Origin of the sequence: Pantoea sp. B566 (genome assembly GCF_024793925.1) — a bacterium.
Classification (GTDB): domain Bacteria; phylum Pseudomonadota; class Gammaproteobacteria; order Enterobacterales; family Enterobacteriaceae; genus Pantoea; species Pantoea ananatis.
On sequence record NZ_JANUQL010000003.1, the window covers coordinates 690436 to 921121 of the forward strand.

Annotated in this window: 203 protein-coding genes, 2 tRNA genes, 3 other RNA genes and 9 pseudogenes (2 of these 217 running past the window's edge); 75 read left to right on the forward strand and 142 right to left on the reverse strand. The window is 52.8% G+C overall.

Translation table 11 applies throughout. The features are described from left to right. Window positions 1-1003: the 5' portion of an alpha-glucoside-specific PTS transporter subunit IIBC gene (locus NYE92_RS04950; protein WP_064373907.1), read on the reverse strand. It extends 620 nt beyond the left edge of the window; the window shows 1003 of its 1623 coding nt (coding positions 1-1003); the start codon lies at window positions 1001-1003; its stop codon lies beyond the left edge, outside the window. Window positions 1004-1282: 279 nt separating this feature from the next. On the opposite strand from NYE92_RS04950, the gene NYE92_RS04955 reads away from it, so the two are divergent. Together NYE92_RS04955 and NYE92_RS04960 are read left to right on the forward strand one after the other, a co-directional pair. Beyond that, window positions 1283-1987 carry a GntR family transcriptional regulator gene (locus NYE92_RS04955; RefSeq protein WP_013026057.1) on the forward strand — a complete coding sequence of 235 codons (705 nt, stop codon included), beginning with the start codon at window positions 1283-1285 and terminating at the stop codon, window positions 1985-1987. A gap of 489 nt (window positions 1988-2476) precedes the next feature. After that, the gene (locus tag NYE92_RS04960) at window positions 2477-4021 is read left to right on the forward strand and encodes a methyl-accepting chemotaxis protein (RefSeq protein WP_064373909.1); all 1545 of its coding nucleotides are present in this window, start codon (window positions 2477-2479) and stop codon (window positions 4019-4021) included. 352 nt (window positions 4022-4373) lie between these two features. Here NYE92_RS04960 and NYE92_RS04965 read toward each other — a convergent pair whose 3' ends face one another. Genes NYE92_RS04965 through copC form a run of 3 tightly spaced genes read right to left on the reverse strand, consistent with a single transcriptional unit; the run spans window position 4374 to window position 6003 of the window. Further along, a complete protein-coding gene (locus tag NYE92_RS04965; protein ID WP_014593872.1) occupies window positions 4374-4721 on the reverse strand; it encodes a YebY family protein in 348 nt (115 codons plus the stop codon). A gap of 27 nt (window positions 4722-4748) precedes the next feature. Next, the gene (gene copD / locus NYE92_RS04970; protein ID WP_019105102.1) at window positions 4749-5624 is read right to left on the reverse strand and encodes a copper homeostasis membrane protein CopD; all 876 of its coding nucleotides are present in this window, start codon (window positions 5622-5624) and stop codon (window positions 4749-4751) included. Window positions 5625-5628: 4 nt separating this feature from the next. Next, window positions 5629-6003, reverse strand: a complete 375-nt coding sequence (gene copC, locus NYE92_RS04975; protein ID WP_013026061.1) for a copper homeostasis periplasmic binding protein CopC — start codon at window positions 6001-6003, stop codon at window positions 5629-5631. 150 nt (window positions 6004-6153) lie between these two features. On the opposite strand from copC, the gene NYE92_RS04980 reads away from it, so the two are divergent. Together NYE92_RS04980 and exoX are read left to right on the forward strand one after the other, a co-directional pair. Next, complete coding sequence (locus tag NYE92_RS04980; protein WP_019105100.1) at window positions 6154-6384, forward strand: DNA polymerase III subunit theta; 231 nt, start codon at window positions 6154-6156, stop codon at window positions 6382-6384. After that, window positions 6384-7055 (forward strand): exodeoxyribonuclease X, encoded by a 672-nt coding sequence (gene exoX / locus NYE92_RS04985; protein ID WP_015700171.1) that lies wholly within the window; start codon window positions 6384-6386, stop codon window positions 7053-7055. The genes NYE92_RS04980 and exoX overlap by 1 nt, the downstream gene beginning before the upstream one ends. On the opposite strand, the gene NYE92_RS04990 is transcribed toward exoX, so the two are convergent. Both NYE92_RS04990 and NYE92_RS04995 read right to left on the reverse strand, forming a co-directional pair. Then, window positions 7039-9111: a prolyl oligopeptidase family serine peptidase gene (locus NYE92_RS04990; protein WP_014605680.1), complete on the reverse strand. Its 2073-nt coding sequence runs from the start codon at window positions 9109-9111 to the stop codon at window positions 7039-7041. The two genes, exoX and NYE92_RS04990, sit on opposite strands and share 17 nt — an antisense overlap. 116 nt (window positions 9112-9227) lie before the next feature. Next, on the reverse strand, window positions 9228-9872 hold the full coding sequence (locus NYE92_RS04995; RefSeq protein ID WP_015700169.1) for a tellurite resistance TerB family protein: 645 nt from the start codon (window positions 9870-9872) through the stop codon (window positions 9228-9230). A gap of 170 nt (window positions 9873-10042) precedes the next feature. On the opposite strand from NYE92_RS04995, the gene purT reads away from it, so the two are divergent. Next, window positions 10043-11221, forward strand: coding sequence for a formate-dependent phosphoribosylglycinamide formyltransferase (purT, locus tag NYE92_RS05000; RefSeq protein ID WP_014605678.1), 1179 nt, complete (start codon window positions 10043-10045; stop codon window positions 11219-11221). Window positions 11222-11275: 54 nt separating this feature from the next. On the opposite strand, the gene NYE92_RS05005 is transcribed toward purT, so the two are convergent. Together NYE92_RS05005 and zwf are read right to left on the reverse strand one after the other, a co-directional pair. Then, window positions 11276-11914, reverse strand: a complete 639-nt coding sequence (locus NYE92_RS05005) for a bifunctional 4-hydroxy-2-oxoglutarate aldolase/2-dehydro-3-deoxy-phosphogluconate aldolase (RefSeq protein WP_014605677.1) — start codon at window positions 11912-11914, stop codon at window positions 11276-11278. A 186-nt stretch (window positions 11915-12100) separates the two neighbouring features. Further along, complete coding sequence (gene zwf, locus NYE92_RS05010; RefSeq protein WP_013026068.1) at window positions 12101-13576, reverse strand: glucose-6-phosphate dehydrogenase; 1476 nt, start codon at window positions 13574-13576, stop codon at window positions 12101-12103. 370 nt (window positions 13577-13946) lie between these two features. Between zwf and NYE92_RS05015 the strand changes: the two genes are divergently transcribed. The 3 genes from NYE92_RS05015 to NYE92_RS05025 all read left to right on the forward strand — a co-directional run bounded on the left by NYE92_RS05015 (window position 13947) and on the right by NYE92_RS05025 (window position 17865). After that, on the forward strand, window positions 13947-14810 hold the full coding sequence (locus NYE92_RS05015) for a MurR/RpiR family transcriptional regulator (RefSeq protein ID WP_014605676.1): 864 nt from the start codon (window positions 13947-13949) through the stop codon (window positions 14808-14810). A 294-nt stretch (window positions 14811-15104) separates the two neighbouring features. Continuing rightward, window positions 15105-16547, forward strand: a complete 1443-nt coding sequence (gene pyk, locus NYE92_RS05020) for a pyruvate kinase (protein ID WP_013026070.1) — start codon at window positions 15105-15107, stop codon at window positions 16545-16547. Between the two features lie 85 nt (window positions 16548-16632). Then, on the forward strand, window positions 16633-17865 hold the full coding sequence (locus NYE92_RS05025; protein ID WP_014593881.1) for an MFS transporter: 1233 nt from the start codon (window positions 16633-16635) through the stop codon (window positions 17863-17865). A 29-nt stretch (window positions 17866-17894) separates the two neighbouring features. Here the strand turns inward: NYE92_RS05025 and lpxM are convergent, their stop codons facing one another. The 3 genes from lpxM to znuA all read right to left on the reverse strand — a co-directional run bounded on the left by lpxM (window position 17895) and on the right by znuA (window position 21276). Next, the gene (lpxM, locus tag NYE92_RS05030; RefSeq protein ID WP_019105099.1) at window positions 17895-18869 is read right to left on the reverse strand and encodes a lauroyl-Kdo(2)-lipid IV(A) myristoyltransferase; all 975 of its coding nucleotides are present in this window, start codon (window positions 18867-18869) and stop codon (window positions 17895-17897) included. A 113-nt stretch (window positions 18870-18982) separates the two neighbouring features. Next, complete coding sequence (gene mepM, locus NYE92_RS05035) at window positions 18983-20314, reverse strand: murein DD-endopeptidase MepM (RefSeq protein WP_013026073.1); 1332 nt, start codon at window positions 20312-20314, stop codon at window positions 18983-18985. A gap of 14 nt (window positions 20315-20328) precedes the next feature. Next, entirely contained in the window at window positions 20329-21276 is a 948-nt protein-coding gene (znuA, locus tag NYE92_RS05040) for a zinc ABC transporter substrate-binding protein ZnuA (protein ID WP_013026074.1), read from the reverse strand. Window positions 21277-21353: 77 nt separating this feature from the next. Here znuA and znuC point away from each other — a divergent pair, with 77 nt between their 5' ends. After that, window positions 21354-22109, forward strand: a complete 756-nt coding sequence (gene znuC, locus NYE92_RS05045) for a zinc ABC transporter ATP-binding protein ZnuC (RefSeq protein WP_014593885.1) — start codon at window positions 21354-21356, stop codon at window positions 22107-22109. Then, the gene (gene znuB / locus NYE92_RS05050; RefSeq protein WP_014593886.1) at window positions 22106-22891 is read left to right on the forward strand and encodes a zinc ABC transporter permease subunit ZnuB; all 786 of its coding nucleotides are present in this window, start codon (window positions 22106-22108) and stop codon (window positions 22889-22891) included. The genes znuC and znuB overlap by 4 nt, the downstream gene beginning before the upstream one ends. Here znuB and ruvB read toward each other — a convergent pair whose 3' ends face one another. From ruvB to aspS, 6 genes are all read right to left on the reverse strand, one after another. Continuing rightward, the gene (ruvB, locus tag NYE92_RS05055) at window positions 22892-23896 is read right to left on the reverse strand and encodes a Holliday junction branch migration DNA helicase RuvB (protein WP_013026077.1); all 1005 of its coding nucleotides are present in this window, start codon (window positions 23894-23896) and stop codon (window positions 22892-22894) included. Between the two features lie 8 nt (window positions 23897-23904). After that, a complete protein-coding gene (ruvA, locus tag NYE92_RS05060; protein WP_013026078.1) occupies window positions 23905-24519 on the reverse strand; it encodes a Holliday junction branch migration protein RuvA in 615 nt (204 codons plus the stop codon). Between the two features lie 96 nt (window positions 24520-24615). Beyond that, the gene (gene ruvC / locus NYE92_RS05065; RefSeq protein ID WP_259018661.1) at window positions 24616-25143 is read right to left on the reverse strand and encodes a crossover junction endodeoxyribonuclease RuvC; all 528 of its coding nucleotides are present in this window, start codon (window positions 25141-25143) and stop codon (window positions 24616-24618) included. Window positions 25144-25179: 36 nt separating this feature from the next. Continuing rightward, complete coding sequence (locus tag NYE92_RS05070; RefSeq protein ID WP_013026080.1) at window positions 25180-25923, reverse strand: YebC/PmpR family DNA-binding transcriptional regulator; 744 nt, start codon at window positions 25921-25923, stop codon at window positions 25180-25182. Window positions 25924-26162: 239 nt separating this feature from the next. Next, a complete protein-coding gene (nudB, locus tag NYE92_RS05075; protein ID WP_013026082.1) occupies window positions 26163-26594 on the reverse strand; it encodes a dihydroneopterin triphosphate diphosphatase in 432 nt (143 codons plus the stop codon). Further along, window positions 26594-28372, reverse strand: coding sequence for an aspartate--tRNA ligase (gene aspS / locus NYE92_RS05080; RefSeq protein WP_259018663.1), 1779 nt, complete (start codon window positions 28370-28372; stop codon window positions 26594-26596). Before aspS ends, nudB begins: the two co-directional genes overlap by 1 nt. 220 nt (window positions 28373-28592) lie before the next feature. Here aspS and NYE92_RS05085 point away from each other — a divergent pair, with 220 nt between their 5' ends. The 4 genes from NYE92_RS05085 to cmoB all read left to right on the forward strand — a co-directional run bounded on the left by NYE92_RS05085 (window position 28593) and on the right by cmoB (window position 31637). Continuing rightward, the gene (locus tag NYE92_RS05085) at window positions 28593-29414 is read left to right on the forward strand and encodes a DUF72 domain-containing protein (protein ID WP_014605671.1); all 822 of its coding nucleotides are present in this window, start codon (window positions 28593-28595) and stop codon (window positions 29412-29414) included. Window positions 29415-29468: 54 nt separating this feature from the next. Further along, complete coding sequence (locus NYE92_RS05090; protein ID WP_014605670.1) at window positions 29469-29864, forward strand: MAPEG family protein; 396 nt, start codon at window positions 29469-29471, stop codon at window positions 29862-29864. A 79-nt stretch (window positions 29865-29943) separates the two neighbouring features. Continuing rightward, window positions 29944-30672, forward strand: coding sequence for a carboxy-S-adenosyl-L-methionine synthase CmoA (gene cmoA, locus NYE92_RS05095; RefSeq protein WP_014605669.1), 729 nt, complete (start codon window positions 29944-29946; stop codon window positions 30670-30672). After that, window positions 30669-31637 (forward strand): tRNA 5-methoxyuridine(34)/uridine 5-oxyacetic acid(34) synthase CmoB, encoded by a 969-nt coding sequence (gene cmoB / locus NYE92_RS05100; protein WP_014593894.1) that lies wholly within the window; start codon window positions 30669-30671, stop codon window positions 31635-31637. Before cmoA ends, cmoB begins: the two co-directional genes overlap by 4 nt. 3 nt (window positions 31638-31640) lie before the next feature. On the opposite strand, the gene NYE92_RS05105 is transcribed toward cmoB, so the two are convergent. Then, the gene (locus tag NYE92_RS05105) at window positions 31641-32264 is read right to left on the reverse strand and encodes a LysE family translocator (protein ID WP_033770444.1); all 624 of its coding nucleotides are present in this window, start codon (window positions 32262-32264) and stop codon (window positions 31641-31643) included. 146 nt (window positions 32265-32410) lie between these two features. Between NYE92_RS05105 and NYE92_RS05110 the strand changes: the two genes are divergently transcribed. After that, entirely contained in the window at window positions 32411-33505 is a 1095-nt protein-coding gene (locus NYE92_RS05110) for a glycerol dehydrogenase (protein WP_014605667.1), read from the forward strand. 3 nt (window positions 33506-33508) lie between these two features. Here the strand turns inward: NYE92_RS05110 and NYE92_RS05115 are convergent, their stop codons facing one another. Then, complete coding sequence (locus tag NYE92_RS05115; RefSeq protein WP_014593897.1) at window positions 33509-34354, reverse strand: hypothetical protein; 846 nt, start codon at window positions 34352-34354, stop codon at window positions 33509-33511. A gap of 242 nt (window positions 34355-34596) precedes the next feature. Then, window positions 34597-35349 carry a copper homeostasis protein CutC gene (gene cutC, locus NYE92_RS05120; protein WP_014593898.1) on the reverse strand — a complete coding sequence of 251 codons (753 nt, stop codon included), beginning with the start codon at window positions 35347-35349 and terminating at the stop codon, window positions 34597-34599. Window positions 35350-35435: 86 nt separating this feature from the next. Here cutC and NYE92_RS05125 point away from each other — a divergent pair, with 86 nt between their 5' ends. After that, a complete protein-coding gene (locus tag NYE92_RS05125) occupies window positions 35436-36578 on the forward strand; it encodes a MalY/PatB family protein (protein WP_024472100.1) in 1143 nt (380 codons plus the stop codon). On the opposite strand, the gene NYE92_RS05130 is transcribed toward NYE92_RS05125, so the two are convergent. After that, on the reverse strand, window positions 36575-37135 hold the full coding sequence (locus NYE92_RS05130; RefSeq protein ID WP_013026094.1) for a VOC family protein: 561 nt from the start codon (window positions 37133-37135) through the stop codon (window positions 36575-36577). The two genes, NYE92_RS05125 and NYE92_RS05130, sit on opposite strands and share 4 nt — an antisense overlap. Window positions 37136-37763: 628 nt before the next feature. Here NYE92_RS05130 and argS point away from each other — a divergent pair. Continuing rightward, on the forward strand, window positions 37764-39494 hold the full coding sequence (gene argS, locus NYE92_RS05135) for an arginine--tRNA ligase (RefSeq protein WP_014605664.1): 1731 nt from the start codon (window positions 37764-37766) through the stop codon (window positions 39492-39494). A 304-nt stretch (window positions 39495-39798) separates the two neighbouring features. Then, the gene (gene aqpZ, locus NYE92_RS05140; RefSeq protein WP_029570110.1) at window positions 39799-40494 is read left to right on the forward strand and encodes an aquaporin Z; all 696 of its coding nucleotides are present in this window, start codon (window positions 39799-39801) and stop codon (window positions 40492-40494) included. 95 nt (window positions 40495-40589) lie between these two features. Here the strand turns inward: aqpZ and NYE92_RS05145 are convergent, their stop codons facing one another. The 17 genes from NYE92_RS05145 to otsB form a co-directional block, all read right to left on the reverse strand. Continuing rightward, window positions 40590-40982 carry a flagellar protein FlhE gene (locus NYE92_RS05145; RefSeq protein ID WP_014593901.1) on the reverse strand — a complete coding sequence of 131 codons (393 nt, stop codon included), beginning with the start codon at window positions 40980-40982 and terminating at the stop codon, window positions 40590-40592. Further along, complete coding sequence (gene flhA / locus NYE92_RS05150) at window positions 40979-43072, reverse strand: flagellar biosynthesis protein FlhA (RefSeq protein ID WP_014593902.1); 2094 nt, start codon at window positions 43070-43072, stop codon at window positions 40979-40981. Before flhA ends, NYE92_RS05145 begins: the two co-directional genes overlap by 4 nt. Then, complete coding sequence (gene flhB / locus NYE92_RS05155) at window positions 43065-44216, reverse strand: flagellar biosynthesis protein FlhB (protein ID WP_014605661.1); 1152 nt, start codon at window positions 44214-44216, stop codon at window positions 43065-43067. Before flhB ends, flhA begins: the two co-directional genes overlap by 8 nt. A gap of 202 nt (window positions 44217-44418) precedes the next feature. Further along, window positions 44419-45060, reverse strand: coding sequence for a protein phosphatase CheZ (cheZ, locus tag NYE92_RS05160; RefSeq protein WP_014593904.1), 642 nt, complete (start codon window positions 45058-45060; stop codon window positions 44419-44421). 9 nt (window positions 45061-45069) lie between these two features. After that, the gene (cheY, locus tag NYE92_RS05165) at window positions 45070-45459 is read right to left on the reverse strand and encodes a chemotaxis response regulator CheY (protein WP_013026101.1); all 390 of its coding nucleotides are present in this window, start codon (window positions 45457-45459) and stop codon (window positions 45070-45072) included. 40 nt (window positions 45460-45499) lie between these two features. Then, window positions 45500-46549 carry a chemotaxis response regulator protein-glutamate methylesterase gene (locus NYE92_RS05170; RefSeq protein ID WP_014605660.1) on the reverse strand — a complete coding sequence of 350 codons (1050 nt, stop codon included), beginning with the start codon at window positions 46547-46549 and terminating at the stop codon, window positions 45500-45502. After that, complete coding sequence (gene cheR / locus NYE92_RS05175) at window positions 46549-47421, reverse strand: protein-glutamate O-methyltransferase CheR (protein WP_013026103.1); 873 nt, start codon at window positions 47419-47421, stop codon at window positions 46549-46551. Before cheR ends, NYE92_RS05170 begins: the two co-directional genes overlap by 1 nt. 82 nt (window positions 47422-47503) lie before the next feature. Continuing rightward, window positions 47504-49180: a methyl-accepting chemotaxis protein gene (locus tag NYE92_RS05180; RefSeq protein WP_014605659.1), complete on the reverse strand. Its 1677-nt coding sequence runs from the start codon at window positions 49178-49180 to the stop codon at window positions 47504-47506. A 111-nt stretch (window positions 49181-49291) separates the two neighbouring features. Further along, on the reverse strand, window positions 49292-50854 hold the full coding sequence (locus NYE92_RS05185) for a methyl-accepting chemotaxis protein (protein ID WP_015700156.1): 1563 nt from the start codon (window positions 50852-50854) through the stop codon (window positions 49292-49294). A 268-nt stretch (window positions 50855-51122) separates the two neighbouring features. Further along, the gene (cheW, locus tag NYE92_RS05190) at window positions 51123-51620 is read right to left on the reverse strand and encodes a chemotaxis protein CheW (protein ID WP_013026106.1); all 498 of its coding nucleotides are present in this window, start codon (window positions 51618-51620) and stop codon (window positions 51123-51125) included. Between the two features lie 23 nt (window positions 51621-51643). After that, window positions 51644-53638 (reverse strand): chemotaxis protein CheA, encoded by a 1995-nt coding sequence (gene cheA / locus NYE92_RS05195; RefSeq protein WP_014593908.1) that lies wholly within the window; start codon window positions 53636-53638, stop codon window positions 51644-51646. An 11-nt stretch (window positions 53639-53649) separates the two neighbouring features. Then, a complete protein-coding gene (motB, locus tag NYE92_RS05200) occupies window positions 53650-54924 on the reverse strand; it encodes a flagellar motor protein MotB (protein ID WP_013026108.1) in 1275 nt (424 codons plus the stop codon). Beyond that, window positions 54921-55808 (reverse strand): flagellar motor stator protein MotA, encoded by an 888-nt coding sequence (gene motA / locus NYE92_RS05205; RefSeq protein ID WP_006120238.1) that lies wholly within the window; start codon window positions 55806-55808, stop codon window positions 54921-54923. Before motA ends, motB begins: the two co-directional genes overlap by 4 nt. A gap of 130 nt (window positions 55809-55938) precedes the next feature. Next, on the reverse strand, window positions 55939-56517 hold the full coding sequence (flhC, locus tag NYE92_RS05210; RefSeq protein WP_013026109.1) for a flagellar transcriptional regulator FlhC: 579 nt from the start codon (window positions 56515-56517) through the stop codon (window positions 55939-55941). After that, window positions 56517-56867 carry a flagellar transcriptional regulator FlhD gene (flhD, locus tag NYE92_RS05215; protein WP_006120236.1) on the reverse strand — a complete coding sequence of 117 codons (351 nt, stop codon included), beginning with the start codon at window positions 56865-56867 and terminating at the stop codon, window positions 56517-56519. The genes flhC and flhD overlap by 1 nt, the downstream gene beginning before the upstream one ends. 992 nt (window positions 56868-57859) lie before the next feature. Beyond that, window positions 57860-59296, reverse strand: a complete 1437-nt coding sequence (gene otsA / locus NYE92_RS05220) for an alpha,alpha-trehalose-phosphate synthase (protein ID WP_013026111.1) — start codon at window positions 59294-59296, stop codon at window positions 57860-57862. Continuing rightward, a complete protein-coding gene (gene otsB, locus NYE92_RS05225; protein ID WP_024472095.1) occupies window positions 59293-60081 on the reverse strand; it encodes a trehalose-phosphatase in 789 nt (262 codons plus the stop codon). Before otsB ends, otsA begins: the two co-directional genes overlap by 4 nt. A gap of 885 nt (window positions 60082-60966) precedes the next feature. Between otsB and pmrA the strand changes: the two genes are divergently transcribed. From pmrA to NYE92_RS05260, 7 genes are all read left to right on the forward strand, one after another. After that, window positions 60967-61653: a two-component system response regulator PmrA gene (gene pmrA / locus NYE92_RS05230; protein ID WP_014593911.1), complete on the forward strand. Its 687-nt coding sequence runs from the start codon at window positions 60967-60969 to the stop codon at window positions 61651-61653. After that, window positions 61650-62717, forward strand: coding sequence for a two-component system sensor histidine kinase PmrB (gene pmrB, locus NYE92_RS05235; protein ID WP_210456186.1), 1068 nt, complete (start codon window positions 61650-61652; stop codon window positions 62715-62717). The genes pmrA and pmrB overlap by 4 nt, the downstream gene beginning before the upstream one ends. 362 nt (window positions 62718-63079) lie before the next feature. Continuing rightward, window positions 63080-63619, forward strand: coding sequence for a peptide-methionine (S)-S-oxide reductase MsrA (msrA, locus tag NYE92_RS05240; protein WP_014605653.1), 540 nt, complete (start codon window positions 63080-63082; stop codon window positions 63617-63619). 206 nt (window positions 63620-63825) lie between these two features. Then, window positions 63826-63913 (forward strand) — tRNA-Ser (locus NYE92_RS05245). A gap of 41 nt (window positions 63914-63954) precedes the next feature. Then, a non-coding RNA gene (locus tag NYE92_RS05250) (RtT sRNA) lies at window positions 63955-64078 on the forward strand. Between the two features lie 41 nt (window positions 64079-64119). Then, window positions 64120-64243, forward strand: a non-coding RNA gene (locus NYE92_RS05255) — RtT sRNA. Between the two features lie 42 nt (window positions 64244-64285). Continuing rightward, window positions 64286-64410: non-coding RNA, RtT sRNA (locus NYE92_RS05260), on the forward strand. Between the two features lie 90 nt (window positions 64411-64500). Here the strand turns inward: NYE92_RS05260 and NYE92_RS05265 are convergent. The 4 genes from NYE92_RS05265 to NYE92_RS05280 all read right to left on the reverse strand — a co-directional run bounded on the left by NYE92_RS05265 (window position 64501) and on the right by NYE92_RS05280 (window position 68489). Next, window positions 64501-64854 (reverse strand): DNA-binding transcriptional regulator, encoded by a 354-nt coding sequence (locus tag NYE92_RS05265; RefSeq protein ID WP_041930819.1) that lies wholly within the window; start codon window positions 64852-64854, stop codon window positions 64501-64503. Then, window positions 64844-65236: a type II toxin-antitoxin system RelE/ParE family toxin gene (locus NYE92_RS05270; RefSeq protein ID WP_041930820.1), complete on the reverse strand. Its 393-nt coding sequence runs from the start codon at window positions 65234-65236 to the stop codon at window positions 64844-64846. Before NYE92_RS05270 ends, NYE92_RS05265 begins: the two co-directional genes overlap by 11 nt. A 324-nt stretch (window positions 65237-65560) precedes the next feature. After that, complete coding sequence (locus NYE92_RS05275) at window positions 65561-66508, reverse strand: sulfonate ABC transporter substrate-binding protein (protein WP_014593912.1); 948 nt, start codon at window positions 66506-66508, stop codon at window positions 65561-65563. Window positions 66509-66602: 94 nt separating this feature from the next. After that, complete coding sequence (locus tag NYE92_RS05280) at window positions 66603-68489, reverse strand: aliphatic sulfonate ABC transporter substrate-binding protein (protein ID WP_164886564.1); 1887 nt, start codon at window positions 68487-68489, stop codon at window positions 66603-66605. A 278-nt stretch (window positions 68490-68767) separates the two neighbouring features. Here NYE92_RS05280 and ssuD point away from each other — a divergent pair, with 278 nt between their 5' ends. The 5 genes from ssuD to NYE92_RS05305 all read left to right on the forward strand — a co-directional run bounded on the left by ssuD (window position 68768) and on the right by NYE92_RS05305 (window position 75735). Then, the gene (ssuD, locus tag NYE92_RS05285; protein ID WP_013026120.1) at window positions 68768-69940 is read left to right on the forward strand and encodes an FMNH2-dependent alkanesulfonate monooxygenase; all 1173 of its coding nucleotides are present in this window, start codon (window positions 68768-68770) and stop codon (window positions 69938-69940) included. 15 nt (window positions 69941-69955) lie between these two features. Then, window positions 69956-71368, forward strand: a complete 1413-nt coding sequence (locus NYE92_RS05290) for an FAD/NAD(P)-binding protein (protein WP_110015180.1) — start codon at window positions 69956-69958, stop codon at window positions 71366-71368. A gap of 68 nt (window positions 71369-71436) precedes the next feature. Next, the gene (locus tag NYE92_RS05295; protein WP_013026122.1) at window positions 71437-72846 is read left to right on the forward strand and encodes an LLM class flavin-dependent oxidoreductase; all 1410 of its coding nucleotides are present in this window, start codon (window positions 71437-71439) and stop codon (window positions 72844-72846) included. A gap of 233 nt (window positions 72847-73079) precedes the next feature. Beyond that, the gene (locus NYE92_RS05300; RefSeq protein WP_014593915.1) at window positions 73080-74540 is read left to right on the forward strand and encodes an MFS transporter; all 1461 of its coding nucleotides are present in this window, start codon (window positions 73080-73082) and stop codon (window positions 74538-74540) included. Beyond that, window positions 74533-75735, forward strand: a complete 1203-nt coding sequence (locus NYE92_RS05305; protein WP_015700089.1) for an acyl-CoA dehydrogenase family protein — start codon at window positions 74533-74535, stop codon at window positions 75733-75735. Before NYE92_RS05300 ends, NYE92_RS05305 begins: the two co-directional genes overlap by 8 nt. Before the next feature lie 68 nt (window positions 75736-75803). Here NYE92_RS05305 and phoH read toward each other — a convergent pair whose 3' ends face one another. The 5 genes from phoH to putP form a co-directional block, all read right to left on the reverse strand. Beyond that, window positions 75804-76592, reverse strand: a complete 789-nt coding sequence (gene phoH, locus NYE92_RS05310) for a phosphate starvation-inducible protein PhoH (protein WP_013026125.1) — start codon at window positions 76590-76592, stop codon at window positions 75804-75806. Between the two features lie 577 nt (window positions 76593-77169). Next, entirely contained in the window at window positions 77170-78459 is a 1290-nt protein-coding gene (gene efeB / locus NYE92_RS05315) for an iron uptake transporter deferrochelatase/peroxidase subunit (protein WP_014605589.1), read from the reverse strand. Continuing rightward, entirely contained in the window at window positions 78459-79580 is a 1122-nt protein-coding gene (gene efeO / locus NYE92_RS05320) for an iron uptake system protein EfeO (protein ID WP_022623274.1), read from the reverse strand. Before efeO ends, efeB begins: the two co-directional genes overlap by 1 nt. 49 nt (window positions 79581-79629) lie before the next feature. Continuing rightward, window positions 79630-80457: an iron uptake transporter permease EfeU gene (efeU, locus tag NYE92_RS05325; RefSeq protein ID WP_013026128.1), complete on the reverse strand. Its 828-nt coding sequence runs from the start codon at window positions 80455-80457 to the stop codon at window positions 79630-79632. Between the two features lie 190 nt (window positions 80458-80647). Then, entirely contained in the window at window positions 80648-82132 is a 1485-nt protein-coding gene (gene putP / locus NYE92_RS05330) for a sodium/proline symporter PutP (RefSeq protein ID WP_013026129.1), read from the reverse strand. A gap of 443 nt (window positions 82133-82575) precedes the next feature. Between putP and putA the strand changes: the two genes are divergently transcribed. Together putA and NYE92_RS05340 are read left to right on the forward strand one after the other, a co-directional pair. Then, window positions 82576-86520, forward strand: coding sequence for a trifunctional transcriptional regulator/proline dehydrogenase/L-glutamate gamma-semialdehyde dehydrogenase (gene putA, locus NYE92_RS05335; RefSeq protein WP_259018678.1), 3945 nt, complete (start codon window positions 82576-82578; stop codon window positions 86518-86520). 74 nt (window positions 86521-86594) lie between these two features. After that, window positions 86595-86828 (forward strand): annotated as a pseudogene (locus NYE92_RS05340) (respiratory nitrate reductase subunit gamma); the annotation flags it as partial. A 97-nt stretch (window positions 86829-86925) separates the two neighbouring features. Here NYE92_RS05340 and NYE92_RS05345 read toward each other — a convergent pair. Beyond that, entirely contained in the window at window positions 86926-88005 is a 1080-nt protein-coding gene (locus NYE92_RS05345) for an acyltransferase family protein (protein ID WP_259018679.1), read from the reverse strand. A gap of 934 nt (window positions 88006-88939) precedes the next feature. On the opposite strand from NYE92_RS05345, the gene NYE92_RS05350 reads away from it, so the two are divergent. Next, window positions 88940-89548, forward strand: coding sequence for an NUDIX domain-containing protein (locus NYE92_RS05350; RefSeq protein ID WP_126842853.1), 609 nt, complete (start codon window positions 88940-88942; stop codon window positions 89546-89548). Window positions 89549-89727: 179 nt separating this feature from the next. Here NYE92_RS05350 and NYE92_RS05355 read toward each other — a convergent pair whose 3' ends face one another. From NYE92_RS05355 to NYE92_RS05390, 8 genes are all read right to left on the reverse strand, one after another. Continuing rightward, complete coding sequence (locus NYE92_RS05355) at window positions 89728-90813, reverse strand: acyltransferase family protein (RefSeq protein WP_014605584.1); 1086 nt, start codon at window positions 90811-90813, stop codon at window positions 89728-89730. A 236-nt stretch (window positions 90814-91049) separates the two neighbouring features. After that, on the reverse strand, window positions 91050-91802 hold the full coding sequence (gene tcyN / locus NYE92_RS05360) for an L-cystine ABC transporter ATP-binding protein TcyN (protein WP_029570176.1): 753 nt from the start codon (window positions 91800-91802) through the stop codon (window positions 91050-91052). Beyond that, window positions 91799-92467 (reverse strand): cystine ABC transporter permease, encoded by a 669-nt coding sequence (gene tcyL / locus NYE92_RS05365; RefSeq protein ID WP_013026136.1) that lies wholly within the window; start codon window positions 92465-92467, stop codon window positions 91799-91801. Before tcyL ends, tcyN begins: the two co-directional genes overlap by 4 nt. Further along, window positions 92467-93267 carry a cystine ABC transporter substrate-binding protein gene (gene tcyJ, locus NYE92_RS05370; protein WP_014605583.1) on the reverse strand — a complete coding sequence of 267 codons (801 nt, stop codon included), beginning with the start codon at window positions 93265-93267 and terminating at the stop codon, window positions 92467-92469. The genes tcyL and tcyJ overlap by 1 nt, the downstream gene beginning before the upstream one ends. 133 nt (window positions 93268-93400) lie before the next feature. Beyond that, complete coding sequence (locus tag NYE92_RS05375) at window positions 93401-94387, reverse strand: D-cysteine desulfhydrase (RefSeq protein WP_015700081.1); 987 nt, start codon at window positions 94385-94387, stop codon at window positions 93401-93403. Window positions 94388-94590: 203 nt separating this feature from the next. Further along, a complete protein-coding gene (fliZ, locus tag NYE92_RS05380) occupies window positions 94591-95094 on the reverse strand; it encodes a flagella biosynthesis regulatory protein FliZ (RefSeq protein WP_013026139.1) in 504 nt (167 codons plus the stop codon). Between the two features lie 51 nt (window positions 95095-95145). Continuing rightward, window positions 95146-95868 (reverse strand): RNA polymerase sigma factor FliA, encoded by a 723-nt coding sequence (locus NYE92_RS05385; protein WP_006118887.1) that lies wholly within the window; start codon window positions 95866-95868, stop codon window positions 95146-95148. Window positions 95869-96011: 143 nt separating this feature from the next. Then, window positions 96012-96980: an HNH endonuclease signature motif containing protein gene (locus NYE92_RS05390; protein ID WP_014593927.1), complete on the reverse strand. Its 969-nt coding sequence runs from the start codon at window positions 96978-96980 to the stop codon at window positions 96012-96014. 331 nt (window positions 96981-97311) lie between these two features. Between NYE92_RS05390 and NYE92_RS05395 the strand changes: the two are divergent. The 7 genes and pseudogenes from NYE92_RS05395 to NYE92_RS05425 form a co-directional block, all read left to right on the forward strand. Then, window positions 97312-97440, forward strand: a pseudogene (locus NYE92_RS05395) (sugar phosphate nucleotidyltransferase); the annotation flags it as partial. Next, window positions 97438-97629 carry a dTDP-4-dehydrorhamnose 3,5-epimerase family protein gene (locus NYE92_RS05400; protein WP_259019492.1) on the forward strand — a complete coding sequence of 64 codons (192 nt, stop codon included), beginning with the start codon at window positions 97438-97440 and terminating at the stop codon, window positions 97627-97629. The pseudogene NYE92_RS05395 and the gene NYE92_RS05400, both read left to right, overlap by 3 nt. Next, window positions 97629-98495 (forward strand): dTDP-4-dehydrorhamnose reductase, encoded by an 867-nt coding sequence (gene rfbD, locus NYE92_RS05405; protein ID WP_014605581.1) that lies wholly within the window; start codon window positions 97629-97631, stop codon window positions 98493-98495. Before NYE92_RS05400 ends, rfbD begins: the two co-directional genes overlap by 1 nt. Window positions 98496-98507: 12 nt before the next feature. Further along, complete coding sequence (locus NYE92_RS05410; protein ID WP_014605580.1) at window positions 98508-99350, forward strand: WcbI family polysaccharide biosynthesis putative acetyltransferase; 843 nt, start codon at window positions 98508-98510, stop codon at window positions 99348-99350. Between the two features lie 394 nt (window positions 99351-99744). Then, window positions 99745-100911, forward strand: a complete 1167-nt coding sequence (locus tag NYE92_RS05415; RefSeq protein ID WP_014605579.1) for an acetyl-CoA carboxylase biotin carboxylase subunit family protein — start codon at window positions 99745-99747, stop codon at window positions 100909-100911. Between the two features lie 9 nt (window positions 100912-100920). Beyond that, window positions 100921-102030, forward strand: a complete 1110-nt coding sequence (locus NYE92_RS05420; RefSeq protein ID WP_014605578.1) for a Gfo/Idh/MocA family protein — start codon at window positions 100921-100923, stop codon at window positions 102028-102030. A 33-nt stretch (window positions 102031-102063) separates the two neighbouring features. Continuing rightward, the gene (locus NYE92_RS05425) at window positions 102064-103170 is read left to right on the forward strand and encodes an FkbM family methyltransferase (protein WP_014605577.1); all 1107 of its coding nucleotides are present in this window, start codon (window positions 102064-102066) and stop codon (window positions 103168-103170) included. Between the two features lie 254 nt (window positions 103171-103424). Here the strand turns inward: NYE92_RS05425 and NYE92_RS05430 are convergent, their stop codons facing one another. From NYE92_RS05430 to NYE92_RS05460, 7 genes are all read right to left on the reverse strand, one after another. Further along, window positions 103425-104567: a DegT/DnrJ/EryC1/StrS aminotransferase family protein gene (locus NYE92_RS05430; protein WP_014605576.1), complete on the reverse strand. Its 1143-nt coding sequence runs from the start codon at window positions 104565-104567 to the stop codon at window positions 103425-103427. 76 nt (window positions 104568-104643) lie between these two features. After that, the gene (locus tag NYE92_RS05435) at window positions 104644-108117 is read right to left on the reverse strand and encodes a glycosyl transferase family 2 (RefSeq protein WP_014605575.1); all 3474 of its coding nucleotides are present in this window, start codon (window positions 108115-108117) and stop codon (window positions 104644-104646) included. Between the two features lie 130 nt (window positions 108118-108247). Then, entirely contained in the window at window positions 108248-111940 is a 3693-nt protein-coding gene (locus tag NYE92_RS05440; RefSeq protein ID WP_064373935.1) for a glycosyltransferase, read from the reverse strand. A 189-nt stretch (window positions 111941-112129) separates the two neighbouring features. Then, complete coding sequence (locus NYE92_RS05445) at window positions 112130-113035, reverse strand: flagellin (protein ID WP_014593938.1); 906 nt, start codon at window positions 113033-113035, stop codon at window positions 112130-112132. 864 nt (window positions 113036-113899) lie between these two features. Further along, a complete protein-coding gene (locus tag NYE92_RS05450) occupies window positions 113900-114829 on the reverse strand; it encodes a flagellin (RefSeq protein WP_014605573.1) in 930 nt (309 codons plus the stop codon). A gap of 353 nt (window positions 114830-115182) precedes the next feature. Beyond that, on the reverse strand, window positions 115183-116115 hold the full coding sequence (locus NYE92_RS05455; protein ID WP_014605572.1) for a flagellin: 933 nt from the start codon (window positions 116113-116115) through the stop codon (window positions 115183-115185). Window positions 116116-116419: 304 nt separating this feature from the next. Beyond that, a complete protein-coding gene (locus tag NYE92_RS05460; RefSeq protein ID WP_014605573.1) occupies window positions 116420-117349 on the reverse strand; it encodes a flagellin in 930 nt (309 codons plus the stop codon). Window positions 117350-117602: 253 nt separating this feature from the next. Between NYE92_RS05460 and fliD the strand changes: the two genes are divergently transcribed. The 4 genes from fliD to amyA all read left to right on the forward strand — a co-directional run bounded on the left by fliD (window position 117603) and on the right by amyA (window position 121370). After that, window positions 117603-119000, forward strand: a complete 1398-nt coding sequence (gene fliD, locus NYE92_RS05465; protein ID WP_014605570.1) for a flagellar filament capping protein FliD — start codon at window positions 117603-117605, stop codon at window positions 118998-119000. Window positions 119001-119014: 14 nt separating this feature from the next. Then, window positions 119015-119425, forward strand: a complete 411-nt coding sequence (fliS, locus tag NYE92_RS05470; protein ID WP_014605569.1) for a flagellar export chaperone FliS — start codon at window positions 119015-119017, stop codon at window positions 119423-119425. After that, a complete protein-coding gene (gene fliT, locus NYE92_RS05475; RefSeq protein ID WP_013026163.1) occupies window positions 119425-119784 on the forward strand; it encodes a flagellar protein FliT in 360 nt (119 codons plus the stop codon). Before fliS ends, fliT begins: the two co-directional genes overlap by 1 nt. Window positions 119785-119888: 104 nt before the next feature. Beyond that, window positions 119889-121370, forward strand: coding sequence for an alpha-amylase (gene amyA, locus NYE92_RS05480; protein ID WP_014593942.1), 1482 nt, complete (start codon window positions 119889-119891; stop codon window positions 121368-121370). An 82-nt stretch (window positions 121371-121452) separates the two neighbouring features. On the opposite strand, the gene yedD is transcribed toward amyA, so the two are convergent. Continuing rightward, the gene (gene yedD / locus NYE92_RS05485; protein ID WP_013026165.1) at window positions 121453-121911 is read right to left on the reverse strand and encodes a lipoprotein YedD; all 459 of its coding nucleotides are present in this window, start codon (window positions 121909-121911) and stop codon (window positions 121453-121455) included. A 243-nt stretch (window positions 121912-122154) separates the two neighbouring features. Between yedD and NYE92_RS05490 the strand changes: the two genes are divergently transcribed. Further along, a complete protein-coding gene (locus tag NYE92_RS05490; RefSeq protein ID WP_014605568.1) occupies window positions 122155-122478 on the forward strand; it encodes a DUF6388 family protein in 324 nt (107 codons plus the stop codon). A 135-nt stretch (window positions 122479-122613) separates the two neighbouring features. Here NYE92_RS05490 and iraP read toward each other — a convergent pair whose 3' ends face one another. Further along, window positions 122614-122910, reverse strand: coding sequence for an anti-adapter protein IraP (gene iraP / locus NYE92_RS05495; RefSeq protein ID WP_014605567.1), 297 nt, complete (start codon window positions 122908-122910; stop codon window positions 122614-122616). A gap of 175 nt (window positions 122911-123085) precedes the next feature. Here iraP and NYE92_RS05500 point away from each other — a divergent pair, with 175 nt between their 5' ends. Continuing rightward, a complete protein-coding gene (locus NYE92_RS05500; protein ID WP_013026169.1) occupies window positions 123086-123325 on the forward strand; it encodes a DinI-like family protein in 240 nt (79 codons plus the stop codon). A gap of 38 nt (window positions 123326-123363) precedes the next feature. Here the strand turns inward: NYE92_RS05500 and NYE92_RS05505 are convergent, their stop codons facing one another. Continuing rightward, entirely contained in the window at window positions 123364-123630 is a 267-nt protein-coding gene (locus tag NYE92_RS05505; protein ID WP_013026170.1) for a hypothetical protein, read from the reverse strand. A gap of 285 nt (window positions 123631-123915) precedes the next feature. On the opposite strand from NYE92_RS05505, the gene NYE92_RS05510 reads away from it, so the two are divergent. Next, complete coding sequence (locus tag NYE92_RS05510) at window positions 123916-124116, forward strand: hypothetical protein (RefSeq protein WP_019106602.1); 201 nt, start codon at window positions 123916-123918, stop codon at window positions 124114-124116. 291 nt (window positions 124117-124407) lie between these two features. Here NYE92_RS05510 and NYE92_RS05515 read toward each other — a convergent pair whose 3' ends face one another. Beyond that, complete coding sequence (locus NYE92_RS05515; protein ID WP_014605566.1) at window positions 124408-124698, reverse strand: hypothetical protein; 291 nt, start codon at window positions 124696-124698, stop codon at window positions 124408-124410. 841 nt (window positions 124699-125539) lie between these two features. Then, window positions 125540-125851, reverse strand: coding sequence for a flagellar hook-basal body complex protein FliE (fliE, locus tag NYE92_RS05520; RefSeq protein WP_013026173.1), 312 nt, complete (start codon window positions 125849-125851; stop codon window positions 125540-125542). Between the two features lie 234 nt (window positions 125852-126085). Between fliE and fliF the strand changes: the two genes are divergently transcribed. From fliF to NYE92_RS05595, 15 genes are all read left to right on the forward strand, one after another. Beyond that, window positions 126086-127804 carry a flagellar basal-body MS-ring/collar protein FliF gene (gene fliF / locus NYE92_RS05525; protein ID WP_014605565.1) on the forward strand — a complete coding sequence of 573 codons (1719 nt, stop codon included), beginning with the start codon at window positions 126086-126088 and terminating at the stop codon, window positions 127802-127804. Beyond that, window positions 127801-128793: a flagellar motor switch protein FliG gene (gene fliG, locus NYE92_RS05530; protein ID WP_013026175.1), complete on the forward strand. Its 993-nt coding sequence runs from the start codon at window positions 127801-127803 to the stop codon at window positions 128791-128793. Before fliF ends, fliG begins: the two co-directional genes overlap by 4 nt. Next, a complete protein-coding gene (fliH, locus tag NYE92_RS05535; protein ID WP_014593946.1) occupies window positions 128786-129484 on the forward strand; it encodes a flagellar assembly protein FliH in 699 nt (232 codons plus the stop codon). The genes fliG and fliH overlap by 8 nt, the downstream gene beginning before the upstream one ends. Beyond that, window positions 129484-130845, forward strand: coding sequence for a flagellar protein export ATPase FliI (gene fliI, locus NYE92_RS05540; protein ID WP_014593947.1), 1362 nt, complete (start codon window positions 129484-129486; stop codon window positions 130843-130845). Before fliH ends, fliI begins: the two co-directional genes overlap by 1 nt. Window positions 130846-130873: 28 nt before the next feature. Then, the gene (gene fliJ / locus NYE92_RS05545; RefSeq protein ID WP_013026178.1) at window positions 130874-131317 is read left to right on the forward strand and encodes a flagellar export protein FliJ; all 444 of its coding nucleotides are present in this window, start codon (window positions 130874-130876) and stop codon (window positions 131315-131317) included. Continuing rightward, the gene (locus NYE92_RS05550; protein WP_024472376.1) at window positions 131314-132582 is read left to right on the forward strand and encodes a flagellar hook-length control protein FliK; all 1269 of its coding nucleotides are present in this window, start codon (window positions 131314-131316) and stop codon (window positions 132580-132582) included. The genes fliJ and NYE92_RS05550 overlap by 4 nt, the downstream gene beginning before the upstream one ends. Window positions 132583-132711: 129 nt before the next feature. After that, window positions 132712-133197: a flagellar basal body-associated protein FliL gene (gene fliL, locus NYE92_RS05555; RefSeq protein ID WP_013026180.1), complete on the forward strand. Its 486-nt coding sequence runs from the start codon at window positions 132712-132714 to the stop codon at window positions 133195-133197. A gap of 4 nt (window positions 133198-133201) precedes the next feature. Further along, the gene (gene fliM, locus NYE92_RS05560; protein ID WP_013026181.1) at window positions 133202-134209 is read left to right on the forward strand and encodes a flagellar motor switch protein FliM; all 1008 of its coding nucleotides are present in this window, start codon (window positions 133202-133204) and stop codon (window positions 134207-134209) included. Further along, complete coding sequence (gene fliN / locus NYE92_RS05565; protein ID WP_013026182.1) at window positions 134202-134615, forward strand: flagellar motor switch protein FliN; 414 nt, start codon at window positions 134202-134204, stop codon at window positions 134613-134615. Before fliM ends, fliN begins: the two co-directional genes overlap by 8 nt. A gap of 1 nt (window position 134616) precedes the next feature. Then, window positions 134617-135015 (forward strand): flagellar biosynthetic protein FliO, encoded by a 399-nt coding sequence (gene fliO / locus NYE92_RS05570; RefSeq protein WP_014593949.1) that lies wholly within the window; start codon window positions 134617-134619, stop codon window positions 135013-135015. Further along, window positions 135015-135746, forward strand: a complete 732-nt coding sequence (fliP, locus tag NYE92_RS05575) for a flagellar type III secretion system pore protein FliP (protein WP_033765984.1) — start codon at window positions 135015-135017, stop codon at window positions 135744-135746. Before fliO ends, fliP begins: the two co-directional genes overlap by 1 nt. 25 nt (window positions 135747-135771) lie before the next feature. Beyond that, on the forward strand, window positions 135772-136041 hold the full coding sequence (fliQ, locus tag NYE92_RS05580; protein ID WP_014605563.1) for a flagellar biosynthesis protein FliQ: 270 nt from the start codon (window positions 135772-135774) through the stop codon (window positions 136039-136041). Continuing rightward, window positions 136041-136826, forward strand: a complete 786-nt coding sequence (gene fliR / locus NYE92_RS05585) for a flagellar biosynthetic protein FliR (protein WP_015700054.1) — start codon at window positions 136041-136043, stop codon at window positions 136824-136826. The genes fliQ and fliR overlap by 1 nt, the downstream gene beginning before the upstream one ends. A gap of 628 nt (window positions 136827-137454) precedes the next feature. Further along, window positions 137455-138090, forward strand: coding sequence for a transcriptional regulator RcsA (rcsA, locus tag NYE92_RS05590; protein WP_014593952.1), 636 nt, complete (start codon window positions 137455-137457; stop codon window positions 138088-138090). Window positions 138091-138230: 140 nt separating this feature from the next. After that, window positions 138231-139937, forward strand: coding sequence for a methyl-accepting chemotaxis protein (locus NYE92_RS05595; protein ID WP_015700052.1), 1707 nt, complete (start codon window positions 138231-138233; stop codon window positions 139935-139937). A 130-nt stretch (window positions 139938-140067) separates the two neighbouring features. Here the strand turns inward: NYE92_RS05595 and dsrB are convergent, their stop codons facing one another. Together dsrB and NYE92_RS05605 are read right to left on the reverse strand one after the other, a co-directional pair. Beyond that, entirely contained in the window at window positions 140068-140262 is a 195-nt protein-coding gene (dsrB, locus tag NYE92_RS05600) for a protein DsrB (protein WP_014593953.1), read from the reverse strand. Window positions 140263-140324: 62 nt separating this feature from the next. Further along, a complete protein-coding gene (locus tag NYE92_RS05605) occupies window positions 140325-140483 on the reverse strand; it encodes a YqaE/Pmp3 family membrane protein (protein ID WP_014605562.1) in 159 nt (52 codons plus the stop codon). 309 nt (window positions 140484-140792) lie between these two features. On the opposite strand from NYE92_RS05605, the gene NYE92_RS05610 reads away from it, so the two are divergent. The 3 genes from NYE92_RS05610 (at window position 140793) to NYE92_RS05620 (ending at window position 143420) form a co-directional block, all read left to right on the forward strand. Further along, window positions 140793-141017, forward strand: a complete 225-nt coding sequence (locus tag NYE92_RS05610; RefSeq protein WP_013026191.1) for a DUF2525 domain-containing protein — start codon at window positions 140793-140795, stop codon at window positions 141015-141017. Window positions 141018-141370: 353 nt separating this feature from the next. After that, entirely contained in the window at window positions 141371-142159 is a 789-nt protein-coding gene (locus NYE92_RS05615; protein WP_014593954.1) for a mannosyl-3-phosphoglycerate phosphatase-related protein, read from the forward strand. 40 nt (window positions 142160-142199) lie between these two features. After that, window positions 142200-143420 (forward strand): glycosyl transferase, encoded by a 1221-nt coding sequence (locus tag NYE92_RS05620; RefSeq protein ID WP_014593955.1) that lies wholly within the window; start codon window positions 142200-142202, stop codon window positions 143418-143420. Window positions 143421-143503: 83 nt separating this feature from the next. Here NYE92_RS05620 and NYE92_RS05625 read toward each other — a convergent pair whose 3' ends face one another. The 5 genes from NYE92_RS05625 to NYE92_RS05645 all read right to left on the reverse strand — a co-directional run bounded on the left by NYE92_RS05625 (window position 143504) and on the right by NYE92_RS05645 (window position 145854). Further along, window positions 143504-143686, reverse strand: a complete 183-nt coding sequence (locus NYE92_RS05625) for a YodC family protein (RefSeq protein ID WP_019106597.1) — start codon at window positions 143684-143686, stop codon at window positions 143504-143506. 171 nt (window positions 143687-143857) lie between these two features. Then, complete coding sequence (locus tag NYE92_RS05630) at window positions 143858-143989, reverse strand: hypothetical protein (RefSeq protein WP_014605559.1); 132 nt, start codon at window positions 143987-143989, stop codon at window positions 143858-143860. A gap of 44 nt (window positions 143990-144033) precedes the next feature. Beyond that, entirely contained in the window at window positions 144034-144936 is a 903-nt protein-coding gene (locus NYE92_RS05635) for a DUF808 domain-containing protein (protein WP_013026196.1), read from the reverse strand. A 97-nt stretch (window positions 144937-145033) separates the two neighbouring features. Further along, window positions 145034-145309, reverse strand: a complete 276-nt coding sequence (locus tag NYE92_RS05640; protein ID WP_013026197.1) for a hypothetical protein — start codon at window positions 145307-145309, stop codon at window positions 145034-145036. A 65-nt stretch (window positions 145310-145374) separates the two neighbouring features. Beyond that, a complete protein-coding gene (locus NYE92_RS05645; RefSeq protein WP_013026198.1) occupies window positions 145375-145854 on the reverse strand; it encodes a very short patch repair endonuclease in 480 nt (159 codons plus the stop codon). A gap of 237 nt (window positions 145855-146091) precedes the next feature. Here NYE92_RS05645 and dcm point away from each other — a divergent pair, with 237 nt between their 5' ends. Further along, window positions 146092-147471, forward strand: a complete 1380-nt coding sequence (dcm, locus tag NYE92_RS05650; RefSeq protein ID WP_014593957.1) for a DNA (cytosine-5-)-methyltransferase — start codon at window positions 146092-146094, stop codon at window positions 147469-147471. A 111-nt stretch (window positions 147472-147582) separates the two neighbouring features. Beyond that, window positions 147583-149199: a methyl-accepting chemotaxis protein gene (locus tag NYE92_RS05655; protein WP_064352458.1), complete on the forward strand. Its 1617-nt coding sequence runs from the start codon at window positions 147583-147585 to the stop codon at window positions 149197-149199. Window positions 149200-149277: 78 nt separating this feature from the next. On the opposite strand, the gene NYE92_RS05660 is transcribed toward NYE92_RS05655, so the two are convergent. Both NYE92_RS05660 and NYE92_RS05665 read right to left on the reverse strand, forming a co-directional pair. Next, entirely contained in the window at window positions 149278-149532 is a 255-nt protein-coding gene (locus NYE92_RS05660; protein ID WP_013026202.1) for an Arc family DNA-binding protein, read from the reverse strand. A 73-nt stretch (window positions 149533-149605) separates the two neighbouring features. Next, window positions 149606-150310: a phosphohydrolase gene (locus tag NYE92_RS05665; protein WP_022623305.1), complete on the reverse strand. Its 705-nt coding sequence runs from the start codon at window positions 150308-150310 to the stop codon at window positions 149606-149608. 611 nt (window positions 150311-150921) lie between these two features. On the opposite strand from NYE92_RS05665, the gene NYE92_RS05670 reads away from it, so the two are divergent. The 3 genes from NYE92_RS05670 to NYE92_RS05680 all read left to right on the forward strand — a co-directional run bounded on the left by NYE92_RS05670 (window position 150922) and on the right by NYE92_RS05680 (window position 152726). Beyond that, complete coding sequence (locus tag NYE92_RS05670; protein WP_013026204.1) at window positions 150922-151599, forward strand: hypothetical protein; 678 nt, start codon at window positions 150922-150924, stop codon at window positions 151597-151599. Between the two features lie 171 nt (window positions 151600-151770). Continuing rightward, window positions 151771-152538, forward strand: coding sequence for a DgsA anti-repressor MtfA (mtfA, locus tag NYE92_RS05675; protein WP_227022858.1), 768 nt, complete (start codon window positions 151771-151773; stop codon window positions 152536-152538). 112 nt (window positions 152539-152650) lie between these two features. Continuing rightward, window positions 152651-152726 (forward strand) — tRNA-Asn (locus NYE92_RS05680). 72 nt (window positions 152727-152798) lie between these two features. Here the strand turns inward: NYE92_RS05680 and NYE92_RS05685 are convergent. The 5 genes and pseudogenes from NYE92_RS05685 to hemH all read right to left on the reverse strand — a co-directional run bounded on the left by NYE92_RS05685 (window position 152799) and on the right by hemH (window position 155406). Beyond that, complete coding sequence (locus NYE92_RS05685) at window positions 152799-153131, reverse strand: type II toxin-antitoxin system PemK/MazF family toxin (protein WP_259018696.1); 333 nt, start codon at window positions 153129-153131, stop codon at window positions 152799-152801. After that, a complete protein-coding gene (locus NYE92_RS05690; RefSeq protein WP_014605554.1) occupies window positions 153132-153389 on the reverse strand; it encodes an AbrB/MazE/SpoVT family DNA-binding domain-containing protein in 258 nt (85 codons plus the stop codon). It abuts the gene before it with no gap. 347 nt (window positions 153390-153736) lie between these two features. Further along, a complete protein-coding gene (locus tag NYE92_RS05695) occupies window positions 153737-153943 on the reverse strand; it encodes a helix-turn-helix transcriptional regulator (protein ID WP_064352433.1) in 207 nt (68 codons plus the stop codon). After that, window positions 153940-154191 (reverse strand): annotated as a pseudogene (locus NYE92_RS05700) (hypothetical protein); the annotation flags it as partial. The gene NYE92_RS05695 and the pseudogene NYE92_RS05700, both read right to left, overlap by 4 nt. 252 nt (window positions 154192-154443) lie before the next feature. Beyond that, on the reverse strand, window positions 154444-155406 hold the full coding sequence (gene hemH / locus NYE92_RS05705; protein ID WP_259018698.1) for a ferrochelatase: 963 nt from the start codon (window positions 155404-155406) through the stop codon (window positions 154444-154446). A 746-nt stretch (window positions 155407-156152) separates the two neighbouring features. Here hemH and NYE92_RS05710 point away from each other — a divergent pair. Then, window positions 156153-157391, forward strand: a complete 1239-nt coding sequence (locus NYE92_RS05710) for an MFS transporter (protein ID WP_041457689.1) — start codon at window positions 156153-156155, stop codon at window positions 157389-157391. A 287-nt stretch (window positions 157392-157678) separates the two neighbouring features. Here NYE92_RS05710 and NYE92_RS05715 read toward each other — a convergent pair whose 3' ends face one another. From NYE92_RS05715 to NYE92_RS05900, 38 genes and pseudogenes are all read right to left on the reverse strand, one after another. Beyond that, complete coding sequence (locus NYE92_RS05715; RefSeq protein WP_259018701.1) at window positions 157679-158104, reverse strand: pentapeptide repeat-containing protein; 426 nt, start codon at window positions 158102-158104, stop codon at window positions 157679-157681. 162 nt (window positions 158105-158266) lie between these two features. Next, window positions 158267-159277: an iron ABC transporter permease gene (locus NYE92_RS05720; RefSeq protein ID WP_022623311.1), complete on the reverse strand. Its 1011-nt coding sequence runs from the start codon at window positions 159275-159277 to the stop codon at window positions 158267-158269. Then, window positions 159274-160206, reverse strand: coding sequence for an ABC transporter substrate-binding protein (locus NYE92_RS05725; protein WP_259019493.1), 933 nt, complete (start codon window positions 160204-160206; stop codon window positions 159274-159276). Before NYE92_RS05725 ends, NYE92_RS05720 begins: the two co-directional genes overlap by 4 nt. A 31-nt stretch (window positions 160207-160237) precedes the next feature. Next, window positions 160238-161041 (reverse strand): ABC transporter ATP-binding protein, encoded by an 804-nt coding sequence (locus tag NYE92_RS05730; RefSeq protein WP_259018703.1) that lies wholly within the window; start codon window positions 161039-161041, stop codon window positions 160238-160240. Window positions 161042-161292: 251 nt separating this feature from the next. Next, on the reverse strand, window positions 161293-161589 hold the full coding sequence (locus NYE92_RS05735) for a hypothetical protein (protein WP_013026217.1): 297 nt from the start codon (window positions 161587-161589) through the stop codon (window positions 161293-161295). Between the two features lie 79 nt (window positions 161590-161668). Continuing rightward, the gene (locus tag NYE92_RS05740; RefSeq protein ID WP_064373957.1) at window positions 161669-162157 is read right to left on the reverse strand and encodes an Hsp20 family protein; all 489 of its coding nucleotides are present in this window, start codon (window positions 162155-162157) and stop codon (window positions 161669-161671) included. Window positions 162158-162386: 229 nt separating this feature from the next. Continuing rightward, window positions 162387-163379: pseudogene (locus NYE92_RS05745) on the reverse strand (carbohydrate porin); the annotation flags it as partial. Window positions 163380-163477: 98 nt separating this feature from the next. After that, window positions 163478-163744: a hypothetical protein gene (locus NYE92_RS05750; RefSeq protein WP_078828746.1), complete on the reverse strand. Its 267-nt coding sequence runs from the start codon at window positions 163742-163744 to the stop codon at window positions 163478-163480. A 145-nt stretch (window positions 163745-163889) separates the two neighbouring features. Beyond that, a pseudogene (locus tag NYE92_RS05755) lies at window positions 163890-165000 on the reverse strand (IS3 family transposase). 198 nt (window positions 165001-165198) lie between these two features. Continuing rightward, window positions 165199-165486, reverse strand: coding sequence for a hypothetical protein (locus NYE92_RS05760; RefSeq protein ID WP_078828747.1), 288 nt, complete (start codon window positions 165484-165486; stop codon window positions 165199-165201). Between the two features lie 286 nt (window positions 165487-165772). Then, the gene (locus tag NYE92_RS05765; RefSeq protein ID WP_078828748.1) at window positions 165773-166021 is read right to left on the reverse strand and encodes a hypothetical protein; all 249 of its coding nucleotides are present in this window, start codon (window positions 166019-166021) and stop codon (window positions 165773-165775) included. Then, a complete protein-coding gene (locus tag NYE92_RS05770) occupies window positions 166018-166422 on the reverse strand; it encodes a hypothetical protein (RefSeq protein WP_078828749.1) in 405 nt (134 codons plus the stop codon). The genes NYE92_RS05765 and NYE92_RS05770 overlap by 4 nt, the downstream gene beginning before the upstream one ends. 99 nt (window positions 166423-166521) lie before the next feature. Then, a pseudogene (locus NYE92_RS05775) lies at window positions 166522-167023 on the reverse strand (RHS repeat-associated core domain-containing protein); the annotation flags it as partial. A gap of 547 nt (window positions 167024-167570) precedes the next feature. Beyond that, window positions 167571-167777, reverse strand: coding sequence for a hypothetical protein (locus tag NYE92_RS05780; protein WP_013026226.1), 207 nt, complete (start codon window positions 167775-167777; stop codon window positions 167571-167573). A gap of 15 nt (window positions 167778-167792) precedes the next feature. Next, window positions 167793-168840 (reverse strand): annotated as a pseudogene (locus tag NYE92_RS05785) (RHS repeat domain-containing protein); the annotation flags it as partial. 856 nt (window positions 168841-169696) lie between these two features. Next, window positions 169697-170077, reverse strand: a complete 381-nt coding sequence (locus tag NYE92_RS05790; RefSeq protein WP_019106578.1) for a hypothetical protein — start codon at window positions 170075-170077, stop codon at window positions 169697-169699. A 710-nt stretch (window positions 170078-170787) separates the two neighbouring features. Continuing rightward, window positions 170788-171033 (reverse strand): hypothetical protein, encoded by a 246-nt coding sequence (locus NYE92_RS05795; RefSeq protein ID WP_259018706.1) that lies wholly within the window; start codon window positions 171031-171033, stop codon window positions 170788-170790. 2 nt (window positions 171034-171035) lie between these two features. Continuing rightward, window positions 171036-172213: pseudogene (locus tag NYE92_RS05800) on the reverse strand (RHS repeat-associated core domain-containing protein); the annotation flags it as partial. A gap of 98 nt (window positions 172214-172311) precedes the next feature. Next, window positions 172312-172518 carry a hypothetical protein gene (locus NYE92_RS05805; protein ID WP_078828754.1) on the reverse strand — a complete coding sequence of 69 codons (207 nt, stop codon included), beginning with the start codon at window positions 172516-172518 and terminating at the stop codon, window positions 172312-172314. Continuing rightward, window positions 172515-173801, reverse strand: a pseudogene (locus NYE92_RS05810) (RHS repeat domain-containing protein); the annotation flags it as partial. The pseudogene NYE92_RS05810 and the gene NYE92_RS05805, both read right to left, overlap by 4 nt. Before the next feature lie 389 nt (window positions 173802-174190). Further along, the gene (locus NYE92_RS05815) at window positions 174191-174496 is read right to left on the reverse strand and encodes a hypothetical protein (RefSeq protein ID WP_089517226.1); all 306 of its coding nucleotides are present in this window, start codon (window positions 174494-174496) and stop codon (window positions 174191-174193) included. Continuing rightward, on the reverse strand, window positions 174497-178933 hold the full coding sequence (locus NYE92_RS05820) for an RHS repeat-associated core domain-containing protein (protein ID WP_259018707.1): 4437 nt from the start codon (window positions 178931-178933) through the stop codon (window positions 174497-174499). Window positions 178934-178936: 3 nt separating this feature from the next. Next, complete coding sequence (locus NYE92_RS05825) at window positions 178937-179377, reverse strand: DcrB-related protein (RefSeq protein WP_022623326.1); 441 nt, start codon at window positions 179375-179377, stop codon at window positions 178937-178939. A 12-nt stretch (window positions 179378-179389) separates the two neighbouring features. Next, window positions 179390-180205, reverse strand: a complete 816-nt coding sequence (locus NYE92_RS05830; RefSeq protein ID WP_259018708.1) for a hypothetical protein — start codon at window positions 180203-180205, stop codon at window positions 179390-179392. A 123-nt stretch (window positions 180206-180328) separates the two neighbouring features. Next, entirely contained in the window at window positions 180329-180847 is a 519-nt protein-coding gene (locus NYE92_RS05835; RefSeq protein ID WP_259018709.1) for a hypothetical protein, read from the reverse strand. Further along, a complete protein-coding gene (locus NYE92_RS05840) occupies window positions 180822-183386 on the reverse strand; it encodes a type VI secretion system Vgr family protein (RefSeq protein WP_259018710.1) in 2565 nt (854 codons plus the stop codon). The genes NYE92_RS05835 and NYE92_RS05840 overlap by 26 nt, the downstream gene beginning before the upstream one ends. Window positions 183387-183397: 11 nt before the next feature. Then, entirely contained in the window at window positions 183398-184861 is a 1464-nt protein-coding gene (locus NYE92_RS05845) for a serine/threonine protein kinase (RefSeq protein WP_259018711.1), read from the reverse strand. Between the two features lie 29 nt (window positions 184862-184890). Continuing rightward, window positions 184891-187500 (reverse strand): type VI secretion system ATPase TssH, encoded by a 2610-nt coding sequence (tssH, locus tag NYE92_RS05850; protein WP_015700022.1) that lies wholly within the window; start codon window positions 187498-187500, stop codon window positions 184891-184893. 53 nt (window positions 187501-187553) lie between these two features. Beyond that, complete coding sequence (gene tssG, locus NYE92_RS05855) at window positions 187554-188603, reverse strand: type VI secretion system baseplate subunit TssG (protein WP_013026234.1); 1050 nt, start codon at window positions 188601-188603, stop codon at window positions 187554-187556. Further along, window positions 188600-190477 (reverse strand): type VI secretion system baseplate subunit TssF, encoded by a 1878-nt coding sequence (gene tssF / locus NYE92_RS05860; protein WP_013026235.1) that lies wholly within the window; start codon window positions 190475-190477, stop codon window positions 188600-188602. Before tssF ends, tssG begins: the two co-directional genes overlap by 4 nt. Window positions 190478-190479: 2 nt before the next feature. Next, entirely contained in the window at window positions 190480-191055 is a 576-nt protein-coding gene (gene tssE, locus NYE92_RS05865) for a type VI secretion system baseplate subunit TssE (RefSeq protein ID WP_013026236.1), read from the reverse strand. Then, complete coding sequence (locus tag NYE92_RS05870) at window positions 191045-191872, reverse strand: type VI secretion system accessory protein TagJ (protein WP_019106469.1); 828 nt, start codon at window positions 191870-191872, stop codon at window positions 191045-191047. Before NYE92_RS05870 ends, tssE begins: the two co-directional genes overlap by 11 nt. A 16-nt stretch (window positions 191873-191888) precedes the next feature. Next, a complete protein-coding gene (locus NYE92_RS05875) occupies window positions 191889-192902 on the reverse strand; it encodes a hypothetical protein (RefSeq protein WP_033776385.1) in 1014 nt (337 codons plus the stop codon). Window positions 192903-192912: 10 nt separating this feature from the next. Further along, entirely contained in the window at window positions 192913-193704 is a 792-nt protein-coding gene (locus NYE92_RS05880; RefSeq protein ID WP_013026239.1) for a PP2C family serine/threonine-protein phosphatase, read from the reverse strand. Next, window positions 193701-195596: a type VI secretion system-associated FHA domain protein TagH gene (gene tagH / locus NYE92_RS05885; RefSeq protein ID WP_029570219.1), complete on the reverse strand. Its 1896-nt coding sequence runs from the start codon at window positions 195594-195596 to the stop codon at window positions 193701-193703. Before tagH ends, NYE92_RS05880 begins: the two co-directional genes overlap by 4 nt. Before the next feature lie 565 nt (window positions 195597-196161). Then, the gene (locus NYE92_RS05890; RefSeq protein ID WP_105091583.1) at window positions 196162-196977 is read right to left on the reverse strand and encodes a lysozyme inhibitor LprI family protein; all 816 of its coding nucleotides are present in this window, start codon (window positions 196975-196977) and stop codon (window positions 196162-196164) included. After that, window positions 196974-197804, reverse strand: a complete 831-nt coding sequence (locus tag NYE92_RS05895) for a glycoside hydrolase family protein (protein WP_014605522.1) — start codon at window positions 197802-197804, stop codon at window positions 196974-196976. The genes NYE92_RS05890 and NYE92_RS05895 overlap by 4 nt, the downstream gene beginning before the upstream one ends. 68 nt (window positions 197805-197872) lie before the next feature. Next, the gene (locus tag NYE92_RS05900; RefSeq protein WP_013026243.1) at window positions 197873-198355 is read right to left on the reverse strand and encodes a type VI secretion system tube protein Hcp; all 483 of its coding nucleotides are present in this window, start codon (window positions 198353-198355) and stop codon (window positions 197873-197875) included. A gap of 69 nt (window positions 198356-198424) precedes the next feature. Here NYE92_RS05900 and NYE92_RS05905 point away from each other — a divergent pair, with 69 nt between their 5' ends. Next, window positions 198425-198664, forward strand: a complete 240-nt coding sequence (locus NYE92_RS05905; protein ID WP_155270043.1) for a hypothetical protein — start codon at window positions 198425-198427, stop codon at window positions 198662-198664. Window positions 198665-198934: 270 nt separating this feature from the next. Here the strand turns inward: NYE92_RS05905 and tssC are convergent, their stop codons facing one another. The 10 genes from tssC to NYE92_RS05955 all read right to left on the reverse strand — a co-directional run bounded on the left by tssC (window position 198935) and on the right by NYE92_RS05955 (window position 212709). Next, complete coding sequence (tssC, locus tag NYE92_RS05910; protein WP_014593986.1) at window positions 198935-200434, reverse strand: type VI secretion system contractile sheath large subunit; 1500 nt, start codon at window positions 200432-200434, stop codon at window positions 198935-198937. Continuing rightward, window positions 200434-200964 (reverse strand): type VI secretion system contractile sheath small subunit, encoded by a 531-nt coding sequence (gene tssB / locus NYE92_RS05915; protein ID WP_014605521.1) that lies wholly within the window; start codon window positions 200962-200964, stop codon window positions 200434-200436. Before tssB ends, tssC begins: the two co-directional genes overlap by 1 nt. Before the next feature lie 80 nt (window positions 200965-201044). Next, window positions 201045-202067: a type VI secretion system protein TssA gene (tssA, locus tag NYE92_RS05920; protein WP_014593987.1), complete on the reverse strand. Its 1023-nt coding sequence runs from the start codon at window positions 202065-202067 to the stop codon at window positions 201045-201047. 10 nt (window positions 202068-202077) lie between these two features. Beyond that, the gene (gene tagF / locus NYE92_RS05925) at window positions 202078-202791 is read right to left on the reverse strand and encodes a type VI secretion system-associated protein TagF (RefSeq protein ID WP_022623340.1); all 714 of its coding nucleotides are present in this window, start codon (window positions 202789-202791) and stop codon (window positions 202078-202080) included. Between the two features lie 14 nt (window positions 202792-202805). Next, a complete protein-coding gene (gene tssM / locus NYE92_RS05930) occupies window positions 202806-206432 on the reverse strand; it encodes a type VI secretion system membrane subunit TssM (RefSeq protein WP_013026248.1) in 3627 nt (1208 codons plus the stop codon). Between the two features lie 3 nt (window positions 206433-206435). After that, the gene (locus NYE92_RS05935; protein WP_013026249.1) at window positions 206436-207677 is read right to left on the reverse strand and encodes a DotU family type VI secretion system protein; all 1242 of its coding nucleotides are present in this window, start codon (window positions 207675-207677) and stop codon (window positions 206436-206438) included. 16 nt (window positions 207678-207693) lie between these two features. Beyond that, window positions 207694-209034 (reverse strand): type VI secretion system baseplate subunit TssK, encoded by a 1341-nt coding sequence (tssK, locus tag NYE92_RS05940; RefSeq protein WP_014605520.1) that lies wholly within the window; start codon window positions 209032-209034, stop codon window positions 207694-207696. A 21-nt stretch (window positions 209035-209055) separates the two neighbouring features. Then, window positions 209056-209559 (reverse strand): type VI secretion system lipoprotein TssJ, encoded by a 504-nt coding sequence (tssJ, locus tag NYE92_RS05945; protein WP_013026251.1) that lies wholly within the window; start codon window positions 209557-209559, stop codon window positions 209056-209058. A gap of 23 nt (window positions 209560-209582) precedes the next feature. Then, the gene (locus NYE92_RS05950; RefSeq protein WP_014593989.1) at window positions 209583-210182 is read right to left on the reverse strand and encodes a hypothetical protein; all 600 of its coding nucleotides are present in this window, start codon (window positions 210180-210182) and stop codon (window positions 209583-209585) included. A gap of 1111 nt (window positions 210183-211293) precedes the next feature. After that, window positions 211294-212709, reverse strand: coding sequence for an EmmdR/YeeO family multidrug/toxin efflux MATE transporter (locus NYE92_RS05955; protein WP_024470994.1), 1416 nt, complete (start codon window positions 212707-212709; stop codon window positions 211294-211296). Window positions 212710-213103: 394 nt separating this feature from the next. On the opposite strand from NYE92_RS05955, the gene NYE92_RS05960 reads away from it, so the two are divergent. Continuing rightward, window positions 213104-214558: an AMP nucleosidase gene (locus NYE92_RS05960; RefSeq protein ID WP_014593991.1), complete on the forward strand. Its 1455-nt coding sequence runs from the start codon at window positions 213104-213106 to the stop codon at window positions 214556-214558. Between the two features lie 82 nt (window positions 214559-214640). On the opposite strand, the gene NYE92_RS05965 is transcribed toward NYE92_RS05960, so the two are convergent. Together NYE92_RS05965 and NYE92_RS05970 are read right to left on the reverse strand one after the other, a co-directional pair. Then, window positions 214641-215348 carry a hypothetical protein gene (locus NYE92_RS05965; RefSeq protein ID WP_259018732.1) on the reverse strand — a complete coding sequence of 236 codons (708 nt, stop codon included), beginning with the start codon at window positions 215346-215348 and terminating at the stop codon, window positions 214641-214643. 403 nt (window positions 215349-215751) lie between these two features. Continuing rightward, entirely contained in the window at window positions 215752-217050 is a 1299-nt protein-coding gene (locus tag NYE92_RS05970) for an NCS2 family permease (protein ID WP_013026256.1), read from the reverse strand. Between the two features lie 444 nt (window positions 217051-217494). Between NYE92_RS05970 and NYE92_RS05975 the strand changes: the two genes are divergently transcribed. Then, complete coding sequence (locus NYE92_RS05975; protein ID WP_013026257.1) at window positions 217495-218238, forward strand: response regulator; 744 nt, start codon at window positions 217495-217497, stop codon at window positions 218236-218238. On the opposite strand, the gene NYE92_RS05980 is transcribed toward NYE92_RS05975, so the two are convergent. The 6 genes from NYE92_RS05980 to NYE92_RS06005 all read right to left on the reverse strand — a co-directional run bounded on the left by NYE92_RS05980 (window position 218175) and on the right by NYE92_RS06005 (window position 224344). Beyond that, on the reverse strand, window positions 218175-219227 hold the full coding sequence (locus tag NYE92_RS05980) for a carbohydrate kinase family protein (RefSeq protein WP_128391982.1): 1053 nt from the start codon (window positions 219225-219227) through the stop codon (window positions 218175-218177). The genes NYE92_RS05975 and NYE92_RS05980 overlap by 64 nt on opposite strands. Next, the gene (locus NYE92_RS05985) at window positions 219228-220088 is read right to left on the reverse strand and encodes a ketose 1,6-bisphosphate aldolase (protein ID WP_259018734.1); all 861 of its coding nucleotides are present in this window, start codon (window positions 220086-220088) and stop codon (window positions 219228-219230) included. Beyond that, on the reverse strand, window positions 220088-220780 hold the full coding sequence (locus NYE92_RS05990) for a D-lyxose/D-mannose family sugar isomerase (protein ID WP_028715286.1): 693 nt from the start codon (window positions 220778-220780) through the stop codon (window positions 220088-220090). The genes NYE92_RS05985 and NYE92_RS05990 overlap by 1 nt, the downstream gene beginning before the upstream one ends. 48 nt (window positions 220781-220828) lie before the next feature. After that, the gene (locus NYE92_RS05995; protein WP_013026261.1) at window positions 220829-221767 is read right to left on the reverse strand and encodes an ABC transporter substrate-binding protein; all 939 of its coding nucleotides are present in this window, start codon (window positions 221765-221767) and stop codon (window positions 220829-220831) included. 71 nt (window positions 221768-221838) lie between these two features. Further along, window positions 221839-222819, reverse strand: coding sequence for an ABC transporter permease subunit (locus tag NYE92_RS06000; RefSeq protein WP_014593999.1), 981 nt, complete (start codon window positions 222817-222819; stop codon window positions 221839-221841). A 10-nt stretch (window positions 222820-222829) separates the two neighbouring features. Beyond that, entirely contained in the window at window positions 222830-224344 is a 1515-nt protein-coding gene (locus tag NYE92_RS06005; RefSeq protein WP_014605513.1) for a sugar ABC transporter ATP-binding protein, read from the reverse strand. 144 nt (window positions 224345-224488) lie between these two features. Between NYE92_RS06005 and NYE92_RS06010 the strand changes: the two genes are divergently transcribed. Next, window positions 224489-227089 (forward strand): ATP-binding protein, encoded by a 2601-nt coding sequence (locus tag NYE92_RS06010; RefSeq protein ID WP_259018737.1) that lies wholly within the window; start codon window positions 224489-224491, stop codon window positions 227087-227089. Here the strand turns inward: NYE92_RS06010 and phnE (NYE92_RS06015) are convergent. The 4 genes from phnE (NYE92_RS06015) to phnC all read right to left on the reverse strand — a co-directional run. Continuing rightward, window positions 227043-227927 (reverse strand): phosphonate ABC transporter, permease protein PhnE, encoded by an 885-nt coding sequence (gene phnE / locus NYE92_RS06015; protein ID WP_013026265.1) that lies wholly within the window; start codon window positions 227925-227927, stop codon window positions 227043-227045. The two genes, NYE92_RS06010 and phnE (NYE92_RS06015), sit on opposite strands and share 47 nt — an antisense overlap. A gap of 2 nt (window positions 227928-227929) precedes the next feature. Beyond that, a complete protein-coding gene (gene phnE / locus NYE92_RS06020; protein WP_013026266.1) occupies window positions 227930-228784 on the reverse strand; it encodes a phosphonate ABC transporter, permease protein PhnE in 855 nt (284 codons plus the stop codon). A gap of 130 nt (window positions 228785-228914) precedes the next feature. Then, window positions 228915-229844 carry a phosphonate ABC transporter substrate-binding protein gene (gene phnD, locus NYE92_RS06025; RefSeq protein WP_013026267.1) on the reverse strand — a complete coding sequence of 310 codons (930 nt, stop codon included), beginning with the start codon at window positions 229842-229844 and terminating at the stop codon, window positions 228915-228917. Window positions 229845-229869: 25 nt separating this feature from the next. Continuing rightward, on the reverse strand, window positions 229870-230686 hold the 3' portion of the coding sequence (gene phnC, locus NYE92_RS06030; RefSeq protein WP_259018738.1) for a phosphonate ABC transporter ATP-binding protein. The gene runs 14 nt beyond the window's last position; only the last 817 of its 831 coding nucleotides appear in the window; its start codon lies beyond the right edge, outside the window; the stop codon is at window positions 229870-229872.

Genomic DNA, 230686 nt, shown 5'->3' on the forward strand with positions numbered 1-230686 from the left:
AAATAAACAGGAAGGTAAACTCCAGGGGTTCAGTGATGCCGACCAGAACGGCTGCCAACGTGGCCGGAATTAACAACCCTGCGACTTTGACCCGGTGACGCGCTGAGGCTGTCGAATAGAGCGCCAACGCAATCCCCACTGCGCCGAAGACTTTTGCGTTGCCATGAAGCGCGAAACCGCCCTCAGGAAACAGTTGTTTGAGTGGTTGCGTACTCTGGCTGAAGGCCTGCAGATGCTCTGCCCAGTAAACCTGGATGCCGCCTTCAACCACTGCCGGGCCAAAGATAAAAGGCCCATAAATAAAGTGGTGCAGTCCTGTCGGGATCAGGATACGTTCCAGAAAGGTATAAACCCACACGCCAACCGCGCCCGCATCGCGTAAAAACTGTTGAAGCGACTCGATGCCCATTTGAATTTTGGGCCAGCCAAACAGCGTTAACCAGGCACAGGGGATCATCGCTAAGAAGGCAACAATGACGACAAAAGATGAGCCCTGAAAAATACCCAGAAAAACCGGAAGCGGTTTTTCAAAATAACGATTGTGCAGAGCCGTCACCAGACCGGCAATGACGATGGCACCGATGATGCTGGTATCCAGTGTTTTTATCCCCGCGATCATGGCCAGTCCGCTTCCGGCTTCTGTTCCTTTGGAAAAATCGACGGCAAAAAAATCGCCCCAGGTGCTGCCCATGGCATTAATTAAATAATTCCAGGTTAAAAAACTGACGACAACGGCCAGACATGCTCGCCCCTGAGCCTGTTTTGCCAACCCCACCGGGAGGCCAACCGCGAATATTAACGGCATGTTTCTAAAAACCGTACATCCGCCCTCTTCAATAATGAAGACAATTTGATTAAATAAACTCTCTGGATGCGTTAATGCTTCCCCTACAAATAAAGGGTTGCGTAACATAATGGAAAGACCAACGATGATACCGGCGAAGGGAAATAATAATACCGGCGTAAACATGGCGCCGCCAAAGCGCTGTATTTGACTGAGCATTTAAGTTCCTCACGTAACGATTCTAAGGATACATCGTTAAAGTCAATGTAAACGCAGCCAAAATAAGGCAGTCACGCCTCTGGCAGAGTGGGACATTAACGACTTCGTGAGCGCCCTCATGGTTTTAATTTTCATCATGACGTCTATTTTCATGGCAATAACTAGACATCTCACAGCGCGGCTATAGGAAATAAAAAATCTATTTATTTATCCCCCTGCACGCATTAACTTTATGCAAGGCCTGTTGACGGTTATGTCTCCCTCTCAGGAGGTACAAAAGTGATCTATAAATTTATCGCTGACAAACTGCGTCTCCGGCTAAATTCGCCCTTTGTCGCGGTCGGGAGTGCTATTCCGGCTGAAAAAGTGCTCGCCACAGAGTTTGGCGTGGCGAGAATGACCTTGCGTAAGGCAATAGATTTACTGGTCAGAGAGGGGTTGCTGGAGCGACGGCATGGCAGCGGAACCTACGTGTCCGCAAAGGATATCAGTCATGAAACCAGTTCGCTCACCGGGCTGGCAGAAGTCTTACGTCTGCAGGGAAAAGAGGTGATCAGTAAGGTACTGGCGTTCGAGTTAATCGCCGCGCCTCCCGCCATAGCCGATCAGTTACGCATAAACAGTGGTGAACGCCTCTTTTTCTCACGTCGGTTACGTTATGTTGATGAAAAGCTGCTGATGCTCGAAGAAAGTTATATGCCAGTGAAAATATTCCCTGACCTTAGCCTGGCCCATTTGGAAAAATCTAAATTTGACTATATCGAGCAGGAGTGTGGCATTGTTTTAGAGGGCAATTATGAGTCATTAAGACCGGTTTTATCCGATAAGCGCCTGTCGCACCTGATGGATATCGCTGAGAAAACCCTCCTACTCAGAGTCGATTCGCTTTCATACAGCAATACGGGCTCTTTTATCAACTACGCCGTGATGTACAGAAACACCCACGATTATCAGGTTAACTACCATTTACGACGCACGGGTTGAGTGATCAGAGATGTCAGTACGCTTCATCAATGCGCCAGAGCGCCTCTCAGGTGTGATATAATCGCCCGTTCGAATCACAGGTGCCTTGCGTGAGAGTGAATCTGGCTAACACCCTGCAGCAGGACGCTATATTTATTGGGGACGGGTGAACGTGTCGTCTTATCTGTGCATTTAGGAAAAACGCCACACATTAGGAAAATGACAAGACTTATTTCAAATCAAGGTCAGCGCAGTGCTGTCCTCGCCGTTCATATATCGCGCCAGCGCGCTGCTGTGTTTACTAAAAGCATTTTAAATATCAATTACCCTCTCCTGATAACCTGCACTCAATTGATTAATTGAACTTATAAGTCCTTTTAAAGGACCATTACTCTGGAAACTTCCACACTGCTTGCGGAATTTACTGTTTCAAAAATATGTCTATTTTATTAATTTTTTACACGTCTTTTGCCGATAAGAACGCTGAACTTAACTTTCAGGAATTCTAAGATGAAAATCTCCACGCGTCTGGCAATCGGTTTTGGCCTGTTAATTCTGCTTTTTATTATCTGTATTACTATTTCTTTTAAAGCACTGCATTCCGCCAGCACCGGTATGGATGATGCGGTCAATGTTAAGATGCGAAAATATCAGCTCGCCGTTGATATGCGAGATGAACTGAGAGACATGGCGATTGCCGCGAGAAACCTCGCGCTTCTCAGCGATGCGAAAGCCATGCAGCCAGAGTGGGAGAGGCTGAAACTGCAAAAAGCAGCTTACTTAAAAAATCGTGAAGCGCTTGAAACAATCATGCGTGAGGATTCCACGCCCGCCGGACGTGCTGCGCTGGAAAAACTTCAGGCCAATGAAGCGCAGGTGATTTCCGGTCTAGAAAAGGCCGGTCAGTTTGGCCTGGATAACCGTCCTCAGGAAGCCACAAATTATCTGATGGTGACGGTGCGTCCTGCTCAGCGTGCGTTACTCAGTTCACTTGGTGAAATGACCAACGTTCAGTTGAATAACAGTCGCAACGCGGTGGAAGAGAATAATCGTTCAACCCGAACCTCAACACTCGTTTTGGTTATCCTGGGCCTGCTTTCCATCGTTTTTTCTGTCGCCACCGGATGGATGATTACCCGTTTACTGATGCGCCAGTTAGGGGGCGAGCCTGCTCAGGCCCAAACCATTGCGGCGGCCATTGCTAACGGCGATCTGACCTCGGTGGTGCACCTGCGTCCTAAGGATACGTCAAGTCTGCTGGCATCCCTTGACGGAATGCAGGCTAAACTTCGCGGCCTGGTTGTCGAAATCAAAGATTCTTCAGCTAACGTTGCGCTTGCCGCCGATGAAATCGCGCAAGGAAATACCGAATTATCGTCCCGTACCGAAGAGCAGGCTGCCGCGCTTCAGGAAACCGCTGCCAGCATGGAACAGTTAACCGCGACGGTGAAGAGTAATGCCTCCGGGGCACAGCATACAGCCACATCAGCTCGCGAAACGGCCAATCTGGCTCAACGCGGCGAAGCAGATATGCAACGGATGTCAGCAACCATGAAAGACATTTCAGACAGTGCTGCGAAGATTCGTGATATAACCGGCGTGATTGAAGGCATTGCTTTTCAGACCAACATTCTGGCGCTCAATGCTGCCGTTGAGGCCGCGCGTGCCGGTGAGCAGGGCCGCGGGTTTGCCGTGGTGGCTGGCGAAGTCAGAAATCTGGCCCAGCGGAGTGCTACTGCCGCGAAGGAAATTAAAACCTTGATTGAACAGGCCGTTCAGCAGGTTGAAACCGGCGTAACCGTCGCGAGTGGAACCGGTCAAAGTATCCTGAAAATCGTTAACATGGTGGGTGAACTGGCAACGGCTATGGATGAGATCTCGCTGGCCTCTTCCGAACAGATGCAGGGGATTTCTCAGGTGAGCGTCGCCGTGGGCCAGATGGACAGCGTTACTCAGAACAACGCCGCACTGGTTGAGGAATCATCGTCCGCTTCACAATCCCTTTCTGAGCAGGCACACGCGCTGCGCGGTATGGTTGAAGCGTTCCGGGTGTAAACGCCCTTTCGCACAGGAGGGAGAAACGCGATCGCGCCGGTTTCGTTTCTGCCATCCTGTTGCGTGAGCCGGGCCAGTACCGTGCGGCCTGGTGAACACCATCCCCGCTGTCTGGGTCGTCATGGTGAGCGTTGAAAGGCAAAAAAAGACCGAACACGATTCCTGTATTCGGTCCAGGGAAATGGCTCTCAAGGAGCCGTGCGCTAAAAGTTGGCATTAATAGAGGCTTTCGCCTTGCTTCTAAAGCGTAGGACAACACACCAGATTTTCCAGCCAGCGCCGCGGCTCAGACCATAAACCCGACAGGTTTGTGACCCGTAAGACAAATTTGCGCACTCTTGCCTGCGTGGTCTTATTTTGTGCACAGCGCCTGTGCACGATCCACGACAGGTTGCAGACTCATCATCCGATCCGGATGCGCTTTATCCGGCGCCTGAATCACGCTGATGGGCTGTGCCTTCACCCGCTTAGCATTGACCTGAGCCTCCGCCTTCTCATTAAGCGGGTACTGCATCAGCGTGCTGGGATTGATGGCAAACAGCGATCCATCTTTCTCACAGGTCAGCATCACCTCTTCACGATTAAACGGCCACTTGTCTTTACCAATTTCGAAACGGCTGACGGTGATGATTTGTGCCGCTGCTGCCTGACCAGCCAGCGTTAATAACAGCAGTGTGGGGATCGCTTTCTTCAGCAACATAACTTACCTTTATGGGGTTTTCATCATTCAGGTTGGTGACAACGTAGCAAACACGCTGACCAACCCCACTACGCCGCATGCCAGCACAATTTCCAGCTGGGTCATGCGAATAAACAGTCGTTGTGCGGCAAGGCCCGCGATGTGAAAGCGCGGCACCAGCCAGTAACGATTCCAGAGCGCAATCAGCACCATAAGCATGACCAGCCCTGCCTTGCACAACAACAGTACAACATAATCGTTGAGATGCCAGTTTGCTGGCGCCCCGGCAATCAGCAGGCTGTTAACGATACCGGTAATTATCGTTAAGGCGACAGCAACGTGACCATAACGGGAAAAACGCATCATGGTGCGGATTGCGGCTGTCCGGTATTCGATGTTACGCGCCATGCGCATCAACACCAACACAGGCACTAACCCGCCCGCCCAAAAGGCGGCGGAGAGAAGATGTAAGGCCTGGTTACTTTGTTGCAGGAGCCCAGCGATACCCTCGCGCATGGCGGCATGGCCCGTTAGCGCCAGACAGCCTGTCTGTAGCAGGCCAGTTAACAGCCAAACCTGCTGACGGGGGCGGTCACGCATGACAATCGCAGCCACGCTACACAGCGAAAAGAGGAGCTGCCATTGCCACACGGAGCCCCAGCGGGTTGAAAATACCGCCAGCCACACAGCCGTCTCTGACAAATTGTGCCAGTCACCACTCATCAACACATTTTGTGTGGCCAGCATCGCCAGTGCCGACAGCAGGGCCAGCCATGTACTCCACTTCATTAGCGGAAATAATCGCGCGGCCAGCGAGGTTCGAAAGGCAACCGGTGCCAGCAACCTGCTGTAAAAGGCACTGCCAACCAGCAACATTAATGCCGTGAAATGCAGTGCGCGCAGCACCAGCCACAACAGGGTCACGGTTTTATTTCACGGTGAAGGTATAGCTTCCGTGCGTTTTGTGCCCGTCAACGGACAGCACGTGCCAGTTTACCTGATAAGCGCCCTGCGCCAGCGGCTGGGCAAAATCAACCCGCAGGCGGTCGTGCTGCTTGCCATCCAGCCGGGCCTTTTCACCCACGGCTTTATGCTGTGCATTCATGACGTCAACGCCACTGAATGCGGCTTCAACGTCTTCGGTGAAGCTCAGCGTAATGTGTTGCGGCGCAGGCGTTACCGCCGCGTTGGCTGCCGGTACCGAAGACGCTAAATGGGCGTGCGCCAGTGCAAGCTGACTAAACACCATTGTGCCGGTGGCGATCAGAGCCAGCACCCCACGTGAAATCGCGGTTTTTTTCATCTCTTCATCCTGTTAACGGCGGCAAAGGCCACGAACGTGGCGCAAGAATACGCCGCTGAAATTTAACTGTCGAGGCCAGCAATGCTATCCTGTCCCTTGCGCCAGGAGGAGGAAAACATTACTTTTGGTCACGCTTATCGGGAGAATATCATGAGTCACAACCTTGCCTTGCTGTCGCAGGAAGAGAAAGACAAAGTCAATGTCGATCTGGCTGCAGCAGGCGTTGCTTTTAAAGAGCGCTACAACATGCCTGTCGTGGCAGAAATGGTCGCCAACGAACAACCTGAAGCCCTGCGGGACTGGTTTCGTCAGCGTTTAATGCATTACCGCCAGGCCTCTCTCAACCTGTCACGCCTGCCCTACGAGCCTAAACAGAAATAATGATGCTACGCGTTATCGATACGGAAACCTGCGGACTGCAGGGCGGCGTGGTTGAGGTTGCATCGGTAGATGTGATCGACGGCCAAATCGTCAATCCAATGAGCGATCTTGTCTCACCCGATCGCCCCATCAGTCGTCAGGCCATGGCCGTGCACCGCATTACTGAAGCCATGGTGATGGGCAAACCGCCCATTGAAGAGGCCATCCTGCGCTACCACGGCAGTCCCTTTTACGTGGCCCACAACGCCAGCTTTGACCGCCGGATGTTGCCGGAAATGCACGGCGAGTGGATCTGTACCATGACGCTGGCTCGTCAGCTATGGCCCGGCATTAAATACGGTAATCAGGCGCTCCGGCACAGCCTCAAGCTGGATGTGACGCCGCCAGCGGATTTGCATGCTCACCGGGCGCTGTACGACTGCTACGTGACGGCCGCGCTGCTCATTCGAATTATGGAACTGTCCGGCTGGCGTGCGGACGAAATGAGTCTGCGCTCGCAGCCTGCCGCGCAGCGTGATGATGTGCTGCCGTTTGGTAAATATCGTGGTCAGGCGCTGGCCGTGGTGGCCCGAAAAGATCCGGGTTACCTGAAATGGATGCTGGATAACGTGAAAGATTTGCGCCCACCGTTACGGCAGGCGCTGCGCAAGTGTCTTAGTCAGCTTCCGTAAGCGCGGCCGGAGGCAAACTGCCCTGAGCAAGGGCGATGATGAAGGTGAGCTCCAGGGCAACGCCTTCATAGGCCTTGTAGCGCCCAGACTTACCGCCGTGCCCCGAGTCCATATCGGTGCAGAGCAGCAGCAGGTTATCATCGGTTTTATATTCACGCAGCTTAGCCACCCATTTTGCCGGTTCCCAGTATTGTACCTGTGAATCATGCAGGCCGGTTGTCACCAGCAGGTGGGGGCAGGTTTTCGCCGCAACGTTGTCATATGGGCTGTATTGCCGGATATAGCGATAGTACTCTGCGTCATTCGGATTGCCCCACTCGTCATATTCCCCGGTCGTCAGTGGAATAGACTCATCAAGCATCGTGGTGAGCACATCAACAAAAGGCACCTGCGCAACCACACCGTGATAGCGCGTGGGTGCCAGATTCATGACTGCGCCCATCAGCAATCCCCCTGCACTTCCTCCCATCGCATAGAGCCGGTCCGGGTGCCCGAATCCACGCGCCACGAGCCCGTTTGTCACGTCGATAAAATCGGTGAAGCTGTTCATCTTATTGAGCAGGCGGCCACCGTCATACCACTGCTGCCCCATCTCCCCGCCGCCTCGCACATGCACCAGCGCATAGATGAACCCGCGGTCCAGCAGGCTGAGCCGACTGACGCTAAAGTCAGCGTCCATGCTACTGCCATAGGCGCCATAGCCATACACCAGCATGGGGTTCTGCCCTTTCTGAAAATGGGTGCGGTGGTACACCAGCGAGACCGGCACTTCTGTGCCGTCAGAAACGGTGATCCAATGGTGCTCGCTTTTGTACTCATCCGGATTGAAGTCTTTGACCGCACTCTGTTTTAAGATGCGACGTTCCCCCGTATCCATATCCAGTTCAAACAGCGTGGCGGGCGTGGTCATGGACGAATAGCCATAGCGCAGCTTACTGGTGCGCGGCGTAGGATTGTAAGCCAGCCAGGTAACGTAAGTGGGATCGTCAAACGCAATGCCGCTGGTTTCTCCCGTCTCCCAGTTGATTTGCCGCAGGCTGGTCAGCCCACGCTGACGCTCCTCTACCACCAGCCAGTCACGAAAAAGCTGGAAATCCTCCATTACGATATGGTCGCGCGCGGGGATCACGGTTTGCCAGCGCGCTTCATCCAGATAATGGCTACGGTAGAGTCCGAAATTTTTACCCTCGCGATTCGAGCGGATGAAGAACGTGTGATCATAATGATCAAGACTGTATTCATGATCGCGCCGCCGGGGCAAAAAAACCTGCGGAAGGGCGTCCGGGAAATCCGCATCGATCAGCTGAATCTCGCTGCTGCTGGTGCTGTATAGCACGATCAGGATGAACTGTTTCGACGTGGTTTTATGAATGCTGAGGTGATAGGTATCGTCTTTTTCTTCGTACACTAACCGATCGTCGTGCTGGGGCGTACCCAACTCATGCCGCCATAGCTGATAAGGCAACAGGGTTTGCGGATGTTTACGAACGTAATAGAGGGTGCGTGAATCATTCGCCCACGCAAAGCTGGACGAGGCATCGTTAAGCACTTCCGGATACCAACTCCCACTGTCCAGATTGCGAAAACGAATGCCGTACTGCCGCCGGGAAAGGAAGTCCTCTGCCACTGCCAGCACCCGGTTATCCGGGCTGATGTGCAGTGCGCCCATAGTATAAAAATCACTGTGTGATGCGCGCTGATTCGCATCCAGCAGCAGTGTCCACGGGTCGCTCTCATCGCTGTCAGCGGGCTGTCGGTAATAGGCGGCATATTCATTGCCGCTTTCATACCGGCTTTGATAGCGATAACCATTTTTCACATAGGGTACTGAGTGGTCCTGCGGCGGCAGGCGATCGATAATCTCATGCAGAATGCGATTCTGTAAGGGCTGTTGTGAGCCCATGATTTTCTGGCCGTAATTGTTCTCAGCGCGTAAATAGTCCAGCACCTCGCTGTTTTCACGCCTGTCGTCACGTAGCCAGTAATAATTGTCGATGCGCGTTTCGCCATGCAGCGATAATTCGTAAGGGATTTTTTTTGCGCTCGGTGCTTTCATGTCATCCGTCCCGCTGAATGTAATGAACACTAAGCGTGGCACTAATGTAAAGAGATGCCAAGTAAAGTGAAGGCAATGTGAGGTTGTGCAGGGCCATATCGCTGGCCCTGTGCGGGTTAGCCCGCTTTCTGCTGCAGGATATCCTGCTGAATGCCGTCACGCACATCCTGCGGGATTTTTAGCGCATCGCCCAGGGCGGAAAGATAGCTGCGCTCCATGAAGTGGTCCACATCGATGGCGGCGCAGCTCAGAAAATAGAGTTCAAGCGCCTCTTCTTCATTTTTGACGTCCGCCGCGAGCCACTCGGGGTCCAGCGGTCGCTGCATGGCCTGCTGGATGAGTTTTTCGGCATCCTGACCATAGCCAGCCTCGTGAATATTATGCTCAATCGCCGCGCGTTCCCGATCGTCAATATGGCCATCGCTTTTAGCAGCAAAAACCAGCGCGGTCACCAGCCGCTCCGCCCGCTGATCCACTGGCGTTTGCAACTCACCAAAGCCGGGATCGTTTTGATGCGTTTCGCGTACCCGCTGCTTATATTTGTTCCACAGCACGGCACCCGCCGCGGCCCCGCCGCCGATAATCAAAGCCTGACCGCCATATTTCGTTAACAACTTTCGGGATGACTTACTGGCCACCAGCATGGCTGCCAGCCCGCCTAAAGCCCCCGGCGCCAGCATATCGCTTAATCCTCCGCTGGATTTACCCTCGCTGCTTTTTTTAGCCAGTACCGATTGAATCTGTTGCAGCCAGTTATTCATCATCATCTCCCTTTACCATTCAGAAACAACATCATTACCAAAAAGATGTCAGGAAACGTCAGAGCAGGAAAAGTAGCGCAAACCCAGGCAAATAAGCTGAAGGGTGAGAACGCAAACGTTTTCGTATATACTGCGCGCGCATTTTGACTGCTTCGATTTTAGGGGAATTTATGACGACTCTTGGAACTGCGCTGCGCCCTGGTGCAACGCGCGTAATGCTGTTGGGCTCCGGTGAACTGGGGAAAGAAGTTGCGCTGGAATGTCAGCGCCTGGGTGTGGAAGTGATTGCCGTTGACCGCTACGCTGATGCACCTGCCATGCATGTTGCTCATCGCAGCCACGTGATTAATATGCTGGATGGTGACGCGCTGGCCGCGGTGATTGCGCAGGAAAAGCCTCACTTCGTCGTACCCGAAATTGAAGCTATTGCGACTGAAAAACTCCTGGAGCTGGAGCAGCAAGGCCAGCACGTCGTGCCGACCGCCCGCGCGGCGCGCCTGACCATGAACCGCGAGGGCATTCGCCGTCTGGCAGCAGAAGAGCTCGCGCTTCCCACTTCCCACTACCGTTTTGCCGACAGCAAAGATAATTTCGTGTCTGCCGCCGCCGAAATTGGTTTTCCGTGCATCGTGAAGCCAGTGATGAGCTCTTCAGGTAAAGGTCAGAGCTTTATCCGGGATGCCAGCCAGCTGGAAAAAGCCTGGGACTATGCGCAGCAGGGCGGCCGTGCGGGTGCCGGGCGCGTTATCGTGGAAGGCGTGGTGAAGTTTGATTTTGAAATCACCCTGTTAACGATCAGTGCCGTTGACGGCATTCATTTCTGTGCCCCCATTGGTCATCGCCAGGAAGACGGGGATTACCGTGAATCATGGCAACCTCAGCAAATGAGTGAGCTGGCGCTGCAGCGTGCGCAGCACATTGCGGAAACCGTGGTGAAAGCGCTGGGTGGCTATGGGCTGTTTGGCGTAGAGCTGTTTGTCTGCGGCGACGAAGTGGTGTTCAGCGAAGTCTCCCCTCGCCCGCACGATACCGGTATGGTGACGCTGATTTCACAAGATCTGTCTGAATTCGCGCTTCATGTGCGTGCGTTCCTTGGCCTGCCGATTGGCACCGTTCGCCAGTATGGTCCTTCCGCGTCAGCCGTTATCCTGCCGCAGTTGACCAGTCAGAACGTGCAGTTCGTCAATGTGGAGGCGGCATTGGGTTCAGGTTTGCAGCTGCGCCTCTTTGGCAAACCTGAAATCGACGGTCAGCGCCGTTTAGGTGTTGCCCTGGCCTGTGCGGATACAACTGAAGAAGCCGTTGCGCGTGCCGTTGCCAGCGCGGCGGCTGTCAGCGTTCAGGGATAGTGCCATTGCGGTGAGTCAGTGACTCACCGCTCGCGTTTGACTTCCCGCCGGAGATTACTCCGCGCCAGCGACAGCGTCGCGCGCCAGTTGCGTGATTCGCTGCCAGTCGCCCACTTCCAGTGCATCGTTTGGCACCAGCCAGGAACCGCCGATACAGAGCACGCTTTTGAGAGCCAGATAGTCGCGGTAATTTGCCGGTGAGATACCGCCCGTAGGGCAGAAGCGTACCTGAGGGAAAGGCCCGCCGATGGCCTGCAACGCTTTTACTCCACCGTTCGCTTCCGCAGGGAAAAACTTGAATTCCCGCAAACCATAGTCCATGCCGGTCATCAATTCTGACACCGTGCTAATGCCGGGAATCAGCGGAATCGGGCCTTCAACGGCGGCCTTAAGCAGAGACTCGGTAATCCCCGGGCTAATGACGAACTGGGCACCCGCCTGCGTGACTTCCTGCAGCTGTTGGGTGTTAAGCACGGTGCCGGCTCCCACAATGGCGTCAGGTACGTTTTTAATGATGGCGCGCAGGGCATCCATCGCCACAGGGGTGCGCAACGTGACCTCCAGTACCTTGACGCCACCGGCGACCAGGGCCTGAGCCATGGGAACGGCATGTTCCAGCTTGTTAACCACAATCACCGGTACGACCGGTCCGGTTTTCAGAATCTGTTCGGCACTCGTTTTCCAGTTTTTCATCACGTCCCCTGATGGATAACATTGGGAGCAGCACGGCGAGGACATCGCCAGGTCAGCCCGGTTAACAGCGCTACTACCATACAGGATCCGCCGTTTGCCCGTCTATGACCGGGAAAGATTTTTAAAACGGCAGTTCATTTTTGAGAGTTGGTGCAAAAAAAAGCCCGCTCGCGGCGGGCTGGGTGGTTATTCAAATTCGTTCCAGGAGCGGCCATCACGCGTAATCATTGCCACAGAGGCCACCGGCCCCCATGTTCCCGCCTGATAAGGCTTGGATGAGTCGCCGTCGGCTGCCCAGGCATCGATGATGGAATCTACATAGGTCCATGCCGCTTCCACTTCATCGCGACGCACAAACAGCGCCTGAATACCGCGCATGGATTCCAGCAATAAGCGCTCATAGGCATCGGCCAGATGAGACTGATTGAAGGTTTCTGAGTAGCTCAGATCCAGCTTGGTGGTTTGCAGTTTGTGTTTGTGATCAAGACCCGGCACTTTGTTCAGGATCTCAATATCCACGCCTTCATCAGGCTGCAGACGAATAGTGAGTTTGTTCTGCGGCAACTGGGAGTAGGAATCCTTAAACAGGTTCATCTCCGGGTTTTTGAAATACACCACGACTTCTGAGCATTTGGTCGGAAGACGTTTACCGGTACGCAGGTAGAACGGCACGCCTGCCCAACGCCAGTTATCGATGTCCACGCGAATAGCCACAAAGGTTTCGGTGGCGCTGGTCTTATTGGCCCCCTCTTCTTCCAGATAGCCAGGCACTTTCTTGCCCTGAACGAAGCCAGAGGTGTACTGACCACGTACCGTTTTCTCGCGGACGTTGGTTTGATCGATAGGACGCAGCGAGCGCAGTACTTTCACTTTTTCATCACGAATACTGTCGGCGCTGAGATCGGAAGGCGGTGACATGGCGATCATCGTCAGAACCTGTAACAGATGGTTCTGAATCATATCGCGCATCTGGCCCGCTTTATCAAAGTAGCCCCAGCGTCCTTCAATACCCACTTCTTCCGCCACGGTAATCTGCACGTGATCGATCGTGCGGTTATCCCAGTTATTAACAAAAATGGCATTAGCAAAGCGCAGCGCTAACAGGTTAAGAACCGTTTCTTTGCCCAGATAGTGGTCAATACGGAAAACCTGACTCTCATCAAAGTACTCACCCACGCTGTCGTTAATTTCTTTTGAGGTTTCCAGCGAGGTACCGAGCGGTTTTTCCATGACAACACGCGCGGGTTTAGCGTTCAGCTTTGCCGTGCCCAGTCCCTGACAGATCGCACCGAAGGTGCTGGGCGGCATGGCAAAATAGTTAATGGTGGTACGGCTTTTCTGGTCCAGCATCTTACCCAGGCGTGGGAAGTGCGACGTATCGTTTACATCAAGGTTACAGAAATCGAGACGGTTGCTGAGCTTGTCCCAGAGTGCTTCATCGATCTTTTCCTTCATGAAGGTTTCTAACGCCTCACGCACCACTTTGGTGTATTCGGCTTTATCCCACTCGGCACGGCCCACGCCGATGATGCGGGTTTCTTCATGAATCTGGCCCGCTTTCTCTAACTGATACAGCGAGGGCAACAGTTTACGACGGGCGAGATCGCCTTTGGCGCCGAAAATTACCAGATCGCATGCCTGGGCTATTTGTGTTACCGCCATTTTCCTCTCCTCGTTGCAGGATTGTCCCGGTGGCGTTGCGTCCTGAGCACCGGGTCCAAGTTGTCATTTTCTTTCAGCACAATGTACTTTTTTCCCCAGGCCAGGTAAACCAGCCTGCGGCGTCACGACGCTAACTCTGCACCCAATTAGCGTCTGGGGTATGTTGACACGTGCGCTTTCAGTTATTTTTCTGTGTCAAATATTGTCTGGCTAAAATCCAGTACGGGCCTGATTATCGCAAAAAAAAGGGCCGCAGACTTATCAGACCTTGCGCCCACCTCGGTCAGGCGGGGTATATTCTCCGTTAATTTCCTGTAACAACAGTAATTATTCATATTAACAGATATTCCACGCTTATCAGGTCAGGACTATGTTGGATAAAATTCGGGTGCAGATGAGTGCGCTCAGTAAGTCAGAGCGTAAAGTGGCACAACATATCCTTGCTTCTCCGGAGCAGGCGATACATTCCAGTATTGCTACGCTGGCACGGGCGGCGGAAGTGAGTGAGCCCACCGTCAACCGGTTTTGCCGCCATCTTGGCACGGCGGGTTTTCCCGACTTCAAGCTTCAACTTGCTCAGGCGCTGGTCAAGTCCCCTAACTGGCTCAGTCGGGACGTGCAGGAAGATGACAGCGTTGAGCGTTACAGTGAGAAAATATTCGATTCTGCCCTGGCCGGGCTTCAGCGGGTGCGGGAGCATCTCGATCTTGCCGCGCTGCAGCAGGCCGTGAGCTATCTGACGCATACCGATAAAATCACTTTTTTTGGTTTAGGTGCCTCCGCTGTGGTGGCACACGACGCCTTCAACAAGTTTTTACGCTTCAACCTGCCGGTTATCTGGTCAGATGATGTGGTGATGCAGCGAATGAGCTGTATCAACAGCCGCGACAACGAGGTGTTTGTTTTGATCTCTCATACCGGCCGTACCCGCAACATGGTTGAGCTAGCGCAGATGGCAAAGGCCAACGGCTCGACCGTTATCGCCATTACCTCAGCCGGATCGCCACTTGCCCATGAAGCCTCGCTGGCGCTGCTCGTCGATGTGCCCGAGGATACCGATATCTATCTGCCGATGGTGTCCAGGCTGGCTCAACTCACCGTGATCGACCTGCTGGCGACCGGTTTTACCCTGGAACGGGGGCCCGCTTTCAGGCAGAACCTGAAGCGGGTAAAAGAGGCGCTAAAGTCATCTCGTTACGACAAACCTGCCATTGCCGATAACGATAGCGTCTGATCTCTGTGCCCTGGGTTCATTTTCCCGATACCGCGTAAAAGCGATCGGAAAAGTGACATCATATGCGCCTGGTCAATTAAGCTTTCGCTAATGCCGTGAGGGGGATGACTTCCTTGATGAGTCTCAGTATTGTATCTAACAAAATCGCCCTTTCTCGACAGGGTTATGGCGCAGTGCCACAGTTCTGACACACTCGAATGTATAATAATACCTCTGTGTGGTAAGCAGTATCTGATGGGCTAACACCTTAAAATGTAACGATTCAGCTCAGTTCCAAACTCCAAAGGAATCCCTATGTCTCGACGTTTAAGAAGAACCAAAATCGTAACTACCCTCGGCCCAGCCACTGACCGCGACAACAACCTCGAAAAAATCATTGCAGCTGGCGCCAACGTCGTGCGTCTTAACTTTTCTCACGGCACGGCTGAAGATCATCAGTTGCGTGCTGATAAAGTCCGTCAGATTGCCGCAAAACTGGGACGTCATGTTGCCATTCTGGGCGATTTGCAAGGCCCTAAGATCCGTGTCTCGACCTTCAAAGAAGGCAAAGTGTTCCTGAACGTCGGCGATCGTTTCCTGCTGGACGCGGCGATGGGTAAAGGCGAAGGCGACAAAGAGCGCGTGGGCATCGACTATAAAGGTCTGCCTGAAGACGTGGTGCCTGGCGATATTCTGTTGCTGGATGATGGTCGCGTACAGTTAAAGGTGCTGGAAGTTCAGGGCGTAAAAGTCTTTACTGAAGTTACGGTAGGCGGCCCGCTCTCCAACAATAAAGGGATCAACAAACTGGGCGGCGGGTTATCAGCCGAAGCCCTGACCGAAAAAGACAAAGCAGACATCATCACCGCAGCCAAAATCAATGTGGATTACCTGGCCGTTTCTTTCCCGCGCTGTGGTGAAGACATGCACTATGCGCGCCGTCTGGCGCGCGACGCAGGCTGTGATGCGCTGATGGTGGCGAAGGTAGAACGTGCTGAAGCCGTTGCCTCGCAGGAGGCGATGGACGACATCATTCTGGCCTCAGACGTGGTCATGGTGGCCCGTGGCGATCTTGGCGTTGAAATCGGCGATCCGGAACTGGTGGGTATTCAGAAGGCGCTTATCCGCCGCGCCCGTCAGCTTAACCGTACCATCATCACGGCAACCCAGATGATGGAATCCATGATTACCAATCCAATGCCCACCCGCGCTGAAGTCATGGACGTTGCCAACGCCGTGCTGGACGGCACCGATGCCGTGATGCTCTCTGCTGAAACCGCCGCAGGCCAGTACCCGGCTGAAACGGTCGCGGCGATGGCAAAAGTGTGTCTGGGTGCAGAAAAAATCCCCAGCGTGAACGTCTCTAAACACCGCCTTGACGTGCAGTTTGACAACATCGAAGAAGCCATCGCGATGTCAGCCATGTACACGGCCAACCATCTGCAGGGCGTGACCGCCATTATTACGATGACGGAATCAGGCCGTACGCCGTTGATGACCTCGCGCATCACCTCTGGCCTGCCGATTTTCGCCATGTCGCGCCACGAGCGCACGCTGAACATCACGGCGCTGTTCCGTGGCGTGACGCCGGTATTCTTTGACAGCAATAATGAGGGCGTAGCAAACGCGCACGACGCGGTTAATCTGCTGCGTGATAAAGGCTTTCTGCTGTCGGGTGACCTTGTCGTGGTCACCCAGGGTGACGTGATGGGCGCAACCGGAACAACCAACACAGGTCGTGTGCTGCGCGTCGATTAATTCCGCCTTTTTCTCATCACCTGTATTACCATTGGAAACGCGACTGCCCTGCAGTCGCGTTTTTGTTTTTCCACAAGGAGGCCAGATGGCCCGTTATCAACCCATCAGCCAGCTTACGGGGCGCATAATGCTGTTCCCACTGGCTATGGTGCTCTACGAGTTTGCAACCTATATTGCGCACGACATGATCCAACCCGGCATGTTACTGGTCACCGCCGAATTCAACGTTGGCGCAGAATGGGTATCAACCTCTCTGACGGCCTACTTACTGGGCGGCGTCGTGCTCCAGTGGTTACTCGGCCCGCTATCGGATAAATATGGCCGCAGGCCCGTGTTGCTATTCGGCATTCTCTTTTTTGCGTCCGCCTGCATTCTCACAACCTGGGTAAGTGATATTCAGCAGTTTGTCAGCCTGCGTTTTGTGCAGGGCATCAGTCTGTGCTTCATCGGCGCGGTGGGCTATGCCGCCATTCAGGAAGCGTTTGAAGAAGCCTTAGCGGTGCGGATTATGGCGCTCATGGCGAATGTGGCCCTGCTCGCCCCGCTCGCCGGACCGCTGGCGGGTGCAGCCTGGCTAACCGTAGGCAGCTGGCGCAGTATGTTTTGGCTGTTTGCCGCCTGCAGCGCCGTGGCTTTTCTCGTTTTATGGCGGGTGATGCCTGAAACCGCAGGCGATCGCACTCAGTCTGTTGCGCTGCCCGTGCTCGCACGTAATTACGGCCGTCTTTTGAAAGATCGCCAGGTGATGTATGGCTCCTTTGCTATCGGGCTGGTATTCATTCCCATTCTGACCTGGGTTGCCTTGTCACCCGTGATTTTAATGCGCGATGAGGGCCTTTCCCGCATGCAGTATGCCCTGCTCCAGCTTCCGGTTTTTCTGGCGATGATTGCGGGCAATGTGACGCTGAGTAAGGTGGTAGGCCGCATGCCGATAGAGCAGCCAGTAAAGTTTGCGGCATGGCCGATACTGCTGGGCCTGAGCCTTGCCCTGTCAGCTACCCTGATTGACGCGCACAGCTATCTCTTTATCACGGCGGGACTAAGTTTGTATGCCTTTGGCGGCGGCATGGTCAATGCAGGACTTTATCGTCTGACACTGTATGCCAGTGATGAAGGAAAAGGCAGCGTGGCGGCCATGCTGGGCATGGTCAGTATTCTGACCCTGGCTATCGGCATTGAGTTAGCGAAGCACTTCTATTTCAACGGCGGGGTCATCTGGTTTAGCCTGATCAACTTTATCAGCGGCGTGATGTGGTTTGGGCTGGTGCTGATGTTCCTGCGTGAACGTAAACGTCACGCAAAAGTAACGCCTCTCTGAAGCTTTCAGGCCGCAATGCGGCCTGATGATTATTTACGTGGATAAAGCTCGTCGCGCGAGTAGGGTTCGATATCACCTTCTTTGCGAGTTTTCAGCAGCTTGAGTATCCAGGTATATTGTTCCGGATGCGGACGCACAAACACCTCCACCTCCTCATTCATCCTGCGCGCCAGTTGGCGGTCATCCGCGTCAAGTAAGTCGTCCATGGGAGGGCGAACATAAATTTCCAGTTTGTGACTTTCACCGTTATAGACCGGAAACAGTGGTACAACGCGGGCACGGCAGACTTTCATTAGTCGCCCCACCGCGGGCAAAGTGGCTTTATAGGTCGCAAAGAAATCGACAAACTCGCTGTGCTCCGGACCGTGATCCTGGTCAGGCAGATAATAGCCCCAGTAGCCCTGACGAACCGAACTGATAAACGGCTTGATGCCATCATTGCGCGCATGCATACGGCCACCAAAGCGGCGACGGACACGGTTCCAGACATAGTCCACCAGCGGATCGCTCTGATTGTGGAACATGGCTGCCATCTTTTGGCCCTCTGAGGCCAGCAGCATAGCAGGAATATCGACAGCCCAGCCATGCGGTACCAGAAAAATAACGTTCTGCTTGTCGGCCTGCAACTGGTCAATAATTTCCCGACCGTGCCACTCAACGCGCTGACGAATTTGTGCCGGATCGCGCATCCCCAACTCAGCCATCATGGCCATCGCCTGTGGCGCAGTGGCAAACATCTGATCAACGATCGCATCGCGTTGAGATTCGCTTAATTCAGGCAGGCAATAATAGAGATTAATCAGCGCACGACGACGCGCGCCTTTCGCCAGCTTTCCGGCCATTTTGCCCAGCCGCCCCAGAAGCGGATCGCGCACGGTGGCGGGCATCAGGGCGATGCCTGCCAGTGCACCAATACCCAACCAGCTGCCCCAGTATTTAGGCTTTAAAAAAGATCGTTCAAAAACGGGAATAAATTCGCTGTTATTTTTTTTACGGGTTTCCATGCACTCGCCTCAATCAATGACGGGCTAATGATAGTGGCGACGAGTAAATTTGCAATCATCCTGCGCCAGAGATAAAAAAATCGACGGCAATGCCGTCGATTTTAGCGAAAAACTTACTTTAGCCCCAGCTGAGGTAACCAGCCTTTCACCTGGGTAAGGTACTGCGTCCGTTCTTTACCGGTCAGGCCTTCCATACGCGGTAGCTTAGCCGTTAAGGGATTAACCGCCTGGTTATTAATCCAGATCTCAAAGTGCAGGTGCGGGCCAGTAGAACGGCCTGTGTTGCCTGACAGCGCAATGCGGTCGCCGCGCTTCACTTTTTCACCTGGCTTCACCAACACTTTCTTCAGGTGCATGTAGCGCGTCATGTACTGACGACCATGCCGGATAGCCACATAGTTTCCGGCGGCGCCGCCGTTTTTCGCCACCACGACCTCACCATCACCGACCGCCAGCACAGGCGTACCGATCGGTAAGGCGAAATCAACGCCTTTGTGCGGCGCAATGCGACCCGTCACAGGATTAAGGCGGCGGGGATTAAAGTTAGAGGACACCCGATACTGTTTGACGGTGGGGAAGCGCATAAAGCCGCGCGCCAGTCCTGCACCGCTGCGGTCATAGAACTTGCCGTCATCAGCACGGAAGGCGTAATAATCTTTACCGCCACTGCGCAAACGCACCCCCAGCAACTGGCTTTGTGCGCTCTTGCCGTCCATCATTTCACGCGACATCAGCACGCTAAACTTATCGCCTGCCCGCAGCTTACGGAAATCCATCTGCCACTGCATCGCTTTGATCACGCTGCTGGCTTCGCCACTGGTTAAACCGGCCCGACGGGCACTGGCGGCAAAGCTGCCGTGTATCTCACCCTGCATCACGCTGTTGCGCCATTCGCCCTGCTGCATCTGCGACTGCATTTTGAAGCCGCCGCTATCCGTGCGCGTATAGGTGCGGGTTTCACGACGCGAAATTTCCCAGCTAAAGGTGTTCAGCGCGCCGTCATCGTTTAATGTCCAGCTGAGCTGCTGCCCGACCTGCAAATTCCGCAGATCGCGATCGCTGGAGACCAGGGCGTTAATGTCCCCCATATCAATGCCGTACTGATTAAGTGCACTGCTCAGGGTATCGCCAGAAGAAACCGTGTATTCATGCGTGCCAGCACTGTCGGCGACGTCCTGATCGACATCATCTGCAGGGAGTTCTTCATCCGGCTCTGGGGTACTTTGGTCGATGGGTTCACTGGCTTCGGGAAGCAGTGTACGAAATTCGTTTTTGTCCAGTTCGATGGTTTTGACGATGGGCGTCACATCATTACTGGGATGGTAGACGTAAGGCCGCCAGACGGCGACGGCCAGAGTCACTACGGTTAACGATCCCAGCATAACGCGGTGGGGGCGCGGCAAATTATTAAATGCGAGGGCGACAGAGCGGGCTATCTGCTGCACGTTGAACTATTCCTCTATGCTCCTTTCAGGCAGGTCTCATACTGGCTCGACAGCTGTGAGAGGAATTTCACATAGCTGTCTTTTCCTAAGCTGATGTCTGTACCCAGCGGATCAAGCGTGCCTTTACGCACCTGGGTTCCACGGGCAACAGCATCGATGACCGCCGGCCTGAATTGTGGCTCAGCAAAGACGCAAACGGCCTTTTTCTCAACCAACTGTGTTCGAATTTGATGTAAGCGCTGTGCACCCGGCTGAATCTCAGGGTTAACGGTAAAATGCCCGGTAGGCGAGAGACCGTAGTGTTTTTCAAAGTACGTGTAAGCGTCGTGAAAAACGAAATACCCTTTATCTTTAACGGGGGCAAGCTGTGAGATAATGCGCTTATCTGTGTCCGCTAATTCTGCCTCAAAATGCTGCAGGTTGGCGTCAAGTTTGGCTTTATCCTGCGGCATAAGTTCCAATAATTTTCCGTGGATTGCAACCGCGGTTTTTTTCGCTATCTCTGGTGACATCCACAAGTGCATATTAAACTCACCATGATGGTGATGATGCGCTTCATCATGATCGTGCTCTGCGTCATCATGGTCGTGATGATCATCGTCTTCACCTCCACGCAGTAGCAAGGGTTTTACGCCGGAAATTTGCACGATCTCAAGATTCTTTTTTTCCGGCAGAGACGCCGCAGATTTTGTCATGAAGGCTTCCATTTCAGGGCCAACCCAAACAACTAAGTCCGCGTTTTGTAAGCGTTTTACATCAGAGGGGCGCAGGGCATAATCGTGTTCGGATGCGCCATCCGGCAGCAAAACCTCCACGGGTGTGACGCCGTCAGCAATGGCCGAGGCGATAAACCCAACGGGCTTAATGGAGGCCACAATATCGGCGTGAGCGGGTAAGGCAGCAGAGGTGGCGAAAGCCATCGCCGTCAGGGTCAAAAAGCCCCCTTTTTTATTATGTAACATAATGCGTCATTCCTTCGTCATCAACAGATTGGATGTGATATTATAACATTCGAAATTCTGTGCAACCTGTAAATCTTATGCCATCACTTGTCACACTTGAAAACGTATCCATCAGTTTTGATCAACGTCAGGTCTTATCTGGCGTGAGTCTGGAACTTCATCCTGGTAAAATTTTAACCCTGCTCGGTCCTAACGGCGCGGGCAAATCGACGCTGGTTCGGGTGGTGCTTGGCCTCCTTGCGCCCTCCTCCGGTCGGGTCAGTCGCAGTGCGGGCTTACGCATCGGCTACGTGCCACAGAAGCTGCATATCGATCCCACGCTGCCGGTCACGGTCGAACGTTTTATGCGCCTGTCGCGCGGTGCGCGCAATCAGGATATTTTGCCTGCCCTGAAACGCGTTCAGGCGGGTCACCTGTTGACCTCGCCGTTGCAGAAACTGTCGGGCGGCGAAACGCAGCGCGTGTTACTGGCTCGCGCCTTGCTCAATCAGCCTCAGTTGCTGGTGCTTGATGAACCGACGCAGGGTGTGGATGTCAACGGGCAGGTCGCGCTTTACGATCTGATCAATCAACTGCGACACGAGCTGAACTGCGCCGTGCTCATGGTTTCCCATGATTTGCATTTAGTCATGGCGAAAACGGATGAGGTGCTGTGCCTTAACCATCACATTTGCTGTTCAGGTACGCCTGAGGCGGTGTCGCAGCATCCCGAATTCATTGCCATGTTCGGCCCGCGCGGTGCGCAGGAACTGGCTATCTATCGTCATCACCATAATCACCGTCACGACCTTCAGGGACGTATCGTATTACGCAAAGGACCGGGTCCATCATGATTGAATTACTGCTTCCGGGCTGGCTGGGCGGCGTGATGCTGGCGCTGGCGGCGGGCCCCCTGGGCTCTTTTGTCGTCTGGCGCAAGATGTCGTATTTCGGCGACACGCTGGCGCATGCCTCACTGCTCGGCGTCGCCTTTGGTTTGCTGCTCAACGTCAACCCTTACTATGCCGTGATCCTGGTCACGGTCTGTCTGGCACTGGGTCTGGTCTGGCTTGAGCGTCGCCCGCATCTGGCGATAGATACACTGCTGGGCATCATGGCGCACAGTGCGCTTTCGCTCGGACTGGTCGTGGTGAGCCTGATGTCGAACGTCCGGGTGGATTTGATGGCCTACCTGTTTGGCGATTTGCTGGCGGTAACGCCCAGCGATCTCTGGGCCATGGCTGCAGGTGTGATATTCGTGCTGGCGGTTATGGCCTGGCAGTGGCGCGCACTGCTGTCGATGACAATCAGCCCCGAGCTGGCACAGGTCGACGGCGTGAATATTCAACGCACCCGGCTGATGCTGATGCTGGTAACCGCACTGACGATTGGTGTGGCGATGAAGTTTGTTGGTGCGCTGATCATCACATCGCTGCTGATCATTCCGGCTGCCACCGCCAGGCGCTTTGCGCGTTCACCCGAAATGATGGCGGCGGTGGCCGTACTGATTGGCGTGATTGCCGTGACCGGCGGCTTAACCTTCTCGGCGTTTTATGACACGCCCGCCGGCCCTTCCGTCGTGCTGTGCGCCGCCATCCTTTTTCTCTTCAGCATGGTGCGCAAACCGGCGCTGTGATCAGGCTTCTTTGGTGATACCAAAGTGGCGATAGGCATGCTGCGTGGCCATCCGGCCGCGCGGCGTGCGCTGAATAAAGCCCTGCTGAATTAAAAACGGCTCAATCACGTCTTCGATGGTTTCCCGCTCTTCGCCAATCGCTGCCGCCAGGTTGTCCAGCCCGACCGGCCCACCGGTGAATTTATCGATAATGGCCAGCAACAGTTTTCGATCCATATAATCGAAGCCTTCGCTGTCCACGTTCAGCATATCCAGCGCCGTCACCGAGACATCACCGCTCAGTACACCGTTCGCGCGCACCTCAGCAAAATCCCTTACCCGACGTAACAGGCGATTGGCAATACGTGGCGTTCCGCGTGACCGGCGGGCGATTTCCAGGGCCGCTTCTTCACTGAGTGCCAGACCAAGGCAGGCGGCGCTGCGTCCCACAATGTGCTGTAAATCTTTTACCTGATAAAACTCCAGACGCTGCACGATGCCGAAGCGATCGCGCAGGGGTGACGTCAGCGAGCCTGCCCGCGTGGTGGCGCCAATCAGCGTAAAGGGCGGCAGATCCAGTTTGATGGAACGCGCAGCCGGACCTTCACCAATCATAATATCCAGCTGATAGTCTTCCATAGCCGGATAAAGTACCTCTTCCACGACCGGTGAAAGACGATGGATTTCATCAATGAACAGCACATCATGAGGTTCGAGGTTGGTCAGCATCGCGGCCAGGTCGCCCGCTTTTTCCAGCACCGGGCCGGAGGTCGTGCGCAGATTAACGCCCATCTCGTTGGCCACAATGTTGGCCAGCGTCGTTTTGCCCAGCCCAGGAGGGCCAAAAATCAATAAATGATCCAGCGCATCACCACGCAGTTGTGCCGCCTTGATGAAAATTTCCATCTGCTCACGCACCTGCGGCTGGCCCACATATTCGGTCAGCATCTTAGGACGAATGGCGCGGTCGAGGCCCTCTTCTTCGTTAATGCTGGCAGCGGAGATCAGGCGATCGGCTTCAATCATGAATTACCTCAAATAGCGGCGCGGAGCGCTTCACGGATCAACGTTTCGCAATCCGCGTCAGGACGGCCAACTTTGCTGATCATGCGGCTCGCTTCCTGCGGTTTATACCCCAGCGACACCAGCGCTGCAACCGCTTCCGATTCTGCATCGTTGGTCTCTGGCTCCGGGCCCGGCGTGGTCAGCGTAAAGGCCGAATCGCCGCCAAACAGATCGCCATGCATGCCTTTAAAGCGGTCTTTCATTTCCACCACCAGACGTTCAGCGGTTTTCTTGCCCACGCCCGGCAGTTTAACCAGCGCGGCGATCTCTTCCTTTTCAACCGCCGTCACAAACTGCTGTGCCGACATGCCCGACAGAATGGCCAGCGCCAGCTTAGGCCCAACGCCATTGACTTTAATCAACTCGCGGAACAGTGCTCGTTCCTGCTTGCTGTTAAAGCCAAACAGCAACTGTGCATCTTCGCGCACCACAAACTGAGTAAAGATCACCGCCTCGTGATTAAGATCGGGCAGCTCATAAAAACAGGTCATTGGCATATGGACTTCATAGCCGACACCGTGCGCCTCCAGCAGCACCAGCGGTGGCTGCTTTTCCAGAATAATGCCCCGTAAACGACCAATCACCTGAAGCCTTCCTTATCCAAAGTATGTGGCGGAATTTATACCATAAAAAAGGCTGGATGAATATCCAGCCTGATAGCGATGACGACGTAAGGGTTGTTAACTCTGACGCAACCGGCCGCGGGTCAGCACCAGCTTGCTGTCACTCATGCGCGCCGCGTTTTGGGCCACGTGACAGTGCGTGATGGCGATAGCCAGCGCATCGGCGGCATCGGCCTGGGGATTCGCCGCCAGTTTCAGCAGCGATTTCACCATGTGTTGCACCTGACTTTTTTCTGCGCCACCGGTGCCAACGACCGTTTGCTTGACCTGGCGCGCGGCATATTCAAACACCGGCAGATCATGGTTAACCGCCGCCACAATCGCGGCCCCCCGCGCCTGCCCCAGTTTCAGGGCAGAATCGGCATTCTTCGCCATAAACACCTGCTCGATAGCAAAAAAATCCGGCGAGAACTGCGTAATGATTTCGCATACTCCGGCATAGATCAGCTTCAGACGCGCAGGTAACTCTGTTGTGTTGGTACGAATACAGCCGCTGCCCAGATAAGTGAGCTGGCGGCCAGTCTGACGAATCACCCCATAACCGGTCAAGCGTGAGCCAGGGTCAATCCCTAAAATAATCGACATGACGCGTCTCCAGCCTGAGCGTGCAGCGGTACAGCATTAAAGCGTTTCCGCCACCTCGTCGGAGATTTCGCCGTTATGGTAAACCTCCTGCACGTCGTCACAGTCTTCCAGCATATCGATCAGGCGCAGCAGTTTAGGCGCGGTTTCCGCATCCATTTCGGCTTTGGTCGAGGGGATCATGGCCACTTCCGCGGAGTCGGCTTTAAAGCCCGCCGCTTCCAGCGCATCGCGCACCGTGCCCATCTCTTCCCATGCGGTAAACACGTCAATCGCGCCGTCATCGTAACCGACCACGTCTTCTGCGCCCGCTTCCAGCGCCGCTTCCATCACCGCATCTTCGTCATGACCGGGTGCGAAGGAGATTACGCCTTTTTTGCTGAACAGATAGGCGACGGAGCCATCGGTACCCAGGTTGCCGCCCGTTTTGGTGAAGGCGTGACGCACTTCGCCCACGGTACGGTTGCGGTTGTCGCTCAGGCACTCAATCATGATGGCCGATCCGCCCGGACCGTAACCTTCATAAATGATGGTTTCCATATTGGAGTCATCTTCGCCACCTACGCCGCGTGCAATGGCACGGTTCATGGTATCGCGCGTCATGTTATTAGACAGCGCTTTATCCATTGCCGCACGCAGGCGCGGGTTGGAGCCCGGATCGCCGCCGCCCAGTTTGGCAGCCGTGACCAGCTCACGAATGATCTTCGTAAAGATTTTACCGCGCTTGGCGTCCTGAGCGGCCTTACGGTGCTTGGTATTCGCCCATTTACTGTGTCCAGCCATGTTGCATTTTCTCCGATCTTTTACTGGGTGCAGGCTATCTTACGTGCGAACGTGTCCTGCGGCCGTGCCCGCAATTCCCACGTACAGAAGTACGATCCGTTGCGGTGCGCTGGCGGTAGACACCCTCGCGGCGCCGATTATGCCTGACTGTCGATATTGTTCGGTGCGTTCATTGAAAACCCACCCGATTCATAAAACCTAATGCCTTCGCCACGGGAAAAACGCGCAGCGGCGAGCATTCAGATAAATTCTTCAATCGCCTGGCGATTACTCCAGGATTTCGTGAGGGCAGCGGCGGCGGCGGGATCGAGCCAGCGCGCGGCAAGATGCTCGGTGAGCAACAGATCACGCTCTGTAGGCAAGGCCAGCCTGAACCAGTGTTCACGGTTGTGCGTCGTGCCCGGCGCATAACGATGACGATAGTGCGGGAAAATCTCAAAGTCGATTTCACGCTGACAGTCTTCAATCGTTAGCTGCTCGGCCTTTACATCAATCCCCAGCTCCTCACCGACTTCTCGCTCGGCCGCCTGCAGCGGACACTCATCCGCTTCCAGGCTGCCGGTGACCGATTGCCAGAAATCCGGGTCGTCACGGCGCTGCAGCATTAACACCCGGCCACTGTCCTGCGCCACAATCACCACTAACACAGAAACCGGATGTTTATACGGCATTACTTCGTCTCAGACTTGTCTTTCTTGACGACCTGAATGCCTAACTCAAGCAGTGACGCCGGATTCGCTTCGCTTGGCGCTTCCGTCATCATGCAGGCCGCTGCCGTGGTTTTCGGGAACGCGATAACGTCACGAATATTGTCGGTACCGGTTAACAGCATCGTCAGGCGATCCAGACCAAACGCCAGGCCTGCATGCGGCGGCGTGCCGTACTTCAGTGCATCCAGCAGGAAGCCGAACTTCTCACGCTGTTCATGCTCTTCAATGCCCAGAATGCTAAACACGGTCTGCTGCATGTTTCCGTTGTGGATACGCACAGATCCGCCGCCGACTTCATAACCGTTGATCACCATGTCGTAAGCATTCGCTACGGCCTGGGTTGGATCGGCTGCCAGCTGTTCCGCACTCATCTCTTTCGGTGCCGTAAACGGATGGTGCATGGCAGCCAGCCCACCTTCGTCATCTTCTTCAAACATCGGGAAGTCGACAACCCATAGCGGCGCCCAGGCTTTGTCGTCGGTGATTTGCAGGTCACGTCCCACTTTCAGGCGCAGTGCGCCCAGCGCATCGGCCACCACTTTGGCACGGTCGGCACCAAAGAAGATGATATCCCCATCCTGCGCGCTCGTGCGGCTGAGGAGGGTTTCAACGATATCGGCATTAAGGAATTTCGCTACCGGGCTCTGTACGCCCTCCAGGCCCTTCGCACGTTCGTTTACCTTCATCCAGGCCAGGCCTTTGGCACCGTAAATCTCAACAAATTTGCCGTATTCATCAATCTGCTTACGGCTCAGCTGCGCGCCGCCGGGAACACGCAGCGCGGCAACACGGCCTTTCTCGTCGTTAGCCGGGCCAGAAAATACCTGGAACTCAACGGTTTTCAGCAGGTCGCCCACGTCCACCAGCTCCATGGGATTACGCAGGTCGGGTTTGTCTGAACCGTAGCGATGCATGGCTTCGGCAAAGGTCATCTGCGGAAACTCACCCAGATCCACGCCCTTCACGCTCTGCCAGAGTTCGCGAATCATGCGCTCCATAATTTCACGCACCTGAGGTGCGGTCAGGAAGGAAGTTTCCACATCGATCTGCGTAAATTCGGGCTGACGGTCTGCGCGTAGGTCTTCATCACGGAAACATTTAACAATCTGATAATAGCGATCGAAACCCGACATCATGAGCAACTGTTTAAACAGCTGCGGTGACTGAGGCAGCGCATAAAATTTGCCTTTGTGCACGCGGCTCGGCACCAGGTAATCGCGCGCGCCTTCCGGGGTGGCTTTCGTCAGCATCGGCGTTTCGATATCCAGGAAGCCAGTGTCATCCATAAAACGACGGACAAAACTGGTGATCTTAGCGCGAGTCTTTAAGCGCTCAACCATTTCAGGGCGGCGCAGATCCAGATAACGGTACTTCAGACGTGCTTCTTCGCTGTTGGTCTGGTTAGAATCCAAAGGCAGTGGTTCAGCACGATTGATGATGTTCAGCGCGTGGGCAAAGACTTCTACGTCACCCGTGGCCATGTCGCTGTTTCTGTTTTTTTCGTCACGGGCACGCACGGTGCCGGTAATCTGGATACAGAATTCGTTACGCAGTTCAGATGCCAGTTGGAAAGCGTCTTGATGATCGGCATCGAAAAAAACCTGTGCGATGCCTTCACGGTCACGCATATCGATAAAAATCAGGCTTCCCAGATCGCGACGACGGTTGACCCAGCCGCAAAGCGTGACTTGCTGACCTACATGAGACAGATTGAGCTGTCCACAATACTCTGTACGCATAACACTATCCTTTTAACTTCGCCGCTGCAGCTGACAGCACCAGGCCGCGTCACCTTGTAGGGTGCTGTCGCAAAAAAGGCCGCTATTATAATGGAAAAAGGCAAACAGGATAAGTGGAGCCACGTTAAAGCGCGGCATTTCCTGTTCGCTTTTCACCTGTTTGCGTCAATATACTGCCTTACAGGATAATTACCATCACACTCAAAGGCGGGAATCAGGCGTGACACTTCGTATTGGTTTGCCACAATGGCATCACGCGCACTGGAAGCGATGGGGAATCGAAACCCTGGCTGACTATGCGCGTTATTTCGGCACGGTGGAAGGCAATACCACATTGTATGCGCTGCCTGATGCGGAAACGGTCCTGCGCTGGCGGGATATGACCCATGACCAGTTTCGTTTCTGTTTTAAATTTCCCAGCAGCATCAGCCATCAGGCCGCCCTGCAAAATACCGACGACTTAGTAACGGATTTTTTTCGCCTGATGGCACCGCTCGCCGACCGCATGGGTCAGTACTGGCTACAGCTGCCCGCCAGCTTTTCCCCTGCGCAACTGAACGATCTCTGGCGCTTTCTGGACAGCCTGCCCACCCATTTCTCCTACGGCGTCGAAGTCCGCCATGCCGCCTTTTTTGCCAAAGGCGAGGCTGAGCGCGCGCTGAATCGCGGCCTGCTGCAGCGCGGCGTCAATCGTGTGGTGCTGGACAGCCGTCCGGTTCATGCCTCAACCTCGCAAAGCCCGGCGGCACTTCACGCCCGCCAGCAAAAGCCTCGCGTTCCGCCGCATGCACTGTTAACCGGGTCGCGCCCCATGATCCGTTTTGTCGGCAGCGACAACCTGGAAGAAAGCCTGCCACTGTTTCAAATCTGGCTGGCCAAGCTGGCCGAATGGCACACGCAAAGTGACCCTCTGGTGTTTATCCACACGCCCGATATGGGACAGGTGTTTCCGCTGGTGCAGGCGCTCTGGCCGGCATTACAAAAAATTGATGCCAGCATCGGTCCCGGACCTGACTGGCCGCAACAGGATTCGCTATTCTGATAGCGATGGGCAGCCTCGCCCCCTCTGGTGATATGAATAAAAAAGGAAACAATGATGATTAGCGCGTTATATGTGGTTATCGGTGCGTTACTGATAATGAAGTTCACCCTCAATGTCGTCCGCTTTCGGCGTCAACATCATGTTGCTTTTGGGGATGGCGGTCATCACGACCTGAACAGGGCCATCCGCATTCATGGCAATGCCGTTGAAACCATTCCCCTGGCGCTGTTGCTGCTGATCACGCTTGAGATGAACGGGGCGGATGTCTGGATGGTTCACCTGACGGGCATCGTGTTTTTTGTTGGCCGTTTTTTGCATGCTTATGGCCTGCGTAAAGACGTGATGAGTGGACGCAAATACGGTATGATGCTGACCTTGTTTGGCCTGAGTGGAATGGTGATTTTTAACCTCATCTATCTCCCCTGGCAACTGGTGCTCAGCCTGCATTAATGTTGCGGCTTAAAGGGTGCAGGCCGCGGCAGTTTCTGCCAGAATAGCGCCCTTTCCGCCGTCTCTTCGGATTTTCGATATGTCTGATCGCGATCAACTCTTTTCTGCGCCCATTGAAAAACTGGGCGACTGGACCTTTGACGAACGTGTCGCTGAAGTGTTTCCCGACATGATTCAGCGCTCGGTGCCCGGCTATTCCAATATCATTTCGATGATTGGCATGCTGGCAGAACGCTTCGTCCAGCCCAACAGCCAGGTGTTTGACCTGGGCTGCTCACTCGGTGCCGCCACACTTTCGGTGCGTCGTAATATTCACGTGCCAGGCTGCCAGATTATCGCCGTAGACAACTCTCCGGCCATGGTCGAACGCTGCCGCCGCCATATCAATGCCTTTCGCGCCGACACGCCGGTTACCGTGGTGGAAGCGGACATCTGTGACATTGAGATTGAAAATGCCTCTCTGGTGGTGCTCAATTTCACCCTGCAGTTTCTTGAGCCGCCTGCCCGTCTTACGCTGCTCAGTAAAATCTGGCAGGGGCTGAATCCCGGCGGAGCCCTGGTCCTCTCGGAGAAGTTCAGCTTTGAAGATCGTGACGTCGGCGAACTGCTGTTTAACATGCATCATGACTTTAAGCGCGCCAACGGCTACAGCGAACTGGAGATTAGCCAGAAGCGCAGCATGCTGGAAAACGTCATGCTGACCGACAGTGTGGAAGCGCATAAGGCTCGTCTTAAGCAGGCGGGCTTTTCGCACGCTGAATTATGGTTTCAGTGCTTTAATTTTGGTTCGTTGGTGGCATTAAAATGATCGACTTTGGCCGTTTTTATCAGCAAATCGCCGTTGGCCCCCTGGCAAAATGGCTTGACGTGCTGCCTGCACAGATTAGCGACTGGCAGCGGGAGAATCTGCACGGGCACTTCCGTGACTGGTACAAGTCGCTGGAATACTTACCGCTGCTGGAACCCCAGCGGCTGGACCTGCTGAACAGCGTAAGCGCCGATCGGGATGACATCAGCGATCGTCATCGTCAGGGCATTGAGAAACTACTACGCAATTTGATGCCGTGGCGCAAAGGCCCTTATTCCCTGTACGGAACGGAGATTAACACCGAATGGCGTTCTGACTGGAAATGGGAGCGCGTGCTGCCTCATATTTCCTCGCTGGCCGGACGAACCGTGCTGGATGTCGGCTGCGGCAGCGGCTACCACATGTGGCGGATGATCGGTGCGGGTGCGCATCTGGTTGTCGGTATCGATCCCATGCAGCTGTTTTTATGCCAGTTCGAAGCCGTGCGTAAGCTGTTGAATGATGACCGTCGCGCCCATTTACTGCCGCTGGGCATTGAACAACTGCCGGCGCTCCAGGCGTTCGACACGGTCTTTTCGATGGGCGTGCTGTATCATCGCCGTTCCCCCCTTGACCACCTCCTTCAGCTAAAAAATCAGCTGGTCAGCGGCGGCGAGCTGGTACTGGAAACGCTGGTGATCGAAGGCGATGTGAACCAGGTGCTGGTGCCGGGCGAACGCTATGCGCAGATGCGCAACGTCTATTTTATTCCCTCTGCCGAGGCGCTGAAAAGCTGGCTGGAGAAGTGTGGCTTTGTTAACGTGCGCATTGTCGACTTTGCCCTGACCTCGACGGAAGAGCAACGTCGTACCAGTTGGATGACCAGTGAATCACTGGCCGAGTTTCTGGATCCCGACGACAGCAGCAAAACCGTTGAAGGTTATCCCGCACCGCTGCGCGCCGTTCTGGTTGCCACCAAACCCTGATCCTCAGCGGCGAGACAGCGCCAGTTTCGCCGCAAAACCAATAAAGACGCAGCCCGTTAAACGGTCCATGATTTTGACTATTCGTGGCCGTTTTAACTGCTCAGCAAAATAGTGGCTGCTGCCGATCAGCACCGTGCTCCAGGCCAACCCCACCAGCATATGCGTCAACGCCATCAGGCTGCACCAGATCGGGACAGAGGCGCCCTGCGGAATGAACTGGGGCAAAAAAGTCACATAGAAAACGCCCACCTTGGGATTCAGCAGATTCCCCAATAATCCACGCGTGAAGCAGGCAAGATGACGTTGCTGAGCCGCGGCCTCGGCATGCATTGACACGCTTTGGGCGCGCGGATGCCACAGCAGCTTAATGCCCAGATAGAGGAGGTAAGCGGCGCCAGCCCACTTCAGCAGGTTATAAGCCATCTCCGACGCCAGCAGCAGCGCGCCTAATCCCAGCCCTACCGCAATGCCCCAGAGCAAACAGCCGGTTGCCACGCCCAGCGCCGTGGCACTGGCACGCTGCCAGCCCTGTGCGGCGGCCGATCGCAGGATCAACGCCGTATCAAAGCCCGGCGTCAGGGTCAAAATAATAATAGCCAGCAGGAAAGAGAGCAACGAAGCCGTCATAAGCGTATCCCCGGTAAACATCCGCTCACAATAACAAGCGGTTTTTTGTCTGTACAGCCAGCAAAACCCCATTAGCTGCTACCCTTTTAAGGGCTTTATCAACGGGCCGGTCACGGCCATGATTTATGCAATCAGGAGCAACGTTTATGAAATTTATTTTCTCGTCACCGCGCAAATATGTGCAAGGTGCAGGCGTACTCGATGAACTGGGGAGCTACGTCACCGAACTGGGTACTCAGGCTTTTGTGGTCGCGGACGATGTCGTCTGGGGACTGATTGGTGAACGGGCTCAGGCCACGCTCACAAAGGCGGGCGTGAACGTGGTGCGCCAGCAGTTCAACGGCGAGGCGTCCAGTAATGAAATCACCCGGTTGAGCCAGCAGGCGCAACAGCAGAACTGCAACGTGGTCATCGGGCTAGGCGGCGGTAAAACGCTGGATACCGTTAAGGCAGTGGCTGATGAGATCCAACAACCGGTGGTGATCGTTCCCACGATTGCCTCTACCGATGCGCCCTGTAGCGCACTCTCCGTTATCTATTCTGACAGCGGCGTGTTTGAGAGCTACCGCTTCTACAATAAGAACCCCGATCTGGTGCTGGTGGATACCGCCGTCTGTGCCGCCGCGCCTGCCCGCCTGTTTGCCTCGGGCATTGCGGATGGCCTCGCAACCTGGGTGGAAGCCCAGGCGGTGGCCCGCAGCCATGCCAAATCGATGGTCAATGGCGATCCGACCATTGCCGGGCTGGCCATCGCCCGTGCCTGTGAGGAAACCCTGCTGACCTGGGGTTACAGTGCCTATGTTGCCGTTTCGGAAAAACGCGTGACGCCGGCGGTGGAAGCGGTGGTGGAAGCGAATACCTTGCTGTCGGGCCTGGGATTCGAAAATGCCGGCCTGGCAGCTGCGCACGCCATTCACAATGGTTTTACTGCTATTGAAGGCGATATCCATCATCTCACCCACGGCGAGAAAGTGGCCTACGGTACCTTAACCCAGATGGTGCTGGAGCAGCGTCCGGACGAGGAGATCGCACGCTACATCCGTTTCTATCGCTCGATCAAGATGCCCACCACCCTGAAAGAGATGCATCTGGAGGGCGAAAGCTGGGAAAATCTGGTGAAAATAGGCGCACTGGCAAACAGTGAAGGCGATACGCTGAAAAACCTTAACCCCAACCTGGCACCGGAGCAAATTGCCCATGCGCTGCTGGGGCTGGATGCGTTCAGTCAAACGGTAAAATAACGGCTATTCCGTCACCTCAGCGGGTTTATCCCAGTACTGGTATTTATAGACTGCGCTGAGGTGGCGTTGAATCGTCCCTTTCTCGAACACTTCCGTTTCATTCAGATAACTCAGCGTGCAGTTGCCCTTCTCATCCCAGAACTGGCATTCATCCACGGTGCGCAATGTGCTGACGTCTGTCGTTGCGGTGCCATTCAGGCGCCGTTCCCGCCACTGGTTATCATAGGTGTAGGTATCTTTGCGGCGGGCAGAGGTCGAACGGGTGACCAGGCCTTGTGGATTCCACTCATAACGGTATTCCCCGTTGCTGACGGGATCGGTACCTCGCGCAATACTTTTTAGTAAGTGGAAACGTTTATCATAACGGTAAGTCGTATCCGTAAACCCGTCTTTACCCATGCTGATAAATTTATCCGATGCGCTGATGATGTTGCCGTTTTTGCCCTTCTGCCACTGAATGGTGCCCTGACGGTTATCGACCACCACTTCACTGCCCTGCTTGATGACTTTAACCAGATAGGCATATTCCGCAACCCAGCCGTCCTGAACCCGAACCAGGTGCTGTTCCATGCTCAGGATGACGTTACGCTCATTTTTGTCATAGCTGATGTCCGCCACCAGCAGATCGCCACAGCGATCAAACTGCCCCAGTACCCGTTTCTGTGAGTTGACGTCTTTACCAAACTCGCCGGCGATCACCTGACGCACCTGACCTTTGGCACTGCCGCCCAGCAGGATCCAGTTATTGCTGTTGGTCACCGCTTTACTGTATGGCTGACATGAGGCTGCGGCCCAGGCGGCGGGAAAGGAGAATAACGTAATCACAGCGGACAGCAGAACGCATCGCATGGTGTGCACCTCGGACGTCAATGTCGTAAACAGTTTACCCTAAATAGCAGGAACCGACGGATGATGGAAAGCGGAATTCTTCTCTCAGCGCCAGCAGCGACTGAATTCAGCCTCGCGGGCACGACGATAAAGGGCGCTGAAGGAATTTTGGGCAAAAAATACCCCAGCAAATTTACTGGGGTTTGGTACTTGCAAACATCACGTCATCAATCGGCGTGCTGCGCGGCAAAACTGGTCATGAGTCAAGCCACCCGGGCGGTATTCATTTGCATCACACTTTTCATTGCCTCAACGACATCGCCATCGACGCAGTAGCGGCTGAACTCATCAATTTCGGCTTCGGAACACATGGAAACACCCACTTTACGGTAGCGCATCGGGGATGCCACAAGGTGGCTGGCCGAGCTGTGTACCTCGCGAATATCCGCATCCAGAAACTTTTGCAGGTTGCTGAGGCGAACGCCAGCACCGGCCATAATGATTGGACCTGCGCTGTATTCATTAAGTTCCCTCAATAATGCAATTCCGTTTTCCGCGCTTTGTTGCTGGCCAGATGTCAGGATGCGCCTGACGCCAAAATCCGTCAGCACATCAAGCGAACGCTTGGGCCGATGGCACAGATCGAAGGCGCGGTGAAAAGTCACCGCCATCCCGTCGCACAGGGCCATGATTTGTCGCATCTGACTGGCATGGATATTGGCATCTTCATCCAGCATGCCCAGAACGATGCCGGGAAAACCCAGCTCACGGATACGCGCCACGTCTGACTTCATCGTTTCAAATTCACGGCTGGAATAGCAAAAGTCGCCACCGCGAGGGCGAACAATAGGATGCACCGGAACTGAAATGTCACGACGGGCGACCTCCAGCATGCCTGCAGAAGGCGTCAGCCCGCCTTCACGCGGCGCGGCGCAAAGCTCTATGCGATCGGCTCCCGCCTGCTGGGCGGTTAATGCACAATCCACCCCATAGCAACAAATTTCCAGTGTCGTCATTGTCTTCTCCTTTACATGGCTTCCTGTTCACGCCAAATTCGTCAGGTACGCTTATCCCTTAGAACAGTTTACGTGGAAAACTAACTATGACATTCAATTTTGACCAACGGATAGACCGCCGTCACAGTGATAGTCTTAAATGGCACAAATATGCGGGTCAGGATATTCTGCCACTGTGGGTCGCCGATACGGATTTCCGATCGCCTGAGCGTATCATTGAAGCCATTAAAGCCCGCGTTGACCACGGCGTTTTCGGCTATGGCGATAAGCCCCAGGGGTTGATTGCGGCCCTTATCGCCCGCTGTGCATCACGTTATCACTGGCAGGTCGATCCCGAATGGGTTGTTGTCTTGCCCGGCGTTGTCTGCGGCTTAAATCTGTCGGTCCGCGCCTTTACTCAGCCACCGCAAGGTACCGTGGCACCCTTACCGATTTATCCCCCTTTTCGCTCTGCCGCTAAACTGGCGGAACGCGACCAGCTGAGTCTGCCATTAATATTACAGGACGGGCGCTGGGTCATGGACCTGAGCGCGGCCGAAGGGAAAATGCAGGACAAAAAGCTGTTGATGCTGTGCAATCCCCAGAATCCTGGCGGTACGGTTTATCGCCGGGAAGAGCTGGAGGCCCAACTGGCGTTTGCCCAGCAGCACGACCTGATTGTCTGTTCTGACGAAATCCATTGCGACCTGCTGTTAACAGAGGGCCTGCAACACATCCCGTTCGCCTCCCTGAGCGACGATGCCGCCCGGCGCAGCGTCACGCTGCTTTCGCCCTCGAAAACCTTTAACATCGCCGGCCTGGGCGCATCCGTCGCCATCATCCCTGACCCGGTACTGCGTGAACGTTTCAACGCCGTCCGCCAGGGCATCGTTCCCTCGGTTGATATTCTGGCACTGGTGGCCGCAGAGGTTGCCTGGCGCGACAATGATGACTGGCTTGATGCACAGCTGGACTATCTGCGCGGTAATCGTGACTGGCTGGTTGAACAGGTCAATGCGCTCCCCGGACTCTCGATGGTGTCACCAGAAGGCAGCTATCTTGGCTGGATTGATGCCAGCGCATTGCCGGTTGCCAGCCCGGCACTCTATTTTGAAAAGTACGGGCTGGGTTTCTCACCGGGTCGCGATTTTGGCGATGATCGTTTCGTGCGTATCAACTTCGGTTGCCCACGCGCGCTGCTGGAAGAAGCGGCAAAGCGGCTTAAACGCGCGGTTGACGCCCTGGGTTAAGACTGCTCACTGGCCACGATCTCTTCGAGGCTCCACGGGTGAAACTTTATCGTGGTTTCCCCGTCGGTTACTGCGAGGGTAGGATTAGGCAAACGTTCATTTTCCCCTTTTGGCGAGCTGGTCTTGAACGAAATACCGGGTTGGGACAGTGCATGGTCGGACAGCAACGCCATTGCCCGCATCCCAAGCGTTTCTGGCTCGCCCCTTAATACCACTTCCACATGCTCCCAGCCTTCATGGCGATAGCGTTTCTCGCCGGGCCAGGGTAACTCCACCACGTCGATATGCCAGCCGGCAATCTGGAGCGGCTGATGCAGTTTGAACAGGCAGACAGGACGACCATTGATCATCGCTGCCGAAAATTGCTGGCCCATTTTCGCCAGACCCTGCTGCCAACGTTCGGCGGTGGTGTTCTGGTGACAGCGAACCGCGACATGATCGACATCGAGTCCGGCATTATCTAATCCGAGTCGCTGTGAAAAACTTTGTAACCGTTGTTCGAAAGCGGCCAAATCTTCGCGTAAATCGTCCAGTTCTGATGGAAAGGTGGTGCTCACGGTTGCCTCTGCCCCTCTAAAATTTACAGACTTAAATATCGTAACTCATTGTTAGCATTAAATCCTAAACGACATAATGGTGAGATTCATCTTATTTACGTGATTCTTTTCCATTAAAGCAGATAAATTACGCTTTCAATTCAGACTTATCTTCTTTTTAGATCCACCCTTAAGTTGACAAAAACCACCTAACCATCTGTTTAAATTGACGTTAATTAATGCCATAAGACAATTTCCATTTAGCGCCAACATGATTGCAGCCGCGTCACCTTTCTTATAAATTTGCATCAATACCATTATAAGGAAAGTTTTTATGACTATGCTCATCGTAGTGGCAACATTGATCGCACTGATGGGATTTGCCCTTGCGCGCCACTGGAAGGTGCGAGAAGACAAAAGCGTTAAAAATGCGCGCCGCGCGCGCCGCCGCTAATCCTTTGGGAACATTCTCAGCTCTGTTTCTCCGCGTTTATCCAGTTACTGACTCAAGCTGACAATTCACGTATACTTTTCCCCTCATTTTTTTCCGTTCTGCCTGGTGATGACTCTGGTTATCGCCTCCGGCAGAATGAGGATGAAGCGCGCTGCGCTGTCAGCGTGCTTTTCTTAGCATATGTAAGGTAACCCGGTGAATATTCAGGCGCTTCTTTCCGCAAAAGTCAGTCAGGCTATGGTGCTGGCTGGTGCTCCCTCCGATTGCGAACCTCAGGTTCGCCAGTCGGCCAAAGTTCAGTTTGGTGATTATCAGGCAAACGGCATCATGGCCGTGGCTAAAAAACTGGGCCAGGCGCCGCGACAATTAGCTGAAACTGTTATTCAACATCTGGATCTTACCGGTATTGCCAGCAAGGTTGAGATTGCCGGACCCGGGTTTATTAACATCTTTCTCGATCGTGGCTGGCTGGCAGAACATGCCAGGAATGCCCTGCAGCATCCGCGACTCGGCGTCGCCCGCGTTGAACCTCAGACTATCGTCGTAGATTACTCTGCCCCGAACGTCGCGAAAGAAATGCACGTCGGCCACGTCCGCTCCACCATTATTGGTGATGCCGCTGTCCGCACTCTGGCGTTTCTGGGCCATAACGTCATCCGTGCCAACCACGTTGGCGACTGGGGAACGCAGTTCGGTATGCTGATAGCTTTCCTTGAGAAACAGCAGAACGAAAACCATGCCGAAATGGCGCTGGCTGACTTAGAAGGGTTTTACCGTGAAGCCAAGCGCACCTACGATGAAGATCCGGAATTTGCTGAGCGCGCACGTCGCTACGTGGTGAAGTTACAAGGCGGCGATGACTACTGCCGTCAGATGTGGAAAAAGCTGGTTGATATCACCATGAGCCAGAACCAGCATATCTATGACCGCCTTAACGTCACGCTGACCCGCAAAGATGTCATGGGCGAGAGCCTTTACAACGACATGCTGCCGGGTATAGTTGCCGACCTGAAAGCGAAAGGGTTAGCCGTAGAGAGCGAAGGTGCGACCGTGGTCTTTCTGGATGAATACCAGAATAAAGAAGGTGAGCCTATGGGCGTCATCATTCAGAAGAAAGACGGCGGCTATCTTTACACCACTACCGATATTGCCTGCGCCAAATACCGCTACGAAACGCTGCATGCCGATCGGGTGATTTACTACATCGACTCGCGCCAGCATCAGCATTTACAGCAGGCGTGGACCATCGTGCGTAAAGCCGGTTATGTGCCTGAATCTGTGCCGCTTGAGCACCATGCATTTGGCATGATGCTGGGTAAAGACGGTCGTCCGTTTAAGACCCGCAGCGGCGGCACCATCAAACTTTCGGATCTACTGGATGAAGCTTACGATCGTGCTTACTCGCTGGTCAGCGAAAAAAACCCGGAGATGAGCGAAGAAGAGCGGCGTGCACTTGCGGAAGTCGTCGGCGTCAGCGCTGTAAAATATGCCGATCTGTCAAAGAGCCGCACCACGGATTATATCTTTGACTGGGACAACATGCTGGCGTTTGAAGGTAACACCGCGCCTTATATGCAGTACGCTTACACGCGTGTCCTGTCGGTATTCCGTAAGGCCGGTATTGAAGCCGACGCGATTCAGGCCGACATCACCCTGACGGACGATCGTGAAGCCCTGCTGGCTACACGCCTACTGCAGTTTGAAGAAGTCATTACTCAGGTTGCCCGTGACGGCACGCCGCATGTGATGTGTGCGTACCTCTATGACGTGGCTGGCCTGTTCTCCGGCTTCTACGAGCATTGCCCGATTCTGGCGGCCGAAGATGAAGCGACCCGTCAGAGCCGGTTACAGATTGCTGCCCTGACCGCCAAAACCCTGAAACTGGGGCTGGACACGCTGGGTATCAAAACCGTCGATCGCATGTAACCTCTTCAGGCGCTGAGTGCCCACCGTGGCCCGGCGCCTGCCTTCCCTGCCTTCCCCGCCGCCGCGTCATGATTTCCGCGACCGCTGTTTTCGCCGCCTGCTCTGCCCACGATATGAATCGGCCCGCTATCGCCTGAAAACCAGACATCATGATGCATAGCAACGGACAAACTGGCCTATGCCGCCATAATGTCCTGTTTATCTGCGTAAGATCATGGGGTTATTCCTTTCTGATGCGCGCGCTCTACTATAAGCCCGCATTTCATCAGGTCTTGACCTGTTAACGAGAAAGGAAACTAAGTTGATGATTAAAAAAGCGTTTGCCGAATTCATCGGCACATTCTGGTTAGTCTTGGCGGGTTGTGGAAGCGCCCTGCTGGCGGCAACCTTTCCGCAAACCGGGATTGGCTTTGCCGGAGTGGCTCTGGCTTTCGGCCTTGCCGTGCTGACGATGGCTTTTGCTGTGGGTCATCTTTCGGGCGGCCATTTTAATCCTGCCGTCACGCTGGGTTTATGGGCGGGCGGCCGTATCGGATATCAGGCTATTTTGCCCTATATCATTATGCAGGTCGCGGGCGGTATCGCGGCGGCGGCCGTGCTGTATGTGATTGCAAGTGGTCAGTCTGATTTTGATGCCACCACCAGCGGGTTCGCGGCTAACGGCTTTGGCGAACACTCTCCCGGGGGCTACAGCCTTTGTGCCGCAGTGGTCACTGAACTGCTACTCAGCGCCTTTTTCCTGATCATTATTCAGGGGGCGACCGATAAACGCGCGCCTGCGGGTTTCGCGCCCATCGCCATTGGCCTGGCCTTAACACTTATTCATTTAATTAGCATCCCCGTGACCAATACGTCGGTAAACCCGGCGCGCAGTACGGCGATGGCGCTGTTCCAGGGAACCTGGGCCTTGCAGCAGCTGTGGGTGTTCTGGCTGGTGCCGATGGTGGGCGGTGTGGCGGGCGGGTTGATCTCTCGTTTTCTGCTGCGAAGCACAGACTGATTCAATGCGAAAATGGCTTCATTATGCAGACCGGCAGCGATCGTGCACGCCTGCACGATCGCTGCCGGTCTGTCTTAACAATGGAATAATCAGGCTTACTGGTAATTAACCGTCACGTCTGTGCTGACCACTTTCAGCCCGGGCGGTAAGCTGCCGCTTCCAGCGAAACCAAACACCATATGCAATGTTTCATCCGCGGTCACGCCGGTCAGACCCCGCGTCGCGCCGTTGGCACCGTCCAGTTCGGTACAGCGCTGCGCCGCACAAAGCCGGACCTGCAGGCCCGATGGCGCAGGCCGGGTGAGCTGATAGCGCCAGTTCACCACGGTCATTGCCCCTTTTACGTCGCCCGGCGGCGTTAAGGGCTGTGAGGATTGCCAGCTACCACGATTGGCCATCAGCGGGCCCGCCGCGCTGGCGCTCCAGGCGCCGTCAGTGGCCTGGGCAAACAGCGGCAGGAGCAGTGCAAACAGCATCATCGATCTCATTGTTTGCCTCCGATGGTGGCGGTCATGCGAATCTGACGATTGTCGCTTAATTCCATGTTGGACAGCACCACCAGCTGCGGCATGTTGCGACGCAGGAAGCGCGCCAGTAACGCACGTAATGGATGGTTTACCAGTAAGACCGGCGGCGCGCCCATCATCTCCTGACGCTGTAAGGCTTCCTGCGTCTGGGCCAGCAGACGATCGGCAAGGCCCGGCTCCAGCCCACCACCGCCCTGCAGAGCCTGCAGTAACAGGCGTTCCAGCGTAGCATCCAGGCCAATAACCTGAACTTCACCGTTGCCCGGGAACCATTGTTGGGTGATTGCACGACCCAACGCGACACGCACCACGCTGGTCAACTCCTGCGGATCGCTTTGAACCGGCGCGTGCTCTGCCAGCGTTTCAATGATGGTGCGCATGTCGCGAATAGAGACGCGCTCCACCAGCAGGTTTTGCAGCACTTTATGCAGGGTTGTCAGGGTAATGACGCCCGGCACCAGATCTTCAGTCAGTTTAGGCATTTCAGACGAGACGCGATCTAGCAGCTGTTGCGCCTCCTGGCGACCAAACAGCTCGCTGGCATACTGACCTATCAGATGATTAAGATGGGTTGCCACCACCGTACTGGCTTCGACCACGGTAAAGCCCTGGATCTGGGCCTGCTCTTTCAGCGCGCCATCAATCCACACGGCCGCCAGGCCAAACGCCGGATCGACGGTGGCTTCACCCGGCAAGGTGCCCGCTGCGGTGCCGGGGTTAATCGCCATCCAGCGCCCCGGATACGCGTCACCACTGCCAATTTCTACGCCCTTCATCAAAATGCGATAGCGGGCCGGCGGTAATTCCATATTGTCACGGATATGCACCACCGGTGGCAGGAAGCCGACGTCCTGCGCCACCTTCTTACGGATACTGCGGATACGCCCCAGCAGTTCACCGTTTTGATTATGATCGACCATCGGAATCAGGCGATAGCCCACTTCCATTCCCAGGGTATCTTCCAGCTGAACATCGGTCCAGGACGCCTCGGCCGATGCGGGTGTTTCCATAGATTTGGTGAGGCTGCTGGGTGATTCGACACTCTTTTTCGGCTGCATTTCGCGGCCGCGTAACCACCATGCCAGCCCCAGTAAGGCCGCCGTAAACAGCAGGAAAACGAAGTTCGGCATGCCCGGCACCAGGCCCAGCAAACCGATTACGCCGCCGCTCAGCATCAGTACGCGAGGATCTTTAAACAGCTGGCCAACCATCTGCTCGCCGACGTCCTGATCGGTTGCCACGCGCGTCACAATAACACCCGCCGCAGTCGAGATAACCAGCGCCGGGATCTGAGCAACCAGACCATCACCGATAGTCAGCAACGTATAGGTTTCTGCCGCATGTCCTGCATCCATGCCGTGCTGCACGATACCGACCAACAGCCCGCCAATCACGTTGATTACCATGATCAAAATGCCGGCGATGGCATCACCACGTACGAACTTACTGGCACCGTCCATTGAACCGTAGAAGTCGGCTTCCTGGGTGACTTCAGCACGGCGGCGTTTCGCTTCATCTTCACCGATCAGACCGGCATTCAGGTCGGCGTCGATGGCCATCTGCTTACCGGGCATCCCGTCAAGAACAAAGCGCGCGCCCACTTCAGCGATACGGCCAGCACCTTTGGTGATAACCATAAAGTTGATAATCACCAGGATGATAAACACCACAATACCGATGGCAAAGTTGCCCCCGACCAGGAAGTGGCCAAAGGCTTCCACCACCCGTCCGGCGGCGGCGGCCCCGGTGTGGCCGTCCAGTAAAATGATACGGGTTGAGGCAACGTTAAGCGCCAGGCGCAGCAAGGTCGAAAACAGCAGGATGGTTGGAAACGCCGCAAACTCCAGCGTGCGCTGGGTAAACATCGCCACCAGCAGCACCATGATCGACAAGGCGATGTTGAAGGTGAACAACAGATCAAGGATGAATGGCGGTAACGGCAGAACCATCATCGATAAAATCATGATGATCAGTACCGGGCCAGCAAGCACCTGCCACTGCATATCTTTGAAGTTGCCCGGTAGGCGTAATTTAGCGGCCAGATTAGCCATCGTTTGTGTTCTCTCCTGCAAAGTCCATCTCTGCCGGGACCGGCAGGTCTTTAGGTTTTACCGGGATCAGGCCGCCTTCGCGCTTCCAGCGACGTAGCTGCCAGACCCAGGCCAGCACTTCCGCGACGGCGCCATAGAGCGCACCCGGAATGTGTTGTCCAATTTCAGTATGTCGGTACAGCGCACGCGCCAGTGGCGGCGCTTCCAGAACCGGAATACGGTGTTCCGCGCCCAGTTCACGAATGCGTAAGGCAATATCCCCTGCGCCCTTGGCGATGACCTTCGGCGCGCTCATCTTTTTCTCGTTATATTGCAAGGCAACCGAGTAGTGCGTTGGGTTGGTGACGATAACATCGGCTTTGGGAACATCGGCCATCATGCGACGTCGGGCGGCTGCGCGCATCTGCTGGCGGATGCGCCCTTTCACGTGCGGATCACCCTCTTGCTGTTTATGTTCATCACGAATTTCCTGACGCGACATGCGCAGCTTTTTAAAATGGCTGTACAGTTGCCAGAAAACGTCATACCCCACCATGGGGATCAACCCGAGCATGACCAGCGAGCAGCAGATGGCAATCATATCCATGCCGTGAATCAGTGCCGTTGTCGGTGATTCGGCAATCAGACGCAGCATATCGGGCCAATGGCTCCAGACGTACCAGCCTGCAACACAACCGACCAGAATAGTCTTCAGGATGCCTTTAAACAGTTCGGTCCAGGCCTGAGCGGCAAACATACGCTTTAAACCAGACAGCGGGTTCAGTTTGCCAAAATCGACCTTAATGGATTTTCCACTGATCACCACGCCGCCCAGCAGCATTGGCGAGGCAATCGCGACCAGAACCAGCCCGCCCAGCAGCGGGAGCAGCGCCGCAATGGCCTGCATAATCAGATTGCCCACATGCGCAATGATGATTTTGTCATCGGTCACCATGGCATGGTCAAATCGTAATCCGGTTGACACCATCGCGGCCAGCCGGTGGGCCATCATGGCACCGCCGACCCATAAAATCATGATGCCGGCTAACAGCATCAGTAATGAGGTCAACTCGCGCGAACGCGGAATCTGGCCTTCTTCACGTGCTTTCTCAAGTCGGTGGGCCGTGGGCGATTCTGTTTTTTCTTCGTCGCTATTTTCTGACACCACAAACCTCGGTTGGCAGGAATTCTGAGCATAGAATGCCAAATTTGGGTTTGGTTAAAGCGTGGATAAAACGTGAAAAATGCGCGCTCTTTCACGGATGGCAAAAGAGAAAAGAGAAGTGGCCTGTCAGAAACAGGCCATCTTAGAAGGGGCGGCAATCGCCAACCGTTAACGGATCGGCGATGACCAGACAGACTCGCGGTTAGAAACCCAGGCTGTCCAGCAGGTCATCAACCTGGTCCTGATTCGCCACGACGCCTGGCGCAGCGGCATTGACCTGAGGTCCGTTAAGCAGCGTGGTGCCAACCTGACGTTTCTCGGCGCTCACTTCTGGCATGTTTTCCAGCAGCACCATCAACAGCTGGCGCTCGATTTCCTGGATCACATCCATCATGCGCTTGATGACCTGACCAGTAAGGTCCTGGAAATCCTGCGCCATCATGATGTCGAGCAACTGCTTGTTAGTAAAAGAGGTGTGCGTAGGCACTTCCCCTAAATACTCACGCGTATCCGTCACCAGCTCGCGCGCGTCGGCAAGTTCAATTGGATTTTCAAACCACGCATCCCAGCGTCCTTTCAGCGCAATCGCGCCCGCTTCCATTTTGTCCTGGTGCGGTTGCGCTGCTTCGACGCTGTTCAGCGCCCTGTCGGCCGCCTGAGCGGTCTTTTGCACTACATAGTCCAGACGGTCGCGGGCGTCAGGAATGGCTTCAGCAGCTTCTGCAATGGCCTGATCCAGCCCCAGCTCACGCAGACTGTCACGCAGCATGCGGGTCAGTGAACCGATGCGGGAAATGATATCGTGTGCCGCGGCTTGCTCAGCTGATTTCGGAAGGTCGCTCATCACATCTCCTTACATACCCAGTTTTTCAAAAATTTTGCCCAGCTTTTCTTCAAGCGTGGCTGCAGTAAACGGCTTGACTACATAGCCGCTTGCACCCGCCTGAGCGGCAGCAATAATGTTTTCTTTCTTCGCTTCTGCCGTCACCATTAAAACTGGCAGGCTCGCCATGGCAGCATCGGCACGAATAGTCTGCAGCAGTTGCAGGCCATCCATATTTGGCATGTTCCAGTCAGAGATAACGAAATCGAAACCACCTGCTTTCAGCTTGCCTAGCGCATCAACGCCGTCTTCCGCTTCTTCTACGTTATTGAAACCAAGCTCTTTCAGCAGGTTACGTACAATACGACGCATCGTATTGAAGTCGTCCACTACCAAAAAGCGCATGTTTTTATCAGCCATATCTACTCCTGTGTTATCTCGCCCGGCAGGACGGGCCTGGTTATATACGCAATGCCTGTCCGGCGCTAATTTTCGCCAGCATGTGCTGGCTGATGTTGCTTAAATCTACTACTTCGCTCACGCCACCGCTGGCTATCGCCTCGCGTGGCATGCCAAAAACGACACAACTTGCTTCATTTTGCGCGATGGTCCAGGCGCCGGCACGATGCATTTCCAGCATGCCTGCTGCCCCATCGTTACCCATACCGGTCAGGATGACGCCGACGGCATTACGCCCGGCGTTAATCGCAACCGATTTAAACAAGACATCCACTGAAGGTTTATGCCGGTTAACCGGGGGGCCTTCATTCAGCTTCACCACGTAGTTCGCCCCGCTGCGCCCCAGTTCCATGTGCATTGCGCCAGGCGCGATGTAGGCATGGCCGGGAAGAATACGCTCGCCATCTTCCGCTTCTTTCACCGTGATCTGGCACAGCTTGTTCAGCCGCTCGGCAAAAGATCGGGTAAAGCCCGGTGGCATATGTTGCGTAATCAGCAGTGCCGGACTGGTGGCCGGTAACGGCTGTAAAACGTGGCGAATCGCCTCTGTGCCGCCGGTTGATGAACCAATGGCAATCAACTTTTCACTACTCAGCAACGGGCCGGCTTTCAGCGTGACCGGCGCGGGCATGACGTTACGAACATGCAGGCGCGCCCGGGCCGCCGCGCGAATTTTGTCGCCAATCATCTGGCTATAGGCCAGCATGCCTTCACGAATGCCTAGCTGCGGCTTCGTCACGAAATCGATCGCACCTAACTCCAGCGCGCGCAGCGTGATTTCTGAGCCCTGTCCCGTCAGGGATGACACCATGACCACGGGCATGGGCCGTAAACGCATCAGTTTTTCAAGAAAGTCCAGGCCGTCCATGCGCGGCATTTCAACATCCAGCGTTAACACCTGCGGATTAAACTGTTTAATCAGATCGCGTGCCACTAACGGATCCGGGGCCGTAGCCACCATTTCCATATCAGGATGACTGTTGATGATTTCGGTCATCAGTTGCCGCATCAGCGCAGAGTCATCTACGCACATCACGGTAATTTTGCTCATCATCTTTCCTTCGTCAGTCCATACACGGTTTGCCCACGCAGCCAAAACTCTTTACTAATCTGGCTGAAGTTCTCTGAGTGTCCGGCAAAGAGAATGCCGCCGGGCTTAAGCAGAGGAACAAAACGACGTAGAATTTTTTCTTGTGTTTCTTTATCGAAATAGATCATTACGTTGCGGCAGAAGATCGCATCGAACGGTCCCGGTAAGGCCCAGTCATTTGCCAGCAGGTTAAGCTGGGTATAGTTCACCATGTTCGCCAGTTCGGAACGGACACGAACCATGCCAGCATGTGGACCTGTACCGCGTAAAAAGAAACGCTGTAACTGCGCGGGCGACAGCGTACGCAGCTCTTCCTGACGGTAAACGCCCGCCACGGCTTTCTCCAAAACCTGGGTATCGATATCGCTGGCATGTACCTGGAATTTACCCGGTCCCATGCCTAAGGTTTCAGCCAACGTAATCGCGATAGAGTAAGGTTCTTCGCCGGTGGACGCTGCCGTACTCCAGACGCTAAAATTTCCCTGACGTTTACGTGCATGCTCCGCAAGGATTGGAAAATGATGCGCCTCGCGGAAAAACGCTGTCAGGTTAGTGGTTAACGCATTAATAAACGCCTGCCACTCAGCACTGTTTGGATCATTTTCCAGCAGGGCCAGATAGCGACCAAAATCATCGATATTCAGCGTGCGCAGACGACGAACCAGACGGTTGTAAACCATCTCGCGCTTGTGATCGGCCAGCACGATACCCGCACGCTGATAGATGAGCTGGCTGATACGGCGAAAATGGGTATCGGACAGGGGCAGACGCTGCACCATTTGTGACAGCAGCGTCGTCGCTTCCGGTTGATCTAATAACGTCGATTTCTTCATCTTTGCACCTGGCCTGAACTAAACCTGTTGAACATCTGCTGCTACGCCCAACCGCGTCTCAGCGGCTGGGCCATCCAGGCAATTAAAAGGTTTCCCAGTTCTCATCACCGCGCGGTGATGGCTGGCGAATGCCTTCTGACGGACTTTCTAAACGTAAATTTTTTGCCGCCGTAGTCTTGTTAACGGCCTGCGTGACAATTTCTTTACCAATATTGAAGGCAGAAACCGCTTGTTTTAAGTTACTGGCCTGATCTTCCAGCGCCGCAGCGGCTGCAGCAGACTCTTCCACCAGCGAGGCGTTCTGTTGTGTTACGCGATCCATCTCCGTCACTGCCTGACCGACCTGGTCGATACCACGGCTCTGTTCGTCGGATGCAGAGGCAATTTCACCCATGATGTCGGTCACGCGCGTCACCGCACTGACGATCTCATTCATGGTATCGCCCGCGCTTTCAACCAGCACTGAGCCGGTGTTAACGCGACCAACGGAGTCTTCAATCAGGCCTTTAATCTCTTTTGCCGCCTGTGCGCTGCGCTGGGCAAGGTTACGAACCTCACCGGCTACCACGGCAAAGCCTCGTCCCTGTTCGCCAGCTCGCGCGGCTTCAACCGCTGCGTTCAACGCCAGGATGTTGGTCTGGAAAGCGATACCATCAATGACGCTGATAATGTCCGCAATTTTCCGTGAGCTGCCGGCAATTTCTTTCATGGTCGTGACCACGCCATCAACGACTTTGCCACCCTGTTGCGCGGTTTCAGAGGCATTCAGCGCCAGCTTTGAAGCCTGACGGGCATTTTCCGCATTTTGTTTTACGGTCGCGGTAAGTTCTTCCATGCTGGCCGCCGTTTGCTCCAGCGATGCCGCCTGCTGTTCGGTTCGGGAAGAAAGATCGTTATTACCGACGGCGATTTCGCTGGCCCCGGTATAAATTGCATCTGCGCCGTCTCGCACGGTGCTGACGGTGCGCACCAGAGAACGTTGCATGTCCTGCAGCGAGGTCAGCAGATCGCCAATTTCATTACGTACGCTAATGTTGATGGGCTGCGTGAGATCGCCGCCTGCGATGTGCTGAATATGTTCAATGCTCTCTTTGAGCGGTCGAATAAGCAGGCTGCGCATCAGGTTCCAGACCAGCACAATCACCAACAGCGTGACCAACAGCGTCCCTACAACCAGCATAATCATGCGTTGATAGGCGGCATTGTTGGCATCCACGCCCTGCTGACTGAGTTGAAGGTTGTAGTTAAGCCAGGCATCGTAGTCTTTCTGGAATTTGTCCTGATAGCTCTGCGTCGGCTGGTCTACAAACCCTTTAAAGTTACCGTTGCCAAGAAATACGATCAGTTCCGCGAGTCCGTCATGGAATTGCTTATAGTTTGCCTGCAGCGTCAGTACGTTTTCTGCACTTTTGCCTTTCTCAGAAAGATTGGCATTGAACATGGCATAGCCTTCTTCCGCACGCTTTAATTCACTATCTGCCAGCGCCACCAGCTCTTTAACGGTGGCACCTGAGCCGGCCATTTGCCCATCCTGCAAATAACGGATCCCGGCGCGGTTTAAGGTATTTCGCGCCTGTACCAGTGCGACCCAAGAGGTGCCCATGGCGCGTTGAAGCGTACTCAGACGTTGGTTATAGGCAAAATTTTCTTTATCTTCTGTCACCGTCTTATAGAACACGCCACCCGAAAAAATTTGCAGTAGCGCGAACAGTGCCAATACACAGAGAAGACCGGAGACAACACGTACTCGACTAAACATAGAAACCTCATTCATTAGCAATTCGATTCTGTTTATCGGCCCGGACGTGCGGAACTTTACGGCCAGCGTGAAGACAGGTTCACGCTGGCCGTAAAAAGAGGTTGGGGAAACTTAAACGCGCGAGATTTTAAAGACGGATACGGCCTGGGACAGGGCGCTGGCCTGTTGCTCCAGCGCGGCGGCCGCGGCGGCTGACTCTTCGACCAGCGAGGCGTTCTGCTGTGTCACACGATCCATTTCTGTTACGGCCTGGCCCACCTGATCGATGCCGCGACTTTGCTCGTCAGATGCAGAAGCGATTTCGCCCATGATATCGGTCACGCGTGTTACCGCGCCCACGATGTTATTCATAGTGCTGCCCGCGCTTTCAACCTGAAGCGAGCCGCTGTTAACGCGCGCCACTGAATCTTCGATTAACCCTTTGATCTCTTTTGCTGCCTGAGCACTGCGCTGTGCCAGACTGCGGACTTCACCCGCCACCACGGCAAAGCCACGGCCCTGCTCACCGGCACGCGCCGCTTCTACGGCAGCGTTAAGCGCCAGAATATTGGTCTGGAAAGCAATGCCGTCGATAACGCTGATAATGTCTGCGATTTTCTTCGAACTGCCGGCAATTTCCTGCATGGTGGTCACCACGCCATCCACCACTTTACCGCCCTGCAGCGCGGTTTCGGATGCGGTTTGTGCCAGGTGAGAAGCCTGACGTGCGTTATCTGCGTTCTGTTTTACCGTCGCCGTTAACTGCTCCATGCTGGCTGCCGTTTGTTCAAGCGAAGCTGCCTGCTCTTCCGTACGCGCAGACAGATCGTTATTCCCGGCCGCGATTTCACTGGCGCCGGTGAAAATGGCATCACACCCGCTGCGAACCTCACCCACGGTCGATACCAACGAATGCTGCATCTCGTGGATACCGGCGGCCAGTTGGCTCATCTCATTGCGGCCTTCCACCAGAATGGGTTGCGTCAGGTCGCCAGAAGCAATGGTGCGAATATCCACCAGCAGGCGTTGAAGCGGTTGAATCAAGAGCTGACGCAGTCCAAACCAGCAGCCCAGAATAACCACAATCACCAGCACGCCAACCATGCCGAGCATCCACATCATCTGCGTGAAGGCCTGTTGATTCTGCTCTGCGCCGTGTGCGGACAGTTCGCTTTGCTTCAGGCGCCATGCGGAATAGGTGGCCTGCATCGCCTGCTGCTTCTGTTCAATATTTTGTTTAAACATGCCTTCCAGATCTTTCGCTTTCAGGCTGGCGATCATGCCGCGCAGACCGGTCAGATAGGCCTTAAAATCGTTTTGCAGTCGATCGCGCATTTCCGTATCTGCGCCCGGTGTTTCCGGAATCGCGTTAAATTCTGCCAGATACTGCTCACCTTTATTCGCCTCGTTAACGGCTTTCTCTGTCAGGCTGTCCAGCTGGCCGCCGTTCATTTGAGACGCCAGGCTGGTTTGCAGGCGCAACATTGCGCGGTTGAGGGTGGTACGAGACTGGTTCAGCGCCATATAGGCATCGGTCATCGCCGCAACGTTCCGGGTGGAAATTTGTGACAGCGCAAAGGCCTCTTTATCATTATTCAGTGCTGACCAGAACAGGCTGCCTGACAGCAGCTGCATGGCACCGAAAAGCATCAGTACCGCGATAAGACTGGTCACGACTTTTATTCGTTTTAACATCTTTTTCCCCGAGCATAAAAAGTAAAGTGCAGGGGCTGTATCGGCGGGAAAGAGAGAGGGTTTAGTCAGCTTCAGTAAAAAAGCGGCAATTAGGGCTTTTGTAATTATTGATATCAGCTGAGGGTGTTTTTTAGTGGCTCAGGTCACAGACAACAGGGGAAAAATGAGAGGTGGAAGCGATACGTGGGTTAAGCGGAACATACTGATTCAGGCTGCACACAAGACACAGAACCTCACGGGCCAGCCTGGGCTGACCCGTGAAGAAGGATTATGCCGTACGCAGGTTGTCGACCAGCGCCATCTCTTCGCTGCTCAGCAGCTTCTCGATGTCAACCAGAATCAACATGCGGTCGCCGAGCGCCCCCAGACCGGTGAGGTACTCGGTGGACATTGTCACGGCAAACTCAGGTGAAGGACGGATCTGTTCCTGCGTCAACGACAGCACGTCAGACACGCCATCAACCACGATACCGACGACGCGGTTTTCCAGATTAAGAACGATTACGACCGTATTCTCATTGTACTCAACGTCTGCCTGTGCAAATTTCACACGCAAATCGATGATAGGCACAATCACGCCACGCAGGTTCGTTACGCCGCGAATAAAATCCGGCGTGTTGGCAATGCGGGTTACCTGATCGTAACCACGAATTTCCTGAACCTTAAGAATATCGATGCCGTACTCTTCATCACCCAGCGTGAACACCAGGAACTCCTGGCCCACGGTTTCGCCAGCAATTTTTGTCACGGTTGCCATTCCACTCATGTTATTTACCCTTTCGTTATCAATCAGGCGGCAGCGCCGGCCACACGTTTTTCACGGTTAAGTGACTGCAACGCCGAAACGTCAACAATCAGCGCCACGCTGCCATCGCCGAGGATGGTGGCGGCTGAAATCCCTGGTACTTTGCGATAGTTGCTTTCCAGGTTTTTAACAACAACCTGATGCTGACCAATTAACTGGTCTACCAACAGGGCGTAGCGTTTGCCCGCGCTTTGCAAAATGACCACGATGCCCTGTGTCGCTTCTGTTTTGGCATCTTTCACATCAAAGACGTTCCACAGTTCAACCAGCGGCAGATATTCGCCACGGACTTCCAGAACACATTCGCCACCCGCCAGCGGTTTCAACTCTTCTGCGCGAGGCTGTAATGATTCCATCACCGCATTCAGCGGCAGAATAAAGACTTCATCCGCGACGCGTACAGACATGCCATCAAGGATCGCCAGCGTCAGCGGCAGCAGGATACGGATTGTGGTGCCTTTGCCCTGTTTAGAGGCAATTTCGACATGACCACCCATTTCCTGGATATTCCGTTTCACAACGTCCATGCCCACGCCGCGGCCGGACACGTCCGTGACCTGTTCTGCGGTGGAGAAGCCTGGCGCGAAAATCAACATGCCGACTTCTTCATCGCTCATGTTTTCATGAACCGGTAGACCGGATGACAGTGCTTTAGCAAGAATACGCTCACGGTTCAGGCCCGCACCGTCATCGGAGACTTCGATACAGATGTTGCCGCCCTGATGTTCTGCGGACAGCGTCAGGTTGCCCGTCGCGACTTTTCCTGCGGCAATACGCTTATCAGGCGATTCAATGCCGTGGTCCAGGCTGTTACGCACCAGGTGCGTTAACGGATCGATAATGCGTTCAATCAGGCTCTTATCCAGTTCGGTCGAGCTGCCGAGTAAGGTCAGTTCGACTTCTTTGCCCAGTTTACTGGCCAGATCGCGAACCAGACGCGGGAAGCGGCTGAATACGTATTCCATCGGCATCATACGAATCGACATCACCGACTCTTGCAGGTCACGCGCATTACGCTCCAGCTGGCCCATGCTGTTCAGCAACTCGCCGTGCGCCACCGGATCCAGTTCGCCAGAGCGCTGTGCCAGCATTGACTGCGTGATTACCAGCTCACCCACCAGGTTAATCAGCTGATCGACCTTCTCAACGGCAACACGGATGCTGCTGGATTCGCTGGTCTTCGCCGGTGCGGCAACGCGCTTGCTTTCGCGTTTGGCTGCGGCAACGGGCAATTCGGTAACGGTCGCGGTCTGTACTTCGGCCACCTCAGGCTCAGCGGCGCGCGCTGTCTCGGCTGGGGCTGCGTCGCCCTCCTCCGGGAAGCGAATCTGGGATTCATCAATCACAAAACAGAGCACGGCGACGATATCGTCTTTGCCAACGCCCGTAATGTGGCACTCAAGCGAGTTGCTGCCTTTCTTGACATCGCTGATTGTGCCGAGGTTACCCAGCTCTTCCAGCATCAAATCAATGTCTTTTTCTTTCAGATCGACCAGTTGCAGATGAACGCCGTCGGCGCCTGCTTGCGCGGACTCTGCCTGACTGACCGGTGCATCAAGGGCAACCACCACCGGCGCTTCAACCGGCAGACCTTTAGCCTCTAACGCCAGCTGGCGTAATGCTTCACAGATATACTTGAAGCTTTCCGCGTTAGGCTCTTGCGCGGTTTTATAAGCATCGAGCTGTTCCTGCATAATATCTTTAGTTTCCAAAAACAGATTGATGATGTCGGTGCTGAGCTGCATTTCGCCGCGACGAGCACCATCCAGAATGTTTTCCAGGATATGGGTTGTTTCCTGTAAAACCGTAAAACCAAAGGTTCCTGCCCCACCTTTAATGGAGTGGGCGGCGCGGAAGATGGCGTTAAGCTGTTCAGAGTCAGGTTCCTGGGGATCGAGTCCCAACAGGTGTTGCTCCATATCCGCTAACAGCTCATCGGCTTCATCAAAAAACGTCTGGTAAAAATCGCTGATGTCCATGCTCACGGGAATCACCTCTGCTGTGAGGGGGCTGCTGTAGTGACCGCACCAGCCGACGAAGCTGACGGCGCGGAGGTTGTTTTAACCGCACCAGCCGATGACGCTGGCGGTGCAGAGGTTACTGTTATCACCGTACCCGTCGATAAGGCTGACGGCGCGGGAGATACGGTTGTTACCGCACCAGTCGAAGACGCTGGTTGTGCGGACGTTGCTGTTTTCACCGCACCCGCTGAAGACGCGGGCTGCGTGGAAGTGCCTGTTTTCACTGTGCCGTTCGCCGGGGCGGACGGCGAAGACGCTGTCGTTTTCATCGCACCGCCTGCCGAGGCGGACGGTGCTGAGGTTGCGGTTTTCACTGCACCCGCTTTATCTGCTGCTGTACCGATGGAGGCTGAAGGTTCGGTAACTTTCTCAAACGCAGCCGGATCGCTAACCTGCACGGCATCACTTTCAGCATTCTCTTTTTCAATGGCGGCTTCGGTATCGTGGTTCAACACCAGCAAACTAATACGGCGGTTCACGGCATCATCCCCCCCGCGGTTTTTCAGTTTCATCGTGTCAGCCATGCCGACAATACGAAGAATCTTTCCACCATCCAGCCCGCCAATCACCAGTTCCCGACGTGACGCATTGGCGCGGTCAGCAGAGAGCTCCCAGTTGCTGTAGCCTTTATCACCACCGGCGTACTGAATATCATCCGTATGCCCCGCGATACTGATTCGGTTTGGGATGTCGTTCAGAACCGGGGCAATCGCGCGCAAAATGTCGCGCATATAAGGTTCAACTTCTGCGCTGCCGGTTTTAAACATTGGGCGATTCTGACTGTCGATAATCTGAATACGCAGTCCCTCTTCCACCATGTTGATGATCAAATGCGGACGCAGTGCTTTCAGGCGCGGGTCGGCTTCAATCAGCTGATCGAGCTTTTCACGTAACCGGTTGAGGCGAATCTCATCCAGCTTGCGTTTCTGCGCATCCATATCCACAACCTTCTTAACTTCACCCTCTTTCTTCGTTGGGTCGTCACCGCCACCCGGGATAGGGCTGCTGCTGTCGCTGCTGCGTTGTCCACCCGTCAGCGCCACTTTTAAGGGCGTCTGAAAATATTCCGCTATCTGAATCAACTGCTGTGGGCTGGCGATCGACAGCAGCCACATCACCATAAAAAATGCCATCATCGCCGTCATGAAGTCGGCATAAGCGATTTTCCATGAACCATGCCCTCCTTCATGTTTCTTATGTTTGCGCTTTCTAATCAGCACAATTGGGCGATTGCCATGTTTCATGAGGTCTGATCCGAAGTCTGTTTAGCCGGGTTCTTCGCGTTGCGTACGTGCTCTTCCAGTTCACTGAACGAAGGACGCTCGGCGGAGTAAAGCGTTTTACGGCCAAACTCGACGGCGATTTGTGGCGCATAGCCGTTCAGGCTTGAAAGCAGCGTCACTTTTACGCACTGCATCATCTTGGTTGTTTCTGCACATTTCTGACGTAACACTGACGCCAGCGGCGAAATAAAACCGTATGCCAGTAAAATCCCGAGGAAGGTTCCCACCATTGCATGGGCAACCAGCGCACCTAACTCTGCGGCTGGGCGGTCGGCTGACGCCAGGGCATGCACTACGCCCATCACCGCGGCGACGATACCGAAAGCCGGCAGGCCATCGCCCACTGCTGCGATACTTTGCGCAGGAACTTCACACTCGTGTTCGTAGGTTTCAATCTCTTCATCCATCAATGCTTCGATTTCGAAGGCATTCATGTTGCCACTGACCATAAGGCGTAAATAGTCAGTGATGAAATCTACTAACTGTTTATCGGCTAAGATGCGGGGATAATTAGCAAAAATTTCGCTCTGAGCGGGATCTTCAATATCGCGCTCCAGCGACAACATGCCTTGCTGGCGTGATTTCGCCATCAGGCGATACAGCAGCGCCATCAAATCCATATAGACCGCTTTGTTGTATTTCGAGCCACGAAACAGGAGCGGCAGGGCCTTCAGGGTCTTCTTGATCGATTTACCGTTGTTGCCCACCAAAAACGCACCGACGCCCGCCCCGGCGATCATCAGCAGTTCTGCAGGCTGGTAAAGCGCGCCAAGATGGCCGCCCACTAAAGCGTATCCGCCCAACACGGAACCTAATACAACGATGTAACCTAAAATTATCAGCACAAAAAATCCTTACGTCCGTAACGTGTTGGTCGACGTTAAGCCAGAAACCCAGGTGATGTTCACCACGTGGAGGCAAAAAAAAAGCAGCGGGATTAACCGCTGCTGGATGACTTCCACATTGCGAACAAATTTAAACGGCGTGTTTAACCTGTTCATCCAGCAGTTGTGGAAAGATATCGGCAGTATCTGCAGAAAGTTTACGTCTTTTTACGGCACGTGATGGTGGCTGGCACAGGCTGCAGACAAAGCTGCCAACAGGCTGATGTGCATGATTAATAAAGCTGCCGTTGCAGCTTTTACAATCCGATAATTCCAGCATACCGCTTTCGACGAATCGCACCAGGGTCCAGGCGCGTGTCAGCGCCAACAGCGGGCCCTCGTCCGATTGCGGGCACTGCTCAAGATAGAGGCGATAGGCTTTGATTACCGCATCAATACCTTTGCTCAAACCGGTTTTCAGTAAGAAAGTCCAGGCGTTACAGAACATGGAAGCATGAATATTTTGTTCCCACGTCATGAACCAGTCAGTAGAGAAAGGCAACATGCCTTTAGGTGGTGGACTACCACGCAACTCTTTATACAGTTTAATCAGGCGACCGCGGCTCAGCTGCGTTTCGCTTTCCAGCATTTGTAACCGCGCACCCAGGGTAATCAGCTCCATGGCGAGCTGAATATCGCGCGCTTCCTGAACAATACTTTTTTCACCCATTATACCGCCCTCTTTTTAGTAGGCGCGGCGTCTTTAGACGCGCTGCGTAATAAACGGCTGGATAACAAAATCCCGGTGTGGATCTGTTGCAAATCATCCACGCGAGATTCCTGCGTCAGGCGATTAATAACGGTGCTATCGGTAAAACGAAACTGACACACAAGTTGATTGGTCTCAGCTAATTTTACCATTTCAGGTAAGGTTAATTCTGACAACGCATCTGCCATCTTTTCATCGATCCCGAGGCGAAACATTGCCGAAGCTTTTTCCTGGTTAATTAATCGCTGCGCGAGCAGTAAATATGACAAGTTGATATCGTAAATATGTTTTAGTAATTCAGATGTACCCATTTTTCCATCCTGAGAGACGCGACGTAACTTACCGCAGATAACATCTCTGCGTATCGAGCTGCTGGTTGGTAAATCTAAAGATGGCAAAAATAATTAAACATAAAAGGCAAATGGTTCTGAGTGCTGCTTCTTTTTACGACCCTGTGTTTTGGGTCAGAAGTCAATTTTTTCAGTCCACCTTATTCTTAAGTCTTCAACCTTCTTCCGTGAGGCCTTCATACATTTTTTAAGACTAATCCGAAAACAAGGCAAATCTATATCGTCTGATCCTCACATACAACGACAGTTCAGTGAAATTTTGGATAAAGTGTGACACAGGTCACACTTTTGAGCCTTTTTTCTTCAGAAATACTTTACGATCACATTTTAGCTGTATGTTTTTTGAGCGAAATTACGTTTTTTTTGTAGGGATTTGTCCTAACCAGGACTTAATTAGCAACAAAACCGCCGCAAAAGCCAAATCAGACCGTTGAGGTCAGGTTTATGTTCACGAATGCAATTTGTACCCTATTTAGAACCATTCAAAACCATAAAAGCAGTGGAATGTGCTGCCAGCAGAAACAATTATTTGTTTTTAAATTAGTCAGTTAGCGTTTTACTGCAGAGTAAGGGGCAACAGCCATGTCCGGCAGGCGATGGGGATTAGGCGCGTTCTGGCAATCCGTTGTAAAGGGTGACAGCAAGGTGTTTAGAGTGTGATCGTCCATGTAACAAGGAGTTACATTAATAACGTGAATGAATTGCAGGCAAGATAGATTTGTGCACTAAGAGTATCGGCCCGGATCGCCAAAACTTTAGCTTAACCAGGTAAAAATAGTGTTATGACATTTTAATGGGTCATTTTGACAGCAAAAGTGCCGGAATAGTGTCCTGCCGCGGTACGGGACCGCCTTTGAGTTAAGGGTAACTGATTAAAACATAAGGAGAGTTTGCAGACGGCAAGCGAGGGTCAAATACGACAAACAGCAAGCCATCCCTGGCTTGCTGCGGCATCAGGCGAGTTTTGGAAATGTGGCCACTTTATTCGCCATTCCATGATCGGCGCTACGTGGCGCAATCTTTTCGAGATCGCGTAGGAAGCTTTCGCGCCATGCGGTGATGTCGTTCTTACGCAGAACGGCCATCATATCGTTATAGCGAGAAATTCTTTCCGTGCGCGGCATAGTAATGGCCTTGTCCAGCGCAGCGGCCACCTCATCCCGGTCATAGGGATTCACGATCAATGCCGAGGTCAGCTCATTCGCCGCACCGGCAAAGCGGGACAGTACCAGTACGCCCGGATCATCCGGGTCCTGTGCCGCAACATACTCTTTCGCAACCAGGTTCATCCCATCACGTAACGGCGTCACCAGCCCCACGTCGGTCAGACGGAAGATTTTCATCAACAGACGACGGTCAAAGTGCTGGTTAAGGTAGTACAGCGGCGTCCAGCCCAGTGTCCCGTATTTACCGTTAATGCGCCCTGCTTCCGTTTCAAGCTGATGACGAATATCCTGGTAAGCCTGCACATCACCGCGTGACGTGGGCGCAATCTGGGAATAGCGAATTTTGCCGTGATGCTGAGGGAAGTTTTCCAGCAGCGCCTCATAAGCCAGGAAACGTTCTGGTAACCCCTTGGAGTAGTCCAGACGCTCACAGGCGATGATGTTGCGGGCATCGCCCAGCTCTTTTTTCATCGCGGCCATCTTCGGTGGCAACGGCCCTTCAGCCATCTCTTTAATGCTGTCGGGTTCAATCCCTATCGGGTAGACCTCTGTCATAAAGGTATTGCCATAGGCGCGGTGTTTCTTGTCACCCTTATTCTGCAACTGGGTCAACTGGCTGACACTATCGAGGAAAGCCACACGATCTGATTCTGTCTGGAAGCCTAGCAGATCGTATTCGCACAGCATCTCCAGCAGTTCCTTATGAGGAGGCAGCGCGTTGAAAATTTCCGGCGTAGGGAAAGGAATATGCAAGAAGAAGCCGATACGGTTGTTAATGCCAGCCCGACGCAATGCAGCGGCGAAAGGTAAAAAGTGGTAATCGTGGATCCACAGAATGTCATCCGGCTTAATCAGCGGCTTTAATCGCTGCGCGACCGCATCATTGACCTCACAGTAGCCTTCCCAGGCTTCGCGCTGGAACTGAACTAAGTCTAACCGGTAGTGAAAGGCGGGCCAGATAACGGTGTTTGAAAACTGGCAGTAGTAAAGATCGTATTCGTTCTGGCTCAGAGGGAAAGAGGCATATTCAATACCGTCATGTTCCATTACCGATACCGGATTTTCTTCTTCACCTGAAAACTCACTGATCTCACCGTTCCAGCCAAACCAGAGTCCGCCCGTGCTCTTCAGCGCGTCCAGAATGCCGACGGCCAGGCCGCCAGCACCGGTTTTGTTCCCATTTGGCATGGCGATACGGTTAGATACAACCACTAAACGACTCATAACCTACACTCCTTACCAATGTTGTCTTGCTCTAATTGTAATCGTGTTGTTTCAAGCCAGGCATAGACATCCGTAACGTCATGTAAACGATAATGCGCCTGACTGGGGCCTTCCCCCACTTTTATAGAGATTCCCTGCAGGGCATTCACCGCAGCGAATCCTTTCTCATCGGTCAGGTCATCCCCGATAAACACCGGGATACGGCCTGAGAATGGGGCTTCCTGCATAAATTTATGGACGGCTGCGCCTTTATCAATCCCGGTGGGTTTGATTTCTACAACGCATTTGCCGGGTTGCAGCGCAAGACCGTTAAAACGCGCCACCGCAGCCTGAGCCAGTTGCATAACATCCTGTTCGTGCTGCGGCGCGCGACGGTAATGAAGCGCGAAAGCCATGCCTTTAGCTTCCAACTGCGTACCCGGCCACTGCTCCATCGCCTCCTCAAGCAGGCGTTTGAGCGGACGTTCAACATCATCTGGCAAAGTCACCCGATGCAGTTCGCCTGTCGCATCGCGCCGTTCAGCACCATGCACGCCTGCTGCCGGTGCCCGCAGAGGCGCCGCCAGCGCATCCAGTTGTTCGACAGGTCGGCCAGAAACCAGCGCCAGTGCGCCATGGCATAACGATGAGAGCCGTTGCAGTTCTGCGACGACATTTTCTGGAATGAATACAGCATCGGGCTGGGACTGAATCGCTGCCAGCGTGCCATCGACATCAAAAAAGAAGGCATACAGACCGCCGCTCAATGACGGAAATGAGGCATCACTATCTGCCATCTGGGTCACGTGTCTTCTCCTGTAAATAGGTTCATCATCAGGACATCACAGCAGAGGACGTTTCAGCAAGAGGTTGGCTCAAGGCCATGTGAAGTAAGGAGACTGCGTGGTAAAACCCTGCAATTCAACAACCCTTTTTCAAAAAACAAATGTGTTTTGATGCTGATAAATCCGCTGGCTGCTATTGTCGCCCCATAAAGTGTAGTCGCTAAATTTCGTTCTGCCAGGAATATGCATTTCCTGTGCCAGCCGTCTCGCTTTCCAATGCCCTGGACTGGCCCGGACCGATCCCTGAGCGCATACCGTCTTTTTATCAAGCGCTCAACAGTGAAATAAAAGTGTAATAAATGGCCCTGTTTAAGGTTTTCTTAATCTTTAATCAGCAGACTGTTTAAAATTATTGTCAACTCATTCGCGCGTACACGGATGGGCGGTATTTTGTTGGTTTCATGAACGCTTTTTAATCGGTGATAATAGTAATTAATGACTTTCCATCCGTCCTGGATTAATAATTCCTTTCCGTATGAAATCATTTTTTGGGCGTCGCTTTCCCCTATTACTGATTACGTCCTTTTGGCAATGCGGCATTTTATGTTTTGCTATATCGCGACAGCTTTATTGCCCTGGCAAGGTTTTCGTCATACGGCGTTGCCATTCGTCTGAATGTGGCATTGCGTCAGGCAGTCTCTCAGCGTTATCGCGGCATTCGGTAAAGGTTACGCGTCGTTTGCCATCGATTAATAGGGTGAGATTCCCTGACGCAATAGGCGTTTACGTTGCTTTCGGTCACAATAGCCGGGGCGCTTGTCCTGTTCACCCCCGCGATGGGGACTCAAACACGCTTTATCTGCCTTTCTCACTGCCAGCGCCGATTCGTAAAGGGTTTCAGAACTTATGAAAATATTGATTGTTGAAGACGATGCCCTGCTACTTCAGGGGCTGGTACTGGCGCTGGAAGGTGCAGGCTACGTGTGCGATGGTGTTTCAACGGTCCGTTCTGCCGAAGCCCACCTTGCCAGCGGACTTTACAGCCTGGTGCTGCTGGATATCGGCCTGCCGGACGAAGACGGCCTGCATTTACTGCAACGCCTGCGTCGTCAAAAGCAGATGCAGCCCGTTTTAATCCTGACCGCACGCGATACCATTGAAGAGCGCATAGCCGGACTCGATGCCGGCGCTGATGACTATTTGATTAAGCCTTTTGCGCTGGATGAGTTGCTGGCACGGATTCGCGCGCTGATCAGGCGTCACGTCAACCAGGGCGATTCCCGCCTCGAAGTGGGTAATCTGTCACTGGATATGACCCACCGCCAGATTCATCTGGATGACGTGCTGCTCGACCTGACGCCCAAAGAGTTTTCCATTCTATCCCGGTTGATGTTGAAAGCAGGCCATCCGGTTCACCGTGAGTTGCTGTATCAGGACATCTACAACTTTGATAATGAGCCCTCCACCAATACGCTGGAAGTCCATATTCATAACCTGCGCGACAAGGTGGGCAAAGCCACGATCCGAACGGTTCGCGGTTTTGGCTATGCCTTATCTCAGCCGCGCGCAGAAAACGAGTCATCACCCGAATGAATCCCTACCGTTCTGGCAATACCATGCGTTTCCGGCTGATGCTCACGATTGGCATGATCATGCTGTTTTTTCAGTTGATCAGCGTGGCCTGGCTCTGGCATGAGAGTAAAGAGCAGGTGCAGTTTTTGGTGGAAGCCAACCTGCTTAACCGCAACATGGATAAGCACGTGGATAAAGAGGTCCGTGAAGCCATCCTGAGCCTGGCGCTGCCCAGCCTGGTCATGATTAGCCTGACGCTACTGCTGTGCTATCAGGCGGTAAGATGGATCACTCGCCCGCTTTATCAACTGCAGCATGAGCTGGAAAGCCGGAGTGAGGTGAACCTCGAGCCGATTATCTTTGAAGGCTCCGTTCAGGAGATTGATGCCGTCACGCAGTCCATTAACCGACTTGTTGCGCGGTTGACCGCCAGTCTTGAACGCGAACGCCTCTTTACTGCCGATGTTGCTCATGAACTGCGTACGCCGCTCGCTGGGCTGCGTTTACATCTTGAACTGTTACAGCGCAACCAGGCCGTCGATACACAACCGTTATTACAGCGGCTTGATCAGATGTCTGGCAATGTCTCTCAACTGTTGCAACTCACGCGTGCAGGTCAGCAGTTCACCTCTGGCAGTTATCAGAATGTTGAGATAGTAGAGGAAGTCATCCTGCCGATGGAGGCTGAGTTGAGTGCAATGCTGGAGACGCGCGAGCAGACTCTGACCCTGGAGGTCGAGGACATGTTCCGGGTGAAGGGCGATGCCATCTTGCTGAGAATGCTACTGCGTAACCTGGTAGAGAATGCTCATCGCTACAGTCCATCGGGCGGAAACATTACGGTGCGCATTGAGGCAACAGCCGGGCTGTCGCTCATCATTGAGGATGAAGGGAACGGCATTGATGAAAGTATGCGCGGTGAACTGAGTAAAGCCTTTGTACGCATGGATACCGGCTACGGCGGCATTGGCCTGGGGTTGAGCATTGTCAGCCGGATTGTCCAGCTCCATGGCGGACAATTCCTGCTGGAAAATCGCCCAGATCGTTCAGGCTGCAGCGCCAGGGTAAACTTTGCTACTGCGTGATTTAGCCGTTGAACCAGCAGACCAGAAACGCAATCACTGTGCCGGAGGCAATAAGCACGGCAAGATATTCGCTGAGGCTGCGAGACGGAACAGAACTGACGGATACGGTGGGGGTTTTCATCGATCTCTCCAGTGATGTTTTATGCAGTATCGCTTCCTTATATTAAGGAAACATTAACCTGCCGCGCCTTCAGGCTGCCCGCCAGGCGCAGGCGATCGATCCCTGCTACGCTAAATCATTCATCTCACGCCATGCCATCACCCCGCTAAAACCTGGCAACGGCCTGAAATGCCTTGTGTGACGTTGAAAACGATCGATCTCATCCCCACCTCTTTCCTTCAGACCAGACAGGAGTAATTTTATGGCTATCCAATATGCAGTGATCGCAGGCGGCTGTTTCTGGTGTACAGAAGCGGTCTTTAAAGATGTGATCGGCGTTGAGTCAGTGGAAAGTGGTTATACCGGCGGTGCGCGCCCTAATCCCACCTATGAGCAGGTGTGCAGCGGCGCAACCGGTCATGCCGAAGCCATTCGTATTGGTTTTGATCCTGAAAAGATCAGCTATGGCGATTTGCTGGACATCAGCTTTGCGACCCACGATCCGACCCAGCTCAATCGTCAGGGCAATGACATCGGTACACAGTATCGTTCCGCGATTTTTGTTGAGACGCCGGAGCAGGAAGCCGAAGCCAAAGCGGCCATCGCGCGTGCCCAACAGGATCATGCTGAGCCTGTTGTGACCACCATTGAACCGTTAAAAGCCTGGTATCCCGCTGAAGGTTATCATCAGGATTACTGGGAAGGCGCCGGTCAGCGAAACGGTTACTGCATGGCGGTGATTCCCCCCAAACTGCAAAAGCTGCGCAAGAGTTTTGCCAACCGCGTAAAAAGCGCGCAGTAAGCTCAGGCAACCCAGCGAATCTCCCCTTCTGTTACGCTGTGCAATATCGCGTTTTTGGCGCCAAAAAACCGCGATTTGCGCAGCCTTAACGCGATTCGTTCAGAGCTTAAGCGAATAGAAAAAAAGAGAAAAATAGTGCTTGACCGTTTCAGGCCGACTCCCTATAGTAGCGCCCCGTTGACCCAGCGCGGTCAGCAACAATTTGCGGTGAGGTGTCCGAGTGGCTGAAGGAGCACGCCTGGAAAGTGTGTATACGGCAACGTATCGGGGGTTCGAATCCCCCTCTCACCGCCATCTTCAAAGAAGAGCCTGAACTCACGTTCAGGCTTTTTTTTACATATTCTCCGCCGAGGGGGATGAGAAGCCCCGACCGGGGTTCGACAAAACGGCCCGCCGTTTTGCATGGCCGCAGGCCACCCGAAGGGCGAGCGCAGCGAGTGAATCCCCCTTTCACCGCCACATTCAAAGAAGAGTCCAGACTAACCTCTGGACTTTTTTTTGCATATTCTGCGCTGAGGGGGATGAGAAGCCCTGACCGGGGTTCGACAAAACGGCCCGCCGTTTTGCATGGCCGCAGGCCACCCGCAGGGCGAGCGCAGCGAGTGAATCCCCCTCTCACCGCCACATTCAAAGAAGAGTCCAGACTAATCTCTGGACTTTTTTTTTGCATATTCTGCGCCGAGGGGGATGAGAAGCCCCGACCGGGGTTCGACAAAACGGCCCGCCGTTTTGCATGGCCGCAAGGCCACCCGAAGGGCGAGCGCAGCGAGTGAATCCCCCTCTCACCGCCATCTTCAAAGAAGAGCCTGAACTCACGTTCAGGCTTTTTTTTACATATTCTCCGCCGAGGGGGATGAGAAGCCCCGACCGGGGTTCGGCGTCTAGATACCTTGATGCTTAGAGGTAAAGAGTTCAGGGCCGTTATCGCGAAGGAGTTGTAGCATCCGCATCACCGGTGGGCTCGGTGTGATTTCACCTCGCTCCCATTTCGATACGCTATCGACCGTCATGCCAAATGAGAGCGCCACAAGCGATTGCGACATTCCCCAACGCATGCGCACGTCTTTGATTTCAGTTGCTGTCATGGGCTTTACTGATGCAATACGGGCACGGAGTTCACGATTTTTTGCGCGCTTTGCTATGGACTCCACTTCTTTATCTGTTGCCAGTCCTAACGCGTGAAACGCTTTCGCATCTTCAAGTAGTTCACTCAATTCGGCGGGTTCAGTTTTCATTACATTTAACCTCTCTGACCATTCCGCTTCTGACGAGCAGGCTCATCACTTCACTATTTACACGGAAAAACATTCTTGCCACATCCCTGTAGGTATCCAGCTGATCTTCATCGATTTCTTTAGCGTATTTCCTCGACAAGTTTTTAACCCATCCATCGTAATAAACCAGGTTGGTGCCTTGTCTGAAGAAGATGACCGTTCGCGCGCCGCCACGCTTGCCTTGGTGAAGAGCAAGACGCTTTTTAATAACGCCACCGCCTAAGTCAGCCTCAAACACGCCAGTAAAAACGTCACCTGCTGCGTAACACAGGACGCTGTCTGTCAGACGCGTTTTTTTAAACACTCTGTCAAAACGTTTATGAACATAAAGCGTAAAACCCATGAAAAGTCCCTTTTCGTTATGGCGAGAATTATAGTAATGATTACTACACTTCACAAGCCAAAGGCCCCTGGTCTTACGTCCAAATGGATCTAAAGCTATTTGTAAAAAAGCAAGAAATCCAATCGGTGCGCATCGCCATTACCGCTGGCCATGAATAACACCCGCCCACACTATCAGCGATTCAGATTCCCCACTCACCTGTTCACGCCTTGCGTACGCGAAGTGCGAGCCGCTCCCCAAAAAATTACGCGCTACGAAATGTATCCCCTACCAATACAAAAGGCCTGCCGGTGTACCCGGCAGGCCCTTTAACACATTCACCCGTTACTTTTTATCCAGCGACCATGTCGCGCTGCGGACATCGACCTTCACCGGCAATAAACCGATTTGTGTAAATTTATCTGCCAGTGCCTGCTGCTCTTTGAAAACATCCGGCGTCATGCGCTCGGCCCCTAAGGGCATTCTTGCCAGCGCGCGCTGCCAGATAGGTTCGGGCAGGCCAGTCGAGCCAGACAGAATTTTCGCGGCTTCGCCCTGGTTTTTATTGGCCCAGCTGCTCAGCTTTTGCAGCTCTGAAAGAACCTCTTTGGCCTGGTCTGGATGACCTTCCGCAAATTTGCGGCTGGCCAGATAAAAGGTGTAGTGCGGTACCAGCCCCTCGGCATTTTTAAGCAGCCGCGCGCCGGCGGTGGTTTCTACTTCCGCCAGGTAAGGGTCCCAGATGACCCATGCATCTACAGCGCCTCGCTGGAAAGCCGCTCGCGCATCAGCAGGAGGAAGATAAACCGGCGTGATATCCTTGTATTTTAGCCCCGCCTGCTCAAGGGCTGATACCAGAAGATAATTCACATCCGATCCCTTGTTCAGGGCGACGCGCTTGCCTTTTAAATCCTTGACACTTTTTATCGTCGAATCCGCAGGCACCACTATGGCTTCGGTTTGTGGATTTGCCGGTGAATGGCCCAGATAAACCAGGTCAGCCTGCGCGGCTTGCGCAAAAGTTGGCGGCGCATCACCCGTTGCGGCCAGATCGATGCTGCCTATGTTGAGCCCTTCCAGCATTTGCGGTCCCGCCGGAAATTCCACCCAGTGCACGGCAATCCCCTGCTTTTTGAATTCACTGTCGAGCGTGCCCCGGTATTTCAGTAAGGCAAAAATGTTGGCTTTCTGAAAACCGATATTCACTACCCTGGGTTTCTCTTCTGCGTGTGCCGTCACGATGCTGCTAATGTGCGCGACCGCAAGCAGTGCGCTGAATATGATTTTTTTCATGTCTCTTTCCTGAGTGGTGTTGTCGTCAGCGCAACATAGCAAACCAGGCCTCAACGCCTTAATGCGTAAAACTTCTATCTTTAGTCATAAAACGTCATTGCGACCACACCGCGTCACGTACGTTAATCGCGCGGGGAAACAGGCCCAGCGCGTAGAAACGATCCGCGATTCTTTGCTGCTCACGAATGATCGCCAGATTCATTGGTTGCGTCTGGTGGCTCCGCCGGGCCAGCGCCAGGCGCAGCGCGCGATCAGACATCCCCAGCTCCCCGGCCAGCAGCCCGGCGGCCTCTTTAGGATGGGCATCAATGTAGCGCCCCGTCTGCTCCAGCGCAGTTACCAGTATTTCTAATAGGTCTGGAGACTGGTTCGCGAAGTGGCGATCGGCAAGATAGAACTGATGGTTATTCACCCGCCCTACGCCGTCGGCAATGACCCGGAGCTGTTCCCCTTTTTCTGCCTCGCTCAGCAGAGGATCCCACATCATCCATGCATCAACGGCATTCAGATCGCTGGGCGTGAGCGGGTATTTAGGCGGTGCGTACACAATCCGCACGTCCTCTGGCGTCATCCCCGCCTCATCAAGGATTTGCAGCAGCAGAAAATGCACGTTGGAACCTTTATTTACGGCAATACGTTTGCCTCTTAAGTCTGCCATCTGGTTTATCTGACTGTGCTTAGCCACCAGCAACGCCACGCTCTGTGGCGCGGGCGGCTCCCAGGCAACGTACACCAGAGAACAGTGACTGGCCTGGGCAAATAAAGGCGGTACTTCGCCGGTGGTGCCAAAATCAATTTCCCGATGGCTCAGCGCGTGCAGCAGCTGAGGCCCGGCGGGAAATTCGCTCCACAGGATGCTGACGTTTTGCCCGGCCAACTGCTGTTCAAGCTGCTGGCGCGCTTTGAGGATGCCAAGGTTGCCAAACTTTTGATAACCAATGCGCAACTCGCGCTCCTGCACGCCCGTTGTTGACGCGGTGCAAAGGGTTGACGTCAGGCTGCGACGCGGCTTGATGATGCCGTAATGGCCAAGATGCGTACGCAGGCTGTTACGGCTAATCCCCAGCAACGCCGCGGCCTGTAACTGGTTGCCCTGGCTTAGTTCATAGGCATTTCTCACCAGTGCCTCAATGACGCGGGGATAAAGTGGCGTGTCACTGCACTGGATCTGCTGGCGAATAAAATCATCAAGCGCATCCTGCTTTTGTACCCGCCCCGTGCCCGTCACCGTGCCCAGCCGCAGCTGTTGTGGTTCTACCTGCGGTGTTTCACAGAGCAGCACCGCGTTGTGCAATGTATTTTCCAGTTCCCGTATATTCCCTGGCCAGGAATGGGCCTTGAGCGTTTCCATTGCCTCGTCGCTCAGGCGCAGCTGCGGTCGCCCCAGTCGGCGCGCATAGCTTTGCAGAAAATAGTTAGCCAGAACCGGGATATCCTCACACCGCTGGCGCAGCGGCGGCAAGGCAACGCTGGCGACGTTTAGCCGGTAGTAGAGATCCTCGCGAAACCGCCGCTCGGCTATCGCAGTCGTCAGATCGCGGTTCGTCGCGGCAATCACCCGGACGTCAACCTTTACTGCGCGAGAAGATCCCACGCGGGTAATTTCCCTTTCCTGCAGTACGCGAAGCAGTTTGACCTGAAGGGGCAGGCTCAGCTCGCCGATTTCATCCAGCAGTAACGTCCCGCCCTGCGCGGCCTCAAACCAGCCACGATGACGGTCGGTCGCGCCGGTAAATGCCCCCTTCTCATGACCAAAGAGTTCTGATTCTGCCAGGCTCTCCGTTAGCGCACCGCAGTTCACTGCCATAAAGGGCGCATGGCGGCGCGGGCTGTGATGATGCAGATAGCGCGCCATCACCTCTTTGCCCGTGCCGGTTTCACCAATGATTAATACGGTCGCGTCCGTGGGCGCCAGCTGATCCAGAATATGCCTGAACGCCAGGGAAGCAGGGTCAATTAAATCGGGGCCAGCGTGTTGCATAGCGCGTTCCTGCTGAGTGAGTGAGAGAGCGCTAAAGATATCCCTTGTTGCGGCCAGAAACGAGCCGCTGCCCAGCGTGATTTGCTGCAAATACAGCAGTATCCTTCACACATTGCTGCATTTGCAGCAGTCGCCGCCGCCGCAATAAAAACCTATCTTATTGATATTAAAAAATAAAAAAAACTTAACCTGTTGGCACGTATCCTGCTTAAAGCTATATAACTGAAAATTAATTTTCTAATTGCCAATTTCAAATATCGTTATAAAGGAATCTACTAATGCCTGATACCGCTGAAAAAAACATCAATCTTTTTTGGTTCTTACCGACACATGGTGACGGGCGTTATTTGGGAACTACCCAGGGCGGCAGAGCGGTAGACCTGCCCTATCTGCAACAGGTAGCCCTTGCCGCCGATAATCTGGGTTTCTATGGCGTTTTAATTCCCACCGGAAAAAGCTGCGAAGATGCCTGGCTGGTAGCCTCTGCGCTGGTGCCGATTACCAAACAGCTTCGTTATCTGGTAGCCGTCCGGCCGGGATTGCAGCCACCCAGCCTGGCGGCGCGCATGGCGGCTACGCTGGATCGTCTGTCTGAAGGACGTTTGCTGATCAATGTGGTGACCGGCGGCGATCCGGTTGAAAACAAGGGCGACGGCATTTTTCTCAGCCACGCAGAACGTTATCAGGTCACCCGTGAGTTTCTTGATGTCTATTCCCGCCTGCTTAAAGGAGAGAAAGTGGACTATCACGGGGAACATATTCACGTGGAAGGGGCTGAAATTCTCTTTCCACCGGTACAGGCCGAAGGTCCACCACTTTATTTCGGCGGCTCATCCGATGAAGCGGTTGACGTTGCAGCCCGTCAGGTTGATACCTATCTGACCTGGGGCGAACCCTTAGCGCAGGTTGCCGCTAAACTTGAAGGGGTGCGGAAGCGCGCAGAGGAACGCGGCAGGACGCTTTCCTACGGTATTCGTCTGCACGTCATCGTGCGGGAAACCGAGGAAGAAGCCTGGGCCGCGGCGGATAAGCTGATCGCACATCTGGATGAAGACACCATCGCCGCCGCCCAGAAAATCTTTGCCAGAATGGATTCGACCGGACAGGCTCGCATGAGCGCACTCCACGGTGGCTCGCGTGATGGACTGCGCATCGGTCCCAACTTATGGGCTGGCGTCGGTCTGGTACGCGGCGGCGCGGGTACCGCGTTGGTGGGAAATCCGCAGCAGGTCGCGGAACGGATTCGGGAATACCAGGCGCTGGGCATTGATAACTTTATTCTGTCCGGTTATCCGCATCTCGAAGAAGCACACCGGGTTGCCGATTTGCTGATGCCGCTGTTGCCGCTTTCAACCCCTGCGGGAAATAAACAGCGCACGGTTAATACCGGTCCTTTTGGCGAAACCATCGGAGGCGACCGTCGTCCCGAAAAACAGGCCAGTGCAAGCTAATCAGAGAGGCAGTGTATGTCCGAGCAGCATATTGTCATTGTGGGTGGAGGATTCAGCGGAACGGCGCTGGCCGTTCATCTTGGTCGTCTGGGCGGCGCGGGCCTGCGCGTCACGGTCATCGAACCCCGCGCGCAGTTGGCCCAAGGTGTGGCTTACTCGACCACCGACCCGGCGCATCGCACCAACGTGCCCGCCTCGCGTATGCAACTCGCCGGCGACGAGGAAGGCAGCTTTGAGCGCTGGTTCCGTGCCTCTGCCGCATTTGCCAGGGATGCGGCGGCTGAATGGCACGACGGCACGGTTTTTCCGCAGCGCAGGCAGTTTGGCCAGTGGGTCAGTGAACAGTTTGATGCAGTAAAACAGCATTCTCCTGTTGAGCTGTTGCATGTGCAGGACCGCGCCGTTGCGCTGCGACAAGGTACGGTCAGCACCGCATCCGGTGCGCATCTCGATGCTGATATCGTGGTACTGGCCATCAGCCATCCCGCGCCTCAACTTCCCTCAGCCCTGGCTTCGCTGGCACCTCACCCTGCACTGATTGCCGATCCCTGGCGGGAAGGTGCCCTGTCACAGATTGCGCCTGACGACCGGGTTGCCATTGTGGGTACCGGCTTAACCATGTCAGACATGGTTGCGACCCTGGACCGTCAGGGACATCGCGGGCCAGTCACCGTCTTTTCCCGACGCGGTCAGCTTCCGCGTTCCAGCCTCACTGAGGACAATTTCAGCTGGCATCTTGGTATTGATTTCAGCAAACCTCTGGGCGTTCGCGCATGGCTACGCCGGATCAGACAGGAAATTCGCCAGGCGGCGGCCAGGCACATCCCGTGGCAGGTGGTGTTCGATGAGGTCCGTCACAACGGTCAGGCGATTTGGCAAAGCCTGTCGCTGGATGAACAACGGCGTTTCCTGCGGCATCTGCGGCCATGGTGGGACGTTCACCGTTATCGGATTGCCCCCCAGGTTGGGCAGGTGTTAAAGCACCACCAACGCAGCGGCACACTCAGCGTGCTCGCCGCACGACTGACCGCGGCGGCGGCGTTGCCCTCTGCCGTCAGGCTCAGCCTGCAACCGCGTTCCGGCGGCGTACAGGCGCTGGAGGTGGACAAGATCATCGTCACCACCGGTCCTGCGCATGGCGCGTTGATTGAGCGCGATGCGTTACTCAACCAGCTGGCTCAGGATGGCGTTATTCAGTCCGATCCGCTGGCGCTGGGAATTCATGTCAATGCCCGGTCACAGACGCTAAACCCCCAGGGCCAGGCGAATCCTCATCTGTATGTGGTCGGGCCTGCGGCGCGCGGACGTTTTGGTGAATTAATGGGGCTGCCGCAGGTTGCCACACATGCTGAGGCCGTCGCGCGCCAGTTGCTCAACCTCACTGATGACACGCGTCATGAGCGATGTCCCCTTTCTCTGACTAATTAATTTACCCCCCTTTTTCATCCCAACGAAGTGGGCGGCCCGACAGTGCCGCATCCGCTCAGGAGTTTGCTATGCCTAAACAACGTGAAATCCGCCTTAATGCGTTTGATATGAACTGTGTGGGTCACCAGTCACCTGGCCTGTGGGCGCACCCTCGCGACCGCTCGTGGCAATACAAAGATCTGGAATACTGGACAGATTTGGCGGTCCTGTTGGAACGCGGTAAGTTCGACGGCCTGTTTATCGCCGACGTCTTGGGGATTTACGATGTTTTCAACGGGAATAATGATGCCGCTCTTCGCAGTGCCGCCCAGGTACCGGTCAATGACCCGCTGGCTCTGATTACGCCGATGGCGATGGTGACAAAGCACCTCGGTTTTGGCCTGACCGCATCACTCTCTTTTGAGCATCCCTATCCGTTTGCCCGGCGCATGTCGACGCTGGATCATCTGACCAAAGGTCGGATCGGCTGGAATATTGTTACCTCCTATCTGGAAAGCGGAGCCCGCAATCTGGGACAGGTCAGCCAAACCAGCCACGATGCGCGTTATGACTACGCCGACGAATATCTGCAGGTGGTATACAAGCTGCTGGAAGGCAGTTGGGAGGATGATGCCGTGATACGCGATCGCCAGCGTCATATTTTCAGCGATCCCAATAAGGTGCATCCCATTAATCATCAGGGAACGTTTTTCCAGGTACCGGGCATTCATCTGTGTGAGCCTTCGCCCCAGCGCACGCCTGTGCTGTATCAGGCAGGCGCATCCAGCCGCGGTAAAGCCTTCGCCGCACAACACGCCGAGTGCGTATTTGTTGCCGCGCCGTCTAAAGTGCTGTTGAAGAAAACCGTGGCCGATATACGTCGTCGTGCAGAGGAGGCCGGCCGCGATCCGCGCAGTATTCTGATTTTCAACATGCAAACGGTCATTGTGGGGGAAACCGATAAAGCAGCCCAGGCCAAGTGGCAGGATTACAAACGCTATGTCAGCCATGAAGGCGCACTGGCGCTGATCTCCGGCTGGACCGGCATCGATTTCAGTCAGTACCAACCCGATCAGGTTTTTAAGCATCTGCATACCGATGCCATTCAGTCTGTTGTAGAGAGCTTCTCCACAGCCGATCCGCAGCGTGAATGGACGGTGCAAAACATGGCCGACTGGGTGGGCATTGGCGGCTTTGGTCCCCTGCTGGTGGGCAGCACAGAAACCGTTGCCGATGAACTGCAAAGCTGGGTGGAGGAGACGGACGTGGATGGCTTTAATCTGGCCTATGCCCTCACGCATGAAACCTTTGCTGATGTCGTCGATCTGCTGGTGCCGGAACTGCAAAAACGTGGCGTTTATAAACAGGATTACCAACCCGGTACGCTGCGGGAGAAGCTGTTTGCTAAGGGCGCCCGCCTTGAACATCCTCATCCCGGCGCAGGATATCGACGCACAACCTCGGTATCAGGCCGGGTTGTGCCTGCGGAGGCATCATGAAGGGATTTAACGATCTGTTCGGATAGCCCGTCTGCCGCTGAGCAGACTGACACCACGTCCCCTTGCCCGCTTATTTTACCGGATGCGTCACAGCGCACCCGGTATTTCCCTTATCTACAAAAATCAAATTAACTTATTGAAATTAAAGTAATAGTTATCACTTTTTGTTGTTTGTTTACATCGCGATTCCTGCATATAAAGGCGTCACCTGTACAGACAATAACGAGGATAAAATGAGCACATTAAATATCGATGACGATGCCGCGATCCCCTTACCTCACTCAACGCCCATTCGCTCCGTCAGCGACGTTGCAAAGTTGATTAATACGCAAAGTGAGAAAAACAGCTACGCACGCTGGATCGTGTTTCTGGCGTTAGGCGGCGTATTTCTGGATGCCTACGACCTGACCACCCTGTCTTACGGCATTGATGATGTCGTGAAAACATTCAGCTTAACGCCCACATTAACCGGACTGGTCACCTCATCCATTATGATTGGCACCATTGTCGGTAATCTGGTCGGGGGCTGGCTGACGGATAAATATGGCCGCTATTCCGTCTTTATGGCGGACATGCTTTTTTTTGTGGTGTCCGCTATTGCGGCCGGCCTGGCGCCGAACGTCTGGGTACTGATTGGCGCGCGCTTTTTGATGGGCGTTGGTGTGGGCATCGATTTGCCTGTCGCGATGGCCTATCTGGCCGAATTTTCGAAATTCTCCGGAAAGGGGAATAAAGCGTCGCGGCTCGCCGCCTGGTGCCCCATGTGGTATGCCGCGTCTTCGGTGTGCTTTCTGATTATTTTTGGCCTTTACTTTCTGCTGCCTGCAGAGCACCTCGACTGGCTGTGGCGCGCTTCATTGCTGTTTGGCGCAGTGCCTGCCCTGCTCATCATTGCTGTGCGCAGCAGGTTTATGAATGAGTCTCCGCTGTGGGCCGCAAACCAGGGGGATTTAAGCGGCGCAGCGCGAATCCTGCGCGATTCGTACGGCATTCACGCGCACGAAGATAAGCGCGCTGAGCCGGCGGCCAAACCCGTCGCCCAGGCGGTCAGTTTTCGCGTCTTGTTTCAAAAACCTTACCGGGAGCGCACCGTTGTGGCGGCGGTGATGAACGCCTGTATTTCATTCGAATATACGGCGATCGCCTTTTTCCTGCCCTCTATCCTGGCGCAGTTTCTGGGGGCGGGCGTCTTTGAAACGATCTCCGCCTCGCTAGGACTTAACGCGCTGTTCGCCTTTACCGGCGGCCTGCTTGGCATGCGTCTGGCCTGGCGATTTCCGTCACGCCATGTTGCGATTGCCGGATTTGCCCTGCAGTTTATTGCGCTGATCTCACTGGCTCTGATTGGCCATCCTGTTGCAACCTACGGCGTCGTATTTGCCATTTTACTGCTGGGGCTGTGGTTGTTTGCTGAGGGCTTTGGGCCAGGAGCGCAGTTAATGATCTATCCCGCCCTCTCCTATCCCACGCACATTCGGGCCACCGGCGTCGGTTTTAGTCGTTCCGTCTCGGGCATCGGGAGCGCGCTGGCGCTGTTCATTCTGCCCATATTGCAGGCGGCTTATGGCACCAATATGTTCTGGATCGTGTCACTAGCCGCCCTCATTCCCATCATTTTCCTGTTAGTCGTCCGGTTTGAACCCACTCGTCACGATATCGATGACCAGTCAACACACGGAGAACACCATGTCTGAGCCCGATTACACCTCACTGGCGGCGCGTTTCCGCCCCATCTTTGCCCGCATCGCCGAAGGCGCTGCCGATCGCGAACGGAATCGTACCCTGCTTCACGAGCCGGTGCGCTGGCTGAAGGCGGCGGGTTTTGGCACGCTGCGTATTCCACAAGCAAACGGCGGATTGGGTGCCTCGCTGCCACAACTGTTCCGCTTACTGACCGAGCTGGCAGAAGCGGATTCTAACCTGCCTCAGGCGCTGCGCGCGCACATGGCCTTTGTCGAGGATCGTCTTAACCAGCCCGACAGTGAGGCGCGCCAGCGCTGGTTTAATCGGTTTATCGACGGTGATATTGTCGGGAGCGGCTGGAGTGAAACAGGCAGCGTTCGATTAGGAGACGTGAATACGCAGGTGTCGCCCGCCGCCAACGGCTGGCGGCTTGAGGGCGAAAAATTTTACAGCACCGGCACGCTGTATGCCGACTGGATTGATGTCTACGCTAAGCGTACGGACAACCAGCGCGATGTCATTGCGGTGGTCAGTACACATCAGGATGCGGTAGTACGGGAGGATGACTGGGACGGATTTGGTCAACGTCTTACCGGTAGCGGAACCACGCGTTTTCATCAGGCCGTTGTGGAACCTGCCCATGTCTATGATTTCAGCGAGCGCTTCCGATATCAAACCGCCTTCTATCAGCATGTCTTACTGGCGACGCTGGCCGGGATCGGCCGGGCTATCGTGCGGGACGTGTCACAGGGCGTAGCAAACCGAAAACGAATCTACAGCCACGGTAATGCCCGTCAGGTCAGCCAGGACGTGCAGGTCTTACAGGTGGTGGGACAGATCAGCAGTTGGATATGGGCAACCGATGCCGCCGTGCAGCGGGCCACGCACGCGCTGCAACAGGCTTTTGATACGCACGTTCAGGGACAAGATGAAACGCAGATTCATGCCGCCAACGTCCAGGCAGAAGTGGAGGCTGCGAAGGCGCAGGTCGTGGCCGTGGATTGGGTGACGCGTGCGGCCAGTGAGCTGTTTAACGCGCTTGGCGCGTCAGATACGCGAGTGAGTAAAGCGCTGGACCGTCACTGGCGCAATGCCCGAACGATTGGCTCGCACAATCCGGTGATCTATAAAAGCCGTAACGTGGGCGACTGGGAAGTCAACGGGCGCGATCCTACCTTTATCTGGCAAATCGGCAGCGGCGAATAGCGCCCCATCACGGAGATAAAAAACCCGGCCGAAGCCGGGTTTTGGTCGCTACATGACTCAATCGAACGCTAGCTGTAAGCATGCAAAGTGCGCTGACACAGCGCGGAACGCACGCAATCCTCTTTGCCAAAACGGACAATGCCCACCATCTCGTCCTCTTCAAAACGCGCCAGCGCGTCCGCGAGACCAGAAGGCACCCCAGCGGGCAAATCGCACTGGGTTATATCGCCGTTAACAATCACCGTGACGTTTTCGCCAAGGCGGGTCAGAAACATTTTCATTTGCGCAGCGGTAACGTTCTGCGCTTCATCGAGAATCACCACTGCATTTTCAAAGGTACGACCGCGCATATAAGCAAAGGGCGCGATTTCAACTTTGCCAATTTCGGGACGCAGACAATATTGCATAAAGGATGCGCCAAGACGTTTAACCAGAATGTCGTAAACCGGGCGGAAATACGGGGCGAATTTTTCTGAGATATCCCCGGGAAGGAATCCCAGATCTTCATCCGCCTGCAGCACCGGGCGCGTAACGATAATCCTGTCGATATCCTTATGAATCAGGGCCTCTGCCGCTTTCGCAGCACTAATCCAGGTTTTGCCGCAGCCTGCCTCGCCGGTAGCGAAGATAAGCTGTTTTGATTCTATGGCGTTGAGATAGTGCGCCTGAGCTTCATTGCGGGCTTCAATCGGAGCACGATCGCGCACATCGCGCGCCATGCCAATCGAGTCCAGCCCACCCATTTGCACCAGCGAAGTGACCGATTCTTCTTCACGCTGACGATGACTGCGGGAGTCATTGCGAAGCACTCGTCTTGCTTCTCGACGCGCTTTGATCACTGCTTTCTGTCTTCCCATAGTGGCACCTTACAGTTGGTTTCATTTCCCGCTCAGGCAACAAGCCCGATGCGATTACGTGAACGCTTTAGAGGTTTCAGTTGGCTTCCTTTAGAGCCGTGACAGGCCATGACGATTGATATCCGGCAGCAAAACAGCCAGGCCGTATACCGGTAAAAAAGGAGTGAGGTTGAAAAGAGAAAACACATTGCGGTGTAAAAGCGGTTGAGGAAGAAACCTCCTCACGGGTAAATGCGATATTTTTTACTGCTGAACGGCTGTAAAAACATCTATCCATGCGCGAACTCCAGTGTGAGACATCAACACGCCCGATTACGCTTTCATAGTAAAGTGAACCATCTTATTGGTATTTTGCAACAGTATTTTCACTTTATTGAAAAATAAATATTCAACCGTGCGTTATCGCCAACCTTACTTAAATTAAATTACGCAAGTATTACAGAGAGTTAGTTTATTTTTCAATGCGGCATCAACGGTTTAAAACGGAGCGCGAAAAAACAGGCGGGAGATAAAAAACCTGAGACAGAAATACGGCACACTGGGCGGTCAGGCACAGAATGCCGTGATTAAAATTTAATCAGCTTTCAAGTAAGGACTGGCCCAAATAATGATTTTCATTGATAACGCCGGGTAATACAAAAAAGTATCCGCCGCCAAAGGGACGTATATACTCTTCCAGCGCTTCACCATTCAGACGGTTTTGTACGGTCAGAAAACCCAATTCTAAATCATGTTGATAACAAACAAACAGCAAGCCCATTTCCATCTGGCCTGACGCTGAAATACCCGCCGAATAACTGTAGCCCCGGCGCAGCATCAGGCTGCTTTCGGTCGCAGGCGTGCGCGGGTTCGCCAGCCGAATATGCGCATCCAACGCAATGACATCGCCATCAGGATCCTGGCGATAATCCGGCACGTCGTGCTCGTTTTTCATGCCCAGTGGTGCGCCGCTTAATTTCTCGCGACCAAAGATCGTTTGTTGCTCACCCAATGGCGTGCGATCCCACATTTCCACATGAAAACGGATCAACCTTACTGCCTGATAACTGCCGTGACGGGCCCACGCGGGTTCCGCCTGCTCTTCCGTTACCCACAGCAGCTTATCCATCAACGCCATGTTATGCGTATCGGGATTGGCCGTGCCGTCTTTAAAACCCAGCAGATTAATAGGCGTTTCTTTTCCCGCGCTGCGCGCGGCATGATCGGAAATAAAACCTTCCCGTCGCCAGCGAATGCCGAGCAAATCGGGCGTATGTTTCACCACATCACGGAGTGCATGAATCACCGTGTCCTGCGTGTTAGCACAGATTTGCAACAGCAGATCGCCGTGGCACTGATTTGCATCCAGAGAGTCGTTAGGGAAACGGCTCATGGCCTGCAGTTTAGCCGGCTTAAGCGCCGCCAGACCAAAGCGCGAATCAAACAGGGAATGACCGACGGAAACCGTCATCGTCAGGTTGTCCGGGGCAATCTCGGCGCCCAGAATGCCTGAATCCAGCGGCGGCAGCTGTGGGTTGGTCACCGCGGGCGCCATCCCGCCCCGGGTCAGAAACGCGATGCGCTGCGTAAGCAGTTTGAACAAACGCTGCAGTTCCTGCTTATCGCGGGTCAGCACATCGAACGCGACCAGCATCATTGACGCCTGCTGTGGCGTCGTAATGCCGGATTGATGCACGCCATAAAAGGGCTGCACTTGCTGACGCGCGTTCGGCGTTACCGTGCCGGGCGAAAAGCTGTCCGGGTTTTCGGCGGCCGCGGCATGAAACGGACAACCACCGCTGACGGCCGCCGCGCCGCCCAGCATCCCCAGTCCTTTCAATAAACGGCGGCGCGATGGCTGGCTTAACGCCTTATCCTTATCCATCATCAATCCAGGCCTAAGGTGCCACGCAGCAGAGAAAGATCTTCCGCCAGGGCAGTAATCGGCCCTTTCAGCGCGGTTCGATCGGCTGGCGTCAGTTTTTCATACGATTCATAACCCTGACCGCTGCGGTATTTATCCAGAATCGCGTCAACTTTCGCGAAATTGGCATCCACTTTTGCCAGAAGCGCTGGATTTGCCTGCTTCAGTACTGGGCGCAACAGCTCGACAATTTTTTGCGCGCCATCCACGTTCGCCCGGAAATCCCACAGGTCGGTACGGCTGTAACGATCTTCTTCGCCGGAGATTTTACTGGAAGCCACTTCTTCGATCAGCCCTGCGGCGCCGCCCACGACCTTGGCCGGTGGGAACGCCAGCTCGCTAACGCGTTTCTGTAAATCGCGCACGTCGTTGTTTAACTGCTCGGCATAGCCCGCCATATCTTTGGTGCTATTATCGGCAAACAACGCTTTCTCAAGCCGGTGAAAACCGGTGAATTTCGGGTCTTCAGCCTTTTTCTCGTAATCATCTTCACGGGCGTCAATGCGACCATCCAGATCGGAGAACAGCTCAGCTATCGGCTCTATACGTTCGTAATGCTGGCGCGTGGGGGCAAACAGCGCTTTGGCTTTTTCGATATCTCCGGCTTTCACCGCATCCGTAAAGGCCTGGGTTCCCGACACCAGCTGGTTGACTTCGTCCGTCACGTAGGCTTTGTAGGCGTTGATTGGCCCCGCCAGCTGCATCAGTTCTGTTTTACCTTTCTGAACGTTTTTGCCCGCGCCGCCCTGGACAATCAGCTTGCCTTTCGGGTTCGTCAGCAGGCCGCAGGTCATTTCATATTCGCCCGCTTCAAGGTTGGCGGTCAGTTTTTGACTGAAGCCGGGCGCAATATTTTCGCGCTCCTCAACCACCATCACCCCTTTCAGGATTTCCCATTCCAGCGCCTTTTGGCTGTTGTTTTTGATCAGAAACTGAGTCTTGCCCGCCTGAACCGTCAGTGACATCGGTTCACACTGCTTGTCCGTGACACTCACGCTAACCTGTGGAATGGCTGCAGCCAGTGTGGAGCCGGAAACCGCCAGCAGCGAAGCCAGCACCGCGTGACGACGAAAACGCTTCTTCATATTTTTCCCTATTCAGTCAGAGGCGCGCCTGACGCGCCCGGTAAACGCGTTAGCGCGCAGCGGCTGAGGTTCCAGCACGTGCAGGCATAACAAACAGTAATAATGCCGGAATCAAATAAAGCAGCCAGACGGCCACTTCACTTACGCTGGGGGCTTCCTGATAACCCAGAATGCCTTCAAGCAGCGTGCCAAACAGTGAATGGGTCGATAAGGTGTTACTCATATCGAAGGCCACCTGCTGAAAATGGTTCCACAGCCCGGCTTCATGAAAGGCACGGATAGCGCCAGCTGCCAGCCCCGCGGCCACCAGAAGAATAAAAAGGCTGGTCCAGCGGAAAAAGTGCGCCATATTCAGACGAACCCCGCCCCAGTAGATCAACATGCCCAGCACAACGGCCGTCGCCAGGCCAAGCACGGCCCCCAGCGGCGGCGCATAACCGACGTCCTGAGTGAAGGCGGCCAGTAAAAAGAACACTGACTCCAGCCCTTCCCGGGCGACGGCAAGAAACACCATCAGGACCAGGGCCAGGCCGCCCCCGGCTGATTTCTGTAAAGCCTGATCGACCGCCTGCTCCAGTTCCAGCTTGATATTGCGCGCCACCCGGCGCATCCAGAACACCATTGAGGTCAGGATGACGACCGCGACCACCGCAACAATGCCTTCAAAAAGCTCTTGCTGCTTCTGAGGAAACTCCCCTGTGGTTTGGTTAATGACGATGCCCAGCGCAAGGCAAAGCGCAGCGGCAATAAACACGCCCGCCCACATGGCAGGGAACCATTGTGTGCGCTGCGTCCTTTTCAGGTAGCTGGCAATAAGGCTCACGATGAGCGCTGCCTCCAGGCCTTCACGCAGCATGATGAGAAAGGGAACAAACATCGCCGACCTCTTGAATGTTAAGCAGCGTAAATGGGACGTAAATTTACGTAAAAACGAACGATACCGATTATCATTACCACTCAGAAAAAAACAAGTTCCTCCGTGAAATAATTTCGTAACTGTCTGTGCCAGACGCAGGCCAAAAAAAAGCCTGCCCTTTACAGGGCAGGCTTTACAACACGTTCACGCCTTATTTAGTCTGGAATTCTGCCTCGGCAGTATCGAAGCGTTCAATGGCCGCTGCAGAAGGTTCCCGGCCTGCCAGGCTGAAGACCACAATGGCGATACTGGCAAAAATAAAGCCCGGAATGATTTCATACAGGCCGAGCCAGCCATACTGTTTCCATACCAGTACCGTGACCGCACCGACAATCATTCCCGCCAGCGCACCGTTGCGGTTCATGCGTTTCCAGCACACGCCAAACAGGACTACCGGTCCAAATGCCGCGCCAAAACCGGCCCATGCATAGCTGACCAGACCTAACACCCGGTTTTCGGGATTCGACGCCAGCGCGATGGCCACTAACGCTACCAGCAGCACCATGAGGCGCCCTACCCAAACCAGTTCTTTCTGGCTGGCATTCTTGCGTAAAAAGCCTTTGTACAAATCTTCCGTCAGCGCACTGGAGCAGACCAGCAGCTGGCAGCTGAGCGTGGACATGACCGCCGCCAGAATGGCAGACAGTAAAATACCGGCAATCCACGGATTAAACAGAATACGTGCCAGCTCAATAAAGACGCGCTCTCCATTCTGTGAAACGCCCGCAGCCAGAGAAGGATTATTGTGGAAATAGGCGATCCCAAAGAAGCCCACGGCCACCGCGCCCGCCAGACAGAGAATCATCCACGCCATGCCGATACGGCGCGCGGTACGAATGGAACGATGTGAATCCGCCGCCATAAAACGTGCCAGGATATGAGGCTGACCGAAATAGCCCAGTCCCCAGCCCAGCAGTGACAGCACGGCCACGAAATTCAGGCCTTTGAACATATCGACGTTTTCAGCGTTTTTGGCCTCAATCACTGCCATCGAATCGCTCCAGCCACCCACGGCGATGACCACGATGACTGGCGTCAGGATCAGCGCGAAGATCATCAGGCTGGCCTGAACGGTATCCGTCCAGCTCACCGCCAGGAATCCGCCCACCAGGGTATACAGAATGGTGGCGGCGGCACCGGCCCAGAGGGCGGTGGAGTAATCCATACCGAAGGTGCTTTCAAACAGACGCGCGCCCGCTACCACGCCTGATGCGCAGTAGATAGTGAAAAACACCAGAATCACCACGGCAGAAATGACCCGCAAGATTTTGCTGCGATCTTCAAAGCGGCTGGTAAAGAAGTCAGGCAGCGTCAGGGCATTATCATGATGTTCCGTCTGAACCCGTAAGCGCCCCGCGACAATCTTCCAGTTAAACCATGCACCAATAATCAGGCCAATGGCGATCCAGCTTTCAGAGATACCGGAAAGAAAAATGGCACCCGGCAATCCCATTAGCAACCATCCACTCATATCGGAGGCTCCAGCGGACAGCGCAGTCACGACACTGCCCAGGCTGCGTCCGCCCAGAATATAGTCGTCGAAGTTTTTCGTTGAGCGCCAGGCAATAAAACCGATAAGCACCATCCCAAGGATATAAATTAAAAAGGTCACCAACATTGGCGTACTTACTGTCATTTGTTTCTCCGTTATTATCCGATCTCTTGAGAGAAATCTTTTTCCTGCCCCCCTCGGAACGTGAAGGCGTCAGGCTGTTACCGCATCAAGAGAAAGCGATTTCCCTTAAGGCGCGGTATCCTGCCGTAAAGGCACGGCGCACACAATGCATTTAACACATCCGTCACATCAGTTTCACCTCTCAATCCCTTTTTAATGCTCACAGGTTGCACTCGCTCACAATAAAGTTGCACCTTTGCAATGATTTCACCCTTTAAATTGAATGAGGTTGCAACTTTGGCGAGTTTTTTGCAGCAAGATTTGTGCCGCTTTTAAATGTTAATTAAAAAAGGGGTTTCAAAGTGTGCAACCGAGGTCACATTTAACCTGGTTGCACAAAGTTGCAACATGGGTAATAGTGCAGCCCATGCTCTGGTCAAAACCGTTTTAAGGAAGAGAAAATCATGGGAACAACAACCATGGGGGTGAAGCTGGATGAAGCCACCCGCAACCGTATTAAACTGGCGGCGCAGAAACTCGATCGCACGCCTCACTGGCTGATTAAACAGGCGATCTTTAATTATCTGACCCAGTTAGATGCCGGTGAAACGGTGGATGAGATCCCCCTGCAGCTTAACGACTCAGCGTCCGATGAGCTTGCCCCGGAAGAGATGGTTCAGCCCTTCCTTGAATTCGCCGAAAACATTTTGCCGCAGTCGGTCGCCCGCTCTGCGGTGACAGCCGCCTGGCGCCGTCCTGAAACTGATGCCGTTCCCATGTTGCTTGAGCAAGCGCGCCTTCCCGCCGCCCTGGCAGAAAAAACGCAGCAGCTGGCGCACCAGCTGGCCGACAAGCTGAGGCACCAAAAAGGGGCGACCGGCCGTGCCGGCATGGTGCAAAGCCTGCTGCAGGAGTTTTCACTCTCCTCTCAGGAAGGTGTGGCATTAATGTGCCTGGCCGAGGCTTTGTTGCGTATCCCGGATAAGCCCACCCGCGATGCGCTGATCCGCGACAAGATCAGCAACGGTAACTGGCAGTCACATCTTGGCCGCAGCCCGTCACTGTTTGTGAACGCCGCGACGTGGGGATTACTGTTTACGGGCCGTCTGGTCTCAACGCACAATGAAGTCAACCTGTCGCGCTCGCTCAACCGAATTATTGGCAAGAGCGGCGAGCCGCTCATCCGGAAAGGCGTGGATATGGCGATGCGCCTGATGGGCGAACAGTTCGTGACCGGTGAAACCATTGCCGAAGCCCTGGCCAACGCCCGCAAGCTTGAAGAAAAAGGCTTTCGTTACTCCTACGATATGCTGGGTGAAGCCGCCCTGACGGCCAGCGATGCCAAAGCCTATCTGGTTTCTTATCAGCAGGCGATTCACGCCATTGGTAAAGCCTCAAACGGTCGGGGCATCTATGAAGGCCCGGGCATTTCTATCAAGCTGTCCGCACTCCATCCGCGCTACAGCCGCGCGCAGTATGATCGGGTGATGGATGAACTGTATCCGATTCTGAAGTCGCTGACCCTGTTGGCCCGCTCTTACGACATCGGCATTAACATTGATGCGGAAGAGGCCGATCGTTTAGAGCTGTCTCTCGATATGCTGGAGCGGTTGTGTTTTGAACCCGAGCTTGAAGGCTGGAACGGCATAGGTTTCGTGATTCAGGCTTATATGAAGCGTTGCCCGTTTGTGATTGATGAGCTGACAGATCTGGCCCAACGCAGCCGTCGTCGTCTCATGATTCGCCTGGTGAAAGGCGCTTACTGGGACAGCGAGATCAAACGCGCCCAGGTGGAAGGACTGGAAGGCTATCCGGTTTATACCCGTAAGGTGTACACCGACATTTCTTATCTGGCCTGCGCCCGTAAACTGCTGGCGGTGCCCAATCTGATCTATCCGCAGTTTGCCACACATAACGCGCACACGCTGGCCGCGATCTATCAACTGGCGGGCAATAACTATTATCCCGGACAGTATGAGTTTCAGTGCCTGCATGGCATGGGTGAACCGCTCTACGATCAGGTGGTAGGCAAAGTGGCAGACGGCAAGCTCAATCGTCCCTGCCGTATCTATGCCCCCGTAGGTACACATGAAACCCTGCTGGCTTACCTGGTGCGTCGCCTACTGGAAAACGGTGCGAATACCTCCTTTGTTAACCGTATTGCCGACACGTCCATGCCGATAGAGGAGCTGGTCGCCGATCCGGTGAGTGAAATTGAAAAACTGGGTGCCAGCGAAGGCACCCTGGGCCTGCCACATCCAAAGATCCCGCTGCCGCGAGACTTATATGGCAGCGACCGGGTTAACTCTGCGGGTCTGGATATGGCTAACGAGCACCGCCTTGCTTCCCTGTCCAGTGCTCTGCTGAGCGGCGCGAGTGAGCCTTATCTGGCACAACCGCTTATTGACGGCCCTGCTGGTAGCGGAGAAAGCCAGAATGTGGTGAATCCGGCCGCGCCGTCGGACGTCGTCGGTACCGTTCGCCATGCCTCAGAACAGGAGGTTTCCCAGGCCATTGAGGCGGCGGTCAATGCCGGTCCCATCTGGTTTGCCACTCCGCCGCAGGAGCGCGCGGCCATCCTTGAGCGTGCAGCCCAGTTAATGGAAGGTCAGCTACAGCAGTTGCTGGGCATTCTGGTGCGAGAAGCCGGTAAAACCTACAGCAACGCCATTGCCGAAGTGCGTGAGGCCGTGGACTTCCTCTATTACTACGCTGGCATCGTCCGCCTTGATTTTGACAACGAAACGCACCGCCCACTGGGACCTGTGGTCTGTATCAGTCCGTGGAACTTTCCGCTGGCCATTTTTACCGGTCAGGTCGCAGCCGCGCTGGCGGCCGGAAACAGCGTGCTGGCGAAGCCTGCCGAGCAGACGCCGCTGATTGCCGCGCAGGCCGTTGAGATCTTACTGAGTGCCGGTGTCCCGCCTGGCGTCGTGCAACTGCTGCCGGGCCTCGGTGAAACCGTGGGCGCACAGCTCACCGGAGACGAACGCATTCGTGGCGTGATGTTCACCGGCTCCACGGCGGTCGCCACCCTGTTGCAACGTAATCTGGCAGGTCGGCTGGATCCCCAAGGCCGCCCCACTCCGCTGATTGCTGAAACCGGCGGCATGAATGCCATGATTGTCGATTCATCCGCCCTGACAGAACAGGTGGTGATCGATATCGTCGCCTCGGCCTTTGACAGCGCGGGTCAACGCTGCTCTGCGCTGCGTCTGCTGTGCGTTCAGGAGGACGTCGCGGAACATACGTTGAAAATGCTGCGTGGCGCGATGGCGGAGTGCCGTATGGGCAATCCGGAGCGCCTGTCCACCGATATCGGCCCGGTGATCGATAAAGAGGCCAAAGCCAACATTGAGCGCCATATTCAGGCCATGCGCAATAAAGGCTTTAAGGTGTTTCAAACGGCGCAGGATCATCCACAGGACAGCAAAGAGTGGGCAACCGGAACCTTTGTGAAACCGACGCTGATTGAACTGGATAAGGTCAGCGATCTGACGCAAGAGGTATTTGGTCCGGTGTTGCACGTTGTACGCTTCACCCGCAGTGGCCTGCCGCAGTTGATCGAACAGATTAACGCCTCGGGCTATGGGCTGACGTTAGGCGTCCATACCCGCATTGACGAAACCATCATGCAGGTCACCGCAGCGGCCAAAGTGGGCAATCTGTACGTTAACCGCAACATGGTTGGCGCGGTGGTGGGCGTGCAACCATTCGGCGGCGAGGGGTTATCCGGTACCGGTCCGAAAGCGGGTGGCCCGCTTTATCTGTATCGCCTGCTGGCGAATCGCCCGGACAACGCACTCAGCACCACCCTCGCCCGTCAGGATGCTGAGCGCCCGGCCGACCATGCCCAGCGTCAGCTGCTGCTGGCAGCGCATCAGGCATTGAGCGAGTGGGCAAAAGATAAGCCTCAGCTGTCTTCACTGTGCCAGCATTATGCCGAGCTGGCTCAGGCAGGCACGGTACGCCTGCTGCCCGGTCCAACAGGCGAACGCAATACCTTCCTGTTGCTGCCGCGTGAGCAGGTACTCTGTCTGGCGGATAACGAGCAGGATGCTCTGATTCAACTGGCGGCGGTCACCAGCGTAGGCAGCCAGGCACTGTGGCAGGACGATGAGCTGCACCGCGCACTGCTGGGCACCTTACCGGCGGCGGTGAAAAACCGCATTACGCTCTCCAACGATCCCCTGTCTGCGCATTTTGACGCCGTTATCTATCACGGTGATGCCGACCAGCTCCGCAACCTGTGCGAACAGGTCGCGGCGCGCGAAGGTGCCATCGTGTCGGTGCAGGGTTTTGCGCGCGGCGAAACTAATCTGCTGCTGGAACGTCTGCTGATTGAACGTTCGCTTAGCGTTAACACCGCAGCCGCGGGCGGCAATGCCAGCCTGATGACAATCGGGTAACGTCCTTCAGACCGATCGCTTACGTTAAAGGTTCATGCCCGGGCATGAACCTTTTTTTTGCGCTGAGCGTTGGGCGATATATGGATGGCCCTGGCATGATGAAACAGGTCGGCTGGGCACAGGTGGTGATCATGTTGCGGGGCAACGCCTCACGCTGGCTTGACGGGGTGGAAGGGATTGATCGTATTCACCTGATTCTGGGAGTGACGATTTTTCTGGTGTCTCCGTTTACCCGCCTTGTGCACATCTGGAGCGCGCCGGTCGAGTATTTCACGCGCCGCTATCAGGTGATGCGCGCGCGTAACTAAGCCTGACCGCAATCCGGCCCGCTATCAGCGGCCGGCTTCATTGCGCTTTTTACACCACGCCTTTTTCTGTTCCCGCATCCTGCGCCACCTGCCCCGGTTACGCCGCCGGGTACACAGGCCGTTTTATCAGCGTCGGGAAGCGAAACAACGCGCGCCCGACGCCATGATTTGTCAGCGACCAGACGGCAACGGACGCCAGTGAGCAGAGGGCGACAATGACCAGCGGATAGAGGCAGGCCCACAGCCACGAAAACCATGCCAGCGCAAAGAGCTGGTGGCGCTGCGCAAACAAAATGGCCGTCATGCCGAAATACTCAATAAAGATGCGATGCAGGACGTAAACAGGCAAGGTGTGACGGCCAATCCAGTTGAGCCACGCCATGCTACTGACCTGATTTAACCCGCGACAGGCCGCCACACTGATGAGGATGGCAAGAACAGATAAGAAGAGGCTTCTGTCGAAATCGAACAGAGCGGGCAGGCCCGCCAGCAGCAGCAGTAACAACCACGGCAGTCCGTTTTGCCTTCGCCACTCGCTTAAACGCAGTATCTGCGAACACCAGAACGTGCCGAGCATGAAGAAAACAAAATATTGCGCCAGACTCTGCGGGCCCCAGTAGGGAATGATTTTTTCAACCGCCAGATAATTAAGCACTGCGGCCATAAGCAATAAAGGCAGGCTGTAACGTTGAAGAAGTTTGGCAAGAAGAAAGTAGATCCCCAGGGCATATAAATACCATGAGGTGCTCATCGCCAGAAACGTCAGCGTCAGGAACTCAGAAAAGGTTCCCGCATAGGCCGCATTGATATTTTGTGAAATACGCTGCCCGGTAATTTCCGTTGAAATGCCCGTGATGGCCCCCCACTGAATGGCTCCCCACAGCAGATAGAGATAAAACAGATTTGTCATCCGGCTGGTCGCGATATGTTTCCAGGGGCGGTCAATGATGGCATTTCTGGCAAGTAAACCCGACACAAAGAAAAACGCGGGCATGCGCAGCGGCGATAATAACGTATTAAACTGCACCCACATCTCTGCCACCCATTCACCTGCGGCCAGATCTTTCACTTGGCTTTCAAAACCGGGTAACACCGTGTGATACAGGACGACCAGCAGGATACAGATTCCCTTTAGGGTATTAATCCATTCAATATCTTTTTTTTCACTTTTCGTCATCAGGCTTTTTCCGTCGCTGTGTCATGTACAAACAAGTTATTCGAACTGCCGACGTTATCGTTATACGAAAAGTATTCCCTATGCTCGCACTCCTGAATGTAGCGAAAGTCTTAAAGTCCCCTCCCCGGAAGGGTTTAAAACCGTACTTTACAATACAGGATGTTTTCTGACATTTATCCCGAATTTAATTTCAACGCAGGGAATTGTTGTCAGACGACGGAATAAATAAGGTGTTCTTATCTGAATAAATAAGAAATGTCCAGGTGTTGCTGCCCGTTAAGCATCAGGTCAGTTATTAAATCAGTTGGCCTGGGTCGCGCAGGACAGGCGAGGTATTTTATCCCATGGCCCTACGCTGTTGCGTGAACGCGCGCTGCAAAAGCCGTGCGGCGCTATGCAGGCATCCTGCCGAAAAGGCCCCAAGGTCCCGCGCATCCTGCCCCTCAGATCCATGACTTTATCGTTGCGGCAACAGATAAACGTTTCATCGCGCGATGCCACACCGCACGATGACGTCCCGGCGAATTTTCACACTCAACGCTTGCTTAACCTTATTTCTGGCTTTATGTTAGCTCAGGTGACTCATCTTAAGTACAGGTAACGTTACTGTGCGTGTTTGATTAGCGCGAGTGACTTATTCAGCCAGGTAAAATCGTTCGTTCATGCCCTTTTCGGCTAATTTTTTCCTGCATTATTGCCTGTATCTTTATTTCAGGTTCGAATATCACCTTAAAAAAGACAGGGCGTGGATAAAACACCGCTAAACGTTATTCGCTTAGGTGTTCCTTTCGGAAATATCGCTGACAGGTGAAAAGTGCATTTTTAGGTTTAGGTTTAGGTTTAGGTTTAGGTTTAGGGGTGATTTTTTCAATGTCCACTCGGCACGCTGTGTCTGAATAGCTCTTCCAGACTTACTTACCAATGGAATCTCAATATGCAGCATGCGCATTATACGCCCGTTTCCACCACCGCGACCGTTAACAACCAGCAGATACTGGCAAACGACTGGGGCACTCTGACCAAATACGATATGACCTATGTCCGTTCCGATGGGACAGAACAGCGTTTCACGCGTGAAGCTTACGATCGCGGCCACGGTGCGACTATTCTGCTCTACAACCGCGATGACAGAACGGTCATCCTTACCAGCCAGTTCCGCCTGCCTGCGTTTTTGATCGGTCATCACTATGAACTGATTGAAGCCTGCGCCGGTTTGCTTGATGAGCGGGACCCGATCCAGGCAATAAGAAGCGAAGCCGAAGAAGAGACCGGATATAAGCTGAATGAGGTCACTAAGATTGGCGAGATATTCATGAGCCCGGGTTCCGTTACTGAGCGTCTGCACTTTTTCATCGCCCCTTTTACCCGCGAAATTCGGATTAACGAGGGCGGAGGCCTTGCTGCTGAAGGTGAAGATATCAAAGTCATTGAGGTGCCGATTCAAGAGGCGCTTGCAATGATTGAGGCCGGCATCATCATTGACGCGAAAACCATTATTCTGATTCAGCACCTGGTCATCAAAGGCATTTGTCTCCCGGCATAACACGGCACGCGAAGAGCAGCCTCAACATGCAGTGTCCTTTTCCCCGACCAGAGGCGGCTGAGGCTTCTCGCCCTGTCAGCTGACGCGACAGGAACAGGCTAACGGGGGAGAGATGCTCACTCCCTGCTTTGCTCGCCAGAGAAAGGATACGAAACGGGCCAGCATGCTGGCCCGGTACGTCAGGATGATGAGGCTTGGGTTTCTGGCTGCCGTTTACTGATTAAACGTGGATGAATAAACAGCATCCGTCCCGGCCCCCGGTTCAGCAGCGACCAGACCATCAAAGACAGGAGCGTGCAGACTGCCACGCCGGTTAACGGCATCAGCAACGCCCATGCCCAGCTAAAACCCGCGTTGCCAAACCAGCCGTAGTGCAGCGCCAGTGAGATGGCGCTCAGCCCCACCAGTTCGATAAAGATACGGTGCAAAACATAAATCTGCAGCGTGTTACGCCCTATATAGTTCAGCCACGCCATATTGAAATGCGCATTAAGAAAACGGCACAGCACAATACCAAAGACGATGGTCAGCAGGCTGTAGAACGGGTTTTTATATATGCCGCCCAGATGATGGGCAATGCCGATCGCCGCGATTGCGCCCAACCAGAGCCAGTGACGACCTTTTAAACCGCTCAGTTCGATTAACGTTGCGCTAAAAAATACGCCCAGTAAGAAATAGAGATAGTTCTGTGCCACGCTGGCCGGGCCCCATCCGGGGATCAGGCTAAACTGCGCGGCGTAGTTTGCCGCTATTGCCGCAGCCACCAGCAGCATCTTCTGCCGATGGAAAAGTTTAGTGACCAGAAAAAACCCCGCCAGAGCATACAGGTACCACAGGCTGGTCATCGACAGCATCAGCAGTTTAATAAACTCCATTGGCGAATCCGCATAGGCGGCGTTTTTGCTGCTGGACAGCCGCTCGCCCAGGTGGGTTGAAATGTAGTGGATACTCAGCCACTGGATTACGCCCCACAGCAGATACAGGTAAACGATGTTGCTGAACTTTTTAGTGAAGACCGCTTTCCAGCGTTTATTGATCACCGAGTTACTGGCCAGCAGGCCGGATACAAAGAAAAATGCCGGCATCCGTAAGGGGGAAAGCCAGGTATTAAACGCCACCCACGCATGAGCCGGTACGATACCGGCTGTCAAATGATGAAGCGCTGGCGCGAAGGTTGTAATGATGGAGTGATGCAGTACCACAAGTAAAATGCATCCCCCTTTTAGGGTATTGATCCAGAGGATTTCCTTCCTGGGTTGGTTCATTATGTCTTCCCGATCGTGCAATGAATTTGTGAAGAATTATTAATATTTAGCGGGAAGTCTCAATCAGGCGGCTCTTAAAAGTTACAATCTGTTACCTCAGGACGCGAGATGATGACAAATAACCTTTAAAATCAGTTAATTAAATCTATGCAAAATGTAAATTTTCGGAAGAAACTGAGAAGAATAAAGGTGGGATACAGCGCAATAAGCGCCGCCAACTTCTGGCGGCACCGGGTTTATTGATTAAGAAATTTATTCAGAAACTGCCGGGTACGCGGCTCCTGAGGATCGCTGAAGAGTGCCTTAGCAGGGCCCTGTTCAACAACACGGCCCTGATCCATAAAAATGGCGCGGTCGGCGACGTCGCGGGCAAAGCTCATTTCGTGCGTCACGATAACCATGGTGCGTTTTTCCTGAGCCAGTGCGCGAATGGTGTTCAGTACTTCACCCACCAGTTCCGGATCCAGCGCAGAGGTCGGTTCATCAAACAAAATGACTTCTGGCTGCATCGCCAACGCGCGGGCAATGGCGACACGCTGCTGCTGACCACCGGACAGGCGCCGTGGGTAGCTGTCTTCCTTGCCGTTGAGTCCAACTTTTTCAAGCAGGCTGCGCGCGCGGGCAACCGCGTCCGCTTTCGCTTCCCGCTTCACAATCACCGGACCTTCAATAATATTTTCCAGCACCGAACGATGCGGAAATAAATTGAAGTTTTGAAAGACAAAACCCACCTGCTGACGCAACATCCGCACCCGCTCTTTCTGTCTGTTCATGCCCAGGCTGGCGTCAATGGTGATATCACCCACTTTAATGCGGCCAGCATCCGGGACCTCAAGGAGGTTGATGCTGCGCAACAGCGTGGTTTTACCTGAGCCACTGGGGCCGATTATCGCGACGATTTCGCCCGGGGCGACATCGAGATCGATGCCGTGCAGTACCGTTTGTCCGTTAAACTTTTTCACCAACTGGCGAACTTCAATAGCACTCATTTCGCCTCCTGATCCTGACGGTTAACGTGCGCTTCCAGTCGGTTCTGCAATGCTGACAGTACGGTTGCCATCACCCAATAGATCAGCGAAGCCGCCAGATACATGGTGAACACCTCCAACGTGCGTGAAGTAATCAGCTGCGCCTGACGAAACAGTTCCGGAACCTGGATCGTGGCAGCCAGCGAGGTATCTTTTACCAGACTGATAAAGCTGTTACCCAAAGGCGGGAGTGCGGTGCGGGCGGCCTGCGGTAAAACAACCCGACGCAGCGTTTGCCACGGCGTCATGCCGATACTGGCCGCCGCTTCCCACTGGCCGCGCTCGATGGCAGCAATCGCGCCGCGCAGCGATTCTGAGGCATAGGCCGCCATGTTAAGCGACAGCCCAATCATCGCCGAGGGAATGGGATCCAGCTCAATGCCAAACTGCGGCAGACCGTAGTAGATCATAAACAGCTGGGCGATAAGCGGCGTGCCACGAAAGATGGACACGTAGATACGCGCCAGCCAGTTCACGGGCCAGAAGCGGGACAGGCGCATCAGCGCCAGCAAAAAGCCCAGTATCAGCCCGAAAAACATACCGCCAATACTGAGCTGCAGCGTGAACAGCGCGCCCTTAAGAAGAAAGGGTGCTGAGTCCAGCACCAGTTGTAAACTTTCCTGCATTATTTAGTAACGTCCGCGCCAAACCATTTTTCTGACAGCTTTTTAAGGGTGCCGTCTTTCTGCATTTCCGCAATGGCCTGATCGATCGCCTTCAGTAAATCTTCGTTGCCCTTACGCAGCGCAACGCCCGCTTCCAGACGCGAGAATGCCGGACCGGCTACCGCCATGGTATCGCCTGTTTTCTTCACCAGATCCAGAGCAGCCAGGCGATCCACCAGAATCGCGTCAACGCGACCAGAACGCAGATCCTGATATTTGGTTGGGTCATCATCATAAGTGCGGATATCCACACCTTTTACGTTCGCGCGCAGCCACTGCTCGTAGTTGGTCCCCAGGCCCACACCGACTTTCTTCCCTGCGAGGTCTTCTGGCTTAGTGATGCTGCCCGCGTTTTTCTTCAGCGTCAGCGCCTGCACGCCAGAAATCGTATACGGCGTAGAGAAATCGTATTTCTTTTTACGCTCATCGGAGATCGTCACCTGATTGATGACCACATCGATGCGTTTCGAATCCAGCGCCGCTAACATGCCATCCCACTTGGTCGGCTTCAGGACGGCTTTAACCCCCATGTGTTTGGCCAGATCCTGAGCAAACTCCACTTCAAAGCCCGTCAGCTTGCCCTTTTCATCCTGAAAACTGAAAGGAGGATAGGTGCCTTCCAGACCGACGCGCAGCTCGCCTTTGCTTTTAACCTGCGCCAGTAAATCGTCTGCCGCAAACGTTTTAACGCTGAAGCCTGCCACCAGCGCAACCGCCATCATTCCCGTCACCACCTGGCGACGAATCTGTGAGAAAGCCATGTTTACCCCGTTTATTATTTGTAAGTGTGCTGTTGAGCGGCGCATCACGGCCTGCCGCTCTGTCATTATGGGCGTTATTTTACCTAAGGCGTTAAAATAACGGCTGAATTATAACCCTTTTTTGCGCTGCGTCTCAGACCGAAGGGTGATAAGCAAATAACGCGGGCGCGCCGCCTGTATGCACAAACAACAGCGGCCCTTCCCGGCGAAAACGATTCTGGTTGATACCATCGATCAGGCCCGCCATGGCTTTACCGGTATAAACAGGATCGAGAAAAATCCCTTCAAGACGCGCCAGCAGTTTGATCGCCTCCATGCCTTCTTCATTCGGCTCGCCGTAGCGCGGAGCAAAATAGTCATCCCATAGCGTGACCGGTGCCTTCGCCTCTAGGGCTAACTGCGTTGCCAGGGCCTGGCGTAGTGCGTCAACCTTAGGCCGTTGCTCAGCGACGTTACGCGATACGGTTACGCCAACCAGCTCAGTTTCCGGCAGCAGCTGTTCCAGCCCAACCGCCAGACCGGCATGCGTTCCGGCACTGCCTGATGCGACCAGGACTGCCGCAAAATCCACCACCCCTTCGCTCTGATGAGCAATCTCCTGGGCACATTCCACATAGCCCAGCGCCCCCAGCGCATTCGAACCGCCCACCGGCAGAATGTAAGGCCGGAAGCCCTGCGCTTCAAGCCGCTCCGCCTGTTCCGCCAGTTGCACGGCAGGTTGGGTCAGCGCATCGACCATCACCACTTCGACATCCATGAGATCCAGCATCAGGCGGTTGCCATTGGTCAGGTAGTTTTCACTGTGCGTTGCTATCGGGTTCTCCAGCAAGGCCACACATTTCAGGCCGAGTTTGGCCGCAACGGCCGCCGTTTGACGCACATGGTTAGACTGAATGGCGCCGGCGGTCAGCAGCACGTCAGCGCCTTCACGAAGGGCATCCGCGGCTAAAAACTCCAGCTTGCGCAGCTTGTTACCGCCCATAGCCAGCGGTGTCACGTCATCACGTTTGATAAAGATGTCACGACCAAGATAGTCAGATAAACGGGGCAGATATTCCAGCGGCGTGGGCGCGCCCAGAAGTTCGATACGAGGAAACTGATGGATAAGATGTAAGGACAATGCGGCCTCCCGTTGGGCACAAGGCAGTGATCTTTACAGTGTTACAGAAGATGCGGAAAGGATCATCCTGAATTCAAATGCGGGGGGAAAGAGAGGTCAGCCTGCTGCAGCGCAACATCCCCATTTTCCCCCGCGAAGTGGGAAAAATGGGGGTGGGAGACATCATGTCAGTGGCAACGCTCTCTGACATTTCACTGTGTCCCTTAACGTTGCTGCCAGCCTAAAAACTGGTCGTACTTTCGCAGCGCAATACGATAATTATTATTGCCAGCATCAGGTAAGTCTTCTTCCAGGCATTGATGCCAGCTATTGCCTGTCAGTTTTTCAGCCGGAAAGTTTCTGGCTTTCAGCATATCGTCAAGCCGACGTAAGCGAACCACGTATTCACGAATCGTGCTCGGGCTCATTTCCGTCTGTTCGAACAGATATTGTTTAAACGCCATAATGTCAAAGTAGTTAGGATGTGTATTACAAAAAATATCGCTGCAAAAACGGCAAAGCGCCGTTAATTCAGGCTGAAGTTTTAGCCAAAGCGGCTCATCAATCATTTGGTCCATGCGTGCGATGGCCTCTTTATTGATGATCTGACCTCGGAAGACCAGCGCCATACGATCTAAAACTTTGCCACAGTGTGAACAATTGGTTTGGCTGTGTTTGTAGTCTTTAAGATAACGACTTAAAGGTCTGGCTTTGGTTTTGGCTCCCACTGTTGAGTCCCCGATTTCTTATTATTTATAGATCGCCAGGAACTGAGCCTTCTAGCGCGCTCCCGTAAGTCGGGCACGCAAGCGTTTTATCGCCTGACTGTGCAGTTGGCTGACTCGGGATTCCCCCACGTCAAGAACCGCGCCAATCTCTTTCAGATTCAGTTCTTCCTGGTAGTACAGTGTCAGCACCATCTTTTCGCGTTCGGGCAAGGCCTCGATCGCTTCAATGACGCGTTCACGCAGACTCCCTTCCATCAACTGATGAAGTGGATTGGCCTCTTCGTGCCCTTCCGTCACCAGTTCCGCACTGTCACCGTGTTCTTCCCGATACTCGTCGTACGAAAAGAGTTGGCTGTTGTTGGTATCCAACAGAATCTGCCGGTACTCTTCTATCGAAACATTCAACTGTTGCGCGACTTCCTGCTCAGAGGCAGCGCGGCCAAGCATCTGTTCAACCTGATGCATGGCTCCCGCAACCTCGCGAGCATTTCGTCTGACGCTACGTGGTGCCCAGTCCCTGCTGCGAAGCTCATCAAGCATGGCTCCACGGATGCGCTGTACTGCATACGTGGTAAAGGCGGTACCCTGGAGTGCGTCATAGCGCTCCACCGCATTCAACAGACCAATGCCCCCGGCTTGAAGCAGATCGTCAAGTTCAACACTGGCTGGCAGGCGGACCTGCAAGCGCAGTGCTTCATGACGTACCAGTGGTACGTAGCGCTGCCAGAGCGAATGTTTGTCCATCACGCCTTCGGCGGTATAGAGATCGTTCACGTTGACTACCCTGCGTTAATGAAGTTATCGGCATGATTATGCAATTCTGTAGGGCTTTTGATTGGCAGAATAGGCGGGATAAACCGAGGTTATTTCAAATTTGTGATGTTTCAGAGCGGAAGTCTCCGCTCTGAACAGGAAGGCTAACGTAATGTCAGCAAACGCTGCCGTGTGGCTACGGGGACGTTTTCCCATAGCGCGCAAACCCGGCCTTCCATCTCCTGATAAAACGGGCTAATGCTTTCACGTGTTTTATCATCCGTGTGAAAACGGACCTGCCCGGAATCACCATCGATACTAATCATTCTGTTGATGAAAAGCCGCTGTAAGTCGCTGCGTAGGAACAACCCATTATCCACGCTATTGTCTGCGAGAAATCCCTCTTCGTTTTCGCGCGTATCGATATGGCAGGCTTCGACCCAGGGCCATTGATGCTGATCGAGAAGGCTGGTTCCGGTAATGATACAGGCCCCATAGCGCGCCTTAACCGCCGCCATAAACTCTGACTGGCTGGCCTTCTGCAACACTTTGGCTTTCACCCGCCGCCCGACTTCCGTACCAGGCATAACTGCAGCGGGCGTTCTGTGCTCAGGCGTGCTTAGTACCACAATAAACTGGATACGGCGTGACTGTGGAAAGCAAGGATTAGACTGAACGTTGAACAGCTGCCACCAGGCATCCTCTTCGTCCTCGCGCATCAGAACCAGCTTATAGCCCCGGCTGTTGATCAGGTTTTGCGCCTGAGCGGAGTGCGGATCGACCATCGCATAGACGTAGCTCTGCCCAATCACTTTCCACCGGTTGTTCTCTTTATCCTCGTGTCCCCGACGAAAATAGTGAAAAGGCTGCTGCTGTTTCAGATAGTGCTCAAAACGGCGCAGATAATTTTTTCGTTCGTTATCGTTGGCAATGAACAACAGGTCTTCCAGCGGACTGTTACTCTCTTCCTGAGCAAAGACAGCGCGAATTTTTAACGTCCGATAGCTGGTTGAAGGACTCAGCAACGCACGCGCGGTCAGTTCTTTCTCATCAGGGTATTGTTGTGCATAACGTAGGGCGATCTCTTCAAATGAGAGACGTTCGCCCGGTAGCAGGTCATAGTTAAAGCGCATAACCACCCCAGAACATGAAAAGTAATATCAAAATTAGAGCCATTCTGAAGGGAATTATCGGCATAGCGGAGATGAACTGTAACGCTGAGTTCACTTTTTTATTGTTTACGGCCCAGACCAAAATCCGTTCGTTTTGCTCTGCAACATTTGCATTAGTGCAACACAAAACACGCCTGTTTGTTTTATCTCCCTCTCTGTTCAGGGGCGCGCGGCGTTCTTATCCTTTACTTTACCTGCTTTTTTATCGGTTATTCTTGCCATTAATTTCACTTGCACACTCGTATTCTTTCACCATCACTCTGCAGATGCAGATCGGGTATAGAGGAAGTGAATGATGAAAGGCATAGTGCTGGCTGGTGGAACAGGTTCTCGATTACATCCTGTAACCTGCGGCGTCTCTGAGCAACTGCTACCGTTCTATGACAAACCCATGCTCTCTCTTCCCCTTTCGCTTTTGATGCACTTGCATCCATTCGTCTCGCGCCCGGACATTGCTGATTCTGAATATACCTGTCCTCACTATGATAATCCTAAGGATGAAGCCTGCCTGATGTGGAATGACCCTGATTTTGCAATTCAATGGCCTGTAGAACAGCCGATATTGTCGGTAAAAGATCAACAAGGACTATCACTGCAGGAGTTGGTGTAATGCGCGTTTTACTTACAGGGGCTTATGGCCAATTAGGGCGTTGCTTGCTGGATCGTTTTCCCGCTGACTGGATCACGCTGGCGTGTGGTTCGGCAGAACTGGATATTACTGACCGCTGTGCGGTTATGCGCGTCGTCAAAAAATTCAAACCTGATGTCATCATGAATGCTGCGGCCTACACGGCCGTCGATAAAGCAGAAACCGATCGTACCCGCGCGCTGAAGGTGAATGCGATTGGTCCTGAAAATCTGGCACAAGCAGCAAAACTGGTCAACGCACGCCTGATTCATATATCGACTGACTATGTTTTTGATGGGTTAAAGAAAACGACTTATAGCGAAAATGATCCGCCCTGCCCGATTAATTTCTATGGCTTAAGCAAGTGGGAAGGTGAAAAGCGTGTGTTTGAGGTATTGCCAGAAGCCATTGTGATTAGAACCTCATGGATGTTCAGCGAATACGGTAATAACTTCGTGAGTACGATGCTTCGTCTGGCGCAGACGCGTTCCGAGTTACATGTGGTGAACGATCAGTATGGCTGTCCGACCTACGCGGGTGATTTAGCCCAGGCCATGATCACGCTCGCCGACATGCCCGAAAAGCGCGGTCTTTACCATTATTGTGGCGATGTTGCCGTTAGCTGGTGCGAATTCGCTCAGACAATATTTGTCGCGGCGCAACAGGACGTGGTCGTGCATGGCATTATCAGCTCGCACTATCCGTCTGCGGCGATTCGGCCTGCGCGCAGTGTGATGAACAGCGACGCTCTCAGCACCATCGGCATCCACCCTTCAGACTGGCAGGATAAACTTCGCCTCTGTCTGAATCACCTGGCGACCCCCTTTCCCTACGCGAATACTTTATAAGGAGATAATTGAATGAAAGTAGCAACGATTGGTAACTGTCAGCTCGAAGTCGTTGGTCAGTTATTAAGTAATTATTCTGAGCTTCATCGTGGCGCAATAACACAAGTTTTTAATACACCTCTGTATAAACTTGATGCTCAGCGAGACATTATCAATCTGATGCACGAACTTGAAAGCTGCGATCATATTTATATGCAGTATCATTCTGAACGCTGGGGTTTGCTTTCAACTGTAAAACTGACTGAGTATTTCGATATCCGCATATTACCCACAATGGAATCAAGCGTATCAGCACCGCAACTAGGGTATTATTCTGCTGCCGTGCCCGATTTAATGGTGTATGTTGATTACCGTTTTTTGCATCTTTATTTGACCGCACATGCCTGTATGGATGCCGTTGCTGCGTACCACAATGTCAGTTACGATGCTGCCAGGCAGCATAACATGATCATGGACGACGCTAATCGCTACCAGCGGTTGTTCAAAGAGGGGAAGGTGGCGTTTGATTATTCAGACTTTTATCGGGATGCCCTGTTAAAAGATAAACGTTGCTACAGCACGGTAAGCCACCCCAATAATAAACATTTAAGCATTTTCTTTAGTGCAATCTTTTTTGATTTATTTAAAGAGAATAAGAACTTCGATCTGGGCGGCAACGATTTGCTTAAAAACTATATTGTTCCAGAGGTAGGCAGTGGCGAACAGCATTATTTTATGATGCGCGAAACAGGGCTTTCTCTGGCCTGTAAAATTAACTATCACTTCTTTTCTTCACAATCGCGTGAACAACTCTCAGAAGCCTTACTGCGTTCTACCTATTACCGCAGTCTGAAATCCGGCTATCAAAACCTCTGAGCTATGCTGTAAGCCTGAAGTTGCATCTTATCGATCAGGCTTATCAGCACAGAAAACGATATTGTTCAGGCCGCGCAATAAACACAGCGATATTGCTTTACCGTATTAATACAGCGTTATATCGCTTTGTTGCGTCAGGCCTGTCTCTGCCATTCCGGTCATTATGATTCTGCTTACAACGCTCAGGTTGACGCCAGAAAGAAGCGCGGTTCCTGGAGTGCCTGCCTGTCCCCGTTTGCGTTAAATACACACTAAAAAGGGCTTTATTTACGGCATCAGTTCGGCCTGCCGGGATTACAATCTGCTATAAAAGCGCGCCTGGCACCCCATTCATACCAGGAAAAACTTCGCTAGCTAAACAATGTGTTAGCTGCACCACCTCAGGCAAATCATAATGAGCAGTAATAAAAAAGCACTTATGCTGGATGCCGGTTTTGCTGCCATGCCTCTTTTGATGGCACTTAAGCATTCCGGTTATGAAACAGCCGTATGCAGCGGCAAACCGCAGGATCCGGGTCATCAACTCGCGGCCCACTCTTTTTGCCTGAATTATGCCAACGTACAGGACGTACTGACCCTGGCGAAATCACTCAATATCACTTCACTTCTGCCTGGTGTTACCGATGTGTCTTACCTTACGGGTGCCAGTGTCGCTGAAGCAATGGGCTTACGCGGTTTTGATCGCCCTGATGTAGCAGAAATTATTTTTAAAAAAGACGTTTTCCGCCAGTGGGCACAGAATAAGGGTTATCCAGTCCCTGTGGCCGTGAGCTGTCCTGAAGAGGCGGCGCCACTTCCGCTACCGTTGATGATAAAACCTGTCGACTCATACAGCGGATTAGGGATTTCACTGGTGACTGAGCGCGAACATATCTCCGCCGCCTGGCGAGACGCCTGTGCAGCATCATCCTGTGGCCAGGCACTTATAGAGCGCTGGATAGCCGGTGATTTGCACAGCCACTCCGCTTTTATCGTGAATGGAAAAGTGGCGGTCGAATATTTTGTTGATGAATTTTGTACCGTTTACTCCTGGCAGGTAAACAGTAGTAGTCTCAGCCTCAATCTTTCTGCGTCGATAAAAGACCAGGTCAGCGACTGTATACAGGCACTCGTTGATGAGCTCGGGCTTTGTGATGGTTTACTGCACACTCAGTTTATCTCGGACGGTAAAGACTTTTCTCTAATAGAAATGACACGCCGATGCCCGGGTGATCTTTATAATCAACTTATTGAATATTCTACAGACACGCCTTATTCACTCTGGTTCACCCATGCCTTTACCGGCACACCTTTTACGCCAGCCAATCGGCGCCCCGGGCACGTCAGATTAATCGCTCGCCATACCCTGTCCGTTGATCAGGAAGAAACCTTTACCTCCGTCAACTTCGCAGCATTACCGGCCAATATCCTTTCCTTTCTGCCACTGAAGAAAACAGGCGAGAGAATCCAGCGCGCGCCTCACGATCGCGCCGCGCTTATTTTTGCTGAATTCCACCAACGTGATGAACTGGCCAGCTTCACACCACAATTAAAAAATTTTTTTACGCTCAGTAAGTACTAGGAAACCGATATGAAAAAACAACTACAACTTGGTTTTATTGGCGGTGGCGCGAATTCGGCTATTGGTCTTACCCATAAAATTGCCTCACAGCTCGACGGGGATTTTACACTTGTGGCGGGCTGCTTTAGCCGCAATCCTGAGCAGAATCGCCACACGGGTGAGAGCTGGAATATTCATCCTGAACGTATCTACGACAGTATTCAGGCATTTATTATGCAGGAGCGCCACCATCTTGACGCAGTTGCGGTGTTAACACCCACCCCTGACCATCATGAAATTATCACCGCCTGTTTCGAAAACGGTCTGGCTGTAATTTGCGAAAAGGCTATGGTTGAAAGCCATCAAAGCGCTTTGCACGTGATGAACAGCGAGCACCAACATCAGGCAAAATTGTTTGTCACTTATAATTACAGTGGCTATCCCATGGTGCGCGAACTGCAAAAACGCGTACAGCGGGGCGATTTCGGGGCCATTCAGCAAGTCATGGTTGAAATGCCTCAGGAAGGTTTTGCACGACATAATCAACATGGCGATGTGCCAAAACCGCAGAGATGGCGGCAGCAGGATGCCGTCATTCCAACCGTTTCGCTCGATCTTGGCGTTCATGTTCACCAGCTAATTGAATTTATCACCGGGGATCACGCAGTCGATATTTATGCGATCCATGATACGTACGCCAAAATCCCCGGCGTCATCGACACCGTACATCTCTTATCGCGTTATCAAAGCGGTATGACATGTAATTACTGGTATGGCAAAGCCGCCCTGGGATACCGAAATGGCCTGCGGATTCGCGTCATGGGAAGTCAGGGCAGTGCAGAATGGCTCCAAATGGATCCTGAATTCCTTTATGTCAGCGGTTTGCAAGGCAGTCGTACTGTTATCGATCGCACAGCCAATGACAATATTGTTGCTGCTGATGCACGTTACTGCCGTTTTAAAGCGGGTCACCCTGCTGGCTTTATTGAAGCATTTGCCAATTATTATGCTGACATTGCCTCTGCATTGAGAGGGGAACCTAACGATTACGTGATGGGTTCAGACGTTGCGGCTCGCGGGCTTCACTTTCTTGAAAGTGCCGCGAAAAGTGCAACAAGTCTGCAAAAATGTACCCTTTAAACAATAAAAAGATAAAATATAACGGAGTTTCTCATGAATTTTCTTAGTGAAATAGTCGAGAAAAATAACCATTTTCTCGTTACGCTGGAGAAAATGTACCAAAACAGCAATCCGGTAGTCCTCATTGGCGCAGGCTGTCTGGCTACTAAGACCAGTGAATATATGGCGCGTAATCACTTGCATATCGATTATGTTGCGGTCAATGAAATGTATTTTTCTCCTGGTCAAACGTTAAACGAACTGACTGTTGTGCCTCTAGAAAACTTGCTCAACACCAATAAGAAATACAATTTTATTATTGCACTACAGTATGTCGATCAGACGTTTTTAAATTCACTATCAGACGTTCAATCTGAAGTCCTGGTCTATGATCCCTCTTTCACAGGCGTGAACACCGAAGAAATTATCTCCTATGATTTTTGTCAGACTCATGCTGATGCACTGCATTCCTTATATGAAAGTCTTGGTGATGATAAATCTCGCGAGACGTTTATCGCATTCATGAATCAGCGTATTAGCGCACGCTCTGACTATATTAAAGCAGTATATGATGAGAACCATTACTTCCCAATCGACATTGTCGCGTTGAGTAAGTCCGAGGTTTTTGTTGACTGTGGCGCTTATAATGGTGACAGCGTGAATGCTTTCGAAGCCGCACTGGCAACCCGCGGACTCCCTTTGCCGAAAAAAATCTTTGCCTTCGAACCAGACAAGGTCAATTACCCGTTGCTGTGTGCCGCTACAGCGGATAAAGCGTATTGTGAATGCCACCAGGCAGGCGTATGGAGTGAAGAGACAACGCTGTATTTCGAATCAGGAAAAGCGTTGGATTCAAAAATCACCGAAAAGGTCACGACTAACAGTATCGTATTAACCACGCTCGATAGCGTTATTGCGGACAGTAAGGTGACATTTATCAAAATGGATATTGAAGGTGCTGAGCTTTCTGCGCTGGAGGGGGCGAAAAACAGTATTCAACGCTGTTACCCACTGTTGGCAATCAGCGCCTATCATAAACCGGATGATCTTATAAAGATCCCTGCTTATATTAAAAGCATTATGCCCGGGTATCGGTTTTATCTCCGCGCACATCATCCTGTTCATGCTTTTGAACTGGTGTTGTACGCGATTCCTACCTGATTTTTTCTTTGCATCAGCCCGGCTCTCGCGTATCAACCGGGCAGAGTTATTCTCATTACCTGTATCCGTCGTCTGTGCCCTTCCCGTTTCTTTTTCAGGCTGCTGTCAATGTACCGCTGTCAGCAACGATTTTTGAGATGAGAACCGATTAAGAAAGCGAGATCGTGCAGATGAAATGCATGTGAGATCTGCAGCGTCATGCAAAAGCATGTTCACTTTTGCATGACGGGCTTGCAAAGATCCGGATTGATGACTTACGCAGCATTCACATTGCTGGCGCGCATAATAATGTTAATAATCTCATCCTGATCTTCTTCCGCCAGGTTCGGATGCACTGGTAAACACAACACCTGCTGAGAAATTTGACTGGCCACCGGCAGATTTGAAGGAGCCGATGATTCATAGCCTTTGTACATCGGGAAATCGGAGATGAGCGGATAAAAATACCGTCTGACATAAATATTTTGGCTTTTGAAGTGATGATACAGTTCATCACGCGTCATCGGGAATAATCCCGCGTGAACAAAGACCGGGCAATACGCATAGTTCCAGTCGGTTTCATCAACGAGCGGTAGTAGCGTAAGTCCGTGTATATGCCCTAATGCCTGCTGATATTTTTGATAAATGACTTTACGCTTAGCCAGCGCTGAATCCACATGCTTCAGCTGGAGTAATCCAAAAGCCGCCTGAACTTCATTCATTTTGCCATTGATACCCGGCGCAACCACCGTGGTTTCATCGGCAAAGCCAAAATTCTTTAAATAATCAATACGTCGTTTGATTTTTTCATTCGGGCAGATAATGGCACCGCCTTCAAACGTATTAAATACCTTCGTTGCATGGAAGCTTAAAACAGACAGATCGCCGTGATTTAGGATACTGACGTTTTTTTGTTTAACACCAAAACAATGCGCGGCATCGTAAATGACTTTCAGACCGTAGTTGTCGGCAATACGTTGAATGCGGTCAACATCGCAGGGAATGCCATAGCAGTGAACGGGTAAAATTGCACTGGTGGTTGGCGTAATGGCGGACTCAATCTTTTCAGGATCGATATTGCAGGTAACAGGATCAATATCGACGAAAATGGGTTTTATGCCGTTCCATAATAAGGAATGGGATGTCGCGACGAAAGAATATGGCGTGGTAATCACCTCCCCCGTGATTCTGAGCGCCTGTAGCGCAGTCACCAGCGCCAGGGTACCGTTCGCGAACAAACTGAGGTGCTCGACACCGAGATAATCGGCAAGGGCCCGTTCCAGCTCCTGGTGATAGGGACCACCATTTGTGAGCTGTTTACTGTCCCAGATACGTTCTAAATAAGGCAGGAACTCTTCCAAGGGCGGCAGAAGAGGACTTGTCACCAGCACATTTGATGAGGGCTTGTTTATCTTCATCGGATAACTTCCTGACCTTAAATAATTGTTGAATGCGTACAGGGCTTTTATCTGGCTCGCTGTCTTTGCACGTCATTTATGCCTGAGTTGCTTCAGATAACGCCTGTATCCGGCCGAAAAGTGTCATAAGCGCGTTCTGGTTTACCTCGTCATAAGCTTTTTCTTTCAACTGCTGACTCATCGTGTCAGTGAGCGACGTCTCTGCACAAAGTGTTGCGATAGCCTCTTTCCAGGCGTTCGGGTTATGCTTTACTTTCCAGCCGGGAACGGATTCACCGAATGTAGGATGATCGCTATATATCGCCGGTATCCCCATAACCGCTAACTGCATGAGCACGTTGTTATCTTTGTAACGGTTTTCATCATTGTTGCAGCGCGGAAGCACGGCGATATCGGCTTCACAATGCAGCAACTGCGCGACCAGGCGGGCCTCAGTCTGAAAACGGTACGTTTCCCTGATATAAGGCAGCCATTCCGGCGGACAATGCCCAATGACAATCCAGTCAAGCCTTTCAGCACTTGCCATTATCGCTGAAGTCAGTAATTCACACTCTTTCTTCCTGAGATCGTATGTGAAACACACGACACGGCATTTGTCTTTTTTCTGCTTAACCCTATCCTGACAGGGTTGCACTAAAACATTGGGAAGAATAACGACAGGTTTATGGCGCTTTTTGAGCCAATTGGCCAGGGCATCGCTGTACGTTAGCCAGTTATCGATAACATTATCTTCAATTAATTTTTTATATTTCCGCGCATTCGGATCGTCCTGAATAAGATAATGAACACGACAGGTTACGGCGTTTTTGAGTTGCCTGATTGTCTGGCAGGCGAGATCCGACAGTTCGCCGCTGATAACGAGCTCGTCAGGATGATGCCGCAATAATTCTGGCGCGGAGGGTATCTGTTCAAGAAGCACGCTTTTGACGCCGCCGGCATTCGTTAGCCTGTCCAGAGCGGTGATAAATCGCTGCACGCCAGTATCATTCTGATCCTGCGCGATAAAAATGACGGTGCGTGTTTCGCTATGTTTGAGCGGATTCCAGCCCGTGACTAACGTTCTGTCTGCGGTAAAAAGGGTTCTGTTCAGGCTTAAATTTTTATTATAAGCCGGATCATCTGCCAGAACAGGGAGCCAGGTGTGATAGAAACGGTCGAGGTCCTGTGAAGGCGACAACGCGTAATTTGGCGGAAAGTCCGTCACGGCTTCCTGTTTCGCTACGACGCTGTAGGGTGTGCATATTGCCCGACCGCCCTGCTGAACCAGTCGCAGATTCAGGTCCAGTCTGGCCAGCAGAGGTTGTGTGTAAGCCGTATCAAATCCGCCGATCTCCAGCCATCTGTCTTTTCTGATTAACAAACAGTCTGTGGGCAACGTCGAATAACTACAGTCGCTTTGATAACGTGACAGGTAGCCTGCATTGCCCCATCTTTCGGCATAACCGACGGGGAAGGCCAGGCCCCGAACCCCAAGAATTTCTCCGGCACATAAGATCTGACTGTCCAGGTTGATAATATGAGGCGCGACGCAGACAACGTCATGCCGTAGAGCATGACATGCCAGCGCCTCCAGCCAGCCGCGGCTGACAAATAAAACACTGGGATCCAACAACAGCAGAAACTCGCCTTCAGCCTGCCCTGCTACCTCATTAATCGCAGCTTCCTGGGTTTGGCTACCATGACTTTTCAGGATGTGGATGTTAACCGATGCTGTTGACAAATTTGTCGTCAGCCAGGCCGTGATAGCCTCAGAGGTCGCTGGCGTCACAATAACAATCAACTGGCATAGCGGTTGATAGGTTTGTTCAAATAACGTGGTGATGCAACACTGCAGTTGATGAATATCCGTGCCAGCGACAAGTATGATGCTGAGCGAAATAACCGGCTCCATGCTGTATTTTAACCGCCACGGCTTACCCGGCTGGTGCTCCACTACACCTTGGCTGAAGCCCTGCTGCTGAAGATAAGATTGCAACACAGCATGTTCCTGCTGAAGTTCCTGTGTCACACAGCTGTTCAGAGCAGTCACGGTAAAGACTTCTGAAACATGGCCAAAGGCATTGCGATCGTACGTGGCTAACAACCGTGTAACCGCATCCAGTTCATAGCACTCCGAAAAATCAGCATTAAACCCGCCAATAGCCATCATGGCGTTTCGCGCGAAGATCCCGCGCTTGAGATAGAGTGAAGGCTGACTCAGAAAAAGATCCGGGCAAAATGCAGGCTTAAAATGGGGATGAATTTTCCCTTCATTGTCAGAGAGGCCTTCATCCGCGTAAACAAAAGCGCATTCCGTTCTGCTGCTCAAGGCTTCAGCCATGAGTCGTAAACTTTCCGCAGTAAACTGGCATCCGGCAGGGACGACGTATATCCAGTCGTAAACGTTCTGCTCCAGATAACGATTAATTTCGCCCAACCATACCTCAGGCCCGATTTGAACGACACGATCATCAGAAACGTGTCGCGTTTCCTGATGAGCCGCCAGTAAAACAGCGCATCCTTTTACATGATCTAACTGAGGCAGTAAGGTATTCAGCGTCGTGTTCATGTCTTCTGCGCGACCTGACTGCACGGCAATCAGCATTCTGAGGCCTGGCGGTGGCGCAATACTCTGCACCTTTTCAGCAGGAACTGGAAGTAGACGCTTATACAGCCAGTCATTCAAAGCGTGTCGCTTATCATGCGCGGCACGTTGCTCGGCCTTTTCTTGTGTCAACGTAACGAAGTTTTCAAACTGTTGCTGACTTCGCGCGCGTCGGACCAGAAAATATTCACGCATCTTCCATAAATTCTGGCGCTCGTTATCAATCGCTTCCTGGGTGTTTTCCCAGCAAAATCCAGCGCCACCGTTGTCACGCACGGTTTCCTGCGTAATGGCATACTTTTCATAACCCGGTGCGGTTAACGAAACTACGGGACTTCCGCATAAAATCGCCATTGCGCAGGTGCCCGAGGATTCATACGAATAAAATACGCGCGTACGCTTGAGCACAACGGCAAGTTCTTTCAGAGGCAGTGGGTTTGCCATAGACAAGATTTTGGTATCTGCAGGGAGTCGGCTGAAATCAACAACCGATTCAGGCACACGATTCAGGTAGAGAATATTAAGGTCTTTCTCCGGGTTGTCGTCACAAAATAATTGCAGATCAAACGATTCAATTCCCAATATCTGTGGATCAACCGCTTTTTCAGCAAATTCGTTGCGGTACCAGAAAAATAAATCTTCTGGTCCTTCATGTATCCGATTATTCATGATCACGCCTTCCCGGTTCAGCATATAGCGAACACAAACGGGCGCGGAGAGAGGGTTTCCCGACACGATTTCAGGGTAAATGGCAATCCAGGGTTGTCCGCTGTTTTGAATAACCATCCAGTCTTCACTGTTTATCACCGGCGTATTCCATTCTGGATTTACCCGGCAATTAACCATCCAGGCTTTACCGCCCTGTTCGTTAATCATATGACAGAGCTGATGAATAACCTGAACGCCGGATGACGATTCGATGTAATCAGGTGCCAGAAGTAAGTATGGAAAGGTGAACCCACGCATAACAGCCTCTTTTTCTACAGGCGCGACAATGAAAAGCTGGCGTTGCCTGAAAGTCGTGTGTCTCTACGGAGACCTTATGTCCAGTCATGTAACGACGGCGTCATCATCAAGACGACGCGCCGCAACCGCTTCAGGCAGAAAGCCAACCTTTCTGCCATTCATCTAATCCATTCTCCCTTAGATACCAGTCCTGATGGACGGCAGCACGGAGTTGATCGCCCAGATGATAAGTGGCCTCCATGTCGCCTAAGTGCGAGCGGATAGCGCCCATCCAGTCTTTGAAGCGGTTTTCAACCAGGGTCACAGGCAATCCACAGCGATAAGGCTCGATACTGGTCGCGATAATGGGCACGCCGCAGGTGCCAATCTCCAGCAGCCTAAGGTTACTTTTGCATTCATTAAACTGGTTGATTTCAAGAGGAACCAGCGCCAGATCCAGGTTGAGGCTGGCGAGTTTTTCTGGATACATCTCAAAAGGCACGCCTGGATGGAATTCGCAGTGAACGCCCCGGGGCTTCATCCCCATGAACACCCATTCAACCTTATCTTCCAGTTCCTTGATAATTGGCAATAAAATTTGCAGATCGCCCGTGTGCGTGCTGCCGCCTGCCCAGCCGATACGCACCTTACGCCCGACACCACGTTGACTCAATAAGTGCCCCCACTGTGCTTCCGCCAGTCGGTTTTGCGCGATCCGTATATCGGCGTGAAAGCGGCTGTAAGCCTCAGCCAGTGGCGCCGTGGAAACGACAACCCAGTCTGCGGACTCCATCACTTTGCGAAGATTTTTGACGATCTGCTGGGGAAAGTGGTTGCGGTTGCCATTTTTTAACGGCACGTTCAGCAGGAAATCATCATATTCCACCACGATCTTCGCGTCGCTGACGTCCCGATACTGCTTCATAATTGAAGGGAAGCGGCTTCCACTTAATGACTCCAGCAAAATGATGTCTGGTTGCAGAAGCGCCACTTCCATGACGCCGGGAATCTGCTGGGTCATACCGCCTTCTAACAGCAGATTACTTTCCAGCGCTTTAAATGGCTGGACGATACGGTGATTGCCACATCCCTGCCAGTCAACGTGATGCGCTAACACAACCGGCAAGGGGCGCCCCGGTAACGGCTGCTGGAAACGCGCCGTTCCTGCGCCAAGCGTGAACGCTTTACCTGCCCGCTGCATTTGTTGATTATTGCTGGGATCCCGCAAGAGCATCGATCGCCATTGGCTGCGAAGCTTGCTGTAATCGTGAAGAAAAGGTCTTTCCTGCACATGGAATTTTTCCGTCATCAGTCGGGTTGCTCCGCCCATATGACGAACGCGCGACCATGGTGTCCAGACGTTCAGGTAACCTTGCTGTAAAGCGCGTAGGCCCAGATCAACATCCGCGAAATACAGGGGATACTCTTGTTCAGCAAATCCACCCAGACTAAAAAAGACCGATTTGCGAACCATCATGCAAGATGCGCTTACCGCGGCCAGGTTGTGCTCAGTTTGCAGATAACGCTGGAAGCCTCTGGCTTCACCATCAACCCCATCCCAGGGGCTGTCTACACCATTCTGTACGCCGAGCAGAAAGCCGCCATGCTGTATCCGGCCATCCTGATACTCCAGACGAGCGCCCGCCAAGGCAATTTCCGGACGCAAGGCATGTTCGAGCAGTGCATCAAGCCAGTCCGGATGGGTAATTTGGCAGTCGTTATTGAGAAACAGCAGTATGTCGCCTCGTGCCTGTTCCGCAGCACGATTATTTATGGCTGCAAAGTTGAACGGCGCGTCGTAGCGTAGGACCTTGATTTGTTCGATATTTAATTTTTCAAGATCGTTAAGAAATGCACACGCCTGTTCGTCCACTGACTGGTTATCAACAATCAGCAATTCATAATAGGGATAGCGCGTTTTCTCCATCAACGTATCAATACAGGTACGTAATAAGGCGGCGTGGTCGCGGGTGGGAATAATAATTGAAACCAGCGGTTTAGCATCCCAGTGATAACGCACCCGCATCGTGCCCAGATTCATTCCGGCGTCAAGTGATGCCGTAATCCCTAAACGTTGTAAATGTGCTTTAACAACGTCCTGATAGGCTGCGCTGTAATGGCTTTCCTCGAACCAGCGGCCGTTATCTTTACTGCTCTTTACCACCACTTCTGACAGATGACCAAGTGCACCCGGCCCTTGCTGTTCAATGCATTGCCAAAGAAGTTGATAAAGTCCGAGGGGATTCATTTCATCGGTGATCCCCCCTGCTGCCTGCGCCTTATGTTTGTCAAACATCAGCGTGCGGCCCACGTAAGGCGTGCTTCTTAACAGATCGATATTAGGCGCGGGTCGCAGTATGACGCCGGGTTCATTGTTTTCATCGTTAAAGCTCTCATCGCAATACCAGAAGGCGGTATCAGGATAGCGCAAACGGTGTTCAGCCATGAGCAACAAGGCATCCGGTAAAAGCTCATCTCCTGCCATGACAACAATAAATGCGGAAGGGGCGCTTGTGTCTTTGAGCAAGTGGTTAAGTTCAGCCAGCCAGCCCTTTTCACATCGCGCAAAAGTTCCTTCATCTAAAACGACATCATCATCGCTTAATAAGCTTATTGTCGAGGGCGGCAGTGTTTGCTCCCTGACCGCAGCCAGAGAACGTTTGCAGTCAGCTGCGTTGCCTTTTTCATTAACGATGACGACGCCGATGTGACCACTTTCTGGAACGGCTCCAATAAACGAGAGTAATGCTGCCCGACGGGCGTCCGTAATACGCCTCTCTTTAAGCCACTGCTCTATAGAATAGTTTTTGTCTACCCATGACAACACTGACTGGCTATGGAAACGCAAAGCGTGATGCGCGCGTTCATCCATAGACCATTTTTTGGCTACAAGTGGCAGGCTAATGATTTTGTCGATGGCACAAGACAGGTCCCACTGATTCCGGAAGCGGTCTTCATTTGCAAGCGTCCAATGCAGTGCATCCTTGAAGCCACGTTTGAGTAATTCAATCCATTCATCCGCATCAGGACAAAACTGCAGGTTAACGACAGTAAAATGTGATTTATCGAACTCACTAAAATTATGCTCGCCTAAATAGCCTTCAACATAATTTGTAGAGGCGAGAAACACAGGAATACCGAGGATGAGTGATTTCGCCACAATCTCATCACTACCGATAACGGCATCATAATTATTGAGCCACTCAGGCTCAATACGGCTAACAGGCTGGCTGCAATCGAACCATTCCAGGCTGATTGCTTGTGCTTTGAGCTGCTGCTGCAGTTCATACATTTCGGCAGAAATATCAGGCGCAAAATAAAGCACCTTTTTCAATTCTGTGCGAATCCTACGCTGCCCGAATGCATTGAATGCAGGGGAGAAAGTATAGGGTAAAACCTCTACCTGACCGGGTAGAAGGCCGTTCTGGAGTAATCGCTCAGAGATCGCCGGCGACAGGCTGAGAGAGAGTGAAGCAAGCTGATTCTCAAGCTCAACGCCCCATGGCATATAAACATCGTGATAGTCGTAAAAATGCCGGAAAATAACGGGCGCGGTTCTGGAAAATAACCCAACAGAAGACAGGAGTTTCTGGCTAAAAAAACCTTTGTAAACCAGGATAAGCCCATACTCATCGGCCAAAGTGCCCAGCTTTTCGCTGATGATGCGAAAGTCTGGATTCTGTCTGAGCCTTTCCAGTTCAAATGACACCGTCTTACCGTACGTACTGGTAACAACGTCAACCTGCCATCCTAAGGACAAAAAAACATCAATGATATCGAGCGCTTCATTAACGTGAATGGAAAAGTGCTCGAATCTGTCGATGCTAATTAAAAGCCTGCTCATCTGATATCCTCTGGTTGTGCATCAGCAAAATCTGCACGCACATAGATCACCCATATCAGACTATTGTAGAAGTGTAAGCGACTAACTTAGCGGGACATTAGCTACAGTAAACCGGGCTAATTAAAGCGATTAAGCAAAAAAACGCCCTCATTTCTGAGGGCGTTTTTATTAATACAGGTTTTGCGGCGATTAACGCAGCAGAGACAGCATGGTCTGTGGAACCTGGTTGGCCTGGGCCAGTACAGAAGAGCCGGCCTGCTGCAGGATCTGCGCGCGGGACATGTTCGACACTTCCGTTGCGTAATCCGCATCCTGGATACGGCTGCGGGCCGCGGTCAGGTTGGTTACGGTGTTGTTCAGGTTGCTGATGGTGGACTCAAAACGGTTCTGAGACGCACCCAGCAGGCTGCGCTGGTTATCGACTGCTTTAATGGCAGCATCAATATCGGCCAGCGGCGCACCATCAGTGCTGCCACCGCTTGTTACGGTACCGCTCAGTACGTCAAAGCCTTCTGCAGCGGTAGTACGGGCGTTGCCATTGATAGTCTGACCTGTAGTCTGAGACGTCGCACCAGAGGTATTGAACAGGTTGAAACCGTTACTTGCACTGATGGTGATACCAATGGTTTCACCGTCTTTCGCGCCAACCTGGAAGTTGTAGGTGCTGCTGCCTGAACCGGTGTTCAGCACTTTGATGCCGTTGAAGTCGGTCTGCTTGGTGACGCGGTTGATCTCTTCCATACGCTGGTTAACTTCAGCCTGGATTGAGTCTATGTCAGACGCTGAGTTAGAGCTGTTCTGTGCCTGAACGGTCAGGTCACGTACGCGCTGCAGGTTGTTGTTGACTTCGGTCAGTGCGCCTTCAGCGGTCTGCGACAGCGAGATACCGTCGTTGGCGTTACGGGCAGCAACGGTCAGGCCGTTGATGTTAGAGCTGAAGCGGTTGGCAATCGCCTGACCCGCTGCGTCATCTTTTGCACTGTTGATGCGCAGGCCGGAAGACAGGCGCTCAATCGCAGTACCCAGTGATGACTGAGATTTGGTCAGGTTATTCTGCGTAACCAGAGACAGGGTATTGGTATTAATAACTGCCATAATAATTATCCTTCATAAAAGAATTATAGGGTTCGGATTTGGCCTGCGGCTTCATCGCCTTCAATATTGTTATCGCCCTCCTGGCTTAAAACTTTATGCTTTAGTCTTTTTTTTTACCAAAGAGGACAACTGAAATTTGTTTACAAAAGGCTTCCCAGGTCAAGGTCGGGCCGTACTGAAGCGTAAACTTACCGTATTCCTGGCAGCAGGCGCTCCCCTGCTCACTTTCCCCTGTATTAAAAAACGTTATTAAATAGGCGGTTATATTTTTTCGCCTATTTATTCCGTATTAAAACCTTTCACTTACCGGTTTTATTGAAAAGTGGCTCCGCTTTAATATGATGCCACCACCGAGACAAAATGTTATTTCTGCAATAAAGAAACATCGTGATATCTCAGTGCCTGTTCGGGCAACCTGTTTCAGCATTCCATCTTCAATAATCCATTCCCAGAAAGGCGTGATAATAACATTGCGTTAATAATTGCTATTCATCATCTCATGTCAAACCGCTTCCCTTTTAAAAGCCAGTCGGCCTGAACATGAACGGATATAACGCAAGATGTCATAGCCGTGCCTGCCAGAACCACTTTCAGGAACGAATCAGCATCAGGATATGCACCTGTTTTAGCCCAGGCCCTCAACGCAGCATATTTCTGTCTATTCCCTTACGTCAGCGTTCGATACTCAACGCTGTGAGCTGACCTGCCAGAGACTCACCGACGTGAAATGCCGTATGAATCCCTGTAACATTCAAGCAAGCGTTTCACTTTTTCACCCACAGCCATGAAGACATCATGTTTTCAGGCAATAAAAAAACGCCCTCATCACTGAGGGCGTTTTTATTAATACAGGTTTTGCGGCGATTAACGCAGCAGAGACAGCATGGTCTGTGGAACCTGGTTGGCCTGGGCCAGTACAGAAGAGCCGGCCTGCTGCAGGATCTGCGCGCGGGACATGTTCGACACTTCCGTTGCGTAATCCGCATCCTGGATACGGCTGCGGGCCGCGGTCAGGTTGGTTACGGTGTTGTTCAGGTTGCTGATGGTGGACTCAAAACGGTTCTGAGACGCACCCAGCAGGCTGCGCTGGTTGTCTACCGCTTTGATCGCCTTATCGATATCGGCCAGCGGCGTGGTGCCTGCTGCAGTACCACCGGTACCACCGGTGACGGCACCTTTCAGCACGTCGAAACCGATCGCTGAAGTGGTACGCGCGTTACCGTTTACGGTCTGACCGGTTGTTGAGCTGGTGTTCTGGGTGGTGCCAGACTGACCGGCAGCGGCCAGGTCAAAACCGTCGCTTGCGCTGATGGTGATACCGATGGTTTCGCCGTCTTTGGCGCCAACCTGGAAGTTGTAAGTGGTGCTGCCTGAACCGGTGTTCAGTACTTTGATGCCGTTGAAGTCGGTCTGCTTGGTGACGCGGTCGATTTCCTGCATACGCTGGTTAACTTCAGCCTGAATTGAGTCGATGTCAGACGCTGAGTTAGAGCTGTTCTGCGCCTGAACGGTCAGGTCACGTACGCGCTGCAGGTTGTTGTTGACTTCGGTCAGCGCGCCTTCAGCGGTCTGCGACAGAGAGATACCGTCGTTGGCGTTGCGGGCAGCAACGGTCAGGCCGTTGATGTTAGAGCTGAAGCGGTTAGCGATCGCTTCGCCGGCTGCATCGTCTTTTGCGCTGTTAATACGCAGGCCGGAAGACAGGCGCTCAATCGCAGTACCCAGCGAAGACTGAGATTTGCTCAGGTTGTTCTGAGTAACCAGAGACAGGGTATTGGTATTAATAACTGCCATAATAATTATCCTTTATATAAAAATTACAGGGTTTGGATTCGGCCTGCGGCTTCATCACCTTCAATATTGTTATCGCCCGTCATGAGCAAAACTTTACGCAGGACGCAGGTTTTTTTAATCGTCCGTTGGAAAACCTGTTCAGATGGAATCTCAGGCGTAGCTGAATAACCTCATCAGCAACATAAAAACCATTGCGCTGTTTCGCATTGGGCTATGAATGCCCGACACAAAAAGCAATGGATGAGGTAAAAGCAAAACGGGAGCAAACTCGTTTGAGAAGGATATTTATATGACACAAATGAAAAACGCTTTCATAACTGAAGGCGTTTTTATTGATACAGGTTTTGCGGCGATTAACGCAGCAGAGACAGCATGGTCTGTGGAACCTGGTTGGCCTGGGCCAGTACAGAAGAGCCGGCCTGCTGCAGGATCTGCGCGCGGGACATGTTCGACACTTCCGTTGCGTAATCCGCATCCTGGATACGGCTGCGGGCCGCGGTCAGGTTGGTTACGGTGTTGTTCAGGTTGCTGATGGTGGACTCAAAACGGTTCTGAGACGCACCCAGCAGGCTGCGCTGGTTGTCTACCGCTTTGATCGCCTTATCGATATCGGCCAGCGGCGTGGTGCCTGCTGCAGTACCACCGGTACCACCGGTGACGGCACCTTTCAGCACGTCGAAACCGATCGCTGAAGTGGTACGCGCGTTGCCGTTTACAGTGTCGCCCGTGGTCATTGCGCGGGTGTTCTGGGTGGTACCAGACTGACCGGCTGAGGCCAGGTCAAAACCGTCGCTTGCGCTGATGGTGATACCGATGGTTTCACCGTCTTTCGCGCCAACCTGGAAGTTGTAGGTGCTGCTGCCTGAACCGGTGTTCAGCACTTTGATGCCGTTGAAGTCGGTCTGCTTGGTGACGCGGTCGATTTCCTGCATACGCTGGTTAACTTCAGCCTGAATTGAGTCGATGTCAGACGCTGAGTTAGAGCTGTTCTGCGCCTGAACGGTCAGGTCACGTACGCGCTGCAGGTTGTTGTTGACTTCGGTCAGCGCGCCTTCAGCGGTCTGCGACAGCGAGATACCGTCGTTGGCGTTGCGGGCAGCAACGGTCAGGCCGTTGATGTTAGACGTAAAGCGGTTAGCGATCGCTTCACCGGCTGCATCGTCTTTCGCGCTGTTGATGCGCAGGCCGGAAGACAGACGCTCAATGGCAGTGCCCAGTGATGACTGAGATTTGCTCAGGTTGTTCTGAGTAACCAGAGACAGGGTATTGGTATTAATGACTGCCATGATGAATGTCCTTTAATAAGAAAGTCAGGGTCAGGTATTTGGCCTGCGGCTTTATTGCCTTCAATATTGTTATCGCCCGCTCTGGTTGAAACTTTAATTCTTCGTGTCGTTTTTTATTACTTTGCCGTAAAAACCTAAGCCTGTACTGCTAAAGCGGACATCACTTCGTACAAAAAGAGCCTCAAAACGCTGTTCAATACCTTACCGCGCGCCTAATCCGTTGAGGTTGTCATCAGCCTGCCGCGGCAATAAAAAAACGCCCTCATTGCTGAGGGCGTTTTTATTAATACAGGTTTTGCGGCGATTAACGCAGCAGAGACAGCATGGTCTGTGGAACCTGGTTGGCCTGGGCCAGTACAGAAGAGCCGGCCTGCTGCAGGATCTGCGCGCGGGACATGTTCGACACTTCCGTTGCGTAATCCGCATCCTGGATACGGCTGCGGGCCGCGGTCAGGTTGGTTACGGTGTTGTTCAGGTTGCTGATGGTGGACTCAAAACGGTTCTGAGACGCACCCAGCAGGCTGCGCTGGTTGTCTACCGCTTTGATCGCCTTATCGATATCGGCCAGCGGCGTGGTGCCTGCTGCAGTACCACCGGTACCACCGGTGACGGCACCTTTCAGCACGTCGAAACCGATCGCTGAAGTGGTACGCGCGTTACCGTTTACGGTCTGACCGGTTGTTGAGCTGGTGTTCTGGGTGGTGCCAGACTGACCGGCAGCGGCCAGGTCAAAACCGTCGCTTGCGCTGATGGTGATACCGATGGTTTCGCCGTCTTTGGCGCCAACCTGGAAGTTGTAAGTGGTGCTGCCTGAACCGGTGTTCAGTACTTTGATGCCGTTGAAGTCGGTCTGCTTGGTGACGCGGTCGATTTCCTGCATACGCTGGTTAACTTCAGCCTGAATTGAGTCGATGTCAGACGCTGAGTTAGAGCTGTTCTGCGCCTGAACGGTCAGGTCACGTACGCGCTGCAGGTTGTTGTTGACTTCGGTCAGCGCGCCTTCAGCGGTCTGCGACAGAGAGATACCGTCGTTGGCGTTGCGGGCAGCAACGGTCAGGCCGTTGATGTTAGAGCTGAAACGGTTAGCGATCGCTTCACCGGCTGCATCGTCTTTCGCGCTGTTGATGCGCAGGCCGGAAGACAGGCGCTCAATCGCAGTACCCAGTGAAGACTGAGATTTGCTCAGGTTGTTCTGAGTAACCAGAGACAGGGTGTTAGTGTTAATCACTGCCATGATGTTTTTCCTTTAAAAATTGAGCCAGATTAAGGCGTCTGAATTCGGTTTGCTCACCGACAACCTGATTATCGTCAGCCTCTGAGCAACCTTTAGGGAAAAATTTCAGGAATTTTCTGGCAGGCAAACCCGCGAAGACAATTAAAGAAGCGTTCTTTATTGGCGCATTAAATTTATCAAAAACAGGCTAATCTTTTGCCACTCGCTGCCGATACCCAATCTACTTAGCGTATAACCCGTAAAGGATTAACCCATGGCAAGTATAAGTTCACTCGGTGCTGGTACTAACCTCGATCTCAATACTCTGTACAATAGTCTGGAAACAGCTGAACAGACTAAGCTGACGCCAATTACTAAGCAACAGTCCTCTTACAATGCCCAGCTTACCGCCTGGGGCGTGGTGAAAACAGGCCTGTCAAAATTCCAGACCGCTGCTGCGGCATTGCAAAATGCATCGACTATTGCCGCCACTAAAGTGACCAGCACAAACACCGCGTTTACTGCCACGCTGGCGAGTAAAGCCTCCGCAGGTAACTATTCTGTAGAAGTGAGCCAGTTGGCCTCTTCTCAGTCCCTGCTGTCTAAAGCTGCTACCAGTAAAGATACCGATCTGGGCGATCAGAGCCTGGCTTCACGCACCATTACCATCTCGCAGTCCGGTCAAAAATCACCGCTAACCGTGACACTGACGAAAGATCAAACCAGCCTGGCCGATATTCGCGATGCGATTAATAAGCAGCAAGGCAGCGTCAATGCGAGCATCATTAAAGCCGATGATAATACCTATTATCTGTCCCTGACTGCGCGTGACAGCGGCACGGCGAATGCCATGACGGTAAGCTCAAATGATGGCAGTCTGTCGCAGTATATTAATTACAGTCAGGGCGGCAGCAGTAACGCGATGACCGAACAGGTTGCCGCAAAAGATGCACAGTTAAAGATTAACGGCGTGTCCATCACACGCAGCAGCAATACCATTACTGATGCCCCCGAAGGCGTCACGCTCAACCTGACGAAAACCACCGCAGCGAATACGCCAGAAACCTTAACGGTGGCCACGGATAATCAGCCCATGACCGCGGCGATTCAGGCCTACGTTGATGCATACAATTCGCTGCAGACCACGATCGGTAACCAAACGAAATACACTGCCGTTAAAGCGGGTGAGACGCAGAGTACGGGCAATGGGGATTTGTTAGGGGATAACACGCTGCGTAATATTCAGACCAGCCTGCGCAGTCAGTTATCCAGCGCACAGTCTGGCGGCAGCCTGACCACCCTGTCACAGCTGGGCATCACGCAGGATGTCAACGGCAAGCTGACCGTAGACAGCACTAAGCTGAACAACGCCCTGACCAATCAGCCAACAGATGTTCTGAACTTTTTGACGGGTGACGGTAAAACCACCGGTTTTGCAACCCAAACCAATAACAAGCTGACACAAATTCTGGCCAGCGACGGACAGGTACAAAATGCCACCAACGGCATTAATACGTCACTGAAAAAGCTGTCGGATCAATATGACAATGTGAACAGCCAAATCGCTGCAACGATGGCGCGTTACAAAACGCAGTTCACCAGCCTGTCAACGCTCGTCAGCTCTATGACGCAGACCGGCAACTATCTGACCCAGCAGTTCGCTAAACTATAACAGGAGTGGTAAGCATGTACGCTAAGTCCGGTACCCAGGCCTATGCCCAGGTCGGCGTGGAGAGCGCGGTGTTAAGCGCCAGCCCGCACCAGCTGGTTGTGATGCTGTTTGATGGCGCGCTGAGCGCCATGAAAAAAGCAGCTATCTTAATTGAGCAAGGCGATATCCCGGGTAAAGGAAACGCCTTATCTAAAGCCATTAATATCATCACTAATGGCTTACGTGCAGGCCTGAATCATGAAGTAGGCGGTGAGATTTCTGCCAACCTTGATAACCTGTATGAATATATGACCCGCCGTTTGTTACAGGCCAACCTCAATAATGACGTTGAAGCCATTGCGGAAGTCGAAGGCTTGCTGAATAACATCGCCGATGCCTGGAAACAGATTGGTCCTAACTATCAGCCACAGCAGGATACGTTTTAATGAGTCACCCACTCGCGCTGCTAAAAGAGTATCAGGAATTACTCACGCTCAGTAATGCTATGCTGGAAAATGCCAGACAAGGGCAATGGGAGGCATTACTGAGTTGTGAATCCACCTATGTTAGCAGCGTCGAGCGTGTGGCTCGTGATAACGATGCCGGTGTGCTTTCGGCGTTACAACGGGCACAGATTCGCCCCGTACTTGAGCAAATTCTCAATAACGAAACTACGCTGAAAACCTTATTAGGTGAGCGCATGCAAGAGCTGCGCTCTCTGGTCACGACGTCAACGCAGCAACAGAACATCATGACCTCTTACGGTAATATGGCAGGCAATATTCTTTATCCTAAAGAGCAGTAAAGCCCGGCTTTAGCGGGTGGAAACTATATTTTTAATTCACCCGCGTAATTTCTCCACTCTTATCCCATACTTCCAGTTCCCTCTCCTCTGACTGGAAACGCGTCATGCACAACCCAACCCTATTGCAGTTTTTCCACTGGTATTATCCCGATGGCAGCAAACTGTGGCCGGAAGTTACGGAAAAAGCCTCACTGCTCAATGATATAGGCATCAACATGGTATGGCTCCCCCCCTGTTATAAGGGTGAATCCGGTGGCTATTCGGTGGGTTATGACAGCTATGATTTGTTCGATTTAGGCGAGTTCGAACAAAAAGGCAGTAAAGCCACAAAATACGGTGATAAACAGCAATTACTGGATGCGGTAAATGCGTTACGCAGTCACGATATCGGCGTACTGCTGGATGTTGTGGTGAACCATAAAATGGGCGCTGACGAAAAAGAGCAGATTCGGGTCAATCGGGTTAATCCCGATAATCGCGATGAAATATACCCTGATGTTATAGAGTGTGAAGCCTGGACACGATTTAACTTCCCTGCCCGGGCAGGACAGTATTCTAAATTCATCTGGGACTATAAATGTTTCAGCGGTGTCGATCATATTGAAAACCCCGATGAAAATGGCGTTTTTAAGATCATCAACGATTACACCGCAGAGGGCTGGAACGACCAGGTAGACAGCGAGCTCGGTAATTTCGATTACCTGATGGGTGCCAATATTGACTTCCGTAATAATGCTGTGAGCGAAGAGCTTAAATACTGGGCGCGCTGGGTGATGGAACAGGTGCCCTGCACCGGATTCCGACTGGATGCCGTAAAACATATCCCGGCGTGGTTTTATAAAGCGTGGATCGACCACGTTCAGGAAGTCGCCAACGAACCTTTATTTATCGTGGCGGAATACTGGTCTTTTGAAACCGACAAACTGCAGGAATATATCCACCAGGTTGACGGCAAAACGATGCTCTTTGATGCACCCCTGCATATGAACTTTCATCAGGCCTCTAAAGCGGGCAGCGCCTACGACTTGAGCAAAATCTTTGATAACTCACTGGTTCTGGCCGATCCCTGGCATGCCGTAACCATCGTCGCAAACCACGATACGCAACCGTTACAGTCGCTGGAAGCCCCTGTTGAAGCCTGGTTTAAACCGCTCGCTTACGCGCTTATTCTGTTACGTGAGCAAGGTGTACCGACAGTGTTCTATCCCGATCTTTTCGGTGCCAGCTATCAGGATGAGGGCGGTGATGGCGACGTTCACCAGGTCGATATGCCCGTTATTCCCGAACTCGAAGGTCTGATCCGAGCCCGCCAGCTATTTGGCTGGGGCGCACAAACCGATTATTTCGATCATCCAAACTGTGTAGCCTTTAGCCGAAGCGGCACGGCGGAAAAGCCCGGTTGCGTGGTGATCATGTCAAACGGTGAGGCGGGAGAAAAACACATTGCGATGGGCGAAGGCTATGCCGGAAAAGTGTGGCGTGACTATCTTGGGCATAAATCAGAGACCATTACCACCGATGATAATGGCAGCGCGCTGTTTAGCTGTAATGGTGGCAGCGTGAGCGTCTGGGTTGTTGAAGCATAAACAGAGGTTGCCAACGCCACCAGATTGACTGATTCACCCGTGTGACTATGCTGAGAGCGGTCTCTGGACCGCATTCAGCCAATTATTTTGCTAATGCCGGCCGCATAATTTCAGGCTCGATATTTTGAATAACGTCGGCATTAGGCTGTTTTGCCACTTCCTGCTCTGCTTTCTGGCATTCAACGGTCGGCTTTTCGACCTTGCGCAGGGTAAGACCATCGTATTCCAGCTCACCGTTATCGACGTCCAGCGTCATCACCCGCACCTGACGCGTCACATTGACATAATCGCCATTGAGTTGGGTCAGCTTGCCTGGTTTTGCAATGACACGCTGCCACTGGCGGCAATCCAGAGTGCTGCCATCGGCATTGACGATCAGACTGGCAATCGCCTTATCGCTAATCAGATCGCTTTGTGGCCCTACTGTCTGCCAGTTACCCTGCAAATTTGCCGGAGCAGGCGTTTGCACCGCACTCTCATAACTATTGATTTGTGCGCAGCCACTTAGCGCCAGAGTGGCAATCAGCATCCAGTTTTTCATTTTTTAATCCCTAAAATCCGGTCAATGGCGGCTACGTTATAATTTTTACGGTAAGGTGCGCAAGCTATCTGAATGCTGCCCTCAGCGTAAAACTGCATTTTCTGACGCTTTCATCGCGCACGGGCAACATTTATCAATATCAGCACCGCGAACTGACCGTTTTTCATCCTGCACCGCTTAGCCTGACAAGCCAGACGCAACAGGCTACACTGTCGCCCTGCACTACCTATCAGGAAACCTGCAATGAAAACTCCAGAAGCTTATTACGCCGAGGCTCGCGCCCTGTTTTTTACCGCCCACGCGGATTTCCAGGCAGCATTAGACGAACTCACAGAAAGCGATGCCCGCGCCGCCAATATGTCACTGCGTGAACTACGTGAATGGCATGCTGAACGCATCTACGCGGCTTTTTTACGCCAGAAGAACCTTGATGGTATGATTTTCTCGATCCAGCTGGCTGAACCGGATAAAGCCGTCGCTGCCGAGGCCATAGAACGTTATCTCAGATCGCATGCGGAATCACTGGGAATGAGCTGGGAAGAATTCTGTATTAAAAATGAACTGTAGTAAGCAGGTCCTGGCGGGACAATGAAAATACCGCTGATGTCATCGCCCTGTTAACCATCAGGATGGGTTCGCTGAGCCTCTCCTTTTTCCGGCGTCGCTGGCGACAGACAACACACTTATCGCCAGCGTTTGCCATTACTCTTCCTGCGCCATTTTGCCTCTCACTTCAACATACTTAGCGACGGCCAGCAGCCGGTTAATGTGAGTAAGCAGTAAATCAATATCCGACTGCATAAATTCAGATGATGAACGTGAAGCCGTCACTATCGCATCCTGAACCGTTTCGGAGATGGTTAATGCGTTATCTTGTTTCGCCTGGACCAATAAAGCTGCCACCAACAATGACTGTGCTTCTATCTGCGCAGTCAGTTCCTTAGCGTCGACATCCATTTTTGCTAGTTTGAGCAGAATATCTATAACCAATTGTCGCATTGCACTTCTCCTGGTGAGTGAGCGCACTTAGTGTTGTGAACGCACTCAGAGTAAACCAGATGACGGTGCTTTTCTACGCAACGCGGAAAAAACGAATTAAGATAAACATCAGCTTGATACTGTTTTTATTTACAGTAAAATGGCGAGGCGATTTTGCCCTTAAGGGATTGTTAACATGTTTGTAGAGTTAATTTACGATAAACGTAATGTCGCGGGCCTGCCAGGAGCGCGTGAGATGATTTTAGCAGAACTAGAGAAACGGGTGCATCGCGTGTTCCCTGACATTGAGGTTAAGGTCAAGCCTATGGAGCGGAATGCGATAGAGACCGATCTCAGTAAGAACGAGAAGGCGACAATAGCGCGACTCGTGGAAGAGATGTTTGATGAAGCAGAATTCTGGCTGGTGGCTGATTAATCCGTTAACCGCCACCGCCTCAGTCAGCGGGGGATGGCTTAACTCTCCTGCTCGCTGTGGTTAATTTCGATTTCGATATCCTGAATGGCCGTCTCCAGATCTTCCAGTAACGTACCCTGTTTGTTCAGCAGCGCGTCAATGCGGGCTGCGTTTCCTTCATCTTTATACTCGCCGGCGTCAAAGGCTAACCAATGTGCAGAAAGCGTCTCAGTGTTCGTCTGTGCATAGTGACGCATTTCTTTCAGCTGAGATGCCACGTCACGCAGATAATCTGTTTTGCTTTTGGTTTCGATTGAATCAGTCATGCTGTGTTTCCTTATGGTTGTTTATCCAATGAAAATGTCGCCTGGAGATTTAAAGGTAGAACAATATAGCGACTTTGCATTAGGAATAATCGGAACTCACTAGCGTGAGTGACATGAGCGGAAAACGGTAGGATGAGTAAGCACCATGAAAGCAAAGCGTCAATGCGTAAGCTTAGTCGCTATAAGTAAGGGTGCCCATTTTTGAGCGAGCCCCACTGATTGAGGGGAATTGTGACGGTCTGGTTTAGCTGGACTAGACTTAACAGACTCAAAAAGGAGCGAAGCATGCATACACATCACAGTAACGAACAGCGTAAACATGAGGGCGATGTCAGCAAAGGTTTACCCGAAGCGGCACCTCATGCAGGCAATGCCTATGAGGAAGACGATCATCCCGCTAAGGATGCACCTAAGGATCACGGGGAAGTCCCGAGAAAAAATGATGACAGTCAGGATGATAAAAAAGACCCTTTTAAAGCGTCCTGAGTGGTTTTATCGCGAGCATGTTCCGCGCCGGGGCATGCTTTTACCTGCTCAATCAATGCCTCATCATTAAAAAGCACGTCATCGAATACCCTGTATTTACATCCGTATCGTCCCTGCAGTAACAGACCTGTATCATTTTTAACTTCGCCTGACGTAATCCTTATCGCCAGGAAATGCACGAAGAGTGAGGCATGCAATTTAGATTACAAAGCCAAAAAACAGCGCAACGATGTGTTTGCATCCCGTTAGCATGCCATCACGCCTTTTTAAGTAAATACGGCTCGCCGTCACTCAGGATTGTTTATGAAGGTAGTCCACCAGCATTTCAAGATTAACCCTGTGAGGCCCATCTGGATAAAACACGCCCTGCGCCGGTCGGTTAGCATCAAATAACGCCTGCAAATCCAGATCGTCATCCAGTAACTGAATAGAGCCCTTGACCAGCTTATATGAAATCACCCTGCATGTGCCTTCAGGGATCTTGCTTAAAGAGTCAGAGCCTTGAACGTCAGAATAAATCTCATATTTAATCTGCCCACCGCTATTTGAGTTAGCGAGCAGAGTTTGAATTAAGTATTTCATTTTAACCAAAGGATGGGTAAACAAGGATATTACATTAACGCGGAGCAATTTTTTTAAAAAGTTAAATCTTTTAATCAGATATTATTTCTTATAAACCTGCTCATTCTCACTTTATGCTGACAGGCCTTGCCTGGTTTGCTGCTCACGCCCTGCCAGGGGTGCCTTCACCGCGGGATGAGGCAACATGTTCACAGCCTTACCTCTATACCGCCACCCACATTAACACTGAGTTTTTATCGAAAGGAGTTTAGATAAACAAAGCCATCTTTCATTCGTACCGCCGCGACCCTTCTTATTTATTATCGAAAAATATCTTTCTTTTATCAGCGATGTCATCGCATTGAAACTGAAGAAAACCTTATATTGCTGTTCGAGATACCGCGGCAACACTCTTGAAAAATAGCTTGTAAGTTAAATAAAAATTAAACAAAACCCTGTGAAGGATAATTGTTTTCACTCAGGCGTGTTAATTCCAGTCAGGATAAAAATTCTTTTTTTTGCGATAGCACAGGTGATGTAAATAAAGGTTATCTCTTACGGAGGCAATAAATTTTAAGGCGTACGTTTGGCGGGTTGTCAGACGTGAGTTAACCGGCTTAGTGGCCAGTATAGGGGTCGGTCAGTCTGTTTTTATCGATTTACACTTTTGAACTTGTTCGCCAGTCAGCCGCGGCAAACTCCTTCACTGAGGGGTTATCAGGTGTATGACGGCGTGGATAAGGAATAAGGATAAGAAAAAGCAGCGCTGGATGCCCTATCACAAACACGCACTCTGCCCTGGCTCTACCACAACCCAAAGTCCACCTTGCACGAACCTGATATTCCCCCGTCAGTGACGTGACTACACCTGCATATTCATGATGTCGGTATAAGCCGAAACCAGCTTGTTCCTGACCTGAATTCCCATCTGCATTGAGATGGATGATTTTTGCAGATCGACCATCACATCATTCAGCGCGATCCCGGGCTTACCCATTTCGAAATCCTGCGCCTGGGTGCGTGCAGAAGTCTGCGTTTCGCTGATTTTATCCAGCGCGGCCTTCATGGTCGCACCGAAGTCGATATGGCTGGTGACGTCGTTACTCTTGTTGTTGGCCTGGAGCGACGTCATCTGTAACTGCTGTAAAACACCCTCGATTGCCTGCACTGACATGGCTGTTACCTCACTGAAAAGAGATGAAGATTTTTGATGTGCGGAGAAGTTAACACATTGTCAATAAGACAAAGCCCCTAAATGGCGCTAAAAACCGTGGCTTATTCACCCATCGAATTTTGCGTTTCATCAAATAATGCCAGGCATTGAAGTGGAAATTTTATTTATGCAGGTCAGGGAGTCTGTTTTGCCATCACAACTAACCCGGTCAATTACGTCAGGCAGGAATCGGTCATGAATGCGAGTGCAGCCGCCACACAAGATCAAGACAAGAAAGGCTTCGGTGACCTTCTCGCTCGCCTGCGTGCTAATCCACGCATACCTTTAATCGTCGCCGCCGCCGCTGCTATTGCAGTGGTGTTTGCATTGGTCCTTTGGGCCAAGACACCTAACTACAGCGTGCTGTTCAGCAATCTCTCAAACGAGGATGGCGGCGCCATTGTCACGCAGTTGACGCAGATGAATGTACCTTATCGTTTTGCCGATAACGGTGGCGCATTGATGGTCCCTGAAGACAAAGTGCATGAACTGCGTCTGCGTCTGGCGGAACAGGGCCTGCCTAAGGGTGGCAACGTCGGCTTTGAGCTGCTGGATAAAGAGAAGTTCGGTATCAGCCAGTTTAGTGAGCAGGTTAACTACCAGCGCGCACTCGAAGGCGAGCTGGCACGTACCATCGAATCACTGGGGCCGGTTAAAACCGCGCGCGTGCATCTGGCCATGCCTAAACCTACTCTGTTTGTGCGTGAGCAAAAGGCCCCTTCTGCGTCCGTAACCTTAACGCTGCAACCGGGTCGCGCACTGGACGAGGGTCAGATTCAGGCGATTACCCACATGGTTTCCAGTAGCGTGGCGGGTTTACCTCCGGGCAACGTCACCGTCGTGGATCAGAGCGGTCATCTGTTAACGCGTTCTGATGCGGTGGGTCGTGACCTGAATGACGCACAACTTAAATATGCTGCCGAAGTGGAAGCCCGTTATCAGCAACGCATTGAAGCTATCCTGAATCCGATTCTGGGCCAGGGCAACGTGCATGCACAGGTTACCGCGCAGATTAACTTTGATACCAGCGAGCAGACAGACGAGAAGTATCAGCCAAATGGCGACCCCAAAAATGCGTCAATCCGCTCACAGCAGACAAGCACCAGCGAGCAGTCTGGCAGCCCTTATCCTGGCGGCGTGCCTGGCGCGCTGTCTAATCAGCCAGCGCCCGCGAATACTGCGCCGGTCAATGCGCCGAACACCAACGCGGCCAACGGGCAGAATGCGAATGGCCAGAACAATGCCGCGAATGGCCAGCGTACCAGTACCGCCTCGGCCAGCAGCGTGCCAACCAACTCTCGCCGCGATGACACAGTGAACTATGAGCTGGATCGCACCATTCGCCATACCAAAATGAATGTGGGAGATGTGCAGCGTCTGTCCGTCGCCGTGGTGGTGAACTATCGCGAAGATGATAAAGGCAAAGCGCTTGCACTTAACGAGCAGCAGCTGAAGCAGATTGAAGACCTGACGCGTGAAGCCATGGGCTATTCACAACAGCGTGGTGACAGCGTCAACGTGGTGAACTCGCAGTTCAATACCACCGAACCTACTGTCAGCGAACTGCCCTTCTGGCAACAGCAGGCCTTCTTTGACCAGCTGATAAGTGCAGGTAAGTGGCTGCTGGTGGCACTGGTTGCCTTCATCCTGTATCGCAAAACGGTTCGTCCACATGTACTGCGTAAGAAAGAAGCTGAGAAAGCGGCTGCAGAAGCGATGGCTGCCCGAGCTGCACAGCAAAACGATCAGGAAGCTTACAGCGTCCAGCTCAGCAAAGATGAGATGGAGCAGGAACGCAAAACTAACAACCGCATGAGCGCTGAAGTCATGAGCCAGCGTATCCGCGACATGTCTGAAAACGATCCGCGCGTCGTGGCGCTGGTTATTCGTGAATGGATGGGTAACGAACTATGAGTCTGACCGGTACTGAAAAAAGCGCCATTCTGATGATGACCATTGGCGAAGAACGCGCGGCGGAAGTGTTTAAGCATCTGAACCAACGTGAAGTGCAGCATCTGAGCTCGGCAATGGCCAGCATGCGTCAGGTATCCCATAAGCAGCTGACTGAAGTGCTGCGTGAGTTCGAAGCCGATGCCGAGCAGTTCGCGGCGCTGAGCCTGAACTCCAACGACTACCTGCGCTCCGTGTTGACCCGTGCGCTGGGTGAAGAACGTGCTTCAAGCCTGCTGGAGGATATCCTTGAAACCCGTGATACCACCAGCGGGATGGAAACGCTCAACTTCATGGAGCCGCAGGCGGCTGCCGACCTTATTCGCGACGAGCATCCCCAGATTATCGCGACCATTCTGGTACACCTCAAACGCGGTCAGGCTGCAGATATCCTGGCGCTGTTTGATGAACGCCTGCGTCATGACGTTATGCTGCGTATTGCGACCTTTGGTGGCGTACAGCCTGCCGCACTGGCAGAACTGACCGAAGTGCTGAACAGCCTGCTCGACGGCACCAACCTCAAGCGCGCGAAGATGGGCGGCGTAAGAACGGCGGCAGAAATCATCAACCTGATGAAAACGCAGCAGGAAGAAGCAGTCATCGAAGCGGTTCGCGACTTCGACGGCGAGCTGGCACAGAAAATCATCGACGAGATGTTCCTGTTCGAAAATCTGGTGGAAGTGGACGATCGCAGTATCCAGCGTCTGTTGCAGGAAGTGGAGTCCGAGCAGTTGCTGATCGCCCTGAAAGGTGCAGAGCAGCCTCTGCGCGAGAAGTTCCTCAAAAACATGTCGGCACGTGCAGCAGATATTCTGCGCGACGATCTTGCCAACCGTGGCCCGGTGCGTATGTCTGCGGTCGAGAACGAACAAAAAGCGATCCTGCTGGTGGTTCGTCGCCTGGCAGAGTCCGGCGAGATGGTAATCGGTGGTGGCGAGGAAACCTATGTCTGATGCATTTTCTGCCCGTCCATGGCAGCTGTGGCAGCCGGTTGAACTGGGGCGTCCAGAAGAGCCCGTTGCCATGTCAGCAGAGCCAGCCGAGGTTACCATCTTTGAATCTGAAGAAGATGAGCAACAGCAGCAGTTTGAACATATGCAGCAGCAGTTGCGTAAAGAGGCGCACGGGCAAGGCTATAGCGAAGGTCATCTGCAGGGGTTTGCTGAAGGCCAGAAGGCCGGTTACGACGCGGGCTTTCAGCAAGGTCTGGCCGATGCACAGCAGCAGCAGGCGCCTTTACAGGCACGCATGCAGCAGCTGGTTACCGAATTCCAGAACACGCTGGAATCCCTGGACAGCGTGATCGCCGCCCGTCTGATGCAGCTGGCGCTGGAAGCCGCACGCTCAGTCATTGGGCAGGCAACAACGGTGGATGGCAGCGCCCTGCTTCGGCAGATCCAGGGCCTGCTTCAGCAGGAGCCGATGTTTAGCGGTAAACCTCAACTGCGCGTTCATCCGGACGATCTGCTGAGAATCGAACAAACCTTAGGTCCGACGCTTGATCTTCACGGCTGGCGTTTACTGGCAGATAACACGTTGCACCCTGGCGGCTGCAAGCTCAGCGCCGAAGATGGCGATCTCGACGCCAGCGTCGCCACTCGCTGGCAGGAACTGTGTCGCCTGGCGGCGCCGGGAGAATTTTAATGACCACACGTCTGAACCGCTGGCTGGGCTCGCTTGATGCCTTTGAGAGTCGTATTTCTCAGGTACAACCGATTCGTCGTTATGGGCGTTTGACCCGTGCCACCGGCCTGGTACTGGAGGCGACCGGCCTGCAGCTGCCCCTGGGTTCAACCTGTGTGATTGAGCGCAACGACGGTAAGAGCATCAGCGAAATCGAAAGTGAAGTCGTCGGTTTCAACGGTCAGAAACTGCTGATGATGCCGCTGGAAGAAGTGGACGGCATTCTGCCGGGGGCGCGCGTTTATGCCCGGGCTACCGGTGAAAACCCGCAGGCCGGAAAGCAGCTTTTACTCGGACCACAACTGCTGGGCCGTGTCCTTGACGGCAGCGGACGGCCGCTCGATGGCTTACCGTCACCGGAAACTGGCTACCGTGCGGCGCTAAATACTCCGCCGTTTAACCCCTTACAGCGCACGCCCATCACTGATGTCCTGGATACGGGCGTTCGGGCTATCAACGCCCTGCTCACCGTTGGCCGTGGTCAACGTATGGGCCTGTTTGCTGGTTCAGGCGTGGGTAAAAGCGTGCTGCTCGGCATGATGGCGCGTTACACCCAGGCCGACGTGATCGTTGTCGGGTTAATCGGTGAGCGTGGTCGTGAAGTTAAAGACTTTATTGAAAACATTTTAGGCGCGGAAGGCCGTGCCCGTTCCGTGGTGATTGCGGCGCCGGCCGATGTCTCCCCGCTGTTGCGTCTTCAGGGCGCAGCCTATGCCACACGTATTGCAGAAGACTTCCGCGATCGCGGTAAGCACGTCCTGTTAATCATGGACTCCCTGACGCGTTACGCCATGGCCCAGCGTGAGATTGCCCTGGCAATCGGTGAGCCACCGGCCACTAAAGGTTATCCACCGTCTGTTTTCGCTAAGCTCCCGGCCCTGGTTGAGCGCGCCGGTAACGGTATCGATGGCGGCGGCTCCATTACGGCTTTTTATACCGTTCTGACCGAAGGCGACGACCAGCAGGATCCGATTGCAGACTCTGCCCGCGCAATCCTAGACGGACACATCGTGTTGTCACGTCGCCTCGCGGAGGCCGGTCACTATCCGGCTATTGATATTGAAGCGTCAATCAGTCGTGCCATGACATCACTGATTGATGAAAATCACTATGCACGCGTACGCCAGTTCAAGCAGTTGCTTTCAAGTTTTCAGCGCAACCGTGACCTGGTCAGCGTCGGCGCCTATGCCGCAGGCAGCGATCCCATGCTGGACAAAGCTATTCAGCTTTACCCGCAGATGGAAGCCTTCCTGCAACAAGGCATTTTTGAACGCAGTGAGTACGACGACGCCTGCCTGCATTTGCACGCCTTGTTTGGCTAGTCAGCGCGTTTGATACGAGGACATCGTAATGAAAACAGCCAATGCTATTGACACGCTTCGCGATTTAGCGGAGCAGGACCTGGAGCGCGCCGCCGTGTTGTTGGGCGATATGCGCCGGGGTCAGCAGGCGGCTAACGAGCAGCTCTCCATGTTGCTCGATTACCAGGACGAGTACCGCAATAAGCTGAACAGTGACATGTCCAGCGGAATTGCCAGCAATCGCTGGACCAACTATCACCAGTTTATCCAGACGCTGGAGAAGGCGATTGAGCAACACCGCAGCCAGCTACAGCAATGGAACCAACGGCTGGAACAGGCGCTGGTCAACTGGCGTGAGAAACAGCAGCGCCTGAACGCCTATCAAACTCTGATCACCCGGGCAGAGGAAAATGCATTACGACAAGAAAACCGTCTCGACCAGAAACGGATGGATGAATTTGCCCAACGGGCCGCACTGAGGAAAGGCGAATGATTACGCTGCCAAACACCGCGTTGACGACGAAAGCTATCGGCACTGCTGACACATCAGGCACCACAGACCTGCCAGGCAGTGGTGAGACGCTGCCACAGGACTTTATCACCGCCCTGGGAAATCAGCTGCTTTCCCTGGCGAAGCTGCACGGTAAAAACCCTGCGGCTACAGATAAAAATGTCACGACAGAGACGGAGCATAAAACGGCCACCTCGTTGAATGCATTACTCTCTTCGCTGGAAACGCCGACTGCGCTTAGTGCGTTGTTTACACCGGAAAAGATTAAAGCCGGCACAAAATCAGCCGATGATAAAGATGAGCTGACAGCCACCGTCCTTAACAATAGCGACATGCAGAATATACAGGCGCTCTTTGCCATGCTACCCGCGACGGGACTGCAGCAGGCGGTGAAAGACAACGCAGCGAACCGTGGTGCGGATTTGCAAGGGGATGCGCCCCGTTCAGCGCTGTCAGCGCTGACGCAGGCGGTCACTACGGCACTAACCGGTGATGGCAAAGAGAGCCAAAACACGAAGGTGCAGGACGGCAACCTGGCCAATAAAGCCAGTCTGGTTAGCCAGAGCGTGACCGGCCCAACCGCCGCGACAAGTCATAACACCGCGGTGACGCCTGCGGCTCTGACCACCGACGGCAGTTTTCAGCAGATACTGAGCAGCGTCAGTAAGCAGGACGATCGTCCGTTAGCGGCAGCCAGCGATAACCAGGCCATTCTCAGCGCGCCGGTGAGCAGTACCAGTAGCTTGCTGCAGTCATCTGGCGCCTCAGCGACGATGAACTCACCGTCAACGCCGACGCTGAATGCCCACCTGGGCAGCAACGAATGGCAGCAGGCACTGGGGCAGCAAATTGTGATGTTCAGCCGTAATGGCCAGCAGAATGCAGAACTGCGATTGCATCCTGAAGACCTGGGGGCGATTCAGATCAGCCTGAAACTGAATAACGATCAGGCACAGTTAAATATGGTTTCCAGCCATAGCCATGTCAGGGCCGCGCTGGAAGCTGCGCTTCCCCAGTTGCGTCATGCCCTGGCGGAAAGCGGGATTAACCTGGGTGAGAGTCAGGTAAGCAGTGAGAGTTTCTCGCAGGGACAGAGCTTCCAGCAGCAACAGGAGGCGCGTCGCGACGGACAGCACGGCAGCTTCTCCCTCACCCAGGACAGTGATAACGACATTACGCCCATTGCCGTACCGCAGTCTCTTCAGGCCCGGTTAACCGGCAAAGGCGCAGTCGACACATTTGCCTGACAGCGACAAACGCTGAAGGTAAGCGTAAAACCCGTGTCTTTTCTTGCCATTGTTTGACTTAAGACACGCGATAATCTGTTCAGGCAAGCCGAGAGGCTTGCCCATAATTCACAGGAAGTTACTGCAAAAATGTCTGATAACGCGAAAGCCAAAGGCCGCAAACGAAAACTTTTAATACCAGTGTTACTGATTGTCGCGCTGGCCGCTTGCAGCGTGGCAGGCTATGCAGTCTGGCGAATGATGAATAAACATGAGGGTGATAAGCCGGAGGTCGCGAAAGTTGAACCGCCTCCCGCCCCGGTCTTTTTTGCGCTTGATACATTTACGGTTAACCTGGTCAATCCCGACAACGACCCAGACCGCGTACTGTACGTAGGCTTTACGCTACGTCTGCCGGATGAAGAAACGCGTCGTCGGATGAGTGACTACCTGCCTGAGGTTCGCAGTCGTCTGTTACTGCTGCTGTCTCGTCAGAACGCAGCTGCACTGGCGACGGAGCAAGGAAAGCAAGCGCTTGTTGATCAAATCAAACAGGCGCTGGCACCACCACTGGTAAAAGGTCAACCTCCGCAGGTCGTAGACGACGTACTGTTTACTGCCTTCATTTTGAGGTGAATCAATGGGCGACAGCATTCTCTCCCAGGCTGAAATTGACGCGCTACTTAACGGCGACAGCGGCAGCGCGGAAGAAGAAAAGAAACAAAACGGACCTGAGGGCGATATTCGCCCTTATGATCCGAATACCCAGCGTCGCGTGGTGCGCGAGCGTCTGCAGGCGCTGGAAATTATTAACGAGCGTTTTGCCCGTAGTTTCCGTATGGCGCTGTTTAACCTGCTGCGTCGTAGCCCGGATATCAGCGTAGGCGCGATCAAGATTCAGCCTTACCATGAGTTTGCACGCAATCTGCCGGTGCCAACCAACCTGAACCTGATCCATCTGAAGCCCCTGCGCGGTACGGCATTAGTCGTGTTTTCGCCAAGCCTGGTGTTTATTGCGGTCGATAACCTTTTTGGCGGTGATGGCCGCTTTCCGACTAAAGTTGAAGGACGGGAGTTTACCCATACCGAGCAACGTGTCATTCGCCGCATGCTGAAGCTGGCGCTTGACGGATACAGCGATGCGTGGAAAGCCATTTATCCGTTGGATGTGGAGTATGTGCGTTCGGAAATGCAGGTGAAATTCACCAACATCACCACATCACCTAACGATATTGTTGTGAATACGCCTTTCCAGGTTGAAATCGGTAACCTTGTGGGTGAGTTCAACATCTGTATTCCGTTTTCGATGATTGAACCGCTGCGTGAAATGCTGGTGAATCCACCGCTGGAAAACTCGCGGTCAGAAGATACACACTGGCGCGACAATCTGGTGAAGCAGGTTCAGCACTCTGAGCTGGAACTGATTGCCCATTTCGCCGAAACGTCGCTGCGCCTGTCGCGCGTTTTACAGCTGAAACCCGGTGATGTTCTGCCGATTGAAAAGCCAGAGCGCATTATTGCCCATGTGGACGGTGTGCCCGTTTTAACCAGTCAGTATGGCACGCTTAACGGCCAGTATGCCCTGCGTGTTGAACATTTGATTAACCCGATTTTGAATTCGCTTAACGAGGAACAGCCCCATGACTGACAGCAAGAAACCGTCCGATGATACTATCTCTGCGGACGATCTGTGGGCTGAAGCAATGAATGAGCAGGTTGGCTCCGCTACGACTGCCTCACAGAGTGATGACGTTTTTAAAAGCTTTGAAACGAGTAATGCGTCAGGTTCGTTACAGGATATCGACCTGATTATGGATATCCCGGTGAAGCTCACCGTCGAGCTTGGCCGCACCAAAATGACCATTAAAGAACTGCTGCGTCTGACGCAGGGCTCCGTGGTATCCCTGGATGGGCTGGCGGGTGAACCGCTGGATATCCTGATCAACGGTTATTTGATCGCACAGGGTGAAGTCGTCGTGGTCAACGATAAATATGGCGTTCGCATTACCGATATCATTACGCCATCAGAGCGTATGCGTCGTCTGAGCCGTTAAGATGAATAACCAGAATCATACGCTGCAACCTGCCACACCTCAGGCACCGCCCATTTCGGCAGGTTCAGTATTGACCCAGGTCAGTGGCGTATTGGTCGTCATTATTCTGTTGATTCTGGCATGTGCCTGGCTGGCACGCCGCATGGGTTTTGCTCCTAAGAAAGTGGGCAGCCGTGAGCTGACACTCACGGCCAGTGTGCAGGTCGGCCAGCGCGAACGCGTTGTGATTGTTGATACGCCGGATGCGCGTTTGGTACTGGGCGTGACAGCTCAACAAATTACTCACCTGCATACGTTGCCGCCAGGTGCACCTGATGAAACCGCACCGGTAAAAGCAGCGCCGCAGGATTTTCGTCAGCTATTACAAAATCTGGTTAAACGTCCCGGAAAAAATCCATGATGCGTCGACTGCTCCCTCTTCTGCCGCTGCTGTTGCTGGCACCGGTTGCCCATGCCCAGTTGCCGGGCCTGGTTAGTCAGCCATTAGCTAACGGTGGCCAAAGCTGGTCACTGCCGGTACAAACGCTGGTCTTTATTACCTCGTTAACATTCCTGCCAGCCATTCTGTTAATGATGACCAGCTTTACCCGCATCATTATTGTTTTCGGCCTGCTACGTAATGCGCTGGGCACGCCTTCCGCGCCGCCTAACCAGGTATTACTTGGCCTGACCTTATTTTTAACGTTTTTTATTATGGCGCCAACCTTCGATAAAATTTATCAGGATGCCTACCTGCCGTTTAGCCAGGATAAAATCAGCATGGATGTGGCGATTGATAAAGGCGCACAGCCGCTGCGGGAATTTATGCTGCGGCAAACCCGTGAGGCTGACTTAGCGTTATTTGCCCGCCTGGCAAATACAGCGCCGATTGCGGGTCCGGAAGCCGTACCTATGCGTATTCTGTTGCCGGCTTACGTGACCAGTGAATTAAAAACCGCATTCCAGATTGGCTTTACCGTATTTATTCCTTTTTTAATTATCGACCTGGTGGTTGCCAGCGTGTTAATGGCACTCGGGATGATGATGGTTCCCCCGGCAACAATTGCGCTGCCGTTTAAATTAATGTTGTTTGTTCTGGTGGACGGCTGGCAATTGCTGGTTGGCTCGCTGGCACAAAGTTTCTATTCCTGACCTCTCTATTGCACAGGAGAAATTCATGACACCTGAATCGGTAATGGTAATGGGACAGGAAGCCATGCGCGTTGCCCTGCTGCTGGCTGCCCCTATGCTTCTGGCCGCGCTGGTCAGCGGTTTGCTGGTGAGTTTGCTGCAAGCAGCGACCCAGATTAACGAACAAACGCTGTCTTTCATTCCAAAAATTATTGCAGTGGCCACCACGGGTATCATTGCCGGCCCCTGGATGCTGAACGTGCTGTTGGATTACATCCGCACCGTCTTTTCTAATCTGCCTTATATCATCGGCTGATGATCACTCTCGACAGTAGCCAACTCGTACACTGGGTCAGTCAGTTTTTCTGGCCACTGGTGCGTATTCTGGCACTGCTTGCTACCGCGCCGGTACTGAGTGAAAAAGCGGTGAGTAAACGGGTTAAGATTGGTCTTGCCGCCATGATCACCTGGATACTGATCCCAAATTTACCCCCGGTGAACGTGACGCTGTTTTCACCTGCCGGCTTTATGCTGCTGATTCAGCAGATGCTGATTGGGATTGCCATTGGTTTTACCATGCAGTTCGCCTTTGCCGCGGTTCGTACCGCCGGTGAACTGATTGGATTGCAGATGGGTCTGTCTTTCGCCACCTTTTTCGATCCCGCCAGTCGACTGAATATGCCCGTTCTTGCGCGCTTTCTCGACATGCTGGCGATGCTTTTATTTTTGACTTTCAACGGTCACCTATGGCTTATTTCCCTGCTGTCGGACAGTTTTCATACGTTGCCTATCGGCGGCGAGCCTCTTCAGGCAAATGCCTTTATGGCTTTGGTGAAATCCGGCAGCATGATTTTCCTTAATGGCATGATGTTAGCGCTGCCGTTGATCGTTTTGCTACTCACGATAAATATGGTCCTGGGTTTGTTAAACCGTCTTTCACCACAGTTATCAATCTTCGCGATCGGCTTCCCGATTACCTTATCAGTAGGCATTCTGACCATCAGCCTGCTGATGCCTCTCCTTGCCCCCTTCTGCGAGCACCTGTTCGGCGAAATATTCGATCTTCTGGCCCAGTTCCTGACAGAACTGTCCCCTGCCTGAACATTAAGTATCTAACTATTATCCTGATTTGATACTTAAGAAACGCATAACTATCCGCACATTTTTCAAACCACATTTCCCAGAAATCAACTAAGGATATTCTGATAAACGTGCGGAAAGTCTTAAAATTATTCTTATTAAACCGCGCTTCGCGTATTTTAGTCAGGCGGTTAACCGAGTCATCAACAAGGTTGTTTTGGTGACAAAATCGGCAATGCGTTGAAATTACTAAAGAAAAATTTTTATGTGATTTTTCTTGTCAGAAAATGTTTTTTCCGGCATTGTCAACTCGCTAACCGACTTCACACTTTCGTGAAATAAATGTTTTTAAGATTTGTCCTATCAGAAAACTCTGGGTTTTCAGCGATAGTGACAGCGCTCCCAAAAAACTGCATTTCGCTCAGTCCGACTTTGTATCGACTTATCATGTTGATATCAGGTCAGGTGTGAGGTCAGAGCAACACAAATTTTTTGCAGACCGGGTCAGGGAAGAGGACTTTTATGGGCTATTGCCCATTGCCACGCTGCATCAGCAGAATAAAAAAAAGCGCTTTGGAAATCTTCTCGTACCGCAACGCGTAATTCATCGTTGATTTAAACGGATAACAAATTGGTGAGGGTCGCTAACATGCCAACGATTATTATGGATTCCTGCAACTACACACGCCTGGGATTATCAGATTATATGTCTTCTAAGGGAGTTAAGAAGAAAAATATTACTTCTGTATCTGACATTGAGCAATTACAGCAAAGATGTGAGCAGTTAAAACCTGGCGTCGTCTTTATTAACGAAGACTGTTTCATTCATGAAACCGACTCCAGTGAACGCATTCGCAGCGTTATTAACCAGCATCCCGAAACACTGTTTTTTATTTTTATGGCCATTAGTAATATTCATTTTGAAGAATATTTGTATGTTCGGAAAAATTTGATTATTACATCCAAAGCAATTAAGCCTTCGACGCTGGATTCATTGTTAAGTACTTATTTGCAGAAAAAACTCAATATGTCGCCGCGTATTTCTTCGGGTCTTGATGTCCACCCTCTTACGCTAAGTCAGACAGAGTCAAATATGCTGAAAATGTGGATGTCAGGCCATGATACCATCCAGATATCAGATAAAATGCAAATTAAAGCGAAAACCGTTTCGTCGCATAAAGGCAATATAAAGCGAAAAATTAAAACGCATAATAAGCAAGTGATCTATCATGTGGTGCGTTTAACCGATAATGTGACGTCCGGTATCTATGTCAACGTAAGGTAACCTCCTCCCCTCTAAGAACTGGCCCAAAAGGCCGGTTTTTTTTATGGATTAGCGATCCAGATCTCACTTTCGGGTGTAAACCTTTCTCTTCTTTTGCCGATGTTTTGTTCAACAGAATAACCTCCTAAGAGAGCAAGGAAATGAACACAACGCTGGTTAATGAAGGGCATCCCAAACTTAGTCTTTGGCAAAACATCCGCCTCGTTCCTCTGTTTAGTTTAATATTCGGCGGGATATTGTTTCTGTTCGCACTCTGTATTGCTATCTCAAGCTACTTTCTTATTCTCAGTAATCAGTCCCTTAAAGATGCTACCGATGAGATCCAGGTTAGAAACGGGCTTATCGACAGCTCATCGCACATGCGCTCTGCCCGTTTGAATATCATTCAGGCAGGCGCCGCCGCGCGTATCGGTGAGATGGATGAATTCAACGCCAATCTTGCGGCTACGGCCGATCGTATCAAGCAGGCTGAAGCCGGCCTTAAAATCTATTTGAATCGTAAAAGCAAAACACCAGAAGGCATCAAGCTGGATGAGCAGTTACAGGCGCGTTTCAAAGAGTATGTGACGAAGGGTTTGATGCCGATGATCGAATCGGGTAAACAGGGCAGCTTCGAAAGCATTATTGCTCAGGAAACCGATACGACACGCAAACTGGATAACGCCTATAAAGCCGTTCTGATGGAGGCGATTAAGCTTCGTGATGTTCGCTCCGCTCAGATCAACGATCAGGCGGCAGAGCAGTCACGAATTGGATTTATCGCAATGGGCTCCGCGTTTGTTGCCGCTCTTGTGCTGGTGCTGCTCACCTTTGTGTTTTTACGTCGTGTCGTCATTAACCCACTGCGCAATTCAGTGGCGCACATAGAACGTATTGCTCAAGGGGATTTAACGGCACCCACTGTCCCGCACGGCCGTAACGAAATAGGTCTGTTGCTCGACAACCTGCAACGTATGCAGCAGTCGCTAATCAAAACGGTAGGTACCGTCCGCGAAGGGGCTATCGCCATTTACCAGGGATCAAGTGAGATTTCTGCGGGTAACACCGACCTGTCATCGCGTACCGAGCAACAGGCAGCCGCGCTTGAGCAGACTGCGGCCAGCATGGAACAGCTCACCGCGACGGTGAAACAGAACGCAGATAACGCCCATCACGCCAGCCAACTGGCAGCAGATGCGTCCGGCAAGGCGCGCAGCGGCGGCGATATGGTAAGCGGCGTGGTGAAAACCATGAACGATATTTCCGGTAGTTCGAAGAAAATTGCTGAGATCACTAACGTGATCAACAGTATTGCCTTCCAGACGAACATTCTGGCGCTGAATGCCGCCGTCGAGGCTGCCCGCGCGGGCGAACAGGGCCGCGGTTTTGCCGTGGTCGCCAGCGAAGTCCGTAACCTGGCTCAGCGCAGTGCGCAGGCGGCAAAAGAAATTGAATCGCTGATTGCTGAATCAGTGAAGTTAGTCAGCAGCGGTTCACATCAGGTAGGTGAAGCCGGGACGACCATGAGCGAAATTGTTGAGGCCGTGCGTCGCGTGACCGATATCATGTCGGAAATTGCCGCCGCGTCCGACGAACAAAGCCGGGGTATCCAGCAGGTCAGCCAGGCCGTTACAGAGATGGATAACGTGACGCAGCAAAACGCCTCACTGGTTGAGGAAGCCTCGGCTGCGGCTGCCTCTCTGGAAGATCAGGCTGGTAAGTTGACCAAGGCGGTGGCGGCTTTCCGTTTGCAGGATACGCCAGCAGCAAAACCTGTTCATCAGTCCGATAGCGCACCTAAGGCGCCTGCGCCTGTCTTGCGCCCCGCTGCCGCCACAAGCGGCAATGAGAACTGGGAAACGTTTTAGCCAAAGCAGACCGGTGAGTCAGCGACGTCGCTGAAGCGCGTTGCCTGACGGCGCTGTCAATAACACTCGCCCTCTGACCCGAACAGGCCAGAGGGCGATTGTGTGTTGGTCTGGCAGTTAAATATGAAGGTCAGTCGGCAGGATAAGGCTCGACAAACACACCGTCCTGATGACCGCTCTCGTTAAAGAACCAGATGCCCTGCGGGTAATCTTCCAGGGCCACCAGAAACATGGTGCCTTCACTAAATGGCTCAACAGCCAGGATGGTGCCTGTACGACGGGGCCCACCATCCGTTTTCACACTGACGCGATCGTCTACCTTCATTTACCACTCTCCCGATACATTCCTGTTAACAGTTTAATCGAAGAGCCTGGGTAATGCAGGCGTTAGCGACGCGCGATGACCCACACGGCGTGAATGATGCCTGGAATGTATCCACACAGGGTCAGCAGGATGTTAAGCCAGAATGCTCCCCCAAAACCTACCTGCATAAAAACACCAAGTGGGGGGAGTAAGATTGCGATTAGAATTCGAAGTAAGTCCATAACCATTCCTTTAGGTATTGATAAAAAACCGTTTTGTTATCAAATATAGTCCCTTTTTAGCAGATTACTGAGAAAGTCAGGTAAATCTGAGTAATACGCATTTTCAGTTTCCTGACACTTCACTGCGAGACGTTTAACAGGAACAACGGGTAAACTTTTTTTCGTTGCTTTCCTCCCCAGGAAATACAACACACCCAAAGTAACAAGGATCATTTGCCCGCGCAGCGCGGGCTTTTTTTTTCTGTCCCGCCCTCTCATTTTCCGCTAAATTGTATATTTATTACCCAATCCAGCCGATGGAGGTTTGCGATGTCGCTTCCCCACCCAGCCGAAAAGCATGAGCGGGATAAAGAAATGGACGCCCTGCTGCAGGCTATTGAACCCGGTAGCACCGGTGAACTGCAGGACTACTTTTCCCCACACTCGCAGTCAGTGACGGGGGCGGATGCCCCTCGGCCAGGGCTGTGCCGTGAACCTGCGGAGCAGTGTGAAATGGATATTCATGATTGTCGTTATACAGAGATAAACCGCTAGGCAGCGCAGCAGCACTGAATTCGGCGCAAAAAAATACCCGGCGCGAGCCAGGTAAGCAGTCAATTCGTTACACCAGGGAATTCATATTGCTCGTTCAGAGTACGCTTCCCGTTCGCCAAAACAAGCCTTTCCCGTGCGCGTTTCACTCATTTCGCCCTAACTCAAACTGGCCACTTTCACCCTGAGCCTTGTTATTTCAGCGATATTCGCTGCACGAAATGACGGCATCGCCGATTTTATCCTTCGGGTTTTAGGAATCCTCCTGGTTATAGGGGTTGCGGTGCGCAATGCTAAGCCTGCTGTAGACTCAACTACACTAAAACTAATGTCGAACTGGAGTGAAGGAGATCAGGATGCCGAATCTGAATGAATCGCTAATGATAGTGACCGACCTCGATGGATCGCTGCTTGACCACCACGACTATAACTGGGATGCCGCAGCAGACTGGCTTGATACACTCAACGCGCACGCCATTCCCTTAATTATTTGCTCCAGCAAAACCGCCGCTGAGATTCTGCCACTGCAGCGTAAGCTCGGTATTGCCGGCACCGCCTTTATTGCTGAAAACGGCGCCGTGCTGTACCTCAACGAGAGTAAAAGCGTGCGCATTCCGGACGACAAGATGAACTATGCCGCAATCTGCCGGGTGCTGGCAGCGTTACAACAGCAGTTTCGCTTTACCGGCTTCCATGACTTCAGCGATGTCGATGTTTCCGCCATGACCGGCCTGAGTGAAGCGGATGCCGCCCTCGCCCGTCAGCGTGATGCTTCAGAGGTGATTGTCTGGCGGGATACCGATGAGGCCTTTGACCGCTTTCGCAAGGCACTGGCCGACTATCATCTTTCCCTGACGCAGGGCGGCCGCTTCTGGCATGTCATGCCTGCCAGAAGCGGCAAAGGAGAAGCCTTGCGCTGGCTGCTGTCTCACACCGACCGGGAAGGCGTTACCACCCTTGGCCTGGGCGATGGCCCGAACGATGCCCCGATGCTGGATGCGGTTGACTATGCCGTGGTGATCAAAGGCTTCAGTAAAACACCGGTGACCTTACAGCGCGCGGAGGATGCCAACGTATTCCGCACGACACATCACGGCCCTGAAGGCTGGCGTGAAGGGCTGGACCATTTTTTGACTCAGCCATGAAAGGCTGTTGTTCCTCTCGCAAAACCATAAGGATGATGCAATGAGTGATTTCTTTCAGAATGGCGTAATTACTAACTTTCATAATCTTACGCACCGCAGCGTTGAGTCGCTGGAAAAAGAAATGGTGCGTTTTGCCCGTAAGCGCAAAATGGGATTGATCCTGCCTTCCCTCTTTTCCGAGCTGGAAGGTCCGGCGTTGACAAAAATTGTTGATGAACTGGCTAAGGTCCCCTATCTGGATGAAATCGTTATCGGGTTAGATCGGGCTGACCGTGACCAGTTTCTGCATGCCCGCGAGTTTTTTTCCCGACTGCCGCAACGGCACCGCATCCTGTGGAATGACGGCCCCAGACTCAAAGCCATTGACGCGGAACTGGATAAAGAGGGGTTGTCGCCCACCCATCCGGGCAAAGGACGCAACGTGTGGTTTTGTACCGGTTATACGCTGGCCTCGGATCGCACCAGCTGTGTTGCGCTGCACGACTGCGATATTGTCACCTACGAACGCGGCATGCTGGCACGCCTGCTTTATCCGCTGGCTAACCCCGCTTTTCAGTATGAATTCTGCAAAGGGTTTTACGCACGCGTCGCTGACGGTAAACTCAATGGCCGCGTGGGCCGCCTGCTGGTAGGCCCGCTGCTGCGCTCGTTACAAAAAGTCTATGGCCACTCCGAATACCTTGATTACCTGTCCAGCTTCCGTTACCCGCTCTCGGGCGAGTTTGCGATGCGCACGCACGTGCTCAACGGCATTAAAATCCCCGGCGACTGGGGACTGGAAATTGGCGTGCTCTCTGAAATTTACCGTAACTACACCACGCGCCAGTCGTGTCAGGTGGAGATTGCAGATCACTATGATCACAAGCATCAGCCGCTGGCAGAAGATGATGGTACCGGTGGCCTTAAGCGCATGAGCAACGATATTGTCCAGTCGCTGCTGCGTAAGCTGGCAACCATGGGCGTGCCGCTGACCAGTGACTCATTCCGGGTACTGAAAGCGACCTATTACCGTAATGCGCTGGATATGATGGAAATCTATAACCATGAGGCGGCAATGAACGGCCTGAAATTCGACCAGCATGTTGAAGAAGCGGCCGTCGAAATGTTCACCCAGTCGATTCTGGATGCCGGTCAGTCCTTTATCGAGCGCCCGAACGACAAGCCGTTTATTCCCAGCTGGAGTCGGGTTCAGTCGGCTTTTCCGGATATCCTGCAGCGTATTTATAAAGCGGTAGAAGAGGACAACGACGGCAACGTATAACGCTGCAGGCATCGCGCCAGTGAGGATGGAGCGTGTGATAAATCCAGTCAGGCCGCCGTCGTTTACGGCCTGACTGACAGAAATCAGGAAGTAAACTGGGGCTGCGATTCGCTGGAATGGCTGAGCTCATCGGTGCGAAAAGCCTCATTCCTGACCGCATAACCATCGTACCATCGACATTCAACCATGCCGCTGGCATGTCCGGTCACCACCATCGTTTGCCCGCCTTCCTTATGCTGTACTTCATCACTGATTGCAAAAACCATGTTGCGCCCTCTTTGAGAAATGACTGTCATTGAAACCATTTCTTTATAGCATGGTAAAAGAGTTGCTGCTGTTAAGACGCGCATAAAAATGGCGAATTCAGAATAACGTAGAGAGATATGTCGAAAACAAATCAGGCGGATAAGAATTATCCGCCTGGGGCGCTGAGTGGATTAGATTTTGCAGCCTTCACAATCGGCATCATCAATCAGGTCTTCTGGCACTTCGCCCGCCTTTTTTTCTGCCTTCGCTTCGGCCTGCTCTAACTGAGCATCAATATCAAATTCAAACATGTCATCGCTCATCGTTTTCTCCCCTGAACGCGTTAAAGAATGCGCTTTTATACCGATTACTCACGCAGTTTGGCAATAAGGTTAACCACTAACAGCACGATCGACCCAATGATAAAACCAATCACCAGGTTTGCGCCGTTGCTCAGCAGGCCAGCAACCAGGCCGCTGAAGGGTGCGATCGCATTTTCAATCAGATGATGCAACGGCGTCAGGCCGTGGACGATAATGCCGCCCCCGACCAGGAACATGGCCAGCGTACCGACAACGGTCAACACTTTCATCAATACGGGGGCAGCGGCCAGTAATACTGCGCCCAGCGCCTGGGCCACGCGTGACGATTTATCACGTAGCCAGAACCCTAAATCATCGATTTTAACGATGCCGGCGACAATGCCGTATACGCCAATCGTGACCAGAATCGCAATACCTGACAGGATCAGCACCTGATTTAGCAAGGGCGCTTCGGAGACGATACCGAGGGTAATGGCCACGATTTCAGCCGACAGAATAAAATCGGTGCGCACTGCGCCTTTGATCTTTTTCTTTTCGAAATCGCGCGGGTCCTGTTTTGACAGCTTATCCAGGCGTTGCTGACGCGCCTCTGGCGAGTTCTGCTGTTTATCATGCTGCAGACTGTGCAGGACCTTTTCCACCCCTTCATAACAGAGGTACGCACCGCCAATCATTAACAGTGGCGTAATCAGCCAGGGGGCAAACGTAGAGATAATCAATGCCAGCGGCACGAGTATCAGTTTGTTGAGGAACGAGCCTTTGGCTACGCCCCATACGACCGGCAGTTCGCGATTGGCTTTCACGCCACTCACCTGCTGCGCATTCAGTGACAAATCGTCACCCAGCACGCCTGCCGTCTTCTTCGCGGCGACTTTTCCCATTACCGAGATATCGTCCAGCAGCGTGGCAATATCATCGAGCAACGTTAATAAACTGGTTCCTGCCAAAGTATTTCCCTTATTCGGTCATCAGCAACGGGTTATGTCTGCATCAGCCGCAACGCGTCATCCTCGACGAAGCGCGTGACAGTGCAGCCCGTCGTGCCTATTCCGGTTCGTTATGTTGACAACATGGGCATCGTTCAATTTCTGTCACGGTCATATCAGCGATGCCCTCACAATCCCATTCGACGCGCACCGCTTGTCCTGCGAGTCCATCCATGTGCAGATATTTACTGACCGGGCTTTCCGTCATGCCGGTTATCTCTTCCGTGGCCACCAGCGTTTCCCCAGCATAGATTCTGGCGGTGGCTTTGGTATTCACCATGCGCTCATCACGAATCTGATACAGGCGTTTAACCGTCAGTTTTATGCTGCTCATTGCGGGCTCCCGGTCACGGAAAAGCGTCTATCTAACATTTTATGTTACTGATTAGCAAGGTGGGATCATTCATCCTCTCGGTAATGATGAATTCCCTGATGATCGATTTCAGCGCTGTCATTCATCGCCAGCAGCCACTCTTCGAGACGTTCAAGCAGGGCTTCATCGTCCAGTTTGAGTTTACCGCGTAGCGCGCATTCCCAGATAATCAGCACCTTCCAGCCATTCTCCCGCAGCTGCCGGACATAACGCCGATCCCGTTCTACATTACTGTTTATTTTGCCCGTCCAGAACTCGGTGCGCGTGGCGGGGATCTTAAACAAATAACAGTGGTGGCGGTGCCAGAAGCAGCCATGCACAAAGATAATCGCCTGATGCGAGGTCACGACAAAGTCAGGGCGGCCTGGCAGGTTTTTGTCCTGTACCCGATAGCTGAATCCACGATCTTTGAGCAGCAAGGCGATTCGCTGCTCTATGGCAGTGTCCTGTTGACGAATTGCGCGCATATTTTTACTGCGCGTTTCGCTGGAGTGAACGTCGGCCATAGCACCTCCTTAATAGCGACTTATTCAACTTTAGTCGTCGCCCTGAAAAGTGAAAGTCGGCCAGATAAAAGCAGAGAAAATATTTTCACCCCCAGCCCGCGCCGTTTTGATCTGACGCGGGCAATTGTGCCTTTTTGACGCTGGCGCACACTGAAACACTATTCTGACCTGCGCCCGCAGATTTCCTCCTCGGGCAAGGAGTGTTAGCATACGCGCTTCACTGTTAAGGATATTTGCATGCACGCTGTCGCAACCGCTGAACCTCTTCTCCCTGCTGCTCTGCATTCCGATGAACTGAACATGTTACAACAGGTGCTGTCGATCTATTCCGTTAAGGACGTTGTCGCACGTTTGCATCAGGCAGGCTTTCCGCACTGGACGCCGCCACTGCTGAACGCTATTCGTCAGGGCAAGCGCGCGTTACCCTCGCTGGCCGCCGCAGAACTGTCGCTGTTGCAGGATTTGTTGCCTGCACGTCCTGCCCATTATGATTCTCCGGATTTCCGCTTTATCGATCTGTTTGCCGGCATCGGCGGTATTCGACGTGGCTTCGAGCGCATCGGCGGTAAATGTGTATTTACCAGTGAGTGGAATAAAGAGGCGATTCGCACCTATCGGGCGAATCACTACAGCGATCCGGCAGAGCACCACTTTAATACGGATATTCGCCAGGTCACGCAGCCAGCCGGCCTTACTGACGAACAGGCGATCTATCAGTCGATTGATGCGGCCATTCCCGACCATCAGGTACTGCTGGCGGGCTTTCCCTGCCAGCCCTTTTCTCTGGCGGGCGTCAGTAAAAAAAATGCGCTGGGCCGGGCTCATGGCTTTGAATGTCAGGCGCAGGGCACACTGTTTTTTGACGTCGCCCGCATTCTGGCGGCAAAGAAACCGCCATTCTTCGTCCTGGAAAACGTGAAGAATCTCAAAAGCCATGATAAAGGCCGGACGTTTGCGGTGATTATGGAAACCCTGGACGAGCTGGGCTATGACGTGGCGGATGCCCAGGCTGGCGCGCCCGATCCGAAGGTAATTGATGCACGCTTTTTTTTGCCGCAGCATCGTGAACGTATCGTTCTGGTCGGCATCCGGCGGGATATTGCTGGCTCAGCGCAGTTTAGCCTGCGCGACATTCGCCAATTTTTCCCCGCCCAGGTGCCCAGCCTACAGAGCCTGCTGGAGCCGCAGCCCGACGACAAATACATCCTGTCGCCCGTATTGTGGCGTTACCTCTACCAGTACGCTAAGAAGCATAAAGCACGGGGTAACGGGTTCGGCTTTGGCCTGAATGATCCACACAATGTGCATTGCTGCGTGCGCACCCTGTCAGCCCGATACTATAAAGATGGCTCAGAAATTTTAATCGATCGCGGTTGGGATCGGGAAAAAGGGGAAGCCGATTTTCTTGATGCCGCCAATATGGCGCGGCGGCCCCGTCGGTTAACGCCGCGAGAATGCGCGCGACTGATGGGATTTGATAGTGCAGACAGCCATCCCTTCCGCATCCCGGTATCCGATACGCAGGCCTATAAACAGTTTGGCAATTCGGTGGTGGTACCGGTGTTTGCCGCCGTGGCGCAGTTGCTTTCGCCCTATATCCGCCAATTGAACGCATAATTCCCGCTAAAAGTTGCGCTTAGGCGCAACAATTCCTCTCTTTTCCTGCCGTCCGGCGGGATTGTCACAACGCCGTCATGCAAGCCCAGAATACTGCTGCTTTTTCAATGGATGGGTAGAATGATGTCACCTCTCACTTTGTTGTCGCGGCACGTGCTGAAAAGACGTTCCCGCTTTAGGTTTCCGGCGATCCCCACCTGGCTAACCAGCCTGCGCGGGAACTTTATTTTGTTCGTGGTGCTGTTTTGTTTGCTGCAGTCCATCGGGATTGTTCTGCTGACCGCTCAGGTGAGCCAGAACAAAGTCAACCTCACCCAGGCCAGCGCCATGCGTGACCGGCTGGCCTTGCTGGACCGCGCACGCGTCGAGCTGCTTACGGCCAGTGATAACAGCCACCGCGCCGGGCTGTATTTAATGGAAGATCAGAAAAGTGGATCGGTTGACAGCTGGAAAAGTCTGGCAGAAACAGCCAAATCGTCTTTGCTTCATGCTGAACAGCTTTTTGCTCGCTATCACGCCGCACCCGGCGGCGAACTGCAGCAGGGCTTTACGTTGCTGAAACAGGGACTGGAGGAGCAGCTAAAAGGTCTGGAGGGGAATAACATTGACGCCTTCTTTATGGTACCGATGCAGGCTTACCAGCAGCAGTTCAATAGCGCCTGGTTTAACGAGATTACACAGACCAATAAACAGCTCACTGCGGTTAACAGCCTGACCCTTCAGACACTCATGGAAAGCCGCAACCTGGCGCTAATGGTGACAGGACTGCTGTTTGTCCTGCTGCTGACCGGCGGCGTATTGCTGCTGCGTGGTGTGATCGTTCCCTTACGTCTGGCCAGTCGACAGTTACAGGACATCGCAACCGGTGATTTAATCAACTGCCCGGTTCCACCGCGTTTGCAATCGCTGGAAACGTCCAGACTCTTCAACGCAGTGGCGGAGATGCGCCAGGGGCTGCGCACCATCGTGGCTGAAATTAACACGATTGCGGCAAGCGTGGCCGAAGGTACGCGCGAAATGCAGCATACTAATGAGCAGGTCAGCGAACAGTATCAAGCGCAAAACAGCAGCTTTAGCCATATTTCCCAGCGCCTGCATCGCGTGTCTGAAGAAGTCGAAAACAGCACCCTGTTTTCTCAGCAGGCCTCTGAACAGGCGCATTTCGCCGACGATCTGATGCAGCAATGTACGCTTCAGGTGGATGAGATGGAGGTTCAGATGCGCCATATCGTCGCCTCCTCAGGCGAAATCGCGGGTATCGTTGAGATGCTGGACGGCCTGTCACTGCAAACGCGTTTGCTGGCGCTCAATGCCGCCATCGAATCCGCTCATGCGGGCGTGTATGGACGAAGTTTTGGCGTGGTCGCGAAAGAGATGGGCAACCTGTCAAACAAGAGTGGCGAATCGGCGCAGCAGATCAACGGTCTCGTTAATCATACGCAACTGCACATTTCAGAGGGCTTCAATAAGGTGAAATCGCTTGAGGCGCTGTTTAACCAGATAAGCCAGTCGGTCAGCGCCGTTGTGACACAGTTGCAAGAGCTGCAGGAAAACGCCACCGCACAAAGCCGCCGCGTGACGGGCATTGCTGCAGAAGTGGTGGCGCTGGATAAACAGCTTCAGACAAACGAAAGCCTCACCGCCCGCCAGGGCCGCACGGTCGATACGCTGCAGCAGCAGGCCGCGCGCCTGGCCGAAAGCGTGCAGCAGTTCCGTATCACCCTGTAGCCGTTAAGCTTGGGATGGAAAAAAGCCGCCAGTGTTAAAGGCGGCTTTTGATAGTTTTGCGGGGACAAACACCGAATTTTACGATTTCTTTTTCTTGCTCTGCTTCTTCAGCAGCGTGCGCAGCTGCTTGATTTCGCTGGAGCTTAATGCATCCGATGTGTCTTCCTCTGTATTCTGGCTGTCAATGACAGGCTGAGCAGGCGCATTGAGGCTGGACTGAAGCCGTTGCACGATTTCCTGACTCATCGACACCTGATTTTCAAGCGCCAACTGTTTGATGTGTTCTTTCAGTGCAGGATCAATTTTAATCGTTAAATTAACAGTTTCGGTCATTTCATCACTCCTTTATTGTTATTACTGCCACGCTACCGGATGACTGTATCGATTCCTATACTGTCATAAAAATTTAATATTCAGCGTGTATAGGGCTAAAGTCGTGGAGTACTGACTCATCCAGACTGACTAAGTTGCCTTGCAGTTCCGCACACAGCTTGGCCATATAGTGCACCAGAAAGTCAGCATTGTGTTCTGCCAGCCTGCGCCCTGCTTCGGTTTGCATGGTTTCTGGCAACCGCAGTAGCTTGGTCTGAAAGTGATCCAGCGTCCACTTAACATCATTGAGTTCCCGATCTTTACCGAGCGGATCCTCGCTGTTAAACAAGGGGCGATTCATGGAACCTGCCGTATAAAACACCCGCGCCAGACCGATAGCACCGAGCGATTCCAGCCTGTCGGCATCCTGCACAATTTTTGCCTCCAGCGTTTTTGGCGTAATGGCGGCACTGAAGCTGTGCGCCTGAACCGCATGCATGACCTGCTCCATCAATTCCTCAGGAAAATCGATGAAATCCTGTTGTAAAATGCGCTGCGTTTCACTGGCGGCATAGGTGGATGCCTTGTGACGCTCAGGGTGGTTTTTCGGTAAATTCACCACATCGTGAAAATAACACGCGGTCAGGACCACCAGCGGATCGGCTTGGGTGCCGGCCATAATGCGTTGAGCGCTCATCCATACGCGGCGTAAATGTGCGATATCGTGCGCGCCATCATCATGAATCCAGTTGTTTTCAAACCAGGTCTCATAGCGAGCCTGCCAAAGCGTAAGTGACATATTCTCTTTCCTGTTGGGTTGACGTCCGTCCTGACTGACGATGAATTACGCGCTCAGGCCCGACCATCATAGCGAATGGCTAATGACATTTTCTTTACACAGCAGAGGAATATCGCCCTTGCCCCAGGATAATTTCGAAAAAAAATGCGACGCTGATCATTTTTATAGCATTTTGCCGTAATTAAAACGTCAGTTTGCTGCTTTTTCAGCCTTGACTGATTTAATTGCGGGCAGGTTAATTAGTTTAATAAATGTAATGATTAATGATAGGCATTTTCTCGGGGAGTAACAAAAAACATGACATAACCTGTTCGCACTTATCATTAAAATCGGCAAAAGTTACACACAGATAAATCTGAAAAGGTTCCTATTTTTGCCGATATAACGTACTGTATTCTCACTATCAGATGTCCCGGAACGCGCATTGACAACAGCATTGTTGATTTTTTATCCGCCCCCGTTTTTCGGGACAAAAATCACCAATGCTCAGATGACTATGAGACGGCAAATTGTTAAGGGTAATGATTTATAGTTTTTATGATATTGCCACCATTTAGATGCCCTTGTTGTTTTAGCAGTAACCGGGTTCTACTAATAAAAAGAGGTAATCCATGAAAGAGCGGCCGATTCTTTTTTCCGAACAGCGGGTTCGTGCCCTGTTAGTTGGCCAACAAACGCAAACCCGGCGCATAATGAAAACGCAGGCTTTTGGCCCGGGGCAGGATCACCACGAAGGGGTTCATGCTTTTGACGTTCAGGCTAACCACCTGCATGGCGACAAAATGATGTCGATGAATGACATTCGCTATCACTGCCCGTACGGTATGCCGGGCGACGTGCTTTGGGTGCGCGAAACCTGGCGTGGGCCGATTGTGCCGCAAGATGCCCTGGCGGATTACGAGCGCGATCCCGTACCGTTCCGCACGCCGGAATTTTGCCAGTACCGTGCTGACAGCAATGAACTGGGTCAGCATACGCTGAGCGGCCCGGATGACGAGCAGTTTGGCTGGCAGACGGCCATTCATATGCCGCGCTGGGCCAGCCGTATCAATCTGCTCATTACCGATGTGCGTGTGGAGCAGATTCAGGATATCAGTGAAGATGACATCATGGCTGAAGGGGTCCAAACCGACTCGCACTTTCTGAATAACTTTTTCACCATGAATGTGAATTCAGAAATGCCAAAAGAAGCCTATCGCAAGGCATGGCAGAAACAGTACGGTGCAACCAGCTGGCAGGTAAACCCGTGGGTGTGGGTCATTGAGTTTGAGCGTGCCGGGCGTGAGTAAATTTAGCCTACGCTTTGCGGGCTAAATCACAGACAATCTCCTCGCTAACGGGTTGAATATACCGTCTTCATCCCTGAAGCCCGACAATGCCAGCATGACGTTTCGATGCTGGCATTTTCCTGTCTGGTCTCTCAGGATTCTGCGACAGCAGCATTCAGTGCGGAACTTACGATGTTAAAATGGCCATGGAAAACGCATAGCGATACCGCCGTCACCGAATTGCCCTGGCAGGCCGGTCTGGCACAGCCCATCTTTACCCTTCTCACACAGGATGAACAGCAGTCGCTGACAGAACTGGCCCAGCGCTTTCTGCAGCAAAAAAAGCTGGTACCGCTTGAAGGCTGCCAACTTGATGCGCTGCGTAGCGTGCGTATTGCCCTGCTGTTCTGCTTACCCGTGTTGAAACTGGGTCTCGACTGGCTGGATGGCTTTCATGAAGTGCTCATCTATCCTGAGCCCTTTAATGTGGCGGATGAGTGGCAGGATGAAAACGGCCTTGTGCATCACGCGCCTGCCGTTCATGCGGGCCAGAGCTGGACGCAGGGCCCGGTGATCCTTAACTGGCTGGATATTCAGGATTCCTTCGATCTGTCAGGGTATAACCTGGTCATTCATGAAGTGGCACACAAGCTGGATGCCCGTGGTAGCGGCTACACCAGCGGCGTTCCACTGATTCCTCTGCGTGGCGTCGCCCAGTGGGAAAAAGACCTGCGTGAGGCCATGGCTGAGGTTGAAAATGAGGTTGAGCTGGTCGGGGAACAGGCCGCCAGTATCGATCCTTATGCCGCCAGCGATCCTGCGGAATGCTTCGCGGTGTTATCAGAGTATTTTTTTACCGCGCCGGTTCTGTTAGCTGAACGCTTTCCCGCGATGTATGGGCATCTCCAGCAATTTTACCAGCAGGATCCGTTAAGCAGAATCCAGATGACTGATCGGTGATTTGTTTACTTCGCGAACGCTTTGCATTAAAGCTAGCCAGTTGAATGCTAAACGCTTTTTTACAGTTGACACCTTGAGGCGACCTCGTTACTATTCGCCTCGTTCACACGATTCCTCTGTAGTTCAGTCGGTAGAACGGCGGACTGTTAATCCGTATGTCACTGGTTCGAGTCCAGTCAGAGGAGCCAGATTTAAGAAGCCTGCTTAGGAAACTGAGCAGGTTTTTTGCTTTTCTGCGTTTACCTTTTACATCTAAAATCTCAGCTCAGAATGGCCTCCAGTCTGGCCACCACTTCATTCACAATAACTTCAGGTATTCGTTCAAGATATTTGCCATTCCGGGCTTCCATATCAATGGTTCTGGGCTGGTCACAACGAATTACCCCCGTTGTTTTCGTTCCTGCGCCATCCAGTGAAACAGTAAACCCCGCTGCGCGGGCAAAGTTTCCGCCGTTGGTCACGGGAACAACCACAGGTAGCCGCGTAAACTGATTAAAGGACGCCGGAGAAACAATCAGTACTGGACGCCTTCCGCTTTGTTCATGCCCGGCAATCGGATCTAGTGAAACGAGCCAGATTTCCCCTCTTTCCATCTACAGGAGCTCCTTGCCCACCGCAGGCGCATCAATCCATTCCCGACCCTCTTCGCTTATTTCAGCGTGCGGATCGCACTGCGCCAGTAGTTCTTCGAGTGAATAGCGGGGACGTTTTTGAGGTTCAATTATGAGGCAGCCACTATCAATGGTCATGCCCACTTCGCTGTCCGTCGACAGCCCCAGCGTTTTCAGCACGGCGGGAGGGACCGCCAGCATGACAGATCCGCCAACCTTTTTCAGACGAGTGGTATACATAGAGCACCTCCGAATATTATATTTTAATATAACATCTGCGGCAGGCGATGCACAATTATTCATCAGATTCATTGTGATTTCCTTAACGTAATAAAGCGTGAAGAAAGCCTTAATCCATCAGAGGACAGATCCGGCAGTTTTCAAAGGCGGCATTGCCGGTAAAACGGCGACCATTCTGATACATCAGGTGCTTCTTTCAGATCATGAAGCACTTCGTGCAGTCAGGAACTTAGTTCGTGGTAAGAAGGCCGATAATAGAAAACTGTTTTTGCGGTTCAAAGGATTATGACGGATCAGATAAACGAAATGCGGCGCAGCTTCCGTATCCGGGCTGCGCCGGAGGAACATCAGCGATAGCGCGAAGGCCAGATTTTTTCAGGCTCGACGTCTAACGTTTCAGCAATCAATCTTTCGCCTTTGGGCCAGCGGCGGGTAAGCGCATTAGCCAGCGTGGAGGACGCTAGCCCTGCCTGACGGGAAACCGCCGCCAGCGACGTTCCCCGTTTTTTCAGGGCCGCATTAATGTCGGCGGGATGCCAGTCCTGTTGTGTCATGCCGTCACCTCGTCGATAAACTTCACGCCGTCGGCTGTGCGGAGCCAGCGCGGGGCTTTCATTTCCGCAGCGAAATAGTTGATCAGTTCATACAGCAGGCAGCTAAGGTACTTCTCCGTTTCAGAGGCAAATCCCAGCCCCGACAGAGTTTGCGTGATAGCAAGGCAGTAACGACAAAGCTCCGTACATTCAGGCTCGAAACGGGGAATGGTCGCAGGGAGAGTGTCAACGGTCAGGCTTTCAACCAGTTACAAAAAACCATCGAAGGTTTTGCCACGCGTTATAAAACACTTATACAAAAAATACCGGTAGAAACGTTACGCACTAAACTCAAGTTCTGGTTTGTTACGAACCGTCCAGCACTGCATTTCCGGTGCGAACCGGCGGCCTGCATCCGGTCAGCATTGCGCGTCTAAAAAACGGGGCCAGAATGCACACATTCTGGCCCCGTCACGGCTGGCGTTATGAGCCGGAGGGCTTATGTCAGCACGCGCCGGAGGCTATTTCGCGCCCTCTGCCAGCTGTTGCAGCATCTCAATATGAACAGGCTTATCGTTGAGCGCAGGGATATAGGTAAAGGACGTTCCCCCTGCATGCATGAAGATTTCTCTGTTCTGCTCATCCAGTTCTTCCAGCGTTTCCAGGCAGTCTGCCGCAAAACCCGGGCTAATCACCTGCAGGCTTTTTACGCCTTCCGCAGGAAGATTTTTGATGGTTTCATCGGTGTACGGCGTTAACCAGGGCTCTCTGCCAAATCGTGACTGGAAGGTCATCACAATCTTCAACGATGGCATGTTAAGGGCTTCGGTGAGCAATTTGGTGGTCAACGCACAGCGATCCTGGTACTTATCCCCTTCGTTAGAAAACCTGACCGGTATGCCATGGTAGGAGACCAGTAGCGTATCCGGCACGCCATTGGCCTCGAATGATTCCAGCACAGAGGCTTTTAACGCGTCGATGTAGGCAGGATGATCGGCATAATCGTTTATGAAGTTGATCGCCGGCGTGTAACGGTTTTTCATCGTCTGCAGGTGACGGCTGACGCTGTCCCAGACGGAAGAGACGGTGGACGAGGAAAACTGCGGATACAACGGGATGACAATAATTTTATCGACACCTTTCGCCAGCAGTCTGTCAATGGCGCCGCCAATGCTGGGCTCGCCATAGCTCATTCCTAACTCGACAGGCATGCCCGTCAGCGCTTCAAGTGCGCGAGCCTGGCGAACGCTGTAAACCATCAGCGGTGAACCTTCGTCCATCCAGATAGAGGAGTACAGTTTGGCCACGCGTTTGGCGCGCAGCGGAATAATCACGCCATGCAGGATTGGACACCACAGGATCCTGGGTAAATCGACCACTCTGTAGTCGTGCAAAAATTTAGATAAAAACGTTTTAACCGCAGCAGTTGTGGGTTCTTTTGGTGTTCCAAGGTTAACAATTAAAACACCCTGTTTATTCGTCATTAGCTGGGACCTCTGAAAACCCATGGAAAAAAAGTGCCTGAACACTGTAGCACACTCAAGGACATCATCACCTCCGCCCTTGCCGCTGGCGTGTGCGGAGGCGAAACGAAAACCGGCTTAACTCACCCTTCGGATCGGCGTTGACCGCTGAGTCAACGTTCAACGCCCTTTGCTGTCTCCGACACGGCCATATGCCCCGGGCTGTCGGTACAGACCATCAATGAAAACACGCAAGCGCACCTGACAGTTTGCAAAAAAGTAAATCTGGCTCGCCACGCTTCAATGCATTCTCAGGCAGTGAATACCACCACGCGCAGCAACACCGCCTTTTTTAGTTTTTAACTCTGCGTTATCTGAGGAGTCAAAAACAGTGGGTCGTATCTTACCATCGCCCTGCTGGCAAACGACCAATAGCTCTGATAAGTCCTGTCGCCCTCCAGGCCGGTTCGTGCTTTTTATCGCCATAACTGATGACAAGACGATCGGATAATCCCCTGACTATTCAGGGGGAACTATCACATCTTGTCGATATTTCGATTTATCAAAGTGAATATTGAGCATGCTAATATTTAGACGTCTATGCTCGTGCTGCCCGATTCCGCTTAAGTTCCGAAAGGTCTGGCGGCGAGTCGGATCATGCAGCACACTCACTGTGCTTCAGCCAGGACAAAATAAGACCGAATACGGTCATGAATCAGACTGATGCAACCACTTTCGCCAACAGGCGGTTCGGGACAGGAATCATTATGCATAAAGGGGTTTCTACAGGCGAAGACGCGTTGCTGCAACACAGGTCATTTGTGGCCTTCTGGCTGGCCCGTACCTGTTCTTCGTTTGGCTTTCAGATGTTTTCCGTGGCCGTCAGCTGGCAAATCTATGCGATTACCCACAGCGCCATGGCACTGGGCATGATTGGCCTGATGCAGTTTCTGCCTTCGGTGCTGTTAGCCTTGCCCGCAGGGCATCTGGCAGATCAATTCGACCGTCGTCGTATCGTGGTGATTGGGCAACTCATTGAATGGGCCGCCCTGCTCGCCCTGGTGGCGCTGACGCTACTGCACTGGGCAGATAAGATTGAAATTTGGGGGTTGGTCTTCCTGATCGCTTTGGCTAAAGCACTTGAGTGGCCTGCTATTACCTCAATGCTACCTGCGCTGGTCCCGCCATCGATTCTGGCGCGCGCCATGGCGGCCAGCTCCGTCGGCGGTCAGGCCGCGGTGATTGTCGGGCCGACGTTAGGCGGACTGCTTTACGTGGCCGGTCCCGAGGTTGTTTACGGGGGTTCAGCGCTCTTTTATTTGCTGTCGCTAATCTTAGTCAGTCGCCTACGTTACGAACGTCCTCCTCAGGAACGTATGCCGATGACCTTGTCGAACATGTTTATGGGCGTGCGCTTTATTCGCGAACGCAAAGACGTGCTCGGCGTGATATCGCTCGACCTGTTTGCCGTGCTACTGGGCGGTGCTACCGCACTGCTCCCTATCTTCGCCCAGGATATTCTGCACACCGGGCCATGGGGCCTTGGCCTGTTGCGGGGTGCGCCGTCGGTAGGGGCGCTGTTGGTCGGCGTCTGGCTGAGCCGCAACAAGCTGGAAAAGCACGTCGGCATGATTATGTTTGGCTCCGTTGCGGGTTTTGGCCTGGCGACGCTGCTGTTTGCCCTTTCCACCAAACTGTGGCTTTCACTGCTGGCGCTGGCGGCGCTGGGCGGTTTCGATATGGTGAGCATGGTGATTCGCGGCGCGCTGGTTCAGTTGGATACACCGGATACGATGCGCGGCCGCGTCAATGCGGTTAACGCCATCTTTATCAATACTTCAAACCAGTTGGGTGAGTTTGAGTCGGGGCTGTTAGCAGCATGGATGGGCGCGGTGCCTGCCGCGGTGATTGGCGGCGTCGGGACGCTGGTAGTGGTCGGGCTCTGGATGACGCTGTTTCCGAATCTGCGCAAAAGGCAGAAGCTTGAGAATGAAACGGTGGGGTGATTGCGATGTTGAAGGCTGCAGCACTGAGAAATGCGCTTATTGACTGGCAAAGCCTGGCTGCAACATTGAATGCTGCAGGCTTTATCGCTATAGCCCAACCGCAAGTAGGGCTAAAATATTAGTAGATACACTGTGTAGTGACAGATAACAACGAAGTGCGCGAGTATTTTAATTTTACTAAGCAGATGATTAAGTAGATTAAGTGCAGGTATATTCAAAGGATCCAACCACACTAAATAATAAAACCGAGTAAGGCTGAGTTCTCTTTCTCGGCTTTATTTGCGAAATCAAATAAACTGAGAAGGTATATCCATATTTTCAAACTGGGTTGTTATTGGTAAAATACCACCCTCAAACTTAACTCCACGAAAGTCACATTTTTTAAATTTCGCATCAGTAAAGATGCAATTAATAAATTTCGTTGCTCTAAACTCAACGCGATCAAAAACAGCACCGGTAAAATCACAGTCTACAAATCTTACGCGACGACCACCGTACTCAATTCCGGAGGATCCAGCCACAAACTTTGCTTTGACAAAATGACTTGCTTCACACACTGCATCATCCACATTGATTACTGGTTTACTTTTTGAAAAATTGCATCTTTTTATTTCTGCTTTGCATAAAAGAGCGCTATCTAAACACGCGTTTTCAAAGTCTACATTTGTCAGAATACTATTATTAATACTTCCTGATACTTTCGAATAAGACATATCAGTATTCGTTATCTTTGATTCGAAGAGGTTCACAGCCTTTAATTCATTTAATACCGTAAAGGGACCAATTGTCACACCTGAGAGAAGAGTGACATTTTGCTACTTAGTGACAGGCGGTGAGCATCCGTATAATCCGGGCTGAACTGGCCTCGTTTTGCTTCAGGTGTTCGATGCACGGGTCAGCAGCAGAATCACAAAAATCCCCCCGATGCCTGCCGTAATAATCCCGATCGGCAGCTCCTGCGGTGCCAGCAGCGTTCGGCTGATGATATCCCCGCCACAAAGCAAAACCGCGCCGCCCAGGCCACACAGCGGTAACAGCAGACGGTGCTTTACCCCTGTGACCGGTCGACACAGGTGCGGTACCATCAGGCCGACAAAACCAATCACCCCGGTGAGGGCGACCAGCATTGAGGTCGTCAGCGCGCAACAAAGAAAGACTTCAATCCGCAAACGACTGACGTTAATCCCCAGCGACAGCGCCGTTTGTTCGCCCGCCAGCAGACCGTCCAGCGAGCGGTGACGCATCAGAGCAAAGCCACTCAGCAGGACAACACCGGCAAGCGCAACAGGCAGATTCTGCCAGCTGGCAAGCCCCAGGCCACCCAGCGACCAGAACATCACCGAACTGGCCGCTCGCTGATCGCCAGAGAAAATAAAATAGCTGGTGAGCGCGCCAAACAGAAAAGACACAGCCAGCCCACAGATGATCAGGTGTGCTGGGCTGCGCAGTTTTTTGAAGTAGAAAAGCAACATGACCGCAGCGGCAGAACAGAGCCCGCCCGCAAAGGCGGCAACCGGCAAGGTCAGCTCACCTAACCCGTTACCAAAGCGGGTGATGACCAGCACCGCACCTGCCGAAGCACCGGAAGAGAGACCAAAAAGAAAAGGATCGGCCAGATCGTTGCGGGTGGTGGTTTGCAGCAGCGCTCCCACCATCGCCAGCCCGGCACCGGTCAGGGCTGCAAGCAACGTGCGCGGCAAGCGGAGATCGATCACAATCCGGCTGATCATTTCAGACTGAGGCATGGCGATCAGTTCCAGTGCGCCCAACACCTGCGTCAGGGATAACGCGACCGTGCCTTTGGCAACGCTGATTAACATCAGCACTGCCAGCAGAAGGACGCAAAAGCACAAGATGCAAAAAAAACGGTAAGGTGTAGCATTCACGGCGCGGTTCCTGAATACAGGGCGCGCGCCAGTTTCTCCACCGCGGCAATATTAGCCGGGCCTGGCGTCAGCTCAGCATACTGCAGCTTCAGATAACGATGATTTTTGACGGCTGGCGTGAGTTTCATCAGCGGATGACTTTCCAGGAAATGCCGAAGGGCATCCGCCCCGCCGCCAGTTTGATAATCCAGCAAGATAATGAAATCAGGTTCGGTTGCCGCCACACTTTCCCATGACGTGGTGCCCCAACTGATATCCAGCCCCTCCAGCGCATTGGTTCCGCCGGCGGCTTCAATGATGGCGGTTGGCATGGCATATTTTCCGCTGGTAAACGGCTTATCTTCCCCCGAGTCGTAGACAAAGACCTTTAACGGCCGGACCGCGCTGGGCCGTTGAGGAATCATTCTCAAGCGCTCCTTCCAGTGATTAACTAAAGCCTGCGCCTCAGCCTGTTTGCCAAAGATTTTACCTAACGTCAGCTCATCGTGATAAAGCAGATCCATGCTGGCTTTATGCTTTTCTTTTTGGGTAAAAACGCAGCTTTCACTCAGCACCAGCGTCTTAATGCCGTACTGACTTAACGAGGCTGGCGTCACGTCGCCGCCCACCTTCATGCCATAATTCCAGCCGGCAAAAAAGAAGTCAGGATTCACCGCCACCAGCGTTTCCAGAGAGGGATACTTAGGCGCCAGCTCAGGAATGGCACCCATCTCCTGCTTAAATTCCGGTGTCATCTTGTACCAGCCACTGATGCCCGTCAGCCCGACGATGCGATCCTGCAAATGAAGCGCAAAGGCCATTTCTGACATATTGAGGTCGTTAATGACCGCCCGCTCAGGCGGTGCATTAAAGGTAACCGGCTGACCGCAGCTCTCAATGGTGACCGGGAAATCGGCCGCGAGGGTTTGTCCAACAGGAATGCTCGCCAGCCATGCCGCGCAGCAGAGCCTTAACAACGAATCAGGCACAGTCTGACACCTCGAAAATGCGTAAATGACTCCCGTTCGCGGGATGCGATACGGTAAAACTGTTTAAACCGAATACCGGCCGGAGATAGTGGGATGACAGGGCGCGAGCGGGCGCATCACATACTACCTGCTCCCCCTGTGACAGAATCAGCACGCGGTCGGCAAACGTATCTATCAGTGATAAATCGTGCAAGACCGCCACGGCCGTGATGCCTTTGTTTTTGATTAACGTCAGCAGCGCATGTCGTCCGAGGGGATCAAGATGATTGGTCGGTTCATCCAGCAGAATCAGCTGTGGCTTTTGGGCCAGAACGCGCGCCAGGGCCGCTCTTTGCCGTTCACCGCCTGATAACGCATCTAGTGAACGTCGCCGTAACGCCGCCAGCCCTGTTTCCTCTAGCGCCTCACTGACAACGCGCTGATTGACAGAATGTGGACAGGCGCGCACATGAGGAAGACGACCCAGTGCAACGTAATCCTCAACCGCCAGCCTCAGGTCAGGCACGTCGTTTTGCGCCATGACGGCGATACATGTGGCTAACTCCTGCCGTGTGTAAGTTTTGATGCAGCGACCGTTTAGCGTTATCTCATCCTTCTGTACCGCCAGCTCACGGCTCATCGCCCGCAGCAATGAGGTTTTGCCGCTGCCGTTCGGCCCAATGATCGCCAGGCGCTCCCCTGTCCCGATGCCGAATGTGATGTCATTGAGCAGGCAGCCGCCATCGGGTTTGTGCAGCGCCCCAATGTTCACCCGCAATATCGATTCACTGGCATGTAATGTCTCTGGCTGCATCATATCACCCAACCTGTTTTTGTTACGTTATAACATAACAATGGCAAGGTAGAATAACAAGCGCTCAGGTGACATAAAAAAAGTGCCGACGACGCGGCACTTAAAGACAGGGATAACGAATGACGGAACAGGCTATTTAAATCGGTTATGCAACAGGCTGGCCGTCATCGCTAACATGCCTGCCCCCAGAGCGCTATGCAGCATCAATGTATTCAACATAACGACTTCCTCGCGTTTACCGCTGTCCTGAGCGGTCACACTGCCTCAGCCAACTTTTCCTCGTTGGCCTCTTTCTCAATCAAGCGCATCAGCAACGATACCCGGCGATCGGTACGCTCTGGGGTATCCGGTGGCAGGTTGTAGCGCAGGGTGTAGAGCTTGCCCTTCTCGTTGTAAAAATCCACCACCAGCACAGGCAGAATTCCGCCTGGCACTTTATTGTAATTCACCGACAAGCGGGTCCTGCCCAGCTGCAGTTTGGCAGCCATGACGGTCTCGCCGACCAGTTTAGGATACAGGCTACGATCTTCGGGCACGCTGATGACTCTCATAACAGCCTCCTGATTCTCCGCTTGATAACATAGTGCGAAGAGCGCTGTTCACGCTCCCCGCTGTCGGGTCAAACTGCCATTAAGCCTGATGTTCAATCGCCTCTGAGGTGCGGTGTTCAATCGGAATGCGGCGAGGTTTCTCGCTTTCTGGCACCTCATGATGCAAACCGACCCGCAGCAATCCATCCTGAAGCCGTGCGGTGGTGACTTTCATATGTTCAGGCACGCTGTAGCTCAGACGGAAGTCTGAACGACTGATGCCCCGATGCAGCCAGCCGCTGTTCTGGCCTTCTTTGTCCGCCTCTTTATCCGTAACCTCCTCTTTCTGGCCGGTAACCGTCAGGCGACCGCCCGCCACCTCGATCTCCAGCTCGTGTTCTTGCCAGCCGGGGACACTGACGGTGAGCTCATAGTGCTCATTATCCGTTTGTCTGAGGTCATAAGAGGGTGAAACCGACACGGGCGCATCACCGGTCAACTGGCTGAAAAGCCGATCGATACGGTTGAACCGGTCTGAGAATGCAGAATCTGCAACAGAAGGAAACAGTGGAAAATTACGTAATGCCATGGTGATAACCTCCTGAATTAATCGTTCATTCAAAAGCTCATCTGAGTGGGGGCCCTCCCCGCTGCTCACAAAAATTTATAGGATCTTTTTGGATGATTTCAAGGGATGAAAATGAAATTTTTTTGGCAGTTGGCGGGCCAGAACCTGGTGCCTTTTTGACGATGTTGAGTGACGCGCCGCGCCCTGTAAAGATGCCATGTCATCTCAACCGGGAGCGGCTTGTTGCCTATCAGAAATGGTATTTAAACCGGACGCGCGCCCCGTAACGTTCGTTATCGCCACTGTGCCGTTCGGCATTAATCTGCGACCAGTAAGCGCCAAGGTAAATATCGAAATTTTGCATCTTCATGACATTGCGAAAACGGTAAGAAGAGTGGATGGTATGGATATCATACTTGCCTAAGATAAAGTCACTCAGGCTGGCTCCGCTGATATACTGCATCGTAAAGGCTTTCACATCGTTACGCGCGTAGATATAACCAAGCTGAAAGTCGCGCCATAGTCCATTCAGGCCAGCACTGAAGTTATGTTCTTCCGTCGCATCCATATAGGCCGTGCTGAGATTGATGACCGCCCCTGAATCTGGATTCGCACGTTGCCCGTCCCAGCTCAGCGTGGCGCCATATCCATTGCGCTTAGACTGATCCTTAAACTGCCCCCGGTTATCGGTATAACCATAGGCATTGTTCACCACGTTGCTTTCCATGCCGACAGCCGCCGTGACGTCGCTATGGCGCCAGGCGATAACCGGGCGCAAATAAATAACATTCTTTTTATGCTCCAGTGTATTCCCATGGTATTCCCCATTCTGGAACAACCTCGTGCCGTCATTCGCCATGGCATTTAATTCAAAATAAAAACGTTGCCATGTTTTACTTAGCTGAATAGCCCCCGCCGATCCCCGTCCGCGCGCCTCTTTCATCATGTAGATATAGCCATAGCCATCTTCGTAGAGATCGTTGGCCGTGTTGCCGGAATATTCGATAAGCGTGTCCTGATTGAGCGGAAACATATCGAAGGCTTCATAGCGGCCTACTTGCACTTTCCAGTCTTTTTCCTGACCAAAGAAGAAAGCCGCGTCGTCTAACTCAAGCCCGCCAGAGAGATCGGCAAGCGGTTGCACGGTAAAGCCTGCAAAGGATTGATCCGCCATGCTTCGGTAACCGTCCAGCCCGATTAAAATTCGGCCATTGACGTCCCAGCGTTCCGCTTCTCCTGCCTTCCCTCCACATCTTCTAGCTCCCCACCTTATCTAGAAGCATCTGATATAGCTAATAGTTTTTAAGCTATTATAGGTCTCATTAAAATCATCGATAACTTCTAAAATTCAAGATAAGTAGATACTGCTTTTTCAGCATCTGACATTTTAAAAAGTAATGGATTATCGTAATCATTATAAATTTCCAAATAAGCTTTTACTGAATTGTGTATGTCATTATGATCCAGGATGTCAGCCTCTATCTTTTTAATTATTAATTCATATCTTTTAATGATGTCATCAAGCTTATTTTTTCCATGTCCTAAAGCTTCACTTTTGATTAAACTCAGCGTATCTTTTAATATTTTTATAACTTCATTCTTATTCATGTAGACAACCTATGGAGTATTAATTCTTCTAATATTTAAAATCCAACTCTAATCTCAGTCTCGAGGAAGGATTATTTGATCAGCTTTCCCAGCAACTATTGCACCGGATTTTGTTACTTGAGGTGCAACTGTAAGCACACCCGTTTTAGTTCCACGCACTTTTTGAGGTTTCCGGTTTTTCGGCCATCAGCCGGTACTCCTCCGGTGTCAGGTTATTCAGGGATTCATGAGGCCGCTCGCTGTTGTATTCCATCAGCCAGCGACTTGTGATTTCCAGAGCTTCATTCAGCGTTCTGAACAGGTAAAAATCCAGGATTTCTGTTCGGTACGTCCGGTTAAACCGTTCGATAAAGGCGTTCTGCGTTGGTTTTCCCGGCTTGATAAATTCCAGCATCACTCTATGCTCTTCAGCCCACTGTGCCAGCGTCAGTGAGACCAGTTCTGGTCCGTTGTCCATCCGCAGTTTCAGTGGATAACCCCGGTTTGCCACGATTCTGTCCAGCACCCTGACCACCCGCTGTGCCGGGATATTCAGATCGATTTCTATGGCGAGGGCCTCGCGGTTAAAGTCATCAACCACATTAAAGGTCCGGAAGCGTCTGCCGCAGACCAGCGCATCATGCATAAAATCGATGGACCAGCTCTGGTTAAGCGCTTCCGGCGTAGCCAGTGGCCCCGGGTTACGCACGGGTAAACGCTGTTTTCCCTTGCGCCGAAAATTCAGTTTCAGCAGGCAGTAAATCCGGTGAACGCGTTTATGGTTCCAGGTGTTACCCTGTCTGCGCAGCAGCTGGAACAGCTTTTGAAGCCGTATCGCGGATAGTGCTCTGCCAGCTCAGTCAGCCCTTGAATCACCGGTTCATCACGCCGGGTATCGGGCTGGTAAAAACAGACCGTACTGCTCAGCGATAACGTCCTGCAGGCCTGGCGAATGCTCATGGTAAATTGCGCAGTCAGGTAACCGACGAGCTCACGCTTTATCGCTGGTTTTAAAGCTTTTTTTCGATGACTTCTTTAAGTGCCCGGCATTCAAGGCTGAGATCAGCAAACATCTGTTTGAGGCGACGGTTTTCATCCTCCAGGTCTTTCATCTTTTTTATATCAGAGGCTTCCATACCGCCAAACTTCGCTTTCCAGTTGTAATAGCTGGCTTCAGAGATACCGGCTTCACGGCAGACATCCTTAACGGTACGTCCGGCTTCGACGGACTTCAGAACGGCAATGATCTGGTGTTCGGTGAATCGGGCTTTACGCATGGTGATCTCCTCACAGGACATAATCAGTATGTCGGAAGATCTCTAAAAGTGAATGGTTCGGTTTACCGGGATGCTTACAAGGCGCTGCGCAGTGAACTGGAACAGGCGCTCCAACGGATGAGGGCAGCGCTGGCCTGACGGGCGGCGGCTAAAAGTAAAAAGCCGGAAGGAGTTCGGGGATTGCTTCCGACTTTTTAATTATATTTCTTTATAAGCTTGTTCTGCATCAATAATGATACTTCCTAGCTCAAAGTTAAAAGGCCACTGATCAGCTATGACTCTTGCTATACCTAAAACTCTTTCATTTTTAGGGGGGGTATTATCTGATTGAATCAACCTTAATACTGTTAAAAAGCTTTCTTTAAAATTTGAAAGCTGGTTTATTGAGCTTACAGATAATACCTTCTCATCTTTTGTAAGGATAGCTTTATCAAGCTCATCTATAGCTTTCTGAATCTTTGCAACTGCTTTATTTAATTTTTTCATTTCATAAATCTAATAAGTTTGCGAGATCAGTTATGTATTTTTGAGTCTGACCACCTGGCAACCCGGCACCTTGAGCAGATGCCCTTCCTTCGAGGATTACAGAACCCGGTTTAACTTTAAATTGTGATATATTAGCCATCTGATTCCACTTGATTTTTACAGCTAGGCAGCAGTTTATTCCATGTGCTCTTAACACCTTCCCATACTTTTTGCCTTTATTAAGTTCGTCATAATATCTACCGTAAAATCAATACATAATTCAAATTAAATTTAATTAATTCAAGTTTCACTGCCAAATATTAAATAACTGTTTCCAGATTTCCATCTCTTCATCTGTAGCAAGGCTATAATCGCCAGTAACCTTTCGATAATTCATGAAACAAACGCCAATGGCCCGAATGGAAACTGTTTTATTCTTGCGACTTCCATCAATGATAAATTTCATCTCCTCGCAATATGCTTCATCTTTAATCATTTTTTGAAAAAAAATCTCAAGAAAATCTAAAACTTCATTGTAGGAAAATAAATCTATCATTCTCTCTCCGGTAGAATATCAACTTTATCGAACTCTATTATCCTTGAATCAGCATGCATCTGTTGGATGTCTCCAGCACCATATTCTGGGTACGCTTTGGTGAATGGTTCAAGAGGGGCTCCCCCTCTATCACCAAACATTCGTGGATGACGCACTTGTGGCACGCCGTTTTCATAAAGTTGTAAGGTATCAAACTCACCTCTGAGGCGGGCATCACTCCATGATTTATCTAAAGGATCTGACGGATCAAAGTTTTCTTTTCCTTTAATCTGGAAGGCATCACGCGCACCATATCCTGTCTTAATTTTTTCAAATCCGAAGTATGTCACTGGGGCTGCCTTTGTTTCGATCACTTTAGGTGCCCAAACATTTATAGTTCCATCATCTTCAAGATACCTCATATAACGGTATCCTATTGCAGGCATTGTTGCACTCGGCCCAACTGGACCAACATAAAAATCAGGATTATTAGGTTTTTTATCTGTTTTACAGCGCCTTTACAACCCCAACGGATCCACCCAGCCCAGCGCATTCGGGGCATACTGGTAAAGGTTTATCCCGCCAGCCAGACCTATCGGGTCATGCTGCGTAAACCGGCCGCAGTCCGGATCATAATAACGAAACAGATTGTAGTGCAGCCCGGTTAATTCGGCACCTGTGGTGCCTCACCCCTTGGGCTATCGCTAAAGCGATGTTCAAATTTGCTTGCGCAAATTAGTCCCGGTCCAGGTACTGGCCCTGCATACGCAGGTTCTGCTCCACCACCGGAATTCGTTGATTCGATTCGCGCAGCAGTTTGCCCCAGGGGCTGTTCACACCTTCCCAGGTCTTCTGGTCTTCAACGTCGGTCAGCAGTTCCGGCGTGCCGTTAGCGGCGCAGTGGAACCAGAGTATTTCCGGGCTTTCCACGCCATCAATACGGACCAAAGGCTCATAGCTCTGGCTGTCGCTGTACACATAGGTAAGCGGAGTATCGTCATGTATTTTCTGCAGCGGGCGGAAGGTTTGAGAGAAAAGTGGATGGTATGACGAGAGTCGCGGAATGGGTGTTCTGCGAAAACAGTAATGAAGAGCTGCATGGTTTATTTCATGCGACGCTGCCGGGCGATGTTAGCGAAGCATTGTGTACGGCAATATTGGGAAAACAGGATGAAAGCATACCCCTTAAATATCCATAAAGCATAAACCAGAGTTGGAAACAATAATCATAAAAAAAGACTATCTTGTGAATACTTAAGTTTAGATATATCTAATATTTACCAATCATAAATTTCAAACAGCCCTTGACTCCAAACCTTCTTGGCATTTAATTTGACTGGAACCAGCTTTTAAATTAGCGCCCTAAAGAGTCACAACTCTAGAAATAAAAAAACCTTGCTACTTTATTTTCAAGGTAATCACCCTGATTTAAGCAAAACTCCCCCGAGCTATCATAGTAAAATAATATACCAAACTAGCACTAAAATTGTCATTTTGATAAAACGTCAAAGTAGACACTTTGGCAGAGTGTAAGACTACGAAATGCAAGTGCAGATTAATAAACCCAATATCAACAATTTATTTTATCTCTAACTTGAGTGCTTATTATTACCTCATATGCATCTTGTTCGCTTAACTTTGCTTTATTAAACTCTTCTTCGCTTATCTCAGATTTAACATCTCTATTAGTAATCCCACCAGCGTCATAATTGATATAGTATTTGCCATCTTCTTGAGTAATGAACATGCCATAGCCACTAAATATAGCCTTTCCCATTATATTCTCCTTACTTTAAATTTTATTGATAATAGCTTGATTTAAGGGAGTCGGATCTATAGCTGCTTCCGGAATCCCTCCCGATGTATACCCTCCGGGAAGCCAAAATTTATTTGCTCCAGCCTCATTACCAGATGGCATCCACAATCCAGTTGGATTGGGTATGTCAATTCTTACAGGTGCGTCACCTAGCTCTCCTTTCGACAATCCTAACAATTTCTCAATTGTGCGAACATCACCGCCTGATCTACCGATCACATCATCAGCGACTGACTTAGGCATAACAAAATGTCCACCTGGCGGCCCAATTTCGGAATATTCTGGATTAACACCCCACGCAATTTTTGACACTCCACCTTCAAACTGACTTAGATGAGCTTTAATTTTATTAGAATCTAAGTAAGTGACTGGATCAGGGAATTTTTCTGGTTTAACAATCCCTTTTGTAGCATTGTATGCTCGACCAGCCTGTTTCCTTGTAGAGAATGCACCTTTCTTCTTCCGTTGAAAATCATTCCATTTGTTCTTACAGCTCAACCCCAACGGATCCACCCAGCCCAGCGCATTCGGCGCATACTGGTAAAGGTTGATCCCGCCCGCCAGCCCTATCGGGTCATGCTGCGTAAACCGGCCGCTGTCAGGGTCATAGTAGCGAAACAGATTATAGTGCAGCCCGGTTTCACGATCCAGGTACTGGCCCTGCATACGCAGGTTCTGCTCCACCACCGGAATTCGCTGGATAGACTCGCGCAGCAGTTTGCCCCATGGGCTGTTCACACCTTCCCAGGTTTTCTGCCCTTCGACGTCAGTCAGAAGTTCCGGCGTGCCGTTTGCCGCGCATTGGAACCAGAATATCTCCGGGCTTTCCACGCCATCAATACGGGCCAGCGGCTCATAGCTCTGGCTGTCGCTGTAGACATAGGTAAGTGGAGTATCGTCGTGTATCTCCTGCAGCAGACGATAGCCTTCCCAGACAAAGCGCGTTGTGACGGCGTTACCCGACGGCTTACCCTGTAACATCTGTTCAACTTATTTTGCTGGTGCGTCTGTCCAGCGGGTCGTAGCTTTCGCGTGCGTAGCAACTCGCGTCTGCATTTTGCTTTGTATGAGTATTATGATTTAATAAAATATGGTTTGGTATTATGAGAGAAATAGATTGGGTAGGCAGTTAAAACAAGCTTACTGAACGTTATAGACTTTTCCATACTCTGCTGAGCATTTTTTCTGATATCGTAACAAAGTAAAACGCTACTGCAATTCGCAATATACAAAGTACAGATATCGAAAATACGAAAAAATCAAGTATAAACATAGGGTTACTAAACCACAATCAACTCTTATGAATATGATTTAGCATAATATTTTTTATTTTTTCACAAAGTAAATCGACTTCATCAATACTTATTTTATCGCCGGAGTCCCATTTCACTTAACTTTTCTTACTTAATGTGTAATCTCTAGCAGAGATTACACATATTGTGGCTCTATCTTCCACTTGAAGATACATTCGTTCGCCTCTGCAGATAATTTTAATTCGTATATGTCCAGGCTCATTATCTTGATATGTATAAGCTGAATTATCATTTTTCAATTCATTGATATATGCCATTCCATCTCTATTCATCTATGCCGTTCCTTAACAATTGCGAAAGTTACCAGGTAACTCATAAGCAAGGTATGCACGTGCTTATTCTGGGTCGCAGCACTTACTTTATTTTTCTTTTTTTAACACGCATTCAAACTTAACTTATCAACCCATTCAAGTGCATTGATTTTATTGATAATTATTGATAATTTTAAACCACCTACTAATACTATTAGGATCAGCAGGGTGTCTAATTGGATTTATCCACCAGGCCTTCCATTAAAAACGTCATAAAGAAAAAAATTCCCATTAAAAATGACAATGTCTATAATTATCAGCACTCTTCATTGAAAGTATTATTGTCAAATACCCCTACAAGATAGGATCCATAACGAGCAGGCTGTAACTCCTTGTAAGTAAACACAACCAAAATATCATGCCCATTAGAACATTTTGTTTCTGAAACTCTCAATGAGCTATTTTTATATCTATATTCTTGAATTTCGCCTCCAACAAACTCCAACCCCTTAATACTGCCAACTATAGCTTTTATTTTCTTTTCATCATACATATCTAAATCTGTAGAATTGTACAAGCCATAATAAGCCATACCATCACAGCGAGGGCAAGAAATTAGCTTGTCATTCTTAAGGAATGCATCTTCTAACCCGTCGTGAATTAATACCTTTTTTTTCTGATGATTAATTATTTTCATACTTTAGTAAATAGATATTCTCGATTAGCTTATCAATTAATGAAGGGGTTTCATGTTGAGCTTCGTAGCTTGGTTAACTTAGAAAACACAGGTAAGTGGAGCATAGTTCTGAATTCGCTGCAGATAAGTCAGCATAGATAAAACACCCTACACATTGAGGTTAAAATAGACTTTCAGAATTACATATTCAATAATAGAGATTTTTTTACTTTTAAGTGAAATGCACTTTTTAAAATAAAAATATAAAATAATAATTTTTTATTTTTTCCTCGGCACCTTTATTATTTTTTCACTTAAATAAATTATCACTTCACAAGCATCCCGTTGACTTTTTTTGAACTTTTTCAGCTTCCTCTTCGTTAATTTCAGCTTCAAGGTATTCGGGAACAAGCTCACCGGAGTCGAACAAAGCAAAGATTTTCCCATCTCTATCTACAAGAGTTATGCCGTAATCACAAAATATTTTTAATATCCATTTTCAAAACCTATTAAAGAGCACGCCTTTGCCTTTACCGGCAGACCGTTAACCCGAAGATCCCGATGCGGACTTTTTCCCCGCGCACGCTACCGATCTGACATGACCTTCTCTAAAAACGCAGCGAACCCTGGCAGGCACTTCAGCGGATGAGCGCGGTGATGGCCTGACAGAAGGTTAAAGTAAAAAAACGGAAGGTTCGTTAAGATTGCTTCCGGATTAAACCTCGAAAACATTAACCAATTAACTTGATGATATCATTCTTAATATCAAAAGCTAATTTTACTATCTCACCATTGTATTTATCTGCATCCGACAACACCTTATTTATATGAAATTTAATTTTCATAAGAGCCTCACCAGATGTGGCGCTGTAATCAATAGCATCTGTAATATCCTTAGTAATATTCGCGCTATTGACCGACTGTTTCTCCAACTTGCCAGCTAGTATTTTTGAACGAGAATAAATGTCATTTTTCATAATTAAAAGAGATTAAAGTTCTGAATATCAACAGCATCCGGCGGAACCACTACTTCGATCCCCCCCAAATTTTCTCCAACCCCCGGAGCAGGCCTCGTGACAAATTCAGCCCCAGGTTTTAAACGTGCAGTCATCAAGAAATTACTTCTGTCCACATTTTCCTGTGGGATTCCATATCTATTCGCATAGCCCGGCGAATGGGGATGTTCTAAAGCCCAGAATTGTGCACCTACTGTTTCACTACGCCCGGTCGTACCAACACGATATAACGTTGCCCCGTTTTCTACTTGTGATCTGGCTGACAAAGCCTCAGGAGCGGTTGATTGAGTTGCTGGTCCGTATGGGGTTTCTACATCTTTATGCGTTGAACATCTACTCAGCCCCAGCGGGTCAATCCAGCTTAACGGATCCGGCGCATACGCATAAGTATTTAAACCACCCGCCAGCCCTATTGGGTCATGCTGGGTAAACCGGCCGCTGTCCGGGTCATAGTAGCGAAACAAATTATAGTGCAGCCCGGTTTCACGATCCAGGTACTGGCCCTGCATACGCAGGTTCTGCTCCACCACCGGAATTCGCTGGTTAGACTCGCGCAGCAGTTTGCCCCATGGGCTGTTCACACCTTCCCAAATCTTCTGGTCTTCAACGTCGGTCAGCAGTTCCGGCCTGCCGTTAGCGGCGCAGTGGAACCAGAATATTTTCGGGCTTTCCACGCCATCAATACGGGCCAAAGGCTCATAGCTCTGGCTGTCGCTGTAGACATAGATAAGCGGAATCTCGTCGTGGATCTCCTGCAGCAGACGATAGCCTTCCCAGACAAAGCGTGTTGTGACGACCCTTTCAGACGGCCTGCCCTGTAACAGTTGCTGGCGGGTTTTACTGATGCGTCGCCCCAGCGGATCATAGCGGAAGCTCACCTTAGTACGTGGCTTATTGCGGTCCCGCGGTTCGCTGATGACATCCGTCAGGCTGTGCTCACCATCTTAACGGTAGCGCCTGCGTGTCTGTCCGTCATCCTGCTCGGTGGTGCGGCCATGAATATCGTACTGCCAACGGATAACGTTCAGTTCAGTGACGCGGTTATGCATGACATGCGCGGCAGTATGACAATCCAGCGGGTTGCCTGCGCCATTGGCTGCGCGCGCTCCTGAGACAGTAGCCTTACCGCGTTATCGTAATTCAGGGTGCCTAGAGAATTAAGTCACATCCAATAAAAATTGAGAATATTTTCTTGTGAAGTCACAGCTAAAAATGGGGGATCGCCCTCCCCCGAAAATCTCAGCAAAAGTTGAAATAAATGTCGCTAATCAAATCACCATCTTTTTTTTCAACAGTAACTTTTTTTATTTTATTGAAGTCTGCCAAAATGCCCTTCACAGGAACATCATCCCTTGATATAAGCTCATAAAAATACCCCCTTTCTTTTTCTGGAATATATTTATTTATTAAATACATAAGATTCTCTCTTAGTTTTTTTTCTGTCATGGCATTTTCTCCGGGAGTATACTGACCTTATCAAATGATACAGAATAGCCTTTTTCAATAGGCAATAATTGTAACTCTCCACCTCTCCCATACTCAGGATAAGCACTTGTGAAAAGTTCATATCCAGGTCCTTTGTCACCATTAGCAAGTGGAACTCTAACCTGAGGTACTCCATCTTTATAAAGTTGTAATGTATCAAACTCACCTAAAAGTCGAGCATCACTCCAAGAATCAGGGTTTCCTTTCTCGTAAAATATTTGGTAAGCGTCTCTCACTTGAGGTCCCGTTTTAAATTTTGTGAATCCAAAATAACTTAACGGACCTGACTTACTTTTCATTGTTTGTTTGGCAAATTTTGTGCTCATGTAACGATAAGCAGTAGAAGGCATTGTTGCACTCGGCCCAGCTGGACCAACATAAAAATCAGGTTTATTAGGCTTTTTATCTGTTTTACAGCGCCTTGACAACCCCAACGGATCCACCCAGCCCAGCGCATTCGGCGCATACTGGTAAAGGTTAATCCCGCCCGCCAGCCCTATCGGGTCATGCTGCGTAAACCGGCCGCTGTCCGGATCATAATAACGGAACAAATTATAGTGCAGCCCGGTTTCACGATCCAGGTACTGGCCCTGCATACGCAGATTCTGCTCCACCACCGGAATTCGCTGGTTAGACTCGCGCAGCAGTTTGCCCCATGGGCTGTTCACACCTTCCCAGGTTTTCTGGCCTTCAACGTCGGTCAGCAGTTCCGGCGTCCCGTTTGCCGCGCAGTGAAACCAGAATATCTCCGGGCTTTCCACGCCATTAATACGGGCCAGCGGCTCATAGCTCTGGCTGTCGCTGTAAACGTAGGTCAGCGGAATGCCGTCATGGATCTCCTGCAGCAGGCGGTAGCCTTCCCAGACAAAGCGCGTCGTGACGGCGTTGCCAGATGGTCTCCCCTGTAACAGCTGCTGGCGGGTTTTACTGATGCGTCGCCCCAGCGGATCATAGCGGAAGCTCACCTTAGTGCGTGGCTTATTGCGGTCCCGCGGTTCGCTGATGACGTCCGTCAGGCGGTGCTCACCATCGTAACGGTAGCGCCAGCGGGTCTGGCCGTCATCCTTTTCGGTGGTGCGGCCATGAATGTCGTACTGCCAGCGGATACCGTTCAGTTCAGTGACGCGGTTATGCATGATGTGGGAAGCGGCATGGCGATCCAGCGGGTTGCCTGCGCCATCCCAGCGCCACTGCTCATTACCCGGCTGCGCGCCTTCCTGAGACAGCAGCCGACCGGCGTTATTGTTCCTAAAAGCGGATAAGTACTTTAATTACTATACAAAAGACATGCAGCATAGGAAATTGAATGCATTTTAATCCAGATAATATAACTTTAAAAAAAAACTTACGATCATACCAACATGATTAAGGTAAAGAGCCTAATTAATTTCATTAGAATACATATTTGAACACAAAACTAATTTTTTGTCATAGACAAAAAGCACCCTCACCTTAACAAAAAAACATAAGAATTAAAAGCTTATGTTTTATTTTAAGAACACTAATAAGATTCATATACTTTAAATATCATTAATTCGATCATTGTCAGATATCACAACAATAGAAAACGCCACGACCGCTCTTCAAATATAAAGCAATATCATCGAAAACCCCAGCTAATAAAATTAATTTTCTAAACGATAACTAACTCTTCTGAATATGATTTAGCATAATATTTTTTGATTTTCTCACACAGAAAGTCGACTTCATTTATATTTACCTTATCGCCAGAGTCCCATTTTTTTAAGCTTTTCTTACTCAACATTGAGTCTCTAGCAGATATAACACATATCATGGCTCTGTCTTCAACTTGTAAATACAATCGTTCGCCTCTATAGATAATTTTCATTCGGATGAGTCCAAGTTCATCATCTTGGTATGAATAAGCGGAATCATCATTCTTCAATTCCTTTATATATGCCATTTCCTCTTTGTTCATTTATGCCGTCCCTCTACACTTACGGATGTGACCAAATTTAGATGGCGTACCATTTTTCTTAAGGCGGACCACCTCAGTAATTTTATTATTAGCAATCAAAGCTGGTTTTTCTATTCGCCACCAAGTTCGAATGCTACCAAAATCATTCATTTTTTTTGCTCCAGTACCGAATACATGGACCTTGCCCGATGCATTTTCTGCAAACTTGACAGATGCAGCGTCCCAGATCTCCGCCGCTTGTTTACCTGTCATCCCGCTTCCTTTCCCAAAGAGGTTAAGTCCATCTAAGTATTTTCCTCCTGAGGTTTGCTCGAGGGTCGTTTTACCATTTGAAATAGCCCATTGTTGGGCTGTTCTCATATTTGGACCAGACCAAAATACCGCGCCATCTTTTGTAGTCGAGAAATCAAGATCTCCTCGAGCGATTTTACCCATTAGTATGTCATAACTACTCAACCCCAACGGATCCACCCAGCCCAGCGCATTCGGGGCATACTGGTAAAGGTTTATCCCGCCAGCCAGACCTATCGGGTCATGCTGCGTAAACCGGCCGCTGTCCGGATCATAATAACGGAACAAATTATAGTGCAGCCCGGTTTCACGATCCAGGTACTGGCCCTGCATACGCAGATTCTGCTCCACCACCGGAATTCGCTGGTTAGACTCGCGCAGCAGTTTGCCCCATGGGCTGTTCACACCTTCCCAGGTTTTCTGCCCTTCAACGTCGGTCAGCAGTTCCGGCGTGCCGTTAGCGGCGCAGTGGAACCAGAATATCTCCGGGCTTTCCACGCCATCTATACGGGCCAGCGGTTCATAACTCTGGCTGTCGCTGTAGACATAGGTAAGCGGAGTATCGTCGTGGATTTCCTGCAGCAGACGATAGCCTTCCCAGACAAAGCGCGTTGTGACGGCCTTGCCAGACGGCCTGCCCTGTAACAGTTGCTGGCGGGTTTTACTGATGCGTCGCCCCAGCGGATCATAGCGGAAGCTCACCTTAGTGCGTGGCTTATTGCGGTCCCGCGGTTCGCTGATGACGTCCGTCAGGCGGTGCTCACCATCGTAACGGTAGCGCCAGCGGGTCTGGCCGTCATCCTTTTCGGTGGTGCGGCCATGAATGTCGTACTGCCAGCGGATACCGTTCAGTTCAGTGACGCGGTTATGCATGATGTGGGAAGCGGCATGGCGATCCAGCGGGTTGCCTGCGCCATCCCAGCGCCACTGCTCATTACCCGGCTGCGCGCCTTCCTGAGACAGCAGCCGACCGGCGTTATCGTAGTGCCATAATGTCTGGCTGAACGGATTATCGTCGCGCTCTTCACGGATTAGATTGTTGCCGTAATCGAAGTCGCGTCGGCGGGACCAGACGCGCGGCGCAGGACGCTGTGCTTCACCTTTGAAAACGTCACGGCGGCGCAGCCTGCCCAACCGGTCATACTCACTGCGCGTGGTCAGGCCGCCCTGCGTGCGGCTGAGTTCCCGATGCAATGTGTCACGGGTAAACTCAGTGACCGGCAGGTTGTCCAGCGCGATGCTCAGTAAATGGCCGCTGCCGTAGTAAAGCTGCTTCAGGTTGCGATCATCCGGCAGGGTTAAGGCCGTGCAGTTACCCAGCGCGTCGTAATCCCAGGCCAGCGCGCCCTGTTCACCCTGCTCACCTACGATGCGGCCCAGCGCATCATAGGTAAACGCAATCTCCTGCTCGGCCTGCTGGCTCCACTCGGTGTCAGACAGCGGCAGATGCTGCGACACTTTACTTAACTGCCCACCACCGCTGTAGTGATAGCGCGTCTGGCCTTCCGGCGTGGTCCGTGCCAGCAGTTGCCCCGCCCGGCTCCAGTGATAGCGATGGGTAATGGACTGAGGATGTCCGGCGGCAAAGGTGCGTGATACCGTGCGGCCCGCCGCATCATAGTCATATCGTGTAGCAACACCATCCAGCCCAACCTGGGCCAGCAACAGGGAATCTGCGCCCCACTCGAACTGATACTGCTCGCCGTTCTCGTTTTGCAGCGCCGTCAACCGACCACGGCTGTCCCAGCTGCGCTGAACCGTCTCGCCCTGGGCATTACGGTTGGCGATTAAGCGCCCGACGTTGTCGTAGCGGAATTCACTACGTTTACCATCCGCTGACTCGTGGGCCAGTGGCAGGCCGTTGTCGCTCCAGCGCAATCGCTCTTCCCAGCCCTCTGCCCGCTCCAGCAGAACAGGACGGCCCGCAGCATCATAGTGATACCGGGTTTCTTCACCATCCGGCGCGGTCACACAACTGAGCCAGCCAAGGGGATGATAGCGGTAGCGCGTCGTCAGCCCTGAACAGTCTGTTTCGCGGATAACCTGGCCGGCATCATTGAATTCACGACGATAGTTGTTGCCTGCCGCGTCAATCTCTTCGACAACCAGCCCAAACTCATCCCGCTTATAGAAGGTACTCTGCCCGAGCGCATCAACCACGCGCTCAAGGCCATGATGGGGATCGTAATAGTATTTCGTGGTGGCACCGTCAGCCCCGGCAACGACCGTGGGCAGAGAACGGTGTGACAGCCATTGCACCGCCTTTACACCGCCGTCCGCATCTTTCTCTTCTACACGGTTGCCGAGATCGTCATAGGTGAAGCTCACCGCATTACCCAGCGGATCGATACGGCGCGTCAGGAGTTCGTTTTCATCCCACTCATAGCGCCAGGTCTCGCCCCGCTCATCAATAAAGCAGGTGATAAGCCCTGCAGCATTCCAGTGATGTTCGCGCTGCTGACCGTCATAGGTCGATACGCGCGTGATGCCAGCATCAAGATCATAATGCATATGGCAGCCGTCACCGGTATTGGTGCGGTTTTCAACGACGCGCCAGTGATCCAGCTTCTGCCAGCGATATTCGCTTTCCAGCCCGCCCGGCAGTTGATGCCAGATCATTAACCCGTCATCGTTGTAACGGAAGCGCCGCGAGACAACACCTGCGGCATCGGTGACGCTGGCAAGCTGGCCCTGTTCATTGTAAGTCCAGAGCGTTAATGGCCAGTGCTGCTCACCATCAAAGTGACTGGCCGAGGTCGGGCGCTGTGCATGCTGTTTGTCGTCGTAATGCAGGGTAACGTCAATGGCCAGCGGCGCGTCATGAATGCGCACCAGGCGAGCCTGTTCGTCCCAGCCCATCTCCAGCGCATTGCCGTATTCGTCGCTCAGTGAAGCCAGCCGCAGCACTTGCGGATCTGCGGCCGTACGTCTGTACAGACGCCATACCGCACCGTCGTCGTCGGCAATGGCGATATCACCCAGTTCGTTGCGCCTTACCATCAGCCCTTCGCTGATGCTGTAGAGCACCTCTTTTTCACCGGGAACCGCAAAGCTCAACTCGCGCCCGTTGTCATCAAACCAGGTCGCCTGATTGCCATCCAGCGTTATATAGCTGTCAAACACCGTCGCCCAGCCCAGACCAAATAATCCGCTGCGCTGGGTCAGGCTGTTATAGCTACGCTGGAAACTGAGCGGGAAGCGGCCAGGAAGGGAGAAATCGCGCTCGGCATCATCATTAAGCACTTTGACGCCCGTGGAGGCATGAACCGGAAACAGCGATGAGAAGGCGGCGTTGATCGCCATATCCGCCATCATCCCACCGACCGCGCCAGCAAGTGCGCAGGGCATGTTTTTCAGAATCTGGCTGGGCCGACCACGAATCAGGGAAAGGCCGATCATCATCACGGCCAGACCTGGCACCTTGCCACTTTTAATCTCTCTTACTGTGACGGTTTCACCACCAATGATGACATTGGGGGAAACATCGTCACTCACGGTGGCATCACAGGTGGTTTTATCCTTTGCGCGCACCGCAGGCTGGCCATTGATAAAGACGCTTTTCGATCCCTGCGCCAGATATTGCGGTGCGCTGTGCTTTTCACAGGCCACTTTGTCCTGTTCCAGCGGAGAGGTGCCAGCGTCGGCGGAGGCTACCGTGGGTTGCCACATTGCACTGCCAAACTGACCCACCGCAGAGAGCAGCATGCCGCCATAGTCTGCGAAACTCTTGGGCGATTGCGGTTCCGGTGGCGGCGTATCTCCGGGCGTAAGCATCCCGGCCGCGCGTGCAGCTAAAAGACCATTCACGTGAACATTCTCTGATCCGCTGGCGATCACACCGGCTGGAGAAGGCGGGAATATCATGTCTCCCAGCCCATCGGCCGCTTTAGTGATGTCATCCGAAATGCCCGCAGCATTCGCTAATACACCGCCAATAATGCCGCTGAGCAGACAGCTGGAACCAATGGCTGCGACGCCTGCCGCAGCCATTCCTGCCCCCAGCAATGGTGCTGCTGCTGCTGCTGCCGCACCGACCGCCGCACCGATCACCGCGTAGGCTGCGCCCTCAGCGACAATACTGGTGATATCAGCGAAAATGCTGGAATGAATGATCTCATCGCCCACGCGGGCCGCACGGTTATCCATAGCTTATGCTTTCCGTGGATTGTTCAGACTCAGGCTTTGTTTGAAGGCATTCCAACGCTGGCCGTCTTCTTCATTGAAAGCGCGCATCGCGGAGAGGGTAAAAATCATTAAGATGTTGCTATCCGGAACCCGGGTCGCCAACTGTCGCTGCCACACGGCTTGTCCGTTACGATCGAAGGCGGTTTCAACTTCTAGCGCACGCAAAGCGTTATCCGCGCCAGCCGTAACCCGAACAAATTCCGTCTGCTGAATATGGCCCATCTGGCTGCGCAACGTGTCCCACTGGCGCTGAAACTCTTTTTCCGCATCGCTGTCTTCAGGAATCACACCACGGCTCACCACTAATGCCAGTCCGCTGGCGTCATCCCGCAAAATATTCATGGTTGTGTCCTGCCAGGCAGCAGGAAACAGCGCAAAAGCGCCTTCATTAAACTGATAATTCATAGGATGTCCGTTTTATTGATTGTTTGTGGCGGGTGGAACCAGGCTACGATAATCGCCATCCGCGTTATCGGCATTTGTGAGTATCTGTGTGTTATCACGGGCAACTTTGATATCAAAAAGCCGGGGAGAAATATCCGGGTCCCCGCCGCAACTGACGTCATGGTTGTCTTCACGAACCGTGATGATGTAGAACGCCTTCTCACTGGTGTCATCCAGGTCGTATCTCAGACATTGATCATCAAGCGCGGTGAGGTGATAAGTATGAATCGCGTTCGTCGCTAAGGCGATAGCCTGATCAGCGCTGACTTCATGTTGCTCTGCACTCATGGTGGTATTCAACATAATGTGGCTGACTTTTTGCTGGTCAATTTCGAACATCAACTGCTTCTCACCCATCTTATAGATAAGCCACTGCTGATTATCACTGTTATCTTCTTTTCCGGGTCCATAGGCTTTCTGAACCTGTTCCACGCTATCGCCGACGATTATGTTACGAGCCGTCGGCACGCTGGCACCGTCCAATAGGATCTCTGCCAGAATTGCATGGCTGGCGTTTCTTACCGCCGTCGCGCTGAATAACTGAAAGCCTTCATAGGTATGTTGGTAATAGTTGTACCGCTGCTCATTGATGACGACTTCTCCGGCCACAACGGAACTCAGGGCTTTGCCTGCGCGTATGAAGCTTTGGTTGTTCCATGCGTCGCCGGGGGTGAAAGCGTAGTCGTTTAGCAGGACCGAGAAATCGTTATTGCTAAGTGGAGGCGCTGATACTGTCGGCACCGTATTTGCCTCGCTTAAAACGGATGTTAGCAAAAACGCCAGTGCCAAAAAAAACCTGATTAACGTCATATATCTTCTAATGAGAGAGGGGCATTCGAGCAAGATAATCGAACAGGGAAAAAATTGCTGCTGAGTGTTGTGCCTGACGGTTATTACTGAGAACGAGTCTCTTTAGTCTTCAGTGGTAATAATGACTCTACTCAGGCAGTCCGGATTTTTAGCCGTGAACGAAAAGGTGATAACCTGCCCGTTGGCATCAGGGGATGATGTGTAGCTGGTGAGCTCATTTTCAGACTGTCCGCGTGGATAATCCGTTAACCGGATAGCCTGATAATGTTTTTTTATGTCATTAAGTGTAATGCATTTCCCTTGTGGCGAAAAACTCAGAAAGGGAGCCATTCCGTCAGGGGTTTTACTCAAGCGCAACTCGATATCGCTAATCAAAGAAGCATCGTTAAGCCTGACCCGGTCAGCGCTGTAAAAATTGATATATTCATTCTGACTTTTTAATGTGAACGCCATTGGGGCATTGTGAATAGCTTGCACAGACAAACTTTTCACACTGGAACTCATCTGAGTGACAAAACTCCATATATCATTTGCTTGCATCTTTGCTTCCACTAATCCGCTTATAAAAAAACCTGCCACTAATATGACTGATAGTTTACTTTGACGGGTAATTTTTATCATACCAACCTCCATAATAATCTTCGTAAAACTCCTTAGTGGTGGAGGTCTGTTCACCCTTTCCAAAGATGCGCCCAATTTTCATTCTTGCGTCACTCTCAGTTATGTCACCTTTTTGCAAGGAGTCGAAGATACTGTTGTAATCCTTCTGATTCGCAGCATTACCGGCTATACCGATGTCTCCCCCCTGATTAGCAATGATTTCACGCTGTACACGAATATTATTTAGTGTGGCAGCGCCTTCATCACTGAGTGTACTGTTCAGATAACTATTCTTAGAACTCAGATCAATATTGGGTTTATAAAGTGCATGCCCACTCTCATGTGACAGCGACTGGACGACTTTAGCGGCGTTATTCATCTGGCTTTTATCGACGGTTATGATGCGGCCCTGACGATCCGCTGAAGTCCCCTTGCCCGCCTCACCTTCTTTAAACACCCATCCGCGCTTTTTCAGTGTAGTGATATCCTGTTTCATGGTAGGTGATTTCTCAACCAAATTATCGACATCTTTGCCATAACCGCTAAAAGAGGATGTTTTAACACGCGTGGGATTAGCCACATTATTTGAAGCGTCGGCAGGTGCGCTTGCCAGCGCACCTGCCGTATCAGGCTTTCCCGGCGTAAATTTCTCCTGTACGGCCGCATCAATATCGCCTTTGTGGCCTGCACCCGGCGCACTTGTGCCAGGTTTAGCACCCGACGTATTCAGATTCAGTTTGCCACCCGTCGTAATATGTCCATCGTTCTCAACAAAGAAGTTAAAATCTTTTCCGATAAGATTTATTGTTCCGTTGGCATTGAGCTCGATAGCACTTTCACCAGAAACAAGCCTCAACTGTGTTCCCGACGCCAGAACATACTGTTCAACTACGGCATCAACTTTACCCTGGCCAGTCAGGATTTCGGTTCCGCCTTTTACAGCCTGACTCTGATTCGCTTCAACCCTATGCAGCTCATTTTTAGCAACATAGTGGCTTCGTTCTCCACCAACGCTGTGCGTTTCGTCATTTTTGACGTTGGTATCCATGTTCTTCTGCGCCTGGATCCACAAATGCTCCTCGCCCGCCTTATCCTCAAAGCGTAATGCGTTCGCGGTATCCGCAGTGCCGTCTTTCGAGCGACTCAGAAAGCCCATTTGTGTGGCGGCAGCCGGTAGTGCCCATGGCGGCATACTGGCTTCGTTATAAACGCGGCCAATGATCAACGGACGATCTGGATCGCCATTGATGAAGTCCACGACAACCTCATCGTTGACGCGCGGGATCTGCACCCCGCCGAAGCCCTGACCCGCCCAGGCACTCGATACGCGCACCCAGCACGAACTCGTGTCGTCACCCTTCGCCAGACGGTCCCAGTGGAACTTCACCTTCACCCGGCCGTATTTGTCCGTCCAGATGCTCTCGCCTTTCGGCCCCACCACCTTCGCCGTCTGCGGGCCGTGCGTCTTCGGCCACGGCGTCTCCGGCTTCGCACGGTACGTCACCGCCGCCGGCAGCACCGTGAAGTCGATGTTGTGCCGCGTGGCGCCCACGTCGCCGCTCGCGTAGCTGTTCTCTTCAAAGTCGTAGTGCGCCGACGTCACCAGGTATTTGCCGTTGTCGCTGAAGTGCGGCGCGTTCAGCAGCGCGAAAGTGTAGCCCGGCGCGATGCCCGTCGCCGTGCCGCTCCCACTCACCATGTGGTGCTCCACCTGCCACACCTCCTGGCGGATACGCGCGTAGTATTCGCCGTGACCGTGCTCCACGAAGCGACCCGGCCAGTCGTACACGTCCACCGAGCCCGGGGTCGGCGACACCGGGTTCTGCCGCGCCTGCAGCATCCACGCGTTCGGCTTGCGGAAGTCGTAGTCGTCCGTGCTGTACATCCCCGGCGTCACGCTTTCCGACAGCGCCCACTGGCTCACGCCCTCTTCCGTCACGCTGCCGCCCGACGGCGTCACGTGGTAGGCTATCGTTTCGTAGCCCGGGAACGCCTGATGCTGGTCCGGCGCGTCGCACAGCACCAGCGTGTGCTTGTCCGCCTCGTGACGGAAGAAGTAGTACATCCCCTCCAGCTCCATCAGCCGGCTGATAAAGTCGAAGCTGCTCTCCTGATACTGCACGCAGTATTCCCACACCCGGTAGCTTCCCGCCAGGCGCGTTTCCACGTTCACTCCGTACTCCTTCAGCAGCGTCTGCACAATCTGCGGCACCGTCTGGCTCTGGAAGATGCGCAGGTTGCGGTCGCGCTTCATCGGCCACAGATCCGACTCCACCGTCAGCCCGTAAACGGCGTAGCGCACGCCGCCCAGCTCCTCGCTGCGCACGCCTATCTGAGTAATTTTGCCGTTGATGTAGCGCGGATTCACCGCGCTCAGCAGACCATCCGTCGGCAGCGTGAAAGTGACCGGCTTGCCCAGCAACGACTTACGATCAATGCGCGCGTCGGTGGAGAGCAGCTCCGCTTGCAGCACGAACGACTGGGACAGCGCTTCGCTGCCGCTCAGACGTCGGAACAGCAGTCCTTGTGCGGGAAGTTGTACAGTAATACGTGAGAACATAGACATACCTGTTAAATATGGGGATCAAGTAACCAGACGCCTTGCTGATTAATGGTTAACGTTTGTTCACGTTCGCCACCCTGACCTGTTACAGAAAACGTGTAGTTGCCGGGTGCCAGCTGCAGCGCCGCAAAGCCATTGGCTGCCGGAACCACTGCCTGAGGCTTGCCATTCACCTGAACACGCTCGCCGGGCTGGAGCTTAATATAAACCTGCGCCACAGGTTCAGGCGGTGGTGCCACCGGCTCCTGAGGTTTTTCCGGCTCGGCCTGGGCGGTCTGGGTTTGCACAGGCGTTGCAGCAGGTTGTTCAGCCGGTGCCTGAGTGGCTGGGGCCGTTTCGGTCTGTGCGACATTGGCAGGTGCATCACCTTCTTTGTCGCCGCCCGCCATCAGGACACCGACGCAAACCCCCACCAGCACACCTGCAGCGACCAGACCCGGCAGAGCAAAGCGGTTACGCATCAGCTTTTTCAGCGGTGTTGCCGGAGTGGCAGCCGCCTCATCCTCTTCCTGAACCGGTACCAGCATGGTACCCGGCCCACTGTGCTTCACTTCAGGCAGCGGTTCGGGTGCTTTCTCAGGCAGTACCATCGAGGCGGCAAACGCATCAATGCTCTGTGGACGATCTTCCGGCTTAAGAGACAAGGCGCTATCGACCGCTGCCAGTAGCGTTGCGCTGTAACCCGCAGGTGCGCGTTGCACGAGCGGTTGATAATTATCTTCAATACTGCGCACCACGCTGACCGGTGGCGGTGCGCCAGTAATTAACGTGTGCAGCACGGCACCCAGCGCGTAAATGTCCGTCCACGCGCCCTGTTCGCTTTCATCGTTATCGCTGTACTGTTCAATCGGCGCATAGCCCGGACGCAGCATGGTTTCACTTTCATCAGAAAGGTTACCGATGGTTTTGCGCGCGGAGCCGAAATCCAGTAATACCGGATCGCCATTGCTCTGGATTTGAATATTATCCAGCGAGATGTCGCGGTGCAGATAGCCCGCATCATGAATGGTCTTGATGGCACCCAGCAGCGGTGGCAGCAGGCGACGGATCCAGTTCTCATCAATCAGATGGGGATGGCGTTCACGCATGTTAGACAGCGTGGTACCGCTGTAAAACACCGTGCCCATATAGGCCGTATCGTTTTGCACCCAAAAGCGCAGAACGTGAAGCAGGTTCGGATGATTAAAACGTGCCAGCAGACGGGCTTCCTGAATAAAGCTGTTCAGGCCCGCATGGAAAGTTTTACTGAATCGCTCACTCCGCAATACCAGGTTCAGGTCGTCGCTGCGCACGGCCAGCGACGCGGGCATAAACTCTTTAATCGCGATATCGCGCTCCAGTTGGTGATCCCAGGCACGATAGACAATGCCGAAACCGCCACCGCCGATGACATCTTTGATTTCAAACTCATTAAACCGGTAACCAATCGGGAGGGCATTGGGTACATTCTGGTGATTATCATTTTCCGACATATTCGAAAGCTCTCTGATAACAAACGGCTTTAGACAGCAAACTGGCAAACAAACTCGCCCTGATCACAGCTGACCTGCACGCGACGATAACGTTCATCACGAGCATGGGCGCTGAGCAGTATCTGGCTCATCTGCGGCAACAGGGTATTTGTCAGGATGGCATCGACCATGCGACCTCCAGACTCCACTTCCGTACAACGCTGCACGATCTGGCTGACGACCGAATCGTCAATAATGGCTTCAATACCGTGGTTCTCTTCCAGGCGGCGAACAATGCGCCCCAGTTGCAGCTTAACAATCTCTGCCAGCATCTCGTCACTGAGGGGATAGTAAGGCACCACCAGCAGACGGCCCAGCAGTGCAGGCGGGAACACCTCCAGTAAGGGTTTACGTAAAGCGGTGCTGAGCGCGTCAGGATCCGGCATGAGTTCCGGATCGGCACAGAGCGCACTGATCAGTTGCGTACCGACGTTAGAGGTGAGGATGATAATGGTATTGCGGAAATCAATGTGGCGCCCTTCTCCATCTTCCATCCAGCCTTTGTCGAACACCTGGAAAAACAGCTCATGCACATCAGGATGCGCTTTCTCAATCTCATCCAGCAGCACGACGCTGTAAGGACGACGACGCACGGCCTCCGTCAGCACACCGCCTTCACCGTAACCTACATAGCCTGGAGGCGCACCTTTCAGCGTTGAAACAGTGTGCGCTTCCTGGAACTCGCTCATGTTGATGGTGATGATGTTTTGCTCTCCACCATAAAGCGATTCGGCCAGCGCCAGCGCGGTTTCGGTTTTCCCGACGCCTGACGGGCCACAGAGCATAAACACACCGACCGGTTTATTGGGATTGTCCAGTCGGGCGCGTGAGGTGCGAACGCGTTTGGCAATCAGATCCAGCCCGTGACGCTGCCCAATTACGCGCTGATTCAGCGTGTCCGCGAGGTTAAGCACGGCGTCAATTTCGTTTTTCACCATCCGGCCCAGCGGAATGCCGGTCCAGTCGGATACCACTGCGGCAACGACGCTGGCATCAACGGCAGCAAACAGTAACGGGGCTTCACCCTGGACCGCATGCAACTTCTGTCGGGTTTCATCGAGCTGCTCGCGCAGGGAAGTTTCGCCTTCGGTCACGCAACGCGCGCGCAGGGCAATCAGCTGTTCGACCAGCTCACGCTCCTGCTGCCAGCGGGCGTCCAGCGCATCGCGCTCTGCTTCCAGGGCAGCGCGCTGGGCGGCAATAGTGGCCTGGCGGGTTTCATCACCCAGCCCCACTTTGACTTCACGTTCGGCGATCTCCGCTTCGATTTCCAGCGCGGCCAGACGGTGCAGGCAGTCTTCCAGCGCGGCAGGCTGTGCGCCCTGGCTGACGGCAACGCGTGCACAGGCGGTATCCAGTAAGGCTACGGCTTTATCCGGCAGTTGGCGGGCAGGAATGTAACGGTGAGAGAGCTTAACGGCGGCGCTGACGGCTTCATCCAGTAACAGCACCTGATGGTGTTTTTCCAGCGCGCTCACGGTGCTGCGCAGCATCAGGATCGCTTTTGCTTCATCCGGCTCCTGCACCTGAACGGTCTGGAAGCGGCGGGTCAATGCAGGATCTTTTTCGATGTATTTCTTGTATTCCGCCCAGGTCGTTGCGCCAATCGTGCGCAACTGTCCGCGCGCCAGGGCCGGCTTTAACAGGTTGGCGGCATCGCCTGTGCCCTGCTGACCGCCTGCACCGACCAGGGTATGAATTTCATCAATGAATAACACAATCGGCGTAGGGCTGGATTGCACTTCGTTAATCAGGGCCTGTAAACGCGCTTCGAATTCGCCTTTCATGCCGGCGCCTGCCTGCAACATGCCAATATCCAGCAGCCACAGTTGCACGTCACGAAGCGGTGCCGGTACATCACCGGCGGCAATGCGCAGCGCCAGCCCTTCTACCACCGCCGTTTTACCCACGCCAGCTTCACCGGTGAGTAATGGATTGTTCTGGCGACGGCGCATCAGGATATCCACCATCTGGCGGATCTCTTCGTCACGGCCCGCAACCGGGTCGATTTTGCCGTCGCGCGCTCGCGCGGTCAGATCCTGCGCATACTGCGCTAACGTGCTGTCGCCCGCCGCCGGAGGGGCGGCAGCATCGCCTGCGGGCTGAACCAGCGCCTGCTGAACTTCTTTACTGTTCGCCAGTAAGGTATCGAACTGCTCCAGTAAAGCATCGGCGTTCACGCGTGAAAACTGGGGGGAAATGCCTTTCAGGACGCTGGCGAGCGTAAAGGTCTTCAGCATACCTATCAGCAGGTGACCACCGCGAATGCGGGTCGCACCGTATTTGAGTGATGCATAAACCCAGGCGCGCTCAACGGCGCTGTCGATGTGTTCTGCGAGATCGGACACCGCACCCGCACCGCGCGGCAGGCGGTCCAGTGCAGCGACGATATCCCGCGTCAGCGCGTTTTCATCCAGTGAAAAATGCTTAATCACCTGCTGAAGATCGCCATCCTGCTGCTGCATGAGCTGATGCAACCAGTGCACCAGTTCAACATAGGGGTTGCCACGCAGTTTACAAAAGGCGGTCGCACTCTCAAGCGAGGTAAATAACAGCGTATCCAGTTTGCCGAATAGCACGGCACGGCTGATCTCTGACATATCGGTTCTCTTTATTGAAAGAAGCGGGCTAACTATCGGGGAAAGCGGTTGGGCTATGACGGCGTAGCTTCAACCTCAAAGGCAAAATCTTCACGATCGACAGGCTGCGGTTGCTGTCCAAGCCAACTGGTGTAGCCCAGCCGCGCCTGACCGCCAAGGGTTACGCCCTTAACGGCATCGGCTGCCAGAATCAGGCTGAGATCCCACTGCATCTCAATACCCAGATAGTGGCGCACCCAGTCACGCACTTCGCAAGCGCCCTGCGCGTTGGGTAAAAAACGTTCGTACTGCTCGGCGCTCAGTGGACCGATGCGCAGACGAAAACGATGCTGTACATCACGAACGGCCACACCGAGAAAGGCCGATTCACCCAGGCGCGGCATATGGCGACCGGCCGACAGACGGGCCTGATCGCGGCTGTCCAGGGATAACCACTGCGGCACGTTCTGTTGCAGCTTAACCGGAACGGCAAAGTAGTGACGCAAAATGCGTACCAGCCCTTCGGCATCGTGACCGTGGCGGCTGAGATGCCCTGACAGCATGAGGCGCGCATGCAGACTCAGCGAACTGGCTTTCTGCTGGGCCGGTAACCCAATACCGGCCACGCAGGCCAGATAATCCTGAAACCGCCGATCGTCGCGGCGATCCAGGGAGCTGGTTGGCTGTGAATTAGCCCAGGCACGGTAGAACAGCAGCGTGGCACGATGATGAAACAGATCGGCGAAAGCGCTCAGGCTGTGATCCTGATGGTGATCGATACGTCCGCGTACATATTCCGTCAGGTGCGTAGGGAGAGGGCCGTTGGGACCAAACAGCCCAAAGCTGTAAATGGAGACGTCGTAGCGTTCGTCCTGCTCACGCGCTTTAACCTGTGACACGGTCGACGGTGCAAAGGCTAGGGATGGCTTTTGCCCAAGACGCACGGCCTCAAATTTGGGCAGTGGCGCTTTACCTAAGGCATAACGCTGCCCACTCTGGGCGTCCAGCTTGCGTAGCAGCTGAAACAGATCATAGCGCCAGGGCGCGGCCATCACGGCCTGCCAGAAACCGTCAGGCAGACGCACCGCCCGCTGTAGGGGAATAACGTGCGCCGTCTCACTCATAGCAGCGCCTTTTTGCCCATGCGCGGCGGCCAGTAGCCCACTTCGCCGCGCTGCTGGCTGCTCAGGGTGAATTCGGTAAAGCTGTTAAGCGCCACAAGGCGAGAAAAGACCCGCTCCAGCACGCTGCCGAACAGCCAGGGGCTGGCACCTGAAAACGCCTGCTCATCCACCTCAAGCGCAATGCTGACCCCGCGCGCAAACACCACGGGTCCCGGCTCGGGCACCCGGCGGTGAACGGCTTTGAGGTTGCAGTGACGAATTCCGTCAATCTGACGCGTTAGCGGCGTTTCGGCCAGGCTGGCATACAGGCTCAGCATCTGGCGCAGTGCCGCAGCCCCTTCGCCATCGCTGCTGTCCATCAGGCTCAGATAGTTCATCTGCAGATGACTGATGAGTCGCCATGCTGAAAGCCCTTCAGCCAGCGCCGGACGCGGTGGGGTCGGGCCTTTGCACAATTTAAGTTGCCCGACAGGGATGGAATCCGGCATCACAAAGTTGGCCTGCTCTTGCTGTAGCAGCATCAAAGGCAGGTCACGGCTGGTGCACATCACTTCCGCAGACAAATAGCGGATATCGCTGTTCCACGGTGTATGATTTTGATCCACCAGGGAGAGAAACACTTCAGAACCGATATAGCCCGTTCGGGTGCCATAGCGCAACGCGTGCTCAGAGAGCGTGCGCTGTTCACGACGCAGGGAGAAATACGCGCCATAATCCCCGCCGTCATGACTGAAGGTGCTCCAGAACGGCCGGAAGATCTGCTCTTCGCGCTGCCCTTCGACAGAGGCAAACAAGCGCTTCACCGAATGGATCTCATAGTCCAGCGGACGAATGTTATCGACCACCAGGTGATACTCGTGCTGACTGTCACTGACCTTAAGCCGCTCGGCGGTTTTCGGGAACAGGTTAATGACCGGCGTGCAGTGCAGGGCCAGATGGGCGCTGTCGACAACGCTTTCCAGCGCCGCATCGGCCTTATCCAGCAGGATGACGATGTCAAACGACAGGGCGTTATCGCAGCGCTGCAGGAAAGGCGCCAGCTGACGCAGGCTGATAAACTGGAAGCGTGCCGGGAATGCAAAATACTCCTGCAGCAGGCGGTAGCCGTCAAAATTACGCAGATCGTCGGGCAGCAGGGCCTGCTCGGTCGAAAAGCCTTCCTGTTGAAGCGCGTCATCCGGCAGAACCTGACGTTGCGGTTTTGCTTCCACGGACTGCAGGATGATTCCGACACGATGCTGCATCAGCAGCTCCATCAGTTTCAGGGCCTGGATGTCGGGTCCGCTCAGGAAAAACATCACATCATCGAGACTGAGCTGGCTTAACGATGAAATGCCTTCGCAGGTGATGCGGATACGGAGGGCGCTGGACGCCGCCGTCGAGCCGCCCGCTTTCAACTCGCCTAACGGGATATCCGCTGGCACGCCACCTAACGACACATCGCTGATACGCAGGGGCTGTAACATCACATCGTGCGCGGTGGTATAGCTGCAGGTGACGCCCGTTTTTTTCAGGTTCTGGCTTTCCATCATTGTGCCGCGCGGCACTAAGAAACCGTTGCTGATATCGCCTTTGCGGCTGTCCGGCGTGAGCTGGGCGATGGCCATCGACGGCGTAGGTGAAAGGTAGCCCGGTGCCACCATTTCCAGCATCCGCTGAGAAAAGCGTGGAAACTCGGCATCCATCTTTAACTGCACGCGTGACGTCAGAAACGCGAAACCCTCCATAAGTCTTTCGACATAAGGATCGGCGACGTCAATGCCGCGCATACCAAGCCGCCCGGCGACCTTGGGATACTGGGCAGCAAACTCCGCGCCCATCTCGCGCAGATAGGCCAGTTCACGGTTGTAGTAATCAAGCAGCTTGCTGTCCATGATTAACCTGCATCCTGTAGTTCAAAATGGCCGCTCTCTAAATCAACCTGAGTGCGGAACAGAAACTCCAGCGGGTACGGCACGCACCATAACCGGCCTTTAATCTCAATCGATAGTACGTTGTGCAGACTCAGAGAGGTCAGGTCGCTTACACAGCGAACCTGTAAGCCCTGGGGTAAAATGCGTGGCTCAAAGTGCAGAATGGCATCAGTCATTTTCCGTTGCATATCCTGCCATTCGATGTCCGAGATATTCTGTCCGGCCAGGGGGGCCACGCCAAAATTCAGCACGGAACGCTGGACCTCCGTCAGGTCGCTCAGATCGTGCTGCGCCTCGTTATTGATGGTGTTGAATAACCACTGGAGATCGCGCAGAACATTACGTCGCAGCGTACTGTGGGTAATAATCGAACTGTTGCCTGACTCGGTGGTTTTATCTGGCGCGTCGTCTGTCAGCCTGTCCAGCAGGGACGACTGCAGTTTGTCACGCGCCGTCAGCGTGTCGCGATTTTTGCGCGCACGATAGCCGCCATGCAGCTGCGAATAGCCGTCACCGGACGAATTGTCATTACGACTCATGAGGTAACTCAGTTTCGTTGAAAATAAGCTGCTGCAGCGTCAGTAAGGGATAATCTGCTTCATCGCTGAGCCACATCTTTTGCCCGTGACCGATAAACTGACCGTCATCGCTGCCTGATTCCTGCCACTCCGTTACGCTTGCCCGCAGGAAGCGTTCATCAGCCTTGTCCTGAAGCGGGTAGCGCACCGGAATCTGACAAATTTGCTCACTTCCGTCCACCAGCTGCAGGCGAGTATGGCGCCAGACCAGATCCGTGACGCTTGCCGGTGCCTGAAATTCTATTTCACTGATGGCAGCAAACGGGATCCAGTAATAGTGTCCATTGGCGATGGCTTCACAGACCGGTCCGAAGCGACTGTCACCGTCCATTATCCAGGCGAACTGGCTTTCCCCCTCCTGGGTTGTGGCCGTACCGGCGCTCGCCTCTGCGCTTTCCAGCGCCTGAGCACGCAATGCCGCACCGACGGCCTTGTCGCCCGCTATGTCCGCTTTCAGCGCGGCCAGTAAAACCTGACACCACGGCCAGGCGCTTCCCGGCAGTTGCGGCTCGGCTTCACCGCGCAAAACCGCTGCACGTTTCTGTTCGCCCTCAATAGCCTGTTGCAGCAAGGTCACGGTGGGCTGCGCCTGAGGCAGCATGGCCAGCCAGGATTTTAGCTGTGTCTGCGCCCTGCTCCAGTTACCGTCAAGGCACAGGAGTTGCACAAACGCCGCCCGTAAATCCGCATCAGCCGGATTCGCCTGGATTTGCGCAGTGATGCTGGACAGGTTTTCCGCCAGGGTGGCATTGGCCAGTCGCTGTTGTAATGAGTCCATTCAAACTCCTTATGCCTTAGTTGATGGTGCGATACACGGCTGCGGCCGGATCTTTGAGTTCCGGATGCAGTTTTTCCACCAACTGCACCTTAATGGATGCAGGGCTGCTTAACCAGGGTGACCAGATCTTACGCACTTCCTGCAGGCGCGCACGCAGCGCATTTTCGTCTGCCGCTTCACTGGCGGGCATCTCAACCACCACCTGGTTTATCGCCTGCCAGCCGTTAAACTGCTGGCTAAATGGCAACACCAGCCAGCTGTCGGGTGACTTTTCATCACTCAGCACCATGCGTTCGCTGTTAACCGTGGTAATGGTCAGTTCATCAACCTGCTGTTTATCGTTCAGGCCCGCAACCGGGAACCCCTGCAGAAAACTCACGGAAACGGATTTGGTCGCGTCTTTGCCCGTCTGGGTCAGTGTGCTGTGCCCGCTTAACCAACCATCTTTGCCGCAGGTGACGCCCTGCTTAGCCGGCACAAACAGCGCGCTGGCCTGCGAGGGCTGATGCCACCAGGTGCGGAAATGGCAACCGTCCAGCAAGCTAAACTGGAGCCACGGTGTGGTATCCGCCGCTGGCGAATTCAGCACGACAGGCGCGGCGGGCGGGCTGACGGGCGCCTGCTGCACCGGCGCCTGTTGGGCGGGCTGAACCGGTTGAACGGGCTGTGCAGCGGCAGGCGGAGTCACCACCGATTTCCATTGCTGCGCTTTCGCGGCCGTACCATTGGCCAGTGCGCCGCCCTCGGTATCGGTTAATTGCCAGTGCAGCTGCTGTAACGGCTTACATTGTGAGGCCATCAAGCCCGCAACGCGCGGCAGGAAATCACTCAGCACCGACGCATCTTTATCGCCATGCGTCACAATGCGCAGGTTTACGGTGCTCTTACACCAGCTCGACAGCTGGTTATCTTTTACATCATCAATCCAGACATCCAGTTTCTGAGTTGGCGACTGCACAATGCGATAGTTCTCTGCAAAGGCATGTGTACTCAACAGCAATGCAGTCAGGCCCACTAATCCATATTTCATGTTGGCGTTCTCAATCTCGAAGAGGGAAAAACTGCGCCGCATCAGACAGCGAGTGCAATAAGGTGGTGTCTTCTGGTGAACCTACCCACACAGCCATGGCGCTGAAGTTGTCCTGTTGACCCCCCTGCGGTTGGCTGTTTTTGATAATTTGTTGCATCAGGGTTAGCCACTCTTCTGGCGTATTCACCATATGCAATGATTGCTGCATTTGTTCCAGCGTCACGCCATGCCAGAAACCATCCGTACACAGCAAAAAGGCATCCCCATCCTCAATAGGCACCACATCGCTGTAACTGGCATCCCGCTGTTCATCGCCCATGCCTAATGCAAAATAGAGCAGGTTACTGTTAATGCCTTCTGTCTGGTGCCCGGCATCTTTCATTTGCTGAATCAGGCTGTGGTCTGTGGTCACGTGGTAGAGATAGCCCCGACGAAACAGGTAAAGCCGACTGTCGCCTGCATGCGCCCAGTAGGCCAGTTCATAGTCTCTGTCGATAAACAAACTCACCAGCGTGGTGCCCATCCGGCTGTGCTGACTGTTTGCCTTTTGCTGTTGCCGAATGGCGCCATTGGCATAATTAACGTAATCGCGAATGGTTTGCGCATCGAGATGCGCATTGCCATCAAAGGCTTCCATCAGGCTACTGCGTGCAATTTTTGCTGCCACGTCACCGCCGGGAAACCCTGCCACACCATCACACACCACAAAGCAAGCCGAACGCTCGCCGATGCTCTCACCGGTTTGATCCTGATTGCTGGCGCGGTCGCCCTGATTCGACGTGGAAGCAGTAGAGATATTCATGCGTCATCCGTGTGGGTTTGTGAGTCTTTATACTGATTTACTTCCATGTCGTACGCGTGCAAGAAGGCTTCGCCAAACAAGGTATGGAAGTCATCTTCAATTTCACCGGCAGTTTCGCCATAGCGCTGGATAAAATGCTCCCACAGCGCGGCTTTACGGCTGCCGGGTAGTCCAATGCGCGATACGGAACCGTTTTGACGCGCTTCTTCTTCGAGCTGATCGGGGTTAAAGGACTGCAGCATGGAAGCAATAATGGCGCGAATACCGGCAATCATCCCTAACTGGTGCGCCTGGAGGTCAATCAGTGCGTCACGCACGGCCTGACGTGGCGGCATAAAACCTGGCATACGGCTGCCAAACATCTGCATCAATACGGTTTTACCCGACGGCAGCAGCTTAAACGGGTTGTTAGCATCATCCAGGATCACGGTCATGTCGGCTTTTACACCGCGTTTTAAAATCGACCGGGAAGACAGCAGTGCCACCGTTCCCTGCGAGAACATGCTGAGCATCTGGCCGAACTGCCGCATCTGCTCACGATCGAACTGCGGTGTCGGTTGCAGATCCTGCAGGCCCATACCTTCCAGCAGTGCATCCAGCAACTCGCCCTTTAAGGCATCACCGCTACTGGTGTTGCCACTCTGCTCGGTCCCACCGCTGTTATTGTGCGAGGCAACCGGATCGATGCGCAGCCGCCCTTTTGGCGTGGGCGAAGGCGTGCGTTGCACCGCCTGCGGTGTTGGCAAGGTAATGCCGCCGTAATCAATCGGGCTTTGCGCACCTTCAGGCTGGGCAGGCTGCGGTTGAGGATCGAAAGCGGGATCGTGAGTGACCTGCGTTTCAGTGTGATCAAACAGCGGTGAACTGCTTAAATCAGCCAACTCAACCGGTGCAGTATCCAGGATATCAGGCATCGGCTGGTGATGAGGTTTCTGCTGTAATGGCGCCGCTTGATGGGGCTCTTTCTGCTGCAAGGGTGCAGACTGATGGTTTTCTTTCGGCTGCGATGGCGCAGCCATAGGTTGCGAAGCCGCCATATCTGGCTGAGCCAGCGGCACGGCACCGCTCATCATTAACCCCAGCGGATCGTCATGATGACGCGGGTCCGGCGTGGTCTGGCTGCCAAACAGATTTAACGGGTCCACGTCCGTGGAGGTTTCCTCTATTTTGGGCTGCCCTTGCGCATTTTGTTTTGCCGACAAGGTGCTGGGCGTGCGGTCATCAAAAATGCTTTCCTGAGCAAACAGTGCATCCTCTTCATCAAACAGGCTGCTTGTCTTAGGTTGTTGACCGATATCTAGCGGTTTATCGCTCATTAACTGAGCCAGCGGATCTTCGGGATTACGGTTTGCCGCTGTAGAGGTTAACGGATTTGCCTCCGGCATTTCTGGCGCAGCACTTTTACGTTTCGATAAATCATCAGAAATTGAAAACTCTTTGGCAAGGCTGTCCCAGATCTCGCTGGGAATGGCAGCCGTGCTGGCAGCCGGCGCCTGTACAGGGACCGCATTGGGTACGGGCTGCGGCTTAGGTGCGGCTGCAGCGGTCAACGGAGGCTGCTGCGATTGCTGCTCGCCATTAAGATCGTTAACCAGCAGGCGATAGTCGTCGATGCCGAGAATATCTCCGTCCTGCAACTCCACCTGACGTCCACGTTCAAGCGGGATGTCATTCAGCAGCACGCGCGTAACGTTACCGCGGTTGGTCAGGCGACATTCACCCTCTGCAGTAATATGCACGATAGCCTGCAGGCGAGAAATAGTGCGATCGTCGTCGGGCAATATCAGATTATTATCCACGCCTCGACCAATAGTGCCGCCTGGAGGAAGAAAATCGAAACTGATTTGCGGCGGTTCATGGCCGGGTTTAGCGGTTATTATCGTAAAGCGCATCACGGATTCCTGCGGTTAGCTGTTCGACATCTATATCGCGCGTCTCTCGGGGAGAAAGGCGGGATATAGAAGCGTAGTCAATGGTACGGAAGATAAACGCAACCCTAATGTTGCAGATAGCCACCCCGTGAAAATTAATCGTAGGGCATTTCTGATAATTCTTTCGTGCGTAACTCATCAAGCCTGGCGACGCACTCGTTATTAAATACGGTATGCGCATAACTTCTTCATAAGATGAAATTAAAAAAAGCAGATAAATGAAAGCTACATTCCGAATGCTTTACCTCAAACTTCATTACAATTTTTCACTTTTCAAATGGGAGTCAATATTAAACCCTGTCATCTCATGCTCTTTTTTAAATCTTGCCGTGACATTATTTAAGAAAAGGCTCTTTGATAAGCAAAACATTCAATCATGAGACATTAAGATTCTTACTTTAAAAACCGGCAATAAAAATGAAAAGGATGTAGCTTTGCAATACACCCTTTTCATTTATGAATAAATCCTTTTAGCCTTAATGTCATCATGATTGCATGATGTGAGAGTAAAGAAATGATTAATACTTTATTTTGAGGCTTCAACCAGTTCAGAAACCCGACTCTGCATTTTTTCAGAGAGACACGACGCGTCACCGCCACATTCATTGCGCTTTTTGATCCAGTTACTTTGCGCAGAACGAAGCGTGGCGAGCTTGTCTTTGACATCAACATCAATACTTTTTATTTGTTTTACAGCGATGCTATAGGCTTGTGCAACACTCTTATCCCAGCCGGAAAGCTCAACGTTGCTACAAATAGCCTTCTCTGTATCTGATGAGGCTTTCGCACAGTCGAATGAGGGTGCTGGTTTAGGATTAGAGGGCAGTTTTTTTAACAACAAATAAGTTTGTGAATTCCAGTTGGTAAGAAGTTCATTATTGTTTTTCTCAATAATCCAGTTACCAACTTTTTCACCTGAAGGGCCAAACATGCCTGATTTACAGGTGACTTCATAAGCACTTACTGGATCTTTAGCCGATAAAGGTAATCCGTAATCACTTGCAAGATTATTGTTCGACTTTTCATCCTCACCTGCAGTAAGATTAAGCAACTGACCTGCCGTAACAGATTCTTTTTTATTATAAGAAGGTGAATCACATCCCTTCGCCACCAGAATTGATCCAGAAATACTTTTTTTGTCGAAATTTATGATTCGGCCAACTAGATTTGGATCATCACTAATAATATCAGGTCGTGAGGCGTTATTACTGTTCACATAGACGTTTTTAACAACCCACTGCCCATTTATATCGCTTTCTATATTTCCGTTGGCGTGGCAAGACGTCATAACCACTAAACCACCTAAAAGGGTAGATACAAGCAAACCTTTATTATTGTTCATACGTCATAAATCCCTTCTAGATAAAGTTTAACTTCAGAATTACGTCTATTAACCAGACCTTTAAAGACTTTACCACCGCTATAGATTATTTTTTTAATCATCGCCATTGCATCACCAACATTTCCGTTGTTAATGTCATTGGTCACTTTATTTAAAACACCGCCAGAGTTGTATGCAAACGAAACCAGTGCATCAAACTCATATTGTGTTAAGGGTACTGTAATCCTGTTTTTTATTAATGTTTCATAATGTGGAACAGTCAATCTCAACAAATCAGTTTCTTGCTGCCTTGATAAATCTATAAGATTTTTGTTTTGCACAGCAAAATCGGACGCGTCTTTATGACTTTTAGTTGCTCCCTCAGCCGCTTTAGCAGCAGAAGTTGCATCAATGCCGATAGAAATAAGTTTTTGCTTTATCTCACTTTGTGTTCTTTCAAGCATGTCGTAGCCAGCACCTAAAGTCACACCGCTTTTACCTCCAGGCCAATGCAAGTGATTACTGACGCCGCGCAAAGACTCTAATTTAAAAAGTGCCTGAATCCCACTTTCCGACAGTTTCATTCCGCTAACATACTGCCGTCCCTGAACACCTTTTAACGGAGGCGGAGGAACGGGAGCTACAACTCTTTTTCCTAGTGCTTCCCAGGTTTTTCTTCCAACAATGCCGTCTGCATATAATTTATTATCAGTTTGGAATTTTTTTACGGCTAACTCTGTATTTTTACCAAAAACCTTATCTATTGAGACTTTATAATTTTTCTCTCCAAGCATTTTTTGTAAAACTGCAACAGCATCACCTCGATCGCCTAAGCGTAAGAGCGTCATATCAAAATTCCTTTTGCATGCAATTGAGTTTATTTAAAAAAGCAGCCCCTTTCAGGGCTGCCATATCATTACGCTTCTTTATTCTCTTTGATATTCCAGCCAGCGCTGCTTTCTGCGCCTTTGCCACCGGAAGAGCTCTGCTCCCAGTACTGCTGTTTCACTTTCGCAGCCTGGAATGCATAGGTTACGCCCAGCGTATCGTCGTGCTCAGAGCCCACGAACTGTACGTTGGTGACCAGCACATCTTCCAGGGTGATGCGGGTGTACTCGATTTGCGTACCGCCAGCCTTGCAAACTGAAACTTCAACCTTAGTGACGTGCTTACCACTGGCACAGTTTTTCAACAGCGCAGTGACAGCCTTGTCGATTTTGGCATTAATGTGCAGGTCGTTGAAGTTTACTTTACCAGCACCGCCGCCGCCGCCCACGCTCATATTACCCGGCTGATTAGCGCCCCAGGAGAAAGAGGTAATATCAATCCAGCCGGTATGGTTTGAATCTTTAGATTCACCAGTAATACCGTCTACCTTCAAATACATATCAATAGCCATAATATTTACTCTTCGTTATGGAAAAAGTTGTCGCTTTCGAAAAAGCATCTATATGGCAAAGAGAAAAGCATGGGGCTGAATAAAACAGTCCATATTTTACTTTTGCCTCGACTCGGGAGGTTGCTACAGGCTCTCCGAAGTATCCCACCACAATTAACCGCTATAGCAGGAGATTTTTTTGCTGTATTCGTATTTCAAATTAATGTCATTGTGCAAAAAGCCATGACAATTATGGGGCAACCCGATTATGTTGCGCACTTTGTTTCAAGAAAATTACTCTGCTGGAACAAAGTCAAAAAAAACGATTAAAGAAGCCCAAATAATTTTCAGCTCGCCAAAGCCGACATTTTTATATTTTAAACACAGGTCGATCATTATACTGATAAATGTATGATGAAAGCTTCCAGCCATTCGCCAAAGGCATCACTTTAGGAAAAGGTTTATTCCGCTTCATCAGCATAATCAAAGTATGAGGAACGACATACATCAGCCATTTTTTTACATACGGCATGTTTTCATGCTTTAGTGCAGTTGCTCGCAAGAAGCACGCTCCGAAGAGCGTGCTTAGCGTTTCAACGATTAGTTTTCGTTCGACTTCAGCGAAGGCAGTTTCGATACCAGACGCAGCGAAACGGTTAACCCTTCCAGCTGGTAATGCGGACGCAGGAAGAATTTCGCGGCGTAATAACCTGGGTTGTCTTCCTGCTCTTCCACATTCACCTCTGCAGCAGCCAGTGGCTTGCGTGATTTGGTTTCCTGAGAAGAGTTAGCCGGGTCACCATCGACATAGTTCATGACCCAGTCATTCAGCCAGCGCTCCATTTCGTCGCGCTCGCGGAAGGAACCAATCTTGTCGCGCACAATGCACTTCAGGTAGTGAGCGAAACGGCAGCAGGCGAACAGATAAGGCAGTCGCGCTGCCAGACGCGCATTGGCGGTGGCGTCAGCATCGTGGTACTCCGCAGGTTTTTGCAGCGACTGGGCGCCGATAAAGGCGGCAAAGTCAGAGTTTTTGCGGTGAACTAACGGCATAAAGCCATTCTTCGCGAGCTCGGCTTCGCGGCGATCGCTGATGGCGATTTCCGTTGGGCATTTCATGTCTACGCCGCCGTCATCGCTTGGGAACGTGTGGCAAGGCAGATCTTCAACCGCCCCACCCGACTCCACGCCGCGAATGGATGTACACCAGCCGTACTCCTTGAAGGAACGGTTGATGTTAGTCGCCATGGCATAAGCCGCGTTGGTCCAGCTATAGTTGCTGTGGTCGGAACCGTCGGTCTGCTCTTCAAAATCAAAGCTGTCCACGGGGTTGGTGCGAATACCGTAAGGCAAGCGAGACAGGAAGCGCGGCATCACCAGGCCCAGATAGCGCGCGTCTTCAGACTCGCGCAGGCTACGCCAGGCAGCATATTCGGTATTCTGGAAGATTTTGGTCAGATCGCGTGGATTCGCCAGTTCCTGCCAGGATTCCATCTGCATCACGCTTGGTGCAGTACCGGTGATAAACGGACAGTGTGCTGCAGCACCGATACGCGCCATTTCGCCCAGCAGCTCGACATCCTGCGGGCTGTGATCGAAATAGTAGTCGCCCACCAGGCAGCCAAAAGGTTCACCACCAAACTGGCCATATTCCTGCTCGTAGATTTTCTTGAACAGCGGGCTCTGATCCCAGCCCACGCCTTTATAGCGCTTCAGGGTGCGGCTCAGTTCCTGCTTGGAGATGCTCATAAAGCGAATCTTGAGCATCTCATCAGTTTCGGTGTTATTCACCAGATAGCTCAGACCACGCCAGGCGCTTTCCAGCTTCTGAAAGTCATCGTGGTGAATAATCTGGTTTACCTGCTGAGACAGCTTTTCGTCAATCTCAGCGATCAGTGCCTGAATGGTGCGGTAGGCATCGCTGGACATGGTCACGGTGTTTTCCAGCGCCTGCTGCGCCAGCGTTTTCACCGCGCTTTCTACAGCTTCACGCGCCTGATCGCTTTTAGGACGGAATTCTTTGTTCAGTAACGCGCTGAACTCATCCTGACTAAAGCTGGCGCCGCCCTGCGATTGTGGTTGTTGAGAAGTCTGGTTCATTACTGCTCCTCCTTACCTTCAGGGGCATCCGTTTGCTTAGGCACGTGTGACAGGGCCTGCAGCAGTGTCGGATCCTGTAAAATCTTGCCGATCAGCTCTTCGGCGCCGTTTTTGCCGTCCATATAGGTCAGCAGGTTGGAGAGCTGGGTACGTGCTTCAAGCAGGCTGTTAAGTGGATCGACTTTGCGGGCAATGGCATCAGGAGAAAAATCGTCCATGCTTTCGAAGGTCAGATCGATGTTCAGTTTGCCGTCACCGTTCAACGTATTGTCTACCTGGAATGCCGCACGTGGCTTCATGGCTTTCATACGCTCATCGAAATTGTCGATGTCGATTTCCATGAATTTACGGTCGTCAACGCTGGCCTGCGGCTCCAGCGGTTTACCGGCTAAATCGGCCAAAACACCCATGATGAATGGCAGCTGAATTTTACGTTCTGCGCCATAGACTTCCACGTCATATTCAATCTGAACGCGTGGCGCGCGATTGCGGGCGATAAATTTCTGCCCACTGGACTTCATTGTTGGCATGGTTCTCTCCATAAATAATGCGCGGGTATAGGCTCGCAGGAGGCGCGCAGGTCTCGCTGCGTAAAGGCTTGACTGTTAGCTTAGTCGCGGCGTCCAAAAATGTTTTCTAACTGATGCACACCATCGGGCGCGAGATCGCGAATGATGTCCATAAAATCGAGTTCGATAAGGCGCTGTACCCTGTCAATCATCAGCGGTGCCGGGTGGCTCGGCTCATGCTGACTAAAGTACTGTTTGACCTTTTCCAGCATAAGTTGGGCTTCTGCCCGCGAATTCAGTTGGGCACTGCGCCAGTCGGTAGCCGCACGTGGTGCAGCGACGCTGGGCTGCTGCTCCGTTGCGGGTGCGGATTGCATCGCCGCCGCCAGGGAGTGTAACGATTCCATATCCGTGGCCTGACAGCGCTCATTCAGCATTGCCATGCTGCGTTGCAGCTGACTCATATCCGGCAAGGCCGTTTCATCCAGCTTTTCAATCACGATGCGGCGAATATTTTGCAAACGCTCAGCAATGTTTTGAATCGCTGCGATGCCCGGTTGTTCCCCTCGTGCAAGTTCGTCATTCAGACGCGGCAGCCCACCCGGATAATCTGGCACCTCTGTTTTACTGCCGTCACACAGCGCCGAAGCATCACGCAGCGTAATACCATCGGACGCATAGCGCATGAGCCATGACTGACGAACGGCGGCCGTAAGTGCCGACTGATCGCCCAGCACAGCCAGCGCGTTGATGCGGTAAAACGGATCGTGCTCGCCATCTTCTTCAAGGCGAGGCCAGAGCGGTTCCCAGAACTGCAACATCGCCTGTTCAATCAGTTGCAGGCCCTGTGCATAGCCCGGTAACCCTTTCAGGCGCGTCCAGGCATGTGTCAGGGTCAGCATGACACGCAGGTCTTTGCTGCGGCTCATCAGTTCCAGCGCAAGCTTTTCAACTTTGTTCCAGTCCGCTGGCTCAGCCGGAATAATGGTGTTACCGAACTGCTGTTCGGCTTTTCCCACGCTGGCCTGCTCCATCGCCTGAAAGTCCGCGTCGTACTCCAGGTTTTCACCGCACGGATTATCGTGGCTTACCGGTATCAGCAACGTGTCAATATCAATACTCATCCGCTTCGCCTCAGGATTCAAACATCGGGGGATAAAGTCCGTTTCGTCCCGGCTTTGCACCGCCTGCCGGATCAAACAACAGGGAAAATAACTGCGCGGTTAAGTTTCCACTGTGGACATGGGTATAAAGCGGAAAACCGTCGCTCTGATTCGTCCACCAGAAACTGGTCTGGAACTGCGGATCAAAGCTTTGGGACGGCAGATGCCAGCTCAGTGTTGAATCCTGTTCACCGTTGCCGATCACCCCCAGAATATCTGATGACGCCTCATCCTGCTGAGGCTGCGGCAGTGGAATGCTCAACAGCGCCTGATCGAACTGTTCGGGCGTACCGCCATCCTGAACCGCCCGCAATAAGGTATTTCCCATCTGGTGATACCAGTCGCCTGAACGCGTCAGCAACAAAGGCATCCACTCCGCTGGGGTAAAATAGCGGAGGGCACAGAGGGGATAATGGCGACCCACGCTGTCGCGTGCGGCCGTCAGACAGCCCATTTGAATCAGTTGCGTGCCCAACATCGGTGGTACCACAAAATTCCACACCGGGGCTTTAAGAAAAGCCCGAGAAGGCGCATTTTCGCCTTCAGCACTGGTCTTCCAGTGGTGCAATCCCACCTGAAACCAGTTAGACCACTGGCGCTGCAAGGTATCGGGAAAGCGTCGTTTAACAAAATCACCCGAACTAGGCAGTTTGCCGTACCAGCCAGGTGCTGCGTAATGGGTCATAGTCAGGTCCTGTTTCAGGGACAGCTAAATGCGGGTAGCTGGAAAGGATTACGAATGCTGCCTGGCGTGAATGACAGCGTCACATTATGGCCGTCCACACTAAAGCTGGCTTCGCGAGTCAGTCCACCTACCGACGTCACCCGTGCGCGATCAAAGAAGCGATTAAGCGCCCATGGGCCGCTGGTGGTCAGGGTTGAGGTCGTGCCGTTCGTTAGCCCCAGTTGCATGCGCACCTGACTGGTTCCACCTGGTCCGGGCCAACTCACTAACTGCACTGCCTGTGGTCCATGACTGTAGCGCAAAATCTGTCCATCGACATCCAGCGTCATATTCAGGATATCGTTATCCATCTTCACCGTCCGTAACGTGACGCGGAAGGATGGCGTAGTGGCCCCATTGGCAAAGAAGGCGTCGCGAATCGACTGCGCCTGCTGGAAAGGACGCAGCAAGGCTTCGCCGCCTGGCAAGGTTTTGCCATCAATGCCGGGCGTGAAGCGCCATGCCGCACGTGTGGTATCCACTTTGCTGGCCAGATTATCGCGGAAGAAGCTGTCCATCAATCCTGTTCCCGGCGCAAACATGCGCGCCAGGTCATCAGGCGTGACTTCGCTGCGTGCATTCCGGACCAGCGGGTAACGGCCTGCTATCGCCTGACGGCAGAAGCTGCCGACTTCCATGGTGATGCGCTTGCGAACGTTATCCATGTCGCGACGCTGTGCATCGCTGCTGGCGCCCACTGCCATGCCTGACACCATATTTTGCAGTGAACCGGGCAAACGTCCGGCGCTGGCCTGCAAACGGCTAATGGCATCACTCGCCGGCGGTGGCATACCGCTATTCGCGGCATCCTGCACGGCAGTGAGATAGCGATAGAGATCGTCGATCTGCTTAAGAAAATCATCAACGGCCAGGACCTTACTGCCCTGCTGTAACGGCTGTGCCAGCTCAATGACAGGTGCAAAGTGCGCGGTCACCGCCTGCTCGGGCGTTTGCTGCACCACCGCCTGCTCGCCGTTTGCGCGCGGCGAGGTAAACAGTGCCTGCAGCGTTCGTGTGGCGCTGTTATCCGATGACGCGGCCGTATCTTTGGCATTCTTGTCTTCAGGCTGCGCCCGGGTGAGCGTGAGCTGTTTGCTCAGGTTAATCACTAACTGCCGCAGCGGCGAATGATTCCCTGACAGCAGGCGCGCCGTATTAATACGTTGGGTCAAATCGGCGCTGCTGTTGAGTTGAATATCGCTGAGAAACTGCTCCCACTGGCGGATGTAATCCTGAATATAGAGCTGGCGCACCGCAAGGTCGGTTTGTTTGCTGTCTTCATGGGCCGTCTCTGCACCCAGCACCCAGATATCGTCTTTGTAGAGCGCATCCGTGACCGGCGCGATCTGTTTATCCACATGGTTCCAGTAGCCGTCTGGCGTAAAGAGCCCGGAAACACCTTCATTGACAGACTTACCGCTTTTACGGGAAAACACCAGTTCACTTTGCGGTCCACCCAGCGCGGACAAGGTAACCGGTGACATTGAGCCATCGCGTTCCAGCAGGCGTTTCAGGCGTCCGTAAACGCGCTGTGACAGCGGCATCTGACTAATCAGCGCCTGCTCGCGCTTTACCAGCGCATCATCCTTCGCATAGGGCGAGGACTGAATCTGCGTTTCCAGTAGCTGTTGCAGGTGCCACGCCAGCTGTTTCACCTCAGCCTGAGTCACGTCCTGCGGCAATTCACGCGAGATGTTTAACATCATCCACGCCTGAAGAAACTTACCGTCATAGTGTTTTGGCTGGTACAGCATCTGATAAGCCTTGAGCGCCTCATAGCTGTAGTCAGCGTCACTTCCCGTATCATTGCGTAACCAGCGGGTGATATTCTGGGCAACCTGCGGCATCAGCAGCTGTTTCAGCGCCCTTTCGTACAAGGCCTGGGTCGCATCACTGACTTCCGTTCCGCGATACAGCCCCATCCGGCGCGTGAGCGGCGGATGCTCCAGAGAAAAGGAGGCGCTTTCAGGCAGGTGCAGCAGCGTATTGAGGTAAGGCACCAGTGCAAAGAGGTTGCCGTTCACCTCTTTTTGTAACTTGTCACCGAGTTGCTCAACCTGGGGGCTTTTCGCCGCCATCTCCTGCAGGTAGGTTTTGTTTTTGTTATAGCTCACCAGCCACAGTGCACCGGCAATGAGTACGATAACCAGTAACGCCAGATAGCCCGACCACAGGCCCACGCGGTTACGTAGCTCCCACCAGCGGTTACTGCCGGCCAGACCGGACTCCTGGAAGATGACATTTTCCAGCACGCCCTTAAGGAAAAAGCTCTGGCCTTTGTTTTGAGGGATCGGCGCGTCTTTATCCACTTTGTCCCAACTGCCCGACTCACTCTGCTGCTGGCCTGGCAGATGCAGGGCGCGCGTCAGTTCACCCATTACGCGGTCAAAGGGTAAGCCTTCCTGCGTACCGCTGGCAAAGTAGATGCCGCGCGGGGCGAACTGCGTTTCGAAATCGGAACGCGCAAACAGAATATCCAGCGCCTCAGCCAACTGAGGGCGCAATGCCGCAAACTCCTGTGGAAACAGGTAGCTTTCGGCACGTGCCTGGGCATCACTTTCCGCCAGCAGTACATCGGCAAGTCCGGCATCCAGGCGCTGCTGCAGCAGCGAATATTCCTGCTGAAACTGGCTGCTGAGTTCAAATTCAGCCGTTGATGCTTTGGCCCACGGAAAGGTAAAACCCCAAATCTGCTCGCGCTGTGCCTTATCCAGGCTGGCAAAATAGCTGCGGAACCCCTTTAACAGGTCGGTTTTGGTGACCAGGACATACACCGGAAAGCGAATACCGAGCCGATCGTGTAACTCCATCAGACGCTGGCGCAGCGCCACGGCCTGATTGCGCATGGCCTCGGGCGACTGTGATAACAGGTCTGCCACGCTCAAGGTGACGATGACGCCGTTAACCGGCTGACGGCCACGGTATTTACGCAGGAGGTCGAGAAACTGATGCCATTCGCCGGCATCGCGCTCCTGCTGGCTCTCCTGCGTGGTATAGCGCCCCGCCGTATCCAGCAGCACGGCTTCGTTAGTAAACCACCAGTCACAGTTACGCGTCCCGCCGATCCCACGTAGCGCAGCCTTACCGAACTTGTCCGCCAGTGGGAACTGCAAGCCAGAATTCACCAGAGCGGTGGTTTTACCGGCACCTGGCGCGCCGATGATCATGTACCAGGGCAGTTGATAGAGATATTGATGACTGAAGCGCTGCGCCCAGAAAGGCGCACCTTTGCTGCTCTGCCGCTGGAAGTGTGCTTTTTTCAGCATCTCAGTCGCTTCAGAGAAGCGGCTGGCCAGCACCTGATCTTCACTGGTCAGTCGCTTGCGGTCTTCTTCCGGCGTATCCGATTTGCTGGTTTCCAGGCTGGACATCAGCTTACGGTTGAGCCAGTAGTTATAGACACGCGGAATCGCCTGGCTCAGGCCCCAGACAACATAGAGCAGCGCAATACTGATTACGCGGTTCTGTTCTGACTCCAACGGACGGGAGTCCACAATCGAGAACACCGGGCCAATGACCCAGATAATAAACGAAAGTGCGGTGATACCGACAAAGCCCCAGGCCAGACGGCTGGTCAGTACCGCAAATAGTACATTCAGCATGGATTAGTTCCCTCTCGCCAGGCCGTTAACTTCAGCTTGCGTCGTATCAGGTGCAACCTGCAGCGTAATTTCAACACGACGATTACGCGCGCGATTTTCTGCACTGGTATTCGGCACCAACGGATGCGTTTCACCCCGCCCTTCCGCTTTAACGCGTGATGGTTTTGCCAGCTGTTTTTGTAACAGCGTCTGAACAGACTGGGCACGGGCCAGAGACAGCTCATAGTTGGAGGCAAATCGGGCACTGCGAATCGGTACGTTATCGCTGTAGCCCACCACCAGGATTTTCCCGCTGACGTTATTCATGGCTTCAGCTACACGCTGGATAACGGCATCATAACGTCCGCGAACCTCTGTCGAACCGGATGCGAACAAGCCATCGCCTTTCAGCGTCACCACACTTTGATCTGCCTCATCGCGCACGGCCACCAGGCCTTCGTCGATTTCAGGTTTCAGGAATGACTTCAGGTTCAGTGACGGCGGCGGCGGCGGTGCCGGATTACGAATCTGCACTTCTGGCAGCGTCGTTTGGTAGATTTTGGCCAGCACGGGCGAGGTGTAATCCCCCAGACGCCAGTTCAGCACGATATAGAACAGGCAGGCAGCCAGGCCCGCCAGAGCCGCACAGGCCCACAGCGGAATCATGGGGCGCCAGAGTTTACGCAGCACCGGCTGATCGGTCGGATGCGGCGACAAGGCGGCGGCAAAGCTGCCCCTGACGCTCCTGATCATCTGCAACAGACGCTGTTTAATCGTATCCAGTTGCGAGCGTCCATTATCCAGAACCCGATAGCGCCCTTCAAAACCAAGCAGTAAGCAGAAATAGATCAGCTCCAGTAACAGGATGTGCTGACGCGGGTTTTGCGACAGTTTCGCCAGCAGCTGGAAGAATTTCTCCCCGCCCCAGGTTTCGTTGTGGAAGGTTACCAGTAAGCCATTACTGGTCCACACGCCACGGCTTCCCCAGGGCGTCAGTGCTGCGGCTTCATCAAGCGCCGTACACAGACAATAGCGGGCGCCAACGATCACCTCATAGCTCAGTCCGGACTGCTGGCAGGCCAGCTCGAAACGGCGGATCTGGTCAATAAGCTGTTGACGTAAACGTGCGGGATCGTCATGGGAGACGGAGTGACGAATCTGTGGAATCGCGTTAATCAGCGGATTCGCTGCAGCCACCAAACTATTCTGGTGGCTAAGATCCTGCTGAAAAGCATCACTGTTCGGTTTATTTTGTTCCTGCATCATGCCTGCTCAGTTTGAATTATTCTGACTGACTGCGAATGGCCCAGAACTCCATGTTCAGGCCCGGAAACTCACCGGCAAGGTGCAGCGCGAAGGCACCCGATCGCTCCATCTCCTGCCATAGCTCGCTGTTCTTATCCAGCTCAAAATAGCTGTATCCTGCGTGCCATGGGATCTGCGGTGGCGCACCCGGCATGGCTTTCAGGGCAAGGCCCGGTAGCTGCAGTTGGACGAGATCGCGAATTTTGGTGACGGGGGCGACTTTCATCTGCGCCGGGAAATGCGTTTTCAGCGCGTCGGCCGGGACGTTTGCTTTTACGGCCAGCACAAAACCGAATTCACGCACCATGCTGTTATCCGGCACGGTCGCCACATTCAGGCCGTGTGAGCGTTGCGTCAGCGGCAACTGAATGGCGCTCTCTTCCATCACCTGCGACAGGCCTTGACGGAGCAATAGCGTCAGGCGGGAGAAGCAGCCCTGCAGGTCGTCGTGGTCATAGAGAGGGAAAGCATCCGGCGTACGCGCCTCTGTCCACGTTGCCAGCTCAGCAGCCAGCTGCAGCCAGTGGCTGTAGAGGGTTTCAGGATGTAATAGCGGCAGATGCTGCAGATGCGCATGAAGGCCCAACTGGCGGTTAAGCAACGCCAGCAGCATAAAATCAACCATATCCGCGCTGTTAAAGCGGCCCGTTCCGGGTGCGCGCTGGCTCAGCTGCTGGCTACGTTGTTGAATCATGCCGTGCAGGTCGGTCATCATGCTCTGAAGCGGACGACTGCCAGCAAGGGTTAACGTGGGAGGGATATAATCATTGTCTAAACGGATATGGTTGTCGCTGCGCTTTTCAACGATCTGAGCAACGCCCATCGCCGTCCATTCCGCCGTGAGATCCTGCTCCAGCATCAAGCGGAGGCGCAGCTTGCCAAACTGAACGGTGGCCGTTCCGACAGCCTGCGCATTGTCATCTTCAACTTCCGCTTCCCAGGCCAGATAGCGAGCCAGCGAATCAGGCGCGTCCTGAAACGTCACCGCCTCGCGACCATTGCGGCGAGCGGGAATGGCCAAAACCACTTTGGCGCGGTCGGTATTGCTGGGGACGTCCAGCGGCGCAGGGCCGTGTTGTGGCTGACTGAAGGCAAAAAACGTTCCATCCGGCAGGCATCCACTGGCGGCGCTCAGTGCCAGTTTACCCTGCCGCAACAGCGCTTCATCAAATTCGAGATCGAAAAATCCCCAAACATAAGGGCGTTGCGACTGGCCCCATTCACGCAGCGAGCTTTGCAGAAAGTTTTCTGCCTGCTGGAAATGGTGAGGACGTAAAAACATCCCTTCCGCCCAAACAACCTTTTCGGCTCTGTTCATAATCATCCTTTGAAGACGGTTTTATTGCTTAACGGGACGCATGCCGGCATCGTCAACGATAATGTTGGCGTTTAACTCACCATCATTGCTTTTCCAGAACTGCCAGAACGAGCTGCTGTCACTGTCTGGGAAAGGCAGCGCAAGTCGCCACACCTTGCCATCCAGCTTTTGATATTCCGCCATGATGCCGATAAAGCGCGCGTCGGGAAGGCTTTTGGCACTCAGCGTTTTACTGAGCTGACCGGACATCAGGAAAAACTGCTGATTGTTGAGCAGCGTATTTCCCAGTGCGGTAGCGGGTTGATTCTGCAAAGTGAAGAAGTCGGCGGACATAAATTCTGCATCAGACGTCAGCAACATCACCCGGACTTTGAGAGGTGCGCCCGAATTGATGGAAGGATGTGCCTGGAAGTGCAGGTTGTATCGCGCAATATCAGGCTTACTGCTACTGCATGCCGTTAGCAGAAGCAGCAGGAAGGGCCAGATCCATTTTGCCAGGCCAACGCGAAAGTAAGTTTGTGCCATTTCTGTCCCTCCCTGCCCCTGACTTAGTTAATGATCCAGGTACCGTTATTCTTGTTCTGGCACGCCTGGCTGTTTCCATCTACAGAAACACAGGTTTTTTTCTTGGCGGCGGCACGCGCACGACGTTTCGGCTGATCGGCTTTAACGGTCTGATCGTACAAATCGCTTTTCACCACGGCGCGGAAAGGCACATAACCAACAACTTTTATCGCGCTGGTTGTGGCCTGAGCCGGTGCCGCTTTGCTGTCAGTGGCTTTGGCATCGCTGGCTGCTGGTGGCGCTTCAGCCTGCGCTTCTTCACCTAATGCCAGCCAGTTATTTTCAACCTGACCCACAACGGTGTAGGTTTCACCTGTTTTCAGGGTTTCGACGACTTTGCCGCCGAAGTCCGGACGCGTCATCACCGATGCAGGATATAAAGCGCGATAGGATTCATTTAATGCGGAGAACTGCGCCGGCGCAGCAACGGCATGACGATGGATCAGGGTTGTGCCATCAACGGTGCTGCTCACCATTGTGTCATCAGTCATTTTTGGCGGTGTTTTACAGCCTGCAACAGCAAAGACAAACATCAGGCTTAATGCAATTCGAAAGTTCACCATTTTCTTCATATTTAGTTCCATTAATACCCAAACAAGTGGCCATTGGCCGGTGTTAAGCAAACCCTGTTGCAGAACGAGCGATGCTGGCTGCCATCTGGAGCCAATACACTGATTAACAACACAATTTGCCTGAATGAGATGAGGTAGTGAGTTTAAAATTTTCTATTCGATGAGAGTGAGCAGGTGTGAAACTGCCCATGAAACCTGATGACCGGAACAAGACGGCTGAATTCGCGGTTAAACATTCAGCAAACTGACAAATTCCTAAACGCAAACGTCATTAAGGCAGCCTGGTTAAGCGTTGCTCAAAACCGATTCATAAAGCTGAATCGTTAAGTTTAATAAGGCTGATTAATCGTTATAAGTGTGGGGAGAATGGCAACATCCTGCTTAAATTCCAGTCGATCTCACACAAATAGCAATAAATCAATGGCTTACAAATTAAACTGCAGCACCATAGCTACCGCACGAGCCTCAACATCCTGCTCGCCTGTGTAAAGTTCTTTTCCATTTCTTAACATCTTACACAGCTTTACATAATGCCTTAAAAAATTCAACACAGCCCCGAGCGAGCTTAAATAGTAAAAATATTAATGTATAGTATTATCTCAAACTTCAGGCACTTGTTAACCAAATGCTATCGAGGCGATAAAAAACCCCGATTTAGCCCTGCCAGCCGCTTCGTTTAGATAATTAAACATTAGTAGTATGAATATTTAATCATGGTAATAAGGGATAAAACGGCCAGCGAAGCGCCCTGAAGCTGATTTTCTTAAGTCTGAGATCGTAATTAAGTCAAATTTTTAGAAAACACGAAGCGTGTCATTTATTAAAAAACCAATAAATACAACAGGTTAAATATTTAAAGCATTGCTAAATTAAGAATTATCTTAAGTAATATATCGGGGAGCAGTGTTGGTTTTAGCCGCAAGCTGGATCAATAAAAGGCAATGTGAGTGATTTTAATACAGCCAGAGACTAAGCCGCGGTGGATTGCACAAGCGCAGGACGTGCCAATGGCCCGATGTGAACAGCGGTATGGGCTGAAATCACTCAGGCATTGAATGGCACAGTATTTATCGTCGCCACCCGGGTTAAAGCGGCGACAGAGATAACAAATCAGGAAAAGGAATTAGGATGGCCCGGCTTTCGCGATCATTTTACGGTAATTATTCAGCCATTTACCGCTGGTGAACCTTCCCCAGAAAAACAGCCCTCTCACTGTCCAGTCGAGGAACATGCCAAGCCAGACGCCGATGACGCCCATTCCCAGTTCAATGCCCAGCAAATAGCCAGCCACGACCCTTGCACACCACATACTAAACATAGAGACGTACATCGTGTAACGTGCGTCACGCGCGCCTTTCAGCCCAGCCGGTAAAACCCACGACGCTGCCCAAATCGGCATAAACAAGGCATTGAGCCAGATGAGGTGTTTCGTGACATTTATCACTTCAGGATCGCTGGTATAGAAACGTGCCAACAAGCCCGCCAGCGGAACGGTCAGGGCCGCAACGCACGACAGGCAAATGGTTGCCAGCCAAAAAACATGCTTCGCCTGTCGTTCAGCCTGAAATACCTGGTATTTACCTAGCCGCTTTCCGGTGATGATGGTTGAAGCCGATCCAAGCGCGTTACCCGGCAGGTTAATCAGCGAGGCAACAGAAAACGCAATAAAGTTACCCGCGATCTCATTGGTGCCCATGCCAGCCACAAATACCTGGGTCAGCAATTTACCGCCGTTAAACAGCACAGATTCGATACTGGCAGGCACGCCAATGCTCAGTACTTCATAAAGTATGCTGCTGTTCCAGCGACGAAAATAGCTGGAAAGCGTGATTTTAAGCGAAGCATTAAATCCAATCATTAACACATAAATAATGGCGAAAGCGCCGATGTAGCGGGTGATGGTTAACCCTAATCCAGCGCCGACAAACCCCAGTCCATCCCATGAAAAGCAGCCGTAAATAAGTACGCTGCTGATCATGATATTGAGGATGTTCATCCCGCCATTAATCAGCATCGGGATCTTGGTATTCCCTGCCCCACGCAACGCGCCACTGCCGATTAGCGTGATGGCCGCTGCCGGATAGCTCCATGCCGAAACCTGGAGATAGCTCAGCGCCAGCGCTTTTACTTTCGGTTCGGCAGCGCCGGCAATGGCGTCAATAATCAGATGGCCCCAGAACTCAATCGCAATGACCAGAATTAGCGCCAAAATGGTCATCATCGCCAGCGACTGCCGCGTAGCGGCACGCGCCCGTTTACCATTACGCCTTGCCAGACTGAAAGCGACCACCACCGTGGTGCCCAGATCGATGGCGGCAAAAAAGGAGATGATGACCATATTAAAACTGTCAGCCAGGCCAACGCCTGCCATCGCCTCTTTACCTAGCCAGCTGACCAGGAAGGTACTGAGCACGCCCATTAACAGCACGCAGGCATTTTCAAAAAAGATCGGGACTGCAAGAGGCGAAATTTCACGCCAGTACAGCGTGCGGTAAGAACGACGTTTGGGATACCACGCCGTGCGCTTAATCGCCTGCACCACTGCTACGCCGGGATTTTGCAAAGGAGTACCAAATATGAAGAAGTCGGGGAAAGAGCTCTAATGATGGTAGCCTGCGGGCAAATATGCAAAACGTTTTGCATTCCTGTTAAATCATCGTTACACACTTTTTTTACCTTTTTCCTCACCTCGTTGAATCATCGCATTGCCGATGTCATCGCACGATCATGCCCGGAAACGGCCCTCTTCTTTACCAAAAAGCGGAGGCAGGCGTCAGGTTTGTCTGCATTTTGATGTAAACCCACGCACCAGCGCTAAGCCTCGCCCATAACTGGCGGCAGCAAAATGCGCTTGATCATAGATTCTTCACCAAATCCTGCGTTAAACCCGCTAAGCTTGGGGAAATTGTCGTAAGAACGTTAAAGGAGAGGTTATGCCAGCCCAACGGAAAAATCTGACACGCCAGCAGGCTCTTGATACGCTTGAGCAGATGTATGATGAAGCCGTCAACGCTCTGCGCGCATCAATTAAGGCCTATACGGAAGAAGGCTCGCTACCCGATCCCGTTGCCCGCGCGCAAGGTCTGTTTGTTTATCCTGAACTACGCATTACGTGGCAGGGCGACGGGCCTCAGCAGAATCGCACCCGAGCCTGGGGCCGCTTTACCCATACTGGCAGTTACAGCACCACGGTGACGCGCCCTGCTCTGCTGCGCCATTACATCTCTGAACAGCTGGCCATGCTGGAAAAAGAGTATGAGGTGACGATCGACGTCGGTCCTTCGCGTCAGGAAATTCCCTATCCTTACGTCATAGACGGGTCCGATCTGTCGCTGGATCGCACCATGAGTGCGGGGATTGCGCGTCACTTTCCAACGACTGAACTGTCGCAGATTGGTGATGAAACGGCAGATGGTTTATTTCATGCCGATGCGACCTTTCCTCTGTCTCACTTTGACGCGTTGCGCACAGATTTTTCGCTTGCCCGCCTGCGCCACTATACCGGCACGGCGGTTGAGCATTTTCAACCCTTTGTCCTGTTTACCAACTACACGCGCTACGTAGACGAATTCGTACGCTGGGCCATTGAACAGGTTCGCGATCCTTCAACCCCTTTCGACAGCCTTGTGTGTGCGGGCGATGTCGTTCTGACGGCGAGTACAGAAGACAATGAAGCCATGCTGTCTGACCTGGCCTGGAAAAAGCATCAGATGCCAGCCTGGCACCTGACCTCACCCAATCGCCGGGGCATTACGTTGATCAATATCGGCGTGGGCCCGTCCAATGCTAAAACAATCTGCGATCATCTGGCGGTCATTCGTCCTCACGCCTGGCTGATGATAGGGCACTGTGGCGGCCTGCGCGAGAGTCAGCGCATTGGTGACTACGTGCTGGCTCATGCATACCTGCGCGACGACCACGTGCTGGACAGCGTTCTGCCGCCCGACATTCCGATTCCAAGCATTGCCGAAGTTCAGCGGGCTTTGTATGACGCAACCAAGTCCGTGAGCGGTATGCCAGGCGAGGAGGTAAAAGAACGGCTACGCACCGGAACCGTTGTGACAACAGACGATCGTAACTGGGAGCTGCGCTATTCAGCCTCTGCCCTGCGTTTTAATCTGAGCCGGGCCGTGGCTGTCGATATGGAAAGTGCAACGATTGCTGCTCAGGGATACCGTTTCAGGGTGCCTTATGGCACATTGCTGTGTGTTTCGGACAAGCCGCTGCACGGTGAAATCAAACTGCCGGGCCAGGCAAACCGCTTTTACGACGGCGCGATTTCAGAGCATTTACAGATTGGTATTCGCGCGGTTGAATTATTGCGCGCCGAAGGTGATAAGTTGCATTCACGTAAGTTACGTACGTTTAACGAACCGCCTTTCCGTTAAACCATAATGAATGAAAAAGACGGTATTAATGCGAAAATCCTTCCCGTTAATACCGTCTCGTTAATTAAGACGATATTACGAATCAGGCCGCGTTCAGAACGGCGGTATTGATGAACCAGGCAAACACCGCAAGAATAGCCGGTACCATGAGCGTCCAGATAAGGCGGTTATTAAGGCTTTCAAAGCGTAAATCCAGTTTATCGAATCGTTCATCAATCCTGTCGAATCGCTGGTCCATGGCATCCATTCTCCGGTCCATCGCATCCAGTCGCCGATCGATACCATCAAGCCTGATATCAATACCATTCAGTCTCATATCAATGCCGTCCAGTCTCTTGTCGATGCCGTCGAATCTCTTATCGATGCCATCAAACCGTATATCCATTGCGTCGAGCCGAGCGTCAATGCCGTTAAATCTCACCTCATTAGCAGCGAATTCTTTGTAAACATCATCAAACTTGGCATTGATAATGTTAAAACTTACCTCGATAGCATTAAATTTATTAGCAAAATTGAATAAGATGCCATCGATTACTGAAAGTTTGCCTTCGATGCTAACCAGCCTGCCATCAACATCGTCAAACCGGATGCTAAACTGTTGGACTTTCTCTTCCAGCAGCGTAAATCGTTGAACCCTTTCAACATGAAACACCGCCTGTTCCGCACGCAGAAGCTCAAGATCGGCTTTGGTCGCAAACGCCATAGCCTGCCCGCTAAAAAGCGCCAGGTCGATTTTTATTTGATGGTTGTCTTCTTCAAGCCGCTCAAAGCGCGTCTCAAAATTTTCCATTCTTTTTGCCTCCTGTCCAGTGATGACTGAGGGTCAAATGCGGATTACCGCGATTCCGTTTTCCATACAGATTGCCCATGAGCTTTTCCTGACAGGCGGATTAACTTAATCCATTAACGTAAGTCGCAACCTGCTTCAGCATTATTGAAGCGAAGTCTTGCGCAATAAACATTACCTGATTGAATAAAAAGGAAAAATAAAATGGGAATTGTTCTTTTCCTTTATTCACAATGTTGAGTCAAAGAATAAAAGCACGGCCGCGCGAAGAAAAGGGCGTAGATCGATATTCTGGAAGGGTGCGCACAATGATGGAAAATAACAGAGAAAACAACCGCAAACGCTTTTTGAGTTCTAATGTTAAAACCGTTACAGCATATTCAATATGCTGTAACGGTTGGATTAATCAGGCGCTCAGCCAGCCGAGTTTAATCACAAATAATACAGACAGAACAATCAGTGCCGCATTAATCTCTTTGGTGCGTCCGCTGAGCAACTTCACCAGGGTCCAGGTAATAAAGCCAAAGGCAATACCGTTAGCAATGGAGTAGGTCAGCGGCATCGTCAGCGCGGTCACGGTTACCGGGGCAGCAGTGGTGATGTCTTTCCAGTCAATTTCGGCCAGCCCGGACGTCATCAAAACCGCAACAAACAGCAATGCTGGCGCGGTGGCATAAACCGGCACGCTTGACGCCAGAGGAGAAAAGAACAGCGCAAGCAGGAAAAGCACCGCAACCACAATCGCCGTCAGGCCGGTACGACCGCCTGCGCTCACTCCGGCGGCAGACTCGACATAACTGGTGGTCGTAGAGGTGCCCAGCAGCGAACCAAACAGCGCAGCCGCACTGTCCGCAACCAGCGCGCGTCCCATTTTGGGCACATTGCCCTGCTCGTCAGCCAGCCCGGCGCGTTTGGTTACACCCAATAGCGTGCCGGTGTTATCAAACACATCCACGAACAAGAACGCGAAAATCACGCTAATTAAGCCAACGTTAAATGCACCCGCAATATCCAACTGCATGAACGTTGGTGCGATTGAAGGCGGTGCAGAAAATACACCGCCAAATTTCGTCAGACCAATGCCCATCGAGATAAAGGTGATGATCAGAATGCCTATTAAGACCGCGCCCGTGACGCGACGCGCTTCCAGTACCACGATGATGATAAACCCTAACATCGCCAGTAAGGGGCCCGGCTTCGTCAGATCGCCAATCCCCACCAGGGTAGCCGGATTATCTACAACGATACCCGCGCCTTCCAACGCGATAATTGCCAGGAAGAGACCGATTCCTGCGGCAATACCGGCGCGCAGCGGCAGCGGAATGCTCTTGATAATCCACTCGCGAATCTTAAATATCGATAAGGCGAAAAAAATCACTGCGGACAGGAATACCGCGCCCAGCGCAATCTGCCAGCTGTAGCCCATGTGCAAGACAACGGTATAGGTGAAAAAAGCATTCAGCCCCATGCCCGGTGCCAGCGCAATCGGGTAGTTGGCAATCAGTCCCATTAACACCGAACCAATTGCGGCTGCCAGACAGGTCGCGACAAAAACAGCCCCTTTATCCATGCCGGTTGCACCCAAAATACTGGGGTTAACAAACAGAATGTAGGCCATCGCCAGGAAGGTAGTGATACCGGCGATGACTTCAGTGCGTACAGTTGTGTTGTGCGCTTTTAATTTAAATAGTTTTTCTAACATCATTATCTCTCGATGATAGAGACGTCACTCAGGTGCGCGTTCTCTTGCCAAGGTTATGGTCATGCTGTTTGTTGTGATACTGAGGGGCCGCCAGTGCTGTCGCATGCCAGCCCGACCACCCGAAATACGGTTTTCGCTTTCCTTTGTCACATGAGCAATTGCAAAGGCTAAAGCAATTGCTGTGCCAGCCTGATACGCAATCGATTACCTGGATACACGTCAGCGAGCCTTAAGATAATTCTGAACCAGATCAGGGCGCGATTATGGTGCATTGCCCCCTGAACGCGCAATCGTTTTCCTTCCCCCCTGCCCGGCAAAATTATGCGTTTCCGCACGCTTCAGCATTTTGTCAGGCGACGCTGGTCACGTTTCAGCTGCATCAATCAGCAGGCCATGCTGGAATGTGTAAACTCGCATTTAACCCTTCAGTAACATTGAGGTCACAAGATGAAGCCAGCAATTTTGGTGGTGGATGACGATCATGCCGTCTGCGATTTGTTGCAGGACGCACTCAGTGAACATGCGTTGTTGGTTTATCGCTGCCATCAAGGGAAAGATGCCCTGACGATGGTGCGCGAACATCCGGATATTTCCCTGGTTATGCTCGATATGATGTTGCCCGACACCAACGGTTTACTGGTTTTGCAGCAGCTGCAGCGACTGCGGCCTGATATTCTCGTGATTATGTTGACCGGTATGGGTTCGGAAGCGGAAATGGTGGTAGGCCTGGAGATGGGCGCGGATGATTATATCGCCAAGCCCTTTAATCCACGCGTTGTGGTTGCGCGGGCGCGGGCGGCTCTCCGGCGCAGCGGGCGCGTGGTGTTGCCGGAAACTGACCATGAGGGATGGCGCTTTAATGGCTGGCTGCTTGATGAAACGCGCTGCCAGTTGCTTAATCCGCAGCGAGAAACCGTGCCGTTAACGCAGGGTGAATATACCTTGCTGCGCGCGATGGTGCGGCACGCGCGTAAGGTCCTGACGCGTGACCAGTTGCTGGAACTCACCCACAGCGAAACGATGGACGTGTTTGACCGCACCATCGATGTGCTGATTATGCGGTTGCGGCGCAAAATCGAAGCAAACCCCCATCAGCCCGGCCTGATCCGCACGATTCGTGGGCTGGGTTATGTTTTCTCGGCGGACGTGGTCAAACCTGAAGGTTTGCGGCTCTCGACGCAAACGGCCTGAGCCATCCACTGCCGCATGTCGGTCAACGGGCGAATACCGTCGATTGCATTGGCCGCGCGCAAATTAAACCGGGCGCAGGTGTGCGCAAGTTGCAGCGTTGACAGCATGTCATCCCCTTCATGGCTGGCATAGAGTACACCCGCACAAAATGCATCACCTGCGCCAACGCTGCCCACAATCTCGTTGGGTGCCAGCTGCCACGCAGGCTGCCAGATGCCCTCGCCGCCGACTTCCTGCCCCCATGCGCCTTCGGGCGCGTGTATCACCACGCGCTGACGCACCCCCTGCCCGGCCAGCCACTGCGCAGCCAGGGAAAAGGCTGCGGGTGGTTGAATACCGTTATCATCCCGCAAAACGACGCCAGACAACGCCTGGGCTTCCAGTTCGTTAATAACCAGGTAATCTAACCAGCGCAACGCAGGCAATACCTGTGGTCGGTAATCCCCGGCACGGGACGCCAGATCGAGCGAGGTAAAATAGCCACGCTGCTGCATCTGGGCCAGCAAACGGGCGCTGCGCGTGCCGAATTCGCTGTCCGCGCCGTCCAGCGTTTCAAGCAACAGTAAATAGCCCAGATGAAAGATGCGCTGCGCATCGTCTACAGCGGCGAAATGCGTTCTGTCCAGCAGGGCATTTGCGCCAGGGGAAAAGAAAAACGTTCGTTGCCCGTCCGGTGCGGTCATCACCTGCGTCATCGCGGTGGGTTTATCGCTGGTACGTTGAACCCACCGATGATCGATCTGCGACGCCTGCATGATAGCCAGCAGGTAATCACCGTCGGCGTCATTGCCCAGCAGGCCAATCGCCACCAGCGGAAGCTGACACTGCATGCGCGAAAGGGTAAGTAAAACATTCAGCGGTGCGCCGCCTGCCGCTTTTTCGCTATGCTGTACCTCAGCCAGCCAGCCCTGTTCCGGCCAGTGGCTAATACGATGAACGTAATCCACCAGCATCACGCCAGCGGCCAGAATGCCGCGCCGCGCACCCATTTACGCCTGCCCTACGCTGCCGAAAATCTTCATCTGCTGCATCACGGTTCCACAAATTGCGTTCTCCACCGCCATCAGCAGTTCGGCAAACTCGTCATAGCGGGTGTTGCGTGAGGCCAGACTGCGTTCCACCGCGTCGAGTGCCGCCTGCGACATGCCGGTATAGAAGTTGATTTTATGGATGCCGAGTGAGATCGCCCGCCGGAAATCCGCGTCGCTGATGCCTGAGCCACCGTGCAGCACCAGCGGTACGCCGGTTTGCTCGCGGATAACCGCCAGCCGGTCAAAATCGAGTTTAGGCTCCCCTTTGTATTTCCCGTGGGCGTTACCGATAGCCACCGCCAGCGTATCAATGCCGGTTTCACGCACAAACTCAGCAGCCAGCCGTGGATCGGTAAATTTTTCGCTGTCGGCTTCGCCAAATAACGCGCCCCCTTCGTCTCCGCCCACCGCACCCAGTTCTGCCTCAACCGACACGCCGACGGCATGTGCCGCTTTGACCACTTCACGCGTCTGGCGAATATTCTCTTCATAACTCAGCGTTGAGCCATCGAACATTACCGAGGTGAATCCCAGACGAATCGCCTGCATCACCGCCTCAAAGTGCAAACCGTGATCCAGATTGAGCACCACCGGAATCGCGTGCTTCGCCGCTTCAAACTTTATCGCCTCAACCAGCTGGTCGAGCGTGACGTATTTAAAATGCACTTCCGCAATATTGATGATAAAAGGCGAGCGTTGCTGCTCTGCGGCCGCAAACAGCGCGCGCAGAAAATGCGTGTCCAGAACGTTAAAGGCGCCCAGCGCGTACCCCTGCTTCTGCGCATGGGCCAGCCCCTGTGCCAGAGAGATCAAAGCCATTATTCACTCCTCAGATTGAGCCAGTGGGAATAGTCGTTACAGAGCAGCCGGTGCGGTTCCTGATCCTCATCAAGGGCGTTAAAGCGCGCCAGCGGCGTCAAAAATACGTTATCGTTGTCATCATCGTTAGGCATCGAGACTTCGCCAACCAGCACATCGCCAAAGCCGTTTTCGCCCCAGAAGCTGTGCCAGACGCCGGCGATTAACGTCACGCTTTCGCCCGGAGACAGCCTGAGTTGCGAACCGGCCGCATGGGTTTGTGTGATGCCATCCAGCGATACCGTCACCGGCGAGTTCGCCTTCTCATTGCCTTCACGGTTATACAGTTCGACGATCAGATTGCCGCCCCCGCGGTTGATGATGTCTTCCATTTTGCGGGGATGATAATGCATCGGCGTGACCTGCCCTTCACGCACGTGCATGACTTTTTCAGCATAAGGTTTGTGCCAGGGCTTGCCGCCCGGCGAGCCGTTGCGCAGCGTAAAGAGCGTCAGGCCGGTTTGCAGAAAATCATCGGCGCCAAAGCTGGTGAGATCCCAGCCCAGCCGTAACGCGATAATTTCCTCAATGTCGCCCTGCTGCTGACGCCACTGACTGAGGTCGTAATCAGCCCAGGGCGGCAGATGGATATCCTGGCGTGTAAAAAAGTCCCGCGTGTTTTGCAAAAACACATTCACTTCGGAGCGTTGCATCGTCAGCTCTCCCGTTAAAGCGGCACCCGACGATGCCGCGTGCCGGTTTTATTTCACTGTCCAGCCCTTGTAGCTGCTGACGTTATTGCGATCGATTAATTTAACCGGGATCAGCACGGGTTTATCCGGTGCCGGTTTGCCCTGAAGGATGTCGTAACCGATCTCGACGGCTTTGGCTGCCATCACCTGCGGATCCTGGGCTGGCGTAGCGGCGAACAGCGAGTTCTTACGTTTCAGCGCTTCCTCACCATCCGGCGAACCATCCACACCGACGATAAAGAACTCGTTACGCTGGGCCTGTTTTGCCGCCAAATCGGCACCGATCGCGGTCGGATCGTTAATCGCAAATACCGCGTCGATTTTTGGATTGGCTGACAGCAGGCCGGTCATCACTTCCAGCCCGCCTTCACGGCTGCCTTTGGCGTTCTGATTAGAGGAAAGCAGCTTAATATCCGGATGGCGTTTCAGTTCGGTCATGCAGCCTTCCACGCGGTTTTGTACGGCAGAGACCGGCGGGCCGTTAATAATCACCACATTGCCTTTGTCTTTCAGGCGATCGGCGATGTATTTACAGGCCATTTCACCCGCCTGGGTGTTATCAGAGGTGATGGTGGCGTTAGCGCCATCTGCGGCGACGTCGACCGCAACCACAACGATACCCGCATCACGCGCGCGCTTGACCGCAGGGGCAATCCCTTTTGAGTCGGCGGCATTCAGGATAATCATGTCCACTTTTGCCGCAATGAAGTTATCAATCTGTCCCACCTGCTGCCCGAGATCGTAGCCACTCGACACCAGCGTGACTTTTACGTTATCCCCGGCCAGCTGACGCGCCTTCATCTCTGCACCTTTGGTGATCTGCACAAAGAATGGGTTAGCGAGGTCGCCTACCGTTACGCCAATCGATTTCAGTTCTTTTGCCTGAGCCACACCGGCACTGAGCAGCGTTGCCGCCAGCAGCCCGGTTACAATCGGATTAAAACGCATAGATCTTCTCCTGCTGTGATTTATCTGCCAACTGCTGAATGGCGCTTTGTTTGCTCTGCGCATGGGGGCTGTCAGCCCACATGATGACGAGTACGATATTTATCGATCAGGACGGCGATGATGATGACCGCACCTTTAATAACCAACTGCCAGAAGTAGGAGACGCCCATTAATGTCATGCCGTTATTCAGCGTGGCGATAATCAACGCCCCAATCAGCGTGCCGGTGATGGTGCCGATACCGCCGACGAAACTGGTGCCGCCCAGAATCACCGCGGCAATGGCATCCAGCTCATAACCCACGCCCAGATTGCCGTTGGCGCTGTAGAGCCGCGAAGCACTCATCAGCCCGCCCAACCCCGACAGCAATCCGCTCATGCCGTACACAAATATCAGCACCAGGCCCACTTTGATGCCGGTCAGTCGCGCGGCCTGAATATTGCCGCCCACCGCATAGATATGAACGCCCAGCGTGGTGCGACGCAGAATGAACCAGCAAATCGCGATAACGGCGAACGCGATGACGATCAGCCAGGGCACTGGCCCCAGATAGCCATTGCCTATCCACTCAAAGTTAATATCGGAATTGATCACCGTGGTGCCGTTGGCCAGCAGATAGGCCGCCCCGCGCAGTGCAGTATAGGTGCCGAGCGTGACGATAAACGGAGGCAGTCCGGCCCAGGCCACGAGAATGCCGTTAAACAATCCCATCACCAGCCCGGCGCCCAGCGCCATCGGAATAGTAAGCGACGCCAGCATCGGGTCCAGCGACGTCAGCAGCGCCACCACCGCCGTGGTGCCCAGCATCGAGCCCACGGACAAATCGATACCGCCCGTCAGGATGACAAAGGTCATGCCTGCGGCCAGCACGATATTGATGGAGGCCTGACGCGTAATGTTGAGCAAATTGGCTTCGGTAAAGAAGTTAGGCGTGACAAAACCAAAGACCGCCACGATTAAAATCAAAATCGGTAAAATGCCCACGGTCTGCATAATGTCGCCCATCAGAGCGCGTTTGACCGTCGGTGGATTAACACGTGCCGTTTGTGTCATTGTTTTATCCTCATACTTCAAGCGGTGATGCGCTGTGCGCACCGGTTGCCAGCGTCATGATGTTTTCCTGAGTGATCGTATCGCCCGCCAGCTCACCGGCGATGGCACCCTCATGCATCACATAAACCCGATCGCTCATGCCAACAACCTCCGGTAATTCGCTGGAGATCATGAGAATGGCTACGCCCTGACGCGCCATTTCCTGCATCATGCGATAAATTTCGCTTTTCGCGCCGACGTCAACGCCGCGCGTTGGCTCATCCAGAATCAAAATACGGGGACCGATGGCGATCCAGCGGGAAATCAGCAGCTTTTGCTGGTTGCCGCCCGACAGGCCCCCCGCACGCACCAGCGCGTGGGGCACGCGAATATTGAGCGAGGAGATCGCTTCGCTGGCAATTTTCCGCGATTTACCGCGGTTAAGCATGCCGTAGCGGGCATCACGCTCCAGCGTGGCCATGACGATGTTTTCCTGCGCGGCCATCTCCAGAAACAGCCCCTGCTCTTTACGGTTCTCGGTAAGAAAACCAATGCCGTGCGCAATCGCCTCACGTGGCGAGTGAATATCCACCTTCTGACCATCGATCCAGACGTCGCCCTGTTTAAGCCGGTGCACGCCAAAGATCAGCTGCGCCAGCTCGCTCCGTCCCGCGCCCACCAGGCCGGCCAGGCCGACGATTTCGCCCGCCCGAACCTCAAGGCTGCTGGGATGCACTTTGTCGCCGTCGGACAGATGATTGACAGCCAGCCGGACGGCCCCGCGCGCTATCGTGCGATCTTTATTGAACAAGTCGCTGAGCGGCCGCCCCACCATCATGCGCACCAGCTCGCTGGCATTCAGATTGTCGCGCGTCAGGCTGCCGACATACTGCCCGTCACGCAGCACGCTGACGCGATCTGACAGCTCATACACTTCCGCCATACGATGACTGATGTAAATAATGGCCATGCCTTCGCTACGCAGGCGCTTGATCAGGGCAAACAGTTGTTCGGTTTCACGGTTCGAGAGTGCGGCAGTCGGCTCATCCATCACCAGAATCCGGCTGTTACGGTGTAAAGCGCGCGCAATTTCCACCTGCTGCTGCTCAGCAATACTCAGCCTGCTGACTTTGTCGGTGGCGCTAAACTGCGCGCCCAACCGGTTGATCACCTGCTGCGCCTCATCCGCCATCTGATGACGTTTCACCATGCCTGCACGGGTAATTTCACTGCCCAGAAAGATGTTTTCCGCCACGGTAAGATTGGGCGCCAGATTGATTTCCTGATAGATCAGCGTGATTCCGGCGGCTAACGCCTCTTTAGGGCCTTTCAGCTGCCAGGGTTTGCCATCAATTAGCACCTCGCCGCTGCTGGCCGCATAGGCCCCCGCCAGGATCTTCATCAGGGTGCTTTTACCCGCGCCATTTTCGCCCATCAGGGCATGGACCTCACCGGGATACACCGTGAGATCCACCCCTTTCAAGGCGTAAAAATTACCAAAGCGTCGGGTGATCTCGCGCATTTCAAGTATCGGCTTTGCTGTCATCTACCCGCTCCTGCTGGTTATGGATAGCAGCGAGTTAAGCAGTGTCAGATAAATGGAAAATGTCAGAGGCCATTCATATTTGTCATATTTCGCCTCGTCCTCACTCCTATACTCGGCTCATCGTCGCACGAGCGGAGAGTCTTTATGCAACGCAGTTCACCGTGGCAGGTCGGGGCGCGCGGTCGCCTGTTGCTGTCTCATTTATTGGTGGTGTGCGTCACCTTAATGGTGAGCGTGGTGGCGGTGACCAGTTTTCGCCATGCGGGCACCATTCAGGCCCAGGCCCAGGCGCAAACGCTGGCTGATATGAACGGCAGCCTTGCCCTGGCGCGCGATACCTCCAATGTGGCCATCACGGCAGTGCGGTTGTCCCAGGTGGTCGGTGCGCTTGAGTATCAGAGCGAATCACGACGTTTACAGCAGAACCAACAGGCCCTACAGCACTCACTCTCTTTACTGGCGAGCACGCCACTTGCCGCGCGTGAGCCTGAGCGCGTGGCGCGCCTGCGTGCGCGTAGCCTGATGCTTGAGCAGTCGGTGAGTATGCTGTTGCGTCAAGGCCATGAACGCCATTTACAGCGCAACAAGGTGCTAAGCGGCTTGTGGCAGTCACAACTGCTGCTTGAACGCATTAATGATCTGACACAGCGCGACGGCATCAAAGCACCCGATTTAACGCTGCGCCAGCAAACCGGCAGACTACTGGATATCGCGATTCGCACGCCGTCATCGACGGCGGTCATCGAGCACCTGCAACAGGTGATGATGCAATGGCGCAGCGTGGTCGCGCCAGGTGCACTGGGCGACAATGTACAGCAGTTGCTGGAAACACAGCGCGGCCTGGTCCCGTTGGCCGCAGAGCTGGAGGAGAGTGACCTGGCGATTGCCTATGCGACTTACCGTATCAAGGCGCTGGTGGCGGCGCTGAATGATGACATTACCGCTTACGTCCAGCAGGTCGCGCAGCAAACGGAAAGGCGTAACATCACCACCCATCATCAACTCGACTCGGTTAGCGGCTTTATCATGCTGTCTGCCCTGCTGGCGCTGGCCATCACCCTCTATACCGGGTACTACATTTACCGCAATCTGGGCTCCAGTCTTACCGCCATTGCCGGTGCGATGACCCGGCTGGCACAGGGAGAGCAGAACGTCAGCGTGCCGGGATTACAGCGTCGGGACGAACTGGGTGAACTGGCGCGCGCGTTTAACGTTTTTGCGCGAAATACCGCCTCTTTGGCCCAGACTTCTCGCCTGCTAAAAGAAAAAAGCACCCAACTGGAGTCAACCTTCCTGGCCATGCGTGACGGTTTTGCCCTGTTTGATAACAGCGGAGAACTCGTGGTATGGAATGCGCAGTATCCGGCGCTGCTGGGCATCGCTCCCCGCGATCTGCATCGCGGTTTGCACTATCAGCACTTGCTGGCGCCGCTTAATGTGCAGTTGCACGATTTAGCGGAACCCCAGGAAGTGAGGCTGGCAGACGGCCGCACGCTGGAACTGCGTTTCAGCCCGGTACCACGGCGCGGAATGGTCAATACGGTGCTGGAGCGCACTTCGCGTAAGGTGCTGGAAGAGGCGCTGGTGCACAGTCAGAAAATGAAAGCGGTGGGCCAGTTGACCGGCGGCATCGCCCATGATTTTAATAACCTGCTGGCCGTTATCATCGGCAGCCTGGCGTTAACCGAGGGGCAACTGGCACCCGGCCCCGTCGCCAGCCGGATTGAACGAGCCCGCCAGGCGGCGGACAGAGCGGCACTTCTGACCCAACGGCTGCTGGCCTTTTCACGCAAACAAACCCTGAATCCCCACGCGGTTTCCGTGGTGACATTGATCGAGAATCTACAGGGGCTGCTTCAGCATTCGCTGCTGCCCGGTCAGCATCTGATCATCGATGCCCAGCGCCCCGGCTGGCCGGCCTGGATAGATGCCAGCCAGCTGGAGAATGCGGTGATGAATCTGGTGGTCAATGCCAGGGATGCGATGGGTGGCCAAAGCGGCGAAATCCGCCTGCGCATCTGGAATCAGCGGCGAAGCGAACAAGGGGAAAAACGTGACCGGGTGACCATCGAAGTGATCGATCACGGCTGCGGCATGTCCGACGAGGTGCGTGCTCAGGTGTTCGAACCCTTCTTCACCACTAAGACCACCGGAACCGGGAGCGGGCTGGGACTGTCGATGGTGTACGGCTTTGTCCGCCAGTCGGGTGGACAGGTGGAGCTGGAAACGGCCCCCGGTCAGGGCACAACGGTGCGGCTGTTGCTGCCGCGCGCGCCCGATGCCGCAGCCGCCCGGCCCCCCGTCCCTGCCCCGTCTCACCCCGCGGCTGCAGACGATCGTCTGATTCTGGTACTGGATGATGAACCGGCGGTGCGGCAAACCCTGTGCGAGCACCTGCATCAACTCGGCTATCTGACGCTGGAGTGCGCGACCGGCGAAGAGGCGCTGGCGCTGTTGCACCAGACACCCGATATCGATCTGTTAATCAGCGATTTGATGTTGCCCGGTGAGATAAACGGCGCAGAGGTCATTCGTCAGGCGCAGCAAAAGTGGCCACAGCTGGCAACCTTGCTGATCAGCGGCCAGGACCTGCGCCACCAGCCCGTTACGCTGCCGCTGTGTGAGCGGCTGGCGAAACCCTGGCAGGCGGCACAGTTGGTGGAGGCGCTGCAGCGCGCCTGGCAGCGGAGTGCAAGGCTTAATCGTGCCCGCCAGGCTGCCACAACGGCACCGGTTTCCCAATGATATAACGCTTACGCAGGCGGCTTGAGATGGCATCCATGATCATCACCACGACCACCAGAATCAACGTCAGGAACATCACCACATCCCAGTTCCACAGACGCATATTCTCAGCATAAACCAGGCCGACACCGCCTGCGCCAACAAAGCCGAGCACCGCTGCTGAGCGAGTATTCGACTCGATTTGGTAAAGGCTGAGCGCCAGAAACTGCGGAAACGACTGGGTGAAGATGCCGAAACGGTGTTTCTGCAGGCTGTTCGCCCCCAGTGCACCCAGCCCACGACTCGGGGAACGCTCCACCGCTTCATGTCCTTCCGAATAGAGCTTACCTAACAGGCCAACGTCCTGCAGGATAATCGCCAGCACCCCGGCTAACGGCCCCATGCCGACGGCACGCACAAAGATCAGGCCCCAGATCGCCATATCAATGCCGCGCAGCATGTCGAACAGGCGGCGCATCAGGAAAGCAATCGGTCTGGCAACTTTATCGTGCATCACATTACGCGCCGCCAGAAAGGACAGCGGCAGCGCCAGCAGCGTGGCGGTTATCGTGCCGGCAAACACGATCGCCAGCGTAATCCCGACCTGAGAGAAATAGTAGCCAAAGGGCCAGTTGGCAAAGTCTTGCCAGACAAACATACGCAGAAAGTAGCGTCCCAGCTGCTGACAGCCAACCAGCAGGCGGCCCCACTCGATACCGTAGACCATAAAGAAAAAGACGTAATAAAGCACCAGCGCCAGCGCCAGCATGGCCAGACGGCGCAGATAGCGGTGCTGCGCAGCGAAGAGTTCATGATGCTGCTGCTTCATCGCCGTGATATCCGGCGCGAGAGTAACCATATTTATTCCTCCACGACACGGCGGCGCAGGCGGCCAGAAACCGTATCCAGTAACGACACCACAATCAGAATCAACAGCAGCGTCATGCTGACCTGATCGAAGCGATCCAGCTTAATGTTGGTCATTAACTCCTGGCCGATCCCGCCTGCCCCGACCAGCCCCAGAATGGTCGATGAGCGGAAGTTAACCTCCAGGCGCATAAAGCTGTAAGACAAAAAGGTGGGCTTGACCTGGGGCCAGAACGCAAAGCGCATCCGTTGCAGCTTGCTGGCTCCGCAGGCCGCCAGCCCGCGTACCGGCTTATCCGACGCCGATTCGATGGCTTCATAAAACAGTTTGGTCAGGCTACCGATAGTATGCAGGGCCAGCGCCAGAAAGCCGGGAATCGCCCCGATGCCAAACGCCATCACAAACATTACCGCCCAGGCCAGTTCAGGCATGGTGCGTAAAAATGCGACAAAGGCGCGAATGCCCATGCGCAGGCTGGCGGGCGTTTGCGTATTATCGGCCGCAAAAAACGCCAGGATACCGGCAATCACCACGGCAACCAGCGTGGAGGCCAGCGCCAGCTGGAGGGTTTCCCAGATCAGCGGTAGCTGAATATTCAGACGATAGCCCCAGTAGGCCAGCGACCCTTCCGTTTTGCCATCGGCAAACAGGAGCGGCAGATGCAAAACGGGCATGATTTCACGGATATAATCAAAAAAGTGCGGCAACGACTGCCAGATGGTCACCAGATTGAACTCTGCCATATTGGCCGCCGCCAGATAAATCACGACCAGCACCAAAGACCAGATAAGCGAGTCACGCTTCTGTTGGCGGCGGATACGTTGATAATAGCGTTCGAAGTCGGTCACGTGAGGTGTCTCAGATTGATGTGTTACAAAGCCATCCAGGCAAGGTTGACGCGCAGACTAGCCCGCCGGTGAGGTCGTGCCGCCCCCTTATTCAGGGCGGCACGATGGCTGCAAGCAAACTGCCCTGCCGTTAGCCGCGCGCGCCTTTCATCAGCTCGCGTTTCATATCGATGATGTTCTGGAAGTCCGCTACCGAGGTCTTGCCAATGTGCTGCTGGCCCCCTACGGCTTTGGTGAAACAGGCGTGATCGTCTTTATCCAGTTTTTTGATCGCGGCGATGACTTTCGCTTTGAAATCCGCTGGCAGTTTATTGCTCACCAGGATAGGACCGTTAGGAATTAACGGCGACTGCCAGATAATCCGAATCTGTTTCATCAGGTCCGGATGGTCCATGCGGATCAGGCGGCCAAAGGCACCCGAGGTGTAGCCCGTGTTGTAATCACCGACCATAGAGGTCCAGGTCACCGCGCCGTCGAACTGATTATTCAGCACGCCCAGGATGTCCTGCTCATGACCACCTGAAAAGGTCACGCTTGAAAAGAAGTTGTTGTATTTATTGTCGATGTTGCCGCCAAACATTTTCTTAAACGCCTGGTTTGGCACGAGGAAACCGGATGTGGAATCGGGATCCGCCATACCAAAAGATTTGCCTTTCAGATCTTCCAGCTTCTTATAGGGGCTGTCGGCTTTCACAATCACCACGGAGTGATAACCGCGAGACTGATCTTTGTCATCCACCACAATGCCCACTAAATCGACGGCCTTGGGATCCTGAATATACACGGACGCATACGAGGAGGGAGACATACTCAATACCAGATCCACTTTACCGCCCAGCAGCCCCTGAATCACGCCGGAATAGTCTGAAGAGTTGCGGATTTTGGTATCCACGTTCAGTTCTTTATCAAAGAACGTTTTCACACACTGGTTATCACCAATCTGCTGAGTCGCGTTCTGACCGCCTAAAATACCCAGATTCAGCTCTTTTGGTGCGTCCGCTGCGTTAACGCCAAAGGTAAGCAATGCTGTAGTCAATAACGCGAAAGCTTTCATTTTCATTAGCCTTGTTCTCTTGCTGTGATAGTTAGTGGATCTGGTTAAATTCGTCGCCGTACAGCTGATGCAGCAAGCCGTCGGTAAGTGCGGAAGGATGACCGTCGAACAGCACCACACCGCGCTGAATACCTATCACGCGTGTGCAGTAACTTTTTACTAATTCAATCGAGTGCAGATTCACCATCACGCTGATGCCCTGATCGCTGACCTGACGCAATACATCCATAATACGGGTGGTATTTTTAGGATCGAGCGAGGCAACGGGTTCATCCGCTAACAGAATTTTGGGGTTCTGCATCAGCGCCCGACAAATCGCCACGCGCTGCATCTGACCGCCGGAGAGGTTTTCGGCGCGCTGTAACGCCTGCGGTAGCATGTTCATCCACTCAAGCAGTTGAATGGCGCGGGCGCGATCGGTTTCAGAGAACACTTTGAAAAACGATTTCAGCGTAGAGGTCTGGCTGAGACGCCCCAACAGCACGTTGGTCAGCACATCAAGGCGAGGCACCAGGCAGAAATCCTGAAAGATCATGCCGCACTGGGTGCGCCATTCACGCATCTGGCGGCTGCTGAGATTCACCACATCGCGATCGGCTTCGCCGTGGTGCAGGCTGACGATGGCGCCCTGTGAGGCGGAGATTGTGCCATTCAGCATGTGCAGCAGCGTCGATTTGCCTGCGCCAGAGCGGCCGATTACCGCCACCAGTTCACCCGCATGCAAATCGAAACTGACATTATCGAGGACTTTTTTGTTACCGTAAGCTTTGCTCAGTCCCTGAACAGATAACACTTTTTGCCCGCCTGACTGGGTCAATGACGAGACGTTATCGACCACCGTTTTAAGC

Bases quoted from the DNA above. Each gene is read 5' to 3' on its own strand.
- NYE92_RS04960 (WP_064373909.1), top strand. From the start codon at position 2,477: ATGAAAATCTCCACGCGTCTGGCAATCGGTTTTGGCCTGTTAATTCTG.
- NYE92_RS04965 (WP_014593872.1), bottom strand. From the start codon at position 4,721: ATGTTGCTGAAGAAAGCGATCCCCACACTGCTGTTATTAACGCTGGCT.
- copC (WP_013026061.1), bottom strand. From the start codon at position 6,003: ATGAAAAAAACCGCGATTTCACGTGGGGTGCTGGCTCTGATCGCCACC.
- NYE92_RS04980 (WP_019105100.1), top strand. From the start codon at position 6,154: ATGAGTCACAACCTTGCCTTGCTGTCGCAGGAAGAGAAAGACAAAGTC.
- exoX (WP_015700171.1), top strand. From the start codon at position 6,384: ATGATGCTACGCGTTATCGATACGGAAACCTGCGGACTGCAGGGCGGC.
- NYE92_RS04990 (WP_014605680.1), bottom strand. From the start codon at position 9,111: ATGAAAGCACCGAGCGCAAAAAAAATCCCTTACGAATTATCGCTGCAT.
- NYE92_RS04995 (WP_015700169.1), bottom strand. From the start codon at position 9,872: ATGAATAACTGGCTGCAACAGATTCAATCGGTACTGGCTAAAAAAAGC.
- purT (WP_014605678.1), top strand. From the start codon at position 10,043: ATGACGACTCTTGGAACTGCGCTGCGCCCTGGTGCAACGCGCGTAATG.
- NYE92_RS05005 (WP_014605677.1), bottom strand. From the start codon at position 11,914: ATGAAAAACTGGAAAACGAGTGCCGAACAGATTCTGAAAACCGGACCG.
- zwf (WP_013026068.1), bottom strand. From the start codon at position 13,576: ATGGCGGTAACACAAATAGCCCAGGCATGCGATCTGGTAATTTTCGGC.
- NYE92_RS05015 (WP_014605676.1), top strand. From the start codon at position 13,947: ATGTTGGATAAAATTCGGGTGCAGATGAGTGCGCTCAGTAAGTCAGAG.
- pyk (WP_013026070.1), top strand. From the start codon at position 15,105: ATGTCTCGACGTTTAAGAAGAACCAAAATCGTAACTACCCTCGGCCCA.
- NYE92_RS05025 (WP_014593881.1), top strand. From the start codon at position 16,633: ATGGCCCGTTATCAACCCATCAGCCAGCTTACGGGGCGCATAATGCTG.
- lpxM (WP_019105099.1), bottom strand. From the start codon at position 18,869: ATGGAAACCCGTAAAAAAAATAACAGCGAATTTATTCCCGTTTTTGAA.
- znuA (WP_013026074.1), bottom strand. From the start codon at position 21,276: ATGTTACATAATAAAAAAGGGGGCTTTTTGACCCTGACGGCGATGGCT.
- znuC (WP_014593885.1), top strand. From the start codon at position 21,354: ATGCCATCACTTGTCACACTTGAAAACGTATCCATCAGTTTTGATCAA.
- znuB (WP_014593886.1), top strand. From the start codon at position 22,106: ATGATTGAATTACTGCTTCCGGGCTGGCTGGGCGGCGTGATGCTGGCG.
- ruvB (WP_013026077.1), bottom strand. From the start codon at position 23,896: ATGATTGAAGCCGATCGCCTGATCTCCGCTGCCAGCATTAACGAAGAA.
- ruvC (WP_259018661.1), bottom strand. From the start codon at position 25,143: ATGTCGATTATTTTAGGGATTGACCCTGGCTCACGCTTGACCGGTTAT.
- NYE92_RS05070 (WP_013026080.1), bottom strand. From the start codon at position 25,923: ATGGCTGGACACAGTAAATGGGCGAATACCAAGCACCGTAAGGCCGCT.
- nudB (WP_013026082.1), bottom strand. From the start codon at position 26,594: ATGCCGTATAAACATCCGGTTTCTGTGTTAGTGGTGATTGTGGCGCAG.
- aspS (WP_259018663.1), bottom strand. From the start codon at position 28,372: ATGCGTACAGAGTATTGTGGACAGCTCAATCTGTCTCATGTAGGTCAG.
- NYE92_RS05090 (WP_014605670.1), top strand. From the start codon at position 29,469: ATGATTAGCGCGTTATATGTGGTTATCGGTGCGTTACTGATAATGAAG.
- cmoA (WP_014605669.1), top strand. From the start codon at position 29,944: ATGTCTGATCGCGATCAACTCTTTTCTGCGCCCATTGAAAAACTGGGC.
- cmoB (WP_014593894.1), top strand. From the start codon at position 30,669: ATGATCGACTTTGGCCGTTTTTATCAGCAAATCGCCGTTGGCCCCCTG.
- NYE92_RS05105 (WP_033770444.1), bottom strand. From the start codon at position 32,264: ATGACGGCTTCGTTGCTCTCTTTCCTGCTGGCTATTATTATTTTGACC.
- NYE92_RS05110 (WP_014605667.1), top strand. From the start codon at position 32,411: ATGAAATTTATTTTCTCGTCACCGCGCAAATATGTGCAAGGTGCAGGC.
- NYE92_RS05115 (WP_014593897.1), bottom strand. From the start codon at position 34,354: ATGCGATGCGTTCTGCTGTCCGCTGTGATTACGTTATTCTCCTTTCCC.
- cutC (WP_014593898.1), bottom strand. From the start codon at position 35,349: ATGACGACACTGGAAATTTGTTGCTATGGGGTGGATTGTGCATTAACC.
- NYE92_RS05125 (WP_024472100.1), top strand. From the start codon at position 35,436: ATGACATTCAATTTTGACCAACGGATAGACCGCCGTCACAGTGATAGT.
- aqpZ (WP_029570110.1), top strand. From the start codon at position 39,799: ATGATTAAAAAAGCGTTTGCCGAATTCATCGGCACATTCTGGTTAGTC.
- NYE92_RS05145 (WP_014593901.1), bottom strand. From the start codon at position 40,982: ATGAGATCGATGATGCTGTTTGCACTGCTCCTGCCGCTGTTTGCCCAG.
- flhA (WP_014593902.1), bottom strand. From the start codon at position 43,072: ATGGCTAATCTGGCCGCTAAATTACGCCTACCGGGCAACTTCAAAGAT.
- cheZ (WP_014593904.1), bottom strand. From the start codon at position 45,060: ATGAGCGACCTTCCGAAATCAGCTGAGCAAGCCGCGGCACACGATATC.
- cheY (WP_013026101.1), bottom strand. From the start codon at position 45,459: ATGGCTGATAAAAACATGCGCTTTTTGGTAGTGGACGACTTCAATACG.
- NYE92_RS05170 (WP_014605660.1), bottom strand. From the start codon at position 46,549: ATGAGCAAAATTACCGTGATGTGCGTAGATGACTCTGCGCTGATGCGG.
- cheR (WP_013026103.1), bottom strand. From the start codon at position 47,421: ATGAAGAAATCGACGTTATTAGATCAACCGGAAGCGACGACGCTGCTG.
- NYE92_RS05180 (WP_014605659.1), bottom strand. From the start codon at position 49,180: ATGTTTAGTCGAGTACGTGTTGTCTCCGGTCTTCTCTGTGTATTGGCA.
- NYE92_RS05185 (WP_015700156.1), bottom strand. From the start codon at position 50,854: ATGTTAAAACGAATAAAAGTCGTGACCAGTCTTATCGCGGTACTGATG.
- cheW (WP_013026106.1), bottom strand. From the start codon at position 51,620: ATGAGTGGAATGGCAACCGTGACAAAAATTGCTGGCGAAACCGTGGGC.
- cheA (WP_014593908.1), bottom strand. From the start codon at position 53,638: ATGGACATCAGCGATTTTTACCAGACGTTTTTTGATGAAGCCGATGAG.
- motB (WP_013026108.1), bottom strand. From the start codon at position 54,924: ATGAAACATGGCAATCGCCCAATTGTGCTGATTAGAAAGCGCAAACAT.
- flhC (WP_013026109.1), bottom strand. From the start codon at position 56,517: ATGGGTGAAAAAAGTATTGTTCAGGAAGCGCGCGATATTCAGCTCGCC.
- flhD (WP_006120236.1), bottom strand. From the start codon at position 56,867: ATGGGTACATCTGAATTACTAAAACATATTTACGATATCAACTTGTCA.
- otsA (WP_013026111.1), bottom strand. From the start codon at position 59,296: ATGAGTCGTTTAGTGGTTGTATCTAACCGTATCGCCATGCCAAATGGG.
- pmrA (WP_014593911.1), top strand. From the start codon at position 60,967: ATGAAAATATTGATTGTTGAAGACGATGCCCTGCTACTTCAGGGGCTG.
- pmrB (WP_210456186.1), top strand. From the start codon at position 61,650: ATGAATCCCTACCGTTCTGGCAATACCATGCGTTTCCGGCTGATGCTC.
- msrA (WP_014605653.1), top strand. From the start codon at position 63,080: ATGGCTATCCAATATGCAGTGATCGCAGGCGGCTGTTTCTGGTGTACA.
- NYE92_RS05265 (WP_041930819.1), bottom strand. From the start codon at position 64,854: ATGAAAACTGAACCCGCCGAATTGAGTGAACTACTTGAAGATGCGAAA.
- NYE92_RS05270 (WP_041930820.1), bottom strand. From the start codon at position 65,236: ATGGGTTTTACGCTTTATGTTCATAAACGTTTTGACAGAGTGTTTAAA.
- NYE92_RS05275 (WP_014593912.1), bottom strand. From the start codon at position 66,508: ATGAAAAAAATCATATTCAGCGCACTGCTTGCGGTCGCGCACATTAGC.
- NYE92_RS05280 (WP_164886564.1), bottom strand. From the start codon at position 68,489: ATGCAACACGCTGGCCCCGATTTAATTGACCCTGCTTCCCTGGCGTTC.
- ssuD (WP_013026120.1), top strand. From the start codon at position 68,768: ATGCCTGATACCGCTGAAAAAAACATCAATCTTTTTTGGTTCTTACCG.
- NYE92_RS05290 (WP_110015180.1), top strand. From the start codon at position 69,956: ATGTCCGAGCAGCATATTGTCATTGTGGGTGGAGGATTCAGCGGAACG.
- NYE92_RS05295 (WP_013026122.1), top strand. From the start codon at position 71,437: ATGCCTAAACAACGTGAAATCCGCCTTAATGCGTTTGATATGAACTGT.
- NYE92_RS05300 (WP_014593915.1), top strand. From the start codon at position 73,080: ATGAGCACATTAAATATCGATGACGATGCCGCGATCCCCTTACCTCAC.
- NYE92_RS05305 (WP_015700089.1), top strand. From the start codon at position 74,533: ATGTCTGAGCCCGATTACACCTCACTGGCGGCGCGTTTCCGCCCCATC.
- phoH (WP_013026125.1), bottom strand. From the start codon at position 76,592: ATGGGAAGACAGAAAGCAGTGATCAAAGCGCGTCGAGAAGCAAGACGA.
- efeB (WP_014605589.1), bottom strand. From the start codon at position 78,459: ATGATGGATAAGGATAAGGCGTTAAGCCAGCCATCGCGCCGCCGTTTA.
- efeO (WP_022623274.1), bottom strand. From the start codon at position 79,580: ATGAAGAAGCGTTTTCGTCGTCACGCGGTGCTGGCTTCGCTGCTGGCG.
- efeU (WP_013026128.1), bottom strand. From the start codon at position 80,457: ATGTTTGTTCCCTTTCTCATCATGCTGCGTGAAGGCCTGGAGGCAGCG.
- putP (WP_013026129.1), bottom strand. From the start codon at position 82,132: ATGACAGTAAGTACGCCAATGTTGGTGACCTTTTTAATTTATATCCTT.
- putA (WP_259018678.1), top strand. From the start codon at position 82,576: ATGGGAACAACAACCATGGGGGTGAAGCTGGATGAAGCCACCCGCAAC.
- NYE92_RS05345 (WP_259018679.1), bottom strand. From the start codon at position 88,005: ATGACGAAAAGTGAAAAAAAAGATATTGAATGGATTAATACCCTAAAG.
- NYE92_RS05350 (WP_126842853.1), top strand. From the start codon at position 88,940: ATGCAGCATGCGCATTATACGCCCGTTTCCACCACCGCGACCGTTAAC.
- NYE92_RS05355 (WP_014605584.1), bottom strand. From the start codon at position 90,813: ATGAACCAACCCAGGAAGGAAATCCTCTGGATCAATACCCTAAAAGGG.
- tcyN (WP_029570176.1), bottom strand. From the start codon at position 91,802: ATGAGTGCTATTGAAGTTCGCCAGTTGGTGAAAAAGTTTAACGGACAA.
- tcyL (WP_013026136.1), bottom strand. From the start codon at position 92,467: ATGCAGGAAAGTTTACAACTGGTGCTGGACTCAGCACCCTTTCTTCTT.
- tcyJ (WP_014605583.1), bottom strand. From the start codon at position 93,267: ATGGCTTTCTCACAGATTCGTCGCCAGGTGGTGACGGGAATGATGGCG.
- NYE92_RS05390 (WP_014593927.1), bottom strand. From the start codon at position 96,980: ATGCGCTTTAACTATGACCTGCTACCGGGCGAACGTCTCTCATTTGAA.
- NYE92_RS05400 (WP_259019492.1), top strand. From the start codon at position 97,438: ATGCACTTGCATCCATTCGTCTCGCGCCCGGACATTGCTGATTCTGAA.
- rfbD (WP_014605581.1), top strand. From the start codon at position 97,629: ATGCGCGTTTTACTTACAGGGGCTTATGGCCAATTAGGGCGTTGCTTG.
- NYE92_RS05410 (WP_014605580.1), top strand. From the start codon at position 98,508: ATGAAAGTAGCAACGATTGGTAACTGTCAGCTCGAAGTCGTTGGTCAG.
- NYE92_RS05415 (WP_014605579.1), top strand. From the start codon at position 99,745: ATGAGCAGTAATAAAAAAGCACTTATGCTGGATGCCGGTTTTGCTGCC.
- NYE92_RS05420 (WP_014605578.1), top strand. From the start codon at position 100,921: ATGAAAAAACAACTACAACTTGGTTTTATTGGCGGTGGCGCGAATTCG.
- NYE92_RS05425 (WP_014605577.1), top strand. From the start codon at position 102,064: ATGAATTTTCTTAGTGAAATAGTCGAGAAAAATAACCATTTTCTCGTT.
- NYE92_RS05430 (WP_014605576.1), bottom strand. From the start codon at position 104,567: ATGAAGATAAACAAGCCCTCATCAAATGTGCTGGTGACAAGTCCTCTT.
- NYE92_RS05435 (WP_014605575.1), bottom strand. From the start codon at position 108,117: ATGCGTGGGTTCACCTTTCCATACTTACTTCTGGCACCTGATTACATC.
- NYE92_RS05440 (WP_064373935.1), bottom strand. From the start codon at position 111,940: ATGAGCAGGCTTTTAATTAGCATCGACAGATTCGAGCACTTTTCCATT.
- NYE92_RS05445 (WP_014593938.1), bottom strand. From the start codon at position 113,035: ATGGCAGTTATTAATACCAATACCCTGTCTCTGGTTACGCAGAATAAC.
- NYE92_RS05450 (WP_014605573.1), bottom strand. From the start codon at position 114,829: ATGGCAGTTATTAATACCAATACCCTGTCTCTGGTTACTCAGAACAAC.
- NYE92_RS05455 (WP_014605572.1), bottom strand. From the start codon at position 116,115: ATGGCAGTCATTAATACCAATACCCTGTCTCTGGTTACTCAGAACAAC.
- NYE92_RS05460 (WP_014605573.1), bottom strand. From the start codon at position 117,349: ATGGCAGTGATTAACACTAACACCCTGTCTCTGGTTACTCAGAACAAC.
- fliD (WP_014605570.1), top strand. From the start codon at position 117,603: ATGGCAAGTATAAGTTCACTCGGTGCTGGTACTAACCTCGATCTCAAT.
- fliS (WP_014605569.1), top strand. From the start codon at position 119,015: ATGTACGCTAAGTCCGGTACCCAGGCCTATGCCCAGGTCGGCGTGGAG.
- fliT (WP_013026163.1), top strand. From the start codon at position 119,425: ATGAGTCACCCACTCGCGCTGCTAAAAGAGTATCAGGAATTACTCACG.
- amyA (WP_014593942.1), top strand. From the start codon at position 119,889: ATGCACAACCCAACCCTATTGCAGTTTTTCCACTGGTATTATCCCGAT.
- yedD (WP_013026165.1), bottom strand. From the start codon at position 121,911: ATGAAAAACTGGATGCTGATTGCCACTCTGGCGCTAAGTGGCTGCGCA.
- NYE92_RS05490 (WP_014605568.1), top strand. From the start codon at position 122,155: ATGAAAACTCCAGAAGCTTATTACGCCGAGGCTCGCGCCCTGTTTTTT.
- iraP (WP_014605567.1), bottom strand. From the start codon at position 122,910: ATGCGACAATTGGTTATAGATATTCTGCTCAAACTAGCAAAAATGGAT.
- NYE92_RS05500 (WP_013026169.1), top strand. From the start codon at position 123,086: ATGTTTGTAGAGTTAATTTACGATAAACGTAATGTCGCGGGCCTGCCA.
- NYE92_RS05505 (WP_013026170.1), bottom strand. From the start codon at position 123,630: ATGACTGATTCAATCGAAACCAAAAGCAAAACAGATTATCTGCGTGAC.
- NYE92_RS05510 (WP_019106602.1), top strand. From the start codon at position 123,916: ATGCATACACATCACAGTAACGAACAGCGTAAACATGAGGGCGATGTC.
- NYE92_RS05515 (WP_014605566.1), bottom strand. From the start codon at position 124,698: ATGAAATACTTAATTCAAACTCTGCTCGCTAACTCAAATAGCGGTGGG.
- fliE (WP_013026173.1), bottom strand. From the start codon at position 125,851: ATGTCAGTGCAGGCAATCGAGGGTGTTTTACAGCAGTTACAGATGACG.
- fliF (WP_014605565.1), top strand. From the start codon at position 126,086: ATGAATGCGAGTGCAGCCGCCACACAAGATCAAGACAAGAAAGGCTTC.
- fliG (WP_013026175.1), top strand. From the start codon at position 127,801: ATGAGTCTGACCGGTACTGAAAAAAGCGCCATTCTGATGATGACCATT.
- fliH (WP_014593946.1), top strand. From the start codon at position 128,786: ATGTCTGATGCATTTTCTGCCCGTCCATGGCAGCTGTGGCAGCCGGTT.
- fliI (WP_014593947.1), top strand. From the start codon at position 129,484: ATGACCACACGTCTGAACCGCTGGCTGGGCTCGCTTGATGCCTTTGAG.
- fliJ (WP_013026178.1), top strand. From the start codon at position 130,874: ATGAAAACAGCCAATGCTATTGACACGCTTCGCGATTTAGCGGAGCAG.
- NYE92_RS05550 (WP_024472376.1), top strand. From the start codon at position 131,314: ATGATTACGCTGCCAAACACCGCGTTGACGACGAAAGCTATCGGCACT.
- fliL (WP_013026180.1), top strand. From the start codon at position 132,712: ATGTCTGATAACGCGAAAGCCAAAGGCCGCAAACGAAAACTTTTAATA.
- fliM (WP_013026181.1), top strand. From the start codon at position 133,202: ATGGGCGACAGCATTCTCTCCCAGGCTGAAATTGACGCGCTACTTAAC.
- fliN (WP_013026182.1), top strand. From the start codon at position 134,202: ATGACTGACAGCAAGAAACCGTCCGATGATACTATCTCTGCGGACGAT.
- fliO (WP_014593949.1), top strand. From the start codon at position 134,617: ATGAATAACCAGAATCATACGCTGCAACCTGCCACACCTCAGGCACCG.
- fliP (WP_033765984.1), top strand. From the start codon at position 135,015: ATGCGTCGACTGCTCCCTCTTCTGCCGCTGCTGTTGCTGGCACCGGTT.
- fliQ (WP_014605563.1), top strand. From the start codon at position 135,772: ATGACACCTGAATCGGTAATGGTAATGGGACAGGAAGCCATGCGCGTT.
- fliR (WP_015700054.1), top strand. From the start codon at position 136,041: ATGATCACTCTCGACAGTAGCCAACTCGTACACTGGGTCAGTCAGTTT.
- rcsA (WP_014593952.1), top strand. From the start codon at position 137,455: ATGCCAACGATTATTATGGATTCCTGCAACTACACACGCCTGGGATTA.
- NYE92_RS05595 (WP_015700052.1), top strand. From the start codon at position 138,231: ATGAACACAACGCTGGTTAATGAAGGGCATCCCAAACTTAGTCTTTGG.
- dsrB (WP_014593953.1), bottom strand. From the start codon at position 140,262: ATGAAGGTAGACGATCGCGTCAGTGTGAAAACGGATGGTGGGCCCCGT.
- NYE92_RS05605 (WP_014605562.1), bottom strand. From the start codon at position 140,483: ATGGACTTACTTCGAATTCTAATCGCAATCTTACTCCCCCCACTTGGT.
- NYE92_RS05610 (WP_013026191.1), top strand. From the start codon at position 140,793: ATGTCGCTTCCCCACCCAGCCGAAAAGCATGAGCGGGATAAAGAAATG.
- NYE92_RS05615 (WP_014593954.1), top strand. From the start codon at position 141,371: ATGCCGAATCTGAATGAATCGCTAATGATAGTGACCGACCTCGATGGA.
- NYE92_RS05620 (WP_014593955.1), top strand. From the start codon at position 142,200: ATGAGTGATTTCTTTCAGAATGGCGTAATTACTAACTTTCATAATCTT.
- NYE92_RS05625 (WP_019106597.1), bottom strand. From the start codon at position 143,686: ATGGTTTTTGCAATCAGTGATGAAGTACAGCATAAGGAAGGCGGGCAA.
- NYE92_RS05630 (WP_014605559.1), bottom strand. From the start codon at position 143,989: ATGAGCGATGACATGTTTGAATTTGATATTGATGCTCAGTTAGAGCAG.
- NYE92_RS05640 (WP_013026197.1), bottom strand. From the start codon at position 145,309: ATGAGCAGCATAAAACTGACGGTTAAACGCCTGTATCAGATTCGTGAT.
- NYE92_RS05645 (WP_013026198.1), bottom strand. From the start codon at position 145,854: ATGGCCGACGTTCACTCCAGCGAAACGCGCAGTAAAAATATGCGCGCA.
- dcm (WP_014593957.1), top strand. From the start codon at position 146,092: ATGCACGCTGTCGCAACCGCTGAACCTCTTCTCCCTGCTGCTCTGCAT.
- NYE92_RS05655 (WP_064352458.1), top strand. From the start codon at position 147,583: ATGGGTAGAATGATGTCACCTCTCACTTTGTTGTCGCGGCACGTGCTG.
- NYE92_RS05660 (WP_013026202.1), bottom strand. From the start codon at position 149,532: ATGACCGAAACTGTTAATTTAACGATTAAAATTGATCCTGCACTGAAA.
- NYE92_RS05665 (WP_022623305.1), bottom strand. From the start codon at position 150,310: ATGTCACTTACGCTTTGGCAGGCTCGCTATGAGACCTGGTTTGAAAAC.
- NYE92_RS05670 (WP_013026204.1), top strand. From the start codon at position 150,922: ATGAAAGAGCGGCCGATTCTTTTTTCCGAACAGCGGGTTCGTGCCCTG.
- mtfA (WP_227022858.1), top strand. From the start codon at position 151,771: ATGTTAAAATGGCCATGGAAAACGCATAGCGATACCGCCGTCACCGAA.
- NYE92_RS05685 (WP_259018696.1), bottom strand. From the start codon at position 153,131: ATGGAAAGAGGGGAAATCTGGCTCGTTTCACTAGATCCGATTGCCGGG.
- NYE92_RS05690 (WP_014605554.1), bottom strand. From the start codon at position 153,389: ATGTATACCACTCGTCTGAAAAAGGTTGGCGGATCTGTCATGCTGGCG.
- NYE92_RS05695 (WP_064352433.1), bottom strand. From the start codon at position 153,943: ATGACACAACAGGACTGGCATCCCGCCGACATTAATGCGGCCCTGAAA.
- hemH (WP_259018698.1), bottom strand. From the start codon at position 155,406: ATGACGAATAAACAGGGTGTTTTAATTGTTAACCTTGGAACACCAAAA.
- NYE92_RS05710 (WP_041457689.1), top strand. From the start codon at position 156,153: ATGCATAAAGGGGTTTCTACAGGCGAAGACGCGTTGCTGCAACACAGG.
- NYE92_RS05715 (WP_259018701.1), bottom strand. From the start codon at position 158,104: ATGTCTTATTCGAAAGTATCAGGAAGTATTAATAATAGTATTCTGACA.
- NYE92_RS05730 (WP_259018703.1), bottom strand. From the start codon at position 161,041: ATGATGCAGCCAGAGACATTACATGCCAGTGAATCGATATTGCGGGTG.
- NYE92_RS05735 (WP_013026217.1), bottom strand. From the start codon at position 161,589: ATGAGAGTCATCAGCGTGCCCGAAGATCGTAGCCTGTATCCTAAACTG.
- NYE92_RS05740 (WP_064373957.1), bottom strand. From the start codon at position 162,157: ATGGCATTACGTAATTTTCCACTGTTTCCTTCTGTTGCAGATTCTGCA.
- NYE92_RS05750 (WP_078828746.1), bottom strand. From the start codon at position 163,744: ATGAATAAGAATGAAGTTATAAAAATATTAAAAGATACGCTGAGTTTA.
- NYE92_RS05760 (WP_078828747.1), bottom strand. From the start codon at position 165,486: ATGAAAAAATTAAATAAAGCAGTTGCAAAGATTCAGAAAGCTATAGAT.
- NYE92_RS05765 (WP_078828748.1), bottom strand. From the start codon at position 166,021: ATGATAGATTTATTTTCCTACAATGAAGTTTTAGATTTTCTTGAGATT.
- NYE92_RS05770 (WP_078828749.1), bottom strand. From the start codon at position 166,422: ATGAGGTATCTTGAAGATGATGGAACTATAAATGTTTGGGCACCTAAA.
- NYE92_RS05780 (WP_013026226.1), bottom strand. From the start codon at position 167,777: ATGGGAAAGGCTATATTTAGTGGCTATGGCATGTTCATTACTCAAGAA.
- NYE92_RS05790 (WP_019106578.1), bottom strand. From the start codon at position 170,077: ATGAAAATAATTAATCATCAGAAAAAAAAGGTATTAATTCACGACGGG.
- NYE92_RS05795 (WP_259018706.1), bottom strand. From the start codon at position 171,033: ATGAAAAATGACATTTATTCTCGTTCAAAAATACTAGCTGGCAAGTTG.
- NYE92_RS05805 (WP_078828754.1), bottom strand. From the start codon at position 172,518: ATGACAGAAAAAAAACTAAGAGAGAATCTTATGTATTTAATAAATAAA.
- NYE92_RS05815 (WP_089517226.1), bottom strand. From the start codon at position 174,496: ATGAACAAAGAGGAAATGGCATATATAAAGGAATTGAAGAATGATGAT.
- NYE92_RS05820 (WP_259018707.1), bottom strand. From the start codon at position 178,933: ATGGATAACCGTGCGGCCCGCGTGGGCGATGAGATCATTCATTCCAGC.
- NYE92_RS05825 (WP_022623326.1), bottom strand. From the start codon at position 179,377: ATGAATTATCAGTTTAATGAAGGCGCTTTTGCGCTGTTTCCTGCTGCC.
- NYE92_RS05835 (WP_259018709.1), bottom strand. From the start codon at position 180,847: ATGATAAAAATTACCCGTCAAAGTAAACTATCAGTCATATTAGTGGCA.
- NYE92_RS05840 (WP_259018710.1), bottom strand. From the start codon at position 183,386: ATGTTCTCACGTATTACTGTACAACTTCCCGCACAAGGACTGCTGTTC.
- NYE92_RS05845 (WP_259018711.1), bottom strand. From the start codon at position 184,861: ATGTCGGAAAATGATAATCACCAGAATGTACCCAATGCCCTCCCGATT.
- tssH (WP_015700022.1), bottom strand. From the start codon at position 187,500: ATGTCAGAGATCAGCCGTGCCGTGCTATTCGGCAAACTGGATACGCTG.
- tssG (WP_013026234.1), bottom strand. From the start codon at position 188,603: ATGAGTGAGACGGCGCACGTTATTCCCCTACAGCGGGCGGTGCGTCTG.
- tssF (WP_013026235.1), bottom strand. From the start codon at position 190,477: ATGGACAGCAAGCTGCTTGATTACTACAACCGTGAACTGGCCTATCTG.
- tssE (WP_013026236.1), bottom strand. From the start codon at position 191,055: ATGAGTCGTAATGACAATTCGTCCGGTGACGGCTATTCGCAGCTGCAT.
- NYE92_RS05870 (WP_019106469.1), bottom strand. From the start codon at position 191,872: ATGGACTCATTACAACAGCGACTGGCCAATGCCACCCTGGCGGAAAAC.
- NYE92_RS05875 (WP_033776385.1), bottom strand. From the start codon at position 192,902: ATGAAATATGGATTAGTGGGCCTGACTGCATTGCTGTTGAGTACACAT.
- NYE92_RS05880 (WP_013026239.1), bottom strand. From the start codon at position 193,704: ATGAATATCTCTACTGCTTCCACGTCGAATCAGGGCGACCGCGCCAGC.
- tagH (WP_029570219.1), bottom strand. From the start codon at position 195,596: ATGCGCTTTACGATAATAACCGCTAAACCCGGCCATGAACCGCCGCAA.
- NYE92_RS05890 (WP_105091583.1), bottom strand. From the start codon at position 196,977: ATGAACAATAATAAAGGTTTGCTTGTATCTACCCTTTTAGGTGGTTTA.
- NYE92_RS05895 (WP_014605522.1), bottom strand. From the start codon at position 197,804: ATGACGCTCTTACGCTTAGGCGATCGAGGTGATGCTGTTGCAGTTTTA.
- NYE92_RS05900 (WP_013026243.1), bottom strand. From the start codon at position 198,355: ATGGCTATTGATATGTATTTGAAGGTAGACGGTATTACTGGTGAATCT.
- NYE92_RS05905 (WP_155270043.1), top strand. From the start codon at position 198,425: ATGGGGCTGAATAAAACAGTCCATATTTTACTTTTGCCTCGACTCGGG.
- tssC (WP_014593986.1), bottom strand. From the start codon at position 200,434: ATGAACCAGACTTCTCAACAACCACAATCGCAGGGCGGCGCCAGCTTT.
- tssB (WP_014605521.1), bottom strand. From the start codon at position 200,964: ATGCCAACAATGAAGTCCAGTGGGCAGAAATTTATCGCCCGCAATCGC.
- tssA (WP_014593987.1), bottom strand. From the start codon at position 202,067: ATGAGTATTGATATTGACACGTTGCTGATACCGGTAAGCCACGATAAT.
- tagF (WP_022623340.1), bottom strand. From the start codon at position 202,791: ATGACCCATTACGCAGCACCTGGCTGGTACGGCAAACTGCCTAGTTCG.
- tssM (WP_013026248.1), bottom strand. From the start codon at position 206,432: ATGCTGAATGTACTATTTGCGGTACTGACCAGCCGTCTGGCCTGGGGC.
- NYE92_RS05935 (WP_013026249.1), bottom strand. From the start codon at position 207,677: ATGATGCAGGAACAAAATAAACCGAACAGTGATGCTTTTCAGCAGGAT.
- tssK (WP_014605520.1), bottom strand. From the start codon at position 209,034: ATGAACAGAGCCGAAAAGGTTGTTTGGGCGGAAGGGATGTTTTTACGT.
- tssJ (WP_013026251.1), bottom strand. From the start codon at position 209,559: ATGGCACAAACTTACTTTCGCGTTGGCCTGGCAAAATGGATCTGGCCC.
- NYE92_RS05950 (WP_014593989.1), bottom strand. From the start codon at position 210,182: ATGGAACTAAATATGAAGAAAATGGTGAACTTTCGAATTGCATTAAGC.
- NYE92_RS05960 (WP_014593991.1), top strand. From the start codon at position 213,104: ATGCCAGCCCAACGGAAAAATCTGACACGCCAGCAGGCTCTTGATACG.
- NYE92_RS05965 (WP_259018732.1), bottom strand. From the start codon at position 215,348: ATGGAAAATTTTGAGACGCGCTTTGAGCGGCTTGAAGAAGACAACCAT.
- NYE92_RS05970 (WP_013026256.1), bottom strand. From the start codon at position 217,050: ATGATGTTAGAAAAACTATTTAAATTAAAAGCGCACAACACAACTGTA.
- NYE92_RS05975 (WP_013026257.1), top strand. From the start codon at position 217,495: ATGAAGCCAGCAATTTTGGTGGTGGATGACGATCATGCCGTCTGCGAT.
- NYE92_RS05980 (WP_128391982.1), bottom strand. From the start codon at position 219,227: ATGGGTGCGCGGCGCGGCATTCTGGCCGCTGGCGTGATGCTGGTGGAT.
- NYE92_RS05985 (WP_259018734.1), bottom strand. From the start codon at position 220,088: ATGGCTTTGATCTCTCTGGCACAGGGGCTGGCCCATGCGCAGAAGCAG.
- NYE92_RS05990 (WP_028715286.1), bottom strand. From the start codon at position 220,780: ATGCAACGCTCCGAAGTGAATGTGTTTTTGCAAAACACGCGGGACTTT.
- NYE92_RS05995 (WP_013026261.1), bottom strand. From the start codon at position 221,767: ATGCGTTTTAATCCGATTGTAACCGGGCTGCTGGCGGCAACGCTGCTC.
- NYE92_RS06000 (WP_014593999.1), bottom strand. From the start codon at position 222,819: ATGACACAAACGGCACGTGTTAATCCACCGACGGTCAAACGCGCTCTG.
- NYE92_RS06005 (WP_014605513.1), bottom strand. From the start codon at position 224,344: ATGACAGCAAAGCCGATACTTGAAATGCGCGAGATCACCCGACGCTTT.
- NYE92_RS06010 (WP_259018737.1), top strand. From the start codon at position 224,489: ATGCAACGCAGTTCACCGTGGCAGGTCGGGGCGCGCGGTCGCCTGTTG.
- phnE (WP_013026265.1), bottom strand. From the start codon at position 227,927: ATGGTTACTCTCGCGCCGGATATCACGGCGATGAAGCAGCAGCATCAT.
- phnD (WP_013026267.1), bottom strand. From the start codon at position 229,844: ATGAAAATGAAAGCTTTCGCGTTATTGACTACAGCATTGCTTACCTTT.